Below are 220,909 nucleotides of genomic sequence, written 5' to 3' on the forward strand. Positions count from 1 at the left end.
GCCTCCGAGTCGGAGCTCATGTCGGTCATCAAGACGGAGCTGGGCGAGATCAAGGAGGAGTACGACGACGACCGCCGGACCGGGTTCGTCGAGGACACCGGGACGGTCACCCACGAGGACCTCATCCCCGAGGAGGAGTCGGTCGTCGTCGTCAGCGAGGACGACTACATCAAGCGCATGCCGGCCGCGGAGTTCCGCGCGCAGAACCGCGGCGGGAAGGGAATCATCGGCGCGGACCTCAAGGAGGGCGACCGAGTCTCCTCGGTGTTCCTCGCGTCCACGCACGACTACCTGCTCTGTTTCACCACCCACGGGCAGGTGTACCAACTGAAAACGTACCAGGTGCCCGAGATGGGCCGGACCGCTCGCGGGAAGTCCGCTGTGAACGTCCTCGACCTGGACGAGGGCGAGGAGATCACGGCCGTCGTCAACTGCGACGACATCGGCGCGGGGACCGACGGCGAGGACGTAGCCGGCGGGGACGGGGTCGGCGCGGACGGAGCGGACCCGGCGGACCCGGCGGCCGAGGCCGGCGAGCAGTACCTCACGATGGTCACCCGCGACGGCTACGTGAAGCGGACTGCCGGCGAGGAGTTCGAGAACATCCTCTCGACCGGCATCCGGGCGATCAGGCTCGAGGACGGCGACGAACTCGCCGACGTGGAGGTCACCCACGGCGACCACGACCTCGTCGTCGGGACCCGCGGCGGGATGGCCATCCGGTTCGACGAGTCCGAGGTGCGGGCGATGGGCCGCTCGGCCCGCGGCGTCCGCGGCATCGAACTGACCGGGGACGACACCGTCGCCGGTCTCGCTGCCATCGACGGGACCCAGCACGACTGGGTGCTCACCGTCACGGCGAACGGATACGGCAAGCGGACCGACCTCGACGAGTACCGGACCCAGAGCAGGAACGGGAAGGGGCTCATCGACATCAAGACGAACGAGCGAAACGGCCCCTCGTGCGCGGTCGAGGCCGTCTCGTCGGGCGACCACCTCTTCGCCATGAGCGCCGGGGGCCAGATCATGCGGACCCGCGTCGAGGACGTCTCGACCATCGGTCGGAACACGATGGGCGTGAAGGTGATGGATCTCGACCCCGACGACCTGGTCGCGTCCGTGGACGTGCTCCCCGCCGCGCGCGTCGAGGACGGGGACGAGTCCGGGGCGTAACCGCTCCCGCGGAACCGTTCTAGCGATCCGGCGGCCGCGACGGTCCGTCGGGGTTCGATCGCGACCCGACCTCGCGTCCGTCGGCGGTGCGGATCGTCACCTCGACCGACCAGTCGGGAACCGACGTGGACGGGAACGACAGCGTCCAGGTACCGGCCGGGTCGGCCAGGTCCTGCTCGGCGTAGGCGGCGAGGATCAGGTCCGAGAGCCCCGCCTCGAACGCGGCGCGGCGACCGGCCGGTTCGCCCGTCCCCGCGGCGGCCCGCTCGGCCGGTCCCGGCTCCCCCGCCCGTTCCGATTCCGCCGTCGGCTCCGCCTTCCCGGTCGACTCCGCCGCGTCCGTCGGTCCAGACCCGATCGCGGTGATCACGACCTCCACGTCCGGGACCCCGGGATCCTCGTGCGTGAGCAGGCGTCGTCCGGCCACGTCGACGTCGTGGGCGAACGCTTCGAGAACGGTCCGGCCGAGCCTGCCCTCGAAGTCGTCCTCGTACATCCGTTTCGGAGGCGTCACGTCGGGTTCGCCCCGACGAGCGTCAGGAACGGTTCGACGGCCGCGATCCGGTCCCTCGGATCCACGACGGCACGGTCCGAGCCGACGGTGACGAACCCCAGCCGTTCGAGCGACGGGAGGTCGCTGTGAACGAGGCCGACGTGTCGCTTGCGGACGGCCTCCCCGTCGCCGTCGGCGTCCGCGAGCGCCCACGCCAGATCCGCGATCGCGGTCGGTTCGTCCCGGTGGGCAAGGAGATACCGGAGCACCTCCCTCCGTCGGCGGGTGCCCAACGCTTCGAACAGTTCACCCGCGGACGGGGACTCGCTCCCCCCCAACGGGCGGCTCTCGCGCGACCGAACGTCGACGACCACGTCGAACCGCGGTCGGAGCGCGGGAAACGCGGTCTCGTCCGGCGGGAGGCGGAACACCCCGACGGCCTCGCAGGCCGAGACGGCCCCCGTGAGCCGATCGACGAGCTCCGCGTACGAGGTCGCGTCGTACCGCTCGACCATCGCGTCCACGAACACCGCGTGACGGTCGCACCCCTCGTCCAGGTCGCGCAGCTGCTCCTCGACGCGGGAGACGAGTTCCGGTATCGTGACCGCGTCGTCGACGGGCCGGACCAGCCCGGGGTCCGGCCCGCCCTCGACGGTCGCGGCGGCCGATCGAACGTCGCTCCCGATCGCGACCAGCGACGCGTCGTGGAACCGTCCCCGATCGCGGCGACGCCAGCAGTCGACCATTGCGAGCGGGTCTCGATCGGCCGTCACCGCCACCACCCCGACCGCCTGCCCGCCTCCGATCAGGAGGTCGGTACAGAGGCTCCCGACTGCGTCGTTCCCAGCTGCCGCGATCAGCGCGTTGTCCCCTCGATCCAATAGCGACGGATTCGCACCCATATTATTCGACACCGGTTACGGGTAATAAACGACGTATAATAAATCACACTGGCGGTACTCGGCGGTTCGGGACGGCGATGTGACACGTCAGTGGCTCGCGCACCCGCTTCGCGGCGAGACGCTTCGACGAGGCGCCTTCGCGTCGACGCCTGCGGCTACCCTCCGCCTACCCGGCCCGCCGGGATCGCGTCGCTCGAACGCGCCCCGGTACGCGATCCATAACGATACGGCCCTCGCCGAAACCGGAAGCCGTGTTCGGGCGGACGCCCGGACACGTCCAGGTGACCACCCATGAGAACACACCAGCTCCCCACGAGACCCGCGGACGACCCACGACTGATCGGCGCGCTGTTCGTGCTCTCGATCTTCGGCTCCCGGACGGGGACGGCGTCCGCGGCCGGTTGCGGGGCGTATCACGGTCCCTGAGCGTCGAGCCGGTCGGGGACGCCCTCCACCACCAGCTCCCCGTCGATCACGGCGGGGCTCGTGAACCGCTCGAAGAACCGGACTGCCTCCTCGGCGTCGAGCCGGAAGGGGCCGGACGACCCCGGCGCGAGCGAGTGGCGGTCGTTCGAGGGGACGAGCGGGTACGCGGCCGTCCCCATCCCTCCCTCCGACGGGAGGAACGTGTGGGCCGTCAGTTCCACGGTCCCATCGCCGAGCGGCTCCACCTCGCAGGCCATCGGGGCGCCGTTCTCGCTCTGGGCGACGTCGACGGTCCCGTCCCCGACGACGAGGTAGTAGCCGCCGAGGACGTGGCCGACGCGGGCGAGCGAGAGCGCCGCCCGGAGCGGGAACCCGCGGTTCAACAGCCCCGCCATCGCCCGGCCGACGTCGACCGCGCCGTCGTTTATCACGTCGCTCAGCGTGACGACTCCGCCGAGGGCGCCCCGTTCGACGAGCGCCACCCCCTGTTCGTACGAGCGGCAGCCGTTGAGGAGGAACGCGTCGACGCCCACGTCGTCGATGCTCCCGGCGTCGAGGGTCCCGTCCGGGCACCGGAACCCGCCCGGGTCGACGTGGCCGACGTAGTGGAGGTAGTCGGTCCCCGCCTCGAGGGTCCGACGGAGTTCGACCGTCGAGAGTCCCGTCTCGATGGAGACGGACGAGGGGAGCCACTCCCAGTCGCGGTAGACGTCCGCGGCCGCCCTCGACTCCTCGTCCATCCCGGCGCCGTTCACCACGACGGTGATGTCGATCGGCCCCCCGTCCGGCTCCCTGCCGAGCGCGTTCCGGTACGACGCGGGGACCCCCTTGCTCGCGTTCCACGGCGTCCCGGGGCCGAACCACACCTGCTCGACCGCGTCGGACTCCGGGAGCGCGACGACCGGTTCGGCGGGCGCGTCCACGGCGCTCGACCGCCGGACGAACGGGCGGCTCCCCCCGTCCGCGAGGTACTCGGAGACCACCCGCCCCCGGAGCCCCGACGCGGGGACGCGCTCCGGCGTCCTGACCCGGACCGCGGCGAGTTCGTCGAGGACGAACGGGAGCGTCTCGACGCCAGCGGGGTCCGGCGGGAAGCACGCGACGAGACGCCACCTCGGGAGCCGTTCGGCGACCTCCCCGTGTTCGACGTCGAGGTACGCCGGGAGCCGTTCGGCGAGCGGTTCGTCGTACAGCCGTTCGAACTCGGGGCCGACGACCGACTCGACGGCCGCTCGCTCGTGGAGGTCGACGCCGGCGTACCCCTCGCCCCGGAGCAGGCAGTCGAGGAAGAACGTCCGTTCGAGGACGCGCCGAACCGTCGACTCGAGCCCGCCCTCCGCGGTCAGGTCGAACTCGACGCCCGCGTCGGTGACCAGGCGGGGCTGCTCGCCGTCGACGACGTCCGCGCCGAGGTAGTAGGCGAGCGGAGCGGCCGTGAACAGCGCCTCGAGCGTCGGCGGGAGCTCCAGACGGACGCCCGTCTCCGGACGGGCGATCCCGTCGGGGATCGAGAGCGACTCCCCGAGTTCGATCAGGGGCGGGTGGCCCCTGAGGGTGGGATAGGACCGCTCGGGGCCAGTCGTCTTCAGCGCGGACGAGAGCGCGGAGACGGCGGCCCGGAGGTCGTCCGGGTCCGTCGTCGTCGTGATCGTCCCCGAGGGGCGGTCGTGGTAGGACCGGGCGCCGACGACGACGTCGGTCGCCTCCGGGAACCCGATCCGGACCCCGTCCGGCCCGGCGACGAGTTCGAGCGCGGACTCGGCGGTGAGATACACCTTGATCGGCGCGGTGACCTCGACGACGTACTCGGCCTCCGGGAGCGTCCGCACCGGCGCGGAGTTGGCGTCCACGACCACCTCGCCGTCCGCGTCCCGCACGAGTAGGTCGACGAGTCGGGAGAGCACCAGCTCGCGAACGGTGACGAGCGCGGCGGCCCCGACCGGCACGCGGAGCCCCGCGGGGTCGACGTCGGCCGGACGGACCGCGCGGTCGGTTCCCAGGCTCACCCGCCGGCGCTCGATCGGATCCCGGATCTCGATCCCCCCTTCCTCCCCCTCGATCGTCGGGTCCATGCGTCCTCGTCCCCGGAACGGTCGACGGTCGGCTTATAATTTCCCTTAAAACAGATGGGAAATAAACATGTCCGGCGGCGTCAACGAACTCACCCCGAGCGTGTGTCCTCCAGTTCGTAGTAGGCGCCACAGCACGCGGTCGACTCGACCCGACGGGCCTGCTCCGACGGCGGTAGCTCCGCCAGCCGCGTCGTCTCGCACTCCCGGCACCTGTCGAACAGCACGTCGCCGCAGTCGCGACACCGGAGGAGGTAGCGACCCCGGTGGAACGCAGGGCAGCGGTGGTCCGCGTCGACCGCCTCCGCGCGCTCCCGGAACCATGCGCCGTGGCCCGTCGTTCCGAACCGCTGGAACTGCTCGAGGTGGATCAGTTCGTGTCGGATCGTCCGGCGCCACTCGGCCTCGTCGTAGGCGTCCACCGCACGCCGGGAGCAGACCACCTCGCAGGCGTCGAGGTCGTCGAACCGGGACCGGGAGAGCGCCGACCCGTGCTCCCGCCTCGCTGCGGTCCAGTCGAGCGGGACGCCGACCTCCGCGCCGGGGACCGTCGGGTGCCGCACGGCCGCCGCGCGGCGCTTCGCCCGGCGGGAGACGCGCCACTCGACGTTCCGGTCGAGGTTCGCGTCGAAGCCGAACTCGACGACGGCGACCCGGGCGTAGCGGCGGCTGTAGGCCAGCACGTCCTCGTCCGTCCGGATGGCGTCGAAGTCGATGTCGACCGTGACGGCGGGGAAACCATCGTTCTATCGGTACGAAGGACCCGACGGCGAACGGCCGACCCGTCCACGGCGGTAGGCACCAGCGCACCCACCGCGAGGGTGGGAGGCGGGGCGAAGCCCCGCCGACCGAGCGAGCGGCCTTTTGGCACTGACGAGCGGAGCTCGTCATGTGGCCAGAAACCGTCGGTTTCCGGCAGCATTACGGGAAATCGAAGGTCTCCCGTCAGCAGTGGGATTCCGGAGGAATCCCCCAACAGGAACGGGTTTTGCGGGGGTCCGGCCGCAGCGCGTCGGCGGAGCCGACGCGCGAGGACGCGCCCCCGCAAAAGGGGTTCTATAGGATCCGCTTCCCGAACGCGCTCGCGGCCAGTTCGGTCGCCAGTTCCGCGGTCTCGTTGTGCTCGTCGAGCACCGGGTTCACCTCGACGACCTCCATCGATCGGAGGACGTCCGACTCCGCGACCCGCTCCATCGCGTAGTGGGCCTCGCGGTAGGTGACGCCGCCGCGCACGGGGGTCCCGACGCCCGGCGCGATTCCGGGGTCGAGCCAGTCGAGGTCGAGGCTCACGTGGACGCCGTCGACGCCGTCGCCGGCCACCGTGATGGCCGCCTCCACCACGTCGGTGATGCCGCGCTCGTCGATGTCCGACATCGTGTAGGCCGTCATCTCGCTGCCGCGGATCGCCGCCCGTTCGGTGTCGTCGAGCGCCCGGAGGCCGACGTAGACGACGTTCTCCTCGCGCAGCCGCGGGGCGTTCGCCCACTCGACGCCCGCCCACTCAGCGTGGCCGAGCGCCGCGGCGAGCGGCATCCCGTGGACGTTGCCCGAGGGCGAGGTGGTCGGCGTGTTGTAGTCGCCGTGGGCGTCGAACCAGACGGCGCCGACGTCGGCGTCCCTCGCGCTCCCGCGGAGGCTTCCGATGGCGACCGAGTGGTCGCCGCCGAGCACGAGCGGGGTCGCGCCGTCCGCGACGGTGTCTGCCACCGCGTCGGCGAGTCGATCGCTCACGTCCTCCGTCTCGCGGAGGAACTTCGCGTTCCCCTCGCTCGGCGTCCGGTAGTCGGGGTCGCGCTCCTCCGCGCGCGGGACGGGCAGGTCGCCGGCGTCCTCGACCTCCACGCCGGCGGCCGCCAGTTCGCGCGCCAGCCCCGCGTACCTGATGGCCGAGGGGCCCATGTCGACGCCGCGCCGGTCCTGGCCGTAGTCCGTCGGCACGCCGATGATGTGGACGGCGGTCATGTCTCGAGTGTTCGGCGACGCGGGTAAAGTGATGTCGAAGCGGGCGGTGGTCGGCCGGCGCGACCGGAGCCCCGGCGTGGGCGGGTTACCCGGTCGCTAACAAATCCCCCGTTCCGGCTACCCTCGCCCGTGCGCCACACACGGAGAGCGGTAGTCGCGAGCGCGTTCGGGCTGTTGAGCGGCTGTGCCGTCTCGGGGGGCTTCGGCGCGACGTCCCCGACGGGGACCCGAACCGGCACGTCGGGGACCGGGCCGACCGAGCCGACCCCGTCCCCCACCCCCGGACCGGTCGACTCCGGGCGAACGATCCCGCCGGTCTCCCACCCGGGGACCCGGGCCCCGCCGCTCCCGGCCGGCCCCCTCCCGGGCGTGGAGAACCCCGTCCTGACCCCGGACGACGTCACGGACTTCGGCGACGTCACGCTCGTCGCCGACCCCTTCCTGTTCGTCGAGGACGGGGAGTGGCACCTCTTCTTCGAGGTGTACAACGAGGACCGCGATCCCGACGCGGTCATCGGACACGCGCGCAGTTCCGAGGGGCGCGACTGGGAGTACACGGGCGTGGTGCTCGAGAAGGACGCCCACACGTCGTTCCCGCTCGTCTGGAAGTGGGAAGGGGAGTACTACATGTGCCCACCCACGGGCCGGAACGTCGAACTCTGGCGAGCGCGGTCGTTCCCCGACGACTGGGAACTCCTCGGGAACCTCCTCGAGGCCGAGTACTACCCGCACGACCCGGTCATCTTCCGCTACGAGGGACGATGGTGGCTGTTCACCGACCGGGGAAACGACGCCGTGATGGCCTTCCACAGCGAGGACCTGGAGTCCACGGGCTGGAAACCACACGCGGGGAACCCCGTAGTGACCGACCGGCTGAAGGGGGCGCGACACGCCGGACGGCCCGTCGTCGTCGGCGATCGGCCCTACCTCTTCCGCATGGACCTGCGTGACGAGTACGGGGACAAGGTCCGGGGCTACGAGGTCACGGAGCTCACGACGACGACGTACGCCGACCGCGAACTCCCCGAGTCGCCCGTCCTCTCCGAGAGCGGCGTCGGCTGGAACGCGGAGGCCATGCACCACTTCGACCACTGGTGGGACGGCGACGGCTGGCTCTGTGCGGTCGACGGCGAACGCGGCGGGTCGCCGGAGGGGCGGTACGCCATCGGCCTCTACTACGTGCCGGCGGACGCGTCGCCGCGGCAGTCCAGCCTCCCCGCCGACCGCTCGCGGACGGCCGCCTACTACACGTTCGACGGGCACGATGGAGTCGCCGTCGACCAGCGGGGGAACCGGCGCCCGGGCGTCGTCTTCGACGCGGAGGCGGGGTCGGTCGACGGGGTTCCCGGCCGGACGTTCGCCGAGGGGACGAGCAGGGTCGTGTTCCCGTACACGTACGTGTCGACGCTGGACGGCGACGCGTTCTCGCTCGTGACGTACGTACGACCCGCGGTCCGTAGCCGGAAACGGACGCTCCTCGAGTACGGGAAGCACGACGGCGAGACCAACCTCCGGGTCGAACGGAACGGGAACGCGTCGTGGACGGTTACGGCAGCGGGTCGGGACGACGACGTCTCGTTCACCGCCGAGGGAGGTCCCGACGACGCGACGCTGGTGCAGGTGGCGCTGACGTACGTCAGGGGGAGCGGGTTCGGCTTCCACACGAACGGGGTCGAACGTGGCCGGGGAGGCGACCCCGGTTCGGTCGTCGAGTACAACGACTACCTCGTCCTCGGCGCCGACCGGCGGGGCGAGTCGCCGTGGACCGGGTGGATCGGCCCGTTCGGCGTCCACGACGCCGCGCTGACGGGGCCGGAACTCGACGCGATGGACGCGGAACTCCGGGCCGGCTAGCGGATCGTCCGCGTTCGCCTCCGGGCACCGACGGACTCCCCGACGAGGTGAACCCCGGCCGACGGGTCGACGGAAGGTATTTTGGCCCCCTTACAGTCGCCACCGTATGCGACTCGTGCAGTTGCGCGTTCCGGCGGACGACCGCGAGCCCGTTCTGGACGCGCTCGACGAGCATGGGGTTGACTTCGTCGACACGCCCGAGGCGGACGGGGACGCGACGCTCGTCCACTTCCCGTTGCCGACCGAGGCCGTCGAGAGCGTCGTCGACGCCGTCCACGAGGCGGGCCTCAACGACGACGACTACGTCGTGGTCGCCAGCGCCGAGACGGCTCGCTCGCCTCGGTTCGACGAACTCGAAGAGGAGTACGTCAACGGGTCGGGCGAGGAGGACGCCATCACGGAGGCGGAACTCCGGTCGAAGACGCTGAACCTCACGCCGAGCAGGCTGGTGTACTACGCGATGACGCTTCTCAGCGTGCTCGTCGCGACCGCGGGGCTCGTGCTCGACGCCCCGTCGGTCGTCGTGGGCGCGATGGTCATCTCCCCGCAGGTGGGCGCCTCGCTCACCGCCGCCGTGGGCGCGACCATCGACGACCGACCGATGCTCCGGGACGGGATCAGGATGCAGGTGTACGCGCTCGCCGGGTCGGTGCTCGCGGCCGCCGCGTTCGGCTGGGCGCTCCGTAACGCCGGCTTCGTCCCGCCGGTCCTCGACATCTCCACGGTGGACCAGATCAGCACCCGGACCTCGCCGGGGCTGCTCACCCTGTTGGTGGGACTGTGTGCCGGCGCGGCCGGCGGGTTCAGCCTCGCGTCCGACGTCCCGGAGTCGCTGGTCGGCGTCGCGGTCGCCGTGGCGCTCGTCCCCGCGGCGGCCGCCTCGGGCATCGGGGTCGCGTGGGGCTACACCGGCGTCGCGGTCGGCGCGGGGGTGCTGTTGCTCGTCAACGCCGTCTCCATCAACGCCGCCGCGGTCGGCGTCCTCTGGTACCTCGGCTACCGGCCCTGGTCGGACCACGCGGGGCCGGTCAGGGACCTGGCCCGCGCGGCGCGCTCGCGGCGCTTCCTCGTCGCCGCGACGGTCACCGCCGTGCTCGTCCTCGCGCCCGGCCTCCTCATCGCGGACCACGTCGCCTTCGAGAACGAGGCCAACGACGCCGTCGAGGCGACGCTCGAGGAGCCCCGCTACCAGGAACTCGAACTGGTGTCGACGCACGTCGAGTTCGTCTCCGGGACGTCCGAGTCGGAGTCGTTCATGGTCGTCGTCGCCCGGCCGGCCGGCGAGCCGTACCCCGAACTCGCGGATCGGTTGCGCGATGCCGTGCGCGAGCGGACCGGGGAGACCCCGACGGTGGAGGTGGAGTTCGTCGACAGGAACCGGTCCGGGTGATCGACGCTGGGATCCCGGTCGGATGGTCGGAGTTCGGCCACGGTCGGGAGCCGACCCGGACCGTGGCCGGGGCGTCCTGCCGGGCTCAGTCGAGGTACGGGGCACACACCCGCCGGACGCCCTCCTCGAAGCCGATCTCGGGCTCCCAGCCGGTCGCCCGGTGGACCTTCGAGACGTCGGCCTTCGTGTCGTGGACGTAATCGTCGAACGGCGTCTCGACGTACTCGGGCTCGATGTCGGTGCCCAGCGCGTCGTTGATCATCGCGACCATCTCGTTGAAGCTGTAGCTCTCGCCAGTTCCGAGGTTGTAGATGCCGTTGAGCCGGTGGTCAGCCACCGCCTCGATGCCGCGGACGACGTCGTCGACGTGGGTGAAATCGCGGGTCTGTGAGCCGTCGCCGAACAGTTCGGGCGCCTCGCCGTTCGCGATCAGGTCGGCGAACTGCGCGACCGTGTTCGCGTACTCGCCCTTGTGCTCCTCGGCGCCGCCGAACCCCTGGTAGACGGAGAAGAACCGGAGACCCGCGACGTCCATGCCGTGGTGGTTGCGGTAGTAGTCCCCGTAGTGCTCGCGGGCGAGCTTCGACGCCTCGTAGCCCGTGCGGGCCTCCACCTCCATGTCCTCGGGGGACGGCTCGGTCCGGCTGCCGTAGATGGATGAGGTCGAGGCGTAGACGACGAGGTCACAGCCGGCCCGCTGCGCCTGTTCGACCGTGTTGACGAACCCCTCGACGTTGACCCGCGCGCCGCGGGCGGGGTCCTCCTCGTGCATGTTCCGGGAGGACATCGCCGCGAGGTGGAAGACGGCGTCCACGTCCGCCGGGAGGTCGTCGTCGAGCACCGACCCCTCGACGAACTCCACGTCGTCGCCCAGGTTGTCGGGCGTGCCGAGGTAGAGGTCGTCCAGCGCGACGACCTCGTTCCGCTCGGCGAGTCGGTTCGCCAGGTTCGAGCCGATGAAGCCGGCGCCGCCGGTGACGAGCACGCGCTTTCCCTGCATGGGTTCCCAAGCAGTTCGCTCCCGCAAAGGGGTGTCGGTCCCGGGCCCGGCGGGCGTTCGTCCGGACCGCCCCGCCGCCGTCCCGGGTTCCGTGGTTTTATGCACGTTCCGGAACATTGTCCACTTAAATGTCGTCCATCGAACTCACGGACAGTCAGCGGAAGATCCTCAACGAACTCGTGAACATCTTCCGCGAGGAGGAGGACGCCGTAAAGGGCGAGACGATCGCGGAGGCCGTCGGGCGCAACCCCGGCACCATCCGCAACCAGATGCAGAGCCTGAAGGCGCTCCAACTGGTCGAGGGCGTCCCCGGCCCGAAGGGCGGGTACAAGCCGACCGCGAACGCCTTCGAGGCGCTGGACCTCCAGAGCCTCGACGAGCCGGCGGCGACGCCGCTGTTCCACGAGGGCGAGCGGCTGGACAACGTCAACGTCCAGGAGATCAACCTGACGTCGGTCCACCACCCGGAACTGTGCCGCGCGGAGGTCCACCTCCAGGGATCGGTTCTCGACTTCCACGAGGGCGACTCGGTGACCGTCGGCCCGACGCCGCTGTCGAAGCTCTCCATCGAGGGGACCGTCGACGGGAAGGACGAGACCTCGAGCGTGCTCATCCTGAAGATCGTCGGGATGCGCGCGCCGACAGAGGAGCCGGCCCACTGAACGGCCGGCCTCCCGACCGCGGACCCGCGACGACCCGCCCCCTCGACGGGTTCGGACGGCACCCGGCACGGTCGCTCCGCGCGTCCCAACTGCGGCGGCGGCGCGCGGACGTGGAGCGACGACCCCGCTCCGTCCGGCTCGCCCCCGGTTCGGCTCCGGCGACGCCGCTCCCGGAACCGATGTAGCCGAAAATCGCCCGCAATCTACCCCTTCGCCCTGCTCACGGTGACCCCCGTCTCCCCCGCCCTCACATGTCGCTCCACGCGCTGAGCGCCCGCCCGTGCGAGGAGACGGAGCTGATCCAGCGCGCGGCGATCGCCTTCTTCAGCATCTTCGCGCCGGGGCCGCCGAAGGTGTTGATCGGCACGACCGGCACGTCGTGGGCGACCGCCTCGTCACCGACCGAGATGACCGTCCCCTTGTCCTCGTGGTGCCACGAGCGGAGCGGCGCACCGCGGACGGCGCGCGCGAGGTTCTCGCCGGCGACCTCGGCGGCCTGCCAGGCCGCCTGCGCGGTCGGGGGCGCGACCTCGTCGTCGCCCTGGTCAACCAGCGCGGTGTCGCCGATGGCGAACACGCGGTCCGCGCTCGTCTCGAAGGTGGCGTCGGCGAACACGCGGTTGGAGCGTTCGTCCTTCTCCACGTCGACCGCGGCGATCTCCTCCTGGCCGGTGATGCCGCCGGTCCAGAGCAGGACGTCGTAGGCCAGTTCCTCGGACTCCTCGTCCTCGCCGCCGCCGAGGTACACCGTCTCCTCGTCGACCTTCGAGATGAAGTCGCCCGTGAGGATCTCCACGTCCAACTCCTGCAGGCGCTTGCGGAGCGCCCCCTGCACCTCGGGGTCGTTCCCGGGGAACACCTCGTCGAGCCCCTCGACGAGGGTGACGTCGATCGGCGAGCGCGTGTCGTCGCGGTACTCCGCGATCTCGCCCGCCGACTGGATGCCCGAGAGGCCCGCCCCGCCGACGAGCACCTGCGCGGGCTCCATCTCGGTGGCCTCCTCGGCGGCGTCCTCGAGCGCCCGGTGGATCTCGCGGGCGTCGTCGAGTCCCTTCAGCGTGAGCGAGTGCTCGCGGAGCCCCTCGATGCCGTAGAACGCCGTCGCGGAGCCCACCGCGACGAGCAGGTAGTCGTAGTCGACGTCCTCCCCGTCCTCGACCTCGACGGTTCGTTCGTCGGTGTCGACGCCGGTGACCCGCCCCTTCACGAACGTCGTCGCGTCGTCCTTGATCTCGTCGACCGGGATGGCGACCTTCGACTCCACCGCGGGGGTCCGGATGCAGCGGTGGACCTCGTGGAGCACCAGGTGGTAGTCGTGTTCGGAGACCCACGTCAGGTTCGCCTCGCCGGCTTCGATCTCGTCCTCGAACGCCTTCACTGCGCCTGCACCGGCGTAGCCCGAGCCGATGACGACGACGTCCGTACTCATGGACGGCGGTTCCGTGTCGGGGGATAAAGGGGTATTGAAACGGTCTCCGACTGTCAACCGTCCCGAACGAGTTGGACGACGGCCGCCCGACGGATCGCCGACTCCCGCGGCCGCCTACTCCAGCGACAGGCCGGCGTGCCAGCGGTCGACGCCGGCCTCGGCTTTCACCTCGTCCATCCGCGCGAGCAGCGCCGCCGCGAGGCTCGCGCACTCGACGGCCCGCGACTCGCCCTCGGTGCGGAACTCGCCGGTGATCCGGTTCGCGTACACCGTACACACCGCGCCGGCGCGGAGGCCGTACACGTTCGCGATGGTTATGATGGCCGAGGCCTCCATCTCGATGTTCTTCACGTTCGCCTCCCGGAGTTCCTTGACGAGCGAGGCCGCGCCGGCGGCCTCGAACCCCTCGAACCCGGGCCGTCCCTGCCCGGCGTAGAAGGAGTCGGCCGACATCGTCAGTCCGACGTGGTAGTCGTGGTCGAGCCGCTCGGCGGCGGCGACGAGCGCCGAGACGACCTCGTGGTCGGCCGTCGCGGGGTAGTCCTCCCGGACGTACTCCTTGCTCGTCCCCTCCTGGCGGACGCCGCCCGAGGTGACGACGAGGTCGCCCACGTCCATCCCCTCCTGGATGGCCCCGCAGGAGCCGACGCGGATGAAGGTGTCCACGCCGACGCGCGCCAGTTCCTCGACCGCGATGGCCGCCGAGGGCGACCCGATGCCGGTGGAGGTCACCGAGAGCGGCTCGCCGTCGTACGTTCCCGTCGCGGTTCGGTACTCGCGGTGCTGGCCGACCTCCTCGTGCTCGTCCCACAGCGCGGTCACCTTGTCCACGCGCTCCGGGTTGCCGGGCAGAAGCACCGTGTCGGCCACGTCCTCGGGCCCGACCTCGACGTGGTACTGGACGTCGTCGTTCGGGTCCTCGCTCGCGTCGGTCATGCCGCGTGGATTCGGCGACTCGGATGTTAGTCCTTCCGCGTTCCGCTCGCCCGGACGGCGTCACGACGCCCCGGTCGGTGGACCGTACCGCCGAGGTGACCGTCCCGATGGCCCCGTCGGCGCCGCACCGTCGATCCCCGCCCGAGACTTAAGCGGGCGCCGAGAGAACGTACTCCGTGAGCACCCAAGCGGACCCCGGCCTCCCCCCCGAGAACCCCGCGGCGGCCTACGGGTTCGACGCGGCCTACCGTGGGGCGCCCCCGAACTGGGACATCGGCCGCCCGCAGCGGGCGTTCGTCCACCTGGAGGAGGCCGGCCGCATCGGCCGTCGGGTGCTGGAGGTCGGCTGTGGAACCGGCGAACTGTCGCTGTTCCTCGCGCGTCGGGGACACGAGGTGCTCGGCATCGACTTCGCGCCGAGCGCCGTCGCGCAGGCGCGCCTGAAGGCACGCTGGCGCCGGGTTCGGGCGCACTTCCTCGTCTGGGACGCGCTGAAGCTCCCCGAACTCGGCGTCCGCGTCGACGCCGTCGTCGACTCCGCGATGCTCCACTGTCTCGGCGACGACGAGCAGGTTCGCCTGGTGGACGGCCTCGCAGAGGTACTCGACCCCGACGGCTACTACTACCTGCTCTGTGACGCGCGACCGGACGGCGGCCCCAACCACGGGGCGTCGCTCTCCCGGGGTGAGATCCGGAAGCTGTTCGCCGGCCGGGAGTGGGACCTCGAGTTCGTGCTCGACACGGTGTTCGAGCGGCGGGCGTCCTGGAACCCGGCCTACCTCGTCGGCGTCCGCCGGACCGGACGTTGATGCGGGGAGCCGACCGCTCAGTCGTCGGCGTCGCGGGCGGCCTCGGCCGCCTCCAGCGTCTCGAGGCTGATGGCGTTCGGGAGCAGTTCGCCGAGCGTGTACTCGGTCACGCAGTCGCCCTCGTCACAGACGACCGTCGTCGACTCGGCGCCGAACTCCGCGAGCGTCTGCCGGCACATTCCGCAGGGGGTGACGCCGTCGCGGGCGGCCGAGGAGACGGCCACGCGCTCGAACTCGTCGTGGCCGTTCTTCACCGCCTCCGCGATCGCGACCTCCTCGGCGTGCAGCGAGTTGGAGTAGTTCGCGTTCTCGATGTTGCAGCCGACGAAGACGGAGCCGTCGCCGGTCCGGACGGCGGCGCCGACGGCGTACTCCGAGTACGGGACGTACGCGTCCTCGTGCGCCTCGCGCGCCTTCGCCACCAGCGGGTCCGCGGCCGGGGCGCCGGCGTCCGTCCGCGGCTCCGGGTCGTTCGGGTCGGTCATGGCGTCCACCTCGCCCGCGCCGGACCATAAATCCCGCCAGACCGACGCCCGGGGACGCTCCGCCGGACCGAGTCGGGGGCGACCCCGACAGACCCATGTCCGGGGGCGACCAACTCCGGCCGTGAGCGATCCGGGGGCGGGCCACGACGCAACTGGAGGCGGCAGCGGCGCGCCGGGCGCCGGAGACACGCCGGCCGACGACGGCACGGGGGACGGCGACGCGCGACCCGTCGACCGCCACGACGGCCGGGTCGGCGCGGACGCCGACGGCCGACCGTACCTCGCGGGGGCCGGAGCGGCGGTGACGGCGTTCGCCGCTGCGGCGGGATACGTCGTCGCGGCGAACAACGCCGTGGGCACCGTGAGCGTGTTCGGACTGGCGCGGCTTCCGGGAACGTCCGCGGCGATGGCGCTGTACGGCGCCGTCCTGTCGCTGTTCCTGGTGGGGGTCCTGTTCGGACTCGTCACGATCGCCTCCCGCTACGACGACGGGGCCGTCTAGCGGTCGGTTTTTGTGCCCGGGTGGCCCACTGTCGGTATGGTCACGACGCCGGACGGGGGCGCGGCCGCCGACGCCGACGGCGCCGCCGGGGCCGGCAGGGACGGGCCGCGGGAGCCCCCCGCCGGCGTCGACGGGAACCGTCCCGACGAGGCCGGCACGCGGAACCGGAAACGCGGCGTGCTGTCGACGCTCCCGTTCCTCGCCATCGGCCTCGCGGACGTGATACTCCTGCTCCGCTGGGGCATCGAGCCGCTGTGGGGCTTCGCCATCCTCCCGCCGATCCTGTTCTGTTCGGTGCTCGCGTACCTCGTGTTCTCGACGGACTTCCTCGAGGGGCGGACGTAGCGACCGCTCGACGCTCCTCCCGGACGGCGGCTGGCTTCCCCGTTCTCACCGGCCGGTGTCGTACTTGTACGTCGCCTCGTCGGGGTCGATCCCGAAGTCCTCGGCGGTGTCCTCCGGCTCCGGGGCGGGCTCGCCGCCCTGCGGCGAGGCGACCTTGAACGACTCCCGTAGCTCGTCGGGCATCTCGAACCGCTCGCGGTCGAGCGCCAGCGGAACGACGTCGGGGTGGTCCTCGCGAACCGACTCGAGGCGGTCGCGCATCGGGCCCGGGAGCGCGTCCTCGCTCACGCGCTCGAAGCCGAACTGCGTGAGGTACTCCGGCGTCGCCGTGAAGCAGAAGATGACCTCGAAGCCGTCGTCGCCGGCCTCGTCGACCAGGCGTTCGAGCACGTGCGCGCCGACGCCCTGGTCGCGCCAGTCTTCGAGCACCCCGATGCTCGTCAGCTCGCAGAACTCGCCCTCGTCGGTCTTGTGGAGGCGGACGCGGCCGAACCCGGCCCGCTCGTTCGTCCCCTCCTCGACCGCGATGACGTAGTCCCGGGAGCGGAACGAGCCCTCGTCGAGCCCCATGGCTTCGATGTGGTCGAGCAGCCAGACCTCGTCCCGGTTCCTGGCATCGCGGACGTACATACGTATCAGTACGTGGGGGGGTGGAAAGTCGTTTTGGGGCCGCGGGTCCCGCGGGCAGTGCGGCGACGGTCCCCCTCGGCCGAGGGGCCGGTGGCGCCGGGGCTACCGCGCCGTCCAGCCACCGTCGACGGCGAGACACGCGCCGGTGACGTACGACGCCGCCTCGGAGGCGAGGAAGACGACCGGCCCGGCGACCTCCTCCGGTTCGGCGAACCGGCCGAGCGGGGTGCGTCCCAGGACCGACTCCCGGAGGTCGTCGTCCGCGGCGACACCCTCGGTCAGGTCGGTGAGCACGTAGCCGGGTGCGACCGCGTTCACCCGGACGTCGGGCGCCCAGTCGAGCGCCATGCTCCGCGTGACGCCGACGAGCCCGTGTTTCGAGGCGACGTACGGGTGCTGGCGCGGCAGGCCGACGAGTCCGCCGACGCTGGCGACGTTCACGAGCGACCCTCCGCCGTCGGCCCGGAGCGCCGGGGCCGCCGCCCGGGCACACCGGAGCGCCCCCTCCAGGTTCACGTCCAGCACCGACCGGATCCCCTCCTCGGTCGTCGATTCGGGGAGTCCGAGCGCCCCGTCTGGGTTGACGCCGGCGTCGTTCACGACGACGTCCAGCCGACCGAACTCCGCCTCGACGGCCGCCATCAGCCCGTCGACCGCCTCGGGGTCGGTCACGTCCGTCGGCCGGGCGAGCGAGTCCACTCCCTCGGCTTCGACGGCAGAAACCGCGTCCTTGACGTCCTCCGGCGTCCGGGAGGTGGGCACCACGTCCGCACCCGCCCGGGCCAGACCGAGAGCGACCGCCCTGCCGATCCCACGCGTGCCGCCGGTCACGACGGAGACCCGGTCCGACAGGTCGAGCGCCGATACCGGGTCGAATTGGTCCATGCGGACGGGTGCGTGCGAGCTGACTTACTCCTTGCCGTCGTGAGCAGGGGAGACGATCGTACCCGATGGGGTTGTGGTGTCGTGGAACGGGGGATGACTGCGAAAGCCACCGCGACTCTCGACTCGGGGGACCGCGTCCGCGCTTGCCCTCGGGCACACACCTCGGAAGTCGTTATTTCCCCGCTCGCGTGTCCCTCGGTCGCTCGCCGCGCGTCCGGTTCCCGCTCCGGCGTCCGGATCGGCCGCGCGACACGTCGATGAACCGAATCGGACCCCGCAGTGAGAAACGCCGCTCAGTACTCCTCGGGGGCGTGCGGCGTGGGAGCGTCAGCCAGTTCCTTGCGCAGCGCCTTCTTGTCGAACTTCCCGGTCGCGGTCTTCGGGATCGACTCACGGACGTGAACGTCGTCGGGGAGCCACCAGCGCGGGAACGACCCCGAGAGGTGGTCCCGGAGTTCCCCCTCGTCGACCGCGCCGGAGGTGACGACGGCGGCGACGGGCCGTTCACGCCACCGATCGTGCGGAACCGCGACGACCGCGGCCTGGACCACGTCGTCGTGTTCCATCAGGGCGTTCTCCAGGCGGATGCTGGAGATCCACTCGCCGCCGGACTTGATCACGTCCTTCGCGCGGTCGACGATCTCGAAGTAACCCTCCTCGTCGACGGTCGCGATGTCGCCCGTCCTGAGCCAGCCGTCCTCGAAGCTCTCCTCGGTGGCCTCGGGCCGGTCGTAGTACTCGTCCACGACGGTCGGCCCGCGCACCCGGAGTTCGCCGAAGGACTCCCCGTCCCACGGCACGTCCTCGCCGTCGTCGTCGACGACGGACATCTCCAGGCCGGGCGAGAGGAGCCCCTGTTTGGCCCGGAGGTCCAGTTCCCCGTCGCCGTCGAGATCCATCCCCCGCTTGGGTCGGGAGATCGAGGCGATGGACATCGTCTCGGTCATCCCCCAGGCGTGGTCGACGGTCACGTCGTACTCCTCGGCGTACCGGCGCATGACCCCCTTCGGCGCCGCCGACCCGCCGACGACGATGCGCTCCAGCGACGAGAAGTCCACGTCGTTCCGGTCGGCGTACTCCAGCAGGTCGATGAACACGGTCGGGACGCCCGCCGTCAGCGTCACCCCCTCCGATTCGACGAGGGACGCGAGCGTCTCGGTGTCGGGCGAGGGGCCGGGGTACACCTGTTTCGCCCCCGCGACGGTGGCTGCGTACGGGAAGTTCCACGAGTTGACGTGGTACATCGGCACGACGTGCATGACGACGTCCGACTGGCCGATGCCGATCGCGGAGGGGGTCTGGACCATCATCGCGTGGGCGTGCATCATCGCCTGCGTGTACTCGACCCCCTTCGGCGTCCCGGTCGTGCCCGAGGTGTAGCACATCCCGGCCGGCGCGTCGGGGTCGACGTCCGGCCACTCCTCGACGGGGTCGGCCCCCACGAGGAGTTCGTCGTAGGCGCGGACGGGCAGGTCGCTCTCGGGGGCCTCCTCGTCCATGACGACGACGTGCTCGACGGAGTCGAAGCGCTCGAACAGTCGCTCGACCGTCTCGAACGGCTCGCCAGGGTCGACGAGGAGCACGTCGTCGGCCGCGTCCCCGACGATGAACTCCACGTCGTCGTCCGGGAGGACGACGTTGATCGTGTGCAACTGTGCGCCGAGGAGCGGCGGCGCGTAGTACGCCTCCATGTGCCGGTGGGTGTTCCAGCCGAACGTCCCGACCCGATCGCCCGGTTCCACGCCCAAGTCGCGGAGCGCTCCGGCGAGCCGTGCGACCCGGTCGCCGAACGCCGCGTAGTCGTGGCGCGTCCGGCCGCCCCTCGTCCGGGAGACGATCTCCTGCTCGGGGAACAGCGTCGTCGCCCGCCAGTAGAACGGGCGGAGTGTCTGTCCGCGTGTCATGGTCGAACGGTGTCGCGTGGTGCCAAATGACTTTCCACGACGAGCCCGGTCGTCCGGTCCTCGCGACGCCCCCCTCCGCCCCGCTCGGGCGATCTCCGCGACACCCGTTCGCTCCGACCTCCCTTCCCGCCCGGGACTCGCAAACCTACTTATCCCCACACGAAAATTCCTGCACGAGATGACGCCCACGGAGGTCGGCACGGACGAGGTGGTCCACGAACCGGACGAAGCCTTCGCGGAGGCCACCAACGTCCGCGAGTTCATGCGCGCGTACGGCATCGACGACTACGACGAACTCATCCAGCGCACCTGCCACGGGATCGAGGGCGTCGAGGCGTCGGGCGTCGACTGGTTCTGGGACGAACTCGTCGACTACCTGGGTGTCGAGTTCTACGAACCCTACGAGGCCGTCCGGGACGACACGGACGGCCCGCAGTTCTCCGACTGGTACCCCGGCGGGGAACTCAACGTCGCGCACAACGTCCTCGACCGCCACGCCGCACTCGACTCGCCCGCCCGCAACAGTGTGGCGTGCATCTGGGAGGGCGAACCGGGCGACGAGCGCCACGTCACCTACCACGACCTCCACCGGCAGGCCAACCGGGTGGCGAACTACCTCGAATCGGTCGGGATCGAAACGGGGGACACCGTCGGCCTGTACATGGCGATGGTGCCCGAGGTCATCTCCATCCTGTACGGCTGTTTCAAGGTCGGCGCGATCGCGGTACCCATCTTCTCGGGCTTCGGCGTCGACGCGACCGCCACGAGGATCGACGACTCGGAGTGCTCGGTGCTGTTCACGGGCGACGGCTTCCACCGCCGCGGGGGCGAGGTCACCCTGAAGGACACCGCCGACGAGGCCATCGCACAGGCCGGCCACGTCGAGCACACGGTGGTGTACGACCGGTTCGGAACTCGGGACGGAGCCGACGGGAACGGCGTCGACGTCCCCTGGGACGGGGACCGCGACGAGTGGTGGGTCGACGCCGTGGAACCGCAGTCCAGCGCGTACGACACCAAGTCGCTTCCGTCGAACCAGGAGTCGATGCTGCTGTACTCCTCGGGCACCACGGGGACCCCGAAGGGCATCGTGCACACCCACGCGGGCGTGCAGTTGCAGTGCGCGAAGGAACTGTACTTCGGCTTCGACCACAAGCCCGAGGACCGCTTCTTCTGGGTGAGCGACATCGGCTGGATGATGGGCCCGTGGACGCTCATCGGCAACCACACGTTCGGCGGCACGATCGTCATGTACGAGGGCGCGCCCGACCACCCCGGACCGGACCGCTTCTGGGACGTGATCGAACGGCACGGCATCACCGCGTTCGGCATCTCCCCGACCGCCATCCGCGCGCTCCGCAAGCACGGCGACGCGCACGTCCACGAACACGACCTGTCGAGCCTCCGCCTGCTCGGGTCGACCGGCGAGCCCTGGGACCCCGAGTCCTGGCTGTGGTTCTACGAGAACGTCGGCGGCGGCGAGTGCCCGATCATCAACATCTCGGGCGGCACCGAGATCTGCGGCTGCTTCCTCATGCCGATGCCGGACCAGCCGCTGAAACCCTGCACGCTCGGCGGGCCGGGGCTGGGGATGGACGTCGACGTCGTGGACGTGGAGGGCAACTCCATCGCGGACTCCCACGAGCGGGGCTACCTCGTCGCGCGCGACTCCTGCCCGTCGATGACCAGGAGCCTGTGGTCGGGCGACGAGCGGTACCTGCGGGAGTACTGGTCGACGTTCCGGGACCCCCCGCTGTGGAACCACGGCGACTGGGCCCAGAAGGACGAGGACGGCTTCTGGTTCCTCCACGGCCGTGCGGACGACGCGCTCAACGTCGCGGGCCGGAAGATCGGGCCGGCCGAGATCGAGGGCGTGCTCATCGACCACGACGCGGTGAACCAGGCGGCCGCAGTCGGGGTCCCCGACGAGACGACCGGTACCGCGGTCGTCGCCTACGTCGTGCTGGAGGACGGGGTCGACCCGAGCGAGGACCTCCGGGGCGAACTCACGACGCTGGTGGGCGCAGAGCACGGCAAGCCGTTCCGGCCCCGCGAGATCCTGTTCGTCGAGGAGTTCCCGAAGACGCAGTCGGGCAAGATCATCCGGCGGGCGATCTCGGCGGTCCACGAGGGCGAGGACCCGGGCGACCTCTCCTCGATGGAGAACCCGGAGGCGCTCGAGAGCCTGAAGGACGCGCGGTGAACCGGCCGACCGGACCCGTCGGATTTGCGGGCCGACGGGCCGCCGGCACGGGAACTGCGCGAGGGCCGGAATCGCCGATCCGGCCCGCCGGTTTACACGTCAACCTGCGGTTATTCGGGAACCTGGACCGTCGGTAACGATCGTGACAGTTGGGACCACGGCCGACGCGACCGAACACACGGCCGTGCGCCCGGTCGGAGACGTCACGGAGACGACGAACCCATGAGCCAGGACACACCGACGGACGAACGAAACGGCGGCATGAACAGGCGAACGATGCTGGCGGCGGCCGGCGGGACGGCCGTCGCGACGGCGCTCGCCGGCTGTAGCACGCTGCTCGGCGGCTCCCAGAGCGACGTCGAGGGGGAGGCCGACGTCCCGGACGAGCCGATCCAGGCCGGCCTGCAGACGTTCACCGAGGGTGCGGCGGCGGTCCTCGGCCTCCAGGCCCAGCACGGCGCCGAACTCGCGGTCCGGCGGATCAACGACGCCGGCGGCATCGCCGGCCGGGAGATGGAACTCGACACGGTCCACGAGGCCGACGCCCACGTCGAGAACTACACGCAGTTCGTCGACGAGGGCAAGGACGTCACCTTCGGCCCCATCTCCAGCGGCGGGCACGCGGCGATGGCCCCGGAGGTCGAGTCCCAGGGCGTGGTCAACGTCTCGACGGACGGGACGGTCACGACGCTGTACGAGGGGACGGTCGAGGACCCCACCTACTCGTTCCGCTTCCAGAACTACGACGTGATGGAGTGTGTCACGGCCGCCCGCGAGGCGGTCTCGCGCGTGGGCGCCGACGAGATCGACACCATCGCCGGCATCAACCCGAACTACGCGTTCGGCCAGGACGAGTGGAAGTTCTTCGAACTCGCGATGAACCAGCTCGTCGACGGCGGCGTCGACTCCGTCTACGAGGGGTTCCCGGACCTCGGGGCGACGGACATGGCCACCCACATCACAGAGATCAACAACGTCCAGCCGGACGTGACCTTCTCCAGCCAGTGGGGCGGCGACGTGACGACGATGATGAACCAGGCGTCGGCCAACGGCATGTTCGGGAACACCCAGCTCGTCGGCAGCGTCCTCTACAGCGCGGTCGACGAACTCGAACGGAACGTCGTCGAGGAGGCCGACGCGATCTCCGGGTCGCGAAACTGGTACTGGGGGTTCCCGGACCGCTCGCGCTGGGCGCCCAACGACGACACGTTCGGGGCCGCACGGGACGAGTGGGACATCGTCCCCACCGCCCACTTCATGAGCGGCTACGGGGCGGTCACCGCCTGGGCGACCGCGGTCGCGAAACTGGTCGACGTCATCGGCGGCTGGCCGAGCCAGGACCAGATCGCGCGCGGACTCGAGGGACACGGCTTCTACACGCCGGCCGGCTACCACGTCATGAGCGCCGGCCACCAGGGCAAGTCCAACGCGTTCTCGGGCCGGATGGCCTGGTCGGAGGAAGTCGGCGCCGCGGTGCTGGAGGACGTGAACGCCTACGCGCCCCAGGAGGTGTCGCCGCCGGAGGGGACGACCGCGGAGGAGTGGGTGAACGGCTGGTGAGCCGGCTGGACCCCCCGGAACCGCACGATCGCCGGTGGTACCGATAACGACCGTCACCGTTCCCAACCATCCTCACATGCAGATAGAACTCGCAAACCTGCTCACGCACACGCTCAACGGGATCCAGTACGGGTTCATCCTGTTTCTCATCGCCTCGGGGCTGACCGTCATCCTGGGCATCCTGGACGTGTTGAACCTCGCACACGGGGAACTGTTCGCGCTCGGCGCCTACGTCGCCTTCTCGGTGTTCGGCTACGTCTCGGGCGTCGTCGTGGCCCCCGAGGGTCCGGTCCAGCTCGGCCTGTACCTCGGGCTCGCGCTCGTGGCCGCCGTCGTCGCCGCGCTCGTGCTCGTGCCGGTCGGCGCGATCGTCGAGTCCGTGTTCCTCAGGCCGCTCTACGAGCGGGACGAGGTGTACCAGCTCGTGTTGACGTTCGGGCTCCTGTTGATCATCAAGGACTTCAACAAGCTCGCCTGGGGCCCGACGCCCGTTCGCGCCCAGAACGTGTACAGCGGCATCAACCGGATCCCGGCCGCGGAACTGGTCGGCCTGAACTTCCCGACGTACAAGCTCGTCATCATCGCGGTCGGCGCGGTCGTCGTGGTCGCGCTGTTCTGGTTCTTCGACCGGACGCGGACCGGGCGGCTCATCCGCGCGACCGCGATCGACCGGGAGATGGCGACCGCCATCGGCGTCAGCCCGGACCGGACGTTCACGCTCGTGTTCGCGCTCGGCGCGTTCCTCGCGGGCTTTGCCGGCGCCATCGCGCTCCCGCAGAGCACGGCGAACCTGGCGATGGGGACGAACCCGCTCGTGCTCTCGTTCGTCGTCATCGTCATCGGCGGGCTGGGCAGCCTTCGCGGCGCGTTCGTCGCCGCCATGCTCGTCGGCGTGCTCAGCCGCTGGGCGATCTGGCAGTACCCGCCGGCGGAGCTGGCCGCCCCGTTCGCCATCATGATCCTCGTCCTGCTCGTCAAACCCGACGGGCTGTTCGGAACGTGGGGTGAGACGGCGTGAGCGAGGACGGATCGGCCGACGCGGGCCGGACCCCCGAGCACCGACGGGCCGCAGATGACGGCCCCGTCGAGCGGTCGGCCGCTGAGCGGGAGGCCCGCACCCGGTCCCGCGAGGGGCGGCTTCCCGGGCTGGTCACCCGCGACGGCAGCCGGTACGTGCGCGTCACACGGGGGATGGAGCTACCGCCCCGCCGGGCCGCGCTGGGGCTCCTTGGGCTCCTCCTGCTGGTCGCCGTCCCGGACCTCGCGAAGCTCTCGCCGGGACTCCAGCTCCGGGTCGTCCACGAGGGCGTGCTGTTCGGGCTGGCGGCGGTCGGGCTGAACCTCCTGTTGCGGCACACGCGGCTCGTCTCGTTCGGTCACGCGGCGTTCTTCGGGACCGGGGCCTACACGGCCGCGGTGCTGGCGAGCCACTTCGACGTGACGAGCATGCTGGTCCTGCTGGCGGCGGCGACGCTGTTCGGGACGCTGATGGCCGGCGTCGTCGGCTACCTCTCGCTCCGGCACACCGGGCTGTACTTCTCGCTCCTGACGCTCGCGTTCGGGCAGTTGCTGTACGCGGTCGTCATCGGGAGGGGCTACTTCGGCTCCAGCGACGGGCTGGCGGTGCGACCAGGGGAGGCGAACCAGGCGCTGCTGTTCGGCGTCGAGTTCGGCTCCGAGGTGTACAGCGTCGTCGTCTACTACCTGACGGTGCTCGTCGTGCTGCTCTCGCTGCTGGTGATGTGGCGGGTGGCCAACTCCCCGTTCGGCGACGCGCTGGACGCCATCGGGCAGAACCGGACCCGGGCGCGGTTCATCGGGATCCCCGTCCGGAGGTACGTGCTCGCCGCGTTCGTCGTCTCGGGCATCTACGGCGGGGTCGCCGGCGGGATGTACGGGCTCGTCCAGCAGCACGTCCGCCCGGAGCCGACGCTGTACTTCCTCCGCTCGGGCGACATCCTGTTCATGGCCATCCTGGGCGGCTTTCGGACGCTCGTCGGCCCGCTCGTCGGCGGCATCGTCCTGGTGTTCCTGCAGGACGTCGGCCGCGACGTGACGAACTACTTCGACGCGCTGACCGGGATCGTGCTCGTCGCGCTCGTGTACGGGTTCCCGCGCGGCATCGTCGGCTCGCTGAAGGCCGGGAGCCCGTTCCGCCGGCGGCTCGCGAGCCTCCGGGCGGACCCGTCGGTCGCCGGCGCGTGGCTCCGCGGCGCGTGGAACGCCGTCGTCGACGCCGCGGCCCGCGCGGGCGAGAACCTGCGGATCATCATCTTCGGGGTGAACTGATGCTCGAAGCACGCAACCTCACCAAACGGTTCGGCGAACTGGTCGCGACCGACGACGTCACCGTGGAGTTCGGCCGCGAGGACGGCGAGACGACGTTCATCGTCGGCCCCAACGGCGCGGGGAAGACGACGCTGGTCAACCTCCTGACGGGGCTGCTCGAGCCGGATTCGGGCAGCATCGTCCTCGACGGCACCGACATCGGCGGGCTGACCCCGGACGAGCGCGTCCACGAGGGGCTCGTCCGCAGCTTCCAGGTCGTCCACGTGTTCGAGGAGATGAGCGTCCGCGAGAACCTCCGGACCGCCGTGCTCTCGAAGCGGGGGCTGACCCGCAGCGCGTTCAGCTTCAGCGACGAGCACGAGGGCGTCGAGGCGACCGTCGACGGCCTCCTCGACCGGTTCCGGCTCGACGGCCGCGGGCGCGTCGTCGCGGAGACGCTCCCGCACGGCGACCGGAAACTGCTCGACGTCGCGATGGCGTTCGGGCTCGACCCCGAGTACCTGCTGCTCGACGAACCGACGGCGGGCGTCTCCGCCGAGGAGACCGAACACGTCATCGAGACGATCGTCGACGTGAGCAGGGCCCGGGCCGTCACGACCGTCGCCATCGAGCACGACATGGACATCGTGACCGAGTACGCCGACCGCGTGCTCGCGCTCCACCAGGGGGGCGTCCTCGGGCAGGGCGGGCCGTCCATCCTGAAGACCGACGACCGGCTTCGCCGGGTCCTGCTGGGGGTGGACGAATGACCGACGCCGGCGCGGGCGAGGGCGTTCCCGGGGGCGGCGCCGACGAAGCCGAACCCGGGACCGGGACGGACGGAACCGCCGCCCCCCTCCTCGCCGTCAGGGGGCTGGACGCCGCCGTCGAGGGGTTCCAGGTCACCGAGGGCGTCTCCCTGACCGTCGACCGCGGCGAGGCGGTCGGGCTTGTCGGCCGGAACGGGGCGGGGAAGACGACGACGTTCCGCGGGATCATGGGGCTCGCCGAGGTGCTCGGCGGATCGGTCGAGTTCCGGGGCGAGGAGCTCACGGCCCTCCGGCCGGAACTCGTCCCGAAGCGGGGAATCGGCTACCAGCCCGAGGACCGGAAGCTGTTCTCCGGGATGTCGGTCGACGAGAACTTCCGGCTGCCGATCTGGTCCGCGGGCGACGCCCGCGGCATCGACGACGAGGACGCGGTCGTCGAGGGCGTCTACGACCTGCTCGACGAACTCGACGACCGTCGCGACGCGAACGTCGAGAACCTGAGCGGCGGGCAGGCGAAGATGGTCGCGATCGGCCGGGCGCTCGCGCTCGACCCGGACCTGCTCGTCCTCGACGAGCCGCTCGAGGGGCTCGCGCCCATCGTCGTCGAGAAGCTGAAGGGGTACATCGAGGACATCAACGACCGGGGCATCGCGGTGCTGATCGCGGAGTCGAACGTCACGCACGTCCCCGAGATCGTCGACCGCCTCGCGGTCATCGAGCGCGGGGAGATCGTCGCCCGCGGCGACCCGGAGGCGGTCGTCGACGACGATGAACTCACGAAGCTGATGCAGGGGAGCGGCCGGGAGTGAGCGGCGGGAACGCGGGCATTCCCCGACCCCGGCCGTGAACCGTCCCCTGCGACGCGCCGCGGGTCAGCCGCGATCGTCCGCGTCGAGCTCCTCCATCGCCTCCATCACCCGCCCGAGGAGCTTCCGCTCGCCCCTGCGGAGGTTCTTCGAGACGGCCATCTTGGAGACGCCGAACTCCTCCGCGAGCGTGGAGAGCGTCGCGTCCCGCGGGGTCGTGAAGTACCCCCCGGTGACGGCCTTCCGCAGGGTGTCTCGCTCGACCGCCGACAGTTCGCGGCAGCCGTCGAGCAGGGTCGTCGCGGCGTCGACGTTCCGCATCAGGTCCGAGTACTCCTCGAGGTCCATCGAGTCGCGCGACTCGACGGTGAAGTCGTTGTTCCGGGAGAGCGCCGAGAGGGCGCCGTCGGCGACGCTCCGGCGGTCGAAGCCGACGTGCCAGGTCTCGCTGCCGTCCGCGATTTCGAACGGCCCGGTGATGTAGCCGTCCCGGTCGCGGATCACCCGCATCGCGTCCGTCTGGCCGATGCGCGAGCGGATCAACGCCACGTCGCCCTCCCGCCGGATGAGTTCGTACCCCCGCATGTTGTCGTGCTCCTGGAGGGTCGCGAGCCCGTTGTCGAGCGCGCCGCCGTCGTCCCCGCGGACCATGATGCGGGTCTCCAGCAACTCCCTCGCCGGGTTGAAATCCCACTGCTTCGCGGAGAAGGACACGTCGTTCTCGACGGTCGTGTCGATGTACGGACAGTCGTACTGGACCATGTCCATCTGCAGTGATATCATTCACCACACCTCGGGTGGAGTCTCGACCACCGCGGGTTAAAGATACCCCTCGTGGCGGGTTCGGCGACGGCGCGTCGGGGTCGGTGGCTCGACGGCCTCGACGTCGACGACCCGACTGAACGGCGACACGTTCCGGCGGACGGTGTACATATCAACCTCCGGCTTTTGGGGGGCGGGCGGCGAGGTTCGACGCATGGCAGAGTCCGACACGCGGGACAGGCTCGAGGCGCGGCCGGTGACCGACGAGACGGTGCTGACCGTCGACGACGACCGCTTCACCCCCGGATCGGTCTGTCTCGTGACCGGCGGGGGCTCGGGCATCGGACGGGCGACGGCGCTCGCGATGGCGGCCAACGGCCTGACCGCCGTGGCGACCGACGTCGACGGGGACGGACTCGCCGGGACGGCCGACCTGGCGGCGTCGCTCGAGGGGGACGGCCGCGTGGAGACTGTCGCCGGCGACCTGACCGACGACGCGGACGTCGAGCGGGTCGTCGAGACGGCCGCCGACCACGGGACGCTCCGGTACCTCGCCAACGTCGCCGGCATGCAGCACATCGACGCCGTCGAGGAGTTCCCGATGGACCGGTACGACCGGATGCACGACGTGATGCTCCGGGCGCCGCTGTACCTCGCGAAGCTCACGATCCCGCACGTTCGGGCGACCGAGGACGGCGTCGGCGCCGTCGGCAACATGGCGTCGGTCCACGGCCGCTACGTCACCGCCGACAAGGTCGGCTACAACGTCTCGAAGTTCGGGCTCCGGGGGTTGACCCAGTCGATCGCGGCGGAGGGCGGCGACGGCCTCCGCTCGTTCTCGGTCAGCACCGGCTACGTGAAGACGCCGCTCGTCACCGACCAGATCCCCGACACGGCCGAACAGCGGGGCATCACGGTCGACGAGGTCGTCGACGACGTCATGCTCGGCCAGTCGCGCGTGAAGGAGATGATGGACCCGGTCGACGTCGCCAACCTGTTCGTGTTCGGCTTCTCCTCGCACGCCCGCCACCTGAACGGGGGCGACCTGCTGTTCGACGGGGGGATGACGCTCACCTACGAGTGAAGCGGCGCCCCCGACCGGGACGTCACCCGATAGGCGGGCCACGATCCTCATCGTCGACGCCGCGTACCGGTCGCGTTCACGACCGGGGCGCCTCAGAGGCGGACGTCGGTCAGGTCCAGCGTCCCATCCCCGGTCCCCGCGTCGCCGTCCGTGACCGCGACCGTCCCCGCACCGTCCTCCCCGCCGCTGGGGAGCCGAATCGCCCCGCCGACGAGAAGCGGCGCCAGCACGCCGGCGGCGACGGCCCGCGGGTCGGACAGCGGCGCGCGCGGAGTCACCGACGACTCCCCGTCGAGGTCGAGCGAGTCGACGACGCCGGACGCGACCTCCAGCAGGTCCCGATGGGGGAACGTCTCCCCCTCGGCGACCAGAACGGCATCGGTCGGGTCGTACTCGGTCGGCGGGAACGCCGGGTTCTCGCTCCACACCTCCGCCTCCCAGTGGGTGGTCGTGGGGCGGTCGGGTTCGCCGCCGAACGCGAGGAGTCGCGAACCGGGCGGGAGCGCGAGCCCCGCCTCGCGGTCGACGTGCACGAGCACCGCGCGGGCGTCCGTCCCGTCGTCGACACGGAACCCGGCCGTCGCGCCGAGCAGCGCCGCCCCGAGGAACGTCAGAACCGGCTCGGGGGCCCGACGCGGTTCGATCGCGACGCGGTCGCCGCGCCGCACGCCCAGGTGACTCAGCACGTTCCCGACCTTGTACGCGGTCGTACAGAGGTCGTGGTAGCTGTAGGTCCGGTCCGACTCGCTCGCGTGGAGCGCGGGGGCGCCGTCCCGGCGGTCGCGCGCGAGGAGGTCCGGGACGTCGGTCGCGTCGGACGCGGGGTCGGGCATGCTACCCGCTTTGCCGTCGGCCACCAAGAGTGGCGCGGGACCGACCCGGCCGACGTCGGCGAAAAGATCGCTTCAGTTACATCTCATGCCCGCGTCGACGCGGGCGTGACTGCCGAACCCGAGACCATCCGGTCGCCGGGGGCATCGCGTGGGTCCACGGCGCCGCCGTGACGTGGGCGCCGTCGCTCGCCTACTTCGCAATCGTCCTCGTCGACGGCTTCCCCGTCGTCGTGGGGTCGGCTCCCTCGTTCCGTCCCGGCCGGTAGCTCGGCTGCTCCACGGACGTGTCCAGGGGTCGGGGACCGGTCGGGCGCTTACTCCCCGAACGGGTCCTCGTACCCGTTCCGGATGAAGTACCTGACCCAGTTGCCGTACGTCCTGTCGGCGGGGCGGTCGGCGACCTGCTCGTACCGGACCGTGCCGTCCTCGTCGACGACGTACGTCGCGGCGATGCCCGTGACCCCGTGGCTCGTCTCCTCGGTACCGCTGTATCGCTCGGCCACGTCGCCCTCCGGGTCGGCGAGCAGCTGGAAGTCGAGGTCGAACCGGTCGCGCATCTCCCGGAGCTTCGGAACGGCGTCGGTAACGACGGGGAGGACGTCGACGCCGTCGTTGAACCAGAGGTCGTACGCGACCTCGTCGAACGTCCCCAGCTGTTCGGCACAGAAGCTACACCAGTGGCCCCGATTGACGAGCGCCACCGTCGGCCCGTCCTCAAGGGTCTCCGAGAGGGTGACCGATCCGCCGGCCGTACTCTCGAGCGTGAACCCCGGCGCCGACTCGCCTTCGAGTGTCATCGTCGGAACCTCGACGGCGACGGGAAAAGCGATTGGGCAGTTTCGTGCGAGCACCGCACTCCCGGCAGGCCCCCGGACGGATCCTCGGGACGCCGGGCGGGACCGACCGGGATCCGTCCGGCGTCCTCGAGACCGCCCGATTCGGCCGGTCAGTACGGGACGAACGCGAGAAGTACGCCGGACGAGCGGTCGCGAGTTCGAGGGACGCCGGGATCGGACGGGGGTCCCGGACGGTCAGAACGAGTTCCTGATCTTCTCGAAGAACCCCTCGCTCACGTCGATCTCCTCGCCGCCGGCCTCCGCGAACGCCCGCAGGGCCTCCCGCTGCTCGTCGTTCAGGTCCTCGGGGGTCACGACCTGCACCTGGACGTAGAGGTCGCCGTTGCCGCGCCCCCGAAGGCGGGGCATCCCCTTCCCGCGCAGGCGGAACGTCTCGCCCGACTGGGTGCCCGCGGGTACGTCGAACTCCACGGCGCCGTCGAGCGTCTCCAGTTCGATCGCGTCGCCGAACGTGGCCTGCGGGAACGAGATGGGCTGGGTGAGCTGCAGGTCGGCGCCGTCGCGGTCGAACCGTTCGTCGTCCTCGATCCGGATCTCGATGAGCAGGTCGCCGTCGGGGGCGCCGGGTTCGCCGGGCGCGCCCTCGCGCTCCATCCGGAGGCTCTGTCCCTCGCGGATGCCCGCCGGCACGTCGACGGTGAGGGTGGACTCCTCGCGCACCACGCCGCCGCCGTCACACCGCGGGCAGTCCTCGGAGTACAGTTCGCCCTCGCCCTCACAGCGCGGGCAGGTGCTCGCCTGCTGAACGCGTCCCAGCGGCGTCTGCTGGACGCGGGTCACCTGTCCCTGGCCGTTGCACTCGGGGCAGGTCCGCACGTCGGCGTCGGGCGGGTGTCCCTCGCCGTCGCAGTCGGGACACCGCTGTGGCCGGGTCGCCGTGAACTGCTTGGTGACGCCGTCGTACGCCTCCTGAAGCGTGATGTCGAGGCTCGTCCGCAGGTCCTTCCCGGGCCGCGGGCCGCCGCGACCGCGTCCCCCGCCGCCGCCGAAGAACTCCTCGAAGATGTCGCCGAGGCCGCCGCCCATGCCGCCGCCGCCCATGCCGCCGAAGGGGTTGCCCTGGCCGCCCATCCCCCCGGCGCCGCCCGGGCCGCCGTCGAACCCGCCGCGCTTCTCGGCCTGTTCGAAGCGGTCGTGACCCATCTGGTCGTACGCCTGGCGCTTCTCCTCGTCGGTCAGCACCTCCTTGGCCTTCTTGACCGTCTTGAACCTCTCCTCGGCGTTCGGGTCGTCGCTGACGTCGGGGTGGTACTCGGTCGCCTTCTGGCGGTACGCCTGCTTGATCTCCTCCTCGGAGGCGTCGCGCGAGACCCCCAGAGCCTCGTAGAAGTCCTCGCTCATGGTCGTCTTGTAGGTGGTATGTCCGTCGGGCTATTTGAAACGCGTGACTCGCTATCCGTTTCGGTCGGTAGGTTCGGTCGGTTCGGTGGACGTTTTGGGGGTGCACCCTGAGTCGGTTGGGCCGGATAGCAGACCACTGCTACTTGCCCACTGGGTCCACCAGCCTCCCCAGCCGATTCGCTCCCGTTCGGCGCGCCATGAAGGCGCGCCGGTTCGCTCATCCCTCGCGCGCGTTGCTCGCGCGCGCCACCGCACCGGCTGTCGTAACTGTAGTCGAGTCGGCGGAGACGGGGAGAAGTCGGCGGTCGGGGCTACTCGTCGTCGTCCTCGTCGTCCACGTCCTCGAAGTCGGCGTCGACGTACTCGTCGTCGTCGCCGCCGTCACCAGCCGCACCGCCGGGACCGGCCTGGCCGCCCATGCCGCCCATCCCGCCCGGACCGGCGCCCTCGGGGCCGCCCGCGCCGCCGGGGCCGGCCTGGGCCTGCTGGGCCTGCTGGTACATCTGCTTGCCGATCTCCTGGAGCTCCGTCGAGAGCGACTCGGTCGCGTCGCGGAGCTCCTCGGTCTCGGCGTCCTCGTCGGCGAGGACCTCCTCGACGTCCTCGATGGCCGCCTCGATGCCGTCACGGAGGTCGTCGTCCACCTGCTCCTCGTTCTCCTCGAGGAGGGTGTTCGCGCGCTGGACCGCGCTCTCGGCCTCGTTCCGGGCCTCGATGTGCTCGCGGCGGGCCTCGTCCTCCTCGGCGTGCTCCTCGGCCTCCTCCTGCATCCGCTCGATCTGTTCGTCCGAGAGGCCGGCGCCGCCCTCGATGGTGATCGACTCGGCGTTGCCGGAGCCCTGGTCCTCGGCCTCGACGTTGACGATGCCGTTCTCGTCGATGTTGAACGACACCTCGATCTGGGGCGTGCCGGCCGGCGCGGGCGGGATGCCCGACAGCTGGAACTCGCCGAGCAGCTCGTTCTCCTCGGCGATCTCGCGCTCGCCCTGGAACACGCGCACCTGGACGGACGTCTGGTTCGCGGCCGCCGTGGTGAACACCTTCGACTCCTCGGTCGGGATGGTGGTGTTCTTGTCGATGAGCCGCTCGAACAGCCCGCCCTTCACCTCGATGCCGAGCGAGAGCGGCGTCACGTCGAGCAGCACGAGGTCGTCGACGTCGCCCGAGAGCACGCCGCCCTGGATGGCCGCGCCGAGCGCGACCGCCTCGTCGGGGTTGACGTTCTTCTTCGGCTCCTGGCCGACCAGCTCCTCGACCTGATCCTGGACCTGCGGCATCCGGGTCGACCCGCCGACGAGGATCACCTCGTCGATGTCGTCGGCGTCGTAGCCCGCGTCCGAGAGCGCCTGCTCGGTCGGGCCGACGGTCCGCTCGACGAGGTCGGACGTGAGCGACTCGAACGTCGCGCGCGTCAGCTCGGTCTCGAGGTGGACCGGGCCGGAGTCGGTCGCCGTGATGAACGGCAGGTTGATGCTGGTCTGCTTGCGCGAGGAGAGCTCGATCTTCGCCTCCTCGGCGGCGTCCTTCAGCCGCTGGAGCGCCTGCCGGTCCTCGCGCAGGTCGATGCCGTGCTCGTTCCCGAACTCCTCGGCGAGGTGGTCGATGACCGCCTCGTCCCAGTCGTCGCCGCCGAGGTCGTTGTCGCCGTTCGTCGCGACGACCTCGTAGACGCCGCCGCCGAGATCGAGCACGGAGACGTCGAAGGTGCCGCCCCCGAGGTCGTACACGAGCACGGTCTGGTCGGAATCGTCGTCGAGCCCGTACGCCATCGACGCCGCGGTCGGCTCGTTGACGATGCGCTCGACCTCGAAGCCGGCGATCTCGCCGGCGTCCTTCGTCGCCTGGCGCTGCTTGTCGTTGAAGTAGGCTGGCACCGTGATGACCGCCTTCTCCACGTCGTCGCCGAGGTACTCCTCGGCGTCGCGCTTGATCTTCTGGAGGATCATCGCCGAGAGCTGCTCGGGCGTGTACTCCTCCCCGTCGATCTCGACGGCGTAGTCCTCCTCGCCCATGTGCCGCTTGATGGACTGGACGGTGCGGTCGGGGTTCTGGACCGCCTGGTTCTTCGCCGGTTTGCCGACGAGGCGCTCGCCGTCGTCGGAGAACGCAACGACTGACGGCGTGGTTCGGTCGCCTTCGGCGTTCACGATTATCTCGGGGTCGCCCCCCTCCATCACCGCGAACGCGGAGTTCGTCGTTCCGAGGTCGACCCCCAGAATCTTGTCACTCGCCATCTTGCATCCACCTACGAGGCCCGATTCCGTTAAAGGTTACTAGATACGGCGTCACACGCGAATTCTACACGTCGGCGCCCTCTCCCGGTTTTCGCCACTGCCTCCCGTCGGAGGTGACAACGCTTATCACGAACCGCGATTCAAGCCGGAACGCTCCGCCGGGCACGCGGCGGTCGACCCGATGGAACCGCGAGGTGGATGGCCATCCACCCCGCGCCGCCAATTCCCGCACGTCGTCGACTCACTCGTCGCCGGCGTTCCCTCGTCGTCGCCTCTCACTCGTCGCCGTCGCTGACGGTGACCTGCGCGGCCTCTATTACCTTGCCCGCCATCTCGTAGCCCGGCTTGTACACCTCCGCGACCGTCCCGTCCGGCCGGTCGCTGTCGACTCGCATCATCACCTCGTGGCGCTCGGGGTCGACGTCCTCACCCGGTTCGGGCGCGATGACCTCGACGTTCTCCTCCGCGAGCACCCGGTCGAACGTCTCCAGCGTCGACTCGACGCCCGGCCGGATGTCGGCGTCCTCGTCCTGGTCGAGCGCGCGCACGAGGTTGTCGCGCACCTCGGTGAGCCGCGACACGAGGTCCTCGGTCGCCCGCTCCCTCTGCTGCTCTTGCCGCTTCTTCGCCCGCTTCTTGTAGTTCTGGAAGTCGGCCTTCGTCCTGGCGAGGTTCGACTCCAGTTCGTCGGCCCGTTCCTCGGCCTCCTCGGCGCGCGCTTCCGCCTCGTCGGCCCGGTCGGCCGCGTCCGCCGCCCGTTCCTCGAGGGCGGCGACCCGGTCGGCGAGATTCTCGTCGTGCTCTGCGACCTCGTCGGCGAGGGTCGGCTCCCCCGGTTCCGCGTCCGAACCCGCCGACTCGTCCCCGGTCTCGACCGTCTCCGGTTCCTCCTGCTCGGTCCCGGCGTCGTCGCTCATACCCGTGGGGAGTCGGCCGTCGGGGATAAGGGTTGTAGAATCCGTCCGGGTCGCCGGGGCGTCCGGCGGCGTCCGTCACCGACGTCGCGGGCGTCGGCGCCCCCCATCGCCCGGCGTCGGGTCGCTCACCCGGGTTCCGAGGCGGGGCGATACGCCCGGCTGATTCCCTTCCACCGGTTCGTCCGGAACCGCCGCAGGTTGAGCACCCCGGGGACGAGCGTCTCGAGCAGGAGCGCGAGGTAGAGGCCGACGACCCCGAGCGGCGTGGCCGTCGCGAGCAGCGCGACCGGGAGCGCGAACGCGTACCGGCCGATCAGCGAGGCGAGGAAGGGCCAGCGGGTGTCGCCCGCCCCGCGGAGCACCCCCGTCGCGGAGCCGTCGACGCCGAGCGCGACCGCGCTCACCGCCGCCACGCGGACGAACGTCGCCGCGGCGCCGACCGCCTCCGGGCCGCCGACGAAGACGCCCGCGATCGGCGTCGCGAACGCGACGACGAGCGCGACGACGACGAGGTAGACGACCGCGGACAGGCGGACGATCGCCGCGCCGTACGCCTCGGCCTCCCGCTCCTCGCCGGCGCCGAGCCGCTGGCCGACGAGCGTGCTCGCGGCGATCGAGAACCCCCAGCTGAAGCAGTTGACGAGCGCCCGTACCCGGCGACCGACCTCGATGGCCGCGACGACGACGGGGCCGAACGACGAGGCGATCCACAGGAGCGGGAACACGAGCAGCCCCTCGGCGGCCCGCCGCCCCATGAGCGGCGTCGACACCTCGATCAGCTGCCGGACCAGCACGCCGTCGAACCGGGGTCCCTCGCGGACGAGCGGGACCGGACTGGCCCCGAGTCGGGGGAGCCCGTACTCGCGCCCGAGCATTCCCCAGGCGAGCAGGCACAACACGACGCCGGTCGAGACGGTGGTCCCGATGGCCGCGCCGGCGACGCCGAGCCCCGCGCCGAAGATGAGCGCCGCGCTGAGCACGACGTTGAGGAGGGCCCCGCCGGCGCGCATGGCCATCGGCGTGAACGTGTCCCCGACGCCGGCGTACGTCCGGCTCGCGATCAGGTTCAGGAACTCGAACAGGACGCCGGGCGCGACGAACGCGAGGTACGTGCTTCCGTAGCGGACCGCGTCCGGGTCCGAGCCCAGGAGCCCGACGAGCGGCGTCGCGAACAGCCAGTAGCCGGCGACGATGGGGATCGAGAGCACGAGCGCCAGCCAGACGCTCTGCTCGACCACGAGCGACGCGCGGTCCCCCTCCCCGCCCCCGTAGTTCTGGGAGACGAGGCTCACCGTGCCGCCGGCGAGCCCGATGCCGACGAACTTGGCGACCTGCCAGTACGCGCCGGCGTACGCCAGCCCGGCGACGGCGGTCGCCCCGACCGCCAGCCCCACGAGCGCGAGGTCGACCGCCTGCTTCGACATGATGGCGAAGCCGGTGAGCACCCGGGGCCAGGCCAGCGCGACCGTCTCGTCGAGCCGCTCGGCGTCGATGACGCCGAACCGTTCCAGCACCCCCGCGATCGCGTCGAGGGGGCGCGCGAACCCTCCCATCACGGTCGGGGAGCCACGGGGAGGGCTTCGGTCCGCCGTCTCACGCGACCGGCGGCGGGTACGACGGGGTGCCGTTCCGCCGGTGCACCGCCCGCCCGTTCGGCCGTCGGGTGGCCGGAACCCGGGCGCGGCCTCGCGGTCACTGGTACATCCGGAGTCGCTGGGCCTGCGAGGAGTTCTCGTCCTCCTCCCGGACCTGCCGGGCGAGCCGCTCCTTCGCGCGCTGGATGCGACCGGCGTGCTCCTCGAGGTCGTCGGTCGGCACGTCGACGCCCGTGATGGGGGCGACGCCCTCCTCCAGCACGGCCCTGGCGGCCAGGGGGTCCGGGAACTGGGGGTCGCAGTCGGCAACGAGGCCGACGGCGGTGAGGTTCGTCGCCAGCGCGTGGTTCAACAGCGCCCCCGTGGGGCCCGAGACGATGCCGGCGTCGTCGGGTTCGGGGACCTCCGTCCGGTCCAGGATCGCCGCCCCGCTCCCCGACGCGATGCCGAAGACCTTCCGCTGCTTCTCGTCCGCCTCCCCGGCCGTCCCCTCCACGGGCCGTTCCCGCGTCAGCCCCGCGACGTACACCGGGACGACCGACTCCTCGCGGAACCAGTCGGCGATGCACTCCGCGAACTCCGTCGCCGCCCGCGGCGGGACGGGAACGTCGGACTGGAGCACCAGCAGGTCCCGTCCCTGGTCGGCGTACAGGCGGACGGGCGTCCGGATCCCCCTGTCGTCCGGGCCGAACGCGGCCGACCTCGGGAGCGACTCGCAGTGGACGTCCGCGTAGTGAGTCATCCCGAACGCCTCGACGAGGTGGTCCGCGGCGATCTTCCCCACGAGGCCGACGCCCGGGAGCCCCTCCACGAGCACCGGGTCGGCGAGTGCGACGTCGGTTCGTACGTCGATCCGTGCCATGTCGTGACCCACGCGTGAGGCGACCGTAAATATGCGCCACGTGCGGTCGGCCGCGACCGCCGCCTCGACCCCGCGCCCGTTCGCCGACCGTCGGTCGACGGCCGCCCCACGGCCGCCGTGTCGAAACCGACAAACGGTCCCCCGTCGAACCCCGGGCCATGAACCCGCTCGACCGTTACGCGCCCCTCGTCGGGGACGAGGCGGCGTTCCGGGCCGCCTGCGAGCGGCCGCTCCCCTCGGTCGTCCGGACGAACTCCATCCGGGCCGACCCGGCCCGCGTCGCCAGGGCGTTCGACGAGGAGGGGACCGGCTACGAGCGCGCGGACTGGCACGACGGGGTCTTCCGCCTCGAGGGGCGTTCCCCGGGGACGACGTGGCCGTACACCCACGGCTGGGTCCACGGGCAGGAGGAGGTCTCCGCGCTCCCCGCGCTCGCGCTCGACCCGCGACCGGGGGAGCGGGTGCTCGACACCTGCGCGGCGCCGGGGAGCAAGACGAGCCAGCTCGCCGGGCTGATGGAGGACCGCGGCACCCTGGTCGGCAACGACACGAACCTCGGGCGCATCTCGGCGCTCCGGCACAACGCCGAACGCCTCGGCGTGACGAACCTCGTCGTCGACCACCAGGACGCGCGCAACTACTCGTTGAACGGCTTCGACTTCGACGAGTTCGACCGGGTGCTCGTGGACGCGCCCTGCTCGTGTGAGGGCACCGTCCGCAAGAACCCGGACGCGCTGGACGCGTGGACGCTCGATCACGTCCGCCGGGTCGCGGGGATCCAGAAGGGCATCCTGCGGCGCGCCGTGCAGGCGACGAGACCCGGCGGAGCGGTCATCTACTCCACCTGCACCTTCGCCCCGGAGGAGAACGAGGCCGTCCTGGACCACGTGCTCGCCGAGGAGGACTGCGAGGTCCTCGAGTGGGACTCCCCGCTGGAGTCGGCGCCGGGCGTCACCGAGTGGGAGGACGAGACGTACGACCCGCAGGTGCGGCGGGCGACCCGGGTGTACCCCCACCTGAACGACACGGGCGGGTTCTTCCTGGCGAAGCTCCGCGTGGGCGGCGGCGGGGAGGGGGTGGCGGGCTGATGGCCCCCGACGGAAACGACGGCCAGCGGTTCGACCGCCTCCCAGCCACCGCCGCCGAGCGCGAGGTCGAGGGCCGCGCGACGCGCGCGGAGGTGCTCGACTGGTGGGAGGAGCGGTTCGACATCCCGCCGGGAACGTTCGACGGCTACACCTTCTGGGAGAAGGGAGCCGGCAAGCTCTGGGCGTTCGCGGCCGACCTCCCGACCCCCCAGGCGCGCGAGGGCGTCGGCATCACCTTCCTCAGGACGAGACAGGAGCACTGGAAGCCGACGACGACGGCGGCGATGCGCTGGGGCCGGCTGGCGACGCGGAACGTGATCGAACTCCCGCCCGGCGAGGCCCGGGCGTTCGCGGCCGGCCACGACCAGGACCTTCCCGACTGGGACGGCGACTGGGGCTACCTGATCGCGACCCACGACATCGCGGGCGGGCGGGAACCGATCGGCGTCGGACTGTACCTCTACGACGAACTCCGCTCCGTGGTTCCGAAGGGGTACCAGGAGGAGTTGCCGGAGCGCCACCGCCGTCGGTAGCGCGACGGTCGGGCGCGAGCGCCGCCTCGTCCGTTCGATCCGTGACTCCGGGCCGACGGGATCGCCCGTACAGGAAGCCGCGTGTGGGACGCCCCGTGGCTACTGCCGGCACTACGCTTTTCCGCGATTTCACCGTGGTTCCAGTATGGACGACCCCGAGGGGACGTGGCTGGGGCTACGGCGACGCGCGAAACCGCTCGTCCAGGCCGGGGTCCTTCTCGGTCTGGGGCTGGGCGGGTTCTTCGACGGGATCGTCCTCCACCAGATCCTCCAGTGGCACCACATGGTTTCGTCCCACCCGGACCCGACCGTCGCGGGCGACCTCGAACTGAACGTGATGGCCGACGGCCTCTTCCACGCCGTGACGTACGTCCTCACGGTCCTGGGGGTCGGATTCCTCTGGCGGGCGTGGCGACGGCCGGCCGTCCCCGCGTCGGGTCGCACGCTGTTCGGGTCGACGATTATCGGGTGGGGCCTCTTCAACCTGATCGAAGGGATCGTGGACCACCACCTCCTCGGCATCCACCACGTGTGGCCGGCCGGCCCCGGCCCGGTGATCCTCTGGGACGTCGCGTTTCTGGCGTGGGGCGCGCTGTTCGTCGCCGGCGGATACGCCGTCGTTCGGGGCGACGACGCCGCCTCCCCGACGAGGGGGGCCGACCGAGAGGAAGCCGGCCGTGAGGAACCCGAACGGGAGGAAGTCGACTGAGATCCGGGGCGCGTGCGGGCGGACGGCGCCTCGGACCCGACTCCGCGGACAGCGGCTCGACGACCGACTACCGCCGTTCGTCCGTACCGTCGCCAGCCTTCTCCCGCAGCGTCCCGCCGCCGAGCCCCTCCCATTCGACCCGGTAGCCGAGCGCCGAGAGCGCGGCGCTCGAATCCGCGATGCCCCGCTCCGCGAGGACCGATTCCGCCTCCGCGTAGGCCATTCCGGCGTCGAGTTCGTCGCCGACCGACCGCAGCACGGCCGGCCGGACGAGCGTCCCCCCGACGCGCTCGTGGTCCGGGAACGACACGTCCTCGAGCGCGTCGGCGGGGACGCCGTGGTCGGCCGCGACCGCCTCGAGCGCGACCACGTCGGCGTCGGGCGCGAGCGTCCCGGGGAGGTCCGCGGTCACCTCGGCCTCGAGTTCCGATTCGTACTCCCGCAGGACGTCGACCACGTCCTTCACCCGGACGGTACCCGAGTAGGGGACGGCCCGGTGGTCCCGCGCCTCGACCGCCTCGCCGGCGCCGAGCGACTCGTCCACCGCGACGAGGAGGTCGACGTCCTCCACGGCCTCGAGCTGGGAGAGCTTCTTCTCGACGTACTCGGGCGTCCAGAACCCCATCACTTCAAAAAACACGTGGTAGTCCGCGTGGCGGTACTCGAAGGAGAAGTCGGGGATCATGACCCGGTTCCCCGTCTCCAGCGGCTCCGGCTCCCGAACCAGCGTCCAGTCCAGATCGAGCGCGCGGAACCGCGCGGCGAAGTCGGCCTCGACGCCCGAGTCGAACGCCGGCTCCGCCAGGGGTTCGGTCCCCGGGACGGACACGTCCGCGTCCGTGAGCCGGAGCTCCCGCTCGGTTCCCCGGTCGTCGACGGTCGCGGTCAGCGTCCAGTCGGTCGTGCCCCCGGCGACCGTCCGGAGGAGGCGGGCGAACGCGGTCCCGTAGCGCCTGCTACGGCGGAACAACGCGTCCGGCCCGGTGACGACTAGCTCCCGCCCCTCGTCGGTGCGCACCACCTCGTACAGCAACCCGAGCCGCTTGGCCGCCGAGACGAGCGCCTTCGGGTCCGCCGAACGCACCCGAACCTCCGTCGCGTCGAACAGCGCCGTCTGTGCGAGCGAGAGGTCGTACTGCTCGCACAGCGAGTCCGGGTCCCATCGCGCGTCGAACGCCGCGAGCACCCGCTCGGGCTCCCGGTCGGCGAACAGCGACGACTCGACGGCCTCCGCGTCGGTCCCGAGGCGGTCCGCGGCCGCCGCGAGCGCCGCCGCGCGCTCGGACTCGTCCGCGGCGCCGACGCGTTCGGCCGCCTCGAAGGCGGCCCGGCGGGCGCGCTCGGGCGGGAGCGGGGCCCGCGTCTCGAACGTCGCCTCCCGCTCCAGCAGGGCGGCGAACCCCCTGACGAGCTTGAAGTCCGGCGCGTCCCGTTCGAGGTCGGTCAGCGCGGCCTCCAGCGCGCGTCGTGGCTCCCCGACGTGACCCTGGAACGTCCCGAGGACGCGGGCCGCGAGCGCCCGGGCGTCGTCGTCGCCGGCGACGAACTCCGGCCGGTAGCTCCCGCCGCGGCGGGAGACGCGCAGGAGGTCCTTTCGCAGCACGCCCGCGGGTAGCCGGCCGGGGGGTAAAGTCGCCGCGGTCCGGGCTCCGTAGCGGCCGCCGGCCCGGAGCCCGATGCGCCCGTCGGGCGCGAATGGACAAGGCTCATGCCGGGTGCGAATCAGTGGCCGGTATGAAGCGCCGCGGCGTGCTCGTCGGCCTCGCGGGACTGGTCGCCGGCGCCGGCTGTACCGACGTCACCCGGCCGTCCGGTCCCCGGACGCCCCCGCCCTCCCCCGAACCGACCAGCGCTTCCCCCGAGGGGCTCGTGATCGCCGAACTGGTCGACGAGGAGGGCGACGACGGGAGCCTCGTCGTCCGCGTGACCGTCGAGAACCGGACAGGCGAGGCCCGAACCGGAACCGTCGTCGCGGAGGCGAGCGCGGGCGGGGAGGGGACGACCGTCAGCGCGGAGGTCACCGTCGAACCGGGCGAGTCGGAGGAGCTGTCGCTCGCGACGGAACTCGACTACGGGGAGTTCGCCCGGGACGGCTCGCTCCGCGTCGACGTCGAGTGAGCGCCCGCTCCCGGTGTGGCGTCTGTGGCGTCCTTCGGACGGTCCGCCCGCATCGATCCGGGGCGGACCCCCATTCCCGCCGTGCCCGGGCGACCGGACGGTCGTCGCTACCCGGGTGGGCCCAGCAGCCCCAGCGTCCACCGGGCGACCTCGGAGAGCGCGAACAGCCCGCCCTCCGCGCGCGAGAGCGCACGGCCCGTCCAGAGGGCGGCGACCATCACCGTCGCGACGGCGGTCAGCCAGGCCATGCTCCCGAGGACGGCGTCGCCGACCGCGAGCGGGCGGATGGCCGCCGCGGCCCCCAGCACGCCCAGCAGGTTGAAGACGTTGCTCCCGACGACGTTCCCCACCGAGACGCCGAGGCTGCCGCGGCGAATCGCGACGAGCGAGACGGCGAACTCGGGGGTCGAGGTGCCCGCCGCGACGATCGTCCCGCCGATCACCCAATCGGAGACGCCGGCGGTCCGCGCGAGTTCGGTCGCCGTACCCACCATGACGTCGCCGCTGACGAGGACCAGCCCGAGGCCGGCCGCGAGCGACAGCGCGTCGCGACCGGTCCCGCGCTCCGGTAGCGGAACACGTCCCATCAGTCCGCCAGGCGGGTCCGCCGGCACGGTCGGACTCGCCCCCGGGGGCGTCGGGTCGGTTCCGGTGCGTATCAGGTACCCCGTGTACAGCGCGAAGAGCGCGAGGAGGACGACGCCCTCGGCACGCGACACCCGGAGATCCGACACGACCGCGAACCCGATCAGCGTGCTGGCGATCAGCGCGACGCCGTCCCGGTGCACGAGCGACCGATCGATCGGAACGACCCTGACCAGCGAGACGACCCCGAGGATGAACGCGAGGTTGTAGACGTTCGAGCCGATGACGTTCCCGACCGCGATCTCCCCGAACCCCTTGAGGGCGGCGTCGGTCGTCACCACCAGCTCCGGCGTCGACGTTCCGGCCGCAACGACTGTGAGTCCGATCGTGAGCTCGGAGAGCCCGACCCGTCGGGCGAGCCGGACGGCCGCATCGACCAGCAGGCGAGCCCCGATCCAGAGCCCCGCCACCGTCACGAGGAGGACGCCGAGGTGGACGAGCGGTGCTTGAAGCATCTCCGTACGGTGTCCACAGTCGCCGGACTGATAACTGTGGCATCGGGGAGGCGGTTCGAATGCGCGAACGACCGAGGATCCCGTCGTGACGGGGGGTCCCCGCGGTGGAGTCGTACACCGAGGTGAGCTCACAGCTCCCGTGACGCCGGGTCCCGCAGAACGGTGATCCCGAACCCTTCCCGGCTACCGCCGCCGTTCGGCGACGCTCTCCTCGGCCGTGTCCGCGGTCACGAGCTCGTAGAGGACCGCCCCCCCGCCGTCGTCCGTCGGGCGGAGAATCCGCCCGAGCCGCTGGGTGAACTGCCGCTCGGAGCCGGTGCCCGAGATGACGACTCCGACGCTCGCGTCCGGCACGTCGACGCCCTCGTCAAGCACGTTCGCGGAGACGACGCGGGTGTACTCCCCCTCGCGGAACCGCCGGAGGTTCTCGCGTCGCTCGGCCGCGCCCGTCTCGCCGGTGATGGCGGGCAGCAGGAAGCGCTCGGAGAGCCGGTAGACGAGGTCGGTGTGGGCCGTGAAGACGATGACCCGTTCGCCGCGGTGGCGGTCCAGGATCCGTTCCAGCTCCGCGAGCTTCGCGTCGGCGTTCATCATCACCTCGCGGGCGCGCTGCTTGGCGAGCAGCGCCTCCCTGGCCCGCGGGTCGCCCCCCGAGCGGTACACGAGTTCCTGGTAGTCGCTCCCCGAGGAGAACGTGATGCCCGCCTCGCGGACGTAGTCGACGAACGTCCCCTGCTCGCGCTCGTACGCCTCTCGCTCCGATTCGGAGAGCCGTACCTCGATCCTCCTGACTTCGTACTCCGCGAGATGCTCCCCGGCGAGGGCGTCGGCGTCCAGTTCGAACGCCACGGGGCCGACGAGGTCCGCGACGACCTCGTGTGCGCCGTCCGGCCGTTCGAACGTCGCGGTCAGGCCGAGCCTCGCCGGCGCCGAGAGCAGCCGCGCGACGTCGCGGTAGCCCTCGCCGCCGAGGTGGTGAACCTCGTCGAAGACGACGAGGCCGAAGTCGCCGCCCACGTCCTCCGCGCGGAGGTACGCCGAGTCGTAGGTGGCGACGGTCAGCGCCTCCGCGCGCTGCTCGCCCCCGCCGAACCGTCCCACCGGGACGCCGAACTCCGACTCGAGTTCGCGGCGCCACTGGTCGAGCAGGTCGACCGTTGGGACGACGACGAGCGTCGGCACCCCGAGTTCGGCCGTCGCCGCGAGCGCTAGCACGGTCTTCCCGCTGCCCGTCGGGAGTTCGACGACGCCCCGCTCGCCGGCCCCGTGCCACGCGGCGAGCGCGTCCGCCTGGTAGTCCCGGAGGTCGTAGCGGAGCGTGAGGTCGAGGGAGTCGGCGGGGCGGACCCGGTCGTCCACGTGGACGCCCCGTTCGTCGAGGGCCTCGCGGACCTCGCGGTAGCGGTGGGCGGGGGCGCGGTGGCTCCCCGTCCGGCCGTCGTACTCGACGCCGGGGAGCGTGCTCGGGTCGACGTCGTCGCCGTCCACGACGACGGCCCCCTCCTCGAACCGGAGCGTGACGGTCACTGCCGGCGGTAGTCGGCGTCGGCGCTTATTCCCTCCGGGTGATGGACGGGTCGGTCGGCTTTCCCGAGCGGAACCCGGCCTCGGCGTTCGAGCACAACATCCACGTACCACCCGGTCGAAATCCGCCCATGAGCGACGACGAGGCGGTCGAGGCGTTCCTCGCGGAAGCGGACGACGTGCTCGGCGAGTACGAGCAGGGGTACATGGACGCGGACGCGGCGCTGTCGCGGCTCTCGAACGCCGTCGAGGACCTCCGCGACGCCACGGTCGAGGGGGAGTGAGACGAACGGACGACGAACAGGAAACATCTACCGATACCTCGGACGGGGGCTGGGTCGCGGGCCCCCGCCGACGGTACGCCTACCGGGGCGTTCGCTCCAAACGCCCCCGCGAGCGGCGTCTGGGGCCGCGGAACCGATTTCCGACACCTCGCGACGGTTAAACGTGGGGCCGCTATGGCCCGGTATCAGAGTCCTCATGAACCGATCGACCGGACCCCCCGACGGACGGGCCGACGCCGCGGCGGACGGCCGGACCGATTCGACCCCGAGCGGACGACCGCGACGGCGGGACCTGCTCAGGTCCGTCGGCGGCGCGGCAGCGGCCTCGTTCGCGGGCCTCGGGGGCTGTCTCGGCCTCGGTGGCGGCGGCACGCCCGACAGCATCACCCTCGGCACGCTGAACGTCTTCCCGATGATGCAGTGGTTCGTCATCGAACAGCAGGGCTGGTACGACGCCGCGCTCGACGTCGACGTGAACGTGGAGACGTTCAGCGGCGGTCCGGGCGTCATCCAGGCGTTCTCCAGCGGCGAGATCGACTTCGCGTACGTCGGCATCAGCCCGGGAACGATCGCCATCGGGAAGGGGGTTCCCGCGAAGGTCGTCGCGGCGAACGTGCTCGAACCGAACGTGATGGTCGCCGACTCGCGGTTCCGGGGCTACTGGGACGAGCACGGCGAGGACGCGTTCCGCGTGTTCCGCGAGGAGGAGGGCCGCAAGCCGACGTTCGCGACCCTCCCCAGCGGCTCCACGCCCGACGTGTTCTTCCGCTACTGGATCGAGGAGCGACTCGGCCTCCCGCTCGAGGAGGCCGTCGACGTCAAGCGGATGGGCGCGAGCGCGCTCCGCTCGACGCTCGTCGCGGGGGAGGTCGACGGCGGCAGCGTCATCGAGCCCATCCGGACGGTGCTTCACGGCGAGACCGACGGGATGCGGACGATTCGCTACGCCGGGGACATCATGCCCGGCCAGCCCGGGGCGGTGCTCCAGCCGAGCCAGCGACTCGTCGACGAACACCCGGACCTCGTCTCCTCGCTCGTCGAACAGCACGTTCGCGCCACGGACTTCATCCACGGGAACCGCGAGCGGGCGGCCGATATGGCCAGCGCGTCCGTCGGCGAGGACGTCCTCCCGCCCGAGGTGGCTAGACGGGCCATCCGCTCGGACGCCTCGACGTTCGTCGCCGACCCGCACGAAATAGTCGACAAGACGCTCGTGTACAACGACTACCACCGGGAGATCGGGAAGGTGGACGGGGACCTCTCCGAGGACGACGTGTTCGACCACAGCTTCTACGAGGAGCTCGAGTGATGGCCCAGCGAACCGACAGCACTTGGGGGAACGTCCCCGACGCGGTGTGGGACCTCGACGACGTGCACGGGCTCCTCCTGCAGGTCGGCGCGCTCGCCGCGTTCGTCGCGGTCTGGTGGGTGGTCGCGCTCGCCAGCCCGGCGCGAATCCTGCCGGAGCCGCCGGCGGTCGCGCGGGTGCTCGCGTCGGACGTCGCCTCCGGCCAGCTGTTCCTGCTCGTCGGCCAGAGCCTCCGCCACTACGTCCCCGGGCTCCTCGTCGGCAGCGGCCTCGGCATCGCCGCCGGCGTCGCCGTGGGGTGGAGCCGGACCGCCGAACTCACGCTCGGAACCGTCGCGCAGGTGCTCCGGCCGGTGCCGCCGCTGGCGTGGATTCCGTTCGCCATCATCTGGTTCGGGCTCGACCACGCCAGCGCGGCCTTCCTCGTGAGCATCGTCGCCTTCTGGATCTCGTACTACAACGCCGAGGGAGGCGTCCACGGCATCGACCCGGAGCTGCTGGAGGTAGCCCGGTCGCTCGGGACGAACTCGGGCCAGGGGCTGATCCGGCGGGTCGTTCTTCCCGGCGCACTCCCGGACCTGTTCACGGGGTTCCGGACCGCGGCGGGCCAGGCGTGGATGGTGGTGGTCGCGGCCGAACTCATCGGCGCGCCCGGAATCGGACGGCACCTCTGGGAGGCGTCGAACTTCCTCTCGACTGACGTGGTCGTCGCCTACATGCTCGTCATCGGGGTGCTGTTCCTGCTCACCGACAGGCTGGTGCTGCTCGTCCAGCGGAGGGCACTCCGATGGCGCTGACGTCGGACGCGGGCCGGGAGGAGGCCGCCCCGGCGGTCGAGTTCGACGGCGTCTCGAAGGTGTACGATCCCGAGGGCGAGGCGCTTCGGGCCCTCGACGGCGTGGAGTTCGCGGTCGACCGCGGCGAGTTCGTCTGCATCGTCGGGCCGTCAGGTTGTGGCAAGAGCACCCTGTTCCGCATCGTCGCCGGCCTCGAGAACGCGACGTCGGGCGAGGTGACCGTGGACGGGCGGCCGGTCGAGGGGCCCGGCCCCGACCGCGGGATGGTGTTCCAGGACGACGCGCTGTTCCCCTGGCGGACGGTCCTCGGGAACGTCACCTACGGACTCGAGGAGGTGGGGACACCCGGTGACGACACCGTCGAGGGGCGCGCCCGTCACTGTCTGGACCTCGTCGGCCTCTCGGAGTTCGCGGACGCCTATCCGAAGAGTCTCTCGGGCGGTCAGCGCCAGCGCGTCGGCATCGCCCGCGCGCTCGCGGTCGACCCGCCGATCCTGCTCATGGACGAACCGTTCGCCAGCGTCGACGAGCGAACCAAGGCGACGCTCCACGCCGAACTGCTCGACATCTGGGAGGGAACCGAGAAGACCGTCCTCTTCGTCACCCACGACGTGGAGGAGGCCGTCTACCTCGCCGACCGCATCGTGGTGCTCACCGACCGCCCCGGATCGGTCGCGGAGCTCGTTCCGGTCGACCGGCCGCGGCCGCGCGACCGGACCGGCGAGGCGTTCACCGCGGTCGAGGATCGGGTGCTTTCGCACTTCCGCGACTGAGCGGCGGCGAACGGGAGCTTAATGCGGCTGGGCTCCACCCATCTGGTAGCACATGACGGGATTCTCTTCGCGCGTCGAACGGATCTCCATCAGCGGCATCCGCGAGGTGTTCGAGGCGGCCGGCGAGGACGCAATCAACCTGGGGCTCGGCCAGCCCGACTTCCCGACGCCGGCCCACGCGAGGGAGGCGGCGATCGAGGCCATCCGCGACGGCCGCACCGACGGCTACACGTCGAACAAGGGGACGCTCGAACTCCGCGAGGCCATCGCCGCCAAGCACGAGCGCGACCAGGACGTCGCGGTCGACCCCGGCGACGTCGTCGCCACCTCCGGCGGCTCCGAGGCGCTCCACCTCGCGCTGGAGGCCCACGTCGACGTCGGCGAGGAGGTCGTGATCCCCGACCCCGGGTTCGTCTCCTACGACGCGCTGACGAAACTCGCCGGCGGCGAGCCCGTTCCGGTGCCGCTCCGGGAGGACCTCACGCTCGACCCCGCGACCGTGGAGGAGGCCCTCACCGAGGACACGGCGGCGTTCGTGGTCAACTCGCCCGCGAACCCGACGGGGGCGGTCGCGAGCGAGGCGGACGTGCGGGAGTTCGCCCGCATCGCGCGCGAGCACGACGTGCTGTGCGTCTCCGACGAGGTGTACGAGCACTTCGTCTTCGACGGCACGCATCGCTCCCCGCTGGAGTACGAGCGCGAGAACGTCGTCGTCGTCAACGCCTGCTCCAAGGCGTACTCGATGACGGGGTGGCGGCTCGGATGGGTGACGGGCGCGTCGGACCGGATCGAACGGATGCTGCGGGTCCACCAGTACGCGCAGGCCTGCGCGTCCGCCCCGGCACAGTTCGCCGCCGAGGCGGCGCTCTCGGGCCCCCAGGGCGTCGTCGGGGAGATGCGCGACTCGTTCGAGCGCCGTCGCGACGTCGTCCTCGACGGCCTCGCCGAGGCCGGCCTCGAGTGCCCGACCCCGCAGGGTGCCTTCTACGCGATGCCGAGGGTCCCGGACGGGTTCGTCGAGGAGTGCATCGAACGCGGCGTCGTGATCGTCCCGGGCGAGGCGTTCGGCGCCCGCGGCGCGGGCCACGCGCGGATCTCCTACGCGACCGCCGAGGCGGACCTCCGGGAGGCGCTCGACGTCATGGGGGACGCGGCGTCGGCCGTTCGATAGGCGGCCGCCCCCGCCGGGCCGCCCCGACGGCCGGCGTACTGGACGCTTCCCGGTCGCTCACTGGAACATCCCGGTCGTCGACGCGCGCGACTGGTCGTCCCCGGAGGCCTGCTGGATGCGCTGGGCGAGCTGTTGGCGCTGCTCCATGATCTCGTCGGCGCGCTCGACCAGCGGGTCTGTGTCGATCTCCACGCCCGCGAGCGGCGCGATCCCGTCCCGGACGAGCACGTGTGCGCCCTCCGGGTCGGGGAACTTGGGGGTGGTCTCCACCATCAGCCCGCAGGCGTCCCGCCCGCGGTCCTTCGCGGCGCTCAACAGCGCGCCGGCCGGCCCGTGGATGAGGCCGTCGGCCGCCGGGCTCGACACGCCGGTCTCCTCCAGCAGGTCGCCCCCGTCGCCGGTCGCCACGCCGTAGAGTTCGGGGACGTCGTCCGGTTCGCGCTGTGTGGGGAGGCCGCTCAGGTACAGCGGCGTCGCGCCCACCTCGTCGAGCCAGTCGGTGAGCGCGGCCGCGAGCGCGTCGGCGTCGATGGTCTCGAGGGGCACGTCCCCGGAGAGCACGAGCAGGTCGTTCGCCTCGTCGACGAACAGCCGCACCGGCGAGTGCAGTTCGCGGTCGCCCTCGGTGAAGACGGCCGCCGAGGGGAGGTCCTCCCCCGTCAGCTCGCCGTAGTAGCGGGCGTCCGACTGGTCGCGGACGTGGTCGGCCGCGATCTTTCCGGCGAGTCCGACGCCGGGGAGCCCCTCCACGAGCAACGGGTTCTCGAGCGATGCGTCGCCCTCGGTCCTGACCTCGACCATACAGACGGTTCGGTCACTGGACGAAAAGAGCTACCGGCCAGTCCGTCGATTCACGGCCCGCCGGGTGCTCGGTTCGCCGTGGGGACGTCGTCCGCCGCCGGGCCGTCGTTCCACCACCGTCCGTCGACCGACCGGCGTCAGTTCGCCGTCGAGACGACCTTGATCACGTCGCCCTCCGCCAGTTCGTAGTCCTCGCCGATCCGGCGGTCCGTGCGGGCGTTCACCGCGTGGAGGTACCCGTCCCCGATGTCCGTGTGGACCGCGTAAGCCAGGTCGCGCGGGCCGCTCCCGCGGGGCAGGAGGAACGCGTCCGGGAGGACGTTCCCCCGCGCGTCGGTCCAGCGCGTCTCGTTCTGGACCGGGTACGCCGTAACCCGGTCGAGGAGGCCGTAGACGGCCTCGTCGAGGGCGGTCTGGACGCCCGTCCCCCCGAACTCGGCCATCACCTCGCGGATGCGTTCGAGCCCCGCCGCCTGCGCGTCGCTCACCTCGCCGACCACTTCGAAGTCCTCGTCGCCGGGGTCGTAGTCGACGACGCCGGCCTCGGCGGCCTTCCGCAGCGCGAGTTCCCCGTCGGCCGTGGTCGGGATCACCGGCTTGTCGGTCCCGCGGAGCCGTTCGACGTTCCCCTCCGGGGCGATGTCGGCCTTGTTCGCCACGAGCACGATGGGCTTCGTCCGCGCGCGCACCTCGCGCGCGAGGTGCTCACGGTGCTCGTCGGTCCACTGGATGGGGTCCTCCGGGTACTCCATCCCCCGGAGCACCGCCGTCACGTCGTACTCGGTCGCGCCGAACCCGGTGAGCAGTTCCGTCAGGGACTCGTCGACGTCGAAGTCCGGCGAGCGCGACTTCCGCTCGATCGACTCCCAGTTCCGGTCGACGATGCCGGCGAGCCACTGGTCCATCTCCTCCTCGACGAAGTCGACCTCCTCGACCGGGTCGTACTCGCCGACTTCGACGGGTTCCCCCTCGGCGTTCGTCGCGCCCGCGGCGTCGACGACCTGGAGGATGACGTCCGCGTCGGTGAGCGCGTCGAGGAACTGGTTGCCCAGCCCTCGTCCCTCGTGGGCGCCGGGAACCAGCCCCGCGACGTCGAGCAACTCGACCGCCACGTACCGCTTCCCGTCGCGGCAGTTCTCGTTGCCGCAGCGCTCCTCGCGGCTCAGGCACGGACACTCCGTGCGGACGTGGGTCACGCCGCGGTTCGCGTCGATGGTGGTGAACGGGTAGTTGCCGACGTCCACGTCCGCCATCGTGGCCGCCTTGTAGAACGTGGACTTACCGGCGTTCGGCTTGCCCGCGAGCGCGACCGAGAGCATGCCCCGGAGTAGGCCCCCGCCCGGAGAAGCGCCTTTCGGTCGGCGGCGACGAACCGCAACCCCCACGGGGGCGCGCCCCGAACCCGTCGCCGTGACTCCCCCCGACCGACGCCGGTTGGCGCGTCACGTGGCCGCGCGAGCGACGGCGGTCGTCCTCGCGCTGGCCGTCTCGGCCGGCCGGGCGGCGGCACACCCGGGCCACGACGGCGCGTCCTCGGAGCCGAGCACCTGGCTGGCGGTCGGACCGATCCTGCTCGGCGCCGTCGCGACCGCGACCGCGGCGGGGCTCCGGCGGGAGGGACTCGCATCCGGATGGGCGGCGCTCGCCGGCGTCGGACTCGGAGCGCTCCTGCTGGCCACCGGCCTGTACGTCCACCTGACCCGAGAACCCGACCTCGTTCACCGCTCGCTGAACAGGTGCCGCACCGCGGCCGCCGTCTCCCCCGTCCGCGCGTACTCGATGGCGAGCTCGTGGACCGAGAACGCGGTCCCCTCGAAGGTGGGGAGCCCGCGGGTCGCCGCGTACGCCCGGAGCCAGTCGTTGAGCGCCCCCTCGAGGAGCGACCGCTCGACGGAGGAGAGCCGAACGTCCTCCCGTCGACACCGGACGTACTCGGTGAGTAGCGGTTCGATCCCCTCGCCGACGGCGTCCGCGGGCGTCGCCGCCTCCGGGTCGAACTCCCGGCAGTCCCGCCGGGACCGCTCGGCGAGCGTCGTCACCGACCGCCAGCGGAGCGAGCGCCCCTCGGTCAAGTCGCCGTCCATACTGCCGAGAGGCAGTGTTCCAGTGACATAACTGTAGGTGGCTCCGGCCGACCTGTCGTCTCACGCGCCGATCCGCCGCCGGGATCCGGACGGCCGTGCTTTTAAGCGACGGCTCCCAATCGGGGGGCATGACCGCACTTTCGTTCGACGAGACCGGGGTCGACGTCGCCTACGAGGGGACCGAGTTCAGGCTCGAAAAGGAACTCGTCGAGGAGGCGACCGGGAAGCCCTACGTGGACGTGACCGACCACGAGGTGTTGAAGCTGATCGAGGAGGGGCCGTCCCTCTCCGGGGAACCGCGCCGCATCGGGGACATCCTGTAGCGCCCGACCGCGACCGTCCGTCTCTCGCGTACCGCCCACGCCGTGGCCGTCCCGTCAGCCGTCGACCGACGGGAACGTCTCGCGGTGGAGACGGCTCGTCACCTCGTCCGCGATCGTCCGGAGGTTCACGGTGTCGTCGCGGTTGTACGAGACGAGCGTCTCCAGGGCCGACTCGTCGCCGTCCTCGTACTCGTACCAGAGCCTGACGGCGTCCCGGCCGGTGACGTCCGGCCCCTCGCGGGCCACGCCGAGTTCCCGCTCGACGGGCTTGAGCCCGCCCGTGAGTTCGAGCGCCCGGCACGGGTACATGAGATCGAGGTGGGGCGTGTCCACGTCGAGGTCGAACGACGCCTCGAGGAACGGCGCGTCGAACCGTTTGCCGTTGAACGAGACGAGCAGGTCCGCGTCGTCCAGCCTGTCGCGGACGGCCTCGCGCGTCAGGTCGCGCCCGCGGACGAGCGTCGTCGTCCCGCCGGCGCCGTGGAACGTGACCGTCGTGACCCGGTCCCGGTCCTGGGAGAGCCCCGTCGTCTCGATGTCGAAGAAGCAGGCCGACTCCCGGAAGTTCTCGTAGAGCCGCCAGCGCTCGCCGCTCGGGAAGGCGGCGTCGAAGAACCGGGCGTCGCCGTCGTCCAGCCGCTCGGCCGCCTCGTCGATGAACGACTCGATGCGACCCGCGGTGGTGGCCCCGACTCCCCGGACGGAAGCACCGCCGAACTCGTCCCACTCGGTGACGCCGCTCTCCCACAGGCGCCGCTCGGTCGCCGTTCCGACCCCTCGAACCGGTATGAAGCTGTTTTCGATTCGCATTCGTCCTCCCACGCGACCGCGCGTGGCGTACTCGGAGCGTGGGTCCCTCTCGCTCGTAAACGTTCGGGACCGGCCCGGCGGCGGTGCCCCGACCGGCCGGCGCGGGACCGTCGGTGCTGGCCCCTCGTCCGCACCACGCGAGCGATGACCCGCTGGTCCTCGATCGTCTCCGACACGGGTGAACGTGCGCCGGGATTTCAGCATCGTCACGCACCGCGGTAGGGGTTCCGTATCACGTCGATACCCAAGAGTTCTCTCGGAAACGAAAAAATAGGTTGTGTTACCACAACACCAGCTTTCGAAGCGGCGAAGGAAAGCCGGAACGATACGCAAGGTATCGTTGCGTTTATGGATGCAGCTACGCCATTCGAACGCAGGTAACCCACATGACCGACGACGAACCCCGACGCGGCAACCATGACTGGTGGCCGAACCGACTGAACCTGACGGTCCTCGACCAGAACGCTCGCCGGAGCGACCCGATGGGCGAGGAGTTCGACTACGCCGAGGAGTTCGAGAAACTCGACCTCGACGCCGTGAAGGCGGACGTCGAGGAGGCGATGACGACGTCCCAGGAGTGGTGGCCGGCCGACTACGGCCACTACGGGCCGCTCTTCATTCGGATGGCGTGGCACAGTGCCGGCACGTACCGCACCAGCGACGGCCGCGGGGGTGCCTCCGGCGGTACGCAGCGCTTCGCGCCCCTCAACAGTTGGCCCGACAACGCGAACCTCGACAAGGCTCGTCGGCTGCTCTGGCCGGTGAAGCGGAAGTACGGCGACAAGCTCTCGTGGGCCGACCTGATCGTCCTGGCCGGGAACGTCGCCCTCGAGTCGATGGGATTCGAGACGTTCGGCTTCGCCGGCGGGCGCGAGGACGAGTTCGAGCCCGACGAGGCCGTCGACTGGGGGCCCGAGACCGAGTGGGAAGCGTCCGAGCGCTTCGACGACGGGGACGAACTCGAGGAGCCCCTCGCCGCCACCGTGATGGGTCTCATCTACGTGAACCCGGAGGGACCGGACGGCGAGCCGGACCCGGAGGGATCGGCGGAACGGATTCGGGAGTCGTTCGGTCGGATGGCCATGAACGACGAGGAGACGGCCGCGCTCATCGCCGGCGGACACACCTTCGGGAAGGTCCACGGCGCCGCCGACCCCGACGAGCACGTCGGCCCCGAACCCGAGGCGGCCCCCATCGACCAACAGGGCCTCGGCTGGGAGAGCAGCCACGGCTCCGGGAAGGGGTCCGACGCGATCACGAGCGGGATAGAGGGACCGTGGAACGCCACGCCGACCCAGTGGGACATGGGGTATCTCGACAACCTGCTCGACTACGAGTGGGAACCCGAGAGGGGTCCCGGCGGTGCGTGGCAGTGGACCACGAAGGACGGCGTGCTCCACGGGACGGCACCGGGCGCCGAGGACCCGTCGGAGAAGGAAGACGTGATGATGCTGACGACGGACGTCGCCCTGAAGCGGGATCCGGACTATCGGGAGATCGTCGAGCGCTTCCGGGAGAACCCGAACGAGTTCCGAGAGGCCTTCGCGAAGGCGTGGTACAAGCTCATCCACCGCGACATGGGCCCGCCGGAACGGTTCCTCGGCCCGGAGGTTCCCGACGTGGAGATGCTGTGGCAGGACCCCGTCCCCGACGCCGACTACGAACTGATCGGGGACGAAGCGATCGCGGAACTGAAAGCGGAGATCCTCGCGTCGGACCTGTCCGTCTCCCAGCTGGTCAGGACCGCCTGGGCGTCGGCGTCGACGTACCGGGACAGCGACAAGCGCGGCGGCGCGAACGGGGGCCGCATCCGCCTCGAACCGCAGAAGAGCTGGGAGGTGAACGATCCCGAGGAGCTAGAGACGGTGCTCTCGACCCTGGAGGGGATCCGGGAGGAGTTCAACGGCTCGCGGTCCGACGGGACGCGGGTCTCGATGGCCGACCTGATCGTTCTTGGCGGCTCCGCGGCCGTCGAGAAGGCCGCTGCGGACGCCGGGTACGACGTGTCGGTTCCGTTCGAACCGGGCCGCACCGACGCCTCGCAGGCGCGGACCGACGTCGAGTCCTTCGAGGCGCTCGAGCCGGAGGCCGACGGGTTCCGCAACTACCTCGGGGACGGGCACGACCGTTCGGCGGAGGAGCTACTGGTCGACAAGGCCGACCTCCTCGATCTGACGGCCGACGAGATGACGGCTCTGGTCGGCGGCATGCGCGCGCTGGGTGCGAACTACCGGGGGTCCGAGCTCGGCGTCTTCACCGACCGGCCGGGGACCCTGACCAACGACTTCTTCGTGAACCTGCTCGACATGGACTACGAGTGGGAAGCGGTCTCGGACTCGGAAGGCGAGGACATCGTGGAGTGGGAAGCGCCCTCGGACGCCCACGACGTCTACGAGCTGCGCGACCGTGAGACGGACGAACTCGAGTGGGCGGGCACCCGCGTGGACCTCGTCTTCGGGTCGAACGCCCGGCTTCGGGCCATCGCGGAGGTATACGGGTCCGGCGACGCCGAGGAGCGATTCGTGCGTGACTTCGTGGACACGTGGAGCAAAGTGATGGAGCTCGACCGTTTCGACCTCGAGTGATCCCGGTCGGGAGCCTCCGCGAGGCCACCTGGCGCTTCGGCGACCGCGACGTCCCGCGACCCGGCGCCACGTGAACGACTACTCCAGCCACACGCTCTGCAGTACGACGACCTGATCCCCGTCGGGGACGGGGTCCCCGGCGCCGACGTCGTCGCCGACCTCGTCGACCGACGCGGCGTCGCGACCCGGTTTCCGGCTCCTCCTTCGCGTTCCCGTTTCCTCGACGCGCGTACGAGCGCCGGCCGGTCGCGTCGGACGGGACGGACCCGACCGACGTGGTTATCCCGCCGCTCGCCCACTCCCGCACGGAATGGCGGACCGATCGTTGTGCACGCGGCGTCGGCTCCTCGGGGGGCTCGGCGCGGTCGGTACGGCCGGCGTGATCGGTCACGTCGCCCCCGGAGGGTCCCCCGCCCCCGACCGAGCCGGCGAGGCGGCTTCCACGAGCGAACGCGCGGCTGGCGGGCCCGACCGCCCCACGCCGGCGGTCGTCACCGACCGGGACGCGGGGACGACGTATCCGCTGGTGACGTACAACGACCGCACGGGCGAGTACGACGTCACGATGCCGGTGAACGTCCGCTTCGACCTGACCGGCTCCGCGTACGACCCGTCGGACGTACTGGACGCCGTCGGGATCGGCGACGGCTGGACGCAGGTCGTCGCGGCCGTGGGGGAGCACTGGCCGACGAAGGACGCGAAACCGCCCGAGGTCTGGTCCGGGGGGACGAGCGGACTCGTCCCGCCCGTCCGCAACTACCGGAAACCGATCGATCCCCTCGGACCGCGGCTCTGCCATCACCTGTACCTCTGGCCGGTCCGGAGCGGGGGCGAACTCGTCGGCGTCGCCGGTCAGGCGCACGTGGACGTCGGCACCGTCGCCGACCACGTCGGTGGAGGGTTCGACGAGGCCGCCGGGGCCGTGGCCTCGGTTTACTCGGCGGCGGGGTGGCGCGTGGTGGACGCCGACTTCGACTACGGGGTCTCCCCCGGACGGCTCGACTTCTGGGGGCCGACGGGCGACCGTTGGCTCCGTCCGCCGTGAACGCGGGCCGTGCGCCGAACCGGCGGCGCGAACCCGGACCGTCAGTCTCGAACCGTCCCGCGTTCCGGCCCCGGCGACGGTCAGTCGTCGTGGAGCCCGGCGTCCGGGTCGTGTGGCCGCTTTTCGGGCGTCGGCCCGTCGATGCTCGCCGACGTGTACCGGAGGATGAACGGCGTCGACAGGAACGACGCCGCCCACAGTCCGACGAGCAATCCGACGCTCGGATCGTCACCGTTCCGGAGGACGGCCGCCGCGAGGAGGAGCCCGACCCCTAGCTCGGGGAGCGTTTCGGCGACGCTCTCGGACCAACTGAACTCGCGGGACGTCTTCCGGGATGGTTTCCAGACCGTCGCGCCGAACAGGAGCGCGACCGTGACCCGGATGCTCATCCCGAGCACGACGAGCGTTTCCAGCGTCGCGGTCGCGAGGAAATCGCCGACCTCGCGACCGGCGGCGACGCTCCGGTGGAGAAAGACGAAGGCGAAGACCCCGGCCGCGAACGCGACGCTGGGGGCGGCGGCGGTCGCGACCCGCGACTCCACGGACGCGAGCAGGACCAGGCTCAGGAGGACCGGCGTCACGCCGTAGAACATGACCGGCGTGAGGCAGTTCAGCCTCGTTCCGACGCTGACGCCGCGGCCGGCCAGAAGCGGGAGCATCTGCCGGTTCGCCCGCACCCACCGCACGGTTCGTGCCCGGAGCGCGTGGAGGTCGAGCGGGAACCCCTCGTACGAGCGGTCGTCCACGACGACGGCCCGCCAGCCCGCCCGGTCGAACTTCACGGTGAGCACGAAGTCCTCGCAGATCAGGTGCTCGTCGTACCCGCCGGCGTCCCGAACCGCCTCAGTGCGGATCAGCCCGGCCGATCCCCAGTAGGTGTTCCGCCCGTAGACGAGCTTCATGACCGGCGGCGAGATGCGCGTCGACCACTTCACGCCTCGGCCGACGATCCGCGCGAACGGTGTCGTCGCCAGGTCCGGGTGGACCTCCTTGAGCAGTTGGAAGATCCCGACGTCGTCGTTCCCGGCGTGTTCGGCGTGCTCCACGAGCCGGGTCACGTTCCCCGGTGCGAGCATCGTGTCCGCATCCAGCGTGACGAAGTACTCGTACCCGCCCCCGTGGTCCGCGAGCCAGTCGTTGATGATGCCCGACTTCCCGCCCCGCGCCACCCCGCGCGTGTACCGACGCCATCCGTCGAACCTCCGCTCGGTCGCGACCGCCTCCGGAACGTCGCTGTCCGACAGGATCCAGAGGTCAACCGGGTGTTCGACGGCCTCGGCCGTCCTCTCGACGCACAACGGAACGACGTCGTTACGCGTGGTGTAGAGGACGGCGACGCGTGGTCTCTCCCCGCCGATCGGTTCCCGGGGAAGCGTCTCGCCCGGGTACGCGAAGTGGTAGGCGAAGTTCGTCAGGAGGAGCGCGAACGGGAGGAACGCGATCGACGCCAACGCGTAGTAGGCGTAGTCGACGGCCGTCGCGGGAGAAACCAGCAGCCACTCGACGACCACCAGCAGCGTCCAGACGCCGCCGGTCGCGGCGACGTGCGCCGGCGGACGAAGCAGTGGGTTTCGGCTGGTCACTGGCGGATCGTGTCGTACGACGCCCGCTCGACGGATTGGTAGGCGGCGCTTACCGGGGCCCGGGCGGTCCCGCCGGATGAACGGGGGAGTTCGTTGCCGCGTCGACCCTCGCCGGCGCGGTGAGTTCGCCGGATCGTTTCGATCCGCCGGTCGATCGTCCAGGGCCCGGTCCGGGAGCATGGCCGCGCGATGAGCGTCCGGGAACTGAAACGGGGCACCGTTCGGGCGGTCCTCGATGGTGGCCGGGGGGCGCCGTCGCCGGTCGATGCCCCGCCCGGACCGAACCTGCCGCCCGAGCGAGGCACGCGCTGCGACGACGCCGCTGGCGGCCCTCCGACCGCCGATTACGGCCAACGGGGCGGTGATCGCGGTCGTGAGCCACGATCCCCATTTGCTATTGCGACATACGGTTTATATGTTGCCGTTCGGGCACCGCCGAGGTACTGGATTACGGACAGTCGTAGTAAACCGAGCGGACGGAAACCCGCCGAAAGCGGCAATCGAGCGGTCCGACCGACGCCGTCTGGGCGGCGTCCATCGCTCGTCGGTTTGGACGCGAACGGCGAGACGACCCGGCACAACCGGCGGATCCGGGGGTTCGACGCGGCGACGCGCCGTATCGGCGGTGCGTCCGGAGTCGCCGTGAGCGGAACTCCGCCCCCGTCGTTCGGGCCGATTGGGTTCGCGTGCGCACCCGGACGCGACCTCCTCACGACCCCACGGGCCCGGCCGAACGAGGACGGCCACGATGCCGTCGAGTCCGACGTGAGCGGACGAAGGGGAGTTCCTTTCGGCGGGTTCGTCGAACTCCAGCGGCTCCTTCCTGTCCGTCCCGTCCCAGGGAACTGCGGTGTCCGCGCTTTCCGGGCGGACTCCCCGACGAGCGGACGCGTCCTCCCGTCACTGGAGATTCCGGTCTCGGACGCGTAACGGTCGGACCGCGGAAAACGCCCTCCGGAACGGTGGGGTCGTCCGGTCGGGAAGACGACTTTCGGGCGGCAGGCGGTCACGAGGACGGACGGCCGGCGCGTGATCTGCTTCCCACCGTGGGAGGTGGGTTCCCGCCGGTCGCCCTCCTCGACCGCCGTCGGCTCGGCTGACGGGGCTCAGGCCGGGCCGTACAGCGAGTAGACGTGCCGTTCGTACGTCTCGCGGACGTTGTCGCCCCAGTTGTGGGTGTAGGTGTCGACGATGTCGTCGGCGACGTCGCCGCGGAGGTACTTCACGACCCCCCGGTCGCCGGTCCGCTCCCGGAGGTGCGTCGTGAAGAAGTGTCGGAAGTAGTGGGGCGTGACGTTCTCGGCGGCGCCCGCCCCCGGTTCGTACCAGCCCATCTCGGTCGCGTGGCGCCGCACGATCCGCTGGACCTGCTCGGGCGTGAGCCGTTCGCCCCAGCCGCTCGCCGTCCCGACGAACAGGGGTTCGGCGGGGGAGACGGCGTCCGGACGGACGGCGAGCCAGCGGAGCAGCGTCCGTTCGAGCTCGTCGTCGACAGGGACGACGGTCCCCCGCTTTCGCTTGTTCGACGCCGAGCGCGTCTCGCCGTTGTACGACTCGCCGACGGACGGCTCCGCGGCGACGTACAGCGAGTCGGGGCGGCCGTCGAGCTGTGCGCGCGAGCCGACGTCGTACCCCGGGAGCTCCCTCGAGAGCGCCAGGTCACGGAGGTCGAGGTTGCAGAGCTCCCCGACACGCATCCCCGTCTTGAGGAGCGCCACGACGAGTGCCCGCTCCAGCGGGTGGCGGATGCCGGAGACGAACGTGCGCATCCTCGCCACCGGGATCTCCCGGCGCGTCGGGTCCGTGTCGATCCGCTCGTCGAGTTCCTCCATGACGAGCGCCATCGGGTTCGCCTCGAACGCCCCGACCTGGGTCATGTAGGCGTAGAACCGGTGGAGGTAGGCGGCGTAGGTCGCGACCGTCGAGTCGGCCAGGTCGGGGTCCTGCCGGAGGTCGTGGACGAACGCCATGCAGTCCCGGTGGGAGGCTCCGGCCGGGCCGACCTCCCCGCTCGGAGCCGTGCCCGCCGCGAGGAACGACTCGAACCGTTCGAGCAGCCTGCCGTACTCCCGCCGGGTCCGCCGGCTCTTCCCGTGGAGCTCCATGTCCTGGAGGAAGTAGCCGATCGGGTCCTCCGGGTCCGCGGTCTCGGCGCTACTCATCGGTCAGCACGTACCCCCCGTCGCGGCCGCTGTAGATGACGAGTCCTCCCTCCTGAACCTCCCCGAGCGCCTCGTCGAGGCGGTCCTCGACGTCCCCCGCGACGAACTCGAGGAGTTCGTCCCAGTCCATCGCCCCCTCGCGTCGAAGAACCTCGAGGACCCGGTCTTCGAGGCCGCCACCCCTGGGGTCGACGCCCTCGGAAGGGGGTTCCTCGGAGGCGTCCTCGCCGGCGCCCCCCGAACCCTCGAGTCCGAGCTCGTTCCGGCCGGCCTGGACCATCGTGCGGACGAACTCGGCCTGTGACATGCCGACTTCCTCGGCGTCCTCGATCCACGCCTCCTTCTGGTAGCGGGGGAGTTTCACGCGCACCTCGGTCCGTTCCGTGTCGAGTTCGCTCACGATGCATCGCTGGTAGGCCTCCCTTATCAATTCCACCGTTCCGTGTCCTATCATACTAAGACAGAGGTGAGGGGATAAAAATCACCGATCAGTTCCTCTAAAAGCATCCTTATCCAGTATCGGGGCACAATTTCGCGCCTTAATCGAACCGGATTCATTCCCCGATCGAATGTCTTACCTTCTCCACGGTCCGGGTGGGTCTCCCCGATCGCTCGATCGGTTCTCGTCGACTCCGCACGGACGACTCCGCCGGTTCCGTCGGCCTCCCGACCGAACTTGGCACGTACCGCCCCACTCCCAACTGCCCGGCGCGGGAGGGGCAGTTGCCCCGGGCGTCCGATTCCGGCGTCGGCTCTCGCCGCAACGAGCGGGCCTCATCCGTCCCGGAACCGGTCGAGGTCGTCGCCGGGCGTCACCCTCCACCTTCACGCTGGCTCCCACCTGGTCGAAATATGTACTCGGTATCGAGGCAACGTTCGTGGCTCGTGCCGGTCCCATACACCGTATGTCGCAATACGTTGGCATCCTCCCTCGGGGCCGTCCGCAGTCCCCCGGCCCCGAGTTTCCAGGCCTCCGGTCTCCGGTTCGAACTCGACCGGCTGGGGTTCACCGGGATATCTCGGATACGGGGCGACCGCTCCCGGAGAGGGGCGGAGCGACTCCGGCCGTTCGAAGCGTCGTCGTTTTGGGTTCGGGGCCGAAGCCGACCGTATGGGTCCAGTCGTCGAGATCGTCGAAGGTCGGCGGGAGGTGCCCCGACCACAACAGCACGCCCCAAGAGAGGCCCAGCGGCCGGGTCCACGGTCGAGCCGGGGCGCCCGTCCCGCGCCGACGTGGGCCAGGATCGTTGTCCTCGCGGGACGCCGGACTACTCCCGTCAGCGCCTCCGTTTCGGGTCGTCGTCCACGTGTCTGGGCGAGATCCGTGGATCCCGCCCGTCCGTCGCCGACTGGCCGACTGGACGGACGCCGAACGGGCGGCGTTCGTCGAGCGAACCGGATCGTCGATTCGGGGCGGGCGACCGACGCGGAGGGACCGTCGCCGTGACGCCGGAGGTCGTCACGATCGGCGCCGCGACGGTCGACCGGCAGTACCTCGTCTCGAACCACCCGGAACCCGACGGCGGCGCGTTCGCGAACGACGTCGAGGAGTCGTTCGGCGGCGTCGCCGCGAACGTAGCGACGGCGTGTGCGCGGTTCGGTCGCGAGGCGGGACTCGTCGCCAGACTCGGGGAGGACGACGTGGCGGACCGCGTTCTCGAGGAACTCCGCCGCTCCGCGCTGGACGTCTCCCGCGTGCGGCGAGAACCTGGGACGAGCACGCACTGCGTGATTCTCCGTGACGGGGACGGGAGACGGAGCATCGTGACGGCCGGCGACAGCACGAAACGGCTCCGGCTGGACGACGCCGACCTGGCGTACCTGGCGGACGCCGACGCCATGTTCGTCACCGCCTACGCGCCGGATCCCGTCCACGAGGCGCTGCTCTCCCGTGCGCGGGAGGACGCGTTTCCGCCCGTCGCGTTCGATCTCTCGGGGCGACCCGCAGAACTCGAGGGGCGCGGCGCCCGCGTCGCGACCGTCGACGCCTGGGTCGAGGCGGCGTCGCTGTTCGTCGTCGGCGAGGTCGCGGCGGAGGCCTACCTGGGCTGTTCCGGCCGCGAGGCGGCCGAGCGGCTACGCGAGCGCGGAGCCGACGGGGTCGCGTCCACCGTCGGCGACGACGGTGCGACGCTGCTCGGCCCGGAGGCCGACCTCGACGTCCCGGCCCTCGACGTCGACGTGGTCGACGAGACGGGCGCGGGGGACGCGTTCGTCGCGGGGCTGATCGACGCCTGGGTGCTCGGGGACGCGTCCGCCGCCGACGCGGGCCGGTTCGCCGCCGCGGCGGCGGGCCTCAACTGCGAGTCCGCGGGCGCTCGTGGGGGTCTCCCGACGCGCGAGGAGGTCGAGGCGGCTCTCGCCGCCCGGTAGCTCCGATCCGCGTCGCCCTCCGACGGTTTTCGACCGTACGCTGGAGTCCGGCCGTTCCCGCGGAGGGCCTACCGATCGGCAGCCTCGACCAGTTCGCGGACGCGGCGTTCGGACACCGGGTTCGCCACCTCGCCGTCCTCCTTCAGCGCCGTGCCGACGACGACGCCGTCCGCGACGGAGAGGACGTCCCCGACCGTTCCCGCGGTGACGCCGCTTCCGACGAGAATCGGCACGTCCAGCCCGAACTCCTCGCGCGTCTCGACCGCGGCTTCCAGCTCCGACAGGTCCACGCCGTGGCCGGTCCCGGCGCCCGAGACGACCGTCGCGTCGGCGAGGCCGCGTTCGACGGCGTCGGCCATCGACGCGGCCGAACCGTCGCCCGACGCGAGCGGCGCGGAGTGTTTCACGTCGTGGTCGGCGAGGACGCGGAGGTCCGCGTCGATCCGGTCACACAGCCGCAGCGTCTCGTGGGCGCGCCCCTCGAGCACCCCCTGGTCGGTGACCCTGGCGCCGGTGTGGACGTTCACGCGGACGAACTCGGCATCCGCCGCGGCGGCGACCGAGACGGCGGCGTCGGCATCGTTGCGGAGGACGTTGACGCCGACCGGGAGGTCGGCGGCCTCGACGACCTCGCGGGTCGCGCGGGTCATCGTCGCGACGACGTGCTTGGGGACGTCGTCGGGGTAGAACGGGACGTCCCCGAAGTTCTCCACCATGATTCCGTCCACGCCGCCCGCCTCGAGCGCGCGGGCGTCGCGGCGGGCGTCGGCCAGGATCCGCTCGCGGGACCCGCCGTAGTTCGGCGCGCCGGGCAGCGGCGGGAGATGGACCATCCCGACGATCGGGCGATCGGCGTCGAAGGTGGATTCGAGCACGCTCCACGGTTCCGGCGACGAGGGGTAAAGTCCGCCGTTCGAGCCGACGTCGGCTCTCGATCGCACATTTCGTCCTTTTGTATACGACGAAAAGACGCTCGCACCGCGACCCATACACTTTATAACGCTATAGGGATTGTCGAATGGCTTCGCCGGCTCTCGATGGGGCCCCTCCCCGCGAAAACCGACTCGACGCGGCCGCTCGTCGGTTCGAACGGCCGTCGGGAGAACGTCGGACGAGTCCGCCCCGGGGTCAGTCGGCGCCGGCGCCGATCGCCGTCTCGACGCCCCTGGTGAGGTCGCGTTTCAGTTCCTCCGTCGGTCCGGTGGCCTCGGCCTCGTTCTCCAGTAACACGGTCTCGCTCGGGAACAGGTGTTCGCCGAGCACGAGTCCGTGGTCGCGGGCGGTGCCGCCGGTCACCGTGAGGTAGACGCCGAGGCCGGCCTCGGCGACGGCCGCCTCCTCGTCGACGCCGGCGTCGGGGTAGACGAACTCCACGCCGTCGAGCGTCTCCGTCCCGAGGACGGCCCGGACGAGGCGCTCGTAGCGCGGGGAGATACAGAGCGGCCCCTCGTACTCCGCGACGAACGAGCGGTCGAGGCTGGTGCCGGCCGGGAGCGTCTCGGGGCGGGCCATCAGCGTGTGGTGGACCGTGTCCCCGAGCCCGGTCGCCACGCGGACGTCCGTGTCGCGCGGGTCGATGCGCGCGTTCACGTCTCCGAGGCCGGCGACGCCGTCGGCCCTGAGCTGAACGACCTCCTCGAGCACGAGGTCCGCCGAGTCCACGCCGAGCGCGAACTCGTGGGTCCGCAGCGCGCGGAACGGCTCCTCGCGCCCGACGAGTCGGACCCGCGCCCCGTCGACCGCGAGTTCCGCGCTGTCGAAGACGACCCGGCGGGGGTGGCCCTCGCGGTCGTCGCGGACGAGCGTGTACTCCGGGCCGCCGTCGTGGGGCTCGCTGTGGGCTGCGAGCCGTTCGTACACCCCGGACTCGGCGGAACCGTTCCCCTTCGTGATCGCCTTCTCGTAGCGGAGCGTCGAGGAAACGTCGTCGGCCAGCGCGGCCGCCGCCGGCCCGCCGACGGCCGCGAACCGTTCGAGGGTCGCCTCCAGCGGCCGTCCCTTCCGCGGTACGGCGACGGCTACCGTCTCGGTCATTGTCGAGCGCACGGGTCCCGGCGTCAAAAGCGGCGCGTTTCGGGCGTTACTCCCCTGATCCGTTTCCGTCCGCCGTCCCTCCGGCGGCGGCGCCGCCCGGGCCGAAGACGGAGGAGAGCCGATCGCGGAACTCCTCGAACTCCTCGAGTTCCGTCCTGACCTCGGCGAGTTCGGCGCGAAGTTCGCCCACCTCGCCGTCGACCGTCGCCGAGAGCGACTCGACGTCGTCCTCGAGGTCGACCATCCCCTCGCGGACCGACGCGACCGCGTCGTCCTCCGCGGCCACCTCGCCCGCCAGTTCCTCGACCTCCGAGCGGAGCTCCGCGATCGACGCCTCCAGCCCCTCGGCCGTCTCCGTCACCTCGTCGGTCACGCCGTCGACCGTGCCCCGCACGTCCGCGACGTCGTCCGCGAGGTCGGCCCGTTCGTCGTCGGCCGCGGCGAGGTCGGCCTCGACGGCGTCGAGCGCGTCGCGGACCTCGGTGACGTCGGCGCGGAGCCCCTCGATGAGTTCGTCGGCGGTGCCGTTCTCGTCGACGAACTCCTCCAGCGCGTCGGTGTACGCGCCGAGGTCCTCGACGCTCGACTGGAGGCGGGAGATCCGGGCGTCGACGCTCGTGGAGTGGTCCAGTTCGAGTTCGCGCTTCAGCAGTTCGCGGTCCTCTGCGGACACCTCGCCCTCCCGGAGTTCGGTCGCCAGCGCCTCGGCGACGCTCCCGCCGCCGGGCGCACCCGCTCCGGCCGGCGCCGGCTCCGACTCGGCCTCGCTCGCGTCGGGCACGAGTTCGGCCCCGTCCGCGTCGGCCGCACCCGCGACGTCGGCTCCCCCGGCCGCGCCCGCATCCAGGTCGGCCGCACCGGCGTCCTCGTCGACGGCGAGGGGGTCCGCCGGTTCGCTCGCGGCCGCGTCGGCCGGTCGCTCCCCCCCGTCGCTCCCGTCGTCCGCGGGCGTCCCCTCGTCGACGCCGAGGGGGTCGCCGAGCGCCTCCGCGACGGCGTCGTCGTCCGGCCCGTCAGCCGGGTCCTCGTCGGCGACCGTATCGTCCCCGAGGTCGTCGTTCACCGGTTCACCGTCTCCGGGTTCGTCGTCCGTCAGTCCGAGATCCTCCTCGGCGGCCGCGAGGTCGAGGGCGCCACCGGCCGGTTCCTCCGCCGACGGTTCGCCGGTCTGCTCCTCGACGGCCGGCTCGCCGTCGTCGCCGGGGATGGACTCCCGTTCGCCCGAGAGCACGTCCCGGACCACCTGCGAGGAGTCCTCGCCGATCACGTCGGCGACGTCCCCGACCGGGTCGGCGTCCTCGGCGACCTCCTCGACGGCCGGTTCGCCGAGGAACGTCGCCCCGCGGCTCGGGTCGTCGGTCCGGATGCCGTACACCGTCGTCACTTCCTCCCCCGGTTCCAGACGGCGCCGGTACTCGACGCGGTGGTCCTGGTAGGCCGTCCAGTGTTCGGACTCGTACTCCGGGTGGAAGCCGACCCGGTCCATCGGGAAGTCCTCCGGGATGTCGTCGACGAGCCTGAACTCGGCCGGGTCGTCCCGCTCCGTCCGGATGGTGAACGCGACGGCGGGCACGGGGAACTCGTCGGCCGTGAATCGTTTCTCGACGGTGACGCCGTCGCCCTCGACGACGACTTGCTCCTCGATGTCGGACCCCTGAGTCATGGATACACCCTCCCGGAGGTGGCATAAAAACCCCACGGGCCGATTCTCAGGCTCGAAGTCGCCGGCCGGCGGCCCTACTCGGTGACGACGGTCACGGGAACCGTTGCGTCGAGGACGACCCGCTGGGTGTCGTCCCCGAACAGCGCCTTCCCGGTCGGCGAGCGCTTGTCGCCCGTGATGAAGATGTGGTCACACCCGCGGCGTTCGGCCTCCGTGAGTACGGTCTCGGCCCGGTCGCCGACGCTCCCGACCGCGTCGTACTCCACGTCGATGTCCTCGAGCACCTCCCGGCCGACGTCTGCGGCGTAGCTCCGGGCGCCCTCGACGGCCTGGCCGACGCTGTAGGCGGAGCCGGCGCCCGTGACCCTCGCGAGCTCCTCACGGCGGTCGTCGTACTCCTCCTCGTCGGTGACGTGGATGAGCGTCAGCCTCGCGCCGACGCCCGCCGCGAGTTCGCCCGCCTCGCGGACGAGTTTCTTCGCCGACTCCGTCGGACCGACGACCGCGAGCGCGTGTTCCATGCCCCCCGAATCGAGGGGTCGGCCCAAAAATCCCGCGGCTGGAGGGGTTCTCCCGAAACGTCTTGGTCACGCCCCGGGGACGAACCGACGTGAAACGAGTCTCGATCGGGGAGGCGAATCGAACCCTCCCGGGCGACGGCGTCTACCGACGCGGGCTCTCGGGGACGCTCGGGACGACCGACGTCGCGATCAATCGGTACCGGATCGCCCCGGACGAGGGGTTCCCCGGCGGCCTCCACGCCCACCCGGACCAGGAGGAGGTGTTCGTCGTCCTCGAGGGTGAGGCGACCTTCGAGACCTGGGTGCCGCGAGGCGAGGGGTCCGGAGCGGACGGCGACGTACCGGGCGGGGCCGACGAGGTCGCCGTCGCGGCGGGCGAGGCGGCCAGGTTCGCCCCGGGCGAGTTCCAGTCCGGACGGAACGAGGCCGATTCCGACCTCGTGGCGCTCGCCGTCGGGGCGCCCCGCGACGGCGGGGACGTGCGACTCCCCCTGCCGTGTCCCGACTGCGGCCACGGGGACGTCCGCCTGGACGCCGGCGGGGAGGAGTTCACGTTCATCTGCCCGGACTGCTCGGCCGAACGCGTCCCGGCGCCGTGTCCCGACTGCGGGCACGACGACCTGCGGGCGACGCTATCCGAACGGGACCGGCCCGTCGCCCGCTGCTGGGGGTGCGGGGCGGAGTTCGAGTCGGCCCCGGTTCGCGACTGACGCCGACCGTCCGACGTCGCGGCCGACGACGAGCGGGCCGACGGGTCCGAGGCCACAGTCCTGCGAACGTGGAACGGATACCGCGATCGTCGGGAACGGTTGCCTCGAAGTCCTACAGTTCGACCCGATCGCCGATCTCCACGACCTCCAGTCGCTCCGGGTACTCGAAGCTCCGGACGTGCTCGTGGAGCGCGGTCGGGTCCGCGGTCAGCCCCTTCCACATGTCCCAGTGGCTCGGCAGCATCCGCGTCGCCTCCAGGGCGCTGGCGACCGCGACCGCCTCGTTCTCGTCGCTGTACCACTTCGTCACGGTGGGCTCGCTCGTCTCCTTGTCGTCGATGCGCCCGACCGAACCGAACGCGACGACCGCGAGGTCGACGTCGTACTCCCGCGCCACCTCGGCGAAGCCGTCGTGGGGCTTCGTATCGCCGCCGTGGAACACGGTTCCGGCGTCGTGCTGGACGACGTACCCGACCGGATGACTCGCGTCGGGGTCGTTCACCCCGACCACGTCGACGTCGAACTCGCCGATCGTGACGGCGTCGCCCTCCGACACCTCGACGAACTGGTCGTCGGTCACGTCCCACTCCTCGGTCCACGCCTCCTCCTCGCGGGCGACCGCCAACGAGTCGTCGGGCGCGTACAGCGACGCGCCGGTGTTCGACAGGACGGGCGCCTGCGACGGGCCGTGGACGTGGTCGGTGTGCTCGTGGGTCGCCAGCACGGCGTCGGCGGCGGTCACGTCGGCGGGGTCGAACGGCACCGGCACCATCCGGACGGTCCGGGGCGGGTCGCCGGTGCCGAGGTAGGGGTCGATCCAGAGCGTCGTCCCGTCGCTCCCCTTCAGGGCGAAGCCGTTGCAGCCGAGATACCACAGCGAGACGCCCTCGGGGTCCGCCGACTCGACGGCGCGCGGGAGCCAGTCGCCCCAGTCGGAGGTGGTCTCCGTCATGGGTCGACCCTCCACGGCGGGGGACTAAGCGTTGTCCACTCCGGGCGGTTCACGGGGGTCGATCGAACCCGGCCGAGCCGCCCGTCGGCCCCTGCTTGCCATATCCGGCCCGAACGACACGTCCGATGGCGACGACGGGCAGGTATGCAGCAACGCAGACCGACCGCCGACTTCGAGTCAATGCGCCGCCTGCGTCCCCCCGTTCGACGGCCGGACGGCCGGGTCGCTCCAGCCCTGACCCCCGAACCCGTTTTCCCCCTCCGTTCCCACGCCGCTCCCATGGACGAGGAGACGATGGGCCGGCTTCGGTCGCTCGCGGCCGACCTCCGCGCCGCCGCCGCCGGGGTCGCGCTCACCGGCGCCGGAACGAGCGCGGCCTCCGGCGTCCCGACGTTCCGCGGCGAGGACGGCGTCTGGGGGTCGGCGTTCGACCCCGACGACTTCCACCACGACCGGTTCCGCCGCGATCCTGCCGGCTTCTGGGAGGACCGCCTCGACCTCCACCGGGCGATGTACGCCGCGGACCCGGAGCCGAACGCCGCCCACCGCGCGCTCGCGTCGCTGGAGTCGGACGGTCACCTCGGCGCGGTCCTCACGCAGAACACCGACGGACTCCACGCCGAGGCAGGAAGCACGGTCGTCGAACTCCACGGCGCCGCCCGGCGGGTCGTCTGTTCGGACTGCGGGCGACGGTCCGACGCGGCACCGGCCCGCGAGCGGGCGGCGGACGGCGAACTCCCGCCGCGGTGCGGCTCTTGCGACGGGGTCCTGAAGCCCGACGTGGTCCTCTTCGGGGAGCGGCTCCCCCGGGAGGCGTTCGCGGAGGCCCGCCGGCTCGCGAGCTGCGCGGACGTCCTCCTCGCGGTCGGCTCCTCGCTCACGGTCGAGCCGGCCGCGTCGCTCTCGACGGCGGGGGAGGGGACGCTCGCGGTCGTGAACTTCGACCCGACGCCGTACGACGACCGCGCGGCGTACGTGTTCCGCGAGGATGTGACCGAGGCGCTCCCGGAACTGGCCGCGCTGGTGCGTGGGGACGGGTGAACGGGGGAGTCCGACGGACCGGGGGCGCCTGACGGACCGGTCCGGTCCGGTCCGCACCGTCACCCGCGCCAGGACTCGTAGATGAACTTCCCGACGATGCCGGTCCCGAACAGCGTCGCGACGCCCGTTAGGAAGTCCCCGAGGACGGGGACGGCCGCCGGGATCGCCATCGCGACCGCCCCGACGACCGCGACCCTCCCCGACGGGTCGCCGCGCCCGTCGGTCAGGGCCGCGCCGACCGTGACGACCGTGACCGCCGTGCCGACGATTCCGACCGGGACGAGCAGCAGGAGGCCGGGGATCGCGACGACGAGGCCGATGATCGTGAACGCGAGCAGGACGAGCGCGACGGGAACCGCGATCGTGACCAGCAGCCCCCACCCGAACGCGGCGAGGGGGTCAGAGCGGATCGCGCCGCTCGTCTCCGCGGCGTACCGCGGCCCGAGCGCGACGAGCGCGCCGCCGAGCATCAGGTAGACGACCAGCGAGACGACGAACCGGATCCCGAGCCTCGCTCCGATCCCCAGCTCCGAGCCGGGTGACTGTGCGGCTGCCGTGCCGACGGCGCCGAGAAGCGAGAGCGCGAGGAGTGCGCCGCTCGCCCCGGCGAATCCGCGCGTGGAGGGCATCGATTCCGTGCTCGGTGGGGTGCGGGATACCGTTTCCGGTACGCTCGCGGGCCGCCCCGTCCGTCGACGACCGGCAGGTCGAAGTCCACGCCCCCCGCCGTAGGTCCATGCGCGTCAGCGTCGTCGGCGGCGGACGGATCGGCTCGGGGACGGCGGCCGTCGCGGAGGAACTCGGTCGGCTGCTCGGGGAGCGGGGCCACACGCTCGTCTGTGGCGGCCGCGGCGGCGTCATGCGCGCGTCCTGCCGCGGCGCGCGCGGGGCGGGCGCCGAGACGGTCGGCATCCTCCCGTCGACCGATCCGACCGAGGCGAACGAGCACGTCTCCGTGCCGGTGGCGACGGGGCTGGGCCACGCGCGGAACGCGCTGGTGCCGCTGAACGGCGACGCCGTCGTCGCGGTCGCCGGGGGTCCGGGAACGCTCTCCGAGATCGGCTTCGCGCTCGTGTACGGCCGGCCGGTCGCGGGGCTGGCGACCCACGAGGTCGACGGCGTCGAGCCGTGCGACTCGCCGGCGGCGGCGGTCGAGCACGTGGAGCGGGCGGTGGACGAACGATGAGCGGAACGGGAGTGTAAACGGGGACGAACGCGGGCGGTGCGTCCGGTGGCTACCAGGTACCGTGGAACGTGTCGAACTCCAGGTCCTCTAGCGGCTCGTTGCCGACCGCGATCTCGTACTCGCCGGGCGTGAGCATCGGCTTGTGGAACCGCGGGCCGTCGTCGGTCGTGATGCGCGGACAGCCGGTGTTGACGAACGCGTCGAAGTCGAAGTTGCGGAGGCGGTCCGGGGTCACCTCGTCCATCGTGATGAGATGGGCGTTCTCGTTCTCCTCGACGATCCCCTCGGCCGTGTCGAACCGACCCTGCCCGATCTTCGTACAGAGGATGACGCCGAACGTGTCGGCGTCCATCGCGCGGTGGACCGCGCCGTATCGCTGTTTCAGGAACTTCTCGGTGTCGGCGATCGTCACCACGTTGTTGACGGGGTCGGCGATGACGACGTTCTTCTCGGGGTGCTCCATCGCCAGGCCGAGCGGGTGGAACTTCCCGCCGCCGACGTACAGCACCTGGTCGGCGTCGATGTCGGCGGAGGCGTAGTTGCAGCCGAGCACCTGCCCCTCGTGGGTGAGCCGATCGTCCCCGCGCCGGGTGTGGACCTCGAAGCCGCGCTCCTCCAGCCAGTCGTACATCTCCTCGAAGAGGTTCATGTGCTGGGCGGTCGTGACGAGGCCGACGTCGGGGTCGTCGTCGGGATCCGCGAGCTCCTCCAGCGAGTCCTCCATGATGGGGAACGGGTCGACGTTGGAGAACAGCGGGACGTAGATGATCTTGTCCGACTCCTTCATCGGCGAGTGGCCGAAGTGGACGAACACGTCACACCGGCGCATCAGGTAGGTGTCGAGGTCGCAGGCGCCGTAACAGGGCTGCCCGGAGATGAGGTAGCGGACGCCGTCGGTGAGTTCCCGGAGGTCGTCGGCGACGGCGGGCGCGCGCCGCTTCAGCCCCTCGGGGAACTGGAGGCCGACCTTCTCGGCGTCCCGCTCCTCGACCGCCTCGACGATGCGGTCGAGTTCGTAGTCCCACTCGCGGTCGTGCTTGAGGGACATCCCGGTGTTCGTCAGGTCGCCCTCGCTTCGCTGGCTCATTACGCCGGCGTAACGACCGTAGGCGGTTAAACGACCCGCTCCGCGCGGGCGCCCGTGGGCCGGTGGCACGCCCGTCGTCGGTCGGCGCCCGAAACGGGTCGACGGGCCACCCGTTCACACGCCCCCGACAACTCCTTAATTCGGGCGTTCGTCCGCCAGGTCGTGCCCGACAACCCCTTCCACGTAGTCGACGTGTTCGCCCGGGAGCAGTACGCCGGCAACCAGCTCGCCGTCTTCCACGACGCGGCGGGGCTCGACGACCCGACGATGCAGGCGCTCACACGCGAGACGAACTTCTCCGAGTGCACGTTCCTCGTCGGCGAGTCCGACGGGGGCCACGACGTCCGCATCTTCGACCCCGCCGAGGAGCTCCCGTTCGCGGGCCACCCGACGCTCGGCACCGCGTACGTGCTCCGGGAGTTCGTCCGCGAGGACCGGCCGGACGAGCTGACGCTGAACCTCGGCGTCGGCCCCATCGACGTGTGGGTCGAGCGCGACGAACGCGGGAGCCGAGGGAACGCGGGCGGGGCGTCCCCGCCCGCGGAGACGTACTGGATGCGTCAGATCGAACCGACCTTCGGGGAGCGTCCGCCCCGCGACCTCGTCGCCCGGATGGTCGGCCTCGACGAGGGCGACCTCGACGACTACCCGGTACAGGCCGTCTCGACCGGCCTCCCGACGCTCGTCGTCCCGGTGGACTCGCTCGACGCGGTGAAGCGGGCCGAGACCACGCGGCCCGCCTACGGGGAGTTCATCGACGGGTACGGCGGCCACAACGTGCTCGTCTTCTCGGAGGAGACGGAGGCCGACGGCGACCTGCACGTCCGGGTGCTCGCCGACTGGGCCGGGGTCCCGGAGGACCCCGCGACGGGGTCGTCGAACGGCTGCCTCGCGGCGTGGCTCGTCGAGCACCGCTACTTCGACGACCCCGAGGTCGACGTCACCGTCGAACAGGGGTACGAGGTCGGCCGCCCGTCCGCGCTCCGCCTGCGGGCGTGGGCCGGGGACGACGGGATCGCGGTCGAGGTCGGCGGTCGGGCGTTCCCGGTCGCCGAGGGTCGGCTGCTCTAGACGCCCGGGACGAACGCGGTGACGCCCAGCGCCTCGAGGGCCATCCAGACGACGAACGCCCCGTACAGGCCAAAGAGCGGGAGCGCCTCCCGAGCCGTGAGCTCGAGGTCGGTGCGCGTCGCCAGCAGGAACCCCAGCGTCGCGACCGTGAGAAAGCCCATCATCGGCACGGCCGTCCCGAAGTCGATCTCGGTCGGGCCGGCGAGGAGAACGGCCGCCGGCACCGCGACGAGCAGGTCGAACGTGTTGCTCCCGAGCACGTTCGCGAGGCTGGTCGGCCCCCGGCCCGACTCGGCCGCCCGGACGGACACCGCCGCGTCGGGGAGGCTCGTCCCCGCGGCGACGACGGTCACCCCCCAGACGGTCGAGGGGACGCCGAGGACGGCCTCCAGGTCCAGCGCGGCGCGGAGCAGCGCCTCGACGCCGAGCAGGATGACCGCGAGCGAGGCGAGAAGCAGCAGCCACTGCCGGCGGACGCGCACGTCGTCGACGCCGGGGGCGTCGTAGTCCGAGACGTCCTGGAACTGGATGAAGACGTAGACGCCGTACATCGCGACGGGAACCAGCGCGAGCGGCCGCGTGATCGTTGCGACGAGCCCGTCCGTCCCGGCGGGGTAGTAGATGACGCCGAACGAGAACGTCAACAGGAGGACGGCGACCGCGAGCATGTAGAACTGCGCCTCCTTGTACACCACGTCGCGGTCCGCGCGGAGCCCCTCGCCGCGGAGCGCGCTCCAGCCGGGGATGACGAGGACGTTGAAGACGGCAGAGCCGACGATGGCGCCGACCCCGAGGTCGAAGTCGCCGTGGAGCAACACGGCGACGACGGAACTCGAAAGCTCGGGGAACGACGACCCGACGGCGGCGATCACCGCGCCCTGTACGACCGGCGGGAAGCCGTAGTGGGCCCCGAGCCGCTTGCTCGCGGACTCCAGACGCCCTCCGGCGGCCCAGACGGCGGCCGAGCCGGCGAGCGCGAGCACGACCGCGACGGCGAGGGAGGCCATACCGGAGGCGCGAGCCCGTACGGTGTAAATCCGGTCGATTTCGACCGAGTCTCCAAGGACGCGGGAAGACCGACCCGTCCACGGAAGCACTGGCTCACCCACCGCGAGGGTGGGAGGCGGGGCGAAGCCCCGCCGACCGAGCGAGCGGCGTTTTGGCATGAACGGGTTTTGCGGGGGCATGTCCTCGCGCGTCGGCTCCGCCGACGCGCTGCGGCCAGACCCCCGCAAAAGAGGTTCGTGGCTAGGCGATGTCCCGGCTCGTGTCGATGGTGACCGTCTCCTCCAGCTTCAGCTTGATCGTCTCGTCGAGCGCGCGCCCGCCGCGGAACTTCGGGACCGCGAGGTGGTTCACCACGTCGGTCCCGCGCACGGTCGTCCGGAGGTCCCAGACCACGTCGGCGACGTGACGGGTCATCGTCCGGTTCTCCGGCTCCGTCCCGCCTTTCATGCAGTGGAGGAACGCCACGCTTCCGGTGTTCACCATCGTCGTCTGGAGTTCGGTGAGGAACCGCCGGAACCGGCCGCTGTCCATCCGTTCGAGCGGGTCGAGCACGTCGACGATCAGGTTGGCGCCCTCCGGGAGCGTGCCGACGAGCCGGTTGACGGCGTCGAGGGGCGCGTCCCCGCCAACGTCCCGGACCGTCGGGTTCCCGACCCGGCCGCGGGCCGAGTCGAACGCGTCCATCACGGCGCTCTCGGAGCGGACCGTCGAGAGGTAGAGGGTCCCGCGAGCGGCCGTCAACTCGTAGAGGAGCAGTTCGGACTGGCTCGCCGGGTCGGCCTCGAACTGGACGACGCTCCCGCGGGGGATGCCCCCGTCGAGGTGGCGGTCGAGCACGTTCACCCCGGTCGGGAGCCTGTCCGTCATGCTCGGGGGAACCGAGGGGAGACGGATAACGCTTTCCTCGTCGCTCTCAACGCTCATAATTTCGACCCCTCGACGAGCGCCCCCGCGGCGGTCCCGTACGCCGCGCGAACCCGCCGGTCCGAGAGGACGTCCCGGCCGACCGGTGGAACCCGCGCCAGCACCGGGCAGCCGAGGAACTCGGGGACGCCCGGCGGAACGACCGTGGCGCGCGTGACCACCGCGCCGGCGACGAGGGTGTCGAGTTCGCGGGCCATCGCGGCGGCCTTCGCCGCGTCGCGAAGTGCCGGCGCGCACGGCGTGACGGCGAGCAGTGCGGCGTCGGCGACGCGGAGCGGCGCGGCCGCGTCGGGACCGGCCCCCGCCGGACAGTCGGCCAGGACGAGGGGGTCGGCGACGTGGAGCCGCCGGAGCACCGCACCGACGTCGCGCTCCCGGGGGTTCGACGGCGCGGGGAGCACGCGGGTCCCGTCCGAATCGGGCGCGCTCTCGACGGCCTCCCCCGCGTCGTTCCCGGGCCACGGGCGCGGGACGCCCGCGAGCGCGTGGAGGTCCGGGAGGTCCCAGTCGGCGTCGACGGCGACGGTGGGCCGGTCGAGCGCCCGGGCCAGCCCCAGCGTCGTCGTCGTCTTCCCGGAACCGCCCTTCCCGCCGGTCACTGCGAGCATGGGCCCTCTGGCAGCGCCTTCGGATTTGAACGTTCGCCCCGTCGGCCACCGCCTACTCGTCCGTGCGTCCCTCCGCCGTCAGCACCTCCACGTCGAACTTCGACCGCCAGCGGTAGCGCCGCCCGCCCCAGACTGAACGTCCGGCGCGCGAGGCCGTACGCGAGCGCGGGCGCCTGCAGGAGCATCGCCGGATACGCGAGCGCCGCGGTCCACCTGCGTACCCCGAACGCGGCGTACACCCCCGAGACGAGGAGCGTCGAGAGCGCGAGGCCGCCCCACGGGAACAGGAGCATCGCCACCCCCGTCAGGGTCGCCAGCAGGCCCATCGCGACCGTATCCCGGGGTTCGTGCCGATAGACGATCTGGCAGAACCGGGCGTGTCGCTCCAGCGTCTCGCGGACGGTTCCCCCGACCTCGACGCGGCGGGCACGACGAAGCGGGGTGACGTCGAGGTGCTCGGAGAGCAGGCCGTCGTCGCTGACCGTCCGCCGGAGATCGCGGAGGAACGCCCGCTCGTCGAGGTCGTCGCGCTCGAACAGCACCCCGCCGGCCCAGGCCTTTCCGCTGCCGTAGGCGCCGAGCGTGCCGCCGATCGCGTAGATCGGCTCCAGCAGGACCGACAGCGGGTCGCGCCCGACGAAGAAGGGAACCTCCGAGACGGGTCCGTGCGTCTCGTAGTCCGCGTGGAGCCGTGCGAGCCAGTCCGGCGGGTGGCGGAAGTCGTCGTCGGTCCAGACCAGCCGGTCGCACTCGGCCGCTTCCATCCCGGCGGCGACGGCGTTGGCCTTCCCGGAGCAGCCGTCCGGCTCGCCTGCGAACACGAGTTCGACCCCCTCGGAGAGCTCCCCCGCCCGCTCCGCGACCGGGTCGGACTCGTCGTCACAGACGACCAGCAACTCGTCGTTCGGGCCGAGCTGGTCGGCCACCTCGTCGCACGCGTCGGTCCACCGTATCGTCGGGAGGACGACGCTCGTAGGGGGAGGGCCGTTCATGGCCGAGGTTTCGAAGGAAGAAACGTAAACGGTCCGGGATCCACGCGGTACGGCAGCGGCGGTGCGGAAGACGCTAGCTCACTCACCGGGAGGGAGGCGGGGCGAAGCCTCGCCGACCGAGTCGAGCGGCGTTTGGCACTGACGAGCAAAGCTCGTATTGCGGCCAGAAACCGACGGGTTCTGGCAACAAGACGGGAAATCGAAGATCTCCCGTCAGCAGTGGGATTTCTCCGGAATCCCACAGCATGAACGGGTTCTGCGGGGGTCCGGCCGTAGCGCGTCGGCGGAGCCGACGCGCGAGGACGCGCCCCCGCAAAAGGGGTTCGTTCTAATCCTGACAGCAGCCGCCGGCCTCGCCGCCGAAGTCGACCGCGAGCGGCCCGGAGATCGCCTCGTTCAGGTCCTCGAGCCGGTCCTGGAGCGCGTCCTGCGCCTCGACGTACTCGGCCATCACCGGCAGCGAGTGGAGGTCCGCCTGCGCCTCCTGTACCTTCCGGAGGCTCTCCTCGTCGGCGTTCCCCATCTGCCGCGCGAACGCGAACTCCTGGCGGAGCCCCTCGAACTCGGAGATGCGCTCCTGGGCCTCCTCGTCGGCCTCGACCGCCGCCTTCGCCTCGGCGAACCGGCGGTAGACGGGCAGTTCCGCGATGGCGTCCCCGAGTTCGCCGGCGAGCGCGTCCACGTCCGGTCCCGCCGCGGCGTCCGACTCGGCTTCCGTCTCGATGCTCATGGCTCACGGTTGGGAACGGTGCCGTTTAAGCGCCGCGACTGTGACCGTCCCGGCGGGCCCACCCGACGCGACGAGCGGATCCGACGCCCTCCGACCGGTCAGACGAGCAGGGCGTACGCCGCGGCGGCGAGCGCCACCATCGCCGCGAGCAGGGCCCAGTTCCTGACCGTGTCGTACGGACCGTACGGCCCGCCCTTGCGGGTGAACAGGTACGCGAAGTAGACCCCCAGCGGCGCGGCTTCGAGCCAGAACGGGACGGAGACGTCCGCGAGCAGTTCGAGCGCCAGCGTCAGGCCGACCGCGCCGCCCGCTGCGACGCCGGCGACCAGGAGGTCCTCGCGAACGGAGTCGAGGTCCATACGCGGATCGGGGGGACGGGGTTACTCCTCGTCGCCTTCCAGCTCCTCGACGAGTTCGTCGGCGTCGACGTCGACGTCGTCGAGGTCGACGTCGTCGAGGGCCTCCTCGACGTCCTCGCCGCCCATGTCGCCCATTCCACCCATCATGCCGCCCATGCCGCCCATCATGCCGCCGGAGCCGTCGATGACCTCCTCGACGACGACGCGGTCGAGGCCGAGTCGGCCCATGATGTCCTGGGCGATCTGCTGTTTCGAGAACATCCACTGCTGGTTCATCTGCATCATCGGGGTCGCCTCGATGTACAGCGTGTCCCGTTCGACCTCGCGGAGCTCCGTCTCCTTCTCGACCTCGCCGGTCTCCTCGTCCTCGTGGGCCTCCATCGTGACCTCCTCCTCGACGGTCTCGGTCTCGATGCGGACCTCCGGCGTCTCCTGGAGGTACATCCCGATGAGGCTGGCCGCCTGCTCCTCGCGGTCCTCGACGATCTCGAGGATCTCGTACTCGTATTCGAGGTCGTCGCCCGCGAGCGGGTGGTTGAAGTCGACGCGCGCGCGGCCGCCGATGACCGTCTCGAGGTAGCCCTGTTCGCCGTCGACGGTTACCTGGGCGCCGGGGTAGCGGTCGTCCTCGGGGATCTTCTCGACGCTGACCGTGCGCACGTCCTCCGGGTCGAACTCGCCGAACGCCTCGTCGGCGGGCACGGTCACGGTGTTGGAGTCGCCGACTTCCCTGCCGATCAGGTCCTCGTCGACGCTCGCGAACACGTGGCCCTCGCCGACGACGACGGTGCGCGGGGAGAAGTCGTACTCGTCGTCGTCGATGCCGGCCTCCTCGGCGACGTCCCGTCGCGTCGTGTCGACGACCTGTCCCTCGTCCCCGTCCTCTGCGGTGACGGTCCGGACGGTGTACTCGAGCGTGACGAAGTCGTTCTTCGCAATCCCACCCTCCTCGGCGGCCTCGTCGTCGGCCTCCGCGGACGCTTCATCTTCCGTCGGGTCGGCGTCGGCGGATTCGGCCGCGTCGGCCTGCTCGTCTTCGCTCATGTCCCCACCGTCGCCCGTCCGCTTCTTAACAGTCACGTTTCGTTCGGGGCCGGTGATTCCGGTCGCCGCGGACGAACCGGACGTGAAGTCGATTCGTCCGACGTTCCGCCCGACCAGCCGCGATCGCGACCGCGCGGACGGACGTTGGGGGTCGTCCTCGGTTCGGACGCCCGACGGCCACGCTTTTCCCCGGACCGGCCGATTCACCGGGCATGTACGAGGTCGAACTGAAGGTCCGGGCCGACCACGACGCCGTCCGGAAACGGCTCGCCTCGCTCGACGCGGTCCGGAGGGGGCACGTCCGACAGACGGACGACTACTACGACGCCCCACACCGGTCGTTCACCGAGACTGACGAGGCGCTCCGCGTCCGCCGCGAGCGGACGGTCGGCGACGAGAACGGTGATGCCGCCTCGGACGCCGACGAGGACGGTACCGGCGCTCACGACGCGGTGACGGTACTCACGTACAAGGGGCCGCTGGTGGAAGAGGAGTCGAAGACGCGGGAGGAACGCGAGACCGCGGTGGCGGACTCGGACGCCGTCGAGGGAATCCTCGTCGGACTCGGCTTCGAGACGGCCGCGACCGTCGAGAAGGAACGGGAGGCGTACGAGGTCGACGGCTACGCCGTCACGCTCGACCGCGTCGCGGGCCTGGGGGAGTTCGTCGAGGTGGAGTGCGAGGCGGATGCGGACGAGGTCCCCGCGGCCCGCGAGGGTGCCGTCGCGTTGCTTCGGGAACTCGGACTGGACCCGGACGACCACATCCGCACCTCGTATCTCGGCCTGCTCCTCGCCGAATCGGATGCCCAGCAGTAATCACTACGGCAACGAGCGTTTCCGCAAGTTATAGTTCGGCCCGTCTCGACCGGTCGGGTAATGAGGAACATTCAGGTCTCCGAACTCGACCGCCGGGCGGTCGAGGATCAGGACGTGGAGATCGTCGAGCGGAAGGGGCTCGGCCACCCGGACTCCCTCTGCGACGGCATCGCGGAGGAGGTCTCGCGGGCGCTCTCGCGGCTCTACCTCGACCGCGTCGGAAAGGTGCTCCACTACAACACCGACGAGACGCAGCTCGCCGCGGGGTCGGCCTCGCCGGCGTTCGGCGGGGGGGAACTGCTCGAACCCGTCTACGTGCTCATCGTCGGTCGCGCGACGAAGAAGTACCAGGGACGGACGCTCCCGGTCGAGCGGACCGCGCTCGAGGCCGCTCGCAGCTACCTCAACGAGACCGTTCCGGAACTCGACGTCGGCACCGACGTCGTCCTGGACGCAAGACTTGGCGAGGGGTCGGGCGACCTCCAGGAGGTCTTCGGCGAGGACGACGCGCAGGTGCCCGAGGCCAACGACACGTCCTTCGGCGTCGGTCACGCCCCGCTGACCGAGACCGAGCGCATCGTCCTCGAGGCGGAGCGGGAGCTCAACGGCTCGTACGCCGCGGACCACCCCGAACTCGGCCCGGACGTGAAGATCATGGGCAAGCGCGAGGGCGACGCGATCGACATCACCGTGGCCGCGGCGATGGTGGACGCCTACGTCGCCGACATGGACGACTACCTCGCGTCGGTCGACCGCGTCGAGGCGTTCGTCTCCGACCTCGCTACCTCTTACACCGACCGGGAGGTGCACGTCCAGGTGAACACCGCCGACGACGCCGAGGAGGGCTCCATCTACCTCACGACGTCCGGCACCTCCGCCGAGCAGGGCGACGACGGCTCCGTCGGCCGCGGGAACCGCGCGAACGGGCTCATCACCCCGAACCGCCCGATGAGCATGGAGGCGACCTCCGGGAAGAACCCCGTCAACCACATCGGGAAGATCTACAACCTCCTCTCGACCGACATCGCGGAGGCCGTCGTCGAGGAGGTCGACGGCATCCGGGACCTGCAGGTCCGCCTCCTCTCGCAGATCGGCCGGCCCATCGACCGGCCCCACGTCGCCGACGCGCAGGTCGTCACCGCGGAGGGCGTCGCCGTCTCGGACGTGGAGGCGGAGATGATTGAGATCGTCGATGAACGGCTCGCGAACGTGACCGACGTCACCCGGCGGGTCATCGAGGGCGAACTGTCGACGTTCTGAGCGGGCGCGGCTCTCGTCCGGCGCATCGCCCCGGTGTCGGACGTCGTCGATCATGGCGAACACCCGACACCCGCAGCTATCGCTGTCTCCCGCGCGCCGATCGTGTCGGGACTTCGCGGGCCGGCGCACGGCCCTCTTCAGTTCACGCCGGGCACTGGCCCCCTCATCTTCCAAAAACGTTCGTCCGGGTGCAGCCGCAGTCCGGTCCGGGTGCCGGTCCTACGAGTCAGGTGGCGATCGGCGGAGAGTCACACCTCGAGCGTGTGGCGTCCGGACGAACCTCAGACGGGTTCGAGTTCCCGCGCGAGGTGCTCCGTGATGGGAACGTCCTCGGACTCGACGAACCGAGCGAGCTCCTCCCCGTCGCGGCTCACGACCACGGTCGGGATGTAGGCGACGTCGTGCTCGTCCATGCCCGGCCCCCGCTTCTCCCCGTCGACCTTCTCGACCGGGAACTGTTCGACGCGCTCCTCGGGAACGCCCGCCGCGTCGAGCGCGGCCGCGAACCGGGGAAGCTGGTCGGTGCAGTCGGGGCACCAGTCGCCGCCCCAGACCCTGAACGTCAGGCCCTCGTCCGCGAGCGTTTCGACCGCGTCGGCTGGCGGTTCGCCGTCCCGGTCCGCTTCCGGGTCGGGCCGCATCGTCTCGAGCCGGCTCATGGCCGGCGTTGGCGCCCGGCCGGCATAACCCCGACGCCCCCGGCAGCGAGCGCTTGCCGCTGCCGGGAGGGGGTTAAGGGCTCGCGCCCGTATCCCCTCCCATGGACGACTCCGTGCTGGAGACGCTCGGCTCCCCCCTGGTGCGGGTTGACTCGCCCGCGGGCGCGACCGTGGCGGCGAAACTGGAGTCGCGCAACCCCGGCGGCTCCGCGAAGGACCGGCCGGCGCGGTACATGGTCGAGGCCGCCGAGGCGGACGGGCGGCTCGAACCCGGCGACGAACTCGTCGAGGCGACCTCCGGCAACACCGGCGTCGGCCTCGCGTTCGTCGGCGCGGCGAAGGGCTACGACGTGACGCTGGTGATGCCCTCCTCGAAGAGCCCCGAGCGGCGGCGGGTCATGCGGGCCTACGGCGCCGACATCGAACTCGTCGACGGCGACATCGCGGACGCGAAGGACCGCGCCGACGAACTGGAGGCGGAGGGGATGGTCCAGCTCCGGCAGTTCGAGAACGAGGCGAACCCGCGAGCACACTACGAGTCGACGGCCGAGGAACTCCTCGACCAGCTCGACGGTCGCGAGCCGGACGCGCTCGTCGCCGGCGTCGGGACGGGCGGGACGATCACCGGCATCGGACGGCGGCTCCGCGAGGAGTTCCCCGGGGTGGACGTCGTCGCGGTCGAGCCCGACGACAGCGCCGTGCTCTCGGGGGCGGAACCGCTGGGCGACACCTTTCAGGGGATGGGCCCGGGGTTCGTCAGCCCGAACCTCGACGTCGACCTGCTAGACGGCGTCCTCACGGTCGGGCTGAGCGACGCCGAGGCGGAGTGCCGGCGGCTCGCCAGCGAGGAGGGCATCCTCGTCGGCCAGTCGAGCGGCGCCTCGAACCTCGCGGCCCGTCGCGTCGCCGAATCGTTCGTCGACGGCGAGGAACCCGGGTACGGCGACGTCGCAGCGGAGGGATGGTCCCCCCGGGCCGACGCGGGCACTGCCGGCGCGGACCCGTTCGTGCTCACCGTGTTCTGGGACTCCGGCGAGCGGTACATGTCGACGGGCATGTTCGAGTAGCCGGCCGGTCGGACGGTTCGCATCCGACACGGGTCGGGCCCGACCCCGACGGTTCGACCGTATCCTGGACATACTAATGGGTCTGATCGTCGTGTATCCGAACGATATGGCGACCGAGGTCGATCGGACCGACGGGAGGGAAGCGGGGCTCCACCCCTGGATCGGGGCCCTCGTTGCCGGGCTCCTCGCGGGCCTGAGCATGGGCGTCGTGCTCTCGGTCGGGACGGAGTTGATGCCGCTCATCGGTGCACTCTACGGCATGGAGTCGGTTCTCGGGGGGTGGATCGCCCACCTCGCCAACAGCGTCGTCTTCGCCCTGCTCTTCGCCGCCGTCCTCTCGCGCGACATCGTCCGCCACGAATCGTTCACCCTCTCGACGTACCTGGGGATCGGAATCGGCTACGGCGCCGTGCTGGGGGTCGTTACCGCCGGGGTGCTCTTTCCCCTCTGGCTCGACGCGGGCACCGGCGTCGGACTCCCGTTCCCGTTCCTCCCGTTTCCGGGGACCGGTGACTGGTTCGTCTCGTCGCTCGTTCTCGGGCTGGCACACCTCGTCTACGGCGCCGTTCTCGGCCCGGCGTACGCCGTCGCGAGTCGCTCGGTCCCTGCCGTCCACCGCTGAGCCGGCCCCCTCCGGTCGAGTGCGTGGGGCGTTCCGGCTTCGCCGCGTTAGCCCTCGAACTCCCCCTCGGTGACCCGGACGCGGACCGTCTCCTCGACGTCGCGGAGGTCGTACTCCGGGAGGGCCGCCCCGTCGCTCCGCGCGAGGAACATCGGCTCGACGAGTTCCCCCTCCTCGAGGCCGAACACCTTCAGCAGCCTGTCGGTCTCCTCGGGCCGGACGTCGTCGTTCCGTACGTCGGTCGCGAGCCGTCGGGAGAGCCACTCCTCCCCGGAGACGGACGGATCCTTCACGAACGCCTCCTCGACGAACCGCACGAGATACCAGTTGAGGTCGTTCAGCAGCGACACCGCGGCGCCGAGGCTCACCGTCTCGACGGCGATGCTGTTCTCGAACGGGGACGCGAGGTCGTACGTCGAGAGCGCGTCCCGGGCAGTCTCCCGGGAGAGGAGTTCGTAGCGGAGTTCCACCTCCGGCTCCCCGACGAGACACACCGTGGGCATACTCGCGCCTCGCCGCCGTCGGGGAAAGCGGTTACGCTCCCCGGCGCGGGCGGTCGGGGACGGCCCCGTATCGTCCCGTTCAGCGGCCGGGCCAGCGCTCGATGTACACCGTCTCGTCGGTGTAAGAGCGGATCGCGTCCTCGCCCTGCGCGTGGAGGTCGCCGAAGAACGAGTCCTTCGGCGGTCCGTCCATAGGGAACGGTGACACCTCGAGTGGCTAGAACTGCGGTCATCGGCCAACGTTCGCGGGCGGTACCGGCCTACGTCCCGTGGAGAGGTACCGGCCGGCGGTGCCGGAGATGCCGACCATCGCTCCCGGCCGACGCCGACGGCGTCCGCGTTACAGCGTGGGTAACCGGTAGACGTGATCGGAGGGCCGGACTCAGGGGTGTGCGTAGTACGCGACAGTCTCGTCGGCCTCCTCGCGGTCGTAGCGGGCGAAGCCGACGCGCTCGAACTGCACGAGGTCGTCCGGCTGGTAGTCGGCGTACCCGGGCTCCGCGTGGCCGAACACGTCCCCCTCCGTCGTCCGGAGCCGAACGCGAACGTTCCCCTCGGCCGGCGCCCAGTGGACGACGGGCACGCCCTCCTCGCGGACGAGATCGATGTCGGTGCCGACCCACGCGAGCGCGTCGTCCTCCCGCCGGAGACAGCCGTACCCCTTCAGCCAGACGCGCCCGCCGTCGTCGGGGACGTCCCCGGACTCGAGCAACACGGCGTCGCCGACGGGGATGTTCCGGGTCCCGCGCTCCTCGTGTTCGGGGTGGAGCGGCGGGTGGCCGGCGCCGGGTCGGTCCCCGCCCGTCACCGCGAGACGCTCGCCGTCTCGGACGAGGAAGCGCCGGTCCGACTCGTCGTCGACGAGTTCGCGGTTGTTCGCGTACACCGTCGACATGGCCAGGTCGACGTCGCTGGTCGACATGCCCAGCCCCACCATCGCGTCGACGATGGCCTCCCCGCGGATGCCCCGCCGACGCACGGACATGAGGGTCGGCACCCGCGGGTCGTCCCAGCCGTCGAGCTCCCCGGCCTCGATCCGGCGCTTGATCGTCGAAGTGGACATCTTCACGTCGTACTCGTCGATCTGGACGTGACCCCAGTGGAGCACCTCGGGGTACTCCCAGCCGAAGTAGTCGTACACGAACCCCTGGCGCTTGGCCGAGTCCTGGAGGTCGATGCCGCGGATGATGTGGGTGACGCCGGTCAGGTGGTCGTCGACCCCGGACTGGAAGTCCAGCATCGGCCACGCGCGGTAGTCGGCGGCCGCCTCCCGCGGGTGCGGCGTGTCGACGATGCGGAACGCCACCCAGTCGCGCAGCGCAGGGTTCTTGTGACCGACGTCGGTCTTCACGCGGAGGACCATCTCGCCCTCGCCGACGTCGCCGGCGACCATCGCATTGAACTCCCCGCGGACCATCTCCGGGTCCTTTCCGCGGTGGGGGCACGCCTCGCCGTCCGCCTTCAGGCGCCTGAACTCGTCCGCCGGACACGAACAGGTGTAGGCCCCGCCCAGATCGATCAACTCCCTGGCGTGCTCGTAGTACGTCTCGAGGCGGTCGGACGCGCGCAACACCTCGTCGGGTTCGAAGCCGAGGTAGTCGATGTCGTCGAGGATCTCGTCGTAGGCCCAGAGCACCGGCCGGCCGACGCCCTCGTCCGGGTTGGTGTCGTCGAACCGGACGATGAAGTGGCCGTCGTACCGCTCGGCGTACGTCCCGATGACCGACGGCATCCGGGCGTGCCCGATGTGCCACGGTCCGTTGGGGTTCGGCGCGGCGCGCATCCTGACCTCGTCGTACTCGTCGGCGTTCGGGAGGTCGGGGAGGGTCCGTTCGTCCGCCTCGTCGTCGGCCTCGAGGTCCGCGAGCAGTTCGGGGGCGAGTTCGCCGAGGCGCTCGCGGCGCGCGGCCGCGTCCATCGCGGCCACCTCGCTCGCGACGGGCGCGACGACGCCCGGGATCTCGTCGCCGTGCGGCCTGAAGTCGGGGTTCTCGCCCATCATCGGGCCCATGATCGCGCCCACGTCCGGGTCCGAGCCGTGTTTGAGCGCGTTGTAGAGCGCCGCCGTCTCCGCGGCCGCGCGCACGCGCTCCCGAAGGTCCTCGTCCATTACCGGCGGGTTCGCCGTCGGGCACAAAAAGGGGCGTGAATCGGTCGGGCACACCCGGGTAGGGGCGTTTCCGGCGACGGCGGGACGAATTAAAGGGGTGTCGACGTTTCACGCGAGTTCAGTCGTCGGTCGACGCGGCGCCCACGGCGACGAACCGGAAGGCGGCTCCTAATCGACGTGGACGGGTCGGTGACGGTGATCCCGCGGGGCGGTCTACCCGCGGTCCGGCGGCCCGCGGCCGAGGTCGGCCTCTTCCAGGTCGCGTGCGGCCCTCCGGAAGACGCCGGTGAGCGTGCTGACCTCCTTCTCGGTGGGGTGGGCGCGCCCGACGAGTCGGCGGGCGAGCCGCCTCGTCCGCTCGCGCTTGTGCTCGCGGTGTTCGACCGCGTCGAGGAACGCGGAGAACTGCTCGTAGAGCCGCTCGACGTCGGCCTCGACGGCGCGTTCACGCTCCACGTCAGGGAGTTGCGTCTCGTCGACGAACAGGTCGCGGAGTTCGTACAGCGTCACGGTCGCCGCCTGGCCGAGGTTGAGCACCGGGTAGTCGGCGCTCGCCGGGATGGAACACACCTCGTCGAGGCGGGCCAGTTCGTCGTTGTTCAGCCCCCGCCCCTCGCGGCCGAACACGAGCGCCGTGTCGGCCTCGACGGTCGCGAGCGAGTCGCGGAGCTCCGCCGGCGTCCGGAAGGGAAACCGGACGTGGCGGCGGGCGTCCTCCCCCGTGATGGCGGTACAGCCGACCGTGTGGTAGGACTCGACCATCTCGTCGAAGGTGACCTCGTCGGCGTTCGGGAGCACGTCGTCCCGCGCGTGACCGGCGAAGCCGTACGCCTCGCCGTCCTCACGCAGTTCCGGGGGATCCACGAGCTTCAGGTCCGAGAGCCCGAAGTTCTTCATTGCCCGCGCGATGGTGCCGACGTTCCCGGGCGTCTCGGGTTCGACGACCACGACGGCGTACTCGCTCCCGTCGTCCCCGTCGCCGCCGGTCATCGGGGGTACTCCCGGTCCAGGTCGAGGTCGTCCAGGTCGAGGTCGTCCCCGGTCGACTTCTCCCCTCCGGAACGCTCCCCCGCCGCTCCCCCGTCGTCCGCGCCGTCCGCCGTCGCCGTCGCGTCGCCTGCAGTCCTCTCGTCCTCGCCCGCGGGACCCTCCTCGAACCCCGGCCGCCCGTCGTCCAGCAGTTCCCGCTCGCGGTCGTAGATCTCCTCGGGGTCGGGGAGGTCGGGCAGCCCCTCCGGGTCGGTCTCGACGTGCTCGACGCCGGCGTAGCCGTCGGGGGCGCGCCCGCCGTCCGCGAACCACTCGTGGAACTCGTCCTTCAGTTCGGGTTCGCCGGCGAGCCCCTCGCCCCCCTCCTCGCGGAACCAGTAGAGGAAGTCGGGTTCGTGTTCCGCACACAGGAGGACCTCCTCCAGCGGTTCGCCGTAGACGATCTCCGCCTCGCGACACCGCCGCTTCTCCGCCTCGCCGTGGATCAGGTAGCAGGCGTCGCACGGCTTCCCGATGACGACCTGCAGGCGGACCAGCCGGTGGCGCGGGTCCTTCGGGATCTCCTCCAGCGGGCGCCACGTCCCCGCGTCGGTGAAGAGGTCGTCCTCGTCGAAGCGCCAGCCGCGCAGGCCGATGCTCACCTTGCCCATTAGCGGGGGGTAGCGGGTGTGGTGGCATAAACGGCGCGTTCGCTAGCAGGGCGGTGTCGAGAAAGCGGCTGGATCGTGTAGGGATTCCGGAGCGAGCCGACCCCTGGGCCCGCGATTCGGCCCCGTCCGCCGGATCGTGGCTCCAGGCCCTCGCCGTCTGCAACGGTGCGCTCGTCCGGACGCCGCCGGGAGGAATCGCCGCCCCTTTCCACCGACGCGGCGACCCACCGCCGAGATGGAGTTCGGAGTCCTCGGGACGGCGGGGATCGCCCGGAAATCGGTGGTGCCCGCGATCCGCGCGAGCGAGCATCGACTCGGCGCGATCGCCTCCCGCGACTGCGACCGGGCAGCAGCGATGGCCGACGAGTGGTCCGTTCCACGGAGTTACGGGGACTACGACGCCCTCATGAGCGATCCGCACGTCGACGCGGTGTACGTTCCCGTCCCGAACGCGCTCCACGCCGAGTGGACGAGGAAGGCGGCCGACGCCGGGCTCGACGTCCTCTGCGAGAAGCCGCTGGCGGTCGACGCCGACGAAGCCAGCGAGGTGGCGGCGTACTGCGACGAGCGGGACGTCACGCTCATGGAGGCGTTCATGTACCGATACCATCCCCGGACCGAGCGCGCGGTCGAACTCGCACGCGAGGCGCTCGGGGACGTTCGGTCGGTCGCCGCCTCGTTCAAGTTCCCGCTCCACGACGACCCGGGGAACGTCCGCCTCGACCCGGGTCTCGCCGGCGGGAGCCTGTTGGACGTGGGGTGTTACCCGGTCTCCGCCGCGCGGCAGTTCCTCGGCGAGCCTGACCGCGTGTACGCGCGTACTCACGACTCGCGGGACGCCGGCGTCGACACGGCGCTCACGGAGGTTCTGGAGTACGACGACTGATCGACGGCGACGGTCGCGTCGAGCTTCGACACGCCGATGGTCCAGCGCTATCGCGTCGAGGGCTCGAACGGGTGGCTCGAGGTGGCGGACGCGTTCGACACTCCGGCGGACGAACCGACGGAGCTGGCGTATGGGGTCGACGGTCGACGCGAGGTGGAGACGTTCGATCCGGTCGACCACTACCGCGCGGAGGTCGAGCAGTCCGCCCGCTGTGTCGAGACGGGCGACCGGCCACGGACCGACGCCGACGAGGCCATCGCGAACATGCGCGTGATCGACGCCCTCTACGAGAGCGCCGACCGCGGGGAGCCTGTCGCGACGTAATTACGCTCCGACTCCCGTGACTCGGCTTCTGTGGTCTATTCCGTCACCGGGGAGTAGCATCCGAAAGCCCCCGCGGCTGTCGGCTCGGTGCGGCCGCTGTGCTCCTTGTCGCTCGGCCTGCGGCCTCGCTCCTGTCGTTCGAGAGGCGCGAAGCGCCTCTCGTGATGACGAGAGAGCTTCGCTCTCTCGAACCACGGTGCTTGGCGGTCCGCGCCAACGCCGACAGCCGCGACCCCTTTCAGTCCCACCCACCCGGACCGCAGCCACACCCTCCTCGGCCTCCTGTGCTCCTCTGCTCACTCGCTCCGCTCACTCACCTGCGGTGCTCGTCCCTCGCGCGCGCGTATGCCCGCCCCACGAGGGGGCTCGCGCCGCGCGCGCCAGCCGGTAGATTCCCCTCCAAGCGCGTTCGGAGTTCGGATTCACCGTCGCCGGTCACGTCGCAGCCCAATCGCAACACCGAAACCCACGCCACCCCACCTCGCGCCCATGCGAACCGTGGACGCCGCCGGGCTCGAAATCGGCGACGGGCACCCGCCCCGGATCATGGGCGTGCTCAACGTCTCGGAGGAGTCGCCGTACTCGCCCAGCGTCTTCGACGACCCCGGCGAGGCGGCGGCGTACGTCGACGAGGAACTGGTCGGCGAGGGCGCCGACATCGTGGACGTCGGCCTCGAATCGGCGAACAAACGGTTCGAGGTGCTCTCCGCCGAGGAGGAACTGACCAGGCTGGATACCGCCGTCGAGACCGTCGAATCCGTCTCCGGGGACGCGGTCTTCTCCATCGAGACGCGCTACCACGAGGTCGCCGACGCGGCGCTCTCGCGCGGGTTCGACGCCGTGAACGACATCTGCGGCTTCGCGGACCCGGAGATGCCCGCGGTCTGTGCGGACCACGACGCCGCGGTCGTGAAGATGGCCTCGCCCCCGGACCTCGAACGACCCGGCGCGGTGGAGGACGTGGACGACATCTACGAGGCGCTCGCGATGAACGGCTTCACCGAGAAGACGATCCTCGACCCGGCGTTCGGCGGCTGGTCGGAGGCGAAGACGCTCCGGGACGACCGCGAGGCGTTCCGCAGGCTCCGGGAGTTCCGCGGCTACGGTCGCCCGCTGCTCGTCTCGATCAACCGCAAGAACTTCCTCCGGGAGGTCGCGGGCCGCGACACCGGGGAGGCCCTGCCCGTCTCGCTCGCCGCGACCTCGATGGCCGTCGAGCGCGGCGCGCACGTGATCCGCACCCACGACGTCGCGGAGACGCGCGACGCCGCGTTGATCGGGGAGGAGTTCGCCCGGCGGCGGGCCCGGCACGGCGGGGACGTCTCCGTCGAGGAACTGGACGTGACCACCCCCGGCGAGGCGGCCCGCCACGTCGACCGACTCGGCGGGGACCCCGACGTCGCGGCGGAGTCGGTCACGCGCGTGTTCGAGTTCGACGGTCTCTCGCCCGACGAGACGGGCGCGCTCCGGGCTGCGGCGGCGGAAACCGACGCCATCGCCGTGGTCGGGGGCGGGGGAGACGCCGCGTTACTCGTCGGGACGCCCGGGGCGCTCGGACGAGCCTCGCGAGCGGCATCGGGCGTCTCGGACGCTCTCGACGGCGCGTTGGCCACGTTTCCGTCTCCTCCCGAGTGAGAAAACTTATACCACCTGCCCCGGTACCACCGGCTGGAAGCCGGAAGGGCGCTGCGGGTAGGGGTACTTGGGTGCGCTTCCGGCCCAAACCGTATATTTGACCGTGGAGCGGCGTCACCAACCGGATAGTCACGACCATGGAGTTCACCGAGTGGGAGCCGATCTACGAGCTGATCCTCGCCGACTTCGGCTTCGACAGGGCGGCGGACGAGGCCGTACGGGACCGAATGGCCGAACTGGCCGAGCCGTTCGGCCTCGAGCGACTGGACTGTGCGGGCGAGACCGTCGCGGTCGCCGGCGCCGGCCCGTCCCTCGAAGCCGAGGCCGACGACGCGCGTGCGGCCGACCGCGTGTTCGCCGCCTCGACCGCGACGGACCGCCTGACCGACGCCGGGGTCCGGGTCGACGCGATGGTCACCGACCTCGACAAGAACCCGGGGACCGGTCTCGACCGAACGGAGCGCGGCGAGGTCGTGGTCGCGCACGCCCACGGGGACAACCGGGAGCTCGTCGAGGCGTGGCTCCCACGGTTCGACACCGCCCACGTGCTCGCGACGACCCAGGCCGCGCCGGTCGGACCCGTCCTGAACGTCGGCGGATTCACCGACGGCGACCGGGCCGCGTTCCTCGCGGACGCCCTCGGCGCCGCGGGGCTCGTCTTCCCGGGCTGGGACTTCGACGACCCCTCGGTCGCCGGGATGAAGGCGCGAAAGCTCCGGTGGGCGGAACGACTCCTGCACCTCCTGGAGCGCCGCCGCGGCGAGCGGTTCGCGGTGCTCGACGGCCGACGCGACGCCGTCGACCCGCTCTGAGCCGCTCCCCCCTGGCTCGTCCCACCAGTTCCGATCCGCCTCGCTAAACTATATTTTAGATTATACTTATCCGCCGGGGCCCCCGAGCCGACGTATGGAGACGGAAACCGAGTTCGGGACGACCATCGTGGGGCTCGTGGCCGACGGTCGGGTCGTCCTCGCGTCGGACAGGCGGGCCAGCGTGGGCGGCATGGTGTCGAGCAAGCGCGCGGAGAAGGTGTTCCCGGTCGGCGACCGCGCCGCGCTGGCGTTCACCGGCGTCGTCGGCGACGCGCAGGCGCTCGTGCCGAAACTCGAATCCGAGGTTCGGCTGTACGAGACGCGCCGCGGGAGGCGGCTGTCGGTGCCCGCGCTGGCGACGTTGACGCGGAACGTGATGGGCGAGGACCCCGTTCGCGTCCAGCACCTCCTCGCCGGCGTCGACGCCGACGGCCCGCACCTCTACTCGTTCGACGCCGGCGGCGCGGCGCTGGAACAGCCCTACGCTGCGGACGGTTCGGGCGGCCCGACGGCCTACGGCGTGCTGGAGAACGGATACGACGCGGAACTCGAACTCGCGGACGCCCGCGCGGTCGCGGCCGACGCGGTCGCGGCCGCCTCGGAGCGGGACCTGGCCTCCGGGAACGGGCTGAACGTCGCGGTCGTCGCGGACGGCGACGTCTCGGTCGACCGCTACGACGACCCGGCCGCCGTCGCGTCGTAGTCGTCGGCGTCGTTCCCGGCGTCGTGCTCCCCCGCGCCGTCGGGTCGAGTTCCGCCGTCGTCCCCCGCGTCGGCGTCGCCGGCCCGGCGGACCTCGACCACCGTCGGTCCGTCCCCGACGAGCAGGTCGAGCCGTTCCCCGTCGAGTTCGACGGAGACGCGGACGGCCGCCGGCTCCTCGGAGAGCACCGCCTCGCTCCACTCCGGCCCGAGGTTCCACAGCGGGCGGTCGCGGACGGACTCGCCGTGTTCCCGGAAGAACGCGACGACCTCGGGGTGTTCGAACGCCGCGAACGAGACGGGCGCGCGAACCCCGAAGTCGCAGTCGACACAGGAACCCGACAGGACCGGTCTCCGCGCCCCGCCCGGGAGCCCGGACGCGTCCACGACCTCGATTTCGGCCCCGGCGCGGCCCGCGCAGTCGGGACAGACCCCGTCCGCGAGCAGGCGAAACCGGCTCCGGTGGTGGGCGTCGAAGGCGGCGAGCACCTCCGCGGCGTCGCGGTCGCGGGCGCCGTTCGGCGGGAACGGCAGCGAGAGGAGCTCCGTGCCGCAGTCGGTGCACGCGACGGCGAGGAAGTTGTCTGCGACCCGGACCTCGAGGCCGGGGTCGCCACAGACCGGGCAGTCGCCCTCGACCGGTTCCGGTTCGCGGGTCACCCGCTCGGTGTACGTCCCCGCCGCGAGCGCGCGGGCCGCCTGCCTGCCCGCGTAGGTGAGGCGGTACCGTTCAGTATCGGGGTCCTTGCGGACGTAGCCGTCCGTCAGCTGACGGAGGTGGTAGGCGAACCCGGCCGACGTCTCCTCGTCGGTCGCCTCGAACAGCTCAGTGAAGGTGGGCGGCTCATCGGCCGCGGCGAGCGCCCGCAGGACGCGGAGCCGCGTCTCGTTGCCCAGCGCGGCGAACGCGTCGTCGGCGTCGGCGCGTTCCGACGAGTCCGCGCCGGGGCCGTCGGTCGGTTCCGGGTCGCTCACGGCGCCAGCGCCTCCATCGTGTTCCGGATAGCGGCGTCGTCCGCGCCGCGCGGGAAGCCGATCGTGAGCGCGTCGACGCCGTCGACGGCCGCGAACTCGTCGAGCCGTTCGCGCGCCTCGTCGGGCGTCCCGGCGACGGCGAGGCCGTCGAGGAGGCCGTCGTCGAGCGCGGCCGTCGCGGCCCCCCGGTCGCCGTCGTTCCAGGCGTCGTACACGGCGTGGGCGGTGTCCTCGTGTCCCTGCCGGGCGAGCGCGTCGCGGTAGAAGGTGCCCATGCCCCCGAGGTAGAACGCGAGGTGCTGGCGGGCCCGCCGCCGCGCGCGTTCGCCGTCCTCGTCGACACAGCAGGTGAGCGACAGGGTGACGCGGGCGTCGTCGGGGTCGCGGTCGCCGAGTTCGGCGCCGCGCCGGAAGTCCTCCAGCCGGTCGCGGAGCCCGTCCGGCGTCAGCATGAGCGCGTGCCAGCCGTCCGCGAACCGGCCCGCGAGTTCGACGGCCTTCGGCCCCAGCCCGGCGGCGTCCACGGGCGGGGCCGGGTCGGGTGGCCCCTGCCGGAGCCGGAACCCCCCGAGCCGGAAGAAGTCGCCGTCGTAACGCGCTTCCTCGCCGGAGAGCACCCGCCGGACGACCTCCACGTACTCGCGGGTCCGCCTGAGCGGACGCTCGAAGTCGGCGCCGTGCCAGTTCTCGACGACCGCCGGGCCGGAGGGGCCGAGGCCGAGCCGAAACCGACCGCCGCTGGCCTCCTGCAGGCTGGCGGCCGTCTGTCCGACGAGCGCGGGCGACCGTGAGTAGACGTTCAGGATCGAGGCGCCGAGGCCCACCTCGTCGGTTCGTTCGGCCGCGAGCGCGAGCGTCGTGACGGCGTCCCGGCCCCACGTCTCGGGGAGCCAGACCCGGTCGTAGCCGTTCCCCTCCGCCGCCTCCGCGAGCGAGACGACGTCGTCGAGCGAGGGCCGGGCCGCGACCGGCAGCGACACGTCGAACTGCGTCATACCCCGGTGGAGTCGGGCGCCGGACAAGAAACCTCCCCCGCCGACGCGGGGGTCCGTTCGTCGACCCTTCGTCGCGGTACGGCTTTGACCCGGGGACGCCATCGGTCGGCATGGACGTCGCGATACTACTGTACGAGGGGTTCGACGAGCTGGACGCGGTCGGCCCGTTCGAGGCGTTCCGCTACGCCGAGGAGAAGGGTGCCGACCTCCACGCGCGACCCGTGACGCTCGACGGCGCCGCCACGGTGACCGCGAGCCACGGGATGCGCGTCGAACCGGAGGGAACGCTCCCGGACCCGGGCGAGGTTGACCTCCTGGTCGTCCCCGGCGGCGGGTGGAACGACCGGGGCGAGGAGGGCGCGTGGGCGGAGTACGAGCGCGGCGCCGTCCCGGACGCGGTCGCGGCCCACCACGACGCCGGCGCGACCGTCGCGTCCGTCTGTACCGGCGGGATGCTCCTCTCGAAGGCGGGCGTCCTCTCCGGGCGCCCCGCGGTCACCCACGCGGGCGCGCTGGCGGACCTCCGGGCGACGGACGCCGAGGTCCGCGACGAGCGCGTCGTGGACGACGGTGACGTGCTCACCGCGGGCGGCGTCACGTCCGGCATCGACCTCGCGCTCCACCTCGTCGAGCGCGAGGCGGGCGCCGAGGTCGCCGACTCGGTGGCGGCCGTCCTCGAGTACGAGCGCCAGCACGAGGCCTACACGCCGTAGTCATCCGCCCGCGGTCCGTCCGGCGGGACGCCCGCTCACGACCGGGCGACCGGCAGCACCGCGAGCGCCGCGAGCAGCGCCACGCCCGCGACCGCGTACCAGCCGAACGCGTAGCCGACCGTGTCCGCGAGGTAGCCGAACGCCGGCGGCGCGAGCAGGCCGCCGAGGTTGATCGAGATCTGTCCCCCGGCGGTCGCGGCGCCCACCTCGTCGTCGGGGACGAGCGCGGTGAGGCAGGCGTAGTAGACGCCGGGGAACCCGAGCACGAACAGGCCGAGCACGAGGAAGGCCGCGGCGGCAGTGAGCGGGGTGCCGGCGAGCGCGACCAGCAGGAACCCGGCCGCCGTGAGCACGGACTGCCCGACGAGGACCGCCGCGCTCGCGTCCGCGTCGCCCGGAAGTCCGTCGGCGAGCGCGCCGCCGGCGAGGCGGCCGACGCTGCCGGTCACCTGCACGGCGGCGAACGTCGCCCCGGCGAAGCCGGCCGCCGCGGCGACCGCGGAGTCGCGCATGTAGACGACGACGTAGCCCGTGGTGGTGAACACGGCCGCGCCGAGGAACAGTCCCGCGAGCAACAGCCCCCGGTAGCTCGCCTTCCCGAGGAGGCCGCGCACGTCGGGGACGGATAGCTCGCCGCTCCCGGACCGGCCGTCGTACCCCCGGGCGAACGCGAGCGCGACGACGCCGGCGACGCCGGCCGCGACGAGAAAGCCCGTCCGCCAGTCGCCGTTCGTCCCGGCGGCGGTGACGAGCAGCGCCGAGAGCCCCGAGCCCGCGGTGACGCCGACCTGTTTGACGTTCATGGCGATGTTGCGCCGCCCCGCCGGGGCGACGACGAGCACGGCGCGGTTCGTCGCCGGCATCGCCGTCGCGTACGCCCCGCCGACGAAGACGAGCGCCGCGAGCAGGAGCGGGTACGTCGTCGCGGTCGCGACCGCGACCATGCCCGCCCCGAGCAGCCCGAGCCCCGCGAGCATCGCCGGCCGCTCGCCGTACGCGTCGACCACCGCCCCCGCGCCCAGCAACGCGACTGTGTAGCCGAACATCACGGCGGTCACCGCCAGCCCCGTGAGAAACCCCGAGAGCTCGAATCCCTCGCGGATGAACCCGGTCGAGGCGAACACCGCGTAGAAGCAGAGACTCGCCGTCAGTTGCCAGCCGCCGACCAGTCCGAGGCCGCGCCACTCGCGCACGACCCGCCGTCGGTTCGGGGGGTACCTTCCACCTTCGGTTCCGGCGGGCGTCGCCGGGTCGGGCGCCCCGAGGTAGCCACCCCTTTCTCAACATTTAACAGCTGTCCGAACCATCTAGGCCGCGAGGTGATTCCATGACCGACCACGAACTCGATCCGCTACCGTACGAGTACGACGCTTTAGAGCCGCACATCAGCGAGCAGGTGCTGACCTGGCACCACGACACCCACCACCAGGGCTACGTCAACGGCTGGAACAGCGCCGAGGAGACGCTCGAACAGAACCGCGAGAGCGGCGAGTTCGACACGTCGGGCAGCGCGCTGCGGAACGTGACTCACAACGGCTGTGGGCACATCCTCCACGACCTGTTCTGGCAGAACATGAGCCCCGACGGCGGCGACGACGCCTCGGGCGCCCTGGCGGACCGCATCGAGGAGGACTTCGGGAGCTACGAGGGCTGGAAGGGCGAGTTCGAGGCCGCGGCGGGTAACGCCTCGGGCTGGGCGCTGCTCGTGTACGACTCGTTCTCGAACCAGTTACAGAACGTCGTGGTGGACAAACACGACCAGGGCGCCCTCTGGGGTTCCCATCCCATCCTGGCGCTGGACGTGTGGGAGCACTCGTACTACTACGACTACGGGCCGGCCCGCGGGGACTTCGTGGACGCGTTCTTCGAGGTCGTCGACTGGGAGGAGCCCAACGCCCGCTACGAGCAGGCCACCCAGCTCTTCGAGTAACGAGCCGACGCGCCGGCTCACGTTCCGATTTTCTTTCGATCACGCCGACCGGCGGAGGCGCCCGTCGTCGGGCGTGCGGTTCCGGGGCGTCAGTCGCCCGTGACCTCGAGTCCGTCGCCCGTCCCGACCGCCTCGGCGAGCCGGGCGTCGAGGTCGTCGAAGTCGTAGTTCCCGTTCGGGTCGAAGCTGGCGATCAGGCCGACGCGCCGGTCGTCGTCGGGGACGAACGTGCGGAACTGCGTGAACGCGTCGAACCCGCGGACGGTGTAGTTGTACTCCGTGTAGTGCAACTCCTCGAACGTCCGGCGGGTCACGTAGCCGTACCGCTCGTTGTCGAGGTACTCGGCCACGTCGACGTCGGCAACCTGTCGCTCGACGTCCTCGCGGACGTACACGGACTCGTGCGTCTCCTCGTCGAACAGCCACGCGTCCCGCAGGGCGTCGCCGCCGAACCCGCGGAGGGCCGCGATCAGGTCGTCCTTCGGCTCGTCCATCCTGTGGTACGGGATTGCATGACGGGTGAAAACCGTTGCGGGTCGGGTCAGGCGCGGAGTCCCGCCACGGACCCACCACCGACGCGCCATCCTCTCCCGATCGGGCGTCCGGACGCCGCACCGCCGGTCCGATATCCGGACGCTTTACCGCGGGGCCGCCGTATCGCGGGGCATGCCGACGCCGAAATCGGAGTTCCCGGAGCTGCACCCCTGCGACTTCTACACTCCGGACGAACTGCTGGAGGCCGATCAGCTGTACACCGTCTACGAGATCGCCCGCCTGCTCCAGGGGCTCGACCCGGACGCCGAGATCGACGAGGGGACCGAGGAGATCCTGCTCGACTGGACCATCCCGTGGGTGATGAACAACGCCGACGACCTCGTGGTGGCCGAGCCGCGGACCGAGGACGAGCCGGCACACTACGGGTTGAAACGCCCCGGCGACCTCGGCGACGGGGCGGGGGACGTCGACGGGGAATGAGGCTACTCGTCGCCGGCGGCGACCGCGTGGACGCGGGCAAGACGACGTTCGCGGTCGGCCTCGCGTCCCGCCTCGGCGGAGGCCGTCCCGACGAACCGGCCGACTCGCCCGCGGGGGGCGACGGTCCGAGCGCCTTCAAGCCCCGCGCGGGCAACGACTACTGGTTCGACCACGACGACGTCCGGGCCGCCGCCGCGGACGGTCGGCTGTTCGGGAAGGACGTCCGTCTGCTGACCGACGTCGCGGGCGGCATCCCGGAGGAACGGAACCCGATCCACCGCCTCTGGCGGCCGACGCCGGGCCGGACCGGGATGCTCGGCGAGCCGAACCGGACGTTCCTGCTGGACCGCGTGCGTACCGCCGAGGGCGACGTCTGGGTCCGCAACGCGAACGCCGACCTCCCGGACCTCGTCCGCGACCGGTTCCCCGTCGAGGGGGCGCGGCCGGTCGACTCGGTGGCGGCGTTCAACGACGCGATGCGCGACCTCCACCTCCCCGCGCTGGAGCGGGTCGCCGACCGCGTCCGGGCGGCAGACGTCGCGCTGGTCGAGTCGTACGCCGACATCGCGGACCCCCTGCCCGGCGCCGACGTCGACTACGACGCCGTCGCGGTCGTCGACCCCGGTCGAGCGCGGGTGTACGACGGCGCCCGCTGGGAGGACGTGCGCGCTGCGGTCGCCGGCAGCGACGCGGAGGGGAAACTGGAGGAGCGCGTCGAACGCGTGGTCGGGACGGTCGAGCCGGCGTCGACCCACCCGCTCCCCGCGCTCCCCGGGGAGGTGCGGGCCGACCCCGGGCGCGTCGCCGACGCGAACCGCGAGGCGTACGACGCCCTGCTCGCGGCCGCCGGACGGTCGACGTAGCGGGACGGCTGCGCCGACGTCACTGGCGGAGCGGGCGCGGGACTACCGCATCCGGGCCGAGCGCGCGGCCAGTTCCACGTCCTGTCGGGGGTCCGTGAGCACGCTCGGCCCGTGGCCGACGTGCATCTCGCGGAGGTCCTCGCCGACCCGCTCTCCCACGCGGTCGATGCTGTCGATCAGCGCGTCGCGGTCGCCCTCCGCGAGGTCGGTCCGGCCGAAGCCGCCGTTCCCAAAGATCAGGTCGCCGGCGAACAGCACGCCGGCGCCGGGAGAGTACAGGCAGAGGTGGTCGTCCTTGTGCCCCGGCGTGTGCAGCGCCTCGTACTCGGCGGAGCCCATCCTGACCGTCCCGCCGTCCGGGAGTTCGTGGTCCACCTCGTCCCGGTCAGTGTCGAACCCCCACGTCTCCACGTCGAACGCCTCCCGGACGTCGGCGAGGTTCCCGACGTGGTCCGGGTGGGTGTGGGTCAGCACGACCGCGTCCAGGCCGTCGACGTGTTCGCGGACCCGACCGACGACGTCGAAGTTCGACCCGGCGTCGACGAGGACGCGGCGGCCGTGGTCGCCCGCGTCGGTTACGGGTGGTGCGTCGGCCCGGGGTTCGCCGGAGACGAGGAACGCGTTGCTCGTGAACGCCTGCACGCCCGCGGCGAGGTTTCGGATCATTGCCGGGTGTTGGTCCGGGTGGGACTTCGCGTTTCGCATCGACGCAGGTGGGACGAGATCGACGGAGAGCGGCTCGATATACGCAGTATGACCCTCGAATATGTCGTTCGACACGACTGCGAAAGCTCCCCCGGCGGTCGGCTCATCGGTTGGTCCGGTCGTCGCGGCACGGCCCTCGAAAGCCCCCGCGGCTGTCAACTCGGTACGGCCGCCGCGCTCCTCGCGCTTCCGTCGGTCGCGCTCCGGTGCTCGGCGGTCCGTTCCTTCGTCGACAGCCGCGGCCCCTTTGAGTCCCACCCGCCGCACCGCACCTCACCCTCCCCAGCCTCCTGTGCTCCTCGCGTGTGCTCCCTTCGGTCGCCCACGCTGCGGTGCTCGTCCCTCGCGCGCGTCCGCTCGCCCCTCCGGGGCTCGCCGTCACGCGCGCCAGCCGGCTAGTTCATCGGCGATTCCCATCCATCCACGCCGACAGACCTTTTCCGGATGGCCGGAACCTGTCCTCATGCCCCCCGCACTCGACATCGCGTTCGGCGTGTTCCTCATTGCCCTCGGACTCGTGACCTTCCGCTACGCCTACCACATCACTTGGTTCGGCGAGCAACTCGACGCCATTGGAAGCAAGACTTCCGCAAGCGAGGTGGAACCGGCTGACTGGAACGTCTGGTTCACGAGGATCGGTGGGATCGTTTCCGCCGCCCTCGGGCTGTTCCTCGTCGCAAGTCGCCTTCCGGCGTTCCTGTAGCCGCCTCCGGAACAATTTAGCCGGGTGAGGTCCCCTCCTCGCACATGCAACAGTACCTCGACCTCGTCGAGCGCGTCCTCAGGACCGGGACGTACAAGCCGAACCGAACCGGGGTCGACACGCTCTCCTCGTTCGCCGAGGGGTACGAGGTCGACCTCGCCGAGGGGTTCCCCCTCCTGACGACGAAGGACCTCTCCGGGTTCCGCTGGAACTCGCTCGTCCACGAGTTCCTCTGGTACCTCTCCGGCGAGGAGCACGTCCGGACCCTCCGCGAGGAGACGGGCATCTGGGACGCCTGGGCCGACGAGGAGGGCCACCTCGACACCGCCTACGGGCGCTTCTGGCGCCGCTTTCCCATCCCCGAGGAGGGGCTGCCGGGCGAGACGTGGGCCGACGAGGGCCACCGCTGGGTGAACGACGACGAGCGTACGTTCGACCAGATACAGTACGTCCTCGACACGCTCCGGGAGAACCCCAACTCGCGGCGAATCGTCGTGAACGCCTGGCACCCCGCGAACGCGACCGTCTCGACGCTCCCGCCGTGTCACTACACCTTCGTCTTCAACGTCCAGGGCGACCGGCTGAACCTCCAGCTCGTCCAGCGCTCGGGCGACATCGCGCTCGGCGTCCCGTTCAACGTCGCCGCCTACTCGCTGCTGCTCACGGCCGTCGCCCAGCGCACCGGGTTCGAACCCGGCACCTTCGCCCACACCGTCACCGACGCGCACGTCTACTGCGGGAGCGGCGACCGCGGGGCCTGGTACGGCAGCCACGGCGACGACCTCGCCGACAGACTCGCGGACGTGACCGAGCGCGCGGAGTACCGGGAGGTCGCCGACTGGGTCGAGCGCGAGGCGCCCCCGGAAGCCGACGGCGAGGAGGACATGGACCACGTCCCCGGCCTGCTCCGCCAACTCTCGCGGGAGCCCCGCGAGCGGCCGCGAATCGAGGTCGCCGACAGGCCCCTCGACGAGTTGACGTACGACGACGTCCGCCTGCGCGAGTACGACCCCGCCGAAGGCATCCGGTTCGCGGTCGCCGAGTGAGCGATGGATCTGGTCATCGTCGCCGCCGTCGCGGCGAACGGCGTCATCGGAGCGGACGGGGACATCCCCTGGCACCACCCCGAGGACCTGCGACACTTCAAGGAGACGACGATGGGGTGTCCGGTCCTCATGGGTCGGCGCACCTACGAGTCCATCGAGCGCGACCTCGGCGGGCCGCTCCCCGGCCGGACGAACGTCGTGCTCTCCCGGTCTGACCCCGATCTCCCGGAGGACGTGGTCGTCGTCGAGTCCCCGGACGGGGCCGTCGCGGCGGCCGAGGCGACGGGCGCCGAAACGGCCTACGTCGCCGGCGGCGGGGCGGTGTACCGGGCGTTCCTCGACCGTGCGGACCGGATGGTCATCACCGAACTCCGCGACGCATACGGGGGTGACACGACCTTCCCCGACTGGGACCCGTCCGAGTGGGTCGAGCGCGAGCGCGAGAGGAACGGGGAGTTCGACTTCGTCGTCTACGAGCGCGCCGACGCATCCGGCGAGCGCGCGGACGGCCGCGACGGCGAGTAACCCGGCCACGGCCGGGGACGGGTCGTAACCGCTTTCCGCCAGCCAGCCGCCGTCCTCCCATGGGACGCCCTCGCGCCGCGCTGGCCTGTGCCCTCCTCCTGGTTCTCGCGGGCTGTCTCTCCGTGCCGCTCCCCGGGGACGGACCCCGGCCGTCGGACGGGACGGCGCCCGCACCCGGCACGACGCCGGGGACGACCGCGCCGCCGGCCGACGGCGTCACGGTCACCGTGATCGAGGTCGTCGACGGCGACACGCTCCGCGTCAGGTATCCGAACGGGAGCCGGGACACCGCGCGGCTCCTCGGGGTCGACACGCCCGAGGTGCACGGCGAGAACACGCCCGACGAGTTCGAGGGCGTGCCCGACACCGACGCCGGGCGGGCCTGCCTCCGCGAGTACGGCGACCGCGCGAGCGCCTTCGCGGACCGACGGCTCGCGGGCGAGGAGGTGACGATCAGCTTCGACGCCAACGAGCCCCGCCGGGGGTACTACGACCGCCTGCTCGTGTACGTCCACCACGACGGCCGGGAGTTCAACCACCAGCTAGTCCGTCGCGGGCTAGGCCGCGTCTACGACTCCTCCTTCGAGAGGGGTGACGCCTACTACGCGACCGAGGCCGCGGCGATGGACGCCGGGCGCGGGCTCTGGACCTGCAGCGACGGCGACGCGGGGCCGACGACGCCGACCGCGACGGCCACGCCCCCCTCCGGAACCGGGGTCGTCGTCTCGGAACTCCACGCCGACGCGGAGGGGCCGGACGGCGAGAACCTGAACGACGAGTACGTCGTCGTGACGAACCGCGGGGACGGGGCGGTCGACCTCGGCGGGTGGACGCTCACCGAGAACGCCGGCCGCACCTACACGTTCCCGTCCGGGGCGACGCTCGACGCCGGCGAGTCGGTCGCCGTCCACGTCGGCTCCGGCGAGGACGGCGACGGACACCTGTACTGGGGCCAGTCGAGCCCGATCCTGAACAACGACGGCGAGACGGTCACCCTCCGGGACGCGGGCGGCGACGTCGTCGCGGAGCGATCCACCTGACCGGGCCGGCGACGACGTCGCCGCCCGTGCCCGATCCGAACCCGTCGGCCGGCGCCGGGGCCGCCCGAACACTCACGTCGGCCGCGACGCAACCCGACGCCATGTACAGCAAGGCGACCTTCGAGGTGTACGAGGACCGCGTGGGGGAGTGGCGCTGGCGGCTCGTCCACGACAACGGACGCATCATCGCGGACTCGGGCGAGGGGTACGCGAGCAAGCAGAAGGCGAAGGAGGGGCTCCGGAGCGTGAAGACGAACGCGGCGGACGCCGACGTCGTCGAGGCCGGGAACTGACGCCCGACCGCGGGACGGTTCCCGGCGGACCCGCGGCGGTCGCTACAAATCCTTTTAGGGAGGGTTTTTCCGACCGCGACACATAGCGAACGTCGATGAGCGATATCGTGACGGTTTGCGGTCTCGGAGGTACACGATGAAGGGGAACGACCAGCAGGCGTACGACCGCGGAACGTCGCTGTTCTCGCCGGACGGTCGGATCTACCAGGTCGAGTACGCGCGCGAGGCGGTCTCGCGTGGCGCGCCGTCCGTCGGCGTCCGCACCGCGGACGGGATCGTGCTCGCCGCGCAGGCGCGGGCCTCCTCGACGCTGATGGAGTCCGAGTCGATCGAGAAGCTCCACAAGCTCGACGACCACGTCGGCACCGCCAGCGCCGGCCACGTCGCCGACGCCCGCCAGCTTATCGACTACGCCCGGCGGATGGCGCAGGGCAACCGGCTCCGCTACGGCGAGTCGGTCGGCGTCGAGACCCTGACGAAACACGTCACCGATCACATCCAGGAGAACACCCAGCGCGGCGGCACGCGTCCGTACGGAGCCGCGCTGCTGGTGGGCGGCCTGGAGAACGGACGCCCGCGGCTGTTCGGCGCGGACCCGTCGGGGACGCCCCACGAGTGGAAGGCGACCGCGATCGGCGGCTCGCGCGGCGAGATCCAGGAGGTCCTGGAGGAGGGCTGGTCCGAGGAGCTCTCGCTCGAGGACGGGCTCGACCTGGCGCTCCGCGCGCTGTTCACCGCCGACGACGAACTGACGGCCGGCGACATCAGCGTCGCCACCATCACCGTCGAGGACGGCTACGACGCCCTGACGGTCGACGAGATCGACGAGATCGTCGAGGGCATCGACGTGGACACCTCCGACGAGGAGGAGTAGTCGACGCCGAGTAGCTGACGCCGAGCAGCCGACGCCGGGTAACCGACCGCGAACGGCCGTCGATCCCGTCGCTTTTTCCCGACCCGGAGCGACCGCGCGGACGTGACGGACTCAGTCCCCCTGGATCGCGTCCGCGTCTTTCCAGTGAAGTCGCTCGACGGCGTCGACGTGGACGCCGCGACGCTCGGCGCCGGAGGGCTCGAACGGGACCGGGAGTTCGCCGTCGTCGACGCCGAGGGCGAGTACGTGAACGGGAAGCGCGAGCGGGGGATCCACCGCGTCTCGGCCGAGTTCGACCTCGACCCGCGGGCCGTCGCGCTCGCGGCGCCGGGGATGGCGGACGCGACGTTCGACCTCGACGGCGACCGCGGGGGGATGACGGACTGGCTCGGCGAGTTCCTCGGCTACGAGGTGTCGGTCGTCGCCGAGCGTCCGGGCGGCTACCCCGACGACACGGAGGCAGCCGGGCCGACGGTGATCTCGACCGGGACGCTCCGCGAGGTGGCCTCGTGGTTCGACGGCGTCGACCCGGAGGGGATGGGCCGTCGTCTCCGCGCGAACCTGGTGCTCGGGGCCGACGAGCCGTTCTTCGAGGACCGGCTGTTCGCCTCGCGCGGGGAGCGCGTTCGATTCGCCGTCGGCGGGACGCGGCTGGAGGGAGTCAACCCCTGTCAGCGCTGCGTCGTCCCGTCGCGCGACCCGGACACCGGCGAGGAGCATCCCGGGTTCAGGGAGCAGTTCGTCCGGATGCGGCGGGAGACGATGCCCGACTGGAGCGGGGGCGACCGGTTCGACCACGACTTCCGGGTGATGGTGAACACGGCCGTCCCCGACGGGAGTCGGGGGGCGGAGCTCCGGGTCGGCGACCCGGTCGAGGTACTGGACGCCGTCGGGCCGTAGTCAGGGCTCCCGCCGCTCAATCCGCCGGGCGAGCCGTGCGACGAGGACGTACTCGACGGCGTAGAGCACGCCGGCGAGAGCCAGCCACGCCGCGGCAGTCGGCGGCGACGGCCCGCCTCCGAGGGCGGAACCGGTCCCGACGAGGAGCGCGAGGTACAGCGCGAGATAGCCCGGGCCGAACAGGAGGACCCCGCCGAGCGCGACCCGGAACGGGAATCGGCCGTATCGACGGACGACCGTCACGTACCGGGAGAGGACCCTCCGGAGCACGGGCCTACGTCCCGTCCGCGCGCGCCTCGTACTCCTCGGGCGTGTACGTCTTGATCTCCAGCGCGTGGACCTCCCTCGTCATGGCGTCGCCCACCGCGTCGTAGACGAGCCGGTGCTGCTGGACGAGCGACTTCCCCTCGAACGCGGGCGAGACGACGACTGCCGCGAAGTGCTGGTCCTCGTGGTCGGGGTCCGGCGCCCGCGGGGTCGTCACGGTCGCCTCGGCGTCCTCGATGCCCGCCTCAATGGCGGCCTCCACGTCTTCGGCGTTCATGAGTGCGTGGTGGGAGCCGGAGGGGAAAAGCGGTCGGATGGGCGTCGCCGGCCGGCGACGGTCGAATCGGTCATCGACGGGCTTACGCGCCAGCGAACGACAGGGAACCGCGTGACCGACGACGCCGCGCTCGTCCGCGAGCGCATCCTGTCCGAGCACGCCGACCTCCTCGGGACGACCGCCGACTGCGCCGAAGCGGTCGCGGCCGGGTGGGGCGGTGACGCGACCGCCGACCGCGAGGCGGTGGTCCCGCCCCTGCGCGCGGCGCTGGAGCGGTCGGGCGCGCTCGGGCGGCTGCCGGAGATGCTGTCGACGGCGGCCAGGGCGCTCGACGCGACGCTGCCGGCCGAGCCGGTCGCCGCGCCGCCGTACGTCGTCGTGGCGGCGACCGGCCCCGTCGTTCGCGCGACGTTCCCCGACCGCGGACGGCTCGTCGTCGAGGTAAGGGTGGTCCGCGTCGAACGGGGCGGGGACGGCCCCCGGTATCGACGCGTCGCGGGCGGAGGGGCCGACCCCGTCGACCCGCGCGACCTGCTCCGCGTCTCGTTCCGCTGACGGCGGCCTTTTGGTGGTGGCTTCCCTCCCGGCGCACATGCGAATCGTCGACTACGACCTGTACGCGGTCCCGCCGCGCTGGCTCTTCCTCCGCGTCGAGACGGACGACGGCACCGTCGGCTGGGGGGAGCCGGTCGTCGAGGGGCGCGCCCGCACCGTGAAGGAGGCCGTCTCGGAGCTGATGGACGACTACCTGCTCGGCGAGGACCCCCTCCCCGTCGCCGACCACTGGGAGCGGCTCTATCGCGGCGGCTTCTACCGCGGCGGGCCGGTGCTCATGTCCGCCATCGCGGGCATCGACCAGGCGCTGTGGGACATCAGGGGTAAGCACTTCGGCGCGCCCGTCCACCAGCTCCTCGGCGGTCCGGTCCGGGACCGCGTCCGGGTGTACCAGTGGGTCGGGGGCGACAGGCCCGAGGGCGTCGCCGAGGCGGCCCGGGAGAAGGTCGACGCCGGCTTCACGGCGCTGAAGATGAACGGGACGCCGGAGCTGGAGCGCGTCGAGTCGCCGGCGGCGATCGATCGGGCCGCCGAGCGGCTGCGGACCGTCCGGGAGGCCGTCGGCCCGGAGGTCGACGTCGGCGTGGACTTCCACGGCCGCGCGACCAAGACCGCGGCGAAACAGCTCGTCGCGGCGCTCGAACCGCACGACCCCTTCTTCGTCGAGGAGCCGGTGTTGCCCGAACACGACGACGCGCTCGCGGACGTCGCCGCCTCGACGTCGGTCCCGATCGCCACCGGGGAGCGGCTGTTCCACCGGACGGACTTCAAGCGGATCTTCGAGGAGAACGCCGTGGACGTCATCCAGCCGGACCTCTCGCACGCGGGCGGCATCACGGAGGTCCAGCGCATCGCCGCGATGGCGGGCGCCTACGACGTGTCGGTCGCGCCCCACTGCCCGCTCGGGCCGGTCGCGCTTGCGGCCTGCCTCCAGGTGGACGCCGTCGCGCCGAACGCGCTCATCCAGGAGCAGAGCCTCGACATCCACTACAACGAGACGAGCGACGTGCTGGACTACCTGGCGGACCCGTCCATGTTCGAGTACGAGGACGGCCTCGTTCCGGTCCCGGACGGGCCGGGGCTGGGAGTCGAGGTGGACCGCGACGTGCTGGAGGAGCGGGACGGCCACGACGACTGGCACAACCCGGTGTGGCGGCGGCCCGACGGGTCCGTTGCGGAGTGGTGATGATAAATCTCCGTCGGTGATCGTGGCGTTTCTGTGGCGGTCGGAACGGGTTCCCCGGTGGCGACCGCGGAAGCCCCCGCGCCTATCGAGTCGGGGGACCGCGCCTGCGCTCCTCGTCGGTCGGCCTGCGGCCTCCCTCCTGCGGTGCTTGACGGTCCGCGCCTTCCCCGAGAGCCGCGGCCCCTTCCATTCCCACCCTGCCGGTTCCACGGCCGAGCGCAGCAGGCCCGACTACCGAACGCACACGCCGTGGGTAGCCTGGCGTGGCGCTGGCGGGTCGACGGTCGGCGGGGTGCGGCGGGCACGACTGCGAGCGAACGCAGTGAGCGAGCCGCGCCCGCCGGGGAGGCCTGGGGACGACACGCGACGCTCGCCCGACCGTCCCACGGGGCGGGATTGAAAGGGGCCGGGCTCTCGGCTCGGGGCTTTCGAGGCGTTCTGACCGACGAAAACGACGAACCGACCGGGAACGACCCACACCGAGAAGACGCGGAAGACGTAGCAGACGTGAAGTCCCCCGCGACCGACCCGTCGAACACGGAATGACCAGCATCGACAACTCCCCCATCGAGGCCACGAGGCTCCCGTCCCGCTTCCAGGACGAAACGGCCGTCGTCACGGGTTCGACCCGCGGCATCGGCGCGGGCTGTGCCCGACGGCTCGCGGCCGAGGGCGCGAACGTCGTCGTCACCGGCCGCACGGCGGAAGCGGGCGAGGAAACGGTCGCCGACGTCGAGGAGGGGGGCGGCGAGGCCGCCTTCGTGGAGGCCGACATGCGCGACCCGGACGACATCGCGGCGCTGTTCGAGGCGACCGTCGAGCGCTACGGCGGCCTCGACGTGCTCGTCAACAACGCGGGCGTGGAGACGTACACCGCCGCCGACGAGGCGGACATGGACGACTGGGAGTTCGTCCTCGAGACCGACTTTCGCTCCTACTGGCTCTGCGCGAAGCACGCCCGCGAGCACATGGACGGGGGCGCCATCGTGAACATGTCCTCGAACCACGCGTTCTCCACCGGTCCGCGGATCTTCCCCTACAACGCCGTCAAGGCCGGCATCAACGGGATGACCCGCGCGATGGCGCTCGACTTCGGCCCGGAGGTCCGCGTGAACACGGTCAACCCCGGCTGGGTCGCCATCGACCGCACGACCGGAGACATGTCCGCGGAGCGCCGGGAGGAACTGGCGAGCATCCACCCGACCGGGCGCGTCGGCGTCCCGGGGGACGTCGCCGCCGCGGTCGCCTTCCTCGCGAGCGAGGAGGCCGGGTTCGTCACCGGCGCGCACCTCACCGTCGACGGCGGCCGGAGCGCGGTGCTGCAGGACGACTTCCTTCCCGACTACCGCGAACGGCGGGAGAACGAGTGAGCGCGGTCGAGAGGGCGGAGCGAACGGGTAGTCGGCGAACCGGCGTCCCGGGCACCTCGCCGGTCCGAGGGTCGGACGGCGACCCGCGCCGCTACTTCCCCTCGAACTCGGGTTTCTCGTCGGACATGAACGCCATCACGCCCTCCATGAGGTCGTCGGTCCCCATCACCTGGCCGAACGCCTGGCACTCGATCTCGAGGCCGGCAGTGGTGTCGTCGCGGCCGGCGAGCATCGCACGCTTCGTGTAGCGCTGGGCTACCGGCGGGCCGGCGGCGAGGTCACGGGCCAGTTCGAGGGCACGCTCCTCCAGCTCCTCGTTCGGGTGGACCTCGTTTACGAAGCCGTACGACTCCATCTCGGCGGCGTCGTACCGGTCGGCGGTGAGGATGATCTCCTTCGCGCGCCCCTCGCCGACGATGTGACGGAGCCGCTGGGTCCCGCCCCAGCCGGGGATGAGCCCGAGGTTGAGCTCCGGCTGTCCGAACTCCGACCGCTCGGAGGCGAGCCTGAGGTCCGCACAGGTGGCGAACTCCATCCCGCCGCCGAGACAGTAGCCGTCGATGGCGGCGACCACGGGCAGGTCCGAGCCCTCGTACCTGCTGAACGTGGCCTGGCCCTGCCGGGAGAGCTCCACCCCGCGGAGGTTGTCCGCGCCGCCGGCGGCCATGCTCTGGACGTCCGCGCCCGCCGAGAAGGCGCGGTCCCCCGCGCCGGTGACCAGCACCGACCGGACCTCCTCGTCGTCCTCGAGCAGGTCGATGGCGGCCCCGAGCTCCTCGATCATCCCGACCGAGACGGTGTTCATCCGGTGCGGGCGGTCGAGCACGATCCGGCCCACGTTGCCGTCCCGCTCCACGCGGATGGCCTCGAACTCCTCGGTAGCGTCGCCGCCGCCGGCGACGCCGTGGAACCCCTCGCCTGACTCGGCGAGCTCGCGGAGGCGTCCCGCCGCCTCGTAGCGCTCCGCGCCGGTCTCCTCGTGCAGGTCGTCGAGGGTCCCGACGAGCGTCTCCAGCCCCGCATCGTCCGCCATCCTCGCCGGGCCGTCCGGGAAGCCCGCGCCGAGCATCACGGCCTCGTCGATGGCGTCCGCGTCGGCGACGTCGTTTTCGACGAGCCCGGCGACCTCGTTGGCCATCGTCGCGAGCAGCCGGTTCTTCACGTCCTCGCGGCCCGCGTCGGACGGGACGTCGACGCCGCCGTCCGCGTAGTCGTAGAACCCCTCGCCGGTCTTCTTGCCGAGTTCGTCGTTCTCGACCTTCTCGGCGAGCAGCGGGCAGGGCTCGTAGGCGGCCCCGAGCACCTCGTGCATGTACTCCAGCACGTGGTAGCCCACGTCGATCCCGACCTGGTCGGCCAGTTCGAAGCTCCCCATCGGGAGCCCGACGTCGAACTTCGTGGTGGAGTCGACCTCGGCGACGGTCGCGTCGCCCCCGTGGACGATCCAGGCCGCCTCGTTCATCAGCGGGACGAGCACCCGGTTCACGATGAAGCCGGGCGAGTCCTTCCGCACGCGGACCGGCGTCTTGCCCATCCGTTCGGCGACGTCCTCGACGAGTTCGAGGGTACCGTCGGCGGTGTGGGCCCCGGAGATGACCTCGACGAGCTGCATCCGGACCGGCGGGTTGAAGAAGTGCATCCCGCAGAAGCGCTCGGGCCGATCCGTGACCTCCGAGAGCTCCGTGATGGAGAGGCTGGAGGTGTTCGAGGCGAACACCGCGTCGGCTGGCGCGTGCTCCTCGACCTCGGCGTACACGTCCTTCTTGATGTCCATCTTCTCCGGCACCGCCTCGACGACGAGGTCCGCGCCGCCGACCGCCGCCTCCACGTCCACGAGCGGAGTGACCCGCTCGAGCGCGGCGTCCGCGTCCGCCTCCGTGATCTGGTCCTTCTCGGCGAGCTTGCCGAGCGACCACTCGATCTGGTCGTAGCCGTCCCGGACGAACTCCTCGTTGATGTCGCGCAGCCGGACCCGATAGCCCGCGAGCGCGGCCACCTCCGCGATGCCGTGGCCCATGTTGCCCGCGCCGAGCACGGCCACCGTCTCCACGTCTGTCGCGTCCATGCTCGCCCGGTCGAACGGCCCCGGATTCAACGTTTCCCCTCGCGCGCACGTGAACGGACGGCCCGTTCACCGGCGTTGGCGTTCATCGGCCGGCGCGTCGGCGCGAGTTCACCGCCGGGGTCGCGTCCCCACGCTACCGCTTCGCCACCGGATCGAGCCAGTAGGTGGACTGCACCCAGGCGTCCTCCGACAGCGAGCCCTCGTCGGTGAACCCGAAGATCTGGATCGCGACGCGGCCCTCCATGGGGAGGTCCCGCCACCCCTCCTCTACCGGTTCCGGGCGTGATTCGGTCATCCTCGATCGACCTCCTGAACGTCCGGACGGAGGGGGAGCGCGGGGATTGTTAGTCGCCGCTGACCGCGAGTTCATCGGTCGTTACCGACGGCGGACCGCGCTCCGGTACTTCGGATGGACGGACCCGAGCGCGCTAGGCCGACTCGTACTCGGCCCAGATGTACTTCGTCGCGACCGACCGATACGGCCGCCACGCCTCGGCGACCTCGCGCATCTCGCCGCGGGTCATCCCCTCCCCGTTCCCGTACAGCCCCTCGATGCCCCGGCGCACCGCGAGGTCGCCGAGCGGCAACACGTCCTCCCGCTCCAGCACGAACAGGAGGTACATCCGGGCGGTCCAGTCGCCGATCCCCTTGATCTCGGTGAGCAGGTCGACGACCTCCCCGTCGGAACGGTCGGCCAGCCCGGACTTCGAGAAGTCCCCCTCCCGGAACGCGCGGGCAGCGTTTCGCACGTACTCGACCTTCATCCCGGAGAGCCCCGCCTCGCGGAGCGCCGACTCCTCGGCGGCGAGCACCGCCTCCGGGGTGACGTCGTCGGCCAGCAGGTCGAACACGCGCTCCTTCACGGCCGCGGCGCTGGCCGTCGAGAGCTGCTGGTTGATGATGGAGACACAGAGCCGCTCGAACGGCTCCCAGTCCCGTTCCGAGTACGGGTCGTGCCTGTCGAGCAGGTCGGCCATCACGGGGTCCTCCCGGAGGACGGAGTGGGCGTCTTCGTGCATGATCGAAGCTACTGATACGGGCACAGGGCGGCGAGCGGGAAAACCTCCCGGTCGCGGCGTCGCCGCGGTCGAGGGGGCGTCGACGCGTCGGAACCGAACGGAACCGGAGCCTTACTCCTCGTCGTCCTCGTCGTCGTCCTTCATCTCCTGGAGCCTCGAGACGAGGTCGTCGGTCGAGGCGCCGGAGTCGAACGTCATCTCCCCCTCGTGGTCGTTCTCGTGGGCGTCGACCGTCGATTCGTCGCCCGGTCCGCCGCCGGACTCCTGCCGTTCCTGTTCGGACTCGTCGTAGCTACCGAATCCCATGTCCGAACCGAGGCGGCCTGCACGGAAAAGTGGTCCCACTCGCCGGCCGTCCCGTGCGGCCCGGCGTCTTTCCTTCGGTCGGCCTACTCCTCCTCCTCGTTGCGCTCGCGAGTCCCCGACTCGTTCGCCCGACGCTTCACGTCGACCCGATAGTGCTGGAGGATGTCCCGCCCGAGCAGCAGCGGGTACTCCATGTGCGAGCGGTCCTCGACGCTCCCCGTGACGGTGTGCTGGCGGCCGCCGATGCCGACGACGAGGTCCACGACCGGCCGTGCCTTCCCGCCCTTCACGCTCCCGGACTTCACCCGCGTCATGCTCTTTATCGGGCCGGCGCCGATCTCGGCCGCCAGCTTCGTGTCGATGGAGGAGCGGGTCGCGCCCGTGTCGGACTTAGCAAACGCTTGCGTCGAGCCCCGGGTGCCCGCGACGACTACCTCCTCGATGTAGCCGATGGTCGGCGTGTCCTCCGGCCGCTGCTGGGGGGTGACCGGAAAACACGACGGCATCGTGTCGTCGAGCACCGTGGCCAGTTCGCGGACGCGCTCGTCGTCGACGGCGCCGCCGCCGCGCTCGATGGCGAGTTTCGCGATGTACGGCGCCGGCGACCGCCCGGTCGCCTTGAACAGCCCCTTGAACCCCGCGGTCGGGTTCACCTCGAGGACGTACCAGCCGTCGAACCCCTGCACGAGGTCGACGCCGGCGTAGTCCAACCCGACGGTGTCGGTGGCCGCGAGCGCCATCTCCCGCACCTCCTCCGAGACGTGTTCGGTCGCGTCCTCCACGTCGCCGCCGAGCGCGACGTTCGTCCGCCAGTCGCCCTCGGGCGCGTAGCGGTTCATCGCGCCGACGATCCGGTCGCCGACGACGTAGACGCGCTGGTCGTGGTGGCGGGACTCGTCCCGGTCGATGAGCTCCTGGAGGAACGCCTGTCTGTTGCCGACCATCGGGTTGACCGGCTCCTCGAGGTCGAGTTTCCAGGTGCCGCCGCCGTGGGTGCCGATGGCGGTCTTGTAGACGCCCTCCGGGGAGAAGCGCTCCCGGCCGTCGTTCAGCCGGCCGTTCGAGAGCGCGAGCAGCGCGTCCGGCACGCGGATGCCCGCCTCCGAGAGCGCGACCGCGGTGGCGAACTTGTGGACCGCCGTGAGCACCGCGGTCGGCGTGTTCAGCGTCGGCCGTGCCCGCGCGAACGTCGCTGCGAGCCCGAGCCCCTCCGCGGGGTCCTCCGTGTTGGACAGCAGCATCCGGTTCGCCACCACGTCGACGTCCGGCTCCAGTTCGACCTCCCCGTCGGTGATGCTCACCGAGGCGTTCTCCTCGCGCAGCCACGAGGGGGAGTGTCCCAGGTCCTCGATCGCGTTGCAGATCGCCTTCGACTCCTTGCTCGTGTGGAGCGCGAGCACGCCCACGCGGACCGGGTCCTCGGTCATGCGTACACAATCCGCCGGAGCGAGTAAAGGTGTCCCGGTGCCGTCGGCCGAACGCGACGTGCTCGACCGGCGGACGAACCGTCGAACCGAACCGCTCGTTCCGGCGTTCGTCCCGAACGGCGACGGGTGCGCCGTCGAGTCGCCGGTTGCCGGTGAACGGCGGACCGTACCGGCGAGCGAAAGCCGTACTGGCAAGCCACGGACCGTGTCGGCGAGCCGCCGGGACGAGCGCGAGCCCGGTCGAGCAACCTTTTATCGCGGGCCGTCGACCAGCGGGTATGAGCAACCGGGCGTTCACCTACAACGGGGGGAAGGTCGAACCCGGCGAGCACCGGAACCTCCGGTTCGTAGTGAGCGAGACGTACCTCGGCGACCCGATCCGGATCCCCGTCACCATCGTCAACGGCGAGCACGAGGGGCCGACGGCGTTCCTCTCGGCGGCGGCCCACGGGGACGAACTCAACGGCATCGAGGTCGTCCGGGAGGTCGCCCACGAGTGGGACCTCTCCGAGCTCCACGGCACGCTCATCTGTCTCCCCGTCCTCAACGTCCCCGCGTTCCTCGCCCAGCAGCGTTACCTCCCCGTGTACGACCGCGACCTCAACCGGTCGTTCCCGGGTTCGCCCGACTCGACCACCGCCAAGCGCATGGCGAACCGCATCTTCCGAAACTTCATCGAGCCGTGCGACCTCGGGCTGGACTTTCACACCTCGACGCGGGGCCGGACCAACATGATCCACGTCCGCGCGGACATGTCCGATCCGGCGGTCGCCCGCGTCGCCTGCGCGTACGGAACCCCCGTCGTCATCGACAGCGAGGGGGGCGAGGGGATGTTGCGCGTCGAGGCGTCGAACGTCGACACCCCGACCATCACGATCGAGATGGGCGAGGCCCACCGCTTCCAACGCCCGCTCATCGACGAGGCGCTGGAGGGGGTCGTGAGCGTCTTCGCGGAGTTCGGCCTCCAGAAGACGCGCGCGGTCCGGTGGCCGGGGTGGCGGACCGTCATCACCGGATCGAGGGAGAAGACGTGGCTCCGCGCGGACGCCGGCGGCATCGTCGACATGCACTTCGACCACGGCGCGCTCGTCCACGAGGGCGACGCCGTCTGCACCATCACGAACCCGTTCAAGGACGACAACGTCCGCGTGGAGGCGCCGTTCACCGGCCTGCTCGTCGGCGTGCTGGAGAACCCGGTCGTCTACCCCGGGAACCCGCTGTGTCACCTCGTGGAACTCGACGAGCGGACGCGGCGCGTCGTCGAGCGGGAGCAGTCCCCGAACGGGGGCGGCGAGACGTGACCGGAGCGCCCGAACCGTGGCCGGGCGGTCCGGGCCGCGACCGGGTCCCCCGGTTCCGTTCACCCGCGCCCGCGCTGCCGTACACGTAACTACTATACCCCCCCGAGACCCAGCCACGAACACCCATGAGCCAGTCGTACGACAGGGGCCTCGTCGAGGACTTCGGACGGTGGCGGGAGTTCTCGGCGGGGATGTGGGCGTGGGTGTTCCACAAGTTCACGGGCTGGGTGCTCGTGGGCTACCTCTTCACCCACATCGCAGTGTTGAGTACCGCGACGAGCAGCGAGACGATGTACACGAACACGATCCAGGCGCTGGAATCGCTGCTCGTCGTCCGCCTCCTCGAGATCGGGCTGCTGGCGGTGGCCGTCTTCCACATCCTGAACGGCGTCCGCCTGCTGTTCGTCGACCTGGGGGTCGGCCTCGAGGCACAGGACAGGAGCTTCTACGCGTCGCTGGTGCTGACGGGCGCCATCGTCGTCGCCTCGGTCCCGACGTTCCTCGCGGGGGTGTTCGGCTGATGGCCGAGCGCTACTCCTCGTTCGAGCGCGGCGGCCGCCGGTGGCTCTGGCAGCGCATCACCGCGGCGTTCCTCGTCGTCGTGCTGGCGTTCCACTTCTTCCTGCTCCACTTCGTGAACCACGCCGACGAAGTGACGTTCGCGGCCTCGAGCCTTCGGATGCAGGATCTCACCTACTACTCGCTGATGGTGCTGTTCCTGGTGACGGCGACGTTCCACGGCGTCAACGGCGTCTACAACGCCCTGATCAACCAGGGGCTCACCGGAAGCAGGAAACGGATCGTCAAGTACGCCCTCGTCGCCGCGAGCGTCGTCCTCATCGTGCAGGGCGTCCGCACCGCGAACGCGTGGGCCGGGTTCCCGACGTTCTAACAATGAGCACGCAAGTCCCAGAGCAGGAGTCGGAGGCTGAGACCGAGGCGACCGAGACCGACCTCGCGGAGACGCTCCCGCCCGCACAGCAGGCGCGGATGGAGCGGAAGGCGGAGGCGCGCGCGGACCGCGAGCAGCGGGCCCGCGAGGAGGCCGAGCGGGAGGCGTCCGCCGACGAGAACTCCTACCACCTGAAGGTGTTCCGGTACGACCCGGAGGTGGAGGGGAAACAGGAGCCGCGGTTCGACGACTTCCACGTCCCGTTCGAGACGGGGATGACCGTCCTCGACGCGCTCATCCACGCGCGGGACACGTTCGACTCCTCGCTCACCTTCCGGCACTCCTGCCGGCAGGCGATCTGCGGGTCGGACGCGTTCTTCATCAACGGCTCCCAGCGGCTCGGCTGCAAGACCCAGCTGTCGGAGCTCGAGGAGCCGGTCCGCGTCGAGCCGCTCCCGCACGCCGAGGTGCGCAAGGACCTCGTCGTCGACATGGAGCACTTCTACGACCAGATGGAGGCCGTGGAGCCGTTCTTCCAGACGAACGAGCTCCCGGACGGCGAACTGGAGGAGCAGCGCCAGAGCCCGGAGAACCGCGAGAAGGTGAAGATGTCCACCCGGTGCATCTGGTGTGCGGCGTGCATGTCCTCGTGCAACATCGCGGCGGGCGACAACGAGTACCTGGGGCCGGCCGCGATCAACAAGGCGTACCGGTTCGCGATGGACGAGCGCGAGGGCGAGGACGTCAAGCAGCACCGCCTCAACATCATCGAACAGGAGCACGGCGTCTGGCGGTGCCAGACCCAGTTCTCCTGTACCGAGGTGTGTCCGAAGGACATCCCGCTCACCGAGCACATCCAGGAGCTCAAGCGGGAGGCGGTCAAGAGCAACCTGAAGTTCTGGTAACGACCGACGAACTCCACGACCTACACCCGACACAACACAACAATGCACGAACACGACGTCATCGTGGTCGGCGCCGGCGGCGCGGGGCTCCGCGCGGCCATCGCCGCCCAGGAGGAGGGCGCGGACGTTGCCATCGTCTCGAAGCTGCACCCCGTTCGAAGCCACACGGGGGCGGCCGAGGGCGGCATCAACGCCGCGCTTCGCGAGGGCGACTCCTGGGAGGACCACGCGTACGACACCATGAAGGGCTCGGACTACCTCGGCGACGCGCCGGCGGTCGAGACCCTCTGCAAGCAGAGTCCGAACGAGACCATCCAGCTCGAACACTGGGGGATGGCGTTCTCGCGGGACGACGACGGACGCGTCTCCCAGCGGCCGTTCGGCGGCCTCTCGTTCCCCCGAACGACCTACGCCGGCGCCGAGACGGGCCACCAGCTGCTCCACACGATGTACGAGCAGGTCGTCAAGCGCGGCGTCACCGTCTACGACGAGTGGTACGTCACCGACCTCGCGGTCACCGACGAGGAGCGGCCGGAGGACCGCACCTGCCACGGCGTCGTCGCCTACGACATCTCGACCGGCGAGCTCTCGGGCTTCCGGGCGAACGACGGCGTCATCCTCGCCACCGGCGGACCCGGGCAGGTGTACGACCACACGACGAACGCGGTGTCCAACACCGGTGACGGCGTGGCGATGGCCTACCGCGCCGGCGTCCCGATGGAGGACATGGAGTTCATCCAGTTCCACCCGACGAGCCTGCCCAGCACGGGCGTGCTCATCTCCGAGGGCGTGCGCGGCGAGGGCGGCATCCTCTACAACGCCGAGGGCGAGCGGTTCATGTTCGAGTACGGCTACGCGAGCAACGACGGCGAACTCGCCTCCCGCGACGTCGTCGCCCGGGCGGAGCTGAGCGAGGTGAACGCGGGTCGCGGCATCGAGGACGAGTACGTCCACCTCGACATGCGCCACCTCGGCGAGGAGCGAATCATCGACCGACTGGAGAACATCCTCCACCTCGCGGAGGACTTCGAGGGCGTCGACGCGCTGGAAGAGCCCATGCCGGTGAAGCCCGGCCAGCACTACGCGATGGGCGGCATCGAGACGGACGAGAACGGCGAGACGTGCATCGCCGGCCTGTACGCGGCCGGCGAGTGCGCCTGCGCCTCCGTCCACGGCGCGAACCGCCTCGGCGGCAACGCGCTGCCCGAACTCATCATCTTCGGCAAGCGCGCGGGCCAACACGCGGCAGGGAAGGACCTCGGCGAAGCGAAGGTGACCACGGGCCAGCAGGGGGAGTACGAACTCGGCGAGGTCGACAGCCCCGTCGAACCCGGTGCCGTCGACGCGTCGGGCACCGACGACGCCGCGGCGGACGGCGGCGTCAGGGCGGACGCGTCGACGGCCGACTCCGAGGACGTGGTCGACCGCGCCGTCGAGGCCGAGCGCGAGCGCGTCCAGGCGCTGCTCGACCGCGACGAGGGCGTCCAGCACGCCGAGATCCGCTCGGCCGTCCAGGAGTCGATGACAGAGAACGTCAACGTGTTCCGCGAGGAGGCCGGACTGAAGCAGGCGCTGCGCGACATCCGCGAGGCCCGCGAGCGCTACGAGGACGTGTTCGTGAATGACCCCTCGCGGACGTTCAACACCGACCTGGTCCAGACCATCGAGACGCGCAACGTCCTCGACCTGGCGGAAGCGATCACCCTCGGCGCGCTCGCGCGCGAGGAGTTCCGCGGCGCCCACTGGCGCGCGGAGTTCCAGGAGCGTAACGACGAGGAGTGGTTGAAACACACCCTGCTGTCGTGGAACGACGGCACGCCGGAACTGTGGTACAAGCCAGTCATCCTCGAGGGCGAGGAGAAGCGGTACGAGCCGAAGATCCGCTCGTACTGAGCCCCCCGGCGCGCGGGAACGAGTCCCCGACGCAACTCTTGCCGAACCCGTCCGTCAGAAGTCGAATTCAACGACCGACAGGTGTCGTCCCCGTGTCCGCGCAGGTCCGTCGGGCCCCGCTCCCCCTCGCGTTCGAGGCGTTCGAACGTCCTCCGGCGGTTTTCGACGATAGTCGTACCTTAGTTTTACATGTGTCGACACCGAGCCGGGAAGTACGACGATGCAGGCACGAAGCAGACCCGAGTCGACGCGCGACGCCGAGCCGACGATGGAACGCGTCCCCGCGGGGCTCTCCTCGCCGCGCGCGAAGCTCGTCTACCTATATCTCGCCACCCACGGCGCGGTGACCGAGGACGACCTGCGGGAGGGGCTCGGTATGAAACGGATCTCGCTGTACGCCATCTTGAAGACGCTGCGGTCGGGTGGGTTCGTGACGAGGGACGGCGACCGGTACGTTCTGGACTGATTCCGACCGTTCGCTCGGTTCCCGTCGGACGCGAGCGGGCTTTCGGAGCCTGCTCAGCGACGACCAGCGGGAACCGGAGCCATCCGCCGTCCTGGCTTTCGAGCCGTTCCGCCGTCCGACGGCGGGCGAACCCCGAAACCCGTTGAGCCCCGCTCGTTTCGGCGAATCAGCCGCCCAGGAAGTCCTGTCGGACCTGCTCGTCGGCCAGGAGCGCCTCCCCCGAGTCCACGTACGCGTTCTCGCCGTTCACGAGCACGTAGCCGCGGTCACAGCGCCGCAGCGCCTCCTTCGCGTTCTGCTCGACCATCAGCACCGACGTGCCGTCGTCGTTGATGCGGTCGATGCGGTCGAACATGTCCGCGACGAGGTCGGGCGCGAGGCCGGCCGACGGCTCGTCGAGCAACAGGAGGTCCGGGTCGAGCATGAGCGCCCGGCCCATCGCGAGCATCTGGCGCTGGCCGCCCGACATCGTGCCCGCAGTCTGGCCTTCTCGCTCCTCCAGGATGGGGAAGCGGTCGTAGATCTCCCGAATCCGGTCCTCGGGGACGTCGTCGAGGATGTACGCGCCCATCTCCAGGTTCTCGCGGACCGAGAGGCTCTCGAAGACGTTCTCGTTCTGCGGGACGTAGCCGACGCCCCGGTGGATGATCTCCTCGGGCGCCAGCCCGTGGATCGGCTCCTCGGCGAACGTCACCGTGCCGCCCATGTACGTCGTCAGCCCGAACACCGACTTCATCACGGTCGACTTGCCGGCGCCGTTCGGGCCGACGATGGTGACGTACTCGCCGGCCGCGACGTCGAGGTCGACGTCCCGGAGGATCTGTAGGTCGCCGTAGCCCGCGTCCAGGTCGCGGACCCGGAGCAGGGCGTCGCCGTTCGCTTCGGCCTCCCCCGCGGCGGTCGCGTCGGCGTCGCCGATCCCTTCGGCTCCCCCGGCCCCGGTTTCCTCGACGGACGCGGCGTCCCCCCGGCCGGACGACATCAGACGTCACCCCCGAGGTACGCCTCGACGACCCGTTCGTCGCCGGTGATCTCCGCGGGCGCGCCCTCCGCGAGCACCTGCCCCTGGTGCATGACGATGACGCGTTCGCAGTTCTCCATGATGACGTCCATGTCGTGTTCGACGAGCAGGAACGTGTTCCCCTGCTCGCGCAGTTCGTGGATGCGGTCGAGCAGCTTCTCCTCCAGCGTGGGGTTGACGCCCGCCAGCGGCTCGTCCAGCAGGACCAGCTCCGGGTCCGTCAGCAGGGCGCGTGCCATCTCCAGCAGCTTCCGCTGGCCGCCCGAGAGGTTCCCCGCGTACTCCTCGGCGAGGTGGTCGATCTCGAAGAACTCCAGCTGTCGCCAGGCGCGCTCCCGGAGCTCCTCCTCCTGTTCGATCACCCGCCCGCGCAGCCCAGGGAGCACCGAGTACCAGAACCGCTCGCCGATCTGTCCCTTCGGGGCGAGCATCATGTTCTCCAGCACGGTCATCTCCTCCAGTTCGCGGGCGATCTGGAACGTTCTGACGAGCCCCCGGTTCGCGATGCGGGGGGTCGACATCCCGGTGATGTCCTCGCCGCGGAACCGCACGGTGCCGCCCGTCGGCTTGTGGACCCCCGTGATCAGGTTGAACGTGGTCGACTTCCCCGCGCCGTTCGGGCCGATGAGCCCCGTGAGGCTCCCGGCCTCGACGGAGAAGCTCGCGCCGTCGACGGCCGTGATGCCGCCGAACGTCTTCCGGAGGTCCCGGACGACCAGCGGCGGCTCCGACCCGCCCTCGGCGGCCGCCTCGGCCCCCGACTCCGTCGGAACGTCCGCCGCCTCACTCATCGCCACCACCCCCGTCGGACCGGGTGGCGGGACGGGCGAGCGGCACCGCGGCGGCCTCCTCCTTGCGGTGGCCGAGCAGCCCCTCCGGCCGGCGCTGCATCAGCCAGACGAGCAGCACGCCGACGAGGATGAACCGGAGCGCCGAGACGTTGTCGAGCAGGAACGCGAGGAACGGCAGCACCTCCCCCTCCAGGAACGGCGAGACCGCGGCGGGGAACGCGTTCGGGGTGTCCCCGAAGCTGACGTAGTTGGTCACCACGCGCCGGAGGTACGTCGGCCCCTCCCAGAGCAGCGAGGCGAACAGCGCCCCGCCGAGGACGCTCCCCGTGTTCGAGCCGGCGCCGCCGATGATGAGCGCCACCCAGACGTAGAAGGTGATGATCGGCCGGAACGCGCCGGGGTTCGTGAACCCCTGGCTGCCGTGCCACATGATGCCGCCCAGCCCCATCAGCCCGCAGCCGAACATGAACGCGACGATCTTGAACCGTCGGGTGTCCTTGCCGAGCGCCTCGGCGACCTGCTCGTCCTCCCGGATGGCCTTCAGCACCCGGCCGAACGGCGAGTTGCCGACCCTGACGAGCAGCACGTAGAACAGGGCGACGCCGCCGGCCAGCACGAACAGGTACGCGACGCCCACGATGACCGGCGGGTTCACGGCCAGATCGAGCGTGAACTCGGGGAGCGGAACGATCCCGAGCCACGAACTGCCCGGGGGTATCAACTGGACGCGGAGGTCCCTGAACACCGGGAACAGCACCGATCCGAGCAGCGCCGGATCGCCGCCGTCGAAGAACAGGTGCCGGATCGGGTTGACGGGCATCGAGATGCCGCCCGCCCCGCCGGTCCCCGTCTCGATCCCCGTGAACGGGATCGTGAACTCCTGGAACGTCTGGGAGGTGAGCGTGAGACGGACGATCTCAGAGAACGCCACGGTGACGATGGCGAAGTAGTCCGCCCGCAGGCGGAGCGCCGGCAGCGCCGCCAGCAGCCCCACGAACGCGGCCGCCAGCACGCCGCCCACGATGGCGACCGGGAGCGGCAGGCCGAGCCCCGCGACGCCGGCGACGCCTGCTTCGGTGGGGCCCGAGAGGATGGCCATCGCGTACACGCCGACGGCCATGAAGGCGGCGATGCCGATGTTGAACACGCCCGTGTACCCCCAGTGGAGGTTCAGCGCGAGCACCATCATCGCGTACACCGCGGTGAAGAAGAACACGGACCTGAGCGAGTTGACGAGGCCGTTGAACGGGAGCCCGAGCGCGACCGCGAAGACGAAAAAGCCCAGCGACACGTGGCCGAGGACGATGAGCAACTTGTCCACGTCGGAGGTCATCCAGCGCTCGTCGAGCCACGCGAGGTACGGCTCGGCGGGCGGAGCGGTCGCGAGATACAGCGTCCCGGCCACCGCGAGCACGTAGAGGAAGCCGATCAGGCTCCCGCCGATCGGCAACGAGCCGAGGTCGAACGAGACCACCGCGGCGAACGCCAGCAGTCCGACGACCAGGTGGCCGATCGCGGTTCCCCACGCGACCCTGCCGCCCTCCGCCCAGCGGCCGCGGAACCAGTCGCGGTAGGCGTTCCAGGCGGGGACGTCGAGGAGCCCGCCGGCGCGGCTCAGCGTCCGGTCGCTCACGCCGTCGTCACCCCCGAGAAGATGCCCTCCGGCTTGAACAGGAGGACGAAGATCATCACCGCGAACGCGGCCACGGTGGAGAACTCGTTGGGAATCCACACCAGCGAGAGGTTCTGTGCGACGCCCATGACGACGCCGCCGAACATCGCGCCGTAGACGGAGCCGATGCCGCCGAGGATGACCGCCGCGAAGATGAGGAGCAGCAGCACCCAGCCGAACTGGAAGTTCATCGTCCCGCGCTCCAGCGCGATGAGGAAGCCGCCGGCGCCGGCCAGTCCGCCGCCGATGATCCAGGTGAACCGGACGACCCGCTCGGTCGGGATGCCGGTGACCCGAGCGAGGTCCTCGTTGTCGGCCATCGCGCGCATCGCCTTGCCGAGTTTCGTCCGCTGGAGCAGCAGGTGCAGCCCGAGCATCAGCGCGCCGGCGACGAGCACGAGGGTCACCTGGTGGGCGCCGATTTCGACCGCGCCCGCCCCGACCGCGACCGTGTACTCGGGCGCGGCCTGGGAGTTCGTCAGCCCGCGGGTGCGCTGGCCGAACACGATGTAGATGACGTACCGGAGAGCGAGCGCGACGCCGATGGAGGCGATGAGCAGCGAGATGCCGCCCTGGTCGCGCATCGGCCTGTAGACGAGCCTGTCGATCACGAGCGAGAGCGCGACGGTGAACGCACCCGCCACGACGATGCCGGCGAGGATGGCCAGCGGCGTCGTCGCGATGGAGACGCCGAGCTCCCGGGTCGAGAGCTGACCGATGAACAGCAGCGACGTCAGGTCGAACTGGCCGAACCCGGCGATCGCCCAGGTCGCGGCCCAGCCGGCGAACGCCCCGCTGGTGACGTAGTCGCCGTGACCGAAGTTCGCGAAGTTCAGGATGCTGTACGTCATCGACAGCCCGACGCCGGCCAGCCCGATCGACAGGCCGACGACGAGCCCCTCCCAGAGATAGCCGAGGAGGTTGGCGCCGCCGAGATCGCCGGTCGCCAGTCTGCGAAGGAGGTCGACCGCCAGAACGCCACAGAGAAGCGCGGTCACGACGACCGGGAGCCGGTCGCCGAGCACGCGCCGTCCGCGCGCGTAGGATTCAGTGATACCCATTGAGGTTCCCTCTCACAGTGTCGGGGTTCCTAGGGGGAGTTAAAGGTTCCCTCACGCGTACGTGAAACCCACCCGCAGGGAGGGGCCGCTCTCCCCGCGTTTCGAACCGATGGCTCCGGCGGTACCGTGGGGACGACGCCGGCGGCCGCGGTGCGTCCGGTACGCCGGAAGGCCCAAGCCGCCGCCTCGCCTCGTATCGTTCCATGGAGGGGGTGACCGTCGAACCCGCGACGATGGACGACGTGGACGCGCTCGCCGACCGGTGGGTCGCGCTCGCGGCCGGCCAGCGCGCCCACGGGTCGTCGCTGCTCGCGGACGAGAACCGCCCCGTCGCCCGGGACGCGGTGGCCCGCCACGTCGTCACCGGCGGCCTCCTCGTCGCCCGCGGCCCGGACGGCGTTCGCGGCTTCGTGATGTTCGCCCCCGAGACGGGGAGCTACGAGGAGGATGTCGATCGGGGGGTCGTCACGAACCTCTACGTGGACCCGGAGCACCGCGAGGGGGGGCTCGGGGGGCGCCTGCTCGCCGAGGCCGAGGCGGCGCTCGCCGCCGAGGGGGCGGACGTGGTCTCCCTCGAGGCGATGGCGGACAACCGGGCGGCACGCCGGTTCTACGCGGGGGCCGGCTACCACGAACACCGGATCACGTTCGAGAAGCGCCTGGGGACGGGCGAAAACGATACCGATTCAAGGGAGGGCGAGTAACCGACGACGCGCGCCGGGGGAGCATGGGCGGTGCATGCACTCGACTTGTAATCGAGACTTCGCGGGTTCGAATCCCGCCCCCGGCTTCGCACCCCGGGTCCGAATCCGGGCGTGACGATCCGACGGTGCGTACGGGTCGGCGGTCGGTTCTTCCGTTACGGCAGTCGGTTCTCGCGGGTCAACGGTCGGTTTCGAACGGCCTGGAGCACCGCTCGACGAAGTCGGCGACGATCTTCCCCTCCGCGGCCCGGAGGTGCTTGTGGAGCGTCGGCGGGGTGACGTCCAGTTGCTCGGCGAGCTCGCTGCCGTTCGTCTCGCGGGGCCAGTCGTAGTACCCGGCCTCCTGGGCGGCCACGAGGACCTCCCGCTGTCGGTCGGTCATCGCGTCGGCCCCGAACTCGGACGTCGCCCCGCCCGAGAGGATGGACCTGGCGGGCGAGCCCGACCGCTTCGAGACCAGCACGGCGTCGGGGTGTGACTCGAGGAACTCCCGGACGATCGACCCGACGTCCTCGGAGTCCGGGATGTCCGCGACGACGCGACCCTCGCCGTCCACGCTGTGCGCGTCGACGGGCAGCGCCCCGCGTTCAGCGAGGAACTGGAGCGGACAGTCGTCCGCCGCGATCACCTCGACGAGCCCGCCCGTCTCGCGTCCGGCGAGCGTCCTGGCGTCGAAGCCGTCACGGACCTCCGCGAGTTCGACGATCCGTTCCGGGCGGACGCCCTCGACCCTGAAGAACTCCGAGCAGATCCCGTCGCCGCGCACGACGTTCTCTTCGAGGACCATCCGACCGCCGTCCTCCACGGAGACGCCGACGAACGGGTACTCCGGACTCGTGAGGGAGAACTCGACGCGCGTGACTCCGTGCCCAGAGGCTGACTCGGTGCTCATCGGTCGTTCGACTCCACCTACCGTCCGACACCTAATCAGCCTTGGTGACGGAAGCATGCGGGATCGTCGTCGGTTCCCGTCTAGCATGTTAGCCCCACCCTCTTTATGTGCCGCGGGCCGTTTCCGACCATGAATCGGGAACGGATGCAGGAGTCGGAGCGGACGCCGCTCGTCAGCGAATCCGTGCCGGAGGACCGGCCCGTCACCGTCACGGTCGTCTCCGCCGTGGCGACGGCGCTGGACGAGTCCCCGCTGAGCCTTCCCCCGCTGTACGGGTCGGTCGACGTGGACGCCCTCGAGGAGATCGTCGCCGGGCAGCGGGAGTCCGGCCGGGTGCGGTTCACCTACTGTGAGCACCTCGTCTCGGTCGGGGGCGACGGGGTCGTCCGGGTTTTCGACGGGGCCGAGGGCCGCCCGTCGGGCTAGCGGCCGGGGTCACTCGAGGGTGAGCGTCAGGTCGCCGCCGACCCTGACCAGGTCGTCCCCCATCGCGTACGTCACCGCGGGTTCGTCGGGGTCCCCGACCTCGTAGGGGCGGGTCATCGCCCTCGTGAAGCGCGTCCACGCCGAGGGCGAGGAGCCGTCGGCATCGAGCAGTTCGAGGACGGCCGGGCGTCCAAGGTGAGCGAGCAGCGGGGGCGTGACCCTGCCGCAACCACAGGTGGTACACTCGAGTCGCGCGACCGCTCCGATCGAGAGGTCACACTCCCCACACCGGGTTCGGTCCCCGGCGTCGTGGTCGGAACAGACGACGAGTTCCCGGCCCGTCGGGCCCCCGCAGTCCGGGCAGGAGTCGGCGGCGAGCATGCCCACCTCGTGTTCGAACCTGGCGTGGGCGAGTTCGACCGTCTCCCCGGCGGTCCGGGCGTCCAGCCCGGCCGGGGGGTACGGGAGCGCCGAGAGCGTCCCCGGCGGCGTGAACCGAAGCGTGAGGCTGCCCTCGCAGGTGTCACACTGCGTGAACACGTGCTCGTTCCTGTAGGAGACGGAGACGTCCCCGTCACAGCGGAAGCACGGCTTCCCCGTCGGAGCCGGGCCGAACCGGGGATCGTCGGTGAAAGTCCCGCTGAGCACCGCGCGGACGACGGTGCTTCCGGCGTGACGCATCGCGTAGCCGTGGTCGAGTTTCTCCACGAACTGCCCCTGGAGCCGGCTGAGATGGTAGTTGAACTTCCCGCTGTCGGGTTCGCCGACTGCCTCCCGCAGCGTCGAGTACGTGACCGAGTCTCCCTGGCAGTCCTCCCGCTCGGTGGACTCGTACAGGGCGAAGAGGATGTCGAGGCGGAGTTCGTCGCCGAGCAACGCGAACGCCGCCTCGGGCGACAGGCACTCTCCTCCCTCGTCGTCCATATTTGGACGTTGGAACGACTGGATGAAAACTCTGTTCAAAGATCACACCAATGGTATTAACCGAAGCTATACATTTCCGGCCGAGAGGCCCGACGGCCGGGGGACGCGTCGACGGCGACCGACGCCGCGGCGCTTATCCCGAAGCGCGCCCTCCCGGTTCACATGAGCGAACACGAACGAGCGACGCTGGCCGGCGGCTGTTTCTGGTGCGTCGAGGCCGCCTTCGAGGAACTGGCGGGCGTGACGTCCGTGACTTCCGGCTACGCCGGCGGCCACGTCGCGAACCCCACCTACGAGGAGGTCTGCAGCGAGACGACCGGCCACGCGGAGGTCGTACAGGTCGAGTACGATCCCGAGGAGATCGGCTACGCCGACCTGCTCCGGGTCTTCTTCACGATCCACGACCCGACAACGCTGAACCGCCAGGGGCCCGACGTCGGCGAGTCCTACCGGTCGGCGATCTTCTACCAGGACGACGCGCAGCGCGAGATCGCCGAGGAGTTCGTCGCGGAACTGGAGGCCGAGGGCGCCTACGACGACCCGATCGTCACGGAGATCGAGCCGCTGGAGGCGTTCTACGAGGCCGAGGAGTACCACCAGGACTACTACGCGAAGAACCCGGGCGACGGCTACTGCCAGTTCAACGCCGACCCGAAGATCGCGAAGGTCCGCGAGAAGTTCGCGGACGAGGTGACGCACGAAGCGAGGACTACCGACGACTGACTCCGCTCCCAGATCGGTACGTACGGGCGAAGGACGTAGCACACCGACGGAAAAGCTGTTCGGGCATTCATCGGCTCGTTGAGTTCAGCGGGCGTAGTCGGGTACGATCGACTTTCCTGCCTCGGACGGCGAGAGAGCTAGACGGTACCTCCCGGCCCGTGATGACCAACGTTAAAATCCTTCGTGAAATACCCCGGGCCAGTGCGTAACGAAGTCGAGCGCGGCAACGAGCGGAGGGACCCGGACTGCGGGAGCGGGCTCAAGGGGCTACGTCGGAGTTCGGAGTTTCGAGGACCAGTCGAGTCCCCGGACGATCACGACCACTCGAACGACCACCTCGCGCTCATCTACGAGAGTCGAGAGGAGCAGTTCGCGTCCGCGATCCCGTTCATCCGTCAGGGGCTCGAACGTGGCGAGCGCTGTCTGTACGTCGCCGACGACAACCCCCGGGAGGACGTCCTGACGGCGATGCGGGACCACGGCATCGACGTGGACGCGGCCCTCGAATCGGGTGCGCTCTCCGTCCGCACGCCGGCGGACACGTACCGCCGAACCGGCGAGTTCGATCGGGCCACGATGCTGGAGTTCTGGGAGGAGTCGCTCGAACGGGCGAAAGGCGAGGGCGGCCACACGGGGCTCAGAGCGGCCGCCGAGATGACGTGGGCGCTGAACGGGGACACGAGCCCCGACGACCTGCTCGAGTACGAGGCCGTGCTCAATTCGCTCTACCGGGACGAGGACTACGTCGTCATGTGCCAGTACAACAGGGAGCGGTTCCCGGCAGCGGTCACCCACGACGTCATCAAGACCCATCCACACGTCATCTCCGACGGGACCGTCTCGCGGAACTTCTACTACACGCCACCCGAGACGTACTTCGGCCCCGAGGAGATGGAGCCGAAGGTCGATCGCATGCTGCAGTCGCTGCGGGAGCGGACCGAGGTGAAGACGGAGTTGCGGGAACGGCAGGAGTACCTCGCGCGAGTGTTCGAGAGCAGTCACGACGCCATCCTCATCGTCGACCCCCGGGCGGACGAGATCGTCGACGCGAACTCGGCCGCTACCGAGATGCTCGGCTACACGCACGACGAACTGCTGACGCTCGGTCCCTCCGACCTATACCCCGATGAACTCGACAGGTTCCAGGCGTTCGTCGAGAAGGTGGTCGCGAACGGCACCGGTTGGATAGACGAACTCAACTGCCGCACCAAATCGCGGGGGCGGATTCCGGCGGAGATCTCCGCGTCCCGGATGGAACACGACGGGCGGTCGGTCGTGCTTGCCGTGGCCCGCGACGTCTCCGAGCGCAGGAAGTGGGAACGTGCACAGCGGAAACTGTACGAAATCACGGCCGATCCCGATCGGCCGTTCGACGAGAAACTCCAGGCAGTCTTCGAACTGGGCTGTGAGCAGTTCGACCTCGACCTGGGCGGGATCGCCCGGGTCGATCCCGAGACCGACCTGTTCGAGGTGGAGACGATCAGCGACGAGCACGACCACCTCGTGCCGGGCGAACGGTATCCGCTCTCGGAAACGTACTGCCGGATGGCCACGGACGACGGAGTGACCGTCGACGTAACTGATCCCGTCGGCCAGGACTTCGAAGGCGAACTCTGTTACGACCGGTTCGGCGTCGAGGCGTACCTCGGAACGTACATCGAACTCGGAGACGGTGACGGCCGGACGTTCTTCTTCCTCTCGAACCGCCCCCGGAAGGAGGAGTTCTCGGAGGTCGAACGAACCCTCCACCACCTGATGGGGCAGTGGGTGAAGTACGAACTCGAGCGCCGCCAACGCGAGCGGGAACTGCGCGAGCGCACGGAGCATCTGAGTGCGATCGTCGAGACCACACCCGAATGCATCAAGACCGTCGCCGCCGACGGCACCTTGCTCCAGATGAACCCCGCCGGGCTGGACATGGTCGAAGCGGACTCCGCGTCGGACGTGATCGGCGAGTGCATCTACGACCTGATCGCCCCCGAGCACCGCCAGTCGTTCCGTGAGTTCAACGAGCGAATCTGTCGGGGAGAACGCGGGACCATGGAGTTCGACGTCGTCGGTTTGGACGGCAGGCGCCGGCACATGGAAACGCACGCGGCACCGCTGTGTAGCCCCGACGGAAAGATCTCGCACGTGGCGCTGACACGCGACATCACCGACCAGATGGAGCGCGAACGCGAACTCGAACGGGCGCTCGACCTGCTCGAGAAGACCGAGCGCATCGCGGACGTCGGCGGCTGGGAGATCGACACGGGGACGATGGAGGTGTTCTGGTCCGACCACCTCTTCGAACTCCTGGGGGCGTCCGCCGACGAGGAGCCGCGGCTGGACGGTGCCCTCGATCTGTACCACGAGGAGGACAGGTCGATCGTCGAGAACGCCATCGAGGCGGCGCTCGAATCCGGCGACCCGTTCGACGTGGAGGCGCGAATCCGTGCGGGAAGTAACGGAGTACGCTGGCTCCGGGTTCAGGGGATTCCGGAGACCGTCGACGGTGACGTCGTTTCGCTCCGCGGGGCGGCCCAGGACGTCACCGAGCGCAAACGGCGCGAGCAACGGTTAGAGGAGGTGATCGACAGGCTCGAAGCGTCCAACGACCGCCTCGAGCAGTTCGCGTACGCCGCTTCCCACGACCTCCAGGAGCCGCTGCGGATGGTCTCGAGTTACCTGCAGCTGATCGAGGACCGATACAAGGACGAACTCGACGAGGACGGCGAGGAGTTCATCGAGTTCGCCGTCGACGGCGCCGACCGGATGCGCACGATGGTGAAAGGGCTGCTCGAGTACTCCCGGGTCGAGACGCGGGGCGACCCCCTGGAACCCGTCGACCTCGATGCCGTGTTCGACGACGTGTTGTCGGACCTCCGGATCCAGATCGAGGAGAGCAACGCCGGGATCACCGCCGACGAACTCCCCCGCGTTACGGGTGACGCCAGCCAGCTCCGCCAGGTGCTCCAGAACTTGCTCGAGAACGCGATCACCTACAGCGGCGACGAGCCGCCGCGGATCCACGTCTCGGCCGAACGCGCCGGGTCCGAGTGGAACGTGTCGGTCCGCGACGAGGGCATCGGCATCGAACCGGAGCACCAGGAGCGAGTCTTCGAGGTGTTCCAACGACTCCACACCCGCGGCGAGTACGACGGGACCGGCATCGGCCTCGCGCTGTGCGAACGGATCGTCGAGCGTCACGACGGCGAGATCCGCGTCGAGTCCGACCCCGGTCAGGGGACGACGTTCTCCTTTACGCTTCCCGCAGTACGGACTCGCGACCGATGAGTCGACCCGTCGAGCGACCGTTCCAGCGCCGGGAGAACGAACGGAGCGTCCCTCTCCGACACGGACTCCGCCAGGCACTGGCGGGAAACGACGGCGTCGCGATCGATCGGCACGGGGACGAGAGGATCGCCGAGGCGTGGCTCTCCCCCGACTCCCTGGCCATCCTCACGCAGCTCGACGTGCTCCCCGAGGGCGTCGGCGCCCGAGACCGGTGGACGAACCGGACGTCGAGGTCGCCGGACGATCGACGGGTGGTGACCCCACGGCGCGTCGACCCGACTCGTCCGGCCGCCACTCGATTCGCGGCCGCTCGCGGGTTCTGCGGGCTCCCGAAGAACTAAGGGACCGTCTCGTCGATTGTTCGACGCCATGCCGGAGTGTCAAAACTGTGGGTCGTTCGTCACCGAGGGATACGTTCGGGTGTTCGCGCCGGAGGGGATGACCGAACCCCGCGTGTGCCCACAGTGTGAGGACAAGGTCCGCGACGGCGGGGACGTCCGCGAGGCGCGAAGCAGGCGACACTGACCCGGCGGTCGACCGAACCGACGCCGACCCCGGACCGTCGGCCGATTCGACTCCGGTCCGTCGAGCGGTTCGGCCCCGGATCGTCGGCCGAACCGACTCCGGATCGTTCGCCGAAGTAACTTCGAATCGTTCGCCGAAGAAACTCCGGATCGTCCGTCGGACGTCGTCGTCGTCTCGCGCGTCGAGCCGATGGATCGGCGGGAGGGAGTCCGGGCCTACACGCGCGGTTCCGACGCGGCGGCGTCCTCGAGCGCCCGGTTCTTCAGCGCCGCGCCGGTCGCGCCGTCGAAGAGGTGGACGGCCTCCTCGGGGAACCGGGCGACCGCGGTCGACCCGGGCTCGACGCTCCGCATCCCGCCCACGGTGGCGACGAACGTCTCCTCGCCGTCGCCGAAGGTGAGATACACCGCGTTCTCGTTGCCCATCGGCTCGACCACGTCGACCGTGGTCTCGAAGTCGTGTTCGCCGCCGACGGCGTCCACGAGTTCGATGTCCTCCGGGCGGATGCCGAGGGTGACGCGCTCGGCGTCCCCGACGGACTCGGCGGACGTCCCGCTCAGCTCGTACTCGAGGTCGTCGCCGACGAGCGTCCCGTCGGCGGCCTCCGTCTCGAAGAAGTTCATCGACGGCTCGCCGATGAACCCCGCGACGAACCGGTTCGCGGGGCGGTGGTAGCACTCCAGGGGCGTCCCCGCCTGCTGGAGCTCCCCGTCGTCGAGGACCGCGATCCGATCGCCCATCGTCATCGCCTCGGTCTGGTCGTGGGTGACGTACATCGTCGTCGTCCCCAGGTCCTCCTGGAGGCGCTGGAGCTCCGTCCGCATCTGCGAGCGGAGCTTCGCGTCCAGGTTCGACAGCGGTTCGTCCATGAGGAACACCTCCGGGTCGCGCACGATGGCGCGCCCGAGCGCGACGCGCTGCTGCTGCCCGCCCGAGAGCTCCGAGGGCCTGCGGTCGAGCAGATCGTCGATGCCGAGCATCGCCGCCGTCTCCTCGACGAGCCCCGCGATCTCGTCGTCGGGCATGTCTGTCGACTCCTCCAGCCCGAACGACATGTTCTCGCGGACGGTCATGTGCGGGTAGAGCGCGTACGACTGGAACACCATCGCGATGTCCCGTTCCTGGGGCCCCGCGTCGGCGATGCTCTCGCCGCCGAGCCGGATGTCGCCGGAGGTGACCGTCTCCAGCCCGGCGACCATCCGCAGGGTGGTCGATTTGCCGCAGCCTGACGGGCCGACGAGGACGAGGAACTCCCCGTCCTGGATGTCGACGCTGACGTCGTCGACCGCGACGATGTCGCTACCGTCGTCGTCGGTGAACACCTTGCTCAGGCGTTCGAGCGTGAGTCCTGACATGGTTACGTTGCGACCCCCTCGGCGAACTCCTCTCCGAACGCGACGTAGACGAGCAGGGTCGGGAGGGCGGCGACGAACGCGCCGGCCATCCGGAACCCGAAGTCGATGCCCTCGAGCGACGCGCCGAGCCCCGCGAGCTTCAGCGTCACGGGCGCGGCCGGGCTCGAGGAGGAGGAGACGAGGATGAGCGCGAACAGCAGGTCGTTCCAGATCTGGGTGAACTGGTAGATGAGCACCACCGCGAACATCGGCGTCGACAGCGGGAGGACGATGCGGCGGTACACCCGCCGCAGGGTCGCCCCGTCGAGCCGCGCCGACTCGAGCATCTCGCCGCTCATCGACTGGTAGTACGAGCGGAAGAGGATCGTACAGATCGGGAGCCCGTAGGCGACGTGCGCGATGACGAGTTCGACGATGCCGGCGTAGTCCGACGAGACGCCGAGCAGGTCCCAGACGACGAGCTGGTTCAGCGACAGGATGTTGAACACCTGCGTGAGCGGAACCAGCACCGCCTGGTAGGGGATGAAGATGCCCGCCACGAACAGCAGGAGCACCGGCGCCTGGTACCTCCAGTCGACGAGCGTGAGCCCGTATGCGGTCATGCTGCCCAGCAGCGCGGACAGGATCGTCGCCGGCACGGCGTACAGCACGCTGTTGAACAGTCCGACGAGCAGGACGTCGAGCGCCCGCCGGTAGTTCGCCAGGGTGAACCCCTCCAGCGGCGGCGCGTACGGCGCGGTCGCCGTGACCGCCGCCCGGGTCTTGAGCGACGTGACGAGCCCCGCCTCGATGGGGGCGAGGAAGAACGCCACGAGCAGTCCAAGCGTCGCGTACAGGGCGACGCGGTAGCCGTTCATGTCGGCGAGGAACGATCCTCGACCGGTCGATGTCTCGGTGCTCATAGGTTGTCGTGCTTGTACTGGTAGTAGAGGTACGGGGCGACGACCGCGAGCGCCATCGCGAACAGGATGACCGCGATGGCCGCGCCGTACGCCCAGTTCGTGTTGCTGTACGCCTCACGGACCATCTTCGTCGCGAGGATGTCCGCGCCGTTGGGCGGGCGGTACCCCCCGACGAGCGCGTAGAGGAAGTCGAACGCCTTCAGCGCGAACACCATCAGGACGACGGTGGCGCTGAGCGTCGCGTTCTTCAGCTGGGGGACGATGACCCGCCAGTACATCCGCGGGACGCTGGCGCCGTCCACCTTCGCGGCCTCGAAGTGCTCGTCCGGGATGGCCCGGAGCGCGGCGAGGTAGACGACCATCGTGTAGCCGCTGAACTGCCAGACCAGCGCGAAGACGACCGCCCACAGCACCAGACTGGAGTTGCCGATCCAGTTGTACGGTCCGAGGCCGACGACGCCGAGCGTCGCGTTGACGATGCCGCTGTCGAAGTCGTACATCCACAGCCAGAACTGCGCGGTCACGACGAACGACAGGCTCATCGGCAGCAGGTAGATGGTCCGGAACGTGTTCTCGAACCGGATCCCGCGGTCCACGAGGATCGCCACCAGCAGCCCGATGGCGAGCGCGACGAGCGTGAACGCGACCAGCAGGACGAACGTGTTGACCGCGGCCTCTATCACGTACGGGTCGCCGGCCGCCCGGACGTACATGTCGAAATCGAGGTTCGAGTAGTCCGGCGACCCGAACTCCGAGAAGTCGGTCAGCGAGATGAGGACGTTCCAGCCGATCGTCCCGTAGACGAAGAACGCCATCAGCAGGAACGTCGGCAGCCAGAACGGCGCCGATTCGAGGAAGTCCCTGCCGAACGTGCGAGCGAGCCGCGACCGCTCGCCCCGCCCTTCGGTCACCCCGCCGTCGGTCGCCACCCGTTCCCCCCCGCCGCTACCGTCGGTCACCGCTCGGTTCCCCTCGCCGTTGCCGTCGGTCCCTGCTCGCCCCTCCTCGCCCCCGTCCGACTCCTCCCGATCGCCTGACCGACCGCTGCCGGAACGCATCAAAGATTTTAGAATATCGGGCATGGGACTGTGGCGTCGTGTGTCAGCCCTGGACCGTCGACATGAACTCCTCGGTGGCCGCGTCCACGTCGTACGGGCCGGAGAACTGCGAGGAGATCACGTTCTCGAGGTCGCTCATCTGCTCGGGCTCGACCGCCAGTCCGTGCGCGAGCGTCGGCGGCTTCTGCTCGGCGTTCTCGAAGTCCTCGATCGTCTCCTCGAGGTACGGGCCGAACTCGCTGGTGTCGACGTCCGTCCGCGTCGGGATCGAGCCCTTGTACTGGTTGAACGCGACCTGCGCCTTCTCGGTGCCGACGAACTCCATGAACGTCTTCGTGCTCTCGGGCGACGGGTTGTCGCCGGGCATGATGAACGAGTCGATGTGGAGCGTGTACGTCCCCTCGGTGCCGGGGAAGGGGACGTGGCCCCAGTGCTCGTCGTAGTCGAAGCCGTCGGAGTTCCGGTAGGCGCCCGCGGCCCAGTTCCCCTGGTGGATGAACGCCGCCTCGCCGTTGATGATCTTCTCGTTCGCCGCGGTGAGGTCCGTCGAGGACGCGTCGTCGTTGATGTGGTTCTCGAGGATCTCGGCGGTCGTCTCGAAGGCGGTCCGCACCGCGTCCTCGCCGCCCTCGCCGTTGATGAAGCTCATGTAGGCGTCGTAGCCGCCCGTCGAGAGCAGCACCACGCCGACGAGCTGGAGCGTCGTCCACGCGCCCTGCATCGCCTGGGCCATGGGCGTCGCGTCCGTCTCCGACGCGACGGTCTCGAGCGCGTCCAGCAGCGCGTCGGCCGAGTCGATCGAGGAGGGGTCGACGCCCGCCGCCTCGACGACCTCGACGTTGTAGAACAGGCAGTTCAGCCGGTGGGAGCCGATGGGGACGGCGCGGTACTCGCCGTCGTACTGGCAGAGGTCGGCCGCCTCCTGGACGTGGGAGTCGACGAGGCCGTTCTCCCAGACGTCCGTCACGTCACCCAGGACGCCGTCGTACTGGGTGAGGTTGTTCCCCGGCCACCCGGCGAACGCGCTCGGCGGGTCGCCGCTGTTCAGCCGGTTCGCGACGACGGTGTCCAGGTTCTGGTTGCCGCCGCCGCCGATGGGGCTGAAGTTGGTCTCGACGTCTGGGTGTTCCTCCTGGAACGCCTCGACGAGCGCCTCCTCGGCCTGGGCGCCGTCGCCGCCGGTCCAGCCGTGGAGGACTTCCAGTTCGTTGCTTCCGCCGCCCATACAGCCAGCGAAGCCCGTCAGCCCCGCGGCACCGGCGCCCGCCGCGCCTTTCAGATACGTCCGCCGTGAGATTCCGGTATCGTTCATCGTTTTTCCTCCGTGTGAGAGGTCGACGGGTTGTTCAGGAAGCTACCACTTAACCCTTCTCAAGTTAACTCCGCAACGAGTGAATTTCGCCCACAGCGTGTCGTATCGAAACGATATCGGGCGAGGCCGTCCGCCCGTCCGGTCGGAGGTCGGCACCCCTCACGGCACCGGTTCGTCCGTCCCGGCCAGCGCGTTCAGCAGCGTCACCGCCTCGGGCTTCGAGAGGGGGTCGTTCGCGTTCCCGCAGTGGGGCGACTGCACGCAGGCCGGGCAGCCGTCCGCGCAGTCGCAGGCGGCGATCAGCCGCGCGGTTCGACCCATCAGGTCCGCGGCGAAGCCGTACGCCTCGCGCGTGAGGCCGACCCCGCCGGGGTAGCCGTCGTAGACGAACACCGTCGACCGCCCCGTGTGGGGGTGGTACGGCGTCGAGAGGCCGCCGACGTCGGCCCGGTCACACAGCAGCGAGAGCGGCATGAGCGATATCATCCCGTGTTCGGCCGCGTGGATGCCGCCGTTGAACCCCGCCTCCCCGCCGATGGACCGCATCTCGGACTCCACGTCGTCGGGGACGGTGTAGTAGACGGCCGTGGTCCGGAGGCTCGTCTCGGGCAGGTCGAGGAGTTCGGTGCCGAGCGTCTCCCCGGTCGAGCCGTCGCGTCGCTCGAACCCGGTTATCTGCTCGGTGACGGTGACGTCCGCGAACCTGACGGGCGTGTCGGGCCTGTCCTCCAGCGGCTTCTCCCGACGGTCCGCCTCCACGGTCACCTCCTTGTCGGTGAGGACCTTCGTGTAGTAGTCGGCCCACGTGGGCTGGAGCCGGGCGACGTCGCGCTCGAGGTCCAGGTCGACGACCTCGTAGGACTGCCCCTGCTGGTGGTAGATCGCCCCAGGGTGGGCGTCCCGGAGCGCGTCCGAGAACGACAGCGTCGCGACGCGGTCGTTGGAGCGGCCGTCGAGCAGGGTCACCTCGCGCTCGTCGATGGTGCGGAGGCTCATGGAGTGCTGTGGGCTCTCCCCGCCCGCGTGGGTCCAGCGGATCCCGTCGGCCGTGGTGCGCCGCTCCAGGGTCCCGACCGTCTCGAGGTCCGAGACGAGCCCGGGGAACCCCTCGCCGAAGTGGCGCTCGTCGCCCCGCGAGAGCCAGTTCTCCGCGGCCGCGCAAGCGACGTGTCCGGGGCGGAGTTCGTCGTTCCGCGGGTCGACCATCGCCTTCTCGGGATCGCCGTCGAAGAAGTCCTCCGGGTTCGCCATCAGGTACTGGTCGAGCTGGTCCTCGCCGCCGACCATCACGACGAGCGCCGGGTCCTCGCCACGCCCGGCGCGCCCGGCCCGCTGGAACGCGGACATCCGGGTGCCCGGGTAGCCGTCGAGGATCACCGCGTCCAGCCCGCCGACGTCGACGCCGAGTTCGAGCGCGTTCGTCGACCAGACGCCGCGCACGTCCCCCGAGTGGAGGCCGTCCTCGATCTCCCGCCGCCGCTCGTGGGTGAGCGCGGCCTGGTACGCCTCGACGTCGCCCGCGAGGTCGTCGCGTCCCCGGTTCCGGAGCTCCTCGGCGGAGTCGGTCGCGTACCGTTCGGCGGTCTGTCTCGCACGCGTGAACACGAGCGTCTGGTGCCCCCTCGAGACGAGGTCACAGAAGAGCCGCTTCGCCTCCGTGTGGCTCGACCGTCGCCGGCCGGACTGCCGGTCCGCGATCTCGTCCCCGTACTCCGGCGGGTTCCAGAGCACCCAGTTGCGGGGTCCGCGCGCGGAGGCGTCCTCGTCGACGAGCGTGAACCCCTCCTCGGGGTGGCCCGTGACCCTGCTCGCGTGCTCGACGGGGTTGCCGACGGTCGCCGAGCAGCAGACGAACTGCGGGTCGGCGCCGTACCGCTCGCAGATCCGGTTCAGCCGCCGCATCGTCAGCGCGACCTGCGAGCCGAACACGCCCCGGTAGCCGTGCACCTCGTCGATGACGACGAGTTCGAGCGAGGAGAAGAACCACTCCCAGTGCTTGTACGCCCAGGGGAGCAGCGCGTAGTGGAGCATGTCCGGGTTCGAGAGGAGGACGGTCGGCCGCCGGCTCCGGACGTCCCGCTTCTCGGCGTCCGAGAGCCGGCCCGTGTACTGGTCGACCGAGACGCGCGAGCCGAAGCCGAGCCCCTCCGCCAGCCCCGAGAGCGTCCCGGACTGGTCGGAGATGAGCGCGTTCTGGGGCGCGAGATACAGCGTCCGCCCGCCGTGGTCCATCGCGTTCTCGAACGCCGGCACCGTGTAGGCGAGCGACTTCCCGCTCGCCGTCCGCGTCGCGAGCACCACGTCGTCCTCGTCGCGTGTCGCCTCGATCGCCCGCGCCTGGTGCTCGTAGAGGCGCTCGATCCCCTCGCCCTCGAGCGCCTCGGCCAGCCGCGGTTCGAGGTCGAGGCCCCGGACCGCCGCCTGCCGGCCCGGGAGCGTCCGCTCGGCGGCGATCTGCCCCTCGTAGTAGGGGCGGTCCCGCAGCCACGCGACGGTTTCGTCCACGGATTCCCTCCGACCCGGCCCCGCTTACCGGTTGCGATGGCGGGCCGTTCGTCCCGTCCCGCGTCCGCCGTGACGCGATGCCGACCGCGCCGAAATTCGTCGAGTCCGAACTCTCCGCCGCCTCAGCAGGAGCTTCGATCCCCGAAGACGCCAACTCGGAATCACGTTTGCCGAAGATTATTTTCCGGTTCCGCCACAACGTCGTCCCGCATCATGTCCGAGAAGCCGCACGCGTCGGGCACGGTGGAGCCCGGCGACACGAGCAAGCGAGTCGGCGTCGAGACCATCCGAGAACGCGGCGTGGACGTCGAGGAGCTCCTCGGGAAGCTCGTCGACGCGACGGCGGCGGAGTTCACGACGTACTACTACTACACGAACCTCCGGATGCACCTCGCGGGCGAGGAGGACTACAAGGAGATCGCCGAGGACGCGCGCCTCGAGGACCGCGCGCACTTCGAGCTCATGGCCCCGCGCATCTACGAGCTCGGCGGGATGCTCCCGAACGACATGAAGGAGTTCGAGGACCGCGCGTCCTGCCCGAGCCCGAAGCTCCCCGACCCGCCGACCGCGGAGAACATCCTGGAGGAACTGCTCGAGGCCGAACGGTGTGCCATCCGGACCTGGAGCGAGGTCTGCGACATGACCCACGGGAAGGACCCGCGCACGTACGACCTCGCCTCGCGCATCCTGAACGAGGAGGTCGACCACGAGGCGTGGTTCGTCGAACTGCTCTCGAAGGAGCGGGACGGCGAGGTCAACCCCGCCGGCCACTTCACCCGCGGGGAACCCGGCGACGCGCCCTACTCGACGAACAACCGGTTCAACGACTCCGCCTGAGCGGGCGGTCGGCCGGCCAGCCCGGGCTCGTTTTTCGGGTCGATCGGCGTCTCGGCTCGTTCCTCGTCGGTCGTCGGTATCCGCGTTCACGGAACGCCTCGCGTACCCGACCTCCCGTCCGCGGGTCCCTGGCCCCGGCCATCCACGGTCCGCTCGTGACCCGTCGACCGGCCCCCGCCCGGCACGGTTCACTTCCGCCCCGCCCCGCGCAGTTTTCCCGCCGCGGCGCGCCCCGGGAAGCATGGACGAGCCGTTCACCGTCCCGACCCCCGGCGGGACGCTCACCCTCGACGCGACGTGGGTCGCCGCGACGCCCGGGGAGGTCCGCGAACAGGCGGCCGAGTACGACTCGGGAGAGCGGACGACCTTCGACGTCGGCGTCCGCTACCCCGACTCGTTCACCGGGGAGGTGATGCGCGCGATGGCGGCCATCCCGTACGGCGAGACGCGGACGTACGGCGACCTCGCCGACCGGCTCGGGACCAGCCCCGTCGCCGTCGGCGGCGCCTGCGGCCGCAACCCCGTCCCGCTCGTGGTGCCGTGTCACCGCGTCGTCGGCGCCGACGGCCTCCGCGGCTTCTCGGGCGACGGCGGCGTCGACCAGAAGCGCGCGCTGCTGGCCCACGAGGGGGCGCTGCCCGACGCGGCCGAGTCGGCGGACGGGCGCGACGGGACGACCCGACAGCTGACCCTCCCCGACGTCGAGTGACCGGCCCGGGCGGGCTCCTTTTGGCCGTGCCGCCCCGACACGGAGGCGTGACCCACACGGTCGAACTCGTCGTCCCGGAGGACGCCGACGTCGAGGGCGCGGAGTCGGGTACGACCGTTGCGCTGGAGGTCGCCGAGGACCAGTCGGTGCTCGGGGCCGCCCGCGACGCCGGGGTCTGGCTCCCCGCGGACTGCCAGCGCGGCTGGTGTACGACCTGCGCGGGGAAACTCCTGGAGGGGGAGCTCGACCACTCGCGCGCGAGACGGTACTTCGAGGCGGACGAGGAGGAGGGGTTCGCGCTGCTCTGTACCGCTCTCCCGCGGTCGGACTGCCGCGTCGAGGTGGCGGCGCACGGGGAACTGCTCCGGCACCGCGCCGACCACGACAGGCCGCCCGGAAACGCGAAGCTGAACGACTGAGCTGAACGGCCGGAGACGCGAACGGGGACCGACCGGGAAGCGAAGCGCCCCGGGGGTCAGAACAGGCCGGGGAAGAGGACGTAGGAGAACAGCATCGCGAGCACGCCGACGCCCAGCGCGTAGTAGACGAGCGGGATGAGGTTCAGGCGCATGACGCGCCCCTCCTCGCCCAGGAGCCCGACGGTCGCGAGCGCCGCCACGATGTTGTGGATCGCGACGAGGTTGCCGATGGCGCCGCCGACCGCCTGCGCGCCGACGATGATCTGTCGCGGGAGCCCGAGCTGTTCGGCGGCCTCGAACTGGAACCCGCCGAACGTGATGTTCGAGACGGTGTTCGAGCCGGCCATCGCGGCGCCGAGCGCGCCGATGAGCGCGGCGAAGAACGGGTAGACGGGGCCGAAGAAGCTCGCCGTCGCCTGCGCGAGCACGACGATCATGCTCCCCTCGGCCGGCGCGCCGGGGTGTGCCGCGGAGTTGATCATCACCTGCACCATCGCGATGACGAACACGAGCGCGATGAACGGCGCGACGATCTTCTCGACGGCCTCGCGCCAGGCGGCGGAGACCTGTTCGCCGCTCATGCCGAATATCGGGATCGCCAGCACCGCGCTCACGATGAGCCAGAAGCCAGGGACGCTCATCCAGGCGACGTCGTTGGCGAGGTCCGTCCCGAGGATCCCCTCCCATCCGAGGACGAACATCGGTTCGCTGATGAACGCCGCGACGGGGTCGACCGCGCGGGTGATCACGAGCAGGACGACGAGCAGGACGTACGGCGACCACGCCCGCCAGATCGACATCTCGGAGTTCGCCGCGACCCCGCCGTTGGCGACGGTGGCTCTCCCGGCCGAGGGACTTCCGCCGTTCCGGCCCGGTTCGATGGTGCCGACCCAGTGGGACGGCCACTCCTCCTGCGGGGGGAAGTCCCACTCGGTCTCCGGGAGGAAGTACCCGGCCTTCAGCGCGCCGACGGTGATGGCGCCCCCGACCATCGAGCCGATGAGGCTGGGGAACTCGGCGGTGAAGAACCACGCCGACAGCCAGTACGGGACGGCGAACGCCAAGCCCGCGAACACACAGAGCGGCACTACCTCTCGGATCTGTTCCAGCGACCGGCTGTCGTCCTCGCCGAAGAAGTGCACGATCATGCCGACGGCGAACAGCGGCATCGCCCAGCCGATCAGCGCGTGGTAGGTCGCGGCCCACGCGGCCACGGTCTGGGCGAACTCGGGGACCGTCATCCCGCCCGCCGAGATCGCCTCCCCGAAGCCGGCCGAACTCAGCGGGTCCTGGATGCCGACGATGATCGGTGTCCCGACCGCGCCGTAGGTCACGGCGATGATGTGGCCGATGATGGCCGCGACCACGGCGGCCAGCGCCGGGAAGCCGAGTCCGAGCAGCAGCGGCGCGACGACCGCCGCGGGCGTGCCGAAGCCCGCCGCTCCCTCGATGAACGTCGCGAGGAAGAACGCGAGCAGGACGATCTGGACGCGCCGGTCGTCGCTGATCGACGCGAACCCGCGGTTGATCCTGTCGAACGCGCCCGCCTGCATCAGGGTGTACAGCAGGAGGAGCGCCCCGAAGACGATCCAGAGGATCTCGAAGGCCGTCATGACGCCGACGATGGACGCCGCGGCCAGCCAGTCCGGCGGCATGTTCCAGGCGAAGTAGCCGACGGCCAGCGCCGTGACCCACGCGAGCGGCATCGCGCGCGTCGCGGGCCACAGGAACCCGACGAGCAGGCCGCCCGCCAGCAGCAGTGGTAGCGCCGCGAGCAGCAGTTCGACCGCGCTAGCCATGGCGGTGCCTCCGGTCGTCGCGATCCCTTCCGGTACCGACTCCCGACTCGTGTGTCGATGTCTGCCACATAGCTCCGGACGTACACTTTTAATAGTGTCGTATAAAACCTGCCGTCGGCTCGTTATTCTCTCCTACGGTCGAATTTATATAATGGTCCTTCGCGCTCGGATTCGGCGACGCCCCGCCTCGCGGAACCGTAGCGAACAATCATATGCGTCCGGCCGCACACGTGACCAATGACACGCCGGACGACCGCAGCGTTCGAGGCGTCGCTCGACGGGCTAGACGTCGGTCGGACGCGGACGACGCCCGGGGGGTTCGAGGCGGTCCTCCGCGAGGTCGTCCGCCAGCCGGCCGTCGGCGTCCCCCTCCCGGACGAGGGCCTGTCGCTCCCCGCGTCGGTGACGACCGACGCGACCCCCGCGGAACTCGCCGACGCGGCGACCGGCGTCACCGCCGCCGCGCTCGGGATCGCGGACTACGGCAGCGTCGTCCTCCCCTCGACCGCGACGGGCGCCGAGCAGGTCAGCCTCTTTCCCCCGCTACACGTGGCCGTGCTCCGGGAGTCCGACGTCGTCGCCGGAATGCCCGAGGCGATCGAACGGCTGGCGCCGCTCCTGCGCGACGACCGGGGGAGCGCCGTCGTCGCGACCGGACCCAGCGCCACGGCCGACATGGGGGACCTCGTCCGGGGCGCACACGGACCGGAGGAGGTCCACGTCGTCATCGTCGAGGACGACGAAGGAACCCGGAACGGGACGGTCGACTCGGCGGGCGACGAGACGTCCGACGCGGGGGAGGGGGGGACGACCGGGAGCGTCGACGCCGGACCGGCGGGTGACGGCGATGAGTGAGTCCGACGAGATGCGGGCGGCCCGCATCCGGGAACTGATGGAGACGGAAGGGGACGCGGTCGCGGACGGCACCCGCGGGTTCAACGCGGGACGCTACGAGTCGGTCGCCGACCTCGACGAGTACGAGGAGCTGAAGGACGGGGCGCGGGCGATCAAGGAGGACGCGATCGGACGGCTCCCGGAACTGCTCGACCGCCTCGAGGCGGCCGTCGAGGGGAACGGCGGGACGGTGTACCTCGCCGAGGACGCCGCCGACGCGAACCGGTACGTCCGGGAGGTCGTCGCCGGGAAGGACGCGGACAGGGTCGTGAAGTCGAAGTCGATGACGACCGAGGAGCTGGAGGTGAACGAGGCGCTCGAGGCCGACGGCGTCGAGGTCGTGGAGACCGACCTCGGCGAGTGGGTGCTCCAGGTCGCCGACGAGGCGCCCTCGCACATCGTCGCGCCGGCGATCCACAAGTCCCGCGAGGGCATCGCCGAACTGTTCAACGAGCGGTTCGACCCCGAGGAGCCGCTCGAGACTGCAGAGGAGCTGACGAGGTTCGCCCGCGAACGGCTCGGCGAACTCATCGAGGGCGCCGACGTCGGGATGACCGGGGCCAACTTCGTCACCGCCGACTCCGGGACCGTGGCGCTCGTCACCAGCGAGGGGAACGCGCGCAAGTGCGCGGTCGTCCCGGACACCCACGTCGCGGTCGCGGGCGTCGAGAAGGTGATCCCGAGCGTCGAGGACCTCCGACCGTTCGTCGAACTGATCGGGCGCTCCGGGACCGGCCAGGACATCACCTCCTACGTCTCGTTCCTGACGCCGCCGGTCGCCTCGCCCGCGGTCGACTTCGACGATCCGGACGCGCCGATGGCCGACGGCGCGATCGGCGGCGACGGCGCCGGCGACGACCCCGACCGGGAGTTCCACCTCGTGCTCGTCGACAACGGGAGGCTGGCGATGCGCGAGGACGAGGACCTGCGGGAGACGCTGTACTGCATCCGCTGTGGGGCGTGTGCGAACTCCTGTGGCAACTTCCAGTCGGTCGGCGGCCACGCCTTCGGCGGCGAGACGTACTCCGGCGGCATCGCGACCGGCTGGGAGGCGGGCGTCGAGGGGCTCGACGCCGCCGCCGAGTTCAACGACCTCTGTACGGGCTGCTCGCGCTGTGTCCCCGCCTGTCCCGTGAAGATCGACGTCCCGTGGATCAACACCGTCGTCCGGGACCGCGTCAACCGGACGGACGGGGCGGGGGAGTTCGACTTCCTCGTCGACGGGCTGACTCCGGACGAGGAACCGGGCGGGCTCGACCGCACGAAGCGGCTGTTCGGCAACTTCGAGACGCTCGCGGCGTGGGGGAGCAGGACGGCGCCGCTGTCGAACTGGGTCGCCGACAGCGCGCCCGCTCGGTGGGCCATGGACCGGTGGCTCGGCGTCGCACCCGAGCGCGACCTGCCCGAGTTCGAGCGGGAGACGCTCGTCGACTGGTTCGCCGCGCGCGGGAGCCGCGTCACGGCCGACGACGCGCGCCGGGAGGCGGTGCTGTACCCCGACGTGTACACCAACCACGTCGCGGTCGACCGCGGGAAGGCGGCGGTGCGCACCCTCGAGGCCCTTGACGTGCGGGTGTCGGTCCCCGCGTCGGCCGCGGTCGGGAGCGGCCGCGCGCCGCTCTCGCAGGGGATGGTCTCGACGGCGCGCCGGCAGGCGGAGCGATGCCGCGACGCGCTCGTGCCGGAACTGGAGCGGGGCCGCGACGTGGTCGTCGTCGAGCCGAGCGACCTCGCCGCGATCCGGCGGGAGTACGAGAAGCTGCTCCCCGAGGGGGACCACGAACGGCTCGCGGCGGGGAGCTACGAGGTGCTGGAGTACGTCTACGGGCTGCTGGAGAGCGGCGCGGACGGGAGCGCGCTCGGGGACGGCGACGACGAGGGTGGGGCGGTGAACTACCACGCCCACTGCCAGCAGCGAACGCTCGGGCTGGAGGGCTACACCGTGGCGGTGCTCGAACGACTCGGCCACGAGGTGACCACCTCGGACACGGAGTGTTGCGGGATGGCGGGGAGCTTCGGCTACAAGTCGGCGTACTACGAACTGTCGATGGACGTCGGCGAGCCGCTGGCCGAGCAGTTCGGGGACGACGACCGGACCGCGCTCGCGTCGGGCACCTCCTGTTGTGAGCAACTCGGCGCGCTGCTCGGCCGGCCCGGAACCCACCCGGTCGAACTGCTCGACCCGGACTCGCCGGACCAGTGACGTGCCGAACGCCGCCGCCGACGGCGACCCGAACGACCGGCGGCGACCGCGCGAACTGTCCGACCGTCGACGGTCGTCTGACGGGCGTCGGCCCGTGGGGACGCTTTTAAGACCCGGCACTCCGTTCGCGGGGACATGGACGCAGACGGCTCCCCACAGGAGATCACGACGCTCGTCGGTCGCGAGGTGTACTCCAACAACGGGGTCTTCGTCGGCGAGGTGGAGGACGTCCGCCTCGCCCTGGACGCGGAGACGGTGACCGGACTGGCGCTCACGGAACTGAACGGCGAACTGTTCTCCGGCCGGATCGAGCCCGGGAAGGGCGTGATGGTCCCCTACCGCTGGGTGCGCGCGGTCGGCGACGTCATCCTCGTCAACGACGTCGTCGAGCGGCTGAAGGACGACGAACAGGAAGAAGCGATCGCGTAGACCAAACGGGGGTTGGAACGGACCCGGTCGGCGCGACCCGCGTCGGACCGGCGAACGGCCCGGCGGCCGGAGACGAGTCGACGGTCGGGTGCGGGTCGGCGACACGAGGCGGATCGACGGGGCGGACCTGCGACCCGGCGTGAACTACGACCCGTTCGAGGACTCGGAGCCGCCGCCCCCGGAGCTCTCGACGCCCATCGCGTCGAACAGTTTCCGCCGAACCGCCTCCTCCGAGAGCGTGAGCAGCGTGTCGCGGTTCGACTCGCTCGCCTCGATGCCGGTGAACAGCCCGAGCGGTATCTCGGCGTTGCCCTGCGTCGAGTGGCCGGCCGCCTCGCCGATGTCGGAGAAGGCGTCCTGGAGCACGTTGCCGATGTTGATGCGGATGTCCTTCGAGCGGGCCGACAGGTAGATCGTGTCGTCGTCGATGCCGAACACCGCCGAGGTGGTGATCCCCTCGAGGTCGAGGAGCTGTGAGGCCGCCTGCGCGAGCGCCTCGCGGTCGCGGATGAACCCGGCGTTCGAGACGAGGTGGCTCCCCTGCACCTCGCGGTTCTGGATGGCCTCCGCAAGCACGTCCAGCGTCTCGGGCGACATCGAGGGGGACTCGACCTCCTCGAGCATGTCGTGGTCCGCGAACGGGTGGAGGTACGCGGCCGCGGTGAGGTCCGCGGGCGTCGTGTCGCGCTTGAAGTCGACCGTCTCCGCGCGGATGCCGTACAGCAGCGCGGTCGCGACCGTCGCGTCCGGCGAGAGGTCGAACTCCTGGATGTACTTCGTGAGGATGGTGGAGGTCGCGGAGACGTTCCGCCGGATGTCGGTGAACGAGGCCTCGAACTCCTCGTCGGGCTCGTCGCGGTCGATGTAGACGTCCACGTCGGCCCCGACGTCGAGCTCGCCCGCCTCCGAGTAGTCGACGAGCGCGAGCGCGCCGTACTCCGCGAGCGGCCTCGCGTCCGCACGCGCGTGGAGGTCGATGCCGAGCGTGTTGACGAACGCGCGGTTCTCCTGGTGGCCGATCTCCCCGTCGTAGATGATGTCGGACTCGACATCGTACTCGGCCGCGATGGCCCCGAGCGCCACCGCGGCGGCGATGGAGTCCGGGTCGGGGTTGTCGTGTGCGAGGATGGCGAGCGTGCCGTCCGTCGACTCGAGGATGTCCGCGAGCTGTCGGGCCTTGTACTCCAGCTCGCCGGACTCGAGCGCGCGGAGCGCGGAGTCGGCGATGACCGTCGACGGGTTGATCACCACGTCGGCGCCCAGTTCCGTCAGCTCGTCCTGGCTCACGGGGTCGGAGGCGCGGACGACGACGTACTGCTCGCCGTCGCGCTCGCGGATCGCCCGGACGGCCGCCTTGTTCGCGTCCACGTCCGAGGAGAGGATGAGGATCACGTCCCGGTCCGCGACGACCTCCGCGACGTCCGGATCCGCGATGTCCTGTGCCCGCGCGTTGAGGTCCTGGTCGCGCAGCGCCTCGACGCGGGACTCGTCCTTGTCGAGGATGAGCACGTCCTTGCCCTCCTCGGTGAGATCGTCGGCGACGGCGTGCCCGACGCTCCCACACCCGAGGATGGCGTAGGTGGACATCGAGGAGATCGTGACCCCGGTACTCATTGGTGTTTCGCCGTCGGTGGTGACGGAACTTAAGCGGTGATGTTCGTTCACGCGCCGGGAAGCGGAAGGCATTTTACACGGACGGCGGAACGTACTGGTGTCGGGGCCGGTAGCTCAGTTAGGGAGAGCGACGGACTCTTAATCCGTCGGTCGGGGGTTCAAATCCCTCCCGGCCCGTTTTCCCGCGAACGAAGTGAGCAGTGAAAACGCCCTAGAGGGGTTTGAAGCAGGGAGTGAAGCGACCGTGGTTCGAATCCCTCCCGGCCCGCTTCTCGCGTGAAACCGCCACGACGAGCACGGCGCGTCCCGAGAAGCGACGTCGAACTCCGCGTGGCAAGCGAGCGCGTCGACCGGCCGCCGCGGGGACCGTTCGCCGCGTCGGCCTACCGATCGAACGGCGGCCGGTAGGGGCCGCCGAACTCACTCATCCCCGCGTCCGCACGTCACCGACACCTCGTAGGAGACCGGTAACTCCTCGCAGTCCAGTATGTCGGCGATCTGTTCGGCCGTGAGGCTCCCCTCCTCCCGCGCGCGGCGCACGAGCCGCGCGACGCGCCCGCTCGCGGGCTGGAGGCGGTTGTCCCCCGCCATGAAGCAGTAGTACTCGGCGGCGACGTCGATCGCCCCCGACCAGGAGCGCTCGCCGGTCGCCTCCTGGAGGGCGTCGTACACCGACTGGCGTCGGTCGGTCAGCCTGATGGTCGTCGCTTCGCCCATGTGGGCTCCTAGACGCCGGGCGACAAATATCCTCAGATGACTGAAACGGCCGTTTCAGCGACGGGTCCTCAGTACTCTGCGAGCGTCGCGCTGGCGATCCGGAGCTCCACGAGCGCGCCCGCGGACTCCTCGCCGCCGTCGGCTTCGGCGTCCCCGTCGCCGGCATCGTCCCGATCGTCGGTATCGCCGCGGTACTTCCGGTCGATCGCGTCGAGCACCTCCTCCTCCCGTTCGGCGTCATCGACGACCCGCGCGGTGGCGAGCAGCGTCGCGTTCCAGTCGACGTTGCCGGCGCGGTCCGCGCTCTCGATGGAGACGGCGACGCGGGGGTTCCGCCGCACGTTCCGGAGTTTCTTCCCGCCGGTGGTGATCCACAGCGACCCGTCCTCGTAGGCGTACCAGACCGGGGCGACGTGCGGGCGGTCCTCGACGCTCGTCGCGACGTGAGCCGAGAGCGGGGCGTCGGCGATGCGGTCGGTCACGCGGTCGGGGACGACCATGTCCGGACGGTCGTTCCCGGCGGGGAAAACGTCGCCGGCGGCGTCGGCGCCCACGCGGACGGGTCACGACCGGCGGGGATTCGAGGCGACCCTTGCCGCTTCGGTCCGGCGGTTTCGACGGGCATTTGACGGTGGTCCCCGGAGCGCCACCGTGTCACGCGAGGGGCCGCCGTCACGACTCCAGTTCTGGACGCTCTACCTCTCGCGGTTCGCAGGCGGGTTCGGCTCCATCACGCTCGTCGTCCTCATCCCGAAACTGGCGACGGAACTGGGGCTCGCAGGGATCGGACTGGGCCTGCTGTACACGGTGTACACGCTCGCGCAGACCGTCACGGTCGTCCCGGTAGCGTGGGCGGGCGACCGGTACGACAAGCGCCTCGTCCTGCTCGGCACCCTCGTCGTCGGAATCGCGACGTACGCCGCCTTCGGGTTCGTCTCAACCGGGACGGAACTGCTGGCGGTTCGAGCGTTCCAGGGCGCCGTCTTCACCGGGATGGGCCTCATGACGCTCGCGCTGGTCGGGGAACTCGCGACCGCGGGCACCCGTGCGAACTACATCGGGAAGGCGAACGCAGCATCGTTCGCCGCGTCCATCCTGGGCGGCCTCTCCGCGGGCTTTCTCTACGACTACTTCGGCGGGTCGCGGGAGGTGTTCCTGGTCATCACCGGCCTGTACGTGGTCACCTTCGGCGCGACCGCGCTGCTGCTCTCGGCCGACGAGACCAGGGTCCCCGGCTTCCCGTTCTCCGACCTTGCGGTGAACCGGCGCATCCTCACGCTCACCTCCTTCCGCGCGCAGTACGCGGTCGCGGTCACGCTCGTGCGTAACTGGGTCCCCGTGTTCGCGGGCTACGCCGCCGCACAGGGCGGACTCGGCTACCCGGCGTTCGCCGTCTCCGTCATCACCGTCTCGGAGAAGTTCACGAACATGCTCCTCCAGCCGTTCACCGGCCGACTCTCGGACTCGGCGGGGCGCGCGCTGTTCGTCTTCGCCGGCGGGGGTGCCTACGGGGTCGTCGCCGTCGTCGTCCCGCTCACGCCGGCGGTCGGCGCGGCGCTGGGTCTCCCGGAGTCGTACCCCGTCGTCGGCGCCGTCTCGGCCGCGTTCCTCCCGCTCGTCGCGCTCAACCTCGCGCTCGGCGTCGCCGACAGTTTCCGCGAACCGGCGAGCATGGCGCTGTTCGCCGACGAGGGGAGTGACGGCGACGGCGTCGCGTCGAGTTTCGGCATCCGCGAACTCGTGTGGCGCCCGGGGTCGGTGCTCGCGCCGGTCGCCGGCGGGTGGCTGATGGCCGAGGTCGGCATGGGGTCGGTGTTCCACGTCGGCGGCGCGTTCGCCCTGCTCGGGGCGCTCACGTTTCTCGGACTCCTCGGACGCGCTCACGGCGCGAGCGCGCTCCGCGAGTGGTAGTCGTCGCCGCCGGGGGGGAACCGACGAGCACGCCGCCGGACGACGGCCGCGGAAAATCGGTCGGCCGACAGCCGCCGAGTCCCGCCCGCGTCCTCCAGTTACAGTTCGCTCGCGACCGTCTCCGTACCCGCGCCCACGTCGACGTCCGCGCCGTGGTCGGCGAGCGTCTCCCCGAGCGCGCTCACGAGGAAGGAGACGTTGTCGGGCCGTGCGGAGTGGCCCATGCAGCCGATGCGGAAGATTTCGCCAGCGAGGTCGCCCAGCCCGCCCGCGATCTCCAGGTCGTAGCTCGCCAGCAGGTCGTCGATGACCGCGCCGGCGGCCGCGCCCGCCGGCACGCGGACGGCGTTGAGGCTCGGGAGCCAGTACTCGTCGGCGGCGTTCATCTCGAGGCCCATCGCCTCGACGCCCGCCTTGAGCGCGCCCGCCACCCGGCGGTGGCGCTCCCAGCGTTCCTCGATGCCCTCCTCGGCGACCAGGCGGAGCGCCTCCCGCAGCGCGTACACGTTCGTGATGGGTGCAGTGTGGTGGTACGCGCGCTCGTCGCCCCAGTACCCCTCGAGCAGCGAGAGGTCGAGGTACCACGAACGGGCCGGCTCCTCCCGGGAGAGAACCTTGTCCATCGCGCGGTCGTTCAGGGTGAGCGGCGAAGCGCCCGGCGGGCAGGAGAGACACTTCTGGGGACCCGAGTAGGCGACGTCGACGTCCCACTCGTCCACCTCGAGTTCGACGCCGCCCAGGGAGGTGACGCAGTCGGCGACCACGTACGCGTCGTGGTCGTGGGCGATCGAGGTGAGTTCGGGGACGCTCGGCTGGCGCACGCCGGTGGAGGTCTCCGCGTGGACGAAGCCGAACACGTCGGGCTGGTGCTCGTCGAACGCCTCCTGGACGGCCGCGGGGTCGAGCGGCTCGCCCCAGGGGGCGTCGACCTCGACGACCTCGCCGCCCGCACGGCGGGCCATCTCGGCCATTCGGCCGCCGAAGTAGCCGTTCGTGGGGACGAGCATCGTCTCGCCGGGTTCGACGAGGTTGCCGATGGCCGCCTCCATGGAGGCCGACCCCGTCCCCGAGACGGGGATCGTCCACTGGTTGTCGGTCCGGAACGCGTAGCGCAACAGTTCCTGGGTCTCGTCCATCATCTCGACGAACGCGGGGTCGAGGTGGCCGACGAGCGGCGTCGCCATCGCGCGGAGCACTCGCGGGTGCACGTCACTCGGCCCCGGACCCATCAGCGTCCGGACCGGCGGCCGCAGTTCGCCGACGTCAGGTCGGTTCATGTGCGTGACCAGCGGGGGCCCGGGCAAAAGTATCGCGCTTCCGGTCGGTCCGGCCGGCGGCCTTCCCAGGATGGGCGCGGTGAACGGGGAACGCTTACCCGCACCCCCCGGGAAGACGTGGACATGACCGAGGAAGACGTCGGGCCGGGGTCGGCGTGGTTCGTCGGCGAGGACCCGGTCGCCGCGATCCGCGACGGATCGGCGACGGCTCCGGCGGACTGGCCACGGATCGCCGTCGAGTCGGGCGCGGCGGGCGACCGGGACGACTACTACCGGCGGCTGAAGGACGCGACCACCGCCGCGGCCCGCGAGGCCGTCCGGGAACGCGAACGTGCGGACGACCGCCAGTTGCTCCACGCCGTCCGCGCGATGGACGACGCCGACCGGACGGCGAACGAACTCGCCGAACGCCTGGCCGAGTGGGGCGGGAGCCTCTTCGACGAGTCGGGGTCGGGCGTCGAGTACGCCCGCGAGGTGGCGGGTCGATCGCCTGCCGGTCCGGCCGAGGATCGCGTCGTCTCGCTCGCCCGACGCGTCGTCGACCTGGCGGAGGAGGCCCGCGACCTGGAGTCGTTCATCGAGGGGCGGGCGCCGGTCGCCGCGCCGAACCTGTCCGCGCTCGCGGGGCCGGTGCTCGCCGCGCGACTCGTCTCGCTCGCCGGCGGGCTGGAGCCGCTCGCGAAGAAGCCCTCGGGGACGCTTCAGGTGCTCGGCGCGGAGGACGCGCTGTTCGCGCACCTGCGCGGACACGCCCCGTCGCCGAAACACGGGGTCATCTACACCCACGAGTACGTCCGGGGGACGCGGCCGGAGGACCGGGGCTCCGCGGCCCGCGCGCTGGCCGGGAAGCTGACGATCGCCGCCCGCATCGACCACTACTCCGGCGACTACCGGCCGGACCTCGAGGCGGACCTCGACGAGCGGATGCGTGCCATCCGCGAGCGGGCGGCGGGAGACGAGGGTGGTCCCGATGCGTGACCTGCCGGACGGCGTGAGTCGGCGCGAGATCGACGGTCGCGAGCGGGTCTGTACGCGCGGCCCGCCCGTGTACGGCGAGCCGACCGACGGCGACTGGCGGGTCTGGGACGCCTCGCGGTCGAAGCTCGGCGCGATGCTCGAACTCGGGATGGAGACGGGCCTGGCGGGCGGCGAGTCGGTGCTGTATCTCGGCGCCGCGAACGGGACGACCGTAAGCCACGTCGCGGACTTCGCCGGCCCGACCTACGCGGTGGAGTTCTCCGCGCGGCCGGTCAGGGACCTGCTCGAGGCGGCCGACCCCCGCCCGAACCTCTTCCCGCTGCTGAAGGACGCGCGAAAGCCGGACACGTACTCCCACGTCGTCGAGTCCGGCCTGGACGTCCTCGTGCAGGACGTCGCGACGCGCGGCCAGGCGACCGTGGCGAACCGGAACGCGCGGTTCCTCGCCGACGACGGCCGGTTGCTGCTCGCGGTGAAAGCCCGGTCGGAGGACGTCGCCGCCCGCCCGGAGGCCGTGTTCGAGGAGGTTCGCGCCGACCTGTCCGACCGATACGAGGTCCTGGCGGAGACGCGGCTGGACCGCTTCCACGAGGACCACCTCGGCATCGTGGCCCGACCGCGGTAACTCGACTCGAACGCACCGTTTCTCACGTCTCGGCGTAGCGAGTCGCCGATCGCGTCGCCGGTCGAGCGCCGACCGTCCGTGGTCGACCGGTTCGTTGCTCGGCCTCTCGGCTACACGGACTACGGGTTCCGTCCTGCCCGCCGTCGATCCCGGAACCCTCTCCGTCCGTGCGCTCTGGTCCCGGTTTCGTATTTGAACGTTCGGCCGAGGCCCGCGACTCCCGATGCGGTCGGCATCGCTCGGCGTTCGAACGCGTCGGACGTGCACGCGAAGCGCACGACGGGAACCGGTATCCCGAGATATATACCACCCCGAGCCGAACCCCGGGCCGATGGAGACTGGTTCGCGGGAGTCGTTCACGCGGCTGGGTACCCTCGGGGTCGAGGAGGAGTTCTACATCGTCGACGACGCGGCGCGCCCCGTCTCGGGCATCGACGAACTCGTGTACGGCGACGCGGACCCGCCCGAACCGCTCGCCGGGCGCCTCGACCACGAACTGTTCAAGTTCACGATCGAGACCCAGACCCCGCTCGTCGAGGACCCGACGGCCGTCGACGACCACGTCACGGCGGTCCGCGACGCGCTCGTCGAGCACGCGACCGACCACGGCTACGGCATCGCCGCCGCGGGGCTCCACCCGGCCGCGAGGTGGCGCGAACTCGACCACGCGGAGAAGCCCCGCTACCGGTCCCAGCTCGACCGGATCCAGTACCCTCAACATCGCAACACGACCGCGGGCCTGCACGTCCACGTCGGCGTCGACGACGCGGACGAGGCCGTGTGGGTCGCGAACGAACTCCGGTGGTACCTCTCGCCGCTGCTCGCACTGTCGGCGAACTCGCCGTTCTGGAACGGCTTCGACACGGGGCTCGCGTCCGCGCGTGCGAAGATATTCGAAGCGCTGCCGAACACGGGCACCCCCACCAGGTTCGCCGACTTCGAGACGTTCGAGGCGTTCGAACGACGGATGGTCGAGCACGGCTCCATCGAGGACCGCGGGGAACTGTGGTACGACGTTCGACCCCACACCGAGCACGGGACCGTCGAGGTCAGGGCCCCGGACGGTCAGGCCGACCCCGACGTCGTGTGCGCGTTCGTGGAGTTCGTCCACGCGCTCGTGATCGACCTCGCGGAACGATACGAGGACGAACGAACCCCGAGCGACGCGGGGAGCGACGTCGGGGACGGCGGCCTCCGTCGGGAACTGCTCGACGAGAACAAGTGGCGGGCGATCCGCCGCGGGCACGACGCGTCGTTCGTCGACAGGGACGGCGAGTCCGTGATCGACCTCGCGGGGGCGATCGATCGGGAGTGCGACAGGTTGGGCGTCGACGGGGTTCGGGACCTTCTGGACCGCGAGTCCGGCGCGGAACGCCAGCGTCGGATCCACGAGACCGGGGGACTCGACGAGCTCTGCCGGTCGCTGCTGGTTTAGTCGTCGGGCGGGCGACGAGTTTTTGCGGTCGGAGTTCCGACCGGTCACCTAGAGATGGCTACCGACGACGACTCGGGGGACCGGGACCAGGGGCAGACCGGCGAACCGGACGACGGCGGAGGGGACGAGCCCCGTGGCGCCAGGGAACGACTCGAAGAGGGCGCGGGCGACGTCGCCGAGAGCTTCGACAAGCGTGCGGTCGATCTCCTGTCGTGGCTCCTCGACACGGAGACCCGCGCGAGGATCTACGTGTTCCTCCGGCAGCACCCGAACGCGACGAGCGACGAGGTGGCCGACGGAACCGGGCTCTACCCGAGTACGGTCCGGGAGGCGCTCGCCGAACTCCACGAGGACGGCACCGTGTCGCGACGGAAGCGGGAGGCGTCGGGCGCCGGAAACAACCCGTACGAGTACGAGGCGATCGCGCCGTCGAAGCTCGTGGAGGGCGTCGTCGAGCAGGTCCAGTCGGAGCTGAACACGGTGTTCAACCTCGACCGGCGCCTCGGCACGGACGCCAGCGACGAGACCGAGCCGGTGACCGTCTCGGTCGAGACCGACGACGACGCAGGGGAGGAATCCGTCGACGCGGCCGTCGACGCCCGCGGTGACGGATCCGACGACGAGAGCCCGAACGGCGCGTAGCGCCCCATTTATGGTCCGCGGGGGCGACCCGAGCGTATGAACGTCGCGCTGGGCGGGACATTCGACCCGATCCACGACGGACACCGCGTGCTGTTCGAGCGCGCGTTCGAACTGGGGGACGTGACGGTCGGGCTCACCTCCGACGAACTGGCGCCGAGGACCCGCCACGAGGACCGCTGGGTTCGACCGTTCGACGAACGGAAGCGCGACCTCGAGGCGGAACTCGAACCGCTCGCCGAGCAGTACGGCCGCCGGTTCGAGGTCCGCGAACTCACGGAGCCGACCGGCATCGCGACCGAACCCGAGTTCGACGCCCTCGTCGTCTCGCCCGAGACCAGGGACGGCGGCGAGCGCATCAACGACATCCGGACCGAGCGGGGCCACGACCCGCTCCGGATCGAGGTCGTCGAACACCTCGCCGCCGAGGACGGCGACCGCATCTCCTCGACCCGCATCGTGAGGGGCGAGATCGACGAACACGGGAACCTGACGCCCGAGCGCGAGGGGCGCGGCACCGCCCGTCCGGAGTAGCGTGGCCTCCGACGCCCCCGTCGGACGGATCGCGAGTCGGCCGCGTGCGGCGGGATTGCTCCTCGGCGGTGCCGGACTCGGACTGGTCGGATATCTGCTCGTGAGGCTGTCCGGAACCGACCCGGACAGCCTGCTCGCGTACGTCGGCGGGGCGTTCCTCGTCGTCGGTCAGCTCGCCGCCGTCGTCGGCCTGGTGGGCGTCGCGTGGCTGGTCCTCCGCGGGTGAAACCCGACCCCGTTCACCACGTCGGGGGCGTGAACCCCGCGTCCTCGAGGATGGGCTTCCAGTGCTGCTGGACCGAGAGCCGGGTCACGCCCATCGCGTCGGCGACGCTGGTCTGTGATCGCTCGTCGCCGGCGACGAGCGCCCCGGCGTACAGCGCCGCCGCCGCCATCGCGGGCTTCGACCGGTCGGCCTCGGGGACGTGCGAGAGGAACAGGTCCGTCGCGTTCGACCGCGCCTCGCCCGACAGGTCGAGCGACTCGGCCGCCCGCCTGAGGTCCCGCAGCCACTCCTCGTTCTCCACCTCGTCGCTCGCCCGGTACACTCCCGGCGGTTGGTCGCGCCCCTACTTAACGGCTCGGCGCCTCCGACAGGTTCTTACGGCGATTGGCGGTACGTGATGGCGAGCGCGGGTAGCCAAGCCAGGCCAACGGCGCAGCGCTTAGGACGCTGTCCCATAGGGGTCCGCCGGTTCGAATCCGGTCCCGCGCACTTCAGATGGAACGAGGACGTCGGCCCGTGGCCCGCTCACGGGTCCTCCCTACTCGTTCCACACCTTCCGGGGCATCGGGAGCCCCTCCCACAGCGCCGGATCGATCGGGTCGGCGACGTCCACGTCCAGTTCGTTCTCGAGTATCCACTCGAACTGTCGCACGTGTTGGCCCGTGTGCCACGTCGTCCGCTCGAAGAACTCGTGTTTCGTCGGCTGTCCCCAGAAGACGTCGGCGGTTTCCGACCACTCCGCCGTTCGTCCTGGCCCCTCGAACCAGTCCCGGAATCGACTCCGGACGGACCGCCCGTACGTCGAGAGCGCGACCGTCGAGTGGGGGTCCCAGTCGTGTTCCATCCGGGGGACGCCATCCATCGGGACGCCGGCCTCGTGCATGACGAACACGTCCGGGAGGCTGAAGACGTGCCGGACGAGTTCACCGTAACTCCGCGGCCTGTTCGGGATGTCGGTGTGTAGCTCCGCTTCCGGTACGCGTTCGAGGTACCGAAGCGTCGTCGAGAGCATGACGTCGAGCCGGTCGGACAGTTCCTCGACCGGCAACGGTTCGGCTTCGTGGTCGATTCCGACGAGGTCCGCGACCTTCGGGACGTCCTTTCCGTCCGCCCAGTCGTCGCCGACCCTGACGACCGGGACGTGCTCGGGGAGCCCGTGCTCGGCCATCTCCCCGATGATCTCCGGATCCGCACCCCTGACCCCTATCGGCGACGGGTCCGCCGGCTCATCCGCCGCGTCGTTCGATCCCACTACGTTGTGCGAGACGAACTCGACCCCGTTGCGTTCCAGGAACTCCTTGACTCGAAGACAACTCGTACAGCCAGTCGCCCAGTAGAGGTGCGTGTCTGGTGTGGACATGTCTCACGACCCGTTAACACGCGTTCCGGGGGTAAAGATACCGTGTCACGTGCCCAACTCCCGATCGCTCATCGACCGCTCTACGCGTCGTACCAGTCCGAGACGTGTCTCCCCCCGTCCGCACCCTGCAAGCCGGGCGCATGACGGGGTCGCAAGGACTTTGACGTGTCCCTTGTACCTATAACGAAATGTCTCCTCCCGCCGACCTGCTGTCCGACCTGGTGGCGGACGTCGACGAAACCTTCCTCTTCTCGCCGACCGGTTCCATGTACGACCGGTTCCTCGAGGCCGACGAGCCGGTCGTCGTGGTCGCCGCCGGAAACGAACACGACGCCGAGCGGTACGTCGAGTTGCCGCTCTCGTTCGAGAACGTCCGCGACCGGATCCGGTTCGGCGTCGAGGGCGCGATGGACAAGGACTACGTCGAGGACGGCGACACGGTCGCCTGCGCGGTGGGCGTCCTGGACGAGGCCATCGACGCCGTCATCCGGACGACCGTCTCCGCGTCGATGCACTCGGGCATCTACGACCTGTTCGCCAACTCGCGGGCGGACCCGAACGTCATCCGCGACGTGTTCGACGTCGCCATCGAACTCGGGAAGAAGGGCCAGAAGGGCAAGCCGGTCGGCGCGCTGTTCGTCGTCGGCGACGCGGGGAAGGTGATGAACAAGTCCCGCCCGCTCTCGTACAACCCGTTCGAGAAGTCCCACGTCCACGTCGGCGACCCCATCGTGAACGTGATGTTGAAGGAGTTCTCGCGGCTCGACGGCGCGTTCGTCATCAGCGACTCGGGCAAGATCGTCTCGGCGTACCGCTACCTCGAACCCGCCGCCGAGGGCGTCGACATCCCGAAGGGACTCGGCGCCCGGCACATGGCGGCGGGCGCCATCACCCGGGACACCAACAGCATCGCCATCGTGCTCTCGGAGTCCGACGGGCTGGTCCGGGCGTTCAAGGGCGGGAAACTGCTCCTCGAACTGGACCCGGAGGAGTACTGAGCCATGTCGGTCGCCGACGCCCCGCGGGTACTCGCGCAAGTGCCGCCGGACGGGACCGATCGGATGATCGACGCGGTCCCGGCGCGCGTCTGGCTCGCGGTCGGGGTTCTCGCGCTGGGCGCAGTGCTCAGCTACCTCGTCATCGCCGTGAACCGGCGGATCCTCCAGGGCGCCGGCGTCCCGGAGGCGATCGAGGGCACCGCCTTCGAGCGGACCGCGAGGGAGTTCGGCACCACGACGGTCACCATCATCGCCCGACTCACCGGCTACTTCATCTTCATCCTCTCGGTGCTGGTCGCGCTGACGGTCGCGGACGTGAGCTTCATCTCGGAGTTCTGGAACCGCGTCGCCGTCTTCCTCCCGCGGCTGTTCATCGCGGCGCTCGTGCTCATCGTCGGCGTCGTCGTCGGCGACAAGGCGGAACTGTTCGTCGAGGAGCGACTCCGCGGCGTGAAGCTCCCGCAGACGAGCGTCCTCCCGCTGGCCGCCAAGTACAGCGTCTTCTACATCGCCGCCCTCGTCGCGCTCGGCCAGATCAACGTCGACACGGGCGCGCTCGTCGTGCTACTGGGCACGTACGCGCTCGCCGTGGTCCTGTTCTCGGCGCTCGCGTTCCGCGACCTGCTCGCCTCCGGGGCGGCCGGCCTGTTCCTCCTCTTGAACCAGCCGTACGGCATCGGGGACCGCGTCCGCATCGGGGACACCGAGGGGATCGTCCAGGAGGTCGACGTGTTCGTCACGCACGTCGAGACCGACGGCGAGGAGTACGTCGTCCCGAACCGCCGGGCGCTCACGGACGGCATCGTCCGCGTCAGGGACCAGTAACCCGACCGACGCCGCCCGTCGAGGGTCCCGGTCGCTCGCGTCCGGACCCCGTTTCCGGTCGCCGTCCCCGGCCGCTACTCCCGTACAACCGGTTCCGCCGGCACGCCCGCGACCGTCTCGCCGGGCGGTACGTCGTCGGCGACCAGCGAGTTCGCGGCGACCTGCGCGTCCGCGCCGACGTGCACGCCGGGGAGGATCACCGCCCCGGCGCCGATCATCGCCCGTTCGCCGACGACGACGTCGCCGACGCGGTACTCGTCCTGCAGGAACTCGTGACAGAGGATGGTCGCGTCGTAGCCGACGATGGCGTTCTCCCTCAGCGTGATCCGCTCGGGCCAGAAGACGTCGGGGGTCGCCTCCAGCCCCCACGAGACGTTCTCCTCGACCGTGGCGCCGAGGCGCCGGAGCAGCCAGTTCTTCCGGCGAAGGCTCCCCGACGTCCTGATGAGCCAGGTGAGGACGTAGTTCGACGCGACGCGGGGGTACGACTTCGCCTCGGTCCAGTGCCACAGCGAGTTGCGCGGCCCGGGCGTCGCGTGCCGCTCCAGCCTCCCGAACCGGTCCGGCCGGTCCCCGTCGGAATCGCCGTCACTGGCCGGTTCGGCGCCCGGCGGACCCCTCGCGGATTCGCCGTCGACCGCCTCCCCGCCTGTGCCGGCGCCGTCGGTCACGTCCTCGCCCGGTTCGCCGCCGGCCGCGTCCCCGTCGTCCGTCACGGTACCCCCTCGGGGCGACGCCGACATGAATCCTGCCGTCGTCCGTTCGGACTCGGCTTCGGCGTCGGGCCGCTCTCGACGCCGCCGTCGGACCGACCGAAGGCTCCGCCGCCGACCGCGGTTTCGGTTCTGATACCCGCGGCCGAACGTTTTTCCGCGGCATCCGGGACGTATCGGCGATGCCAGACAGACGACTCCAGGCCCGGATGCTGGTCTCCGGCGCGATCCTGTTCGGATTCTACGTCCTGCTCGCGAAGTTCGTGCTCGTCCCCCTGTTCGGACTGGGCGTCGCCGTCGCGGGAAGCGGCCTCCTCGTCGTCGGCCAGTACGTCCTCGGGAAGAAACTCGCCCTCTGGCGTGTCGATGCGAGGGAACTCTCCCGCGAGGAGTACCCCGAGGTGTACGATCGGTTCGAGCGACTCTGTGCCGACCGGGAGTTCCCCCGACCGGAACTGCTGGTCGGCGAGATGGGCACGCCCAACGCGTTCGCCGTCGGCCGGCGGGGCGCCGGCGTGGTCGTCGTCAGCGAACTCATGCTCGAACTGCTCGACCCCGACGAGGTGGAGGCGGTGCTCGCACACGAACTGGCCCACGTCGACAACCGCGACGTCGTGATGCTGCTGCTCGGCCAGTCGGTCGCGACGCTGGTCGGACTCACCGTCTTCTTCGTCGTGGACCTGCTCGCCGACGAGGTGCCGGGCGGGTTCCTCGTCGCGTGGGTCGTCTCCGTGCTCGCCCAGCTGCTCGTGATGACCTTCGTCTTCGCGATCTCGCGCTACCGGGAGTTCGTCGCCGACCGCGAGGCCGCCGAGGCGACCGACCCCGCGACGATGGCGTCGGCGCTCGCGACCATCGAGGCGGTCGGGACCCACGAGCGGGCGGCCGACGTCGACGACTCGGTCGCAGCGCTGTGCATCTTCGGCGGGAAGCGAGGGCTCCTCGCGGCGCTGTTCTCGACGCACCCGTCGACCGAGAAGCGGATCGCGAAACTCGACGCGATGATGGACTGACCCCGACCCGACCGACGGCCTCCCTTACTCGCCGCGCAGTTCTTCCGTGTGGTCGATCCGCCGCCGGACCAGGTCGGCGGTCCCGATGTCGTGTCTGACGTGGAACCCCTCGCCCGCGGCCGCCAGCGCCGACTCCGCCTCCTCCTCGGCCGCCGCGATGGAGTCGCCGCGGCCGACGACCGCGAACGAGCGCGACGTCGTCGTGTACAGGCCGTCGTCGCGCTCGTCGACGCTGGCGTAGAAGAGGAGCGCCTCCCCCGCCGCCTCCTCGTCGACCTCGATGCGCGCGCCCGCCTCCGGGTCGGTCGGGTAGCCGGCCGGGACGGCGTACTTGCAGACGGTCGCCTCGCCGGAGAACGAAAGCTCCGGGAGCGGGTCGCCGTCGCGCGCCGCGGTCAGCACGTCGAGGAACGGCGTCTCGAGGGCGGGCAGCGTGTTCGTCGCCTCCGGGTCGCCGAAGCGGGCGTTGAACTCGACGACCTTCGGCCCGTCCGCGCCGAGCATGAACTGCCCGTAGAGGACGCCCTTGTAGTCGGGGAGGGCGTCGACGACCGCCTCGAGCACCGCGACCGCGTCCCCGTAGTCGGACTCGGTCATGAACGGGAGCGTCCGGCCGGTGTCGGAGTAGCTCCCCATCCCGCCGGTGTTCGGCCCCTCGTCGCCCTCGTAGGCCCGCTTGTGGTCCTGGACCGCGGGGGTGACGCGTAACTCGCCGTTCGCCACGAACGCCTGCACCGTGAACTCCTCGCCGATCAGGCGCTCCTCCACCACCCACTGGTCGTGGTCGCTCCCCCGAACGTACTCGGCCGCCTCCCCGTGGGTCACCTGGTCGCCCGTGACGCGGACGCCCTTGCCGCCGGTGAGCCCGATCGGTTTCACCGCGACGTCGTCCCCGGCTTCGCCGACCTCCTCGACGTACGCGGCCGCGGCCCCGGCGTCCTCGAACGTCTCGAAGCCGGGACAGCCTGGGATCGACTCCCCGCGCATGAACCGGCGCTGGAACGCCTTGTCGGTCTCCAGTCGCGCCTCGGCGGCCCGAGGGCCGAACGTGTAGACCCCCGCGTCGTCCAGCGCGTCCGCCACGCCCGCTTCGAGGGCGGACTCCGGGCCGACGACCGCCAGGTCGGCGCCGACCTGCCCGGCGTACGAGACGATGCCGTCGGCGTCGCGCTCGCCCGCCGTCTCGAAGCCGTCCGCCAGGGCGGCGATGCCGGGGTTGCGGTTGCTCGCGCACGCGAAGAGGTTGCAGTCGTCGGCCAGCGCGCGGGCGATGGCGTGCTCCCTGCCGCCGCCGCCCACGAGCAGCACCGTCTCGGTCATGGTCGGAGTCGGTACGCACAGGGGTGTAAAACTTGCTCTCCGACCCGCGTTATGTGTGCACGTTGATGTGGTGGACGTGGTCCGCTCGCGCGGACGCTCGGGTCACGCTCGACCGCCGCCCGCCAACCGTTCGCCCGCCAACCGTCCGATCGACTGCCTACCGTCCGACCGACGACCGCGACCACCCGACCGCCCATCTTTTCCGCTGGGCGCCCGACCTAGCCGACATGACCGATCCGACGGCGCGGAACAGGCTGGACGAGGAGGCCAGCCCGTACCTCCGCCAGCACGCCGACAACCCCGTCAACTGGCAGCCGTGGGACGAGGCGGCCCTCGAGGCCGCGCGGGAGCGTGACGTCCCGCTGTTCCTCTCGGTCGGCTACTCCGCTTGCCACTGGTGTCACGTGATGGAGGAGGAGTCGTTCGAGGACGACGCCGTCGCCGAGGTGCTGAACGACTCGTTCGTCCCCGTGAAGGTGGACCGCGAGGAGCGCCCCGACCTCGACCGGGTGTACCAGACGGTCTGCCAGCTGGTGAGCGGCCGCGGCGGCTGGCCGCTCTCCGTCTGGCTCACGCCCGAGGGGGAGCCGTTCTACGTCGGGACGTACTTCCCGAGGGAGGGCCGGCGGGGGATGCCCGGCTTCCTCGACGTCTGCCGGAACGTCGCCGACTCGTGGGCCGACCCGGAGCAGCGCGCCGAGATGGAGAACCGGGCCGAGCAGTGGACCGCAGCCGTGACCGACGAACTGGAGGAGACGGGGTCCGCGGACGAACCCGCGGGCGTCGAGACCGCCGACGGCGCGGACGCGACGCCGGACGGAACTGACCCCGGAACTCCGCCCGGGGACGAACTCCTCGACGACGCGACGACCGCGGCGGTTCGGAGCGCCGACCCCGAACACGGCGGGTTCGGTCACGGGGGCCCGAAGTTCCCGCAGCCGGAACGGATCGACCTCCTCCTGCGTTCGTCCGCGCGCTCGGGCCGCGAGGAGCCGCTCGACGCGGCGCTCCGGGCGCTCGACGCGATGGCGAACGGCGGGCTCTACGACCACGTCGGCGGCGGCTTCCACCGCTACTGCACCGATCGCGAGTGGGTCGTCCCCCACTTCGAGAAGATGCTGTACGACAACGCGGAGCTCCCGCGGGTCTACCTCGACGCCTACCGGCTCACCGGCCGAACCCGGTACGCCGTCGTCGCCCAGGAGACGCTCGCGTTCGTGTCGCGGGAGCTCACCCACCCCGACGGCGGGTTCTACGCCACGCTCGACGCGGACTCCGGGGAGGGCGAGGGTGCCTACTACGTCTGGACGCCCGACGCCGTCCGCGAGGCAGTCGACGACGACCTCACGGCGGACCTGCTGTGTGACCGCTACGGCGTGAGCCGGTCCGGGAACTTCGAGGGCGGACGGTCCGTGCTCACGGTCTCGACCGACGTCGAGACGCTGGCCGCCGAGTACGACCTCGACGAGGACGAGGTACGCGGCCGGCTGACGGACGGTCGGCTCGACATGCTCGAGGCGCGTTCCGAGCGGGAGCGCCCCCCGCGGGACGAGAAGGTGCTCCCCGGGTGGAACGGGCTGATGATCTCGGCGTTCGCCGCGGGCGGGTGGGCGCTCGGCGAGGGGCTCGCGACGCACGCGACGGACGCGCTCTCGTTCGTCCGCGAGCACCTCTGGGACGGCGAGCGGCTCTCCCGGCGGTACATCGATGGGGACGTGAAGGGCCAGGGGTACCTCGAGGACTACGCGTTCCTCGCCCGGGGCGCGTTCGACACCTACGGGCTGACCGGCGACGTGACGCACCTCTCGTTCGCGCTCGATCTCGCGCGAGTGATCCGCGAGGCGTTCTACGACGCCGACGCGGGCACCGTCTACGCGACGCCGGCAGACGGCGAGGAGCTGGTGGCGCGACCCCAGGAGCCGACGGACCAGTCGACGCCCTCCAGCCTCGGCGTGGCGACGTCGCTGCTGCTCGACCTCCACGGGTTCGCCCCCGACGAGGGGTTCGAGGACGTCGCGGCCGACGTGCTCGCGACCTACGACTCGCGGGTCCGCGCGAGTCCGCTCGAACACGCGACCCTCGCGATGACGGCCGCCAAGCGTGCCCGGGGTCCGCTCGAACTGACGCTCGCCGCCGACGAACTGCCGGCCGAGTGGCGCGACACCGTCGGGGGTCGCTACCTCCCGGGGGCGGTCGTCGCCCCCAGGCCCGCCGACGAGGCGGGGCTCGACGGCTGGCTCGGCGAGCTAGGGCTGTCGGAGGCGCCGCCGGTGTGGGCGAACCGCGGCGCCCGCGACGGCGAGCCGACCGCGTACGTCTGCGAGAACTACACGTGCTCGCCGCCGAACCACGAGCTGCGGGCGGCCCTCGAATGGGCGAGCGAGCGGGAGGAGTGACCCGCACGCGGCTCGACCGGGGGACGGGCCCCCACCGACGCCGAGCTACGGGGTGAGACGGCCGCTCGCACCCGTACGACGGCCACTTCGTGATGTTTAAGTAGGGTTCCCGTCTTGTACCGAACGGAGATACTGCAGGGGTGATCGGACCCCGAGTCCCGGGCGCGGACGCTCGAAGGGCGACGATACTGAACGCAGGTGTTGCGGTAGCCAAGCCTGGCCCAAGGCGCTGGGTTGCTAACTCAGTGGCGCAAGCCTCCGGGGTTCGAATCCCCGCCGCAACGCTGTCCAGCCACCAAAAAGACATGAGTGCAGAAGAACCAGAGGACGCGTCAGACGGCGAGGAGGAGGAGGACCTCCAGTACTTCGTCCGGATCGGCCAGACCGACCTGGACGGGACCAAGTCCGTCGAACGCAGCCTCACGGAGATGAAGGGTATCGGCCAGCGGACGGCGCGACTCGTCGCCGAGACCGCCGACGTGGACCGTACGGCCACGTTCGGACTGCTCGGCGAGGAGGAGATCGACGGCGTCGTCGACGTCGTCGAGAACCTCGAGGACCACGTCCCGTCGTGGATGGTCAACCGGCAGAAGGACTTCTTCACCGGCGAGACCACCCACAGGACGGGCGGTGACCTCCAGGAGAAGCGTCGCCACGACATCAACCGCATGAAGATGATCGACTCCTACAAGGGAGTCCGACACAAGCGCGGACAGAAGGTCCGCGGTCAGCGGACCAAGTCCACGGGGCGGTCCGAGGGCACCATCGGCGTCAACGTCGAGGAGATCCGCGAGGAGGCGGCCGAGGAGGCCGCCGCCGAGGAAGAGGAGGGTGACCTCGAATGACGACCGGCAACTCCACCAAGCGATACGAGACGCCGAACCACCCGTACCAGGGCGAGCGCATCGCACAGGAGTCGGACCTGCTCGGTCGCTACGGCCTGAAGAACAAGGAGGAACTCTGGCGCGCGCAGTCGGAACTGCGCGACTACCGCCGCGAGGCCCGGCGCCTCATCGGCGACGCGCAGGGCGACGTCGAGGTCGCGGGCGAGGCCGGCGAGGAGTTCGTCGACCGCCTGCGCCGCTACGGCATCCTGAGCGAGAACGACGGGATCACCGAGGTGCTGTCGCTCGACGTCACCGACGTGCTCGAGCGCCGCCTCCAGACGGTCGCCTACCGCAAGGGCGTCGGCCACACGCCCAAGCAGGCGCGCCAGTTCATCGTCCACGGCCACGTGACCGTCGACGACGCGCGCGTCACGCGGCCGTCCTACCAGGTACCGACCGCCGAGGAGGACTTCGTCTCCTTCGACGAGACGAGCCCCCTCGCGGACGAACTCCACCCCGAACGCGCGGAGGGTCAGTAAATGAGCGAATCAGAGAACACGCCACAGGGCGAGGGCACGTGGGCCATCGCCAACGTCTTCGCATCGTTCAACAACACGCTCATCACCGTCACGGACGTCACGGGTGCCGAGACGCTCGTGAAGTCCTCCGGCGGCGCCGTCGTGAAGCAGAACCGCGACGAGGCGTCGCCGTACGCCGCGATGCAGATGGCCGAGGGGGTCGCCGAGGACCTGCTCGCCCAGGGCATCGAGGGCGTCCACGTCCGCGTGCGCGGCCCCGGCGGGAACGCACAGAAGTCCCCCGGGCCGGGCTCGCAGGCGACCATCCGGGCGCTCGCGCGCGCCGGGCTTGAGATCGGCCGCATCGAGGACGTGACTCCCATCCCGCACGACGGCACGCGGGCGCCGAAGAAGAACCGGCTGTAACCCACCATGGCAGACGAATTCGACGTGGAGGTAGTCGCCCGGGACGACCGCTCGGCGAGCCTGCTCGTGCGGGGGCTCACGCCCGCCGTCGCGAACGGCATCCGGCGGAGCGTCCTCGCGGAAGTGCCGACGTTCTCCATCGACACCGTCCGGTTCGTGGAGAACACGTCGGTGATGTTCGACGAGATGGTGGCGCTCCGGCTCGGGCTCGTCCCGCTGACGACGCCGCTCGACGACTACGAGATCGGTGAAACCGTCACCGTCGCGCTCGACGTCGAGGGACCGGCGACGGCTTACTCGGGCGACATCGAGACGTCCGACGAGCGCGTCGTGCCCGCCGACGAGAACGTCCCCATCATCGAACTGAAGGACGGCCAGCGCCTCGAGTTCGAGGCCGACGCCGTCCTCGACACGGGGAAGAACCACGCCAAGCATCAGGCGGGCGTGGGCATCGGCTACCGCCACCTGCAGCGGGTGGAGGTCGTCGGCGACGCCGGCGAGTTCGAGGACGAGGAGCCCCGCATCCTCCGCGGCGTCATCGAGACGGAGGACGGCGAGTACGTCCACACGGACGAGTTCGACGCCGACCTCACGAACCGCTACCCCGGCAAGGAACTGGAGGTGACCGACGTCCCCGACGCGTTCGTCTTCAACGTGGAGTCGGACGGCTCCCAGGACGTCGACGAACTGATCCTCCGCGCGGTCGAGTCGCTGCAGGACCGCGCGGACGAACTGGCAACGAAGGTCGCAGTCTGAGACGACCATGTCCGCATCCCCCACACGAACGGCGTTCGCCCCCGCCACGAGCGACGCGTCGGCGACCGCCGTCGCCGCGCCGTCGACGGGTGGGACCGAAAGCCGTTTAACCGGGGATGCGGTACGACGGAGTGCCAGCAGGGATAGCCAAGTCAGGCCAACGGCGCAGCGTTCAGGGCGCTGTCCTGTAGAGGTCCGCAGGTTCAAATCCTGCTCCCTGCACTGTCACTCCGATTCTCTCGCGGCTCCGACGTGGGACCGTCGCTCCGGGACGGAGTCGACCCCCCGCGGAGCCACCACACTCCACTACGGAGGTTCACTATGAGTAGTAGCAAGACCAATCCGAGACTTCAGAACCTCATCGCCGAACTGAAGTCGGTCGCGCGCTCGTCCGACGCAGCCGTCTGGCAGGACGTCGCCGACCGGCTCGAAAAGCCGCGGCGCACGCACGCGGAGGTCAACCTCGGCCGCATCGAGCGGTACGCGAACGAGGACGAGACCGTCGTCGTGCCGGGCAAGGTGCTCGGCTCGGGCGTGCTCCGCAAGGACGTCACCGTCGCCGCCGTCGACTTCTCCGGCACCGCCGAGACGAAGATCGACCAGGCCGGCCGGGCGATGACGCTAGAGGAAGCGCTGTCGAACAACCCCAGCGGATCCGACGTACGGGTGATCCGATAATGAGCCTCGCCGAGTTCGACGCCGACGTCGTCGTCGACGCGCGGGACTGCATCATGGGTCGGGTCGCCTCCGAGGTCGCCCAGCGCGCGCTCGCCGGCGAGCGCGTCGCCGTGGTGAACGCCGAGCGGGCGGTCATCACCGGCAACACGGAGGCCACGATGGAGACGTACCGCAAGCGCGCGGAGATCGGCTCCGATCGCGGCCCGAACTACCCGAAGCGGCCGGACCGCATCTTCAAGCGGTCCATCCGCGGGATGGTCCCGTACAAGAAGCCGCGCGGCCGCGAGGCGTTCGAGAACGTCCGCGTGTACGTGGGCAACCCCTTCGAGAAGGGGGCGGCGACCGTGTCGCCCCGCGGCGACGGCGAGGCCGTCGAGGCCGAGATCCTGGAGGGGACCTCGCTGGACCGCCTGTCGAACATCAAGTTCACGACCCTCGGTGAGATCTCCGAGGCACTTGGAGCCAAGGTCACATGGTAACGAACACGTCAGGGAAGAAGAAGACGGCCGTCGCCCGCGCCACGGTGCGCGAGGGCGAGGGTCGCGTCCGCATCGACTCCGAGCCAGTCGAGCTCGCCGAGCCGGAGCAGTCCCGCCTCAAGATGCTGGAGCCGTTCCGCATCGCGGGCGAGGACCTCCGATCGCGAGTCGACATCGACGTAACCGTCAACGGCGGCGGCTACGCCGGGCAGGCCGACGCCGCCCGCACCGCCATCGCGCGGGGGCTCGTCGAGTTCCTCAACGACGCCGAACTCCGCGACGCGTTCATGGAGTTCGACCGCTCGCTGCTCGTGAACGACTCGCGACAGTCCGAGCCGAAGAAGTGGGGCGGGCCCGGCGCGCGTGCCCGCTACCAGAAGTCGTACCGCTGAGGTGGTCCAGCCATGATGATTCCAGTCCGGTGTTTCACGTGCGGCACGGTCATCGGTGAACACTGGGAGGAGTTCAAGGCCCGCGCCCGCGAGGGCGAGGAGGACCCCGGCGAGGTGCTCGACGACCTCGGGGTCGACCGGCACTGCTGCCGCCGGATGATGATCTCGCACACCGACCTGGTGGACGTCGTCTCCCCCTACCAATGAGCGGGAACAGCCCGATCACCCGGTACAACCGGTACGAGAAGGCCCGCATCCTCGGGGCGCGCGCCCTGCAGCTCGCGTACGGCGCGCCGGTGCTCATCGAGAGCGACCAGTCCGAGCCGATCCTCATTGCGGCCGAGGAGTACGACGCGGGGGTCCTGCCGTTCACGGTCAGGCGGGAGGGGAAATGACGCTGATCGCCTCGGTGTCGCTCCGGCGCGTGCTCGACTCGCGGGGGAACCCGACCGTCGAGGCCGACGTGCTCACCGAGTCGGGCGGCTTCGGCCGCGCGGCGGCGCCGTCCGGGGCGAGCACCGGCGAGTACGAGGCGATCGAACTCCCGCCCGGGGAGGCGATCGCCGCGGCCCGCCAGCACGCGGTCCCCCGGCTCGTGGACTCGGTCCACGCCGGCAACCAGCGCGACGTGGACGCCGCCCTGCACGGCGCCGACGGCACCGACGACTTCTCCGAGATCGGCGCCAACAGCGCCGTCGCCGTCTCGATGGCGGCCGCGAAGGCGGGCGCCGACGTGCTCGGCGCCCCGCTGTTCCAGCACCTCGGGGGGACGTTCCGCGACGCCGACCGCTCGTTCCCGGTCCCGCTCGGCAACGTCGTCGGCGGCGGCGAGCACGCCAAGGAGGCGACCCACATCCAGGAGTTCCTCGCCGCGCCGGTCGGCGCGCCGTCGGTCTCCGAGGCCGCCTTCGCGAACGCCGCCGTCCACGAGGCCGTGGGCGACCTGCTCGACGAGCGGGGCGTCCCGGCCGGCAAGGGCGACGAGGGCGCCTGGGCGCCCGGGATCGACGACGCCGAGGCGTTCGAACTCGTCGAGGAGGCGACCGACCGCGTCGCCGACGAGGTGGGCTTCGAGGTCCGCTTCGGGCTCGACGTGGCCGCCTCGGAGCTGTGGGACGCCGACGCCGGCGTCTACCGCTACGGCGACCGCGAGCGGACGCCCGACGAGCAGATCGACTACGTCGCCGACCTCGTCGACGAGTACGACCTCGCCTACGTCGAGGACCCGCTGGAGGAGGACGACTTCGACGGCTTCGCGGAGCTGACCGAACGGGTGGGCGACCGCACGCTGATCTGTGGCGACGACCTGTTCGTCACCAACGTCGAGCGGCTGGAGCGCGGCATCGACGTCGGCGCGGGCAACAGCATCCTGATCAAGCCGAACCAGATCGGGACGCTGTCGGACGCGTTCGACGCCGTCGAACTGGCCCAGCGGAACGGGCTGGACGCCGTCGTCTCCCACCGCTCGGGCGAGACCGAGGATACGACCATCGCACACCTCGCCGTCGCCACGGACGTCCCGTTCATCAAGACGGGGGCCGTGGGCGGCGAGCGAACCGCCAAGCTGAACGAACTCATCCGCATCGCGGAGGAGGCAGTATGAGCGAAAGCGAAAACGACACAGACGAGGCGCCGGCCGAGGAGGAGGTCGAGGAGACCGAGCCCGCGGCCGAGGAGGCGCCCCAGACTGACGCACAGCCGGACGAGGCGGCCGAGTCCGCCGACTCCGAGGGAGCCGCGGGGGCCGAGGACGAGGCCGAGGAGGCCGCGTCCCCCTTCGACGAGGACGTCATGCCCGACGAGGAGGCCGACCTCCTCATCCCGGTCGAGGACTACCTCTCTGCCGGCGTCCACATCGGCACCCAGCAGAAGACGAAGGACATGGAGCGGTTCATCCACCGCGTCCGCGACGACGGCCTCTACGTGCTCGACGTGAGCCAGACGGACGGCCGGATCCGGACCGCGGCGGACTTCCTCGCCAACTACGACCCCGAGCAGGTGCTCGTCACCTCCTCGCGGCAGTACGGCCGGTTCCCGGCCGAGAAGTTCGCCGACGCGATCGGGGCGCGCGCCCGCACCGGGCGATTCATCCCGGGCACGCTGACGAACCCCCAGTACGCCGGCTACATCGAGCCGGACGTCGTGGTCGTCACCGACCCGATCGGCGACGCGCAGGCGGTCAAGGAGGCCATCACGGTCGGCATCCCCGTCATCGCCATGTGCGACTCGAACAACCAGCTCAGCAACGTCGACCTGGTCGTCCCGACCAACAACAAGGGTCGCCGCGCGCTGTCGGTCGTCTACTGGCTGCTCGCCAACGAGACGCTCGACCGCCGCGGCGCCGAGCCGACCTACGCCCTCGAGGACTTCGAGGCCGAACTGTAGCCGGCGTTCGAACTTTTCGTTTCGGTCGATCCGGCCCTCCGAGCGGAGCGGCCGCTCGCGGAATCGGGGTCCATCGTCCGCGACCGGACCGGCGTCGACCGGGACCGATCGGGAAAACCGCCCGGCGAGCGACTACTCGGCGAGCGTCTGTTCGGCCGAGCGCCGGTCGGAGGCCGACAGCTCGGCGTTCGATACCGTCTCGCCCTCGCCGACGCGGACGACCGCATCGGCGCCCGCGAAGCCGAGCACGCGCTCCCACTCGGCGAGCGCCGAGAGCGCCCCGTCGTCGGCCGCCGAGAACTCGCGCGCGTCGACGACGACCGAGAACCCGGGGTCGCAGTGCTCGGCGGCGTGGCGAGCCTGCGCCATCGCGGCGACGACCGCCGCCGTCGTGAACGACCCCGAGAGCGTGAGATAGAGCCGGTTCCCGTCGGGGTCACGGTTCACTTCGGGGCCGGGGCCAGAGTGGGTCGTCGAACTCATCGCTTTCGACAGGGCACGGGAGGAACATAATTCCACCGCCCCGTTATCCGACGGGATAACTGGATTATTTAACCAGTCGCCTACGGGTAGGACTCCCTTACCGGTCGAACGGGTACCGGCCGCTGGAGGTTGGTGACCACGTGGAGACCGGTACGGGCCGCGGGCCGATTCGAAACGTGGAACTAGAACGCCGCTCGGTGGGCCCTACCCGGCGATCACGGCGCCGACGGGCGCCGAGCGACCCTCCGACGCCCCGAGGGCGTCGACCTCTTTCCCCGCTCGGCGCCCGTGACGGACCGCGGGCGACCGACTGTCACACGCGTGGTGGCCGGGTCGCGCCACAGTAGGGGACACCGCCCGTCTCTAGCTTAAACCTACCGGTGCGGTATCAGCAGGAAAGTACGACGCCCGCCGGGCCGGCCCGCCGTCGAGTCGCAACTTCTGTTACCCCTCCCCGGGAGTAGGGGGTATGACCACCTGCAGCGCGCCGGGGAAGGTGTACCTCTTCGGCGAACACGCCGTCGTGTACGGCGAACCCGCGATCCCGTGTGCGATCGAACGACGGGCGCGGGTCACGGCCGAGCCCCGGAACGACGGTCGGGTCAGGGTGGAGGCGAACGACCTCTCGCTGGACGGGTTCACCGTCAGCTGGGGCGACTCGGTCGAGGACCGTCCCGACATCGACGTGCCGACCCAGCTCGTGGAAGCCGGCATGGGTTACGTCGACGAGGCGGTCGGGCAGGCCCGCGACGCGGCGGACGCCCCGGACGCCGGCTTCGACATCACCATCGAGTCGGACATCCCGCTCGGCGCCGGACTCGGCTCCTCGGCGGCGGTCGTCGTCGCCGGCATCGACGCGGGGACCCGATCGCTCGGCGTCGAACTGCCGCCCGGGGAGGTCGCGGACAGGGCCTACCGGGCGGAGTACGCGGTCCAGGACGGGCAGGCGTCCCGCGCGGACACGTTCTGCTCCGCGATGGGCGGGGCCGTCCGCGTCGAGGGGGAGGACCGCCGGACGATCGACGCGCCGGAACTCCCGTTCGTCGTCGGCTACGACGGCGGCGCGGGCGACACGGGCGAACTCGTCTCCGGCGTGCGCGCGCTCCGGGAGGAGTACGGGTTCGCGGCGGACACGGTGACCGCCATCGGCGACGTGGTGCGGCGCGGCACGGAGGTGCTCCGGGGGGCCGACCCCTCGGGCGAACCGGCGCCCGACCTGCTCGCGGAACTGGGTCGGCTGATGGACTTCGACCACGGGCTCCTCTCGGCGCTGGGCGTCTCCTCGCGCTCGCTCGACGCGATGGTCTGGGCCGCGCGCGAGGCCGACGCCTACGGCGCGAAGCTGACCGGCGCCGGGGGCGGCGGCTGCATCGTCGCCCTGGACGACACCGGGGGGACCGAGACAGCGCTCGACTACACCCCCGGCTGCGAGGCGACGTTCCGGGCGGAACTGGCCGCGGACGGCGTGCGGGTGGAGGAGTCGTGACCTCCTCTTCGCGAGCGGAGCGAGCGACTGGCAGGGAACGGAGGGAACCGGAATGACGGTGGTCCTGAAGCTCGGCGGCTCGGTGATCACCGAGAAGGACGAACCGGAGACGCTCGACGGCCGGACGCTCACGGACCTCGCGGACGCCATCGCCGAGGCCGACCTCGCGGGGCTCGTCCTCGTCCACGGCGGCGGATCGTTCGGCCACCACCACGCGGCCGCCCACGGCGTCTCGACGACCGAGGGGACCCGCGACGCCCGCGCGGCGATGGACGTCCACGGCGCGATGACGACGCTCAACCGGTTCGTCCTCTCCCGGCTCCACGAGCGGGACGTGTCGGCGCTGCCGGTCCACCCGCTCTCGGCGGCCGCACGCGACGCGGCCGGCGACCTGTCGATGCCGACCGCACAGGTGGCGACGATGCTCGGGGAGGGGTTCGTCCCCGTCCTCCACGGCGACGGCGTCGTTCACGCCGGGGAGGGGGTGACGGTGCTGTCGGGGGACGAACTCGTGGCCCACCTCGCGCGGGAACTCGACGCGGACCGGGTCGGCGTCTGCTCGACCGTCCCGGGCGTGCTCGACGCGGACGGGGAGGTGATCCCCGGGATCGACTCGTTCGAGGCGGTCGCGGACCTGCTCGGCGGGAGCGACGCGACGGACGTGAGCGGCGGGATGGCCGGGAAGGTGCGGGAACTGCTCGCGCTCGACGCGCCGGCGCACGTCTTCGGCCCGGACGCGCTCGGCGAGTTCCTCGCGGGCGGGAGCCCGGGCACCCGGATCGGGTGAGGGGCCCCGGATACGGGGGATCGGCACCACCGCGGCGGCCACGGCGCGGCAGCGCGGCCCGGTTACGCGAACGCCCGCCGGAGCCCCGCCCGGAGCGCGCGCCGCTTCACGAGCAGGAACGCGAGCAGGACGAGCGAGAACCCCGTGACGGTGTCGGGCGATAGCGTCTCGTCGAGCACCAGCCAGCCGAACGCGGCCGCGAACGGCGGGATGGCGTACTCCAGCAGCCCAGCCTGGATCGGTCCGAGCCGGTCGAGCAGCCGGAAGTACAGCAGGAACCCGCCCGCGCCGGGGACGACGGCGAGGTAGACGAGCCAGCCCACCCCCGCGGCCGTGGCGGTCGCGTCCGCGACGCCCTGGCCGAGCGCGAGCGCGGCGAGGTGCAACGAGAGCGCCCCCACGAGCGCCATCCACGCCTGGGTCGCCAGCGGATGGAGCGTCGCGGCGTCCTCGCGGGTCGTCACCGCCCCGAGCACCCACGCGACCGCGGAGCCGAACACGAACAGCGCGCCCGCGTTCGCCGCCAGGTTTCGGGGGTCCGGCCGCGCGATGACGAGCAGGCCGCCGAAGCCGACGATGACGCCGACGGCACCGAGCGCGTCCAGTCGCTCGTCGGGTCTGAGCACCCGCGTCGCCACCGGCGTCAGCACGGGGATGAGCCCGACGAGCGTCGCCGCGACCGCGCTCGTGACGTACACCTGCCCGCTGAACAGCAGCGCGTGGTGGGCGCCGATGCTGAACAGCCCGCCGGTGGCGATGGGTCGGAGATCGCCCGCCCCCGCCGGCCGGATCGGGCGGCCGCTCGCGACCGCGACGACGAACAGGAGCCCCGCGGCGAGGTCGAACCGGAGCGCGGCGAGAAACACCGGCGGGAAGTCGGCGAGCGCCGCCTTCGTCGCCACGAACGCGGTCCCCCAGACGGCCGCGAGGGCGAGAAATCCCGCCGCGTCCCGCGTCCCCCTCACACCTCGAACCGGAGGCCGTCGCGCGCGACGCGAACGTCGCCGTCGAATCGGTTGCGGACGCTCTCGATCATCTCCTCGTGGCGACCCTCCGTGTGCGGGTACTGGTGGGTCAGGTACACCCGGCCGACGTCGTAGCCCGCGAGCGCCTCGCCCAGTTGGCTCGGCGTCGGGTGGTTGTCGACGTCCACCTCGTCCGGGAACGAACAGTCGTGGGCGAGCACCCGGGCGCCGTCGGCGAACGTCGCCAGCCCCTCGAACGCCTCGGTGTCCCCGGAGAAGACGAACGCGTCCTCGCTGCCGGGGTCGGAGAAGCGGTACGCGAGACACTGGATCGAGTGGCGGGTCTCCCGGGCGCGCACCTCGAAGCCGCTCACCTCGAACGACTCGTCGGGGTTGACCTCCCGGACCTGCAGGTCGACGCGCCCGTCGAGGTAGTCGTGGACGCCGAGCAGGCCGTCGAGCAGGCCCTTGGTGCCCGGCGGGCCGACGACCTCCAGTTGCTCCTCGCCGGCGAGCCACCGGGCCTTCAACAGGGGGAGGAGGTCCGAGACGTGGTCGAGGTGGTGGTGGGTCAGGAGCACCGTCGAGACCGCCTCGTAGCCCGGGTCGGTCTGGGAGAGCCGATGGAGGACGCCGGCGCCGCAGTCGACCAGCAGCGGCCGGCCGTCGCCCGGCGCCGCCTCCAGCAGCAGGCCCGTCTGGACCCGGTCGGCGACGGGCATCGCCGAACCGGTGCCGAGGAACGTAACGCGCATACGATCGGTTCCGGTTCCGCGTCGGATAGCGGTGGCGATTGTGGCGGGTTCCCCGCCGGCGTGGACGTCCGGTTCCCGGGGCGGGGAGCCGTCGAACCGTCCCGAACCCCCGGCGCCACGCGCTCGTTCGAACGACACCGCTCGACGGGATCGGATCCACCCCCTCCGTCTCGGCGGATCCGGCCCCGCCATCGGCGGGCTTCACTTCCGCCGTCCGCACAACCCACTTACCCGCGCGTCGCCTCCCACCTCCAATGCGAGGACGGGAACTGCTCGCGGGGACGGAGGTCGAGTACGACTTCGACCCCGCCGCGGTTCCGATCGAGGACGGCGACGTGCTCGACCTGCTCGAACCGTCCGTCGGGGAGTGGTGGGTCGAGCAGTTCGGCGAGTACGTCCCGGAGAACGGCGGCTTCTTCACGCCGCCACAGCGCGAGGCCATCCCGCTCATCGACGGGGGGACGAACAGCCTCGTCTGCTCGCCGACGGGGTCGGGCAAGACGCTCGCCAGCTTCACGGCCATCATCAACGACCTCTACCGTCGCGAGCGGGAACTGGACGGCGGCCTCGACAACGAGGTGTACTGCCTGTACGTCTCGCCGCTGAAGTCGCTCGCCAACGACATCCACCGGAACCTCGAACTGCCGCTCGAGGGGATCTCGGGGAAACTGGCCGAGCGGGGCCACGAGACCGAGATCCGACACGCCATCCGCCACGGGGACACGAGCGACGCCCAGCGCCGGCGGATGCTCGAGACGACGCCCCACGTGCTCAACACGACGCCCGAGACGCTCGCCATCCTGCTGAACTCGCCGAAGTTCAGGGAGAAGCTCCGGAGCGTCGAGTACGTCGTCGTCGACGAGGTCCACAGCCTCGCGGCGAACAAGCGCGGCACGCACCTCTCGGTGTCGCTCGAACGGCTCGAACGGACGTGCGACGGCTCGCCCACCCGCATCGGCTGTTCGGCGACCGTCGAACCGCTCTCGACGATGGCGGAGTTCCTCGTCGGCGGGACCCGCCGCGGCGACGGGACGTGGGAGCCACGCGAGTACGAGATCGTCGACACCCGCTTCGTCCGCGAGTTCGACCTCCGGCTGGAGTGTCCGACCGACGACCTGATCGGGACGCCCCGGGACGTCGTGAACGACCGGTTCTACGACCGCCTGCACGAACTGATCCGGGGCCACGAGAACACGCTCGTCTTCACGAACACCCGATCCGGCGCCGAACGCGTGCTCGGGACGCTCCGGGAGCGGTTCGACGACTACGACGAGGGGAACTCCGGCTGTCACCACGGCTCGATGTCGAAGGACACCCGAGAGGCCGTCGAGGGGAAGCTGAAGTCCGGGGAGGTGGACGTGGTCACCTCCTCGACGTCGCTGGAACTCGGCATCGACATGCCCCACCTCGACCTGGTCGTGCAGGTCGGCTCCCCGAAGTCGGTCGCCGCGCTCCTCCAGCGGGTCGGCCGCGCGGGCCACCGACTCGGCCGGACCGTCGAGGGAAGGGTGCTCGCGCTCGACCGGGACGAACTCGTCGAGTGCGCGGTGATGCTGGGGCGGGCCGAGGAGGGGTTCGTCGACCGCGTGTTCGTCCCCGAGAACGCCCACGACGTCGCCGCCCAGCACGTGTACGGGATGGCGATCAACGGGGTGCGCCGCGAGGCCGACGTCCGGGGGACGCTCCGCTCGGCCTACCCGTACCGCGGCTTCGACGGGGACGACTGGGAGGAACTGCTGTGCTACCTCACGGCCGACTACGACGGGATGGAGGACCGCAACGTCTACGCGAAGGTGTGGCGTGACGCGAACGACCCGCCGGACGGCGAGCACCACTACCCGGAGTACGACGTCGGCGAGCGCCTGATCGGCAAGCGCGGTCGGCTCGCCCGGGTCATCTACATGACGAACGTCGGCACCATCCCGGACTCGTTCACCTGCGACGTGCTCACCCGGGGGAGCGACGAGTGGGTCGGCCAGCTCGACGAGAACTACCTCGACACGCTCGAACCCGGCGACGTGTTCCAGCTCGGCGGCGGCACCTACGAGTACCGCTACCGCCGGGGGTCGAAGGTCCGCGTCGACCCCTCGAGCGCCAGGCCGACGGTGCCCTCCTGGTACTCCGAACGGCTGCCGCTGAGCTACGACCTCGGGCGGGAGGTGCTCGCGTTCCAGGGGGAACTGCTCGACAGGCTCGCGGAGGGCGGCGAGCCGGCGGCCCGCGAGTGGCTCCGCGGCTTCCCGCTGGACGAGAACTCCGTCCGGGCGCTCGCGCGGACCTTCGACGCCCAGCGCCGGTACGCCGGCGCCGAATCGGTCTCGACGCCCGACCGGCTCGCGATCGAGGTGGAACTCGACCGCGAGGAGTACCGGCGGCGCTACTACGTCCACTCGAACTACGGCCGGGAGTTCAACGACGGCCTCTCGCGGCTGGTCGCGCACCACTGCACCCGCCGGGCGAACACGAACGTCCAGGTGGCCGTCGCGGACAACGGCTTCACCGTCTCGATGCCGCTGAACCGGAAGGTGGACGTGCCGGGGGTCGTCGAGGAACTCGACCCGGACGAGTTGCGCGCGGACCTCCGGACGGCCCTCGACGGGACCGACCTGCTGAAGCGCTACTTCCGCATCAACGCCACGCGGGCGCTGATGATCCTCAAGCGCTACAAGGGGTACGAGAAGTCCGCCGCCCAGCAGCAGGTGTCCTCGGAGATGCTCATCTCGTACGCGCGCGACCTCGACTCCTTCGCCGTGATGGAGGAGACGTACCGGGAGATCACGGAGGACAAACTGAACCTCGACGGCGTCCGCGAGGTGCTCGAGCGCGTACGGGCGGGCGAGATCGAGGTGACGAGCCGGGAGGTCGAGAGCCCGTCGCCCAGGGCGTTCGGCCTCGCGACGCTGACGGCGAGCGACGTGGTGCTCGCCGAGGACGAGTCGGCGGTGCTCCGGGAGTTCCACGAGCGCGTCATGGACGAACTCGACGGGGAAGCGGGCGAGGACGCGTTCCTCGAGGCCGAGGGCGACGACTGAGTCGGCCGCGGCGGGGAGCGGTCGCCGCCGGTGCCGCCAGCCCTCGGTGCTGTCCGTCGTCGGAGCCATCCGTCCGCCGCCGCGTTCGGTCCGTCCACCCCGGAACCACCGGCCGCCCACCCGCGGAATCGGGGTACGCGACGCATACCAAAGCCGCGGTCGACCCAACCCGCGTCCATGGCGGAACCGGGGAACGTCGCGGTCGTCCACGTCGAGGCGAGGGTCGCCGAGGGGGAGGACGCCGGCGAGACGTTCGAGACGACCGACGTCGACGTCGCGCTCGAGTCGGGGAGCTACGACCCCCACCGCGACTACACGCCGATGGAGTTCCGGGTCGGCGCGGGGGAGGTGCCGCCGGCGATCGACGACGCGGTTCGGGACCTGTCCGTCGGGGAGGAACGGACGGTCACGGCGGACCCGGAGGACGCGTTCGGCCCCCGCGACGAGGGCGCCGTCGTCGAGGTGGACTGGGACGACCTCGGGGACGGCGACGGACCGGATGCCGCCGTCGGGAAACCCGTCACGGCAGAGACCGGCGAGGTCGGCTGGATAACGGACGCGAACGGGGACGTCGTCACCGTCGACTTCAACCACGAGTTCGCCGGCCAGCCGGTCACCTTCGTCGTCAGGTTGCTGGACGAACGCGAGCCGTCGGCCGGGGACGACTGAGCGAGCGCGACGGGGACGGCGGTAGCCGGGCCCGACTTCCCTCGTTCCCGACGCCGATCCTCCGCCGCGACCGTCCGCCCCTCGACCGACGACTACTCCTCCACGGTCACGTTCACGCCGTGGGGCTCGTACGCGGTGGCGATGTAGCCGTCCTGGTTCCACGGGAACATGTCGTCCTGGATGCCGCGGAGCCCCTCCTCCGGGCTGGAGATGGTCGCCGGCTGGGTGCGACCCTGCGAGTCGGTCGCCCGCGAGACGAGCCGGTACTCGCCGGGTTCCGGCGACCAGACGTAGCGGAACAGGCGCCAGGAGAAGACGCCCAGGTCGGGCCGGAAGAACTCCGCCTCCCCCCACGTCTCGCCGCCGTCGTCGGAGACCTCGACCGAGTCGACCGTCTGGTCGCCGGCCCAGGCGACGCCGACGACCTCGACGCTGCCGTCGGGCTGTCGGGTGACGGTGCTGTCTTCGCCGGGGTGGCCGATCTGCGACTTCACGAGCTGGTCGAAGATGTAGGCGTTCCGGATCTCGTCCGGGTTCTGCATCTGCTCGTACGTGTCGTAGACGTCGACCGACTCGTACTGCTCGGCGGCCTCGTCCTGTTCGGGGATGATGCGGTAGGAGTACTGCTGCCAGTGGGTGTAGGTCCGCTGGTCGCCGTCCTCCCACTCCTCGCCGAACACCATCATGTCCATGACGTGCATCCGGTTCACCCACTTCACGTTGTTGTTGCCGTACCAGCCGGGGACGACGAGCCTCACGGGGAAGCCGTGGTCGGAGGCGAGCGGCCGTCCGTTCATCTCGTAGGCGAGCAGGCAGTCGTCCATCACCTTCGACATGGGGATCGACCGGGTGAAGACGTCCTCCCCCTCGGGCGCCTCCCCGCCCATCGCCGAGAGCCACATCCCGTCGCTCGTGTCGGCACCGTACCGCTCCAGGACGGCGCTCAGGGGCGTGCCGGTCCACTCGGCGTTCCCGACGGCCCCGAACGTCCACTGGTTGCCGCCGACCTGCGGCTGGAAGTACGACCGGCCGTTGCCGGAGCACTGCATCACGTGGAACACCGTCTCCGTCGGGAACCCGTTCTTCAGTTCCTCCATCGAGAGGTCGACCTCCTCGTCGACCAAGCCGGTCAGCGAGACGCTCCAGTCGGCCTCGTCGATCTCCGGGGTGGGGTAGTGGTTCCGGATGTACAGTTCCTCGAGCGGCGTGACGAGCGTCGTGTACGTCGCCCGCTCCGCGGCCTCCGCGTTCTCCGGCTCCGGGGAGAGGATCCGGAGCCCCGGGTACCGCTCCTCGAGGGACGGGCCGGTTTCCTCCGGCGTCTCCGTCTCGGCCTCGGGCGTCTCGGTCTCGGTGGCGGTCGTGGAGGCCGTCGGCGACCCCGCCGTCCCGGTCGGCTGCGTGTCGGCCTCGCTACCCCCACAACCCGCCAGCAGGGACGCGCCGCCCACGGCCCCGGCAGCGTGGAGGAACCGGCGCCGCTTCAGGTAGCGCTCGCGCTTCGAGATCCGGTCCGACTGTTGATCGGGCATGAACCGGACCGTTGGTCCCGCACGCCCCTTGTTATGTTCACCCACGGCGCGGTAAGGGGTCGTCCGTGCCGAGGGTCGGATTCGTTCGGAACGCGTCCCGGGCAGTGCCACCCCGGGGGTCAACCGATCGGACCCGCCCGTCCACGGATCAGGGTCGGGCCTCGGCGGTCAGAATCGCTCCGACGGAGAGCGGCGACCCGCGATCCCCTCAGCCGTCGACGACGACGGTGCCGACCATCCCCTGGTCCTCGTGGGGTTCACAGACGTAGACGTACTCGCCGGGGACGGTGAAGACGTGCTCGAAGGTCGATCCTACCTCGTTGATCGAGTAGTGCCGGTCCCCCTCGTAGGACGCGAACGGCTCGGCCCCCTCCGGGTTCCGGACCTTCTCGGACGCGCCGGGAAGGGACGTGACGTTGTGTCCCGCGCTGTCGAAGGTCCACCGCACCGCGTCCCCCACCCGGATCTCGACCGTCTCGGGGTCGAATCGGAGCCTCCCCTCCGGGCCGACCGCCACGTCGATCGTGCTGCCGCCCGTCGACGTGCCGGTAGCGGGGGGACAGTCCGGGGTACCGGTCCCGTTCGTTTCGGTCGTCCCGGTCGGTGATGCGTCCATCGGACACGACTCCGTCCCGTCCGGTGGCGTTTCAGCCGCGCTCGTCGGCGTCCCGGCACCGTCGGCGGTCGCCCCCGCCGGCCGCTCGGTCGCCGACGATTCCCCGGTCGGCTGGGCGCCGTCCCCGCTCAGGCATCCGGCTATCACGCCCAGCCCCGACGCGGCGAACCCACCGAGAAACGTCCGTCTGTCGGTCATGCGTCGACCGACGCCGCGGACGGCCGTTGTTACGAGCCCCCTTCGCTCCGGGACCCCTCCGTCCCGATCGTCCGTCCCACGTAGGGCCACCGTACCGGCCGGGCGACGGGGGAGGGCCATCGCGACCGATCGACCCGGGGGACGCGCCGTCGCCGCTCCCCCGCCCCGGACCCCTCATCCTTTTGACGGAGCGTCGGTACCCACCCGCATGGAGACACTCGACCCCCGCGTCCGGTTCCTCTGGGCCGCGGGCGCGCTCGTCACCGCGGCGGTGCTCGGCGCCGCCGGGTTCGCGCTCGTCCGGTTCGGCGTTCCAGTCCCCGGAACCGGCGTCCTCGCGGTCGTCGTCGTCGTCGCGGTCGCCGGGGCCGTCCTCGCGGTCCTCCGCTACCGCGTCTGGCGCTTCGAGGTGCGCGAGGACTCGCTGTACCTCGTCCGCGGGGTCCTCACCCGCACCGACACCTCGGTGCCGTTCGTCCGCGTCCAGCACGTCGACACCAGACGCGGCCCCGTCGAACGGGCCGTCGGGCTGGCGAGCGTCGTCGTGTACACGGCCGGGACGCGCGGGGCCGACATCGCCATCCCGGGGCTGACGCCCGAGCGTGCTGGGGAACTCCGGGAGCGCCTGCGCGACCTCGCGACCGAGAGCGAACTGGACGCCGTCTGAGATGACCAGACTCCACCCGCTCTCGGCGGTGCTCGACGCGGCCCGGGCGGCGCTCCAGTTCGGCTCCTTCGGGTTCTTCGCGGTACTGCTGCTGTCCGGACCGCTCGGGTTCGGCGACGCCGCCGCGGCGTTCGTGCTGGCGCCCCTCGGCGCGGTCGTCGGCGCCGGCTACGCCGTCGCACGGTACCTCCGGTTCGAGTACGACCTGCGCCCGGAGCACCTCGTCGTCACCTCGGGCGTGTTCGCCAGACAGGAGCGCGAGATTCCCCTCCGGCGGATCCAGAACGTGGACGTCTCCAGGGGCGTCATCCAGCGCCTGCTGGGGCTCGCGACTGTTCGGTTCGAGACGGCCGGGGGCAGCGCGACCGAGGCCACGCTGGACGCGGTCGGCGTCGACGAGGCCGAGCGCCTCCGCCACGAGGTCGGGGAGCGCGTCCGCGCCGTCCGCGAGCGGGAGCGGGCGAGCGGGGACGCCGCCGGACGCGGAGCGACCGCGGAGTCGACGGGCCAGGCCGCCGGGACGGCGGGGACGCGGACGGGGCCCGCCGACGGCCTAACGGGGACGGAACGCGGCCCCCGCACGCCGGCCGCCGAACCCGAACGGGAGACGCTGTACGAGATCTCGGGGGGCGACCTGCTCGTGCTCAGCGCCGTCTCGTTCCGGCCGGGCGCGATCGCGGCGCCGGTGTTCGGCGCGCCGTTCGTCGGCGACCTCGTCGTCGACGGCCTGCTCGTGACGTTTCGCCTCCTCGGCGGCGGACGAGGGGGTGGATTCCCGGACGACCTCGCGATCCTGTTCACCGCGCTCGCCGGCCTGCTCGCGTTCGCGCTCGCGGTCTGGGTCGCCAGCGCCGCGCTCACGTACGTCCGGTACTACGACTTCCGGCTCGAACGCGTCGCGGACGAACTCCGGTACGAGCGCGGGCTGGCGGGTCGGTACAGCGGGACGATCCCGCTCGACAAGATGCAGACGGTCACGGTCGGCGAGAACGCCGCGATGCGGAGGCTCGGCTACGCGAGCCTCTCGGTGGAGACGGCGGGGTACGCGCCGGGATCGGACGGCGCGGGCGGCGCGGAGACCACGGTCCCGCTGGCGTCCCGCGACCGCGTGTTCTCGCTCGCGCGCGACCTCCAGCCGTTCGGCGAGCGGTCGTTCCGACGGCCGCCGACTCGCGCCCGCCGGCGGTACGCCGTCAGGTACGTCATCGTCTCGTTCGTCCTGGCGGGTCTCGGTCTCGCCGCCGCGCGCGCCCTGTCGCCGGTGCCGGACCTCGTCGCGCTCGTCCCGCTCGTCGGCCTCCCGCTCGCGCCCGTCGCCGCCCGGGCGAAGTGGCGTCACCGCGGGTACGACGAGGCCGACGACGCCGTGTTGACCCGATCGGGATTCTGGCACCGGAGCACCCGCGTGGTCCCGTACTACCGGCTCCAGACCGTGTTCGTCCGCCGGACGGTGTTCCAGCGCCGCTGGGGGCTCGCGAGCGTCACGGCCGACACGGCGTCGACGTCGAGTTTCGTCGTCGGCGACGCGACCGCGTACGACCTCGACGGCGGGGACGCCGATCGGCTCCGGGAGCGCCTGATCGAACGGCTCCGCGCGGACCTGGCCGAACGTCGCGGGTCGGGGGGAACGCGCGGGGACGGACGACGCGGAGACGACGCGGACGAAGGCGCGGGTGAAGACGACGCGGACGGATACGACGCGGGTGAAGACGATCGGCTCACGGACGAGGTCGAGGCCGACGAGGACGGCGCCGACGGCGGGGCGCCCGGGGACGCGACCGGCCCGGGCGGGCCAAACGCCTGACCGGGACGCGGTCGTACTCGGGAGTCGGTCAGGTACCCAGCCGTCGGTCAGACCTCGTACCGGGGAATGTGCGCGTAGCGCAGGAACAGCGAGCCCAGCACGTAGCCGTACGCGACGTGGGCGAGCAGGCTGACGAGGACGTACCCCCACAGCAGTAGCCCGGTCTGACCGGTCCAGAACGCGATGAGGAAGCCGGTCCAGATGATGACCGCGTAGGTGACGCCCCGGAGCGCCGTCGACCGCGCCGGCGGGAGGAACTCCGCGAGCGACACGAAGAGGATGGGGAGCGTCGTCATCCCGCCGCCGACGAAGATGAACGCGCCGAGCGGGAACGCGAGCGAGGACTCCGCCGGAACGCCGAGGAGTTCGGCCAGGCCGGCGAACGCGTCCGGCGAGATGACGCCGAGCGCGTACCCGACCGCGAAGAACGGCACCATCGCGACCATCCCGACGAACCCGGCGCCGCCGGCGATCAGGATCTCGCGGACCCCGATGTCGGTCTCCCGTTTGCCGGTCTGTTCCCCCGTCGCGGCAGCGGCGCCGTTCGTCATGGTAACACGTCACGTGAGGCGAGCGGATAAAGACTCGGACCGGGTCAGCGCCGCGCCCAGTCGAGCATCCGCCGGTAGAACGGGTCGGAGGCCAGCGCGTCGGCGTCCCCCACGAGACAGAGCGCCTTCCTCGCCCGGGTCAGCGCGACGTTCATCCGGCGCGGGTCCTCGAAGATCGGCGAGTCGAGCGAGTCGGTGGCGACGAACGAGACGACGATCACCTCCTCGCTCGACCCCTGGAACCGGTCGACGGTGTCGACGGTGACGTCGGTCCGTCGGCCGATCTCGGCGACCTGCGCGCGGAACGGCGCGATGACGCCGATCTCCCCGCGCGGGACGCCGGCGTCGACGTACGACTCGACGACCGCCGCGACGCGCTCGGCCTCCGCCGGGTTCGCGTTCCCCTCCCGCCGACCGTCCGGGTCGACGAAGGCGACGTTCGCTCGGAGTTCGGGCGGCAGGACGTCGGCGTCGACGCCGAGATCGGCCAGGGTCTGTCCCGCCACCTCGGGGGTCGCCGGTCGAAGGGCGCCGTCGTAGAACTCGCTGGAGGAGAACGCCTGGATGCGCTGGCTCATCCGGTACTGCCGGTCGAGCATCACGCCCGCGTCCGGATGGTCCTCGATGAGCCGCTGGAACAGCGACCGCTGGAGGTCGTTTTCGGCCCGGACGACGGGCGGCAACTGCTCGTGGTCGCCGACGAGCACGAACCCGTCCGCGAGGTTGACCGCGGCCAGCGTCCCCGGTTCGGTGAGCTGTGAGGCCTCGTCGACGAGCGCGACGTCGAACCCCTGCTCGCGCATCGCGCGCGAGCCGCAGGCCGCGGTGGTGGCGGCCACGACGGACGCGCCGTTCAGTTCGGCCGCGCGGTCGTTCGGCTCGCCACGGCGGACGAGCCTGACGTCCTGCATGTCGCCCCGGACGCCGGTCTCCGTGCCGTACCGGACGGCGCCCTCGAACCCCTGCTCGCGGAGGGCTTCGAGCGCGTTGTCGACCGCGCGGTTGGTGAACGCCGACAGCAGCACCCGATCGCCGCGTTCGACGAGCGCGCGGACGATGCGGGCGATGGTGTACGTCTTCCCGGTCCCCGGCGGGCCGTGGACCAGCGCGAAGTCCTCGGCGTTCACGGCGCGGTTCACCGCCCGGTTCTGCGACTCGTTGTTGTCGATGAAGGTGTCGTCGCCGTCGGCGAACTCGGGTTCGCGCCGCCCGAACAGCACGTCCTTGCGGTCGGAGTCGCCCTTCAACAGCGCGTCGTGAAGGGCGGTCAGCATCCGGTCGACCGAGATCTCGGAGGGGTAGACGTCCAGCCGGCGGAGGTCGACCGGCTCGTCGGTCGTGACGGCGACCTCCTCGCCGAGTTCCTCGATGCGACACAGCTCGCTGTGGCCCGCCGCCGGGTCGCCGTCCGAGGCGAGCGCCACGTCGCCCTCGCGGAGCTTCGAGACCGCCTCGGGGTCCTTCCGGGCCCGCAGCCGCCAGCGGCCGCCGGGCAGCTCCTCGCGGTCGAGCGGGTCGAGATCGACCAGCGCCCGGTCGTCCGCGGCGCGTTCCTCGGCCGTCTGCTCCCAGAGCTTCCGGTACTCGGCGTGGGTCTCGCGGCGCTCCTCCTCGATCGCGCGGTAGGAGCGGTCGAAGTAGTCGCGCTCCTCCTCGGGGAGCGGCGTCCCGATCTGGCCCGCCTTCGACTCCTGGTCGAGGCGGCCGGAGACGACCATGCAGGTGTCCTGCTCGAAGCAGTACTCGCACTTCGCGTCGGCCTCGAACCCGGTCGGGACCGAGACGTCGAACTCCGTCGCGGCGATCTCGTTGCGCGTGCGGACGACGAACTCGAGCAGGCCCTTCCCGACCGAGAACTCCTTGGCCGGCGAGAGGTCGCCGCTCGCCTCCGAGCGGTCGAGCGCGGTGTTCTTCGTGTACAGCAGCGTGCCGGTGTCCGCCGGGACGCCGCGTTCCCGGAGCAGCAGCGCGTAGCAGGCCGCCTGGATCTTGTCCTGGAAGCGCGGGTCCCGGTTCGTGTTCTTCCCCGTCTTCAGTTCGACCGGCATCCCGCGGCGGAGCGCGTCGGCCCGGCCCTTCACGCCGAACGTCGGAGAGATGAGCGTGTACTCCGAGCGCCAGTCGGTCTCCGCGGGCGTCCCGTCCCACTCCGACGGGGCGGTCCCCGCCTCGTCCCCCTCGGGCGTCAGGGTCCCCTGGTTCAGCCACCCCTCGATGGCGGCCGCGTTGCGGCGCACCTCGTCTACGACCTCCTCGCGCTCGCGGCCGAGCAGGCCCAGTTCGAGCCCCGCGTCCGCCACCTGGTCCTCGATGCTCTCCTCCAGGTCGACGCCGCGCAGGAGGTCGCCGAACACCTCGTGGACGATGGTCCCCTTGACGACCGGGTAGTTCAGCGGGACGCCCGAGAGCTTGTTCAGGTAGTACATCCGGGGACACTGGACCCACGACCGAACGTCGGTCACGTCGACGAGGAAGTCCGGTTCGAGCACCACGTACGACTCCTTCGAGGTCGTGTACCCCTCGCGGTCGCCGTGGTCGTCGCGCTCGGCATCCGTGACCAGCAGTTCCATCCCGGGTTCGGCGTGCTCGGCGGTGTGGGTCCACTTGCCCCACAGCGTCACCGTCGCCGCGTCAGCCGCGCCGTCGTCGGGTCGCACGGTCAGTTCCGCCAGGTCGCGCTCGCCGTACTTCGTGTCCACCGAACGGACCTCGCCGACCGACAGGATCGGACCGCGGACGTTCACTACCCTACCCCGGTCGCCGCTGGTGAAAAACGGTGTCGGTCCCCGCGCCGGTGCCGTCTCGGGGACGGGCGGGCGACGCGCAGTTCACCGCGCCGTTCGGGCGGCCGACCCCCCACAGCCGGCGGAGGTCGCCCCGACGTCCGCACAGAGGCGCTCGACCGGGGGCGTCTCGGCGCCGCGCTGGAGGCGGCCCCAGTCGTCGTGGTCCCCGTCGCCGGCCCCGCCCGCGGAGTAGTCGAGGTGGTGGCCCGGGGCCTCGTAGTTCATGGCGCTCGGATAGCGGTCGAAGCGCACCTCGCGGCCGTCGATGCCCGGCGCGACCTCCTCGCGAAGCCCCAGCGAGTGGCCGAGTTCGTGGACGAACACGGCGGGGTCCCCGCATGTGACGAGGCTCGCGTGCCCCTCGTTGTAGCCCCGCGCCGGCGCCAGGAGGACGTAGTGGTGGCCGGCGTCGCCGCGGTCGCGGTACTCGTGCGCGTAGCGGTAGAGCAGGTCGGCGGGGATCGGGTCGGTCCCGGGCACCGCGTCGTCCCGGACCAGGTGGAGCGCCACCCCCGTGTCACCGCCGGGGTTCTCGACGGGCGCGTCCGCGAACGTCCTCCGGAGCCGTTCGGCGTCCCGCTCCGGGAGCCCACAGCCCGTCCGGTAGTCGACCTCCACGTACACGTCCGTCCGGAGCGGGTCCGCATCGGGGAGCGCGCCGGTCGCGTGCACCTCGACGCCGTCCGGGAGCGCGTCGCCGTCGGTGTCGGGGTTCCCCGGGTCGGTTCCGCGCCGGAGCTCCGCCGCGTTCGAGAGGCCGTCGCCGTCGGCGTCGCCCGCCGGGTCCGCGAGGGCCGCGGCGACGGCTCCCGGGTCCGGAACCGCGTGGACGGCGCCGCCGCCGACCGTCGCCCCGAACAGCAGCGCCAGGACGAGCGCGCGTACGGCGGGGACGGGGAGCACGCTCTCGGGGTGCGGGCAGGGACGCGTTAAGTGTTGGCACGGGACGAAGGGGGAGGACCGTCGCGCTCCGTCGGCCGGATCGTCCGCTCGCTCTCACTCCCCGTCGGGCGCCGCGAACTCGACGAGCGTGAGATCGCGGTCCAGCGCGCAGTGGTCGTGGGGCGGGTCGCCGCGGACCTCCGCGATGCGGTGCTCCTCGTCGAAGTCGGCGCCCTGTGGGACGCAGAACTCGTGGCTGGGGCACTCGACGTGGGGACACGGGCCGGCGAGGGAGGCCTTGCTCCCGGCGTACGCGCCCTTCGAGGGCACGTTGGCGGCGACCGTCGACGGCTCGACCTCGACCGCGCGGACGCCGGCGTCGTGGACCGCACAGTCGAGCAACTGGGTGTTCTCGCGCACGTCGCTCACGCGGTAGCGGCGGCCCTCGACGAGGTTGAGACACTGCCCCCGGTACGGACAGCCCTCGCAGGCCGACGACTCCCCCTCGTACACGAACTCGGTGCCCTCCTCCGCGAGGCGGCTACCGACGAGCGTGACCGTGGTCATGGGTGGTGGTACCCCGGGCCCGCGGTTACGCCTTTCGCCCGTTCGGACGACGTGGGCCCCGACCCCGACGGGCAGACTACGGCGTTCGACCGGTCAGTTCGTCCAACTCCGCGAAGTACTCCTCGCGGGGAACCTGATAGACGCCGCGGTAGTCGACGTCGCCGCTCGCGAACCGCTCGGCGAGGTCGGCGGCCGCCCCGACCGCCTCCGCCCGGTCCCCGAGCGTCGTCGACTCGGCCTCGACCTCGGGTTCGAGGAACAGGGTGACCCGCCACTCGTCCGTCTCGCGGTGGGCCGCGCCCGGCCGCTTGCGCGGGGAGCCGTTCGTCACGTAGAGGGTCGGGAGGCAGGCCGACGGGAACTCGTCGCCGTCGAACACGTCCGGCCGGTAGACGAGCACGGTCCGCCCCTCCGGCTCCTCGTTCCAGACGCGCCAGCCGTCCGCCAGCGACTCCGGATCGAAGCTCATGGCCGAACGGAGGGCGCCGGCCTACAAAGGCGGCCCGCTCCGGGCACCGTTGAGCGCCCCCCGTCCGGACCGGTCGCGTTCGCGGGCCGGTGCGTCGGCGGCACCGGGGTACCGTCCCAGGGTCGCTTATAAAGAATGACGGACGGGGAGCGGCGGCGTGGCTGGCGCGTGCGATTTTTCACCTGGGCCGGCAAAACCCTTTTACCTGTTAACAACCCACATGGCATTAAGCCTCCCCCCGAACGGGGAGGTCGACCCCGCTCATCCCGCCGCTCTGGTCGCCCCTCGCTGTCTCGTCGCGTGGGTAGGGTCGAACGCGGTCGGTGTCGACGACTGACGCCGCCGACGTGCGGACACACACACAACCATGACCGGAGCCATGAAAACCCTCGAGGAACTGAGCGACCGATACAAGGAGACGGTGCCCTCGGACCTCCGCGAGGCGAAGCCGTTCGACTGGTACCTCGCCGAGATCCACGAGCACCCCCGAATCGCCCGCAACGCCCACCAGCGCGTCGCCGACATGTTCGACCACTACGGCACGCGCTACGACGAGGACGCGGGCGTCGTCGATTACCTGATGGCCAGCGAGGACCCCCTCCACGACGGGGAGAACGCCTTCTATGGCCGGGAGGTCCACGAGTCGATCCACGAGTTCGTGAACAAGGTGAAGTCGGGCGCGCGCGGGCTCGGGCCCGAGAAACGGATCAAGCTCCTGCTCGGACCGGTCGGCTCGGGCAAGAGCCACTTCGACTGGCTCGTCCGCCGGTACTTCGAGGACTTCACCCGCACCGACGAGGGACGGCTGTACACCTTCCGCTGGACGAACCTCTGTGACGTCATCCCCGACCAGGACCCCGCCGACGACACGGTCCGGTCGCCGATGAATCAGGACCCGATCGTCCTCCTCCCCCAGCCCCAGCGCGACGAGGTCATCGACGCGCTGAACGACGCGCTCGACGCCCCCTACACCATCAGGAACGAGCAGAGCCTCGACCCCGCGTCGGGCTTCTACATGAACGAACTGCTCGCGGCGTACGACGACGACCTGCGGGCGGTCCTCGACGACCACGTCGAGGTGGTCCGACTCGTCGCCGACGAGAACCGGCGCCGCTGCGTCGAGACGTTCGAGCCGAAGGACAAGAAGAACCAGGACGAGACGGAGCTGACCGGCGACGTCAACTACTCGAAGCTCGCGGTGTACGGCGAGAACGACCCGCGCTCGTTCGACTACGCGGGGGCGTTCTGCAACGCGAACCGGGGCATCTTCAGCGGCGAGGAGCTGTTGAAGCTCCAGCGCGAGTTCCTCTACGACTTCCTGCACGCCTCCCAGGAGCAGACGATCAAGCCCCGGAACAACCCCCGAATCGACATCGACGAGGTCATCGTCGGCCGGACGAACATGCCCGAGTACCGGGACAAGAAGGGCGACGAGAAGATGGAGGCGTTCAACGACCGCACCAAGCGGATCGACTACCCGTACGTCCTCGAGTACGAGCAGGAGGCCGAGATCTACCGGAAGATGCTCCGGAACGCCGACGTGCCCGACATGCACATCGAGCCGCACGCAATGGAGATGGCGGGACTGTTCGGCGTGCTCACCCGCATCGAGGAGCCCTCCGACGGCGCCGTCACGCTCGTCCAGAAGGCGAAGGCGTACAACGGCGAGATCGACGAGACCGACGACGTCGACGAGCGGAAGCTCCGGGAGGACGGCGACTCGGTCGCGAACATCGCCGAGGGGATGGAGGGCGTCTCCGCGCGGTTCATCGGCGACGAGATCGCCGAGGCGATCATGGACGCCACCCACCGCGGGCGCGAGTACCTCTCGCCGCTGTCGGTGTTCACCCACTTCGAGGAGAACCTGCAGAACCACGGCTCCATCCACGAGGAGAACCTCGAGCGGTACGAGCGCTACCTCGAACTGGTGCGCGAGGAGTACCGCGAGCGCGCCATCGAGGACGTCCGCCACGCGCTCGCGTACGACGTCGAGGAGATCAGGCGCCAGGGCGAGAAGTACATGGACCACGTGATGGCGTACATCGACGACGCGACCGTCGAGGACGACCTCACCGGCCGGGAGCAGGAGCCGGACGAGACGTTCCTCCGCTCGGTCGAGGAGAAACTGGACATCCCCGGCGACCGGAAGGACGACTTCCGCCAGGAGGTCGCCAACTGGGTGTCCCGCCGCGCGCGCGAGGGCGTGAGCTTCGACCCCCAGGACAACGATCGCCTCCGCCGCGCGCTGGAGCGGAAGCTCTGGGAGGACAAGAAGCACAACATCAACTTCTCCGCGCTGGTGTCGGCCGGCGAACTGGACGACGACGAGCGGAGCGCCTGGGTCGACGCGCTCCACGAGCAGGGGTACTCCCGGGAGGGGGCCCGCGAAGTGCTGGAGTTCGCCGGCGCGGAGGTGGCAAAGAGCGAACTGGAGGACTGATGACCGACTACATCGACCGGGCCGACCGCGCGCTCGCCGGGGCCTACGAGCCGCCGATGAGCCTCTCCGAGTACGTCGAACTGGCCTTCGAGCGCCCCGGGACGGCCGCGGGCGCGGCGACGTACCTGCTCGACGCGATCGAGTCGCTCGGCACGCGGACCGTGATCGAGGAGGGGGAGCGGCGCGAGCGCTACCGCTTCTTCGACGACCCGCACAACGACGGCGAGCACGCGGTGCTCGGCAACACCGCCGTCCTGAACGCGTTCGTCGACGACCTACGGACCCTCGCCGCTGGCCGTGGCAAGGACGAGAAGATCCACTGGTTCGACGGGCCGACCGCGACGGGCAAGTCGGAGCTGAAGCGCTGTCTGGTCAACGGCCTCCGCGAGTACTCGAAGACCGAGGCGGGCCGGCGCTACACCGTCGAGTGGAACATCGCCGGCGGCGACGACGCGAGTTCGCTCGGCTACGGCCCGGCCCGGGACCACGAGGACGACTGGTACGAGAGCCCCGTCCGGGCGCACCCGCTCTCCGTGTTCCCGGCCGAGGTCCGCCGCGAACTGGTCGCGGCGCTGAACGAGCGGGCCGACCCCGAGTTCCCCGTCCGCGTCGACTGTGACATGGACCCGTTCAGCCGCGAGGCGTACGACCACCTCGAGGAGCAGTACCGCCGCGACGGACGCGGGGACCTGTTCTCGGCGGTCACCGACGACCGCCACCTCCGGGTGAAGAACTACGTCGTCGACGTCGGCGCCGGCATCGGCGTGCTCCACGCCGAGGACGACGGCAGCCCGAAGGAGCGGCTCGTCGGCTCGTGGATGCCAGGAATGCTCCGGGAGCTCGACAGCCGCGGCCGGAAGGACCCGCGCGCGTTCAGCTACGACGGCGTCCTCTCGCAGGGGAACGGCCTGCTGACCGTCGTCGAGGACGCGAGCCAGCACGCGGACCTCCTCCGGAAGCTGCTGAACGTCCCCGACGAGAAGCGGGTGAAACTGGACAAGGGGATCGGGATGGACGTCGACACCCAGCTCGTGGTCATCTCGAACCCCGACCTCGACGCCGAACTCGACCAGTTCTCCGACCGGAACGGTCGCGACCCGCTGAAGGCGCTCAAGCGCCGGCTCGACCGCCACGAGTTCCGCTACCTCACAAGCGTCTCGCTGGAGACGGAGCTGATCCACCGCGAACTGACCGACCAGACCGAGGTCTGGCAGACGGTGGCGGCCGCGGAGGCGGGTGGCGAGGGCGAGGTGAGCGGTGAGCGAGAGGCGGGCCGCGAGGGGGTCGGCGGTCGGGCCCGCGGGGGAGCCCGAACCGCCGATCGGGTCGACGGCGATGGCCGGGACCGTACTGGCGACCGCGACGGCGACGCCGACCGTGGTTTCTCTGCCGACCCCGACCGCGACGCGGTCCGCGAGGCCGTCGACGAGCGCGTCCGCGCGCCCCTGTCCCTGACCGTCCGCGACGAGCGGGGCCGGACGACCGAGCGCGAACTCGCCCCCCACGCGCTCGAGGCGGCCGCGGCGTACAGCGTCGTCACCCGCCTCGACGGGGAGGACCTCCCCGCGGACCTCTCGCTCGTCGACAAGGCGCTGCTGTACGAGCGGGGCTACCTCCGCGAGGGCGACGAGCGCCTCGGGGCCGACGAGTTCGAGTTCGACGGCGAGGACGGCACCCACGGCATCCCCGTCACCTACACCCGTGACGTCGTCGCGGACCTGCTCCACGAAGCCTCCGACCGGGCCCACCCCGAACTCGACGTCGAGTCCGTGCTGATGCCCGACGACGTGCTGGAGGCGATGGCCGAGGACCTGGCGGAGGCGCCGGTGTTCTCGCGCGCGGAGGCCGCCGAGTACGAGAACCGGCTGGCCGTCGTGAAGGAGTACGTCTTCGAGCGGCAGGAGGCGGACGTGCTCGACGCCGTGCTCGCCGAGAAGGGCGTCGCGGAGGAAACCGTCGCCGAGTACGTCGAGCACGTGTTCGCCTGGGACGCCGGCGAGCGCGTCGAGACCGGCCGCGGCGCGGTCGACCCCGACCCGCTGCTGATGCAGGTGTTCGAGACCGAGCACCTCGGCCGGTTCGAGGAGGCCGACTACGAGGGAACCGACCCGTCACCGCCGGTCGAGCGCTTCCGGACGGAGAAGGTCATCACCGCGCTGAACCGCTACGCCTGGGAGCACCGCGACGAGGACTTCGCCGCCTCGGACGTCGACCTCACGGAGATTCCGGTCATCCGCGAGGTGCTCGACACCCACTCGTGGGGGGACGTCCGGCGCATCTACCCGGACTTCGACCCCGGGCAGTGGAGCGATCCGCCGGCGAACACCGAGACCGAGCGCGTGAAGGAACGGACCGTCGAAAAGCTCCGGGAGACCGGCTACAGTGCCGCCTCGGCCGAACTGACCGGGCGGGCGGTCATGCGGGAGGTGAACGCGCGATGGGACTGAGGGAGGACCTCGAACGGTTCCGCGCGGTCGGCGAGGAGCGGCGCCCCGACCTCGCGGAGTTCATCCGCGAGGGCGACCTCGCGGGCGGCAGCGACACCGTCCGCATCCCGGTGAAGATGGTCGACCTGCCGGAGTTCGCCTACGACCGGCGGGACATGGGCGGCGTCGGTCAGGGGCAGGGCGGCACGCCCGAACCCGGCCAGCCCGTCGACGTCCCGGGCGACCCCGGCGACGACGAGGAGGGCGACGGCGACGAGGCCGGCGACGACTCGGGCGAGCACGGCTACTACGAGATGGATCCCGAGGAGTTCGCCGAGGAGCTCGACGAGACGCTCGGGCTCGATCTCGAGCCGAAGGGCAAACGCGTCGTCGAGGAGGTGGAGGGCGACTTCACGGAGCTCACCCGCGCGGGCCCCAACTCGACGCTCGACTTCGAGACGCTGTTCAAGCGCGGCCTGAAGCGGAAGCTCGCGACCGACTTCGACGACTCGTTCGTCCGCGAGGCGTGCAAGGTCGAGGGCGCCACCGCCCGGGACGTGTTCGAGTTCTGCCGGACCGAGAACGTGCTCGTCTCGCTCCCCTGGATCGAGGAGGCGATGGGGGAGGTGGCCGACGAGCGGGGCGCCTGGGCCTCCTTCGAGGAGGTCCGCGAGGAGGTCGAACGCGAGCCGGTCACCGACCGCATCCGACGCGACGGCCTGCGCGAGATCCCGTTCCGCCGGGAGGACGAGCGCTACCGCCACCCGGAGGTCGTGGAGAAGAAGCAGAAGAACGTCGTGGTCGTCAACATCCGCGACGTCTCCGGGTCGATGCGCCAGCGCAAGCGGGAGCTGGTCGAGCGGGTGTTCACGCCGCTGGACTGGTATCTCACCGGGAAGTACGACGAGGCCGAGTTCCGGTACGTCGCCCACGACGCGGAGGCCTGGGAGGTCGACCGGAGCGAGTTCTTCGGCATCCGCTCGGGCGGCGGGACCCGGATCTCCAGCGCGTACGAACTCGCCGCCGAGATCCTCGAGGAGTACCCCTGGAGCGAGTGGAACCGCTACGTGTTCGCCGCGGGCGACTCGGAGAACTCCAGCAACGACACCGTCGAGAGCGTCGTGCCGCTGATGCGCGAACTCGACGCGAACCTCCACGCCTACGTGGAGACACAGCCCGGCGGCGGCGCTGTGAACGCGACCCACGCGGAGGAGGTCGAGGGGGAACTGGCCGACCGAGACAACGTCGCGGTCGCCCGCGTCGCCGACGCCGACGACGTGACCGACGCGATCTACGAGATACTCAGCACCGAGGACGACTCATGAGCACGACCAACGACCGCCGCGCCCGCCGCGAGGCGGGCCGGCTCACCGAACCGACCGAGCGGGCCCGGGAACTGGCCGAGAAGCTCGGCCTGCGGCCGTACCCGGTGAACTACTGGGTCGTCGACTACGACGAGATGAACGAGCTCATCGCCTACGACGGGTTCCAGACCCGGTACCCGCACTGGCGCTGGGGGATGAAGTACGATCGCCAGCGCAAGCAGGACACGTTCGGGATGGGGAAGGCGTTCGAGATCGTCAACAACGACAACCCCTGCCACGCGTTCCTCCAGGAGTCGAACGCGCTGGCCGACCAGAAGGCGGTCATCACCCACGTCGAGGCGCACGCGGACTTCTTCCGCAACAACGAGTGGTTCGCACGGTTCGCGGGCGACCGCGAGGAGCCGGCCGCCGCCGCGATGCTGGCCCGGCACGCGGACGCGATCGCGGGGTTCATGGAGGACCCCGAGATCGACCGCGGCGAGGTGGAACGGTTCATCGACGCCGTGCTCTGTCTCGAGGACACCATCGACCAGCACCGCGCGCTGGCCGAGGAGCGCGGCGGCGAGTTCGAGGAGGAGGTCGCGGACATCGAGGAGCGACTCGACCGGCTGGGGCTCTCCCCCGAGGTCCGCGAGCAGGTGTTCGACGAGGAGTGGGTCGCCGCGCGGGAGGCCGAGGAGAGCCCGGACGCACCCCGTCCGGACGTGCTGGCGTTCCTCCGCGAGCACGGCGAGCGCTACGACGAGGAGGAGGGTAAAGCCGTCGAGCGCGAGCCGTGGATGGACGAGACGCTGGAACTGCTCCGGCGGGAGGCGTACTACTTCGCCCCGCAGAAGCTGACCAAGTGCATGAACGAGGGGTGGGCGGCCTACTGGGAGTCGATCATGATGGCCGACGAGGGGTTCGCGGGCGAGGACGAGTTCCTCACCTACGCGGACCACCAGTCGCGCGTGCTCGGGTCGCCGGGGCTCAACCCCTACAAGCTCGGCAAGGAGCTGTGGGAGTACATCGAGAACACGGCGAACCGCCGCGAGGTCGTCGACAAGCTGCTCCGGGTCGAGGGCGTCACCTGGCGGAGCTTCCACGACGCCGTGGACTTCGAGGAGGTCGAGGAGCTGCTCGCGCCCGACCCCGTGGTCGACGAGGTCCGGCCGGACACGCTCGACCGCCTCGACCCCGAGGACCCGCGGGTGGACGCCGACGCGCTGGCCACCGCCCGCGAGGGCGACGTCGACGTCGAGCGGTACCCCTGGGCCGTGCTCACGACCCAGGGGCTCGCGGAGCGACACTTCTCGCTCGCGAAGCCCGCGAACCGGGGCTTCCTCTCCCGGATCGGTCGCTCGGAGCTGGAGCGGCTCGCCCGCTACATGTTCGACGACGGGAAGTACGCGACCGTCGAGGAGGCGCTCGCGGACGTCGACTACGGCGCCGGGTGGGAGCGGATGCGCGAGGTGCGCGAGAGCCACAACGACGTGACGTTCGTCGACGAGTTCCTCACCGACGAGTTCGTGACGGAGGGGAACTACTTCACCTACGAGTACTCCCGGGCGGCGGGCGACTACCGCGTCGCCAGCACGGACCCGGAGGACGTGAAGAAGAAGCTCCTGCTCCAGTTCACGAACTTCGGCAAGCCCAGCGTCGCCGTGTTCGACGGCAACTACGGCAACCGGGGTGAACTACTGCTCGGCCACCGCTACAACGGGGTCGCCCTCGACCTGGAGCAGGCCGAGCGGACGCTGGAACGCGCCTTCGAGCTCTGGGGTCGCCCGGTCAACCTCGCCACCATCGTCACGGAGTACGACGAGCACGAACTGGAGGTCGCGAGCCGCCGCGGCTACGAGCCCGCCGGCGAGGAGGTCGGGACGCTCCTCCGGTACGACGGCTCCGAGATAGAGCATCTCGACCTGGACCCCGACCTGGAGGACCTCATCGCGGCCGAGGGGGTCGACTACGACACGAAGCCCGAGGAGTGGCTGGCGTAACTCCGGACCCGCCCGCCGCCCGGCGGCACCCACGCCTCCCCTGCCGGACTCCACGCCCTAACTGATGATGGGTTAACATAAATTATCCGGACGTAATCGCCGATGCAAAACGCAGGTACGGTGCGATTGAGGATCGCGAAACGAGGGACAAGCTATATCGTGTAGTACGTAACAGTGACGGACATCGGTGTGACGTAGTGGTGGACACGGACAGCGGCACGGAGTACCGGCTCGACGAGATCGACCGGCGCATCGTCCACGCGCTGATGTCGGACGCCCGGAACACGTCGGCGCCGATGATCGCCGAGGAGGTCAACGTCTCCCCGGGGACGATCCGGAACAGGATCGACCTGCTCGAGAGCCACGGGATCATCAGGGGGTACGGGGCCGTCGTCGACTTCGAGCGGGCGGACGGGCGGCTGAGCAACCTCTACATGTGTAACGTGCCCGTCTCCGAACGCGAGACGCTCGCGCAGGAGGCGCGCGCCGTCCCGGGGGTCGTCAACGTCCGGGAGCTGATGACCGGCCGGCGGAACCTCCATGTGCTGGCGGTCGGCGAGGACACCGGCGACCTCCGGCGCATCTCCCGGGCGCTCTCGGCGCTCGGCATCGAGATCGAGGACGAGGACCTCGTCCAGAACGAGGAGTTCGACGCGTACTCGCCGTTCGGCCCCGCCGACTCGACGCCCTCGCCCGCGCCGACCGACTTCATCAGCCTGGCGGGCGGCGCCGATGTCGTGGAGGTGACGGTCCGTGCGGACGCCCCCATCACCGGCCACACGCTGGAGGAGGTGGGAAAGCGGGGGGTGATCGACGACCAGACGCTCATCATCGCGATCGAGCGCGACGACGCCGTGTTGACGCCCCGCGGCGGAACGACGATCCGATCCGACGACGTCGTCACCGTCCTCTCCCGCGGCGGGGATCGCGAGGGAACCCTCGACGCGTTCCTCGGCACGGACGACTCCTGATACACCATGTCGCTACCGGCACCGCTCCGCTGGCTGTTTGCGACGGACGAGGTCGTTCACGAGTGTCGCGAGTGCGGCGTCACGGTCGAGGAGGGGGCCGAGGTCTGCCCGAACTGTGGCTCGACCGAGATCGCCCGGTACGAGTTCGAGTGAACCAGTCACGGTCCGCCGACCCCGCAGTTACTCCCGATCCGTCGACCCGGTAGCCGCTCTCGGACGGTCGAACCCCCCGACTCCCCGGCTACTCGCGCCAGAACGTACGCGTGAACAGCAACAGCACCGGGATGATCTCCAGCCGGCCGGCCCACATGAGAAAGACCATGAGCAGCTTCGTGGTCGACGGGAGCGCGAGGTACGACCCGAACGGGCCCAACCGTCCGAACCCCGGCCCGATGTTGCCGAGCGTGGCGAGGCTCCCGCTGATCGCCTCCAGCGGGGTGAGCGGGAGGCCGACCCGGTTCGCGTCGAGCGCGATGAACACGGTGGCGAACGCGAACAGGACGAAGTAGACGAGGCTGAAGACCAGGATGTCCCGGATGGTGTCCTCGTCGATCACCGTCCCGCCGAGTCGAACCGGCTTCACCGCCTCGGGATGGACCGTCGTGAACACCGAGCGGCGCGCCGCCTTGACGATGACCAGCCATCGGACGACCTTGATCCCGCTCCCGGTCGAACCGGCGGAGCCGCCGATGAACATCGCGAACAGGAGGAGGACCTTCCCCTCCGTGCTCCACTGCGCGAAGTCGCTCGTGGCGAACCCGGTCGAGTTCATCAGCGAGCCGATCTGGAACGCCGCCTGTCGGAGCGCGTTCCCGGTCACGCCGTTCGTCGCGCCGCCGAGCGGCAGCGCGGGGGCCGCGCCGGTGAAAAGCAGGACGGCGAGCGTGCCGGTAAGGACGGCGATCGCCCCGATGTAGGCCCTGAACTCGGGGTCCTTCACCACCCGTTCGTGCCGGCCGGCCAGCAGGAACCAGAACAGCGCGAAGTTCGTCCCGGCCACGATCATGAACGGGATGATCGTCCACTGCACGACCGGCGAGAACGCGGCGATGCTGTCGGCCTCCGGCGAGAACCCGCCGGTCGGCAGCGTCGAGAAGGCGTGGGCGACGGCGTTGTACGGGCCCATGTTGGGCGCGAGCCCGGACAGGTGGAGCCCATAGAGGAGGACCGCCAGCAGCACGGTGAAGCCGAAGTACACCTTCCAGAGCACCTGTGCGGTCTCCGAGATGCGCGGGGTGAGCTTCTCGAAGGTCGGTCCCGGCGCCTCGGTGTCCATCAACTGGGCGCCGTTGACGGCGAGTTCCGGGAAGATGGCGACCATCAGCACGATGATCCCCATCCCGCCGAGCCACTGGGTGAGCTGGCGCCACATGAGCAGCGCGTGCGAGTGTTGCTCCAGCGAGATGTCGCCCATCACCGTCGCGCCGGTGGTGGTGAACCCGGACGTCGACTCGAAGAGCGCGTTCACGGGGTGTGCCAGCGTCGACTCGGTGCCGTGGCCGGCGAGCACGTACGGGACGGCCCCGACGAGGCTGACCGAGAACCACGCCAGCCCGACGAAGAGGAACGCCTCCCGCGGCCCGAGGTCCTCGGCCGTGTCGAACCGCTCCAGCCCGGTACCGACGGCGAACGTCAGCACGATGGTCGCGAGGAACGTTGCCACGTCCTCCCCGTAGACGATCGCGAGCAGGAGCGGGACGAGCAGGGCGACCGCGAGGAACTTGACGACGGTCCCCGTGAGCGCGACGCTGTTCCGCCAGTCGACGTGTAGCGACACGGTGGTTCGGTGTGGGCTGCGTCCGGTCTTCCCTTAAGTATCGGTCATCCCGTCGCGTGACGGAAGGCAGCTCCGGGGGCGACCGGAACGACGGAGGACGTCGCTCGCCGCTTCGTTCGTCAGAACATGCTCGGTCAGGGATTTGAACCCTGGTCGTCGGCTCGAAAGGCCAACATGATTGGCCGGACTACACCAACCGAGCGTACCCCTCACTTCCCGTCGGGGTGTGTTAATCGTGTCGAATCGCGGCGCCCGCGTCCGGTCAGGTCCACTCGTCCAGGCCGGTCTGGGTCAGCGACTCCTCGATGCGCTCGAAGCCGCGTTCCACCTCCTCTGCGGGCACCTCCCACTCCTCGACGACGTACTCGCGGGCGGCGGCCACGTCCGGGTCGACCGTCGCGTCCAGGTCGTACTCGTCGGTCGTCGGCGGGTCGAAGAAGAACTCCCTGACCCGCTCGGCGTATGCGATCTCCGCGCCGCGCGCCTCGAGCACCGCGAACAGATCGCCGTGCTCCTTCACGGCCTTCAGCGCCGTCTTCGGGCCGATGCCGGGGACCCCCTCGTTGAAGTCCGTCCCGCAGAGCATCGCGACGTCCACGAGCTGCTCGTAGCTCACGTCGAGGTCCGCCAGGGTCGCCTCCAGGTCCATCAGTTCGGGGTCGCCCGACGAGGTGAGCTTCCGGAGGGTCCGGGGCCCGCCGAACAGCAGCACGTCGTAGTCCTCGCTGCCCGTGTAGTCGACGTCGCCGACGCGGTTCATGTACGCGCACTGGGCCTCGCCCTCCGCGGGCGCCTCGATGACGGGGACGTCGAGCCGGCGTAGCAGCTCGCGGGACGTCTCGTGGATGGTGTCGGTGAGCCGCTGGGTGCGGGCCTCCAGCCGCGCCGCCTCGACGGCGTCCCCGCGGTCCTCGGCCGCCTGCCGCAGCTCCTCGGCCTTCTCGCGCGCCTCGCGACGCTTCGCCACCTCGTCGGCTTTGAGGTCCGTGACGCCCCCGTCGAAGACGAACGCCGGCGTGAGGTCGTGCTCGAGGAACTTCGGGAGCCCCTGGACGATGCCGATGAGGTTGGCCACCTCCTCGCCGTCGGCGGTCGTGTACGCTCCGTCGGCGGTGAACTTCACCGTCGTGGTGAGATAGCGGTAGAGCCAGTTGTGCGCGTCGACGGCGACGCTGCCGCCCACCTCGTCGAACGACACCTCCTCGATCGCCGCGAGCGCGCGGAGGTCTGCGTTTCCCATCGCCGGGGGTACGACGCTCGGGGTGTTGAAACCCCCGAGTCGCGGTCACTCCGCGGCGGTCCGGTCCGGCGGCCCGCGCCCGCGCCGCTCGCGGAGGAACGCCCGCTCCCCGTCGGTGAGGTCCCCCCTGTCCGCGAAGGCGTCCAGTCCGGCGCGGTACCGGTCGGCGTCCCGCGGGGCCACGCGTTCGGCGGGCCGCTCGAGCACCAGTTCCGCGAGACCGGTCTCCTCCCCCGTGAACGCGAAGCCGGCCCTGGAGAGCGCCTCGAAGGCGTACGGGTTGTTCACGGCGATCCGAACCCGCTCGTACCCCCGGTCGGCCGCCCGCGTGCAGACGAACGCGCACAGCCGCGGCCCGTGTCCCTCGCCGCGGCGGTCGTCCCTGACGGTGACGTACCGGAGCCGAAGCGTCCCGGGGTCGGTCCGGTCCTCGTCGAACGAGGCGGCGGCGAGTAACCCGTCCTCCATCGACGCCCCGTCCACCCGGTTCCCCCGCGTCCCCGTCGCCTCCTCGGCCGCGTCGACCTCCTCGGCGGCATCGGCTCCCTCGGCTGCTCCGACTCCCCGGGTTTCCTCGGCGACGGGCTCCCAGCCCTCGGGCGCGATGACCGCCTTCCCGGTGCTCGACACGACGAACTTCCCCGCGTAGGCGTACCGCCGGTAGTCGAGCCTGAGCGTCGGGCCGTCCGGGGGCCACCCGAGCAGGCGCGGCGCCGCGGGAGTCTCCATGCTCGGGCTCGGTCCCCCGGGGGCATGAGCGCCACGGCTTTGACGGGTCCGGCCGAATCAAACGGCATGTTCGGCCCCGGCGACGTCCGCTTCTTCGACGCGGTCGCTGCGCTGTACGACCGCACGATGCCCGCGGCCAGCACGACCGACCTGCAGGCCGGACTCGCGTTCGCCCACCGGCCGCTCGAGCGCGTCCTCGACGTCGGCGGCGGGACGGGGCGGGCCGCCAGGGCGCTCCGGCCGCGCGGCCTCGAGCCGACGGTCGTGGACTTCTCCGGGGGCATGCTCGCCCGCGCGCGCGCCGTTGGCCACCCGGCCATCCGCGCCGACGCCGGACGGCTCCCCGTCCGCGACGACGCCGTCGACGCCGTCGTCGTCGCCGACGCGCTCCACCACTTCCCGTCGCCCGAGGCGGCCGTCGCCGAGTGCACCCGCGCCCTCGGCCCGGGCGGGGTGCTCGTCCTCCGCGAGTTCGACCCGACGACCCGGCGCGGCCGCGCGCTGGTCGCGCTGGAGCACCTCGCGGGCATGGATTCGCGCTTCTTCGCTCCGGCCGAGTTGATCGAACTGCTCGCCGACGAGGGCCTCAGGAGCTACCTCGTCCAGCCCGGCTTCGGGTACACCGTCGTCGGCGTGAAGCCGACCGACGGCGATGGGTAGGGCGGTTCCGCTTCCGTCGCGTCGGTTCCGAACGTTCCCCTCCACTCTCGGTTCGAAGTCGGTCCGTTGGCGGTCCAGCAGGCTCCGGCGGCCCGCGGCTCTCGGCTCGGGGATCGGTTCGTTCGACGGGAAGCGGTTCCCGAAAGCCCCCGCGACCGTCGAGTCGGGGGATCGCGCATTCGGCTGGCACTACCCGGGACCCTCGGTCCCGGGAGGTGCTACGAGAATCGAAGATTCTCGGCACGACGAGACGCCGAAGCCGTCTCGAACCGTCACCCTCGCTCGCGCGAACGGAGGCCAGCCGCCGCGCACCATCGCACGTAGCCGACTCACGGTTTGAACCAGCCGGAACCGGTGATGCGGCGCTCGCCCCGTTTCCATGCGGACGGACGCTTCGAGACGGCCGAACCGCCTCGCCCGACCTCGACTCCGGGGGCCGCCGAGCGGAGAACCCCGAACGTTAAGCGGAACGCCGCGAACGCCCGGACATGGCAGTCGCCGACTTCCTCGATCGCCGGGTCGACGCGGGGGCGCTCCCGCTGGTACTCGGGGACGTGCTGGTCATCCTGGCGTTCATCTACGCGGGATCGACCCGTCACCAGTCAGTCGCCTTCCCGCCCGCGGGGGCCCAGGACCTCGTCACGCTGCTCGTCATCGCCGCGCCGTTCCTCGTCGGGTGGGCCATCGCCGCGCCGCTCGTCGGCGCCTACTCCGCGGGCGCAGTCGAGTCCGCGAAGGCGTCCGTGCCGCTCACGATCCGCTCGTGGATTCCCGCCGCGGTCATCGGGCTTGCGCTCCGGGCCACGCCCTGGGTCGAGGGCGGGGTCGCGCTGGCGTTCGCTCTCGTGATGCTCGTCGTCGGCAGCGTCTCGCTGGCCGTCTGGCGGGTCGTGGCCGCACGGTTCGTCTGAGCGATTCCCTTCCTCGCCCGCCGTCCGTCGCCGTCCGGTTCCGTAACGGCGACGGCTCCGGCTACGTGCCGGAGGAGGACGCGGGACTAGCTCCGTCGAAATCCCCGGAGCCCGGCGAATCCCGTCTTGACCGGGAAGAACGGAGAACGCATCCACCACTACCCTCCTAGTCCGCCGGTTTCACGTTTTGATTCAGCCGGAAGACGTTCTCGGGGTCGTACTTGGCTTTCAGCTCGGCGAGCCGAGCGTAGTTCTCGTCGTAGACGTTCTCCTCACGGCCCTGGCGGTCGCCCTCGAAGTTCGCATACGTCCCGCCGGTCGCACCTTCGGCGAGAGCGTCGTGGCACTCTCGCACCCAAGCGATGCACTCGTCGTCCTTCGCCGAATCCTCCCAGCGCGCGGCAACGGTCACGATGAACTCCACGTCTCGATGCGGATATGCGGTCGCGTTCGGCCCGACGTCGTTGACGGCGCCTCCGACCTGGTGGATGAGGATTTCGGAGTACGGTGTCGGGAATCGGTCAGCGTGTTCGGTGACGGTATCGATCGTCTCCTCGGTGAGTTCCGTGAAGTTCGGCGCCTTCCAGTAGTTCCGGGCCCCCTCCGCGTACAGGTCATCCAGCATGCTTTGAGCCTCCGTATAGCGGGTCGGCGCCACGGCGTCGGCGATGGGATCGCCGTGTTCACGGAGCGGTGCGAGCACCGTCTCACCCTCCCTCAGGTCGCCGGCGTAGAACGGGACGAGTATCAGGACCGTGGTGCCGTGAACGTCGTCCGGGAGGAACGGGAGCGGCGGCGCCGCCACGCTGTTCACCCAGACGCCGCATTCTCGTGGTGCGTTCCGGGTGAACTCCCGGTAATGGGCGAGGACGTCGGGGGCGTCCTCGTACGGGTGGACGATCGGGCCGAAGAGCACTTCGTGGCCGACCTCGTGGAGGTCGAATTCGAACGACGTGACGATCCCGAAGTTGCCACCCCCGCCGCGGACCGCCCAGAAGAGGTCCGCGTTCTCGTCTTCGCTTGCCGTTACTCCCCTCCCGTCCGCAGTGACGACGTCGACCGATCCCAGATTGTCGATCGCCAGGCCGTATTTGCGGCTGAGCCAGCCGATCCCTCCCCCGAGCGTAAGGCCCGCGACGCCCGTGGTCGAGATGACGCCACCGGGCGTGGCGAGGCCGAAGGCCTGCGTTTCGTGGTCGAGGTCGGCCATGGTCGCCCCGGGCCCAACGCGAGCAGTTTGCGCTGCGGGATTGACCCGCACTGACGACATCAGGGACAGGTCGATCATGAGGCCGTCATCACAGACGGCGTTGCCGGCGACGTTGTGGCCGCCACCTTTGACGGCGAGGGGGAGATCGGATTCACGGGCGAAATCGACCGCAGTGATCACGTCGGCCGCTCCGGTGGGACGAACGATGACCGCCGGTTTCCGGTCGATCATCGCGTTCCAGATCGTCCGAGCCTCGTCGTAGGCGTCGTCTCCAGGCCGGAGTACCTCGCCGTGGATCCCCCGAGCGAGCGTTTCGTGTTCCGCGTCGTCTATCGGATCTTTGACTGCCATCGGTCACGCCTCACCCGTGATTCGAAACGGACGTGTGGATAGTTATCTAGTGACGTTTCTGCAGCTCCTGCCGTCCGTGCAGTGTCTGGAAGGGCGAACGCCAGCTACGTTCGAGGCGCGAGCCGCCCTGCGCCCGCCTCTTTCTCGAACGAACGTCACCATCCGCGGACGGCGACGCATCAACCTCTCCGTCGATCACTGCTCCTCACCGACCGACCGTCGGAGTCGGCCGAATACGCGCCCCGTACGCAGCACGGAACTGTGAACGTCCACTGTTGCTGATGGGACTCGCGGTGATCAATGAGCACGCCTACTTGCCGGCTATTCCACGCTCTGGATCGTCGAACGAACGGGTTTTCCGCGGAGTCGCAGGGATGGATTCCGGACCGTTCACCGCGCAGGTGGGCCTCGAGCGGGACCGACTCAGCGCCGGGAGAGGTAGACGCCGATGCCCGACGCGACGACGGCGAAGCAGGCGAGGATGCCGAACAGCGTCGGCGGGTTCGCGTACTGGAGGACCACGCCGGCGACGGTGCCGCCGAGCGCGCCGACGCCGAACACGCCGAGGTAGGTGAAGCCGTACGAGAGGCCGCGCGTGCCCGCCGGGGTGTACTCCGCGACGGTCGCCTGGTAGAACGGCTGGACGACGAACAGCGCGGCGCCGAGGACGAACCCGAGGACGAGCAGGGCGGCGAGCCCGGCGTTCGCGGCCGGGAGGAACAGCACCGCGAGCACGGCAAGCAGGCCGAAGCCGCCGGCGATGCCGTGCTCGACGGGGATGCGATCGGTGAGCTTCCCTCCGACGTACTGGCCGAGGACGCCGACCATCAACAGCCCCGCGTAGAAGTAGTCGCCCGGGCGGACCCGCCGGTCGCCGACCCCTTCGATGCCGAGCGTCTCCAGCACGCCCGCCGGGACGACCGACGAGACCGGCACCGGCCGGAACGCCGGGATGCCGTCGAGCAGATCCGGCATGAACGTGAGGATGCCGCGGTAGTACAGTCCGGAGCACATCACGACGAGGAACACGAGCGCGAACGCGCCGGTGAACAGTTTCGCGCTCTCGCGTCGGAACTCCCCGAGCGACTCGACGCCCGAGGAGGCCTTCGATCCCCCGCCGTCGGTTGCGGTCTCGACCGCCGCGGTCTCGTCGAAGCTGGCGGTCGTCGCGTACGCGGCGGCGACGAGCGCGGGGACGGCGAGCACGGCCGCGACGAGCCGCCAGTCGAAGAACAGCAGGAGGACCGCGGTGAGGAGCGGCCCGAGGCCGATGCCGACGTTGCCCGCGATGCCGTGGAAGGCGAACCCGGAGCCGCGCTCCTCGACGCCCTTCGAGATGAGCGCCAGCCCGGCCGGGTGGTACACGGACGCGGAGACGCCCCAGACGACCATCGCGAGCGTCACGGCGACGAGCCCCGGCGCGGCCCCGAGCAGGAGGAAGGCGGCCGCCATCCCGACGAGGCAGGCGACGATGAGCCGGCGCGAGCCGACGCGGTCGACGAGGATTCCCCCGGGGAGCGCGCCGAGGCCGAACAGGCCGTAGCCGACCGTGACGAGGACGCCGAGCGACGCGGAGGTGACCGCCAGCTCGACCGGCCCGAGGCTGACGACGTCGAAGGCGTCCAGCCAGACGGGGATGAAGATGGGGATCGACAGTTCGTAGGTGTGGACCATCCCGTGGGCCAGCATCACGAGCGCGACGATCGAGCGGTCGTTTCGGTTCACTACGTCGGGGTGCGCGTTTGGGGAACCTGTAAGCGTCGGTTTCGGCAGTCTCCTCGGGGACCGCCGGGCGAGGATCGGGGGTCGAACTGCGGGTGGGAGTCGGGGCCGACTGCGGGGACGAGTCGAGCGGGAGTCAGGGTCGAACTGAGAGGAGTCGAGCGGGAGCCGGGGGCGAGCGTCGGGGGAGAGCGAAACGGCTAACCGACCCCCCTCACAACTCGGAGCCAATGAGCGCGCAGGACTGGCCGCACGACCCGGACGGCGAGGAGGGAAGCGAGGGACGCCGCAAGTACGGACACGCGGTGCTGGTGAAGAAGATCGACGAGGAGGACGACTTCCCGCTCCGGGCGGGCGACTACGTCGAGCGGTTCGGGAACCACCCCGTCAGGCTCGACGCCGACACCGTCGTCTCCGTCTCGGACGTCTTCGCGACCATCGACGAGGACGCGACGTACGACGACATCGTCACGTTCCACAAGGCGGTCGGCGCGGCCATGCGCGAACAGGGGTACTGGACGTACGAGGGGCCGGACGCGTTCGCCCGGTAGTCGTCCGCGGAACGGCGTTCTGCCGCCCGCGGAACCGCACCGGCGATCCTCCTCCCGTACGGAAAACCGACTCGGTGGGGCAGTTGAAACGACCCCTTTCCGATACGATTCAGCGTGAAACCGCTGCGTGGTGGCTCTGCAAACCGAGCAGGGCTTCGTCCATTATTCGCAATCGAACCGATCGCTTAGTGGTCCTAAACTCTGCACTGTCGGGAGATTCCAGTCGTACGTAACCGCAGCTAACCGAGTCGCAACGGTCACTACCGCACACACCCCAGCAGCCGTACTCCCGGTAGCTCCGAACGATCCCGCTAGCCAGTACGCACCTCCGCCGAGGACCGCACAACTCGCATAGAAATCCTCGAAGAGGATGAACGGGGATCGATCGAGAAGAACATCCGCGAACGCACCACCGCCTACGGCGTTGATCGTTGCTACTGCGACGATACCGAACGCTGAAACACCCGCTTCAGTCGCTACGATGGCACCAGTCGTAGCGAAGGCGGCAAGCCCGATGGCATCCGAGACGAGAGCGACCGGATGTGTTTCTGGAGACGACAGGACGACGCTCAGCGTGATCGCTAAGCCAACTCCGAGTAGCCCCAGACCGATTTCGATCGGCGACTGGAGTGCTAACGGAACTCGTGTCACGAGGAGATCGCGCGTCGCTCCACCGGCAAACGCCATTGCCAGCCCAACGATGGTGATCCCGAACAAGTCGAATTCCTCACGGATCGCCTTCGATGATCCGACGAGTGCGAACGCGACCAAGCCGATCGTGTTCATTACGGCAAACGGGCTGCCGAACAGTATCGAGACGAAGTCCTGACTCACTGCTCTCGCCTATGGGAGCGAGTATCTTGAGTGGTGCGTGTCAAATACTCCCCCACTCGAGGCACCTGCGCGAGGGCACCTGCGGTAACTGTACGACCCGTACTGATCATCGAGGCGGCCAACCCGTCTCCTTCTGAGGGTTTCGACGGATCCGACTCGGGAGGGTGACCGAACTACTCCCGTGCCGGCCGCGCGCCGGTCACGTGCTTCTCGAGCGCGCCACGCTCCCACGTCCGCGTCGCGTCGCCGTTCACCTCGTTCCGGAGGCGCTCCTCCAGCAGGTTCACCGCCATCGAGTTCGCCCCCTCGGGGATGATGAGGTCGGCGTGCTTCTTGGTCGGCTCGATGAACTGCTCGTGCATCGGCTTCACCGTCGAGAGGTACTGGTCGATGACGCCCTCCAGGTTCCGCCCCCGATCGATCACGTCGCGCTCGATGCGCCGGAGGATGCGCACGTCGGCGTCGGTCTCGACGTAGAGGCGCAGGTCGAGCATGTCGTTGATCTCGTCGTCGTACAGCGCGAGGATGCCCTCGAGGACGATGACGTCCGTCGGCTCCACCGTCACCGTCTCCTCGGCGCGGTTGTGCACCTCGAAGTCGTACTGGGGCATCTCGACCGACTGGCCCGAGAGCAGCATCCCGAGGTGGTCGCGGAGGAGCGACCACTCGAACGCGTCGGGGTGGTCGTAGTTGACCTCCGCCCGCTCCTCGAGGTCCATGTGCGAGAGGTCCCGGTAGTAGTTGTCGAGCGGGATCCGCGTCACCGCGTCCGCGACGTTCTCGGTGATGAGCCGCGAGACGGTCGTCTTGCCGGCACCGGTGCCCCCGGCGATGCCGACGACGAACGAGGGGTACGTCATCGTCGGAAAGGCGGCCTCCGACGGTTTGAACGCATCGCTCCGTCGCGCCGTCCCCGTCGACGGTCACGTCCCGCCGCGTCCCGAACCGACGTACCTGGTCGCCCTGTGCCGGCCCGTGACCGCACGACTGCGAGTTCCCGCTCATCGGACAGTTTTATAATGGGGTGGGTCATGCTTGCGGGCATGGTGCGTGATATCGACCGTCGAGACGTGCTGAAGAGCGTCGGAGGCGCCGGCGTGGTCGGCCTCGCTGGCTGTATTACACAGGACGGAAACGGTAGCGGGAACGGCGGCGGAAACGGCGGCGGCGAGGACACCCCCGGAGGGGAGGAGACGGACGCCACGGACGACGGGTCCGGCGACTCCTCGCGGACACTCAACCACGGCGTGTTGATGCCGGTCACGGGCGACCTCGCGTCGCTGGGCGGCCCGATCCGCGACGGCGCCATCCTCCCCGCGGCGGTGCTCGAGGGCGAGGACATCCCGTTCGAGATCGACGTCCAGGAGGAGGACTCCCAGACGGACCCCCAGGCGGGCGTCCAGGCGGCGAGTTCGTTCGCGAGCGCCGGCGTCCCGTCGGTGACGGGGGCCGCTTCCTCCGCGGTGAGCCTGCAGGTGTACCAGCAGACGTTCATCCCGAACGGCATCGTCGGCTGTTCGCCGGCGTCGACCTCGCCGGCGATCACCGGCCTCGACGACGACAACCTCATCTTCCGGACCTGCCCGTCGGACGCCCTGCAGGGCCAGGTGATGGCCCAGGTCGGCAGCGAGGAGATCGGCGGCTCGACCGCCTCGGTGATGTACGTCAACAACGACTACGGCCAGGCGCTGAACGACTCGTTCGTCAGCTCCTTCGAGGACGAGTACGGCGGCACGGTGCAGGCGGAGGTCGCGTTCGAACCCGAGCAGGCGTCGTACACGTCGCCGCTGTCGGATGCGATGGGTGACGGCCCGGAGATGCTGATCGTCATCGGCTACCCGGCGTCTGGCATCCAGATCTTCCGCGACTTCTACGCGGACTACGGCACCGACACAGACATCATGGTGACCGACGGCCTGCGCGACTCGACGCTCCCTGACGAGGTCGGCAACGACATGACGAACGTCTACGGGACGTCCCCGCTCGCCCAGGGCCCCGGAACGGACGCGTTCAACCAGCAGTACGAGGACGAGTACGACCGCACGCCCGGCGTGTTCAACGCGCAGGCGTACGACGCGACCGCCGTCTGCCTGCTCGCGAACGCCGCCGCCGGCGAGAACGACGGCGACGCCATCAAGGAGCAGATGCAGGCCGTGGCGAACCCGAACGACGGGACCGAGATCACCCCCGAGAACCTCGCGGAGGGGTTCCGGCTCGTGGCCGAGGGCGAGTCCGTCTACTACCAGGGCGCCTCCTCGAGCGTCGACTTCGACGAGAACGGCGACATGACCGCCGTGACCTACGAGTACTTCCGGTTCAACACGGACGAGGACGACAACATCGAGACCGTCAGCACCGTCGAATTCGAGGCGTAAGTCCGGAACCGCGCGGCAGTTTTCCCGTTTTTCATCCGCTGCCAGCCCCGGCGCTGGCCCCTGCAACCACCGCCGCCGTCCGCGTCGCTCCGCCCATCGGGATACGATCCGCCGGCCGGCGGGTGAACCCCGTCGACCGGCCGGCCCGGGCCTACCGGCAACCGCGCTGGCTACCGCGGGCTTTACGCTGCGGTGTGCGCAGGGGGTTCCCATGCACGTGCTCAGGAACGGGACGGTCGTGGACGCGGACGGCGAGCGGGAGGCGGACGTCGCCGTCGAGGGCGACGGGATCGTCGCCGTGGGCGACGTCGGCCGCGGCGACGCCGAAACCGACGTCTCCGGACGGTACGTCGCGCCCGGCCTCGTCGACAGCCACGTCCACCTGATGTTGGACGGCCGCCCGGACGTCGCCACCGTACAGTCCGAGTCCGCGTTCGATCACGCCTACGCCGCGGCCGCGAACCTCCGGGCCGCCGTCGAGGCGGGCGTGACGACCGTCCGCGACCTCGGCGGACCGGGGACGCTCGCGCTCGACGCGGGTCGCGCCGTGGCCGAGGGTCGGCTCGTCGGCCCGCGCGTGCTCGCGTGCGGGGAAAACATCACGATGACGGGCGGGCACGGCCACTGGTTCGGCCGCGAGGCGGACGGCCCGGACGAGGTCCGAAAGGCGACCCGCGAGCAGCTCAAGCGCGGCGCGGACGTGGTGAAGTGCATGGCGACCGGCGGCGTCCTCACCGAGGGCGCACGGACCGGCGCGCCGGAGCTCACCTACGAGGAGATCGAGGCGCTCGTCGACGCGGCCGCGGCGAAGGACGTCCCGACGGCGGCCCACGCCCACGGCAAGGAGGGGCTGTTGAACGCCGTGGAGGCGGGCATCACGAGCATCGAACACGGGACGTTCATGGACCGCGAGGCCGCCGCGGCGATGGCCGCGGCGGGGACCTACTGGGTGCCGACCGCGAGCGCGCTCTTCGACATCGTGGACAACCCCGACGCCGGCATCCCCCCGTCCGCGATGGCAAAGGCAGAGGCGTCCGCGGAGTCGTTCGTCACCTCATTCGACCACGCGGCCGCCGAGGGCGTGACGGTGGCGATGGGCACCGACGCCGGGACGCCGTTCAACCACTTCGGCGACATCCCCGGGGAGCTGGAGTACATGGTCGAGTACGGGATGACCCCCGCGGAGGCGCTGGAAGCGGCGACGGTGAACGCCGCGGAACTGTGCGGGCTCGACGACGTCGGCCGGGTGTCCGAGGGCTACCGGGCCGACCTCATCGTGCTCGATTCGGACCCGACGGCGGACGCGGGAGCGTGGACCGACCCGGACCACGTGTTCGCCGGCGGCGAGAGGGTCGTCTGACCGTCGCCCAGGGTACCCACGGCTCCCCCGTTCCCCGCCAATCCGCCACACGGCGGGGTCGAAGCGACACCGTTTTAATGTGGTCGCCACTACCGAAGAGTGCACGCCGAAGCCGCGTGATGCACGCTCCGTTGGTGTAGTCCGGCCAATCATATCACCCTCTCACGGTGATGACTTGGGTTCGAATCCCAAACGGAGCACTCCTCCCTCGAACTCGACGCGATCGGGGTAGCCGCCCCGGCGAACGACCCGTCTCAGGACTCGATCTTCTCGACGATATCCCGGGCCTTCTCGCGCGCCTCGTCCCCGTCGTCGACGGCGTCGAGCGGGATCAGCACGCTCTGTATCTCCCAGTCGTCGTTCCCCTCCTCGTGGCCGGTTCGGACCTCGCTCCCCTCGACGACCGATCCGGCCGGTTTGTCGGCCCAGTCGGGCGTGCGGATCTCGTCGAACTCGTCCGGGTCGCGGAAGCGCACGTGGTAGTAGTCGTCGCCCTCCTCGACCTCCTCGACGGATGGCGTATCGGCCATGTCCGGCACATCGGAAGGCGGCGTCAAGAGCGGCGGCCCGACATACGCAAGGGTGCCGTCGACTCCGCGCCACGTCCTCAGCGGGACGGGGACCCGTTCCGGGCAGGCGCCCGACGACGTCGGCTCCGACCGCATAAAAAAGCGACCGGCGAGTGACGTCGCCGGCTCAGTACTGCGGTGCGGGCTGCTGGACGCCGCCGGCCGTCGCCTGCCGTTCGAACGACTCCAGCATCGACCACGTCGAGTTCACCGCGCGGGTGAGCGTGCTCGCACACTCCTGGCAGTGCGAGTGCGGGTGGCGCGCGCACTCGTTCGCACACTCCTGGGCCGCGCTGGCGAACGTCTCCGCCAGGTCCTGGCCGAACGCCGAGTCTCGTGCCATGAACTGGACGTTCAGCGTGGCGAGGTCGGCCACGTCCCGACAGAGCCGGATGCACTCCTCCATCCCCGGCCCCTCGTCGATGCACTGGTCCGCACACCACTCACAGACGATGGCCGCCTGGACGAAGTCGTGGAGCGCGAGTCGCATCTCGCCGGTCAGCGCGTCCTCCATCTCGGTGAGCTGTGGACCGGGCTGTTGCACGGCCCCCTCCTGGGCCTGCTGGGTCCCCATCGGCTGCTGGGGACTCTGCTGTTGAGTCTCGATCTGCTGGGGACCCTGCTGTTGGTACGCCTCGGACCCCTGCTGGGGTCCGGTCCCCTGCTGGATTCCCGACTGGGATCGTCGGTGCCCGCCCGTCGTCTGGCCCGCCCCTCCCATCGAGGGCTGGTCCGTCCCGGTCGCTTCGGTGATGTACTCGGTCGCCATTCGGTTCCCCTCGTCGGACCCCGTCTGGGGCATCTGTTGCTGTTGTGACATCGGTTACAATTCCCGCTTCAGTCGGATCTCGTCGTCCGTGATCGATTCGATCTTCGAACGGTCGAGCGGATAGTCGTCCTCGTCGGCGTCCGACCAGCCGAGCTTCGACAGGACGGTGTCGCCGAGCCCGGCGTCGGGGTCGACGTAGGCCGTACCGCCCCTGACGTCCGAGACCATCCCGATCTCGTCGCCGTTCTCGTTCACGACGCGCTTCCCCTCGTCCTCCTCCGTGATCGATCGTTGTGACATCCGTGTGGCTCCTCGAACTCCTCCGCGTTCGGTGATCGTGTGGCGGTGCTCCGGGTCGACTCGGTCGCTACCGAGCATCCCTCCACCCGACGTGGTGGCGTCCGGTGCATGTCCGGTGAGTCGGTTAGTTATGGGTACCGAATCGACCCGGCGGTCGTCTCAGGGAGCGTACAGTGTCCGCGTACGTCCGCATTACTCGAGCGTTCCGTCCGTCCCGTCAGGTCGTCCGCCCCGCCTGCGGACTATGCCCGACCGGCGTCGTCGAGCACGTCTCCGCCAATATCCGGGGCTCGTCCGGCGCCCTCGGGACCGGTGCGGGAGGTAAGCCCCCAGTCGGCCCCAGTAGCCCCGAGTTACTCGTGTGCTCCGTGCCACGACGCGGGCGAGACTGCCCACGCGGAAGATCTCCGTGCGGACCGTTCCGGGCGAACGACGTCGCGGCCCGTCGATCCGTACAACCACGGTGGATGTGGGTCCCGATCGGGTTGAAGTACGGCAACTCAGGTTTGCCCGGTCGTCTCGAGACGGCGGCCATCGGGGACCTGAGCGACGACGGGGAAAAGGTACTTGCACGCCGCCGTCCTGCACCCGACGATGGCCGACCAGGGGAGCGGGGGCGAACCGTCGAGCGTCCTCCGGAACAAGCGGGACGCGACGCGCTATCAGATCCTCGTCCAGATCGCGGACAGACAGCCGGCGGTGAGCCAGCAGGAGGTCGCCGACGCCATCGGCATCACCTCGCAGGCGGTGAGCGACTACCTGCAGGACCTCACCGAGCAGGGGGCCGTCAGGAAGCACGGGCGCGGCCGCTACGAGGTGACCAAGGAGGGCGTCGACTGGCTCATCACACGGACCGACGAGCTCCGCGAGTTCACCGACCACGTCTCCGAGAGCGTCATCGGACAGGTCGAGATCGACACGGCGCTCGCGACCACCGACGTCTCCGAGGGCCAACCGGTGTCGATATCGATGGCCGACGGCGTCCTCCGTGCGGCCGCAGGGACCGGAGGGACCGTCACCGCCGTCGCCGTCACCGACGCGGCCGCGGGCGAGGACGTCGGCGTCACCAACTTCGAGGGCGTCCTCGAGTACGATCTGGGCAAGGTGACGGTGATCGCGGTCCCCCAGGTCCAGGACGGCGGGAGCAGGCTCGCGGACGCCGACGCGGTCGCCGCCGCCGCCGCAGAGCACGACCTCGTCGGCGTCGCGGGGACCGAGGCGCTCGCGCTCGCGCGCCGCGCCGACGTCTCCCCCGACGTCCGGTTCGGGACCCCGTTCGCGGTACAGGAGGCCGCGATGAAGGGGCTCGACGTGCTCCTGCTCGCGACGACGGGCGAGGTGTCCTCCCACACCAACAAGCTGGTCGCAGAGAACATCAGCTACGAGGTCGTCGACGCCGCGGAGTGACGGTCCCGCCGACCCCGCCGGGGCGGAACCCCGTCCCGTCTCCCGCCCGGTCGAGGTGACGCGGGCTCCGCCTCGACCCCGTCAGTCCCCGTCCGCAGTGTGTAGCCGAATCCGGAGCTCCGTCCCGCCGGCCTCGCGTTCGCGGATGTCGAGCGTCCCGCGCGAGGCCGTCACGATCCACTTGATGAGCCAGAGCCCGAGCCCGCTGCTGTGGGTGAGCGCCGTCTCGGTCCGGCGCTCGATGGCGACGCGGTCCTGCTCCGGGATGCCGGGGCCGTCGTCCCTGACACAGAGGAGCACGTCGCCGCGCCCGTCGGCGCGACCGACGTCCAGCGACACCTCGATCTCGACCGGCGGTTCGCCGCCGTGTCGGGCCGCGTTCTCGACTGCCTCCTGCAGGGCGGCGCCGAGCACGGGGACCGCGACGACCCGACACGACTCGGGCAGCGACGTTCGGATCGAGACGTCGTGTCGTCGCTGGACCGCGTCCACCCGGCGACGGACGATGGCCGCGAGATCGAGCGGCGTCCGGTCGTCCTCGCGCTCGGTTCCCAGCAGCCCCTCCAGCGTCCCCGCCTTCTCGCTGTGTCCGATGAGCTTCCGCGCGGCCGACCGGACGCGGTCGACGCTCTCGAGCGCCGCCTCGTCGTCCAGTCGCCGTTCGAGGTTCTCGGCGTGCCCGGAGATGACCTGCACGTCGTTGCGGAGGTTGTGCCGCAGGAACCGGTTCAGCACCTCCAGTTGTGCGCGCCGCCGGTTCCCCGTGACGTCGGTGACGATGCCCTCGAGCGTCGCCGACGCGTCCCCGTCGGTGAACAGCCCGGTCGCGCGCTCGCGGACCCACCGCTCCCCGGAGTCGGCGGTCCGGAGGCGGTAGGTCGACTCGTAGGACCCGCCCTCGGCGAGGGCCGTCCGGCGGTTCCGGACGATGCCCGCGCGGTCCTCCTCGTGGACGAGGTCCGCGAAGGCGACGCCGTCGGAACCCGTGAGCGTCGCGGGGTCGTACCCGGTCAGCTCGGCGGCGTAGTCGTTGACGAACGCGAGCCGTCCCGCGTCGTCGGTCGCCGTCCGGAACACCATCCCAGGGAGGGTGGCGACGAGCGAGGAGAACTGCGTCTTCTGCCGTTCGAGCGCCTGCTCGGAGCGGTTCCGCTCGATGCAGGTCGCGACGTGTGCGGCGAGCAGTTCGGCGAGTTCGACGTCCGACTCGGAGAAGGCGGCCGGTTCGTTCGAGTACGCCTGGAACACCCCCACGTCGCCGAGGGGGACGGTGATCCCCGAGACGATGTCCCCGAACACCGGTTCGGCGTCCTCGTCGACGACGACGTCGTCCATCAGCTCGCTCTCGCCGCGCCGTAGCACCCTCCCGGCGACGCCCTCGTCGGTCCCGAGCACGCGGTCCGGCAGTTCCAGCCCGGTCGAGGTCGCCGCGGAGACGAACTTCCCGTCGACCGCGCGCAGGAACGTACACTGATCGAACCGGAGGATCTCCTCGGCGGCGTCGACCGCGAGTTCGAAGACGCGCGACTCGCCGTCGGCGGTGACCATCCCGTCGGCCACGTCGTGGAGGCTCGCGATCTTCCGGCGGTTCTCCCGGAGGGCGTTCACGCTCCGGACGCGTTCGAGCGCGTCGGCGGCGTGGCCAGCGAGCAGTTCCGCGAGCTCGAGGTCGCGCTCCGAGAACGCGCCGACCCGGGTCGCGGCGGCCTGGAGGACCCCGACGGACCCGACCGGCACGCTCATCAGGGACCGGTACCGGCTCCGGGCCGGGTCGACGTCGGGGTCGCCGTGGACGTCGTCGACCCGGACGCCCTCGTTGCTCCGGTACGTCTCGCCGGCGATCCCGTACTCGAGCGGGACCGAGTCGTGGAAGTCGGCCGACGCCGCGGACGTGCTCGCCTTCGTGACCAGTTCCTCTCCCTCGGCGACCGACATCGTGCTGGTGTCGAAATCGAGGATGTCGGCCGCCGCCGTCACCGTCAGCTCGTGGATCTCGGCCGCCCGCGAACACGACTCGAACTCCGTCGCGACGTCGTGGAGTCGCTCGACCGGGCGAACCGACCAGTCGTCGTGGGTCCGGGCCGGCGGCCCGCGGACGAAAAGCGCCGTCTCGTACGCGTCGGCCTCGGCCGGTCGGGCGGCGAGTTCGGTCGCCACCTCCCCGGTCGTGCCGCGCGCGAACACCCACTCGAAGCTGTCCCCCGTCTCGCGGCTCCTGGCGATCGCCCCCTCCAGGTGCTCCCCGGAGAAGACGGTGGGGCTCGGCGGGCAGAGGGCCGACAGCGGTTCGCCGCGCAGTTCCTCGGGGTCGAGTTCGAGCAGGGACGCGACGACCTCGTCGACGCCCCGAACGACCCCGTCGGTGACGGCGATCATCCCGTCCTCGAACGGGGAGGTCGCTTCGGGGGCGATCGTCCCGACCGGCGTCCGCGCTTCGTCCGTCATCGGTTCTCCTCGGTATGCGGGGCCGTTCGCCCCGCGTCCTCGTACCTTCCAGTTGCAAGTGGCCAGTAAATATCCTTCGACCCGACTGATTGCGACGGCCGACCGGACGTTCCGGCCGGAACGCCCCTCACGACCGGAGTTCCACGCCGACGCGTTCGGCGGCCTCGGGGAGGGCACGCGCCCGCTCGGCCGCGGCCACGTACTCCGCGATCGGCCGGTCGAGCGCGTCGACCCGGACGTCGCCGTCGCGGTGGGTCAGGCGTTCGTCGGCGTACGCCACCCGGCGGGCCGGGTCGGGGACCACCTCGGCGACGAGTTCCGGTTCGGCGGACGACGCCGCCGCGTCCGCGACGGCCTCGACCGCGGCCCGCCGGCGTTCCTCCACGTCCCCCGCGTCGTCCACGGCGAACGACTCGCCGTCCTCGATTCGGGACCGGACCGAATCGAACGCGTCGAGCGAGGCGAACCCGTCGACCGCCGCGACGACCGCCCGTGCCGGGCCCTCAGCGACGGATTCAGGGCTCCACGCCCCGCCGACGAGGTCGTACACGAGTTCCTCGAGCGCCCGCTCTGCCGGCGTCCCCGCCACGTCGCGGTCCATGTGCTCGGAGGCGTCGAACCCCCGCGTCAGGGACCGTTCGTCGACCGCGTCGTCCAACGCCGCGGCCAGCGACGTCGCGGCGTCCTCCAGGGCGGCTGCGATGTCGGTCTCCGCGTCGAGCGACTCGACGAACGCGTCGTACAGCGTCGCCGCGTCCGCGGTCAGCGCGCGGGCGTCCTCGTGCTCGCCCGCGAGTTCACCGACCCCGAGGACGCCCTCCGACTCCGCGTGGGGGCCGGACCGTCCGTCCAGCCGACCCTCGGCGTGCGCCGTGAACCCCTCGATCGCGGCGTGGACCACCGCCGCGCGGGCCGGGTCGTCGCCGACGTACTCCGTCCGCTCGCGAACGGCCGAGAGCTCCTCCCCGAGCTCCCCGCTCTCGGACGCCACGTCCTCGCGGGTCAACTCGCCCTCCGTCGCCCGCCACGCGGCCGAGACGGTCATCGAACGCCGGCGGGCGCGGCGGGCCTCGGACAGGAGTTCCCGCTCGGTCTCCGCCTCGACGGCACGCCGGATCGCCTCCTCGGCGTCCCCGTACCGGCGTCGCATCCGTTCCCTGACTGCGCCGTTCGGGACCTCGTCGGGGCCGAGCCGGTCGGGAACGTCGGCGAGCAGCTCCCGCGCGCGGTCGAGGCTGCCCGAGAGGCGCTCGTCGGGGAGGTCGACCGGGAACGTCCCGGCCACGGTCGGGTCCGACTCCCCCACGGCGCTCCGGAGCGCCGCCCCGTCCAGCGTGGGCGGCTCCTCCTCCCCGACCGGGAGGCGCCCGCACCCGGCGAGCGCGACGCCGCCGACGAGCGTGAGGGCGCCGCGTCGGGTCGTCCGCGGGCCCGTCATCGGTCGTCCCCCGTCGCGTTCCCCTCCCGGTCGCGGATCCACGGCGGGAGCCGACACCCGCTGAAACTGGATCCGGACCCGTATCCGCTGACCTGGTCGGGGTCCACGACGTCGGGGATCCGGACGAGCGTCGCCACCGTGTCGTACGTGTCCGTCTCGCAGGCAACGTCAACGTCCCGGAGCACGCGCCCGTAGTCCGTGCGGATCTCCGTGGCCGACCAGCCGACGTAACACAGTTCGCGGCGGTAGCACTCCCCGATCCGGGACTGGTCGACGTACACGGTCTCCTCGTCGAAGTCCGTCGCCTCGAGGAACTCGCGCGCGGCCCCGGCGCCGTCCACGTCGGCGAACCGCGTCGCGTCGACGCGTTCCCCGTCGGCGACGAACCCCTGCGGGTGGTACGACTCGGGGGGTCCATCCCCGTCAGTGGCGGTCCGCCCGTCCGCGAACCAGACGACCGCACGCTCGCCCGGGCCCCTGAGCGTCGCGAGCTCGGGGTCGGTCTCGACGTTCTCGGGGCCGCGCCGCTCGGTGGGCGTCCGGCTCGGCGAGTCGAACTCCGTCCCGTTACATCCGGCCGCGAGCGGGAGCAGCGCCGCCGCTCCGCGGAGGGCGTCTCGTCTCGTGATGGGGACCATCCTTTCGGCGGGAGTGGGTCCCCGGCCCCCATATAACGGTCGGATCCCCGCCCGCGGCCGTCGACCGGGGCCGACGAACTTCACCCCCGACCTTTATCGACCCTCCCTGCCACCCCGGCGTATGCCCGACGTGACGCTCGTCGACCGCGGCCGCGTCCGCGCGGACGCCGGCTACGTGCTCGACGGCCACACGATGGCGAGCGCGGCGGAGCCGAACCCCGACCACGAGCGCCTCGAGTTCGTCGTCTGGAGCGCGGTCGTCGAGGCCGGCGGCCGGACCTACCTCTGGGACACCGGCCCGCCGCCGAACGCCGCCGACTACTGGCCGGACCCGCTGTACGGCGCCTTCGAGGCGTACGACGCCGACGGGCGCTCGCTCGCGGCCGACCTCGCGACGGCGGGCTACGACCTCGGCGACGTCGACGCGGTGGTCGCGAGCCACCTCCACCTCGACCACGCCGGCGAACTCGACGCGTTCGCGGGGACGGGGACCCCGGTGTACGTCCACGAGGAGGAGCTGAAGTACGCCTTCTACTCCGCGAAGACGGGAGAGGGCTCCGTCGCGTACCTCGCGGACGACTTCGACGGCGACCTGAACTGGTCGGTCGTCCGCCGGCACCGCCACACCCTCGCGGACGGCTTCGAACTGCTCCACCTGCCCGGACACACCCCGGGCGTGCTCGGCGCGCTGGTCGAGACGGACGCCGGCACCCTGCTCGTCGCCGGAGACGAGGCGTACGTCGAAGCGAACCTCGAAGACGGCGTCCCCCTCGGGCCAGGACTTCTGTGGAGCGAACCGGCGTGGCGCGAGAGCCGGGAGACGCTGCTGGAACTCCGGCGGCGCCACGACGCCGACGTGCTGTACGGCCACGACCTCGACCGGTTCGAGGAACTGGCCGAGCGGTACTGAGCGGCCGGGTCGGTCGCCGACGCCGCTGGGCCGGCGACCGACCGTCGGTTCGCGGCCCGGCCGAGTTCCGTAAACCATTACTCGTAGCTCGGTTTACGACACCTCGATGAGCACGGACACTCGGCAGGTCGACCTCGTCGACGACGCCGTCGTCGGCAACCTCGCCCGCGCGGCGCTGTTCGCGGCGCTCACGGGCGTCTTCGCGTACGTCTCGTTCCAGCTCCCGGTCACCTCGGTTCCGTTCACGCTGCAGGTGCTCGGCGTGTTCCTCGCCGGCGCGTTCCTCGGGCCGGCCTGGGGCGCCGGTTCGATGACGCTGTACCTGCTCGCGGGCGCGGTCGGCGCGCCCGTCTTCGCCTACGGGGCGGCGGGCGTCGGCGTCCTGTTCGGCCAGTGGGGCGGCTACCTCTGGTCGTACCCGTTCGCTGCGGGAGTCGTCGGCCTCGCGGCGCACGGCACTGGGGACCGACGCGACCCCCGCGAGGTCGGGCTGGCGCGGCTCGTCGGCGGGATGGCGGCGGCGACGCTCGTCGTCTACACGTTCGGGACGGTCGGATACGCGGTCGTGGGCGACGTCAGTTTCGCGGCGGCCGTCCTCGCGGCGGCGGTCCCGTTCGTCCCCGCGGAACTCCTGAAGATGGCCGCGGCCGTGGCGGTCGTCAGGAGCGACGCCGTCGTCGCCCGGTAGATGATCTCGGTCCGGGGGGTGACCCACGGCTACGGCGACGACGTCGTGCTCGCGGACGTGTCGCTCACCGTCCCCGACGGCGAGTTCCTCGTCCTCGCGGGCGCGAACGGCTCCGGGAAGACGACGCTCGTCCGGCACTTCAACGGGCTGCTCGCCCCCGACGAGGGGGAGGTGCTCGTCGACGGGACGCCCGTCGCCGACGACCCCGTCGCGGCACGGACGGCGGTCGGAATGGTGTTCCAGGAGCCGCGCGACGCGTTCGTCGCGGCGACCGTCGGCGCCGACGTGGCGTTCGGCCCGGAGAACCTGGGGCTCGCCCGCCCTGAGATCGACGACCGCGTCGGCGACGCGCTGGCAGGCGTGGGGCTGGCGGGTCGGCGGGACGAACGGATCGACCGGCTCTCGGGCGGCGAGCGGGAGCGGGTCGCGATCGCCGGCGCGCTCGCGATGCGCCCGGGGCACCTCGTCCTCGACGAACCGTTCACGGGACTGGACGAACCGGCGCGTCGTTCCGTGCTCGCACGGCTCGACGAACTGCACGCGGGAGGGACCGGCGTGATCGTCGTCACCCACGACCTCCGGGACGTGTTCGACCGAGC

Annotated in this window: 218 protein-coding genes, 7 tRNA genes and 2 pseudogenes (2 of these 227 only partly in view); 121 read left to right on the forward strand and 106 right to left on the reverse strand. The window is 70.8% G+C overall.

The window, feature by feature from the left end; translation table 11 throughout:
- Nucleotides 1-1,173, forward strand: the final stretch of a protein-coding gene (gene gyrA / locus HUG12_RS11585; protein ID WP_179268920.1) for a DNA gyrase subunit A. 1,395 nt of this gene lie to the left of the window's left edge; only the last 1,173 of its 2,568 coding nucleotides appear in the window; the start codon falls outside the window, past its left edge; the stop codon is at nucleotides 1,171-1,173.
- 19 nt (nucleotides 1,174-1,192) lie between these two features.
- On the opposite strand, the gene HUG12_RS11590 is transcribed toward gyrA, so the two are convergent.
- On the reverse strand, nucleotides 1,193-1,669 hold the full coding sequence (locus HUG12_RS11590; RefSeq protein ID WP_218836308.1) for a hypothetical protein: 477 nt from the start codon (nucleotides 1,667-1,669) through the stop codon (nucleotides 1,193-1,195).
- Nucleotides 1,670-1,683: 14 nt separating this feature from the next.
- Entirely contained in the window at nucleotides 1,684-2,568 is an 885-nt protein-coding gene (locus HUG12_RS11595) for a DUF7504 family protein (protein WP_179268922.1), read from the reverse strand.
- A 291-nt stretch (nucleotides 2,569-2,859) separates the two neighbouring features.
- Here HUG12_RS11595 and HUG12_RS21885 point away from each other — a divergent pair, with 291 nt between their 5' ends.
- Nucleotides 2,860-2,994, forward strand: coding sequence for a DUF7503 family protein (locus HUG12_RS21885; RefSeq protein ID WP_281362295.1), 135 nt, complete (start codon nucleotides 2,860-2,862; stop codon nucleotides 2,992-2,994).
- Here the strand turns inward: HUG12_RS21885 and HUG12_RS11600 are convergent.
- The 3 genes from HUG12_RS11600 to rocF form a co-directional block, all read right to left on the reverse strand.
- Nucleotides 2,982-5,066 (reverse strand): hypothetical protein, encoded by a 2,085-nt coding sequence (locus HUG12_RS11600; RefSeq protein WP_179268923.1) that lies wholly within the window; start codon nucleotides 5,064-5,066, stop codon nucleotides 2,982-2,984. The two genes, HUG12_RS21885 and HUG12_RS11600, sit on opposite strands and share 13 nt — an antisense overlap.
- Before the next feature lie 89 nt (nucleotides 5,067-5,155).
- Nucleotides 5,156-5,746, reverse strand: a complete 591-nt coding sequence (locus HUG12_RS11605; protein WP_179268924.1) for a SprT-like domain-containing protein — start codon at nucleotides 5,744-5,746, stop codon at nucleotides 5,156-5,158.
- Nucleotides 5,747-6,119: 373 nt separating this feature from the next.
- A complete protein-coding gene (gene rocF / locus HUG12_RS11610; RefSeq protein WP_179268925.1) occupies nucleotides 6,120-7,025 on the reverse strand; it encodes an arginase in 906 nt (301 codons plus the stop codon).
- 129 nt (nucleotides 7,026-7,154) lie between these two features.
- On the opposite strand from rocF, the gene HUG12_RS11615 reads away from it, so the two are divergent.
- Nucleotides 7,155-8,879, forward strand: coding sequence for a glucosamine inositolphosphorylceramide transferase family protein (locus HUG12_RS11615; RefSeq protein WP_179268926.1), 1,725 nt, complete (start codon nucleotides 7,155-7,157; stop codon nucleotides 8,877-8,879).
- Nucleotides 8,880-8,985: 106 nt separating this feature from the next.
- Nucleotides 8,986-10,269, forward strand: coding sequence for a DUF389 domain-containing protein (locus HUG12_RS11620; protein ID WP_179268927.1), 1,284 nt, complete (start codon nucleotides 8,986-8,988; stop codon nucleotides 10,267-10,269).
- An 85-nt stretch (nucleotides 10,270-10,354) separates the two neighbouring features.
- Here HUG12_RS11620 and HUG12_RS11625 read toward each other — a convergent pair whose 3' ends face one another.
- Complete coding sequence (locus HUG12_RS11625) at nucleotides 10,355-11,269, reverse strand: NAD-dependent epimerase/dehydratase family protein (RefSeq protein ID WP_179268928.1); 915 nt, start codon at nucleotides 11,267-11,269, stop codon at nucleotides 10,355-10,357.
- Between the two features lie 128 nt (nucleotides 11,270-11,397).
- Between HUG12_RS11625 and HUG12_RS11630 the strand changes: the two genes are divergently transcribed.
- Complete coding sequence (locus tag HUG12_RS11630) at nucleotides 11,398-11,931, forward strand: HTH domain-containing protein (RefSeq protein WP_179268929.1); 534 nt, start codon at nucleotides 11,398-11,400, stop codon at nucleotides 11,929-11,931.
- Between the two features lie 247 nt (nucleotides 11,932-12,178).
- Here HUG12_RS11630 and HUG12_RS11635 read toward each other — a convergent pair whose 3' ends face one another.
- Entirely contained in the window at nucleotides 12,179-13,360 is a 1,182-nt protein-coding gene (locus HUG12_RS11635; protein ID WP_179268930.1) for an NAD(P)/FAD-dependent oxidoreductase, read from the reverse strand.
- A gap of 114 nt (nucleotides 13,361-13,474) precedes the next feature.
- Entirely contained in the window at nucleotides 13,475-14,296 is an 822-nt protein-coding gene (locus HUG12_RS11640; RefSeq protein ID WP_179268931.1) for a nucleoside phosphorylase, read from the reverse strand.
- Between the two features lie 176 nt (nucleotides 14,297-14,472).
- Here HUG12_RS11640 and HUG12_RS11645 point away from each other — a divergent pair, with 176 nt between their 5' ends.
- A complete protein-coding gene (locus HUG12_RS11645) occupies nucleotides 14,473-15,105 on the forward strand; it encodes a class I SAM-dependent methyltransferase (RefSeq protein ID WP_179268932.1) in 633 nt (210 codons plus the stop codon).
- Nucleotides 15,106-15,122: 17 nt separating this feature from the next.
- Here HUG12_RS11645 and cdd read toward each other — a convergent pair whose 3' ends face one another.
- The gene (cdd, locus tag HUG12_RS11650) at nucleotides 15,123-15,590 is read right to left on the reverse strand and encodes a cytidine deaminase (protein WP_179268933.1); all 468 of its coding nucleotides are present in this window, start codon (nucleotides 15,588-15,590) and stop codon (nucleotides 15,123-15,125) included.
- A 121-nt stretch (nucleotides 15,591-15,711) separates the two neighbouring features.
- Between cdd and HUG12_RS11655 the strand changes: the two genes are divergently transcribed.
- Both HUG12_RS11655 and HUG12_RS11660 read left to right on the forward strand, forming a co-directional pair.
- Nucleotides 15,712-16,092: a DUF7520 family protein gene (locus tag HUG12_RS11655; RefSeq protein ID WP_179268934.1), complete on the forward strand. Its 381-nt coding sequence runs from the start codon at nucleotides 15,712-15,714 to the stop codon at nucleotides 16,090-16,092.
- A gap of 36 nt (nucleotides 16,093-16,128) precedes the next feature.
- Nucleotides 16,129-16,437, forward strand: a complete 309-nt coding sequence (locus HUG12_RS11660) for a hypothetical protein (protein WP_179268935.1) — start codon at nucleotides 16,129-16,131, stop codon at nucleotides 16,435-16,437.
- 45 nt (nucleotides 16,438-16,482) lie between these two features.
- On the opposite strand, the gene HUG12_RS11665 is transcribed toward HUG12_RS11660, so the two are convergent.
- The 3 genes from HUG12_RS11665 to HUG12_RS11675 form a co-directional block, all read right to left on the reverse strand.
- A complete protein-coding gene (locus HUG12_RS11665; protein ID WP_179268936.1) occupies nucleotides 16,483-17,067 on the reverse strand; it encodes a GNAT family N-acetyltransferase in 585 nt (194 codons plus the stop codon).
- Between the two features lie 102 nt (nucleotides 17,068-17,169).
- On the reverse strand, nucleotides 17,170-17,952 hold the full coding sequence (locus HUG12_RS11670) for an SDR family NAD(P)-dependent oxidoreductase (protein WP_179268937.1): 783 nt from the start codon (nucleotides 17,950-17,952) through the stop codon (nucleotides 17,170-17,172).
- Between the two features lie 293 nt (nucleotides 17,953-18,245).
- The gene (locus tag HUG12_RS11675) at nucleotides 18,246-19,856 is read right to left on the reverse strand and encodes a long-chain fatty acid--CoA ligase (RefSeq protein WP_179268938.1); all 1,611 of its coding nucleotides are present in this window, start codon (nucleotides 19,854-19,856) and stop codon (nucleotides 18,246-18,248) included.
- A 178-nt stretch (nucleotides 19,857-20,034) separates the two neighbouring features.
- Here HUG12_RS11675 and HUG12_RS11680 point away from each other — a divergent pair, with 178 nt between their 5' ends.
- The 6 genes from HUG12_RS11680 to HUG12_RS11705 all read left to right on the forward strand — a co-directional run bounded on the left by HUG12_RS11680 (nucleotide 20,035) and on the right by HUG12_RS11705 (nucleotide 27,466).
- Nucleotides 20,035-22,059 (forward strand): AMP-binding protein, encoded by a 2,025-nt coding sequence (locus tag HUG12_RS11680; protein WP_179268939.1) that lies wholly within the window; start codon nucleotides 20,035-20,037, stop codon nucleotides 22,057-22,059.
- A 222-nt stretch (nucleotides 22,060-22,281) separates the two neighbouring features.
- Nucleotides 22,282-23,619: an ABC transporter substrate-binding protein gene (locus HUG12_RS11685; protein WP_246308039.1), complete on the forward strand. Its 1,338-nt coding sequence runs from the start codon at nucleotides 22,282-22,284 to the stop codon at nucleotides 23,617-23,619.
- 76 nt (nucleotides 23,620-23,695) lie between these two features.
- Entirely contained in the window at nucleotides 23,696-24,637 is a 942-nt protein-coding gene (locus tag HUG12_RS11690) for a branched-chain amino acid ABC transporter permease (RefSeq protein ID WP_179268940.1), read from the forward strand.
- 173 nt (nucleotides 24,638-24,810) lie between these two features.
- The gene (locus HUG12_RS11695) at nucleotides 24,811-25,908 is read left to right on the forward strand and encodes a branched-chain amino acid ABC transporter permease (protein WP_179270632.1); all 1,098 of its coding nucleotides are present in this window, start codon (nucleotides 24,811-24,813) and stop codon (nucleotides 25,906-25,908) included.
- On the forward strand, nucleotides 25,908-26,657 hold the full coding sequence (locus HUG12_RS11700; RefSeq protein ID WP_179268941.1) for an ABC transporter ATP-binding protein: 750 nt from the start codon (nucleotides 25,908-25,910) through the stop codon (nucleotides 26,655-26,657). The genes HUG12_RS11695 and HUG12_RS11700 overlap by 1 nt, the downstream gene beginning before the upstream one ends.
- Nucleotides 26,654-27,466: a branched-chain amino acid ABC transporter ATP-binding protein gene (locus HUG12_RS11705; RefSeq protein ID WP_179268942.1), complete on the forward strand. Its 813-nt coding sequence runs from the start codon at nucleotides 26,654-26,656 to the stop codon at nucleotides 27,464-27,466. The genes HUG12_RS11700 and HUG12_RS11705 overlap by 4 nt, the downstream gene beginning before the upstream one ends.
- Nucleotides 27,467-27,529: 63 nt before the next feature.
- On the opposite strand, the gene HUG12_RS11710 is transcribed toward HUG12_RS11705, so the two are convergent.
- Nucleotides 27,530-28,246 carry a helix-turn-helix domain-containing protein gene (locus HUG12_RS11710; protein WP_179268943.1) on the reverse strand — a complete coding sequence of 239 codons (717 nt, stop codon included), beginning with the start codon at nucleotides 28,244-28,246 and terminating at the stop codon, nucleotides 27,530-27,532.
- Nucleotides 28,247-28,439: 193 nt separating this feature from the next.
- Between HUG12_RS11710 and HUG12_RS11715 the strand changes: the two genes are divergently transcribed.
- Entirely contained in the window at nucleotides 28,440-29,309 is an 870-nt protein-coding gene (locus tag HUG12_RS11715; protein ID WP_179268944.1) for an SDR family oxidoreductase, read from the forward strand.
- A 92-nt stretch (nucleotides 29,310-29,401) separates the two neighbouring features.
- Here the strand turns inward: HUG12_RS11715 and HUG12_RS11720 are convergent, their stop codons facing one another.
- From HUG12_RS11720 to HUG12_RS11750, 7 genes are all read right to left on the reverse strand, one after another.
- On the reverse strand, nucleotides 29,402-30,142 hold the full coding sequence (locus tag HUG12_RS11720; RefSeq protein WP_179268945.1) for an AMP-binding protein: 741 nt from the start codon (nucleotides 30,140-30,142) through the stop codon (nucleotides 29,402-29,404).
- A gap of 314 nt (nucleotides 30,143-30,456) precedes the next feature.
- The gene (locus HUG12_RS11725) at nucleotides 30,457-30,939 is read right to left on the reverse strand and encodes a peroxiredoxin family protein (protein ID WP_179268946.1); all 483 of its coding nucleotides are present in this window, start codon (nucleotides 30,937-30,939) and stop codon (nucleotides 30,457-30,459) included.
- Between the two features lie 234 nt (nucleotides 30,940-31,173).
- Nucleotides 31,174-32,340, reverse strand: coding sequence for a molecular chaperone DnaJ (gene dnaJ / locus HUG12_RS11730; protein WP_179268947.1), 1,167 nt, complete (start codon nucleotides 32,338-32,340; stop codon nucleotides 31,174-31,176).
- 311 nt (nucleotides 32,341-32,651) lie between these two features.
- The gene (dnaK, locus tag HUG12_RS11735; RefSeq protein WP_179268948.1) at nucleotides 32,652-34,574 is read right to left on the reverse strand and encodes a molecular chaperone DnaK; all 1,923 of its coding nucleotides are present in this window, start codon (nucleotides 34,572-34,574) and stop codon (nucleotides 32,652-32,654) included.
- A 275-nt stretch (nucleotides 34,575-34,849) separates the two neighbouring features.
- Nucleotides 34,850-35,491 (reverse strand): nucleotide exchange factor GrpE, encoded by a 642-nt coding sequence (locus HUG12_RS11740; protein ID WP_179268949.1) that lies wholly within the window; start codon nucleotides 35,489-35,491, stop codon nucleotides 34,850-34,852.
- 125 nt (nucleotides 35,492-35,616) lie between these two features.
- On the reverse strand, nucleotides 35,617-37,044 hold the full coding sequence (locus tag HUG12_RS11745) for an MATE family efflux transporter (RefSeq protein ID WP_179268950.1): 1,428 nt from the start codon (nucleotides 37,042-37,044) through the stop codon (nucleotides 35,617-35,619).
- 139 nt (nucleotides 37,045-37,183) lie between these two features.
- On the reverse strand, nucleotides 37,184-37,948 hold the full coding sequence (locus tag HUG12_RS11750) for a proteasome assembly chaperone family protein (protein ID WP_179268951.1): 765 nt from the start codon (nucleotides 37,946-37,948) through the stop codon (nucleotides 37,184-37,186).
- Nucleotides 37,949-38,106: 158 nt separating this feature from the next.
- On the opposite strand from HUG12_RS11750, the gene HUG12_RS11755 reads away from it, so the two are divergent.
- The 3 genes from HUG12_RS11755 (at nucleotide 38,107) to HUG12_RS11765 (ending at nucleotide 40,278) form a co-directional block, all read left to right on the forward strand.
- A complete protein-coding gene (locus HUG12_RS11755; protein WP_179268952.1) occupies nucleotides 38,107-39,036 on the forward strand; it encodes an RsmB/NOP family class I SAM-dependent RNA methyltransferase in 930 nt (309 codons plus the stop codon).
- Nucleotides 39,036-39,569, forward strand: a complete 534-nt coding sequence (locus HUG12_RS11760) for a DUF7122 family protein (protein WP_179268953.1) — start codon at nucleotides 39,036-39,038, stop codon at nucleotides 39,567-39,569. The genes HUG12_RS11755 and HUG12_RS11760 overlap by 1 nt, the downstream gene beginning before the upstream one ends.
- A 145-nt stretch (nucleotides 39,570-39,714) precedes the next feature.
- Complete coding sequence (locus HUG12_RS11765) at nucleotides 39,715-40,278, forward strand: DUF2243 domain-containing protein (RefSeq protein ID WP_179268954.1); 564 nt, start codon at nucleotides 39,715-39,717, stop codon at nucleotides 40,276-40,278.
- A 67-nt stretch (nucleotides 40,279-40,345) separates the two neighbouring features.
- Here HUG12_RS11765 and HUG12_RS11770 read toward each other — a convergent pair whose 3' ends face one another.
- The gene (locus tag HUG12_RS11770) at nucleotides 40,346-41,881 is read right to left on the reverse strand and encodes a DUF790 family protein (protein ID WP_179268955.1); all 1,536 of its coding nucleotides are present in this window, start codon (nucleotides 41,879-41,881) and stop codon (nucleotides 40,346-40,348) included.
- Nucleotides 41,882-42,012: 131 nt separating this feature from the next.
- Here HUG12_RS11770 and HUG12_RS11775 point away from each other — a divergent pair, with 131 nt between their 5' ends.
- Complete coding sequence (locus tag HUG12_RS11775; RefSeq protein ID WP_179268956.1) at nucleotides 42,013-42,396, forward strand: hypothetical protein; 384 nt, start codon at nucleotides 42,013-42,015, stop codon at nucleotides 42,394-42,396.
- A 107-nt stretch (nucleotides 42,397-42,503) separates the two neighbouring features.
- Here the strand turns inward: HUG12_RS11775 and HUG12_RS11780 are convergent, their stop codons facing one another.
- Both HUG12_RS11780 and HUG12_RS11785 read right to left on the reverse strand, forming a co-directional pair.
- Complete coding sequence (locus HUG12_RS11780) at nucleotides 42,504-43,496, reverse strand: sodium:calcium antiporter (protein ID WP_179268957.1); 993 nt, start codon at nucleotides 43,494-43,496, stop codon at nucleotides 42,504-42,506.
- Between the two features lie 183 nt (nucleotides 43,497-43,679).
- Nucleotides 43,680-45,023 (reverse strand): DEAD/DEAH box helicase family protein, encoded by a 1,344-nt coding sequence (locus HUG12_RS11785; RefSeq protein WP_179268958.1) that lies wholly within the window; start codon nucleotides 45,021-45,023, stop codon nucleotides 43,680-43,682.
- 128 nt (nucleotides 45,024-45,151) lie between these two features.
- Here HUG12_RS11785 and HUG12_RS11790 point away from each other — a divergent pair, with 128 nt between their 5' ends.
- The 5 genes from HUG12_RS11790 (at nucleotide 45,152) to HUG12_RS11810 (ending at nucleotide 49,354) form a co-directional block, all read left to right on the forward strand.
- A complete protein-coding gene (locus HUG12_RS11790; RefSeq protein ID WP_179268959.1) occupies nucleotides 45,152-45,304 on the forward strand; it encodes a hypothetical protein in 153 nt (50 codons plus the stop codon).
- Nucleotides 45,305-45,500: 196 nt separating this feature from the next.
- Nucleotides 45,501-46,613 carry an ABC transporter substrate-binding protein gene (locus tag HUG12_RS11795; RefSeq protein ID WP_179268960.1) on the forward strand — a complete coding sequence of 371 codons (1,113 nt, stop codon included), beginning with the start codon at nucleotides 45,501-45,503 and terminating at the stop codon, nucleotides 46,611-46,613.
- Nucleotides 46,613-47,410: an ABC transporter permease gene (locus HUG12_RS11800; protein ID WP_179268961.1), complete on the forward strand. Its 798-nt coding sequence runs from the start codon at nucleotides 46,613-46,615 to the stop codon at nucleotides 47,408-47,410. The genes HUG12_RS11795 and HUG12_RS11800 overlap by 1 nt, the downstream gene beginning before the upstream one ends.
- A complete protein-coding gene (locus HUG12_RS11805) occupies nucleotides 47,401-48,183 on the forward strand; it encodes an ABC transporter ATP-binding protein (RefSeq protein ID WP_179268962.1) in 783 nt (260 codons plus the stop codon). Before HUG12_RS11800 ends, HUG12_RS11805 begins: the two co-directional genes overlap by 10 nt.
- Before the next feature lie 52 nt (nucleotides 48,184-48,235).
- Nucleotides 48,236-49,354, forward strand: a complete 1,119-nt coding sequence (locus HUG12_RS11810) for a pyridoxal phosphate-dependent aminotransferase (protein WP_179268963.1) — start codon at nucleotides 48,236-48,238, stop codon at nucleotides 49,352-49,354.
- A 57-nt stretch (nucleotides 49,355-49,411) separates the two neighbouring features.
- Here the strand turns inward: HUG12_RS11810 and HUG12_RS11815 are convergent, their stop codons facing one another.
- The 4 genes from HUG12_RS11815 to HUG12_RS11830 form a co-directional block, all read right to left on the reverse strand.
- Nucleotides 49,412-50,155, reverse strand: coding sequence for a proteasome assembly chaperone family protein (locus HUG12_RS11815; protein ID WP_179268964.1), 744 nt, complete (start codon nucleotides 50,153-50,155; stop codon nucleotides 49,412-49,414).
- Between the two features lie 137 nt (nucleotides 50,156-50,292).
- A complete protein-coding gene (locus HUG12_RS11820; RefSeq protein WP_179268965.1) occupies nucleotides 50,293-51,474 on the reverse strand; it encodes a redox-regulated ATPase YchF in 1,182 nt (393 codons plus the stop codon).
- Nucleotides 51,475-51,597: 123 nt separating this feature from the next.
- Nucleotides 51,598-51,834 carry a hypothetical protein gene (locus HUG12_RS11825; protein WP_179268966.1) on the reverse strand — a complete coding sequence of 79 codons (237 nt, stop codon included), beginning with the start codon at nucleotides 51,832-51,834 and terminating at the stop codon, nucleotides 51,598-51,600.
- 39 nt (nucleotides 51,835-51,873) lie between these two features.
- Entirely contained in the window at nucleotides 51,874-52,239 is a 366-nt protein-coding gene (locus HUG12_RS11830; RefSeq protein ID WP_179268967.1) for a hypothetical protein, read from the reverse strand.
- Between the two features lie 128 nt (nucleotides 52,240-52,367).
- Between HUG12_RS11830 and HUG12_RS11835 the strand changes: the two genes are divergently transcribed.
- A complete protein-coding gene (locus tag HUG12_RS11835) occupies nucleotides 52,368-52,562 on the forward strand; it encodes a DUF5800 family protein (RefSeq protein ID WP_179268968.1) in 195 nt (64 codons plus the stop codon).
- A 54-nt stretch (nucleotides 52,563-52,616) separates the two neighbouring features.
- On the opposite strand, the gene HUG12_RS11840 is transcribed toward HUG12_RS11835, so the two are convergent.
- Nucleotides 52,617-53,372, reverse strand: a complete 756-nt coding sequence (locus HUG12_RS11840) for a ribonuclease H-like domain-containing protein (protein WP_179268969.1) — start codon at nucleotides 53,370-53,372, stop codon at nucleotides 52,617-52,619.
- 386 nt (nucleotides 53,373-53,758) lie between these two features.
- Here HUG12_RS11840 and katG point away from each other — a divergent pair, with 386 nt between their 5' ends.
- Together katG and HUG12_RS11850 are read left to right on the forward strand one after the other, a co-directional pair.
- The gene (gene katG / locus HUG12_RS11845) at nucleotides 53,759-55,957 is read left to right on the forward strand and encodes a catalase/peroxidase HPI (RefSeq protein WP_179268970.1); all 2,199 of its coding nucleotides are present in this window, start codon (nucleotides 53,759-53,761) and stop codon (nucleotides 55,955-55,957) included.
- Between the two features lie 310 nt (nucleotides 55,958-56,267).
- A complete protein-coding gene (locus tag HUG12_RS11850; RefSeq protein WP_179268971.1) occupies nucleotides 56,268-57,002 on the forward strand; it encodes a hypothetical protein in 735 nt (244 codons plus the stop codon).
- Nucleotides 57,003-57,082: 80 nt separating this feature from the next.
- Here the strand turns inward: HUG12_RS11850 and HUG12_RS11855 are convergent, their stop codons facing one another.
- The 3 genes from HUG12_RS11855 to HUG12_RS11865 form a co-directional block, all read right to left on the reverse strand.
- Nucleotides 57,083-58,585: a glycosyltransferase family 2 protein gene (locus HUG12_RS11855; RefSeq protein WP_179268972.1), complete on the reverse strand. Its 1,503-nt coding sequence runs from the start codon at nucleotides 58,583-58,585 to the stop codon at nucleotides 57,083-57,085.
- Between the two features lie 1,106 nt (nucleotides 58,586-59,691).
- On the reverse strand, nucleotides 59,692-60,747 hold the full coding sequence (locus HUG12_RS11860) for a tyrosine-type recombinase/integrase (protein ID WP_179268973.1): 1,056 nt from the start codon (nucleotides 60,745-60,747) through the stop codon (nucleotides 59,692-59,694).
- Nucleotides 60,740-61,201: a DUF5805 domain-containing protein gene (locus HUG12_RS11865; RefSeq protein WP_246308041.1), complete on the reverse strand. Its 462-nt coding sequence runs from the start codon at nucleotides 61,199-61,201 to the stop codon at nucleotides 60,740-60,742. Before HUG12_RS11865 ends, HUG12_RS11860 begins: the two co-directional genes overlap by 8 nt.
- A gap of 989 nt (nucleotides 61,202-62,190) precedes the next feature.
- Here HUG12_RS11865 and HUG12_RS21730 point away from each other — a divergent pair.
- Nucleotides 62,191-63,120, forward strand: a complete 930-nt coding sequence (locus HUG12_RS21730) for a carbohydrate kinase family protein (protein WP_246308042.1) — start codon at nucleotides 62,191-62,193, stop codon at nucleotides 63,118-63,120.
- A gap of 68 nt (nucleotides 63,121-63,188) precedes the next feature.
- Here the strand turns inward: HUG12_RS21730 and HUG12_RS11875 are convergent, their stop codons facing one another.
- The 4 genes from HUG12_RS11875 to HUG12_RS11890 all read right to left on the reverse strand — a co-directional run bounded on the left by HUG12_RS11875 (nucleotide 63,189) and on the right by HUG12_RS11890 (nucleotide 67,338).
- On the reverse strand, nucleotides 63,189-63,953 hold the full coding sequence (locus HUG12_RS11875; RefSeq protein ID WP_246308201.1) for a BtpA/SgcQ family protein: 765 nt from the start codon (nucleotides 63,951-63,953) through the stop codon (nucleotides 63,189-63,191).
- 295 nt (nucleotides 63,954-64,248) lie between these two features.
- Nucleotides 64,249-65,154, reverse strand: coding sequence for a hypothetical protein (locus HUG12_RS11880; RefSeq protein WP_179268976.1), 906 nt, complete (start codon nucleotides 65,152-65,154; stop codon nucleotides 64,249-64,251).
- 46 nt (nucleotides 65,155-65,200) lie between these two features.
- Nucleotides 65,201-66,817, reverse strand: coding sequence for a coiled-coil domain-containing protein (locus tag HUG12_RS11885; protein WP_179268977.1), 1,617 nt, complete (start codon nucleotides 66,815-66,817; stop codon nucleotides 65,201-65,203).
- 74 nt (nucleotides 66,818-66,891) lie between these two features.
- Nucleotides 66,892-67,338: a universal stress protein gene (locus HUG12_RS11890; protein ID WP_179268978.1), complete on the reverse strand. Its 447-nt coding sequence runs from the start codon at nucleotides 67,336-67,338 to the stop codon at nucleotides 66,892-66,894.
- An 89-nt stretch (nucleotides 67,339-67,427) separates the two neighbouring features.
- On the opposite strand from HUG12_RS11890, the gene HUG12_RS11895 reads away from it, so the two are divergent.
- The gene (locus tag HUG12_RS11895; RefSeq protein WP_218836309.1) at nucleotides 67,428-68,048 is read left to right on the forward strand and encodes a cupin domain-containing protein; all 621 of its coding nucleotides are present in this window, start codon (nucleotides 67,428-67,430) and stop codon (nucleotides 68,046-68,048) included.
- A gap of 112 nt (nucleotides 68,049-68,160) precedes the next feature.
- On the opposite strand, the gene HUG12_RS11900 is transcribed toward HUG12_RS11895, so the two are convergent.
- Nucleotides 68,161-69,000: an MBL fold metallo-hydrolase gene (locus HUG12_RS11900; protein WP_179268979.1), complete on the reverse strand. Its 840-nt coding sequence runs from the start codon at nucleotides 68,998-69,000 to the stop codon at nucleotides 68,161-68,163.
- A 279-nt stretch (nucleotides 69,001-69,279) separates the two neighbouring features.
- Here HUG12_RS11900 and HUG12_RS11905 point away from each other — a divergent pair, with 279 nt between their 5' ends.
- A complete protein-coding gene (locus HUG12_RS11905; protein ID WP_218836310.1) occupies nucleotides 69,280-70,041 on the forward strand; it encodes an SIR2 family NAD-dependent protein deacylase in 762 nt (253 codons plus the stop codon).
- A 59-nt stretch (nucleotides 70,042-70,100) separates the two neighbouring features.
- Here the strand turns inward: HUG12_RS11905 and HUG12_RS11910 are convergent, their stop codons facing one another.
- Nucleotides 70,101-70,670 carry a hypothetical protein gene (locus HUG12_RS11910; protein ID WP_179268980.1) on the reverse strand — a complete coding sequence of 190 codons (570 nt, stop codon included), beginning with the start codon at nucleotides 70,668-70,670 and terminating at the stop codon, nucleotides 70,101-70,103.
- Nucleotides 70,671-70,777: 107 nt separating this feature from the next.
- On the opposite strand from HUG12_RS11910, the gene HUG12_RS11915 reads away from it, so the two are divergent.
- Nucleotides 70,778-71,227, forward strand: coding sequence for a TIGR00725 family protein (locus HUG12_RS11915; RefSeq protein WP_179268981.1), 450 nt, complete (start codon nucleotides 70,778-70,780; stop codon nucleotides 71,225-71,227).
- A gap of 49 nt (nucleotides 71,228-71,276) precedes the next feature.
- Here the strand turns inward: HUG12_RS11915 and dph2 are convergent, their stop codons facing one another.
- Entirely contained in the window at nucleotides 71,277-72,314 is a 1,038-nt protein-coding gene (dph2, locus tag HUG12_RS11920; protein ID WP_179268982.1) for a diphthamide biosynthesis enzyme Dph2, read from the reverse strand.
- Nucleotides 72,315-72,476: 162 nt separating this feature from the next.
- On the opposite strand from dph2, the gene HUG12_RS11925 reads away from it, so the two are divergent.
- Nucleotides 72,477-73,385 (forward strand): PhzF family phenazine biosynthesis protein, encoded by a 909-nt coding sequence (locus tag HUG12_RS11925; protein ID WP_179268983.1) that lies wholly within the window; start codon nucleotides 72,477-72,479, stop codon nucleotides 73,383-73,385.
- Here HUG12_RS11925 and HUG12_RS11930 read toward each other — a convergent pair.
- The 7 genes and pseudogenes from HUG12_RS11930 to HUG12_RS11960 all read right to left on the reverse strand — a co-directional run bounded on the left by HUG12_RS11930 (nucleotide 73,382) and on the right by HUG12_RS11960 (nucleotide 79,050).
- The gene (locus HUG12_RS11930) at nucleotides 73,382-74,392 is read right to left on the reverse strand and encodes a sodium:calcium antiporter (protein ID WP_179268984.1); all 1,011 of its coding nucleotides are present in this window, start codon (nucleotides 74,390-74,392) and stop codon (nucleotides 73,382-73,384) included. The genes HUG12_RS11925 and HUG12_RS11930 overlap by 4 nt on opposite strands.
- A gap of 241 nt (nucleotides 74,393-74,633) precedes the next feature.
- On the reverse strand, nucleotides 74,634-75,260 hold the full coding sequence (locus HUG12_RS11935; protein ID WP_179268985.1) for an RAD55 family ATPase: 627 nt from the start codon (nucleotides 75,258-75,260) through the stop codon (nucleotides 74,634-74,636).
- Nucleotides 75,261-75,313: 53 nt separating this feature from the next.
- Complete coding sequence (locus HUG12_RS11940) at nucleotides 75,314-75,925, reverse strand: MinD/ParA family ATP-binding protein (RefSeq protein ID WP_179268986.1); 612 nt, start codon at nucleotides 75,923-75,925, stop codon at nucleotides 75,314-75,316.
- 52 nt (nucleotides 75,926-75,977) lie between these two features.
- Nucleotides 75,978-76,917: pseudogene (locus HUG12_RS11945) on the reverse strand (glycosyltransferase).
- A gap of 328 nt (nucleotides 76,918-77,245) precedes the next feature.
- Entirely contained in the window at nucleotides 77,246-77,647 is a 402-nt protein-coding gene (locus HUG12_RS11950) for a YlbF family regulator (protein WP_179268987.1), read from the reverse strand.
- Nucleotides 77,648-77,745: 98 nt separating this feature from the next.
- Entirely contained in the window at nucleotides 77,746-78,006 is a 261-nt protein-coding gene (locus HUG12_RS11955; protein ID WP_179268988.1) for a hypothetical protein, read from the reverse strand.
- Nucleotides 78,007-78,027: 21 nt separating this feature from the next.
- Complete coding sequence (locus tag HUG12_RS11960) at nucleotides 78,028-79,050, reverse strand: FKBP-type peptidyl-prolyl cis-trans isomerase (RefSeq protein WP_179268989.1); 1,023 nt, start codon at nucleotides 79,048-79,050, stop codon at nucleotides 78,028-78,030.
- Nucleotides 79,051-79,262: 212 nt separating this feature from the next.
- Between HUG12_RS11960 and cyaB the strand changes: the two genes are divergently transcribed.
- Together cyaB and HUG12_RS11970 are read left to right on the forward strand one after the other, a co-directional pair.
- Nucleotides 79,263-79,868, forward strand: coding sequence for a class IV adenylate cyclase (cyaB, locus tag HUG12_RS11965; protein WP_179268990.1), 606 nt, complete (start codon nucleotides 79,263-79,265; stop codon nucleotides 79,866-79,868).
- Nucleotides 79,869-79,928: 60 nt separating this feature from the next.
- Entirely contained in the window at nucleotides 79,929-81,128 is a 1,200-nt protein-coding gene (locus HUG12_RS11970; protein WP_179268991.1) for a methionine adenosyltransferase, read from the forward strand.
- A 281-nt stretch (nucleotides 81,129-81,409) separates the two neighbouring features.
- On the opposite strand, the gene HUG12_RS11975 is transcribed toward HUG12_RS11970, so the two are convergent.
- Entirely contained in the window at nucleotides 81,410-81,787 is a 378-nt protein-coding gene (locus HUG12_RS11975; RefSeq protein ID WP_179268992.1) for a thioredoxin family protein, read from the reverse strand.
- 101 nt (nucleotides 81,788-81,888) lie between these two features.
- Here HUG12_RS11975 and HUG12_RS11980 point away from each other — a divergent pair, with 101 nt between their 5' ends.
- On the forward strand, nucleotides 81,889-82,854 hold the full coding sequence (locus tag HUG12_RS11980; RefSeq protein WP_179268993.1) for a PLP-dependent cysteine synthase family protein: 966 nt from the start codon (nucleotides 81,889-81,891) through the stop codon (nucleotides 82,852-82,854).
- Between the two features lie 76 nt (nucleotides 82,855-82,930).
- On the forward strand, nucleotides 82,931-83,476 hold the full coding sequence (locus HUG12_RS11985; protein ID WP_179268994.1) for a hypothetical protein: 546 nt from the start codon (nucleotides 82,931-82,933) through the stop codon (nucleotides 83,474-83,476).
- A gap of 47 nt (nucleotides 83,477-83,523) precedes the next feature.
- Here HUG12_RS11985 and HUG12_RS11990 read toward each other — a convergent pair whose 3' ends face one another.
- The 4 genes from HUG12_RS11990 to HUG12_RS12005 form a co-directional block, all read right to left on the reverse strand.
- Nucleotides 83,524-83,979 (reverse strand): DUF5804 family protein, encoded by a 456-nt coding sequence (locus HUG12_RS11990; protein ID WP_179268995.1) that lies wholly within the window; start codon nucleotides 83,977-83,979, stop codon nucleotides 83,524-83,526.
- 382 nt (nucleotides 83,980-84,361) lie between these two features.
- Nucleotides 84,362-86,089: a glutamate--tRNA ligase gene (locus HUG12_RS11995; protein WP_179268996.1), complete on the reverse strand. Its 1,728-nt coding sequence runs from the start codon at nucleotides 86,087-86,089 to the stop codon at nucleotides 84,362-84,364.
- Between the two features lie 213 nt (nucleotides 86,090-86,302).
- Nucleotides 86,303-87,079 (reverse strand): RNA methyltransferase, encoded by a 777-nt coding sequence (locus tag HUG12_RS12000; RefSeq protein WP_179268997.1) that lies wholly within the window; start codon nucleotides 87,077-87,079, stop codon nucleotides 86,303-86,305.
- On the reverse strand, nucleotides 87,076-87,729 hold the full coding sequence (locus tag HUG12_RS12005) for a hypothetical protein (protein ID WP_179268998.1): 654 nt from the start codon (nucleotides 87,727-87,729) through the stop codon (nucleotides 87,076-87,078). Before HUG12_RS12005 ends, HUG12_RS12000 begins: the two co-directional genes overlap by 4 nt.
- 235 nt (nucleotides 87,730-87,964) lie before the next feature.
- Here HUG12_RS12005 and HUG12_RS12010 point away from each other — a divergent pair.
- The 4 genes and pseudogenes from HUG12_RS12010 to HUG12_RS12025 all read left to right on the forward strand — a co-directional run bounded on the left by HUG12_RS12010 (nucleotide 87,965) and on the right by HUG12_RS12025 (nucleotide 92,089).
- A pseudogene (locus tag HUG12_RS12010) lies at nucleotides 87,965-88,939 on the forward strand (Gfo/Idh/MocA family protein).
- 489 nt (nucleotides 88,940-89,428) lie between these two features.
- Complete coding sequence (locus HUG12_RS12015) at nucleotides 89,429-90,574, forward strand: dihydropteroate synthase (protein WP_179268999.1); 1,146 nt, start codon at nucleotides 89,429-89,431, stop codon at nucleotides 90,572-90,574.
- A 137-nt stretch (nucleotides 90,575-90,711) separates the two neighbouring features.
- The gene (locus tag HUG12_RS12020) at nucleotides 90,712-91,386 is read left to right on the forward strand and encodes a 6-hydroxymethylpterin diphosphokinase MptE-like protein (protein WP_179269000.1); all 675 of its coding nucleotides are present in this window, start codon (nucleotides 90,712-90,714) and stop codon (nucleotides 91,384-91,386) included.
- Nucleotides 91,387-91,480: 94 nt separating this feature from the next.
- Nucleotides 91,481-92,089: an Ntn hydrolase family protein gene (locus tag HUG12_RS12025; protein ID WP_179269001.1), complete on the forward strand. Its 609-nt coding sequence runs from the start codon at nucleotides 91,481-91,483 to the stop codon at nucleotides 92,087-92,089.
- Here the strand turns inward: HUG12_RS12025 and HUG12_RS12030 are convergent.
- Both HUG12_RS12030 and HUG12_RS12035 read right to left on the reverse strand, forming a co-directional pair.
- A complete protein-coding gene (locus HUG12_RS12030; RefSeq protein ID WP_179269002.1) occupies nucleotides 92,059-93,063 on the reverse strand; it encodes a winged helix-turn-helix domain-containing protein in 1,005 nt (334 codons plus the stop codon). The two genes, HUG12_RS12025 and HUG12_RS12030, sit on opposite strands and share 31 nt — an antisense overlap.
- A complete protein-coding gene (locus HUG12_RS12035; RefSeq protein ID WP_179269003.1) occupies nucleotides 93,060-94,058 on the reverse strand; it encodes a TIGR04024 family LLM class F420-dependent oxidoreductase in 999 nt (332 codons plus the stop codon). The genes HUG12_RS12030 and HUG12_RS12035 overlap by 4 nt, the downstream gene beginning before the upstream one ends.
- Nucleotides 94,059-94,168: 110 nt before the next feature.
- Here HUG12_RS12035 and HUG12_RS12040 point away from each other — a divergent pair, with 110 nt between their 5' ends.
- Nucleotides 94,169-94,771, forward strand: coding sequence for a DJ-1/PfpI family protein (locus tag HUG12_RS12040; RefSeq protein WP_179269004.1), 603 nt, complete (start codon nucleotides 94,169-94,171; stop codon nucleotides 94,769-94,771).
- Nucleotides 94,772-94,806: 35 nt separating this feature from the next.
- On the opposite strand, the gene HUG12_RS12045 is transcribed toward HUG12_RS12040, so the two are convergent.
- On the reverse strand, nucleotides 94,807-95,964 hold the full coding sequence (locus tag HUG12_RS12045; protein ID WP_179269005.1) for an MFS transporter: 1,158 nt from the start codon (nucleotides 95,962-95,964) through the stop codon (nucleotides 94,807-94,809).
- 134 nt (nucleotides 95,965-96,098) lie between these two features.
- Between HUG12_RS12045 and sod the strand changes: the two genes are divergently transcribed.
- Nucleotides 96,099-96,701 carry a superoxide dismutase gene (gene sod, locus HUG12_RS12050; RefSeq protein ID WP_179269006.1) on the forward strand — a complete coding sequence of 201 codons (603 nt, stop codon included), beginning with the start codon at nucleotides 96,099-96,101 and terminating at the stop codon, nucleotides 96,699-96,701.
- Between the two features lie 89 nt (nucleotides 96,702-96,790).
- Here the strand turns inward: sod and HUG12_RS12055 are convergent, their stop codons facing one another.
- On the reverse strand, nucleotides 96,791-97,195 hold the full coding sequence (locus tag HUG12_RS12055) for a DUF7522 family protein (RefSeq protein ID WP_179269007.1): 405 nt from the start codon (nucleotides 97,193-97,195) through the stop codon (nucleotides 96,791-96,793).
- Between the two features lie 172 nt (nucleotides 97,196-97,367).
- Between HUG12_RS12055 and HUG12_RS12060 the strand changes: the two genes are divergently transcribed.
- On the forward strand, nucleotides 97,368-97,676 hold the full coding sequence (locus tag HUG12_RS12060; protein ID WP_179269008.1) for a DUF5827 family protein: 309 nt from the start codon (nucleotides 97,368-97,370) through the stop codon (nucleotides 97,674-97,676).
- Nucleotides 97,673-98,539 carry an ATPase gene (locus tag HUG12_RS12065; protein ID WP_179269009.1) on the forward strand — a complete coding sequence of 289 codons (867 nt, stop codon included), beginning with the start codon at nucleotides 97,673-97,675 and terminating at the stop codon, nucleotides 98,537-98,539. The genes HUG12_RS12060 and HUG12_RS12065 overlap by 4 nt, the downstream gene beginning before the upstream one ends.
- 42 nt (nucleotides 98,540-98,581) lie before the next feature.
- Here HUG12_RS12065 and HUG12_RS12070 read toward each other — a convergent pair whose 3' ends face one another.
- Nucleotides 98,582-99,205 (reverse strand): MBL fold metallo-hydrolase, encoded by a 624-nt coding sequence (locus HUG12_RS12070; RefSeq protein ID WP_179269010.1) that lies wholly within the window; start codon nucleotides 99,203-99,205, stop codon nucleotides 98,582-98,584.
- A gap of 502 nt (nucleotides 99,206-99,707) precedes the next feature.
- Between HUG12_RS12070 and HUG12_RS12075 the strand changes: the two genes are divergently transcribed.
- The 7 genes from HUG12_RS12075 to HUG12_RS12105 all read left to right on the forward strand — a co-directional run bounded on the left by HUG12_RS12075 (nucleotide 99,708) and on the right by HUG12_RS12105 (nucleotide 104,625).
- Nucleotides 99,708-99,947 (forward strand): hypothetical protein, encoded by a 240-nt coding sequence (locus HUG12_RS12075; RefSeq protein ID WP_179269011.1) that lies wholly within the window; start codon nucleotides 99,708-99,710, stop codon nucleotides 99,945-99,947.
- Between the two features lie 44 nt (nucleotides 99,948-99,991).
- Nucleotides 99,992-100,993: a thymidylate synthase gene (gene thyA, locus HUG12_RS12080; RefSeq protein ID WP_179269012.1), complete on the forward strand. Its 1,002-nt coding sequence runs from the start codon at nucleotides 99,992-99,994 to the stop codon at nucleotides 100,991-100,993.
- Between the two features lie 3 nt (nucleotides 100,994-100,996).
- Nucleotides 100,997-101,518 (forward strand): dihydrofolate reductase, encoded by a 522-nt coding sequence (locus tag HUG12_RS12085; protein ID WP_179269013.1) that lies wholly within the window; start codon nucleotides 100,997-100,999, stop codon nucleotides 101,516-101,518.
- A 59-nt stretch (nucleotides 101,519-101,577) separates the two neighbouring features.
- Nucleotides 101,578-102,558: a lamin tail domain-containing protein gene (locus HUG12_RS12090; protein WP_179269014.1), complete on the forward strand. Its 981-nt coding sequence runs from the start codon at nucleotides 101,578-101,580 to the stop codon at nucleotides 102,556-102,558.
- A 101-nt stretch (nucleotides 102,559-102,659) separates the two neighbouring features.
- Nucleotides 102,660-102,851: an HVO_2922 family protein gene (locus HUG12_RS12095; RefSeq protein ID WP_179269015.1), complete on the forward strand. Its 192-nt coding sequence runs from the start codon at nucleotides 102,660-102,662 to the stop codon at nucleotides 102,849-102,851.
- 136 nt (nucleotides 102,852-102,987) lie between these two features.
- Nucleotides 102,988-103,725 (forward strand): archaeal proteasome endopeptidase complex subunit alpha, encoded by a 738-nt coding sequence (gene psmA / locus HUG12_RS12100; RefSeq protein WP_179269016.1) that lies wholly within the window; start codon nucleotides 102,988-102,990, stop codon nucleotides 103,723-103,725.
- A gap of 102 nt (nucleotides 103,726-103,827) precedes the next feature.
- Nucleotides 103,828-104,625, forward strand: coding sequence for an MOSC domain-containing protein (locus HUG12_RS12105; protein ID WP_179269017.1), 798 nt, complete (start codon nucleotides 103,828-103,830; stop codon nucleotides 104,623-104,625).
- On the opposite strand, the gene HUG12_RS12110 is transcribed toward HUG12_RS12105, so the two are convergent.
- Both HUG12_RS12110 and HUG12_RS12115 read right to left on the reverse strand, forming a co-directional pair.
- A complete protein-coding gene (locus HUG12_RS12110) occupies nucleotides 104,626-104,895 on the reverse strand; it encodes a hypothetical protein (protein WP_179269018.1) in 270 nt (89 codons plus the stop codon). It lies immediately after the preceding gene.
- A 4-nt stretch (nucleotides 104,896-104,899) separates the two neighbouring features.
- Nucleotides 104,900-105,169: a BolA family protein gene (locus HUG12_RS12115; protein WP_179269019.1), complete on the reverse strand. Its 270-nt coding sequence runs from the start codon at nucleotides 105,167-105,169 to the stop codon at nucleotides 104,900-104,902.
- 111 nt (nucleotides 105,170-105,280) lie between these two features.
- Here HUG12_RS12115 and HUG12_RS12120 point away from each other — a divergent pair, with 111 nt between their 5' ends.
- The 3 genes from HUG12_RS12120 (at nucleotide 105,281) to HUG12_RS12130 (ending at nucleotide 108,280) form a co-directional block, all read left to right on the forward strand.
- Nucleotides 105,281-105,724: a hypothetical protein gene (locus HUG12_RS12120; protein WP_179269020.1), complete on the forward strand. Its 444-nt coding sequence runs from the start codon at nucleotides 105,281-105,283 to the stop codon at nucleotides 105,722-105,724.
- 37 nt (nucleotides 105,725-105,761) lie between these two features.
- Complete coding sequence (gene dgoD, locus HUG12_RS12125) at nucleotides 105,762-106,910, forward strand: galactonate dehydratase (RefSeq protein WP_179269021.1); 1,149 nt, start codon at nucleotides 105,762-105,764, stop codon at nucleotides 106,908-106,910.
- A gap of 542 nt (nucleotides 106,911-107,452) precedes the next feature.
- On the forward strand, nucleotides 107,453-108,280 hold the full coding sequence (locus tag HUG12_RS12130) for an SDR family NAD(P)-dependent oxidoreductase (RefSeq protein ID WP_179269022.1): 828 nt from the start codon (nucleotides 107,453-107,455) through the stop codon (nucleotides 108,278-108,280).
- A gap of 91 nt (nucleotides 108,281-108,371) precedes the next feature.
- Here the strand turns inward: HUG12_RS12130 and HUG12_RS12135 are convergent, their stop codons facing one another.
- From HUG12_RS12135 to HUG12_RS12155, 5 genes are all read right to left on the reverse strand, one after another.
- Nucleotides 108,372-110,345 carry a 3-hydroxyacyl-CoA dehydrogenase/enoyl-CoA hydratase family protein gene (locus HUG12_RS12135; RefSeq protein ID WP_179269023.1) on the reverse strand — a complete coding sequence of 658 codons (1,974 nt, stop codon included), beginning with the start codon at nucleotides 110,343-110,345 and terminating at the stop codon, nucleotides 108,372-108,374.
- 133 nt (nucleotides 110,346-110,478) lie between these two features.
- Nucleotides 110,479-110,640: a hypothetical protein gene (locus HUG12_RS12140; RefSeq protein ID WP_179269024.1), complete on the reverse strand. Its 162-nt coding sequence runs from the start codon at nucleotides 110,638-110,640 to the stop codon at nucleotides 110,479-110,481.
- Between the two features lie 133 nt (nucleotides 110,641-110,773).
- Nucleotides 110,774-111,364, reverse strand: a complete 591-nt coding sequence (locus tag HUG12_RS12145; protein ID WP_179269025.1) for a DNA-3-methyladenine glycosylase family protein — start codon at nucleotides 111,362-111,364, stop codon at nucleotides 110,774-110,776.
- Nucleotides 111,365-111,475: 111 nt separating this feature from the next.
- Nucleotides 111,476-111,670, reverse strand: a complete 195-nt coding sequence (locus HUG12_RS12150) for a DUF5786 family protein (protein ID WP_179269026.1) — start codon at nucleotides 111,668-111,670, stop codon at nucleotides 111,476-111,478.
- 83 nt (nucleotides 111,671-111,753) lie between these two features.
- Entirely contained in the window at nucleotides 111,754-113,097 is a 1,344-nt protein-coding gene (locus HUG12_RS12155) for a putative ATP-dependent zinc protease (RefSeq protein ID WP_179269027.1), read from the reverse strand.
- A gap of 278 nt (nucleotides 113,098-113,375) precedes the next feature.
- Here HUG12_RS12155 and HUG12_RS12160 point away from each other — a divergent pair, with 278 nt between their 5' ends.
- From HUG12_RS12160 to HUG12_RS12185, 6 genes are all read left to right on the forward strand, one after another.
- Entirely contained in the window at nucleotides 113,376-114,398 is a 1,023-nt protein-coding gene (locus HUG12_RS12160; RefSeq protein ID WP_179269028.1) for a succinylglutamate desuccinylase/aspartoacylase family protein, read from the forward strand.
- Between the two features lie 125 nt (nucleotides 114,399-114,523).
- Nucleotides 114,524-114,919: a succinate dehydrogenase, cytochrome b556 subunit gene (sdhC, locus tag HUG12_RS12165; RefSeq protein ID WP_179269029.1), complete on the forward strand. Its 396-nt coding sequence runs from the start codon at nucleotides 114,524-114,526 to the stop codon at nucleotides 114,917-114,919.
- Nucleotides 114,919-115,290 carry a succinate dehydrogenase hydrophobic membrane anchor subunit gene (locus HUG12_RS12170; protein WP_179269030.1) on the forward strand — a complete coding sequence of 124 codons (372 nt, stop codon included), beginning with the start codon at nucleotides 114,919-114,921 and terminating at the stop codon, nucleotides 115,288-115,290. Before sdhC ends, HUG12_RS12170 begins: the two co-directional genes overlap by 1 nt.
- A gap of 2 nt (nucleotides 115,291-115,292) precedes the next feature.
- Nucleotides 115,293-116,195, forward strand: a complete 903-nt coding sequence (locus HUG12_RS12175; RefSeq protein ID WP_179269031.1) for a succinate dehydrogenase/fumarate reductase iron-sulfur subunit — start codon at nucleotides 115,293-115,295, stop codon at nucleotides 116,193-116,195.
- A gap of 42 nt (nucleotides 116,196-116,237) precedes the next feature.
- Nucleotides 116,238-118,088: an FAD-binding protein gene (locus tag HUG12_RS12180; RefSeq protein WP_179269032.1), complete on the forward strand. Its 1,851-nt coding sequence runs from the start codon at nucleotides 116,238-116,240 to the stop codon at nucleotides 118,086-118,088.
- Nucleotides 118,089-118,308: 220 nt separating this feature from the next.
- Nucleotides 118,309-118,554, forward strand: coding sequence for a helix-turn-helix domain-containing protein (locus HUG12_RS12185; RefSeq protein ID WP_246308043.1), 246 nt, complete (start codon nucleotides 118,309-118,311; stop codon nucleotides 118,552-118,554).
- 166 nt (nucleotides 118,555-118,720) lie between these two features.
- Here HUG12_RS12185 and HUG12_RS12190 read toward each other — a convergent pair whose 3' ends face one another.
- The 4 genes from HUG12_RS12190 to HUG12_RS12205 are packed head-to-tail and all read right to left on the reverse strand — an operon-like array spanning nucleotide 118,721 to nucleotide 123,099.
- The gene (locus HUG12_RS12190; protein ID WP_179269033.1) at nucleotides 118,721-119,536 is read right to left on the reverse strand and encodes an ABC transporter ATP-binding protein; all 816 of its coding nucleotides are present in this window, start codon (nucleotides 119,534-119,536) and stop codon (nucleotides 118,721-118,723) included.
- Nucleotides 119,536-120,366 (reverse strand): ABC transporter ATP-binding protein, encoded by an 831-nt coding sequence (locus HUG12_RS12195; protein ID WP_179269034.1) that lies wholly within the window; start codon nucleotides 120,364-120,366, stop codon nucleotides 119,536-119,538. The genes HUG12_RS12190 and HUG12_RS12195 overlap by 1 nt, the downstream gene beginning before the upstream one ends.
- Nucleotides 120,359-121,999: a branched-chain amino acid ABC transporter permease gene (locus HUG12_RS12200; RefSeq protein ID WP_246308044.1), complete on the reverse strand. Its 1,641-nt coding sequence runs from the start codon at nucleotides 121,997-121,999 to the stop codon at nucleotides 120,359-120,361. The genes HUG12_RS12195 and HUG12_RS12200 overlap by 8 nt, the downstream gene beginning before the upstream one ends.
- Entirely contained in the window at nucleotides 121,996-123,099 is a 1,104-nt protein-coding gene (locus HUG12_RS12205) for a branched-chain amino acid ABC transporter permease (RefSeq protein WP_179269035.1), read from the reverse strand. The genes HUG12_RS12200 and HUG12_RS12205 overlap by 4 nt, the downstream gene beginning before the upstream one ends.
- Before the next feature lie 203 nt (nucleotides 123,100-123,302).
- Here HUG12_RS12205 and HUG12_RS12210 point away from each other — a divergent pair, with 203 nt between their 5' ends.
- Nucleotides 123,303-123,803, forward strand: coding sequence for a GNAT family N-acetyltransferase (locus tag HUG12_RS12210; protein ID WP_179269036.1), 501 nt, complete (start codon nucleotides 123,303-123,305; stop codon nucleotides 123,801-123,803).
- A gap of 12 nt (nucleotides 123,804-123,815) precedes the next feature.
- Nucleotides 123,816-123,889 (forward strand) — tRNA-Thr (locus HUG12_RS12215).
- 92 nt (nucleotides 123,890-123,981) lie between these two features.
- Here HUG12_RS12215 and HUG12_RS12220 read toward each other — a convergent pair.
- Nucleotides 123,982-124,695 carry a helix-turn-helix domain-containing protein gene (locus HUG12_RS12220; protein ID WP_179269037.1) on the reverse strand — a complete coding sequence of 238 codons (714 nt, stop codon included), beginning with the start codon at nucleotides 124,693-124,695 and terminating at the stop codon, nucleotides 123,982-123,984.
- Between the two features lie 129 nt (nucleotides 124,696-124,824).
- Between HUG12_RS12220 and HUG12_RS12225 the strand changes: the two genes are divergently transcribed.
- A complete protein-coding gene (locus tag HUG12_RS12225; protein WP_179269038.1) occupies nucleotides 124,825-125,121 on the forward strand; it encodes a HalOD1 output domain-containing protein in 297 nt (98 codons plus the stop codon).
- A 9-nt stretch (nucleotides 125,122-125,130) separates the two neighbouring features.
- On the opposite strand, the gene HUG12_RS12230 is transcribed toward HUG12_RS12225, so the two are convergent.
- On the reverse strand, nucleotides 125,131-126,045 hold the full coding sequence (locus tag HUG12_RS12230) for a DUF7351 domain-containing protein (RefSeq protein ID WP_179269039.1): 915 nt from the start codon (nucleotides 126,043-126,045) through the stop codon (nucleotides 125,131-125,133).
- 162 nt (nucleotides 126,046-126,207) lie between these two features.
- Here HUG12_RS12230 and msrA point away from each other — a divergent pair, with 162 nt between their 5' ends.
- The 4 genes from msrA (at nucleotide 126,208) to HUG12_RS12250 (ending at nucleotide 130,569) form a co-directional block, all read left to right on the forward strand.
- Nucleotides 126,208-126,768 (forward strand): peptide-methionine (S)-S-oxide reductase MsrA, encoded by a 561-nt coding sequence (gene msrA / locus HUG12_RS12235; RefSeq protein ID WP_179269040.1) that lies wholly within the window; start codon nucleotides 126,208-126,210, stop codon nucleotides 126,766-126,768.
- A gap of 201 nt (nucleotides 126,769-126,969) precedes the next feature.
- Nucleotides 126,970-130,044 (forward strand): MEDS domain-containing protein, encoded by a 3,075-nt coding sequence (locus HUG12_RS12240; RefSeq protein ID WP_179269041.1) that lies wholly within the window; start codon nucleotides 126,970-126,972, stop codon nucleotides 130,042-130,044.
- Nucleotides 130,041-130,385, forward strand: coding sequence for a hypothetical protein (locus HUG12_RS12245; protein ID WP_179269042.1), 345 nt, complete (start codon nucleotides 130,041-130,043; stop codon nucleotides 130,383-130,385). The genes HUG12_RS12240 and HUG12_RS12245 overlap by 4 nt, the downstream gene beginning before the upstream one ends.
- 28 nt (nucleotides 130,386-130,413) lie before the next feature.
- Nucleotides 130,414-130,569, forward strand: coding sequence for a DUF7563 family protein (locus tag HUG12_RS12250; RefSeq protein WP_179269043.1), 156 nt, complete (start codon nucleotides 130,414-130,416; stop codon nucleotides 130,567-130,569).
- Nucleotides 130,570-130,784: 215 nt separating this feature from the next.
- Here HUG12_RS12250 and HUG12_RS12255 read toward each other — a convergent pair whose 3' ends face one another.
- The 5 genes from HUG12_RS12255 to HUG12_RS12275 all read right to left on the reverse strand — a co-directional run bounded on the left by HUG12_RS12255 (nucleotide 130,785) and on the right by HUG12_RS12275 (nucleotide 137,701).
- The gene (locus tag HUG12_RS12255) at nucleotides 130,785-131,924 is read right to left on the reverse strand and encodes an ABC transporter ATP-binding protein (RefSeq protein WP_179269044.1); all 1,140 of its coding nucleotides are present in this window, start codon (nucleotides 131,922-131,924) and stop codon (nucleotides 130,785-130,787) included.
- Nucleotides 131,925-131,926: 2 nt separating this feature from the next.
- Nucleotides 131,927-132,826, reverse strand: coding sequence for a carbohydrate ABC transporter permease (locus tag HUG12_RS12260; protein ID WP_179269045.1), 900 nt, complete (start codon nucleotides 132,824-132,826; stop codon nucleotides 131,927-131,929).
- Nucleotides 132,823-133,884: a carbohydrate ABC transporter permease gene (locus tag HUG12_RS12265; RefSeq protein WP_179269046.1), complete on the reverse strand. Its 1,062-nt coding sequence runs from the start codon at nucleotides 133,882-133,884 to the stop codon at nucleotides 132,823-132,825. The genes HUG12_RS12260 and HUG12_RS12265 overlap by 4 nt, the downstream gene beginning before the upstream one ends.
- A 43-nt stretch (nucleotides 133,885-133,927) precedes the next feature.
- The gene (locus HUG12_RS12270) at nucleotides 133,928-135,196 is read right to left on the reverse strand and encodes an ABC transporter substrate-binding protein (protein WP_179269047.1); all 1,269 of its coding nucleotides are present in this window, start codon (nucleotides 135,194-135,196) and stop codon (nucleotides 133,928-133,930) included.
- Between the two features lie 159 nt (nucleotides 135,197-135,355).
- A complete protein-coding gene (locus HUG12_RS12275; RefSeq protein ID WP_179269048.1) occupies nucleotides 135,356-137,701 on the reverse strand; it encodes a DEAD/DEAH box helicase in 2,346 nt (781 codons plus the stop codon).
- A gap of 213 nt (nucleotides 137,702-137,914) precedes the next feature.
- Here HUG12_RS12275 and dps point away from each other — a divergent pair, with 213 nt between their 5' ends.
- From dps to HUG12_RS12290, 3 genes are all read left to right on the forward strand, one after another.
- The gene (dps, locus tag HUG12_RS12280; protein ID WP_246308045.1) at nucleotides 137,915-138,538 is read left to right on the forward strand and encodes a DNA protection during starvation protein; all 624 of its coding nucleotides are present in this window, start codon (nucleotides 137,915-137,917) and stop codon (nucleotides 138,536-138,538) included.
- A 241-nt stretch (nucleotides 138,539-138,779) separates the two neighbouring features.
- Entirely contained in the window at nucleotides 138,780-139,247 is a 468-nt protein-coding gene (locus HUG12_RS12285) for a methylated-DNA--[protein]-cysteine S-methyltransferase (protein WP_179269049.1), read from the forward strand.
- A gap of 47 nt (nucleotides 139,248-139,294) precedes the next feature.
- Nucleotides 139,295-139,666, forward strand: a complete 372-nt coding sequence (locus HUG12_RS12290) for a 2Fe-2S iron-sulfur cluster-binding protein (protein ID WP_179269050.1) — start codon at nucleotides 139,295-139,297, stop codon at nucleotides 139,664-139,666.
- Between the two features lie 56 nt (nucleotides 139,667-139,722).
- On the opposite strand, the gene HUG12_RS12295 is transcribed toward HUG12_RS12290, so the two are convergent.
- Nucleotides 139,723-141,465, reverse strand: coding sequence for an L-lactate permease (locus HUG12_RS12295; protein WP_179269051.1), 1,743 nt, complete (start codon nucleotides 141,463-141,465; stop codon nucleotides 139,723-139,725).
- Nucleotides 141,466-141,702: 237 nt separating this feature from the next.
- On the opposite strand from HUG12_RS12295, the gene HUG12_RS12300 reads away from it, so the two are divergent.
- The 3 genes from HUG12_RS12300 (at nucleotide 141,703) to HUG12_RS12310 (ending at nucleotide 144,991) form a co-directional block, all read left to right on the forward strand.
- Nucleotides 141,703-142,320: an LUD domain-containing protein gene (locus HUG12_RS12300; RefSeq protein WP_179269052.1), complete on the forward strand. Its 618-nt coding sequence runs from the start codon at nucleotides 141,703-141,705 to the stop codon at nucleotides 142,318-142,320.
- A complete protein-coding gene (locus HUG12_RS12305) occupies nucleotides 142,313-144,562 on the forward strand; it encodes an LUD domain-containing protein (RefSeq protein WP_179269053.1) in 2,250 nt (749 codons plus the stop codon). The genes HUG12_RS12300 and HUG12_RS12305 overlap by 8 nt, the downstream gene beginning before the upstream one ends.
- A gap of 135 nt (nucleotides 144,563-144,697) precedes the next feature.
- Nucleotides 144,698-144,991, forward strand: a complete 294-nt coding sequence (locus HUG12_RS12310; protein WP_179269054.1) for a PRC-barrel domain-containing protein — start codon at nucleotides 144,698-144,700, stop codon at nucleotides 144,989-144,991.
- Between the two features lie 144 nt (nucleotides 144,992-145,135).
- Here HUG12_RS12310 and HUG12_RS12315 read toward each other — a convergent pair whose 3' ends face one another.
- On the reverse strand, nucleotides 145,136-146,605 hold the full coding sequence (locus HUG12_RS12315; RefSeq protein WP_179269055.1) for a DHH family phosphoesterase: 1,470 nt from the start codon (nucleotides 146,603-146,605) through the stop codon (nucleotides 145,136-145,138).
- A 103-nt stretch (nucleotides 146,606-146,708) separates the two neighbouring features.
- On the opposite strand from HUG12_RS12315, the gene HUG12_RS12320 reads away from it, so the two are divergent.
- Nucleotides 146,709-146,782, forward strand: a tRNA-Lys gene (locus HUG12_RS12320).
- Between the two features lie 243 nt (nucleotides 146,783-147,025).
- On the opposite strand, the gene HUG12_RS12325 is transcribed toward HUG12_RS12320, so the two are convergent.
- Together HUG12_RS12325 and HUG12_RS12330 are read right to left on the reverse strand one after the other, a co-directional pair.
- Complete coding sequence (locus HUG12_RS12325) at nucleotides 147,026-147,322, reverse strand: hypothetical protein (protein ID WP_179269056.1); 297 nt, start codon at nucleotides 147,320-147,322, stop codon at nucleotides 147,026-147,028.
- A 68-nt stretch (nucleotides 147,323-147,390) separates the two neighbouring features.
- Nucleotides 147,391-147,822: a pyridoxamine 5'-phosphate oxidase family protein gene (locus HUG12_RS12330; RefSeq protein ID WP_179269057.1), complete on the reverse strand. Its 432-nt coding sequence runs from the start codon at nucleotides 147,820-147,822 to the stop codon at nucleotides 147,391-147,393.
- Nucleotides 147,823-147,973: 151 nt separating this feature from the next.
- Here HUG12_RS12330 and HUG12_RS12335 point away from each other — a divergent pair, with 151 nt between their 5' ends.
- Entirely contained in the window at nucleotides 147,974-149,233 is a 1,260-nt protein-coding gene (locus tag HUG12_RS12335) for an MFS transporter (protein WP_246308046.1), read from the forward strand.
- A gap of 98 nt (nucleotides 149,234-149,331) precedes the next feature.
- Here HUG12_RS12335 and HUG12_RS12340 read toward each other — a convergent pair whose 3' ends face one another.
- Nucleotides 149,332-150,510, reverse strand: a complete 1,179-nt coding sequence (locus HUG12_RS12340; protein WP_179269059.1) for a pyridoxal-phosphate-dependent aminotransferase family protein — start codon at nucleotides 150,508-150,510, stop codon at nucleotides 149,332-149,334.
- Between the two features lie 123 nt (nucleotides 150,511-150,633).
- Between HUG12_RS12340 and HUG12_RS12345 the strand changes: the two genes are divergently transcribed.
- The 6 genes from HUG12_RS12345 to HUG12_RS21890 all read left to right on the forward strand — a co-directional run bounded on the left by HUG12_RS12345 (nucleotide 150,634) and on the right by HUG12_RS21890 (nucleotide 154,947).
- Complete coding sequence (locus tag HUG12_RS12345; protein ID WP_179269060.1) at nucleotides 150,634-151,488, forward strand: NOP5/NOP56 family protein; 855 nt, start codon at nucleotides 150,634-150,636, stop codon at nucleotides 151,486-151,488.
- On the forward strand, nucleotides 151,481-152,113 hold the full coding sequence (locus HUG12_RS12350) for a fibrillarin-like rRNA/tRNA 2'-O-methyltransferase (RefSeq protein ID WP_179269061.1): 633 nt from the start codon (nucleotides 151,481-151,483) through the stop codon (nucleotides 152,111-152,113). Before HUG12_RS12345 ends, HUG12_RS12350 begins: the two co-directional genes overlap by 8 nt.
- A gap of 331 nt (nucleotides 152,114-152,444) precedes the next feature.
- Nucleotides 152,445-153,548 (forward strand): glutamate--cysteine ligase, encoded by a 1,104-nt coding sequence (locus tag HUG12_RS12355; protein ID WP_179269062.1) that lies wholly within the window; start codon nucleotides 152,445-152,447, stop codon nucleotides 153,546-153,548.
- A 54-nt stretch (nucleotides 153,549-153,602) separates the two neighbouring features.
- A complete protein-coding gene (locus HUG12_RS12360) occupies nucleotides 153,603-154,190 on the forward strand; it encodes a winged helix-turn-helix domain-containing protein (RefSeq protein ID WP_179269063.1) in 588 nt (195 codons plus the stop codon).
- A 36-nt stretch (nucleotides 154,191-154,226) separates the two neighbouring features.
- Nucleotides 154,227-154,721, forward strand: coding sequence for a phosphopantetheine adenylyltransferase (locus HUG12_RS12365; protein WP_179269064.1), 495 nt, complete (start codon nucleotides 154,227-154,229; stop codon nucleotides 154,719-154,721).
- Nucleotides 154,722-154,821: 100 nt separating this feature from the next.
- Entirely contained in the window at nucleotides 154,822-154,947 is a 126-nt protein-coding gene (locus HUG12_RS21890; RefSeq protein ID WP_281362297.1) for a hypothetical protein, read from the forward strand.
- A gap of 13 nt (nucleotides 154,948-154,960) precedes the next feature.
- Here HUG12_RS21890 and HUG12_RS12375 read toward each other — a convergent pair whose 3' ends face one another.
- A complete protein-coding gene (locus HUG12_RS12375) occupies nucleotides 154,961-155,269 on the reverse strand; it encodes a transcription initiation factor IIB family protein (protein ID WP_179269066.1) in 309 nt (102 codons plus the stop codon).
- Between the two features lie 82 nt (nucleotides 155,270-155,351).
- Between HUG12_RS12375 and HUG12_RS12380 the strand changes: the two genes are divergently transcribed.
- Nucleotides 155,352-155,436 (forward strand) — tRNA-Leu (locus HUG12_RS12380).
- A 49-nt stretch (nucleotides 155,437-155,485) separates the two neighbouring features.
- On the opposite strand, the gene HUG12_RS12385 is transcribed toward HUG12_RS12380, so the two are convergent.
- On the reverse strand, nucleotides 155,486-156,307 hold the full coding sequence (locus HUG12_RS12385; protein ID WP_179269067.1) for a DinB family protein: 822 nt from the start codon (nucleotides 156,305-156,307) through the stop codon (nucleotides 155,486-155,488).
- 188 nt (nucleotides 156,308-156,495) lie between these two features.
- Between HUG12_RS12385 and dacZ the strand changes: the two genes are divergently transcribed.
- Both dacZ and HUG12_RS12395 read left to right on the forward strand, forming a co-directional pair.
- Entirely contained in the window at nucleotides 156,496-157,305 is an 810-nt protein-coding gene (dacZ, locus tag HUG12_RS12390) for a diadenylate cyclase DacZ (RefSeq protein ID WP_179269068.1), read from the forward strand.
- Between the two features lie 63 nt (nucleotides 157,306-157,368).
- The gene (locus HUG12_RS12395) at nucleotides 157,369-158,130 is read left to right on the forward strand and encodes a mechanosensitive ion channel domain-containing protein (protein WP_179270639.1); all 762 of its coding nucleotides are present in this window, start codon (nucleotides 157,369-157,371) and stop codon (nucleotides 158,128-158,130) included.
- A gap of 74 nt (nucleotides 158,131-158,204) precedes the next feature.
- Here HUG12_RS12395 and HUG12_RS12400 read toward each other — a convergent pair whose 3' ends face one another.
- The gene (locus tag HUG12_RS12400; protein WP_246308203.1) at nucleotides 158,205-158,678 is read right to left on the reverse strand and encodes an acyltransferase; all 474 of its coding nucleotides are present in this window, start codon (nucleotides 158,676-158,678) and stop codon (nucleotides 158,205-158,207) included.
- 347 nt (nucleotides 158,679-159,025) lie between these two features.
- Between HUG12_RS12400 and HUG12_RS12405 the strand changes: the two genes are divergently transcribed.
- Complete coding sequence (locus tag HUG12_RS12405) at nucleotides 159,026-159,856, forward strand: M48 family metalloprotease (RefSeq protein ID WP_179269070.1); 831 nt, start codon at nucleotides 159,026-159,028, stop codon at nucleotides 159,854-159,856.
- 24 nt (nucleotides 159,857-159,880) lie between these two features.
- On the opposite strand, the gene purD is transcribed toward HUG12_RS12405, so the two are convergent.
- Entirely contained in the window at nucleotides 159,881-161,176 is a 1,296-nt protein-coding gene (purD, locus tag HUG12_RS12410) for a phosphoribosylamine--glycine ligase (protein WP_179269071.1), read from the reverse strand.
- 227 nt (nucleotides 161,177-161,403) lie between these two features.
- Between purD and HUG12_RS12415 the strand changes: the two genes are divergently transcribed.
- The 14 genes from HUG12_RS12415 to rpsB all read left to right on the forward strand — a co-directional run bounded on the left by HUG12_RS12415 (nucleotide 161,404) and on the right by rpsB (nucleotide 170,033).
- Entirely contained in the window at nucleotides 161,404-163,572 is a 2,169-nt protein-coding gene (locus tag HUG12_RS12415) for a thioredoxin domain-containing protein (RefSeq protein ID WP_179269072.1), read from the forward strand.
- Nucleotides 163,573-163,772: 200 nt separating this feature from the next.
- Nucleotides 163,773-163,856 (forward strand) — tRNA-Ser (locus HUG12_RS12420).
- 21 nt (nucleotides 163,857-163,877) lie between these two features.
- Nucleotides 163,878-164,417: a 30S ribosomal protein S13 gene (locus tag HUG12_RS12425; RefSeq protein ID WP_179269073.1), complete on the forward strand. Its 540-nt coding sequence runs from the start codon at nucleotides 163,878-163,880 to the stop codon at nucleotides 164,415-164,417.
- Nucleotides 164,414-164,938 (forward strand): 30S ribosomal protein S4, encoded by a 525-nt coding sequence (locus HUG12_RS12430; RefSeq protein WP_179269074.1) that lies wholly within the window; start codon nucleotides 164,414-164,416, stop codon nucleotides 164,936-164,938. The genes HUG12_RS12425 and HUG12_RS12430 overlap by 4 nt, the downstream gene beginning before the upstream one ends.
- The gene (locus HUG12_RS12435) at nucleotides 164,939-165,343 is read left to right on the forward strand and encodes a 30S ribosomal protein S11 (protein ID WP_179269075.1); all 405 of its coding nucleotides are present in this window, start codon (nucleotides 164,939-164,941) and stop codon (nucleotides 165,341-165,343) included.
- Between the two features lie 6 nt (nucleotides 165,344-165,349).
- Nucleotides 165,350-166,099 carry a DNA-directed RNA polymerase subunit D gene (locus tag HUG12_RS12440; protein WP_179269076.1) on the forward strand — a complete coding sequence of 250 codons (750 nt, stop codon included), beginning with the start codon at nucleotides 165,350-165,352 and terminating at the stop codon, nucleotides 166,097-166,099.
- 137 nt (nucleotides 166,100-166,236) lie between these two features.
- Nucleotides 166,237-166,321: transfer RNA gene (locus tag HUG12_RS12445), tRNA-Leu, on the forward strand.
- Nucleotides 166,322-166,420: 99 nt separating this feature from the next.
- Nucleotides 166,421-166,777 carry a 50S ribosomal protein L18e gene (locus HUG12_RS12450; protein WP_179269077.1) on the forward strand — a complete coding sequence of 119 codons (357 nt, stop codon included), beginning with the start codon at nucleotides 166,421-166,423 and terminating at the stop codon, nucleotides 166,775-166,777.
- Nucleotides 166,777-167,256: a 50S ribosomal protein L13 gene (locus HUG12_RS12455; RefSeq protein ID WP_179269078.1), complete on the forward strand. Its 480-nt coding sequence runs from the start codon at nucleotides 166,777-166,779 to the stop codon at nucleotides 167,254-167,256. The genes HUG12_RS12450 and HUG12_RS12455 overlap by 1 nt, the downstream gene beginning before the upstream one ends.
- A complete protein-coding gene (locus tag HUG12_RS12460) occupies nucleotides 167,250-167,648 on the forward strand; it encodes a 30S ribosomal protein S9 (protein WP_179269079.1) in 399 nt (132 codons plus the stop codon). The genes HUG12_RS12455 and HUG12_RS12460 overlap by 7 nt, the downstream gene beginning before the upstream one ends.
- 12 nt (nucleotides 167,649-167,660) lie before the next feature.
- Nucleotides 167,661-167,855: a DNA-directed RNA polymerase subunit N gene (locus HUG12_RS12465; protein WP_179269080.1), complete on the forward strand. Its 195-nt coding sequence runs from the start codon at nucleotides 167,661-167,663 to the stop codon at nucleotides 167,853-167,855.
- Nucleotides 167,852-168,043 (forward strand): DNA-directed RNA polymerase subunit K, encoded by a 192-nt coding sequence (locus HUG12_RS12470; RefSeq protein ID WP_179269081.1) that lies wholly within the window; start codon nucleotides 167,852-167,854, stop codon nucleotides 168,041-168,043. Before HUG12_RS12465 ends, HUG12_RS12470 begins: the two co-directional genes overlap by 4 nt.
- Nucleotides 168,040-169,251, forward strand: coding sequence for a phosphopyruvate hydratase (gene eno / locus HUG12_RS12475; protein ID WP_179269082.1), 1,212 nt, complete (start codon nucleotides 168,040-168,042; stop codon nucleotides 169,249-169,251). The genes HUG12_RS12470 and eno overlap by 4 nt, the downstream gene beginning before the upstream one ends.
- Entirely contained in the window at nucleotides 169,248-170,033 is a 786-nt protein-coding gene (gene rpsB, locus HUG12_RS12480; protein WP_179269083.1) for a 30S ribosomal protein S2, read from the forward strand. Before eno ends, rpsB begins: the two co-directional genes overlap by 4 nt.
- A 132-nt stretch (nucleotides 170,034-170,165) precedes the next feature.
- Here rpsB and HUG12_RS12485 read toward each other — a convergent pair whose 3' ends face one another.
- Nucleotides 170,166-170,516: a hypothetical protein gene (locus HUG12_RS12485; protein ID WP_179269084.1), complete on the reverse strand. Its 351-nt coding sequence runs from the start codon at nucleotides 170,514-170,516 to the stop codon at nucleotides 170,166-170,168.
- Between the two features lie 469 nt (nucleotides 170,517-170,985).
- Here HUG12_RS12485 and mvk point away from each other — a divergent pair, with 469 nt between their 5' ends.
- Together mvk and HUG12_RS12495 are read left to right on the forward strand one after the other, a co-directional pair.
- On the forward strand, nucleotides 170,986-172,002 hold the full coding sequence (gene mvk / locus HUG12_RS12490; protein WP_179269085.1) for a mevalonate kinase: 1,017 nt from the start codon (nucleotides 170,986-170,988) through the stop codon (nucleotides 172,000-172,002).
- Nucleotides 172,003-172,054: 52 nt separating this feature from the next.
- On the forward strand, nucleotides 172,055-172,789 hold the full coding sequence (locus HUG12_RS12495) for an isopentenyl phosphate kinase (RefSeq protein ID WP_179269086.1): 735 nt from the start codon (nucleotides 172,055-172,057) through the stop codon (nucleotides 172,787-172,789).
- Between the two features lie 62 nt (nucleotides 172,790-172,851).
- Here the strand turns inward: HUG12_RS12495 and HUG12_RS12500 are convergent, their stop codons facing one another.
- Complete coding sequence (locus tag HUG12_RS12500) at nucleotides 172,852-173,754, reverse strand: DMT family transporter (protein WP_179269087.1); 903 nt, start codon at nucleotides 173,752-173,754, stop codon at nucleotides 172,852-172,854.
- The gene (locus tag HUG12_RS12505; protein WP_179269088.1) at nucleotides 173,751-174,509 is read right to left on the reverse strand and encodes an MBL fold metallo-hydrolase; all 759 of its coding nucleotides are present in this window, start codon (nucleotides 174,507-174,509) and stop codon (nucleotides 173,751-173,753) included. The genes HUG12_RS12500 and HUG12_RS12505 overlap by 4 nt, the downstream gene beginning before the upstream one ends.
- Before the next feature lie 254 nt (nucleotides 174,510-174,763).
- Between HUG12_RS12505 and HUG12_RS12510 the strand changes: the two genes are divergently transcribed.
- Complete coding sequence (locus HUG12_RS12510) at nucleotides 174,764-177,541, forward strand: ATP-dependent helicase (protein ID WP_179269089.1); 2,778 nt, start codon at nucleotides 174,764-174,766, stop codon at nucleotides 177,539-177,541.
- Nucleotides 177,542-177,718: 177 nt separating this feature from the next.
- Nucleotides 177,719-178,210 carry an FKBP-type peptidyl-prolyl cis-trans isomerase gene (locus HUG12_RS12515; RefSeq protein WP_179269090.1) on the forward strand — a complete coding sequence of 164 codons (492 nt, stop codon included), beginning with the start codon at nucleotides 177,719-177,721 and terminating at the stop codon, nucleotides 178,208-178,210.
- A 92-nt stretch (nucleotides 178,211-178,302) separates the two neighbouring features.
- Here HUG12_RS12515 and HUG12_RS12520 read toward each other — a convergent pair whose 3' ends face one another.
- Nucleotides 178,303-179,742, reverse strand: a complete 1,440-nt coding sequence (locus tag HUG12_RS12520; RefSeq protein WP_179269091.1) for a molybdopterin-dependent oxidoreductase — start codon at nucleotides 179,740-179,742, stop codon at nucleotides 178,303-178,305.
- A 208-nt stretch (nucleotides 179,743-179,950) separates the two neighbouring features.
- Nucleotides 179,951-180,556, reverse strand: a complete 606-nt coding sequence (locus HUG12_RS21490) for a cupredoxin domain-containing protein (protein ID WP_246308047.1) — start codon at nucleotides 180,554-180,556, stop codon at nucleotides 179,951-179,953.
- A gap of 208 nt (nucleotides 180,557-180,764) precedes the next feature.
- Here HUG12_RS21490 and HUG12_RS12530 point away from each other — a divergent pair, with 208 nt between their 5' ends.
- Nucleotides 180,765-181,223, forward strand: coding sequence for a PH domain-containing protein (locus HUG12_RS12530; RefSeq protein ID WP_179269093.1), 459 nt, complete (start codon nucleotides 180,765-180,767; stop codon nucleotides 181,221-181,223).
- A 1-nt stretch (nucleotide 181,224) separates the two neighbouring features.
- Nucleotides 181,225-183,027 (forward strand): PH domain-containing protein, encoded by a 1,803-nt coding sequence (locus tag HUG12_RS12535; RefSeq protein ID WP_179269094.1) that lies wholly within the window; start codon nucleotides 181,225-181,227, stop codon nucleotides 183,025-183,027.
- Nucleotides 183,028-183,074: 47 nt separating this feature from the next.
- Here HUG12_RS12535 and HUG12_RS12540 read toward each other — a convergent pair whose 3' ends face one another.
- The 5 genes from HUG12_RS12540 to HUG12_RS12560 form a co-directional block, all read right to left on the reverse strand.
- Entirely contained in the window at nucleotides 183,075-183,578 is a 504-nt protein-coding gene (locus tag HUG12_RS12540; RefSeq protein WP_179269095.1) for a DUF6789 family protein, read from the reverse strand.
- Between the two features lie 44 nt (nucleotides 183,579-183,622).
- Nucleotides 183,623-186,322: an AAA domain-containing protein gene (locus HUG12_RS12545; protein ID WP_179269096.1), complete on the reverse strand. Its 2,700-nt coding sequence runs from the start codon at nucleotides 186,320-186,322 to the stop codon at nucleotides 183,623-183,625.
- An 84-nt stretch (nucleotides 186,323-186,406) separates the two neighbouring features.
- A complete protein-coding gene (locus tag HUG12_RS12550) occupies nucleotides 186,407-187,267 on the reverse strand; it encodes a thrombospondin type 3 repeat-containing protein (protein ID WP_179269097.1) in 861 nt (286 codons plus the stop codon).
- Between the two features lie 93 nt (nucleotides 187,268-187,360).
- Nucleotides 187,361-187,813, reverse strand: a complete 453-nt coding sequence (locus tag HUG12_RS12555; RefSeq protein ID WP_179269098.1) for a UPF0179 family protein — start codon at nucleotides 187,811-187,813, stop codon at nucleotides 187,361-187,363.
- A gap of 76 nt (nucleotides 187,814-187,889) precedes the next feature.
- Nucleotides 187,890-188,282 carry a DUF5820 family protein gene (locus tag HUG12_RS12560; protein ID WP_179269099.1) on the reverse strand — a complete coding sequence of 131 codons (393 nt, stop codon included), beginning with the start codon at nucleotides 188,280-188,282 and terminating at the stop codon, nucleotides 187,890-187,892.
- A gap of 367 nt (nucleotides 188,283-188,649) precedes the next feature.
- On the opposite strand from HUG12_RS12560, the gene HUG12_RS12565 reads away from it, so the two are divergent.
- From HUG12_RS12565 to HUG12_RS12590, 6 genes are all read left to right on the forward strand, one after another.
- Nucleotides 188,650-190,722: a PrkA family serine protein kinase gene (locus tag HUG12_RS12565; RefSeq protein ID WP_179269100.1), complete on the forward strand. Its 2,073-nt coding sequence runs from the start codon at nucleotides 188,650-188,652 to the stop codon at nucleotides 190,720-190,722.
- The gene (locus HUG12_RS21495; RefSeq protein WP_218836312.1) at nucleotides 190,722-193,169 is read left to right on the forward strand and encodes a PrkA family serine protein kinase; all 2,448 of its coding nucleotides are present in this window, start codon (nucleotides 190,722-190,724) and stop codon (nucleotides 193,167-193,169) included. Before HUG12_RS12565 ends, HUG12_RS21495 begins: the two co-directional genes overlap by 1 nt.
- Complete coding sequence (locus tag HUG12_RS12575; RefSeq protein ID WP_179269101.1) at nucleotides 193,160-194,473, forward strand: YeaH/YhbH family protein; 1,314 nt, start codon at nucleotides 193,160-193,162, stop codon at nucleotides 194,471-194,473. Before HUG12_RS21495 ends, HUG12_RS12575 begins: the two co-directional genes overlap by 10 nt.
- Nucleotides 194,470-196,455, forward strand: coding sequence for a SpoVR family protein (locus tag HUG12_RS12580; RefSeq protein ID WP_179269102.1), 1,986 nt, complete (start codon nucleotides 194,470-194,472; stop codon nucleotides 196,453-196,455). The genes HUG12_RS12575 and HUG12_RS12580 overlap by 4 nt, the downstream gene beginning before the upstream one ends.
- A gap of 266 nt (nucleotides 196,456-196,721) precedes the next feature.
- Nucleotides 196,722-197,426 carry an Lrp/AsnC family transcriptional regulator gene (locus HUG12_RS12585; protein WP_218836479.1) on the forward strand — a complete coding sequence of 235 codons (705 nt, stop codon included), beginning with the start codon at nucleotides 196,722-196,724 and terminating at the stop codon, nucleotides 197,424-197,426.
- 6 nt (nucleotides 197,427-197,432) lie between these two features.
- Nucleotides 197,433-197,579 carry a zinc-ribbon domain-containing protein gene (locus tag HUG12_RS12590; protein WP_179269104.1) on the forward strand — a complete coding sequence of 49 codons (147 nt, stop codon included), beginning with the start codon at nucleotides 197,433-197,435 and terminating at the stop codon, nucleotides 197,577-197,579.
- An 88-nt stretch (nucleotides 197,580-197,667) separates the two neighbouring features.
- Here HUG12_RS12590 and HUG12_RS12595 read toward each other — a convergent pair whose 3' ends face one another.
- The 4 genes from HUG12_RS12595 to HUG12_RS12610 all read right to left on the reverse strand — a co-directional run bounded on the left by HUG12_RS12595 (nucleotide 197,668) and on the right by HUG12_RS12610 (nucleotide 201,172).
- A complete protein-coding gene (locus tag HUG12_RS12595) occupies nucleotides 197,668-199,203 on the reverse strand; it encodes a TrkH family potassium uptake protein (protein ID WP_179269105.1) in 1,536 nt (511 codons plus the stop codon).
- Nucleotides 199,204-199,330: 127 nt separating this feature from the next.
- A tRNA-Glu gene (locus HUG12_RS12600) sits at nucleotides 199,331-199,405 on the reverse strand.
- Between the two features lie 60 nt (nucleotides 199,406-199,465).
- A complete protein-coding gene (gene fen / locus HUG12_RS12605; protein WP_179269106.1) occupies nucleotides 199,466-200,443 on the reverse strand; it encodes a flap endonuclease-1 in 978 nt (325 codons plus the stop codon).
- 45 nt (nucleotides 200,444-200,488) lie between these two features.
- Nucleotides 200,489-201,172 carry a GNAT family N-acetyltransferase gene (locus tag HUG12_RS12610; protein ID WP_179269107.1) on the reverse strand — a complete coding sequence of 228 codons (684 nt, stop codon included), beginning with the start codon at nucleotides 201,170-201,172 and terminating at the stop codon, nucleotides 200,489-200,491.
- 66 nt (nucleotides 201,173-201,238) lie between these two features.
- Between HUG12_RS12610 and HUG12_RS12615 the strand changes: the two genes are divergently transcribed.
- Nucleotides 201,239-201,832, forward strand: a complete 594-nt coding sequence (locus tag HUG12_RS12615; RefSeq protein ID WP_179269108.1) for a class I SAM-dependent methyltransferase — start codon at nucleotides 201,239-201,241, stop codon at nucleotides 201,830-201,832.
- 488 nt (nucleotides 201,833-202,320) lie between these two features.
- Nucleotides 202,321-202,743, forward strand: a complete 423-nt coding sequence (locus HUG12_RS12620; protein ID WP_179269109.1) for a DUF3054 domain-containing protein — start codon at nucleotides 202,321-202,323, stop codon at nucleotides 202,741-202,743.
- Between the two features lie 166 nt (nucleotides 202,744-202,909).
- Here HUG12_RS12620 and HUG12_RS12625 read toward each other — a convergent pair whose 3' ends face one another.
- Both HUG12_RS12625 and HUG12_RS12630 read right to left on the reverse strand, forming a co-directional pair.
- The gene (locus HUG12_RS12625; RefSeq protein WP_179269110.1) at nucleotides 202,910-204,304 is read right to left on the reverse strand and encodes an FAD-binding oxidoreductase; all 1,395 of its coding nucleotides are present in this window, start codon (nucleotides 204,302-204,304) and stop codon (nucleotides 202,910-202,912) included.
- 423 nt (nucleotides 204,305-204,727) lie between these two features.
- On the reverse strand, nucleotides 204,728-206,029 hold the full coding sequence (locus HUG12_RS12630) for an MFS transporter (protein ID WP_345776966.1): 1,302 nt from the start codon (nucleotides 206,027-206,029) through the stop codon (nucleotides 204,728-204,730).
- Between the two features lie 227 nt (nucleotides 206,030-206,256).
- On the opposite strand from HUG12_RS12630, the gene HUG12_RS12635 reads away from it, so the two are divergent.
- Nucleotides 206,257-206,577 carry a DUF5785 family protein gene (locus HUG12_RS12635; RefSeq protein ID WP_179269111.1) on the forward strand — a complete coding sequence of 107 codons (321 nt, stop codon included), beginning with the start codon at nucleotides 206,257-206,259 and terminating at the stop codon, nucleotides 206,575-206,577.
- A 162-nt stretch (nucleotides 206,578-206,739) separates the two neighbouring features.
- Here the strand turns inward: HUG12_RS12635 and HUG12_RS12640 are convergent, their stop codons facing one another.
- Together HUG12_RS12640 and udk are read right to left on the reverse strand one after the other, a co-directional pair.
- Entirely contained in the window at nucleotides 206,740-207,363 is a 624-nt protein-coding gene (locus tag HUG12_RS12640; RefSeq protein ID WP_394354285.1) for a trimeric intracellular cation channel family protein, read from the reverse strand.
- A gap of 221 nt (nucleotides 207,364-207,584) precedes the next feature.
- Entirely contained in the window at nucleotides 207,585-208,271 is a 687-nt protein-coding gene (gene udk, locus HUG12_RS12645; RefSeq protein ID WP_179269113.1) for a uridine kinase, read from the reverse strand.
- Between the two features lie 183 nt (nucleotides 208,272-208,454).
- On the opposite strand from udk, the gene HUG12_RS12650 reads away from it, so the two are divergent.
- The 3 genes from HUG12_RS12650 (at nucleotide 208,455) to HUG12_RS12660 (ending at nucleotide 211,346) form a co-directional block, all read left to right on the forward strand.
- Nucleotides 208,455-209,786, forward strand: a complete 1,332-nt coding sequence (locus HUG12_RS12650; RefSeq protein ID WP_179269114.1) for an ABC transporter substrate-binding protein — start codon at nucleotides 208,455-208,457, stop codon at nucleotides 209,784-209,786.
- A gap of 211 nt (nucleotides 209,787-209,997) precedes the next feature.
- Complete coding sequence (locus HUG12_RS12655) at nucleotides 209,998-211,146, forward strand: metal-dependent hydrolase family protein (protein WP_179269115.1); 1,149 nt, start codon at nucleotides 209,998-210,000, stop codon at nucleotides 211,144-211,146.
- Nucleotides 211,147-211,271: 125 nt separating this feature from the next.
- A tRNA-Glu gene (locus HUG12_RS12660) sits at nucleotides 211,272-211,346 on the forward strand.
- A gap of 54 nt (nucleotides 211,347-211,400) precedes the next feature.
- On the opposite strand, the gene HUG12_RS12665 is transcribed toward HUG12_RS12660, so the two are convergent.
- The 3 genes from HUG12_RS12665 to HUG12_RS12675 all read right to left on the reverse strand — a co-directional run bounded on the left by HUG12_RS12665 (nucleotide 211,401) and on the right by HUG12_RS12675 (nucleotide 212,784).
- Complete coding sequence (locus HUG12_RS12665) at nucleotides 211,401-211,676, reverse strand: hypothetical protein (protein WP_179269116.1); 276 nt, start codon at nucleotides 211,674-211,676, stop codon at nucleotides 211,401-211,403.
- Between the two features lie 166 nt (nucleotides 211,677-211,842).
- On the reverse strand, nucleotides 211,843-212,535 hold the full coding sequence (locus HUG12_RS21500; protein WP_218836314.1) for a four-helix bundle copper-binding protein: 693 nt from the start codon (nucleotides 212,533-212,535) through the stop codon (nucleotides 211,843-211,845).
- A 3-nt stretch (nucleotides 212,536-212,538) separates the two neighbouring features.
- Complete coding sequence (locus HUG12_RS12675) at nucleotides 212,539-212,784, reverse strand: PRC-barrel domain containing protein (protein ID WP_179269117.1); 246 nt, start codon at nucleotides 212,782-212,784, stop codon at nucleotides 212,539-212,541.
- 594 nt (nucleotides 212,785-213,378) lie between these two features.
- On the opposite strand from HUG12_RS12675, the gene HUG12_RS12680 reads away from it, so the two are divergent.
- Nucleotides 213,379-214,191 carry a DUF7839 domain-containing protein gene (locus tag HUG12_RS12680; RefSeq protein ID WP_179269118.1) on the forward strand — a complete coding sequence of 271 codons (813 nt, stop codon included), beginning with the start codon at nucleotides 213,379-213,381 and terminating at the stop codon, nucleotides 214,189-214,191.
- A gap of 81 nt (nucleotides 214,192-214,272) precedes the next feature.
- Here the strand turns inward: HUG12_RS12680 and HUG12_RS12685 are convergent, their stop codons facing one another.
- The 3 genes from HUG12_RS12685 to HUG12_RS12695 all read right to left on the reverse strand — a co-directional run bounded on the left by HUG12_RS12685 (nucleotide 214,273) and on the right by HUG12_RS12695 (nucleotide 218,712).
- Nucleotides 214,273-216,636: a GAF domain-containing protein gene (locus HUG12_RS12685; protein WP_179269119.1), complete on the reverse strand. Its 2,364-nt coding sequence runs from the start codon at nucleotides 216,634-216,636 to the stop codon at nucleotides 214,273-214,275.
- A 127-nt stretch (nucleotides 216,637-216,763) separates the two neighbouring features.
- On the reverse strand, nucleotides 216,764-218,074 hold the full coding sequence (locus tag HUG12_RS12690) for a hypothetical protein (protein WP_179269120.1): 1,311 nt from the start codon (nucleotides 218,072-218,074) through the stop codon (nucleotides 216,764-216,766).
- The gene (locus HUG12_RS12695) at nucleotides 218,071-218,712 is read right to left on the reverse strand and encodes a hypothetical protein (protein ID WP_179269121.1); all 642 of its coding nucleotides are present in this window, start codon (nucleotides 218,710-218,712) and stop codon (nucleotides 218,071-218,073) included. The genes HUG12_RS12690 and HUG12_RS12695 overlap by 4 nt, the downstream gene beginning before the upstream one ends.
- Nucleotides 218,713-218,833: 121 nt before the next feature.
- Here HUG12_RS12695 and HUG12_RS12700 point away from each other — a divergent pair, with 121 nt between their 5' ends.
- From HUG12_RS12700 to HUG12_RS12710, 3 genes are all read left to right on the forward strand, one after another.
- Nucleotides 218,834-219,622 carry an N-acyl homoserine lactonase family protein gene (locus HUG12_RS12700; protein WP_179269122.1) on the forward strand — a complete coding sequence of 263 codons (789 nt, stop codon included), beginning with the start codon at nucleotides 218,834-218,836 and terminating at the stop codon, nucleotides 219,620-219,622.
- A 106-nt stretch (nucleotides 219,623-219,728) separates the two neighbouring features.
- On the forward strand, nucleotides 219,729-220,310 hold the full coding sequence (locus HUG12_RS12705; protein ID WP_179269123.1) for a biotin transporter BioY: 582 nt from the start codon (nucleotides 219,729-219,731) through the stop codon (nucleotides 220,308-220,310).
- On the forward strand, nucleotides 220,311-220,909 hold the 5' portion of the coding sequence (locus HUG12_RS12710) for an energy-coupling factor ABC transporter ATP-binding protein (protein WP_179269124.1). The gene runs 109 nt beyond the window's last position; only the first 599 of its 708 coding nucleotides appear in the window; the start codon lies at nucleotides 220,311-220,313; the stop codon falls past the right edge of the window. It abuts the gene before it with no gap.

Source organism: Halorarum salinum (assembly GCF_013402875.1).
GTDB lineage: Archaea > Halobacteriota > Halobacteria > Halobacteriales > Haloferacaceae > Halorarum > Halorarum salinum.

Coding starts and splice junctions, on each gene's coding strand:
- HUG12_RS12460 (WP_179269079.1), top strand. CDS start 167,250: ATGGTAACGAACACGTCAGGGAAGAAGAAGACGGCCGTCGCCCGCGCC.
- HUG12_RS11980 (WP_179268993.1), top strand. CDS start 81,889: ATGGACGACTCCGTGCTGGAGACGCTCGGCTCCCCCCTGGTGCGGGTT.
- HUG12_RS12065 (WP_179269009.1), top strand. CDS start 97,673: ATGAGGCTACTCGTCGCCGGCGGCGACCGCGTGGACGCGGGCAAGACG.
- HUG12_RS11930 (WP_179268984.1), bottom strand. CDS start 74,392: ATGGCCTCCCTCGCCGTCGCGGTCGTGCTCGCGCTCGCCGGCTCGGCC.
- HUG12_RS11640 (WP_179268931.1), bottom strand. CDS start 14,296: ATGACCGACGCGAGCGAGGACCCGAACGACGACGTCCAGTACCACGTC.
- HUG12_RS12640 (WP_394354285.1), bottom strand. CDS start 207,363: ATGAACACGATCGGCTTGGTCGCGTTCGCACTCGTCGGATCATCGAAG.
- HUG12_RS12040 (WP_179269004.1), top strand. CDS start 94,169: ATGGACGTCGCGATACTACTGTACGAGGGGTTCGACGAGCTGGACGCG.
- HUG12_RS12000 (WP_179268997.1), bottom strand. CDS start 87,079: ATGACCGGCGGCGACGGGGACGACGGGAGCGAGTACGCCGTCGTGGTC.
- HUG12_RS12085 (WP_179269013.1), top strand. CDS start 100,997: ATGGATCTGGTCATCGTCGCCGCCGTCGCGGCGAACGGCGTCATCGGA.
- HUG12_RS12075 (WP_179269011.1), top strand. CDS start 99,708: ATGCCCCCCGCACTCGACATCGCGTTCGGCGTGTTCCTCATTGCCCTC.
- HUG12_RS11620 (WP_179268927.1), top strand. CDS start 8,986: ATGCGACTCGTGCAGTTGCGCGTTCCGGCGGACGACCGCGAGCCCGTT.
- fen (WP_179269106.1), bottom strand. CDS start 200,443: ATGGGAAACGCAGACCTCCGCGCGCTCGCGGCGATCGAGGAGGTGTCG.
- HUG12_RS12330 (WP_179269057.1), bottom strand. CDS start 147,822: ATGGTCGTCCCCGACCGCGTGACCGACCGCATCGCCGACGCCCCGCTC.
- HUG12_RS12285 (WP_179269049.1), top strand. CDS start 138,780: ATGGACGAGCCGTTCACCGTCCCGACCCCCGGCGGGACGCTCACCCTC.
- HUG12_RS12680 (WP_179269118.1), top strand. CDS start 213,379: ATGGCCGACCAGGGGAGCGGGGGCGAACCGTCGAGCGTCCTCCGGAAC.
- HUG12_RS11810 (WP_179268963.1), top strand. CDS start 48,236: ATGACGGGATTCTCTTCGCGCGTCGAACGGATCTCCATCAGCGGCATC.
- HUG12_RS11885 (WP_179268977.1), bottom strand. CDS start 66,817: ATGACTCAGGGGTCCGACATCGAGGAGCAAGTCGTCGTCGAGGGCGAC.
- HUG12_RS11995 (WP_179268996.1), bottom strand. CDS start 86,089: ATGGACGAGGACCTTCGGGAGCGCGTGCGCGCGGCCGCGGAGACGGCG.
- HUG12_RS11860 (WP_179268973.1), bottom strand. CDS start 60,747: ATGAGTAGCGCCGAGACCGCGGACCCGGAGGACCCGATCGGCTACTTC.
- HUG12_RS11695 (WP_179270632.1), top strand. CDS start 24,811: ATGGAGCTACCGCCCCGCCGGGCCGCGCTGGGGCTCCTTGGGCTCCTC.
- HUG12_RS12140 (WP_179269024.1), bottom strand. CDS start 110,640: ATGACCGAATCACGCCCGGAACCGGTAGAGGAGGGGTGGCGGGACCTC.
- HUG12_RS12305 (WP_179269053.1), top strand. CDS start 142,313: ATGAGTGAGTCCGACGAGATGCGGGCGGCCCGCATCCGGGAACTGATG.
- HUG12_RS11935 (WP_179268985.1), bottom strand. CDS start 75,260: ATGACGGACAGGCTCCCGACCGGGGTGAACGTGCTCGACCGCCACCTC.
- HUG12_RS12510 (WP_179269089.1), top strand. CDS start 174,764: ATGCGAGGACGGGAACTGCTCGCGGGGACGGAGGTCGAGTACGACTTC.
- HUG12_RS12615 (WP_179269108.1), top strand. CDS start 201,239: ATGTTCGGCCCCGGCGACGTCCGCTTCTTCGACGCGGTCGCTGCGCTG.
- HUG12_RS11940 (WP_179268986.1), bottom strand. CDS start 75,925: ATGCTCGCAGTGACCGGCGGGAAGGGCGGTTCCGGGAAGACGACGACG.
- HUG12_RS12090 (WP_179269014.1), top strand. CDS start 101,578: ATGGGACGCCCTCGCGCCGCGCTGGCCTGTGCCCTCCTCCTGGTTCTC.
- HUG12_RS12015 (WP_179268999.1), top strand. CDS start 89,429: ATGCGAACCGTGGACGCCGCCGGGCTCGAAATCGGCGACGGGCACCCG.
- HUG12_RS11890 (WP_179268978.1), bottom strand. CDS start 67,338: ATGGAACACGCGCTCGCGGTCGTCGGTCCGACGGAGTCGGCGAAGAAA.
- HUG12_RS11840 (WP_179268969.1), bottom strand. CDS start 53,372: ATGCGAATCGAAAACAGCTTCATACCGGTTCGAGGGGTCGGAACGGCG.
- HUG12_RS12520 (WP_179269091.1), bottom strand. CDS start 179,742: ATGCCCGATCAACAGTCGGACCGGATCTCGAAGCGCGAGCGCTACCTG.
- HUG12_RS11975 (WP_179268992.1), bottom strand. CDS start 81,787: ATGAGCCGGCTCGAGACGATGCGGCCCGACCCGGAAGCGGACCGGGAC.
- HUG12_RS11725 (WP_179268946.1), bottom strand. CDS start 30,939: ATGACACTCGAAGGCGAGTCGGCGCCGGGGTTCACGCTCGAGAGTACG.
- HUG12_RS12610 (WP_179269107.1), bottom strand. CDS start 201,172: ATGGAGACTCCCGCGGCGCCGCGCCTGCTCGGGTGGCCCCCGGACGGC.
- HUG12_RS12055 (WP_179269007.1), bottom strand. CDS start 97,195: ATGGACGAGCCGAAGGACGACCTGATCGCGGCCCTCCGCGGGTTCGGC.
- HUG12_RS11700 (WP_179268941.1), top strand. CDS start 25,908: ATGCTCGAAGCACGCAACCTCACCAAACGGTTCGGCGAACTGGTCGCG.
- HUG12_RS12035 (WP_179269003.1), bottom strand. CDS start 94,058: ATGACGCAGTTCGACGTGTCGCTGCCGGTCGCGGCCCGGCCCTCGCTC.
- HUG12_RS12530 (WP_179269093.1), top strand. CDS start 180,765: ATGGAGACACTCGACCCCCGCGTCCGGTTCCTCTGGGCCGCGGGCGCG.
- eno (WP_179269082.1), top strand. CDS start 168,040: ATGACGCTGATCGCCTCGGTGTCGCTCCGGCGCGTGCTCGACTCGCGG.
- HUG12_RS12005 (WP_179268998.1), bottom strand. CDS start 87,729: ATGGGCAAGGTGAGCATCGGCCTGCGCGGCTGGCGCTTCGACGAGGAC.
- HUG12_RS12145 (WP_179269025.1), bottom strand. CDS start 111,364: ATGCACGAAGACGCCCACTCCGTCCTCCGGGAGGACCCCGTGATGGCC.
- HUG12_RS11670 (WP_179268937.1), bottom strand. CDS start 17,952: ATGGACCAATTCGACCCGGTATCGGCGCTCGACCTGTCGGACCGGGTC.
- HUG12_RS11815 (WP_179268964.1), bottom strand. CDS start 50,155: ATGGTCGAGGTCAGGACCGAGGGCGACGCATCGCTCGAGAACCCGTTG.
- HUG12_RS11955 (WP_179268988.1), bottom strand. CDS start 78,006: ATGGACCTCGACTCCGTTCGCGAGGACCTCCTGGTCGCCGGCGTCGCA.
- HUG12_RS12070 (WP_179269010.1), bottom strand. CDS start 99,205: ATGATCCGAAACCTCGCCGCGGGCGTGCAGGCGTTCACGAGCAACGCG.
- HUG12_RS11865 (WP_246308041.1), bottom strand. CDS start 61,201: ATGATAGGACACGGAACGGTGGAATTGATAAGGGAGGCCTACCAGCGA.
- HUG12_RS11710 (WP_179268943.1), bottom strand. CDS start 28,246: ATGATATCACTGCAGATGGACATGGTCCAGTACGACTGTCCGTACATC.
- HUG12_RS11775 (WP_179268956.1), top strand. CDS start 42,013: ATGAAGCGCCGCGGCGTGCTCGTCGGCCTCGCGGGACTGGTCGCCGGC.
- HUG12_RS12220 (WP_179269037.1), bottom strand. CDS start 124,695: ATGAGCACCGAGTCAGCCTCTGGGCACGGAGTCACGCGCGTCGAGTTC.
- HUG12_RS12405 (WP_179269070.1), top strand. CDS start 159,026: ATGCCAGACAGACGACTCCAGGCCCGGATGCTGGTCTCCGGCGCGATC.
- HUG12_RS11675 (WP_179268938.1), bottom strand. CDS start 19,856: ATGACACGCGGACAGACACTCCGCCCGTTCTACTGGCGGGCGACGACG.
- cdd (WP_179268933.1), bottom strand. CDS start 15,590: ATGACCGACCCGAACGACCCGGAGCCGCGGACGGACGCCGGCGCCCCG.
- HUG12_RS12585 (WP_218836479.1), top strand. CDS start 196,722: ATGTCGGACGCCCGGAACACGTCGGCGCCGATGATCGCCGAGGAGGTC.
- HUG12_RS11625 (WP_179268928.1), bottom strand. CDS start 11,269: ATGCAGGGAAAGCGCGTGCTCGTCACCGGCGGCGCCGGCTTCATCGGC.
- sod (WP_179269006.1), top strand. CDS start 96,099: ATGACCGACCACGAACTCGATCCGCTACCGTACGAGTACGACGCTTTA.
- HUG12_RS11765 (WP_179268954.1), top strand. CDS start 39,715: ATGGACGACCCCGAGGGGACGTGGCTGGGGCTACGGCGACGCGCGAAA.
- HUG12_RS12270 (WP_179269047.1), bottom strand. CDS start 135,196: ATGAACGATACCGGAATCTCACGGCGGACGTATCTGAAAGGCGCGGCG.
- rpsB (WP_179269083.1), top strand. CDS start 169,248: ATGAGCGAAAGCGAAAACGACACAGACGAGGCGCCGGCCGAGGAGGAG.
- HUG12_RS12350 (WP_179269061.1), top strand. CDS start 151,481: ATGCGTGACCTGCCGGACGGCGTGAGTCGGCGCGAGATCGACGGTCGC.
- HUG12_RS11715 (WP_179268944.1), top strand. CDS start 28,440: ATGGCAGAGTCCGACACGCGGGACAGGCTCGAGGCGCGGCCGGTGACC.
- HUG12_RS12180 (WP_179269032.1), top strand. CDS start 116,238: ATGCACGAACACGACGTCATCGTGGTCGGCGCCGGCGGCGCGGGGCTC.
- HUG12_RS11985 (WP_179268994.1), top strand. CDS start 82,931: ATGGGTCTGATCGTCGTGTATCCGAACGATATGGCGACCGAGGTCGAT.
- HUG12_RS12435 (WP_179269075.1), top strand. CDS start 164,939: ATGAGCGAATCAGAGAACACGCCACAGGGCGAGGGCACGTGGGCCATC.
- katG (WP_179268970.1), top strand. CDS start 53,759: ATGACCGACGACGAACCCCGACGCGGCAACCATGACTGGTGGCCGAAC.
- HUG12_RS12210 (WP_179269036.1), top strand. CDS start 123,303: ATGGAGGGGGTGACCGTCGAACCCGCGACGATGGACGACGTGGACGCG.
- HUG12_RS11875 (WP_246308201.1), bottom strand. CDS start 63,953: ATGGTCCATCTCCCGCCGCTGCCCGGCGCGCCGAACTACGGCGGGTCC.
- purD (WP_179269071.1), bottom strand. CDS start 161,176: ATGACCGAGACGGTGCTGCTCGTGGGCGGCGGCGGCAGGGAGCACGCC.
- HUG12_RS12515 (WP_179269090.1), top strand. CDS start 177,719: ATGGCGGAACCGGGGAACGTCGCGGTCGTCCACGTCGAGGCGAGGGTC.
- HUG12_RS12495 (WP_179269086.1), top strand. CDS start 172,055: ATGACGGTGGTCCTGAAGCTCGGCGGCTCGGTGATCACCGAGAAGGAC.
- HUG12_RS12620 (WP_179269109.1), top strand. CDS start 202,321: ATGGCAGTCGCCGACTTCCTCGATCGCCGGGTCGACGCGGGGGCGCTC.
- HUG12_RS12175 (WP_179269031.1), top strand. CDS start 115,293: ATGAGCACGCAAGTCCCAGAGCAGGAGTCGGAGGCTGAGACCGAGGCG.
- HUG12_RS12095 (WP_179269015.1), top strand. CDS start 102,660: ATGTACAGCAAGGCGACCTTCGAGGTGTACGAGGACCGCGTGGGGGAG.
- HUG12_RS12425 (WP_179269073.1), top strand. CDS start 163,878: ATGAGTGCAGAAGAACCAGAGGACGCGTCAGACGGCGAGGAGGAGGAG.
- dnaJ (WP_179268947.1), bottom strand. CDS start 32,340: ATGAGCGAGGACTTCTACGAGGCTCTGGGGGTCTCGCGCGACGCCTCC.
- HUG12_RS11595 (WP_179268922.1), bottom strand. CDS start 2,568: ATGGGTGCGAATCCGTCGCTATTGGATCGAGGGGACAACGCGCTGATC.
- HUG12_RS12650 (WP_179269114.1), top strand. CDS start 208,455: ATGGTGCGTGATATCGACCGTCGAGACGTGCTGAAGAGCGTCGGAGGC.
- HUG12_RS11805 (WP_179268962.1), top strand. CDS start 47,401: ATGGCGCTGACGTCGGACGCGGGCCGGGAGGAGGCCGCCCCGGCGGTC.
- HUG12_RS12540 (WP_179269095.1), bottom strand. CDS start 183,578: ATGACGAACGGCGCCGCTGCCGCGACGGGGGAACAGACCGGCAAACGG.
- HUG12_RS12205 (WP_179269035.1), bottom strand. CDS start 123,099: ATGGGTATCACTGAATCCTACGCGCGCGGACGGCGCGTGCTCGGCGAC.
- HUG12_RS11795 (WP_179268960.1), top strand. CDS start 45,501: ATGAACCGATCGACCGGACCCCCCGACGGACGGGCCGACGCCGCGGCG.
- HUG12_RS12685 (WP_179269119.1), bottom strand. CDS start 216,636: ATGACGGACGAAGCGCGGACGCCGGTCGGGACGATCGCCCCCGAAGCG.
- HUG12_RS12675 (WP_179269117.1), bottom strand. CDS start 212,784: ATGTCACAACGATCGATCACGGAGGAGGACGAGGGGAAGCGCGTCGTG.
- HUG12_RS11760 (WP_179268953.1), top strand. CDS start 39,036: ATGGCCCCCGACGGAAACGACGGCCAGCGGTTCGACCGCCTCCCAGCC.
- HUG12_RS12170 (WP_179269030.1), top strand. CDS start 114,919: ATGGCCGAGCGCTACTCCTCGTTCGAGCGCGGCGGCCGCCGGTGGCTC.
- HUG12_RS12415 (WP_179269072.1), top strand. CDS start 161,404: ATGACCGATCCGACGGCGCGGAACAGGCTGGACGAGGAGGCCAGCCCG.
- HUG12_RS12340 (WP_179269059.1), bottom strand. CDS start 150,510: ATGAACCGACCTGACGTCGGCGAACTGCGGCCGCCGGTCCGGACGCTG.
- HUG12_RS11745 (WP_179268950.1), bottom strand. CDS start 37,044: ATGGGAGGGTTCGCGCGCCCCCTCGACGCGATCGCGGGGGTGCTGGAA.
- HUG12_RS12255 (WP_179269044.1), bottom strand. CDS start 131,924: ATGTCAGGACTCACGCTCGAACGCCTGAGCAAGGTGTTCACCGACGAC.
- HUG12_RS11600 (WP_179268923.1), bottom strand. CDS start 5,066: ATGGACCCGACGATCGAGGGGGAGGAAGGGGGGATCGAGATCCGGGAT.
- HUG12_RS12300 (WP_179269052.1), top strand. CDS start 141,703: ATGACACGCCGGACGACCGCAGCGTTCGAGGCGTCGCTCGACGGGCTA.
- HUG12_RS12440 (WP_179269076.1), top strand. CDS start 165,350: ATGGCAGACGAATTCGACGTGGAGGTAGTCGCCCGGGACGACCGCTCG.
- HUG12_RS12260 (WP_179269045.1), bottom strand. CDS start 132,826: ATGAGCACCGAGACATCGACCGGTCGAGGATCGTTCCTCGCCGACATG.
- HUG12_RS12555 (WP_179269098.1), bottom strand. CDS start 187,813: ATGACCACGGTCACGCTCGTCGGTAGCCGCCTCGCGGAGGAGGGCACC.
- HUG12_RS12355 (WP_179269062.1), top strand. CDS start 152,445: ATGGAGACTGGTTCGCGGGAGTCGTTCACGCGGCTGGGTACCCTCGGG.
- HUG12_RS12155 (WP_179269027.1), bottom strand. CDS start 113,097: ATGACCGAGGACCCGGTCCGCGTGGGCGTGCTCGCGCTCCACACGAGC.
- HUG12_RS12705 (WP_179269123.1), top strand. CDS start 219,729: ATGAGCACGGACACTCGGCAGGTCGACCTCGTCGACGACGCCGTCGTC.
- HUG12_RS12455 (WP_179269078.1), top strand. CDS start 166,777: ATGAGCCTCGCCGAGTTCGACGCCGACGTCGTCGTCGACGCGCGGGAC.
- HUG12_RS12185 (WP_246308043.1), top strand. CDS start 118,309: ATGCAGGCACGAAGCAGACCCGAGTCGACGCGCGACGCCGAGCCGACG.
- HUG12_RS11880 (WP_179268976.1), bottom strand. CDS start 65,154: ATGACCGAGACGGTAGCCGTCGCCGTACCGCGGAAGGGACGGCCGCTG.
- HUG12_RS11780 (WP_179268957.1), bottom strand. CDS start 43,496: ATGCTTCAAGCACCGCTCGTCCACCTCGGCGTCCTCCTCGTGACGGTG.
- HUG12_RS12190 (WP_179269033.1), bottom strand. CDS start 119,536: ATGTCGTCCGGCCGGGGGGACGCCGCGTCCGTCGAGGAAACCGGGGCC.
- HUG12_RS21500 (WP_218836314.1), bottom strand. CDS start 212,535: ATGTCACAACAGCAACAGATGCCCCAGACGGGGTCCGACGAGGGGAAC.
- HUG12_RS12695 (WP_179269121.1), bottom strand. CDS start 218,712: ATGGTCCCCATCACGAGACGAGACGCCCTCCGCGGAGCGGCGGCGCTG.
- HUG12_RS12580 (WP_179269102.1), top strand. CDS start 194,470: ATGAGCACGACCAACGACCGCCGCGCCCGCCGCGAGGCGGGCCGGCTC.
- HUG12_RS12230 (WP_179269039.1), bottom strand. CDS start 126,045: ATGGACGACGAGGGAGGAGAGTGCCTGTCGCCCGAGGCGGCGTTCGCG.
- HUG12_RS11910 (WP_179268980.1), bottom strand. CDS start 70,670: ATGCCCTCCACGCGCGGATTCGCCGGGGCGAGCGGCGCACTCCTCGCG.
- HUG12_RS12150 (WP_179269026.1), bottom strand. CDS start 111,670: ATGGGATTCGGTAGCTACGACGAGTCCGAACAGGAACGGCAGGAGTCC.
- HUG12_RS11950 (WP_179268987.1), bottom strand. CDS start 77,647: ATGAGCATCGAGACGGAAGCCGAGTCGGACGCCGCGGCGGGACCGGAC.
- HUG12_RS11590 (WP_218836308.1), bottom strand. CDS start 1,669: ATGTACGAGGACGACTTCGAGGGCAGGCTCGGCCGGACCGTTCTCGAA.
- HUG12_RS11830 (WP_179268967.1), bottom strand. CDS start 52,239: ATGGACGGCGACTTGACCGAGGGGCGCTCGCTCCGCTGGCGGTCGGTG.
- HUG12_RS11630 (WP_179268929.1), top strand. CDS start 11,398: ATGTCGTCCATCGAACTCACGGACAGTCAGCGGAAGATCCTCAACGAA.
- HUG12_RS12225 (WP_179269038.1), top strand. CDS start 124,825: ATGAATCGGGAACGGATGCAGGAGTCGGAGCGGACGCCGCTCGTCAGC.
- HUG12_RS11660 (WP_179268935.1), top strand. CDS start 16,129: ATGGTCACGACGCCGGACGGGGGCGCGGCCGCCGACGCCGACGGCGCC.
- HUG12_RS21495 (WP_218836312.1), top strand. CDS start 190,722: ATGACCGACTACATCGACCGGGCCGACCGCGCGCTCGCCGGGGCCTAC.
- udk (WP_179269113.1), bottom strand. CDS start 208,271: ATGACGTACCCCTCGTTCGTCGTCGGCATCGCCGGGGGCACCGGTGCC.
- HUG12_RS12450 (WP_179269077.1), top strand. CDS start 166,421: ATGAGTAGTAGCAAGACCAATCCGAGACTTCAGAACCTCATCGCCGAA.
- HUG12_RS12025 (WP_179269001.1), top strand. CDS start 91,481: ATGGAGACGGAAACCGAGTTCGGGACGACCATCGTGGGGCTCGTGGCC.
- HUG12_RS12195 (WP_179269034.1), bottom strand. CDS start 120,366: ATGAGTGAGGCGGCGGACGTTCCGACGGAGTCGGGGGCCGAGGCGGCC.
- HUG12_RS11685 (WP_246308039.1), top strand. CDS start 22,282: ATGAGCCAGGACACACCGACGGACGAACGAAACGGCGGCATGAACAGG.
- rocF (WP_179268925.1), bottom strand. CDS start 7,025: ATGACCGCCGTCCACATCATCGGCGTGCCGACGGACTACGGCCAGGAC.
- HUG12_RS12625 (WP_179269110.1), bottom strand. CDS start 204,304: ATGGCAGTCAAAGATCCGATAGACGACGCGGAACACGAAACGCTCGCT.
- HUG12_RS12295 (WP_179269051.1), bottom strand. CDS start 141,465: ATGGCTAGCGCGGTCGAACTGCTGCTCGCGGCGCTACCACTGCTGCTG.
- HUG12_RS11750 (WP_179268951.1), bottom strand. CDS start 37,948: ATGGCACGGATCGACGTACGAACCGACGTCGCACTCGCCGACCCGGTG.
- HUG12_RS12385 (WP_179269067.1), bottom strand. CDS start 156,307: ATGTCCACACCAGACACGCACCTCTACTGGGCGACTGGCTGTACGAGT.
- HUG12_RS12560 (WP_179269099.1), bottom strand. CDS start 188,282: ATGAGCTTCGATCCGGAGTCGCTGGCGGACGGCTGGCGCGTCTGGAAC.
- HUG12_RS11900 (WP_179268979.1), bottom strand. CDS start 69,000: ATGACGGAGACCACCTCCGACTGGGGCGACTGGCTCCCGCGCGCCGTC.
- HUG12_RS12470 (WP_179269081.1), top strand. CDS start 167,852: ATGAGCGGGAACAGCCCGATCACCCGGTACAACCGGTACGAGAAGGCC.
- HUG12_RS11690 (WP_179268940.1), top strand. CDS start 23,696: ATGCAGATAGAACTCGCAAACCTGCTCACGCACACGCTCAACGGGATC.
- HUG12_RS11800 (WP_179268961.1), top strand. CDS start 46,613: ATGGCCCAGCGAACCGACAGCACTTGGGGGAACGTCCCCGACGCGGTG.
- HUG12_RS11970 (WP_179268991.1), top strand. CDS start 79,929: ATGAGGAACATTCAGGTCTCCGAACTCGACCGCCGGGCGGTCGAGGAT.
- HUG12_RS12505 (WP_179269088.1), bottom strand. CDS start 174,509: ATGCGCGTTACGTTCCTCGGCACCGGTTCGGCGATGCCCGTCGCCGAC.
- HUG12_RS12485 (WP_179269084.1), bottom strand. CDS start 170,516: ATGAGTTCGACGACCCACTCTGGCCCCGGCCCCGAAGTGAACCGTGAC.
- HUG12_RS12135 (WP_179269023.1), bottom strand. CDS start 110,345: ATGGACGCGACAGACGTGGAGACGGTGGCCGTGCTCGGCGCGGGCAAC.
- mvk (WP_179269085.1), top strand. CDS start 170,986: ATGACCACCTGCAGCGCGCCGGGGAAGGTGTACCTCTTCGGCGAACAC.
- HUG12_RS12310 (WP_179269054.1), top strand. CDS start 144,698: ATGGACGCAGACGGCTCCCCACAGGAGATCACGACGCTCGTCGGTCGC.
- HUG12_RS12160 (WP_179269028.1), top strand. CDS start 113,376: ATGAGCAACCGGGCGTTCACCTACAACGGGGGGAAGGTCGAACCCGGC.
- sdhC (WP_179269029.1), top strand. CDS start 114,524: ATGAGCCAGTCGTACGACAGGGGCCTCGTCGAGGACTTCGGACGGTGG.
- HUG12_RS12575 (WP_179269101.1), top strand. CDS start 193,160: ATGGGACTGAGGGAGGACCTCGAACGGTTCCGCGCGGTCGGCGAGGAG.
- HUG12_RS11740 (WP_179268949.1), bottom strand. CDS start 35,491: ATGAGCGACGACGCCGGGACCGAGCAGGAGGAACCGGAGACGGTCGAG.
- HUG12_RS11635 (WP_179268930.1), bottom strand. CDS start 13,360: ATGAGTACGGACGTCGTCGTCATCGGCTCGGGCTACGCCGGTGCAGGC.
- HUG12_RS12655 (WP_179269115.1), top strand. CDS start 209,998: ATGCACGTGCTCAGGAACGGGACGGTCGTGGACGCGGACGGCGAGCGG.
- HUG12_RS12365 (WP_179269064.1), top strand. CDS start 154,227: ATGAACGTCGCGCTGGGCGGGACATTCGACCCGATCCACGACGGACAC.
- HUG12_RS12130 (WP_179269022.1), top strand. CDS start 107,453: ATGACCAGCATCGACAACTCCCCCATCGAGGCCACGAGGCTCCCGTCC.
- HUG12_RS12265 (WP_179269046.1), bottom strand. CDS start 133,884: ATGCGTTCCGGCAGCGGTCGGTCAGGCGATCGGGAGGAGTCGGACGGG.
- HUG12_RS12060 (WP_179269008.1), top strand. CDS start 97,368: ATGCCGACGCCGAAATCGGAGTTCCCGGAGCTGCACCCCTGCGACTTC.
- HUG12_RS12690 (WP_179269120.1), bottom strand. CDS start 218,074: ATGACGGGCCCGCGGACGACCCGACGCGGCGCCCTCACGCTCGTCGGC.
- HUG12_RS12315 (WP_179269055.1), bottom strand. CDS start 146,605: ATGAGTACCGGGGTCACGATCTCCTCGATGTCCACCTACGCCATCCTC.
- HUG12_RS12020 (WP_179269000.1), top strand. CDS start 90,712: ATGGAGTTCACCGAGTGGGAGCCGATCTACGAGCTGATCCTCGCCGAC.
- HUG12_RS11905 (WP_218836310.1), top strand. CDS start 69,280: ATGGACGAGGAGACGATGGGCCGGCTTCGGTCGCTCGCGGCCGACCTC.
- dnaK (WP_179268948.1), bottom strand. CDS start 34,574: ATGGCGAGTGACAAGATTCTGGGGGTCGACCTCGGAACGACGAACTCC.
- psmA (WP_179269016.1), top strand. CDS start 102,988: ATGAAGGGGAACGACCAGCAGGCGTACGACCGCGGAACGTCGCTGTTC.
- HUG12_RS12465 (WP_179269080.1), top strand. CDS start 167,661: ATGATGATTCCAGTCCGGTGTTTCACGTGCGGCACGGTCATCGGTGAA.
- HUG12_RS12565 (WP_179269100.1), top strand. CDS start 188,650: ATGACCGGAGCCATGAAAACCCTCGAGGAACTGAGCGACCGATACAAG.
- HUG12_RS12345 (WP_179269060.1), top strand. CDS start 150,634: ATGACCGAGGAAGACGTCGGGCCGGGGTCGGCGTGGTTCGTCGGCGAG.
- HUG12_RS12700 (WP_179269122.1), top strand. CDS start 218,834: ATGCCCGACGTGACGCTCGTCGACCGCGGCCGCGTCCGCGCGGACGCC.
- HUG12_RS12590 (WP_179269104.1), top strand. CDS start 197,433: ATGTCGCTACCGGCACCGCTCCGCTGGCTGTTTGCGACGGACGAGGTC.
- HUG12_RS11990 (WP_179268995.1), bottom strand. CDS start 83,979: ATGCCCACGGTGTGTCTCGTCGGGGAGCCGGAGGTGGAACTCCGCTAC.
- HUG12_RS11680 (WP_179268939.1), top strand. CDS start 20,035: ATGACGCCCACGGAGGTCGGCACGGACGAGGTGGTCCACGAACCGGAC.
- msrA (WP_179269040.1), top strand. CDS start 126,208: ATGAGCGAACACGAACGAGCGACGCTGGCCGGCGGCTGTTTCTGGTGC.
- dph2 (WP_179268982.1), bottom strand. CDS start 72,314: ATGAGCCAGCGAAGCGAGGGCGACCTGACGAACACCGGGATGTCCCTC.
- HUG12_RS11850 (WP_179268971.1), top strand. CDS start 56,268: ATGGCGGACCGATCGTTGTGCACGCGGCGTCGGCTCCTCGGGGGGCTC.
- HUG12_RS12115 (WP_179269019.1), bottom strand. CDS start 105,169: ATGAACGCCGAAGACGTGGAGGCCGCCATTGAGGCGGGCATCGAGGAC.
- HUG12_RS11755 (WP_179268952.1), top strand. CDS start 38,107: ATGAACCCGCTCGACCGTTACGCGCCCCTCGTCGGGGACGAGGCGGCG.
- HUG12_RS11820 (WP_179268965.1), bottom strand. CDS start 51,474: ATGCTCTCGGTCGCGCTCGCGGGCAAGCCGAACGCCGGTAAGTCCACG.
- HUG12_RS12430 (WP_179269074.1), top strand. CDS start 164,414: ATGACGACCGGCAACTCCACCAAGCGATACGAGACGCCGAACCACCCG.
- dps (WP_246308045.1), top strand. CDS start 137,915: ATGTCCGAGAAGCCGCACGCGTCGGGCACGGTGGAGCCCGGCGACACG.
- HUG12_RS21885 (WP_281362295.1), top strand. CDS start 2,860: ATGAGAACACACCAGCTCCCCACGAGACCCGCGGACGACCCACGACTG.
- HUG12_RS12325 (WP_179269056.1), bottom strand. CDS start 147,322: ATGGGCGAAGCGACGACCATCAGGCTGACCGACCGACGCCAGTCGGTG.
- HUG12_RS12245 (WP_179269042.1), top strand. CDS start 130,041: ATGAGTCGACCCGTCGAGCGACCGTTCCAGCGCCGGGAGAACGAACGG.
- HUG12_RS12360 (WP_179269063.1), top strand. CDS start 153,603: ATGGCTACCGACGACGACTCGGGGGACCGGGACCAGGGGCAGACCGGC.
- HUG12_RS12635 (WP_179269111.1), top strand. CDS start 206,257: ATGAGCGCGCAGGACTGGCCGCACGACCCGGACGGCGAGGAGGGAAGC.
- HUG12_RS12665 (WP_179269116.1), bottom strand. CDS start 211,676: ATGGCCGATACGCCATCCGTCGAGGAGGTCGAGGAGGGCGACGACTAC.
- dacZ (WP_179269068.1), top strand. CDS start 156,496: ATGTCTCCTCCCGCCGACCTGCTGTCCGACCTGGTGGCGGACGTCGAC.
- HUG12_RS12535 (WP_179269094.1), top strand. CDS start 181,225: ATGACCAGACTCCACCCGCTCTCGGCGGTGCTCGACGCGGCCCGGGCG.
- HUG12_RS12395 (WP_179270639.1), top strand. CDS start 157,369: ATGATCGACGCGGTCCCGGCGCGCGTCTGGCTCGCGGTCGGGGTTCTC.
- HUG12_RS11960 (WP_179268989.1), bottom strand. CDS start 79,050: ATGAGCGAAGACGAGCAGGCCGACGCGGCCGAATCCGCCGACGCCGAC.
- HUG12_RS11835 (WP_179268968.1), top strand. CDS start 52,368: ATGACCGCACTTTCGTTCGACGAGACCGGGGTCGACGTCGCCTACGAG.
- HUG12_RS11705 (WP_179268942.1), top strand. CDS start 26,654: ATGACCGACGCCGGCGCGGGCGAGGGCGTTCCCGGGGGCGGCGCCGAC.
- HUG12_RS12250 (WP_179269043.1), top strand. CDS start 130,414: ATGCCGGAGTGTCAAAACTGTGGGTCGTTCGTCACCGAGGGATACGTT.
- HUG12_RS11720 (WP_179268945.1), bottom strand. CDS start 30,142: ATGCCCGACCCCGCGTCCGACGCGACCGACGTCCCGGACCTCCTCGCG.
- dgoD (WP_179269021.1), top strand. CDS start 105,762: ATGCGAATCGTCGACTACGACCTGTACGCGGTCCCGCCGCGCTGGCTC.
- thyA (WP_179269012.1), top strand. CDS start 99,992: ATGCAACAGTACCTCGACCTCGTCGAGCGCGTCCTCAGGACCGGGACG.
- HUG12_RS11915 (WP_179268981.1), top strand. CDS start 70,778: ATGCGCGTCAGCGTCGTCGGCGGCGGACGGATCGGCTCGGGGACGGCG.
- cyaB (WP_179268990.1), top strand. CDS start 79,263: ATGTACGAGGTCGAACTGAAGGTCCGGGCCGACCACGACGCCGTCCGG.
- HUG12_RS21490 (WP_246308047.1), bottom strand. CDS start 180,556: ATGACCGACAGACGGACGTTTCTCGGTGGGTTCGCCGCGTCGGGGCTG.
- HUG12_RS11665 (WP_179268936.1), bottom strand. CDS start 17,067: ATGTACGTCCGCGATGCCAGGAACCGGGACGAGGTCTGGCTGCTCGAC.
- HUG12_RS11790 (WP_179268959.1), top strand. CDS start 45,152: ATGAGCGACGACGAGGCGGTCGAGGCGTTCCTCGCGGAAGCGGACGAC.